Annotated in this window: 163 protein-coding genes; 81 read left to right on the forward strand and 82 right to left on the reverse strand. The window is 62.4% G+C overall.

Features of this window, described 5'->3' with window-relative positions:
- Positions 1–88 precede the first annotated feature (88 nt).
- From J1G35_RS07585 to J1G35_RS07600, 4 genes are read right to left on the reverse strand one after another with little or no spacing between them, the layout of a single operon-like run.
- Positions 89–952 (reverse strand): SMP-30/gluconolactonase/LRE family protein, encoded by an 864-nt coding sequence (locus J1G35_RS07585; RefSeq protein WP_223014339.1) that lies wholly within the window; start codon positions 950–952, stop codon positions 89–91.
- Between the two features lie 19 nt (positions 953–971).
- Positions 972–2,552, reverse strand: coding sequence for an aldehyde dehydrogenase (NADP(+)) (locus tag J1G35_RS07590; RefSeq protein ID WP_223014341.1), 1,581 nt, complete (start codon positions 2,550–2,552; stop codon positions 972–974).
- A gap of 10 nt (positions 2,553–2,562) precedes the next feature.
- Complete coding sequence (gene araD1, locus J1G35_RS07595) at positions 2,563–3,555, reverse strand: AraD1 family protein (protein WP_065926377.1); 993 nt, start codon at positions 3,553–3,555, stop codon at positions 2,563–2,565.
- Between the two features lie 15 nt (positions 3,556–3,570).
- A complete protein-coding gene (locus tag J1G35_RS07600; protein ID WP_053139479.1) occupies positions 3,571–4,893 on the reverse strand; it encodes an MFS transporter in 1,323 nt (440 codons plus the stop codon).
- A 193-nt stretch (positions 4,894–5,086) separates the two neighbouring features.
- Here J1G35_RS07600 and J1G35_RS07605 point away from each other — a divergent pair, with 193 nt between their 5' ends.
- Complete coding sequence (locus tag J1G35_RS07605) at positions 5,087–6,823, forward strand: IlvD/Edd family dehydratase (protein ID WP_223014343.1); 1,737 nt, start codon at positions 5,087–5,089, stop codon at positions 6,821–6,823.
- A gap of 48 nt (positions 6,824–6,871) precedes the next feature.
- The gene (locus J1G35_RS07610) at positions 6,872–7,594 is read left to right on the forward strand and encodes a FadR/GntR family transcriptional regulator (RefSeq protein WP_053139481.1); all 723 of its coding nucleotides are present in this window, start codon (positions 6,872–6,874) and stop codon (positions 7,592–7,594) included.
- A 122-nt stretch (positions 7,595–7,716) separates the two neighbouring features.
- On the opposite strand, the gene J1G35_RS07615 is transcribed toward J1G35_RS07610, so the two are convergent.
- Both J1G35_RS07615 and J1G35_RS07620 read right to left on the reverse strand, forming a co-directional pair.
- Complete coding sequence (locus J1G35_RS07615) at positions 7,717–9,843, reverse strand: TonB-dependent siderophore receptor (protein WP_053139482.1); 2,127 nt, start codon at positions 9,841–9,843, stop codon at positions 7,717–7,719.
- Between the two features lie 236 nt (positions 9,844–10,079).
- Positions 10,080–11,171, reverse strand: a complete 1,092-nt coding sequence (locus J1G35_RS07620) for an NADH:flavin oxidoreductase/NADH oxidase (protein WP_053139484.1) — start codon at positions 11,169–11,171, stop codon at positions 10,080–10,082.
- Positions 11,172–11,249: 78 nt separating this feature from the next.
- On the opposite strand from J1G35_RS07620, the gene J1G35_RS07625 reads away from it, so the two are divergent.
- Positions 11,250–11,561 (forward strand): helix-turn-helix domain-containing protein, encoded by a 312-nt coding sequence (locus tag J1G35_RS07625; protein ID WP_027603612.1) that lies wholly within the window; start codon positions 11,250–11,252, stop codon positions 11,559–11,561.
- 8 nt (positions 11,562–11,569) lie between these two features.
- On the opposite strand, the gene J1G35_RS07630 is transcribed toward J1G35_RS07625, so the two are convergent.
- Genes J1G35_RS07630 through J1G35_RS07640 form a run of 3 tightly spaced genes read right to left on the reverse strand, consistent with a single transcriptional unit; the run spans position 11,570 to position 13,934 of the window.
- Positions 11,570–12,028, reverse strand: coding sequence for a metallophosphoesterase family protein (locus tag J1G35_RS07630; protein WP_223014345.1), 459 nt, complete (start codon positions 12,026–12,028; stop codon positions 11,570–11,572).
- Positions 12,025–13,071 (reverse strand): GGDEF domain-containing protein, encoded by a 1,047-nt coding sequence (locus J1G35_RS07635; protein ID WP_223014347.1) that lies wholly within the window; start codon positions 13,069–13,071, stop codon positions 12,025–12,027. Before J1G35_RS07635 ends, J1G35_RS07630 begins: the two co-directional genes overlap by 4 nt.
- A complete protein-coding gene (locus J1G35_RS07640) occupies positions 13,056–13,934 on the reverse strand; it encodes a hypothetical protein (protein WP_082341056.1) in 879 nt (292 codons plus the stop codon). The genes J1G35_RS07635 and J1G35_RS07640 overlap by 16 nt, the downstream gene beginning before the upstream one ends.
- A gap of 262 nt (positions 13,935–14,196) precedes the next feature.
- On the opposite strand from J1G35_RS07640, the gene J1G35_RS07645 reads away from it, so the two are divergent.
- The 3 genes from J1G35_RS07645 (at position 14,197) to J1G35_RS07655 (ending at position 18,091) form a co-directional block, all read left to right on the forward strand.
- Complete coding sequence (locus J1G35_RS07645; protein WP_223014348.1) at positions 14,197–15,087, forward strand: bestrophin family ion channel; 891 nt, start codon at positions 14,197–14,199, stop codon at positions 15,085–15,087.
- A gap of 144 nt (positions 15,088–15,231) precedes the next feature.
- Positions 15,232–17,175 carry a methyl-accepting chemotaxis protein gene (locus J1G35_RS07650; protein WP_223014350.1) on the forward strand — a complete coding sequence of 648 codons (1,944 nt, stop codon included), beginning with the start codon at positions 15,232–15,234 and terminating at the stop codon, positions 17,173–17,175.
- A 94-nt stretch (positions 17,176–17,269) separates the two neighbouring features.
- A complete protein-coding gene (locus J1G35_RS07655) occupies positions 17,270–18,091 on the forward strand; it encodes a DeoR/GlpR family DNA-binding transcription regulator (RefSeq protein ID WP_223014351.1) in 822 nt (273 codons plus the stop codon).
- A gap of 156 nt (positions 18,092–18,247) precedes the next feature.
- On the opposite strand, the gene otnI is transcribed toward J1G35_RS07655, so the two are convergent.
- The 5 genes from otnI to ltnD all read right to left on the reverse strand — a co-directional run bounded on the left by otnI (position 18,248) and on the right by ltnD (position 23,525).
- The gene (gene otnI / locus J1G35_RS07660; protein ID WP_223014353.1) at positions 18,248–19,033 is read right to left on the reverse strand and encodes a 2-oxo-tetronate isomerase; all 786 of its coding nucleotides are present in this window, start codon (positions 19,031–19,033) and stop codon (positions 18,248–18,250) included.
- 15 nt (positions 19,034–19,048) lie between these two features.
- Entirely contained in the window at positions 19,049–20,509 is a 1,461-nt protein-coding gene (locus J1G35_RS07665; protein WP_223014355.1) for an SLC13 family permease, read from the reverse strand.
- A gap of 97 nt (positions 20,510–20,606) precedes the next feature.
- On the reverse strand, positions 20,607–21,251 hold the full coding sequence (locus J1G35_RS07670; RefSeq protein ID WP_223014357.1) for an aldolase: 645 nt from the start codon (positions 21,249–21,251) through the stop codon (positions 20,607–20,609).
- Complete coding sequence (gene otnK / locus J1G35_RS07675) at positions 21,248–22,540, reverse strand: 3-oxo-tetronate kinase (RefSeq protein ID WP_223014359.1); 1,293 nt, start codon at positions 22,538–22,540, stop codon at positions 21,248–21,250. The genes J1G35_RS07670 and otnK overlap by 4 nt, the downstream gene beginning before the upstream one ends.
- A 10-nt stretch (positions 22,541–22,550) precedes the next feature.
- The gene (ltnD, locus tag J1G35_RS07680) at positions 22,551–23,525 is read right to left on the reverse strand and encodes an L-threonate dehydrogenase (protein ID WP_262417194.1); all 975 of its coding nucleotides are present in this window, start codon (positions 23,523–23,525) and stop codon (positions 22,551–22,553) included.
- A gap of 176 nt (positions 23,526–23,701) precedes the next feature.
- Between ltnD and J1G35_RS07685 the strand changes: the two genes are divergently transcribed.
- The 6 genes from J1G35_RS07685 (at position 23,702) to J1G35_RS07710 (ending at position 28,590) form a co-directional block, all read left to right on the forward strand.
- Positions 23,702–24,292, forward strand: a complete 591-nt coding sequence (locus J1G35_RS07685) for an amino acid synthesis family protein (protein ID WP_053139505.1) — start codon at positions 23,702–23,704, stop codon at positions 24,290–24,292.
- Positions 24,293–24,331: 39 nt separating this feature from the next.
- Positions 24,332–25,165 (forward strand): alpha/beta fold hydrolase, encoded by an 834-nt coding sequence (locus J1G35_RS07690; RefSeq protein ID WP_027603603.1) that lies wholly within the window; start codon positions 24,332–24,334, stop codon positions 25,163–25,165.
- A complete protein-coding gene (locus tag J1G35_RS07695) occupies positions 25,162–26,643 on the forward strand; it encodes an aldehyde dehydrogenase (protein ID WP_223014363.1) in 1,482 nt (493 codons plus the stop codon). The genes J1G35_RS07690 and J1G35_RS07695 overlap by 4 nt, the downstream gene beginning before the upstream one ends.
- A 12-nt stretch (positions 26,644–26,655) precedes the next feature.
- Positions 26,656–27,141: a flavin reductase family protein gene (locus J1G35_RS07700; RefSeq protein ID WP_053139508.1), complete on the forward strand. Its 486-nt coding sequence runs from the start codon at positions 26,656–26,658 to the stop codon at positions 27,139–27,141.
- A 130-nt stretch (positions 27,142–27,271) separates the two neighbouring features.
- Positions 27,272–28,024, forward strand: coding sequence for a GntR family transcriptional regulator (locus J1G35_RS07705; RefSeq protein ID WP_027603600.1), 753 nt, complete (start codon positions 27,272–27,274; stop codon positions 28,022–28,024).
- 2 nt (positions 28,025–28,026) lie between these two features.
- The gene (locus J1G35_RS07710; protein ID WP_223014365.1) at positions 28,027–28,590 is read left to right on the forward strand and encodes an NUDIX hydrolase; all 564 of its coding nucleotides are present in this window, start codon (positions 28,027–28,029) and stop codon (positions 28,588–28,590) included.
- Positions 28,591–28,731: 141 nt separating this feature from the next.
- Here the strand turns inward: J1G35_RS07710 and J1G35_RS07715 are convergent, their stop codons facing one another.
- Entirely contained in the window at positions 28,732–29,025 is a 294-nt protein-coding gene (locus J1G35_RS07715) for a DUF1330 domain-containing protein (RefSeq protein ID WP_053139511.1), read from the reverse strand.
- 69 nt (positions 29,026–29,094) lie between these two features.
- Between J1G35_RS07715 and ribBA the strand changes: the two genes are divergently transcribed.
- The 5 genes from ribBA (at position 29,095) to J1G35_RS07740 (ending at position 34,359) form a co-directional block, all read left to right on the forward strand.
- Complete coding sequence (gene ribBA / locus J1G35_RS07720) at positions 29,095–30,204, forward strand: bifunctional 3,4-dihydroxy-2-butanone-4-phosphate synthase/GTP cyclohydrolase II (RefSeq protein ID WP_223014367.1); 1,110 nt, start codon at positions 29,095–29,097, stop codon at positions 30,202–30,204.
- Positions 30,205–30,431: 227 nt separating this feature from the next.
- On the forward strand, positions 30,432–31,457 hold the full coding sequence (locus tag J1G35_RS07725) for an ABC transporter substrate-binding protein (protein ID WP_027603596.1): 1,026 nt from the start codon (positions 30,432–30,434) through the stop codon (positions 31,455–31,457).
- Positions 31,454–32,371: an ABC transporter permease gene (locus J1G35_RS07730; RefSeq protein ID WP_053139514.1), complete on the forward strand. Its 918-nt coding sequence runs from the start codon at positions 31,454–31,456 to the stop codon at positions 32,369–32,371. Before J1G35_RS07725 ends, J1G35_RS07730 begins: the two co-directional genes overlap by 4 nt.
- Before the next feature lie 6 nt (positions 32,372–32,377).
- Complete coding sequence (locus J1G35_RS07735) at positions 32,378–33,187, forward strand: ABC transporter permease (RefSeq protein WP_223014368.1); 810 nt, start codon at positions 32,378–32,380, stop codon at positions 33,185–33,187.
- A gap of 17 nt (positions 33,188–33,204) precedes the next feature.
- Positions 33,205–34,359 (forward strand): ABC transporter ATP-binding protein, encoded by a 1,155-nt coding sequence (locus tag J1G35_RS07740; RefSeq protein WP_223014370.1) that lies wholly within the window; start codon positions 33,205–33,207, stop codon positions 34,357–34,359.
- Between the two features lie 114 nt (positions 34,360–34,473).
- Here the strand turns inward: J1G35_RS07740 and J1G35_RS07745 are convergent, their stop codons facing one another.
- Genes J1G35_RS07745 through J1G35_RS07755 form a run of 3 tightly spaced genes read right to left on the reverse strand, consistent with a single transcriptional unit; the run spans position 34,474 to position 36,889 of the window.
- Positions 34,474–35,214 (reverse strand): PAS domain-containing protein, encoded by a 741-nt coding sequence (locus J1G35_RS07745; RefSeq protein WP_223014372.1) that lies wholly within the window; start codon positions 35,212–35,214, stop codon positions 34,474–34,476.
- A complete protein-coding gene (locus J1G35_RS07750; protein WP_223014374.1) occupies positions 35,215–35,874 on the reverse strand; it encodes a response regulator in 660 nt (219 codons plus the stop codon).
- Positions 35,843–36,889: an ATP-binding protein gene (locus J1G35_RS07755; RefSeq protein ID WP_223014535.1), complete on the reverse strand. Its 1,047-nt coding sequence runs from the start codon at positions 36,887–36,889 to the stop codon at positions 35,843–35,845. Before J1G35_RS07755 ends, J1G35_RS07750 begins: the two co-directional genes overlap by 32 nt.
- 250 nt (positions 36,890–37,139) lie before the next feature.
- Here J1G35_RS07755 and J1G35_RS07760 point away from each other — a divergent pair, with 250 nt between their 5' ends.
- The 9 genes from J1G35_RS07760 (at position 37,140) to folD (J1G35_RS07800) (ending at position 48,061) form a co-directional block, all read left to right on the forward strand.
- Positions 37,140–37,586: a dimethylamine monooxygenase subunit DmmA family protein gene (locus J1G35_RS07760; RefSeq protein WP_223014376.1), complete on the forward strand. Its 447-nt coding sequence runs from the start codon at positions 37,140–37,142 to the stop codon at positions 37,584–37,586.
- Complete coding sequence (locus tag J1G35_RS07765) at positions 37,583–38,512, forward strand: PDR/VanB family oxidoreductase (RefSeq protein WP_223014378.1); 930 nt, start codon at positions 37,583–37,585, stop codon at positions 38,510–38,512. The genes J1G35_RS07760 and J1G35_RS07765 overlap by 4 nt, the downstream gene beginning before the upstream one ends.
- A gap of 11 nt (positions 38,513–38,523) precedes the next feature.
- Positions 38,524–39,540, forward strand: a complete 1,017-nt coding sequence (locus J1G35_RS07770) for a DUF3445 domain-containing protein (RefSeq protein WP_065926404.1) — start codon at positions 38,524–38,526, stop codon at positions 39,538–39,540.
- A 30-nt stretch (positions 39,541–39,570) separates the two neighbouring features.
- Complete coding sequence (locus J1G35_RS07775; protein WP_092488268.1) at positions 39,571–40,701, forward strand: aminomethyltransferase family protein; 1,131 nt, start codon at positions 39,571–39,573, stop codon at positions 40,699–40,701.
- 30 nt (positions 40,702–40,731) lie between these two features.
- On the forward strand, positions 40,732–41,598 hold the full coding sequence (gene purU, locus J1G35_RS07780) for a formyltetrahydrofolate deformylase (RefSeq protein WP_053139524.1): 867 nt from the start codon (positions 40,732–40,734) through the stop codon (positions 41,596–41,598).
- Between the two features lie 20 nt (positions 41,599–41,618).
- Positions 41,619–42,986, forward strand: coding sequence for an NAD(P)/FAD-dependent oxidoreductase (locus tag J1G35_RS07785; protein ID WP_223014380.1), 1,368 nt, complete (start codon positions 41,619–41,621; stop codon positions 42,984–42,986).
- Between the two features lie 2 nt (positions 42,987–42,988).
- Positions 42,989–45,298, forward strand: coding sequence for an aminomethyltransferase family protein (locus tag J1G35_RS07790; RefSeq protein WP_223014382.1), 2,310 nt, complete (start codon positions 42,989–42,991; stop codon positions 45,296–45,298).
- A 74-nt stretch (positions 45,299–45,372) separates the two neighbouring features.
- Positions 45,373–47,052, forward strand: a complete 1,680-nt coding sequence (locus J1G35_RS07795) for an APC family permease (RefSeq protein ID WP_053139527.1) — start codon at positions 45,373–45,375, stop codon at positions 47,050–47,052.
- Between the two features lie 73 nt (positions 47,053–47,125).
- On the forward strand, positions 47,126–48,061 hold the full coding sequence (gene folD / locus J1G35_RS07800; RefSeq protein WP_262417196.1) for a bifunctional methylenetetrahydrofolate dehydrogenase/methenyltetrahydrofolate cyclohydrolase FolD: 936 nt from the start codon (positions 47,126–47,128) through the stop codon (positions 48,059–48,061).
- A 549-nt stretch (positions 48,062–48,610) separates the two neighbouring features.
- On the opposite strand, the gene J1G35_RS07805 is transcribed toward folD (J1G35_RS07800), so the two are convergent.
- The 5 genes from J1G35_RS07805 to glnT all read right to left on the reverse strand — a co-directional run bounded on the left by J1G35_RS07805 (position 48,611) and on the right by glnT (position 54,359).
- Positions 48,611–49,936, reverse strand: a complete 1,326-nt coding sequence (locus tag J1G35_RS07805; RefSeq protein WP_223014386.1) for an ammonium transporter — start codon at positions 49,934–49,936, stop codon at positions 48,611–48,613.
- Between the two features lie 137 nt (positions 49,937–50,073).
- Positions 50,074–51,396, reverse strand: coding sequence for an FMN-binding glutamate synthase family protein (locus tag J1G35_RS07810; RefSeq protein ID WP_027603581.1), 1,323 nt, complete (start codon positions 51,394–51,396; stop codon positions 50,074–50,076).
- Between the two features lie 14 nt (positions 51,397–51,410).
- Positions 51,411–52,085: a protein glxC gene (locus tag J1G35_RS07815; RefSeq protein WP_027603580.1), complete on the reverse strand. Its 675-nt coding sequence runs from the start codon at positions 52,083–52,085 to the stop codon at positions 51,411–51,413.
- Positions 52,086–52,096: 11 nt separating this feature from the next.
- Positions 52,097–53,002: a glutamine amidotransferase family protein gene (locus J1G35_RS07820; RefSeq protein WP_053139530.1), complete on the reverse strand. Its 906-nt coding sequence runs from the start codon at positions 53,000–53,002 to the stop codon at positions 52,097–52,099.
- A gap of 22 nt (positions 53,003–53,024) precedes the next feature.
- On the reverse strand, positions 53,025–54,359 hold the full coding sequence (glnT, locus tag J1G35_RS07825; RefSeq protein ID WP_053139533.1) for a type III glutamate--ammonia ligase: 1,335 nt from the start codon (positions 54,357–54,359) through the stop codon (positions 53,025–53,027).
- Between the two features lie 282 nt (positions 54,360–54,641).
- On the opposite strand from glnT, the gene J1G35_RS07830 reads away from it, so the two are divergent.
- From J1G35_RS07830 to J1G35_RS07860, 7 genes are all read left to right on the forward strand, one after another.
- Positions 54,642–55,241: a helix-turn-helix domain-containing protein gene (locus tag J1G35_RS07830; protein WP_053139883.1), complete on the forward strand. Its 600-nt coding sequence runs from the start codon at positions 54,642–54,644 to the stop codon at positions 55,239–55,241.
- Between the two features lie 344 nt (positions 55,242–55,585).
- Positions 55,586–56,452, forward strand: coding sequence for a formyltetrahydrofolate deformylase (gene purU, locus J1G35_RS07835; RefSeq protein ID WP_053139535.1), 867 nt, complete (start codon positions 55,586–55,588; stop codon positions 56,450–56,452).
- Entirely contained in the window at positions 56,449–57,354 is a 906-nt protein-coding gene (folD, locus tag J1G35_RS07840) for a bifunctional methylenetetrahydrofolate dehydrogenase/methenyltetrahydrofolate cyclohydrolase FolD (RefSeq protein WP_053139537.1), read from the forward strand. Before purU (J1G35_RS07835) ends, folD (J1G35_RS07840) begins: the two co-directional genes overlap by 4 nt.
- Positions 57,336–58,577: an FAD-dependent oxidoreductase gene (locus J1G35_RS07845; protein ID WP_053139539.1), complete on the forward strand. Its 1,242-nt coding sequence runs from the start codon at positions 57,336–57,338 to the stop codon at positions 58,575–58,577. The genes folD (J1G35_RS07840) and J1G35_RS07845 overlap by 19 nt, the downstream gene beginning before the upstream one ends.
- A 13-nt stretch (positions 58,578–58,590) precedes the next feature.
- The gene (locus J1G35_RS07850) at positions 58,591–58,890 is read left to right on the forward strand and encodes a sarcosine oxidase subunit delta (protein WP_223014388.1); all 300 of its coding nucleotides are present in this window, start codon (positions 58,591–58,593) and stop codon (positions 58,888–58,890) included.
- On the forward strand, positions 58,887–61,784 hold the full coding sequence (locus tag J1G35_RS07855) for a 2Fe-2S iron-sulfur cluster-binding protein (protein ID WP_223014390.1): 2,898 nt from the start codon (positions 58,887–58,889) through the stop codon (positions 61,782–61,784). The genes J1G35_RS07850 and J1G35_RS07855 overlap by 4 nt, the downstream gene beginning before the upstream one ends.
- A gap of 3 nt (positions 61,785–61,787) precedes the next feature.
- A complete protein-coding gene (locus J1G35_RS07860; RefSeq protein WP_223014392.1) occupies positions 61,788–62,354 on the forward strand; it encodes a sarcosine oxidase in 567 nt (188 codons plus the stop codon).
- Here J1G35_RS07860 and J1G35_RS07865 read toward each other — a convergent pair.
- Positions 62,342–63,748, reverse strand: coding sequence for a cytosine permease (locus tag J1G35_RS07865; protein WP_223014394.1), 1,407 nt, complete (start codon positions 63,746–63,748; stop codon positions 62,342–62,344). The two genes, J1G35_RS07860 and J1G35_RS07865, sit on opposite strands and share 13 nt — an antisense overlap.
- A 322-nt stretch (positions 63,749–64,070) precedes the next feature.
- On the opposite strand from J1G35_RS07865, the gene J1G35_RS07870 reads away from it, so the two are divergent.
- Both J1G35_RS07870 and J1G35_RS07875 read left to right on the forward strand, forming a co-directional pair.
- The gene (locus J1G35_RS07870; protein ID WP_053139548.1) at positions 64,071–64,556 is read left to right on the forward strand and encodes a flavin reductase family protein; all 486 of its coding nucleotides are present in this window, start codon (positions 64,071–64,073) and stop codon (positions 64,554–64,556) included.
- A gap of 194 nt (positions 64,557–64,750) precedes the next feature.
- Entirely contained in the window at positions 64,751–65,794 is a 1,044-nt protein-coding gene (locus J1G35_RS07875) for an LLM class flavin-dependent oxidoreductase (RefSeq protein ID WP_223014396.1), read from the forward strand.
- A gap of 50 nt (positions 65,795–65,844) precedes the next feature.
- Here J1G35_RS07875 and J1G35_RS07880 read toward each other — a convergent pair whose 3' ends face one another.
- Positions 65,845–67,146, reverse strand: coding sequence for an Nramp family divalent metal transporter (locus tag J1G35_RS07880; protein ID WP_074846027.1), 1,302 nt, complete (start codon positions 67,144–67,146; stop codon positions 65,845–65,847).
- Positions 67,147–67,388: 242 nt separating this feature from the next.
- Between J1G35_RS07880 and J1G35_RS07885 the strand changes: the two genes are divergently transcribed.
- A complete protein-coding gene (locus J1G35_RS07885) occupies positions 67,389–69,797 on the forward strand; it encodes a glucose/quinate/shikimate family membrane-bound PQQ-dependent dehydrogenase (protein WP_223014398.1) in 2,409 nt (802 codons plus the stop codon).
- A gap of 99 nt (positions 69,798–69,896) precedes the next feature.
- On the opposite strand, the gene J1G35_RS07890 is transcribed toward J1G35_RS07885, so the two are convergent.
- Entirely contained in the window at positions 69,897–70,640 is a 744-nt protein-coding gene (locus tag J1G35_RS07890; RefSeq protein WP_053139560.1) for a hypothetical protein, read from the reverse strand.
- A gap of 117 nt (positions 70,641–70,757) precedes the next feature.
- Positions 70,758–71,984, reverse strand: coding sequence for a XylR family transcriptional regulator (locus J1G35_RS07895; protein WP_223014400.1), 1,227 nt, complete (start codon positions 71,982–71,984; stop codon positions 70,758–70,760).
- A gap of 139 nt (positions 71,985–72,123) precedes the next feature.
- Between J1G35_RS07895 and xylA the strand changes: the two genes are divergently transcribed.
- From xylA to J1G35_RS07915, 4 genes are all read left to right on the forward strand, one after another.
- Positions 72,124–73,440 (forward strand): xylose isomerase, encoded by a 1,317-nt coding sequence (gene xylA / locus J1G35_RS07900; RefSeq protein ID WP_223014402.1) that lies wholly within the window; start codon positions 72,124–72,126, stop codon positions 73,438–73,440.
- 240 nt (positions 73,441–73,680) lie between these two features.
- Entirely contained in the window at positions 73,681–74,679 is a 999-nt protein-coding gene (gene xylF, locus J1G35_RS07905; protein WP_223014404.1) for a D-xylose ABC transporter substrate-binding protein, read from the forward strand.
- A gap of 128 nt (positions 74,680–74,807) precedes the next feature.
- Positions 74,808–76,352, forward strand: coding sequence for a D-xylose ABC transporter ATP-binding protein (gene xylG, locus J1G35_RS07910; protein WP_223014537.1), 1,545 nt, complete (start codon positions 74,808–74,810; stop codon positions 76,350–76,352).
- A complete protein-coding gene (locus tag J1G35_RS07915) occupies positions 76,353–77,489 on the forward strand; it encodes a sugar ABC transporter permease (protein WP_223014406.1) in 1,137 nt (378 codons plus the stop codon). It abuts the gene before it with no gap.
- 95 nt (positions 77,490–77,584) lie between these two features.
- On the opposite strand, the gene J1G35_RS07920 is transcribed toward J1G35_RS07915, so the two are convergent.
- From J1G35_RS07920 to J1G35_RS07940, 5 genes are all read right to left on the reverse strand, one after another.
- Positions 77,585–78,505, reverse strand: a complete 921-nt coding sequence (locus J1G35_RS07920) for a substrate-binding domain-containing protein (protein WP_223014408.1) — start codon at positions 78,503–78,505, stop codon at positions 77,585–77,587.
- A gap of 17 nt (positions 78,506–78,522) precedes the next feature.
- Entirely contained in the window at positions 78,523–80,508 is a 1,986-nt protein-coding gene (locus J1G35_RS07925; protein WP_223014410.1) for a methyl-accepting chemotaxis protein, read from the reverse strand.
- Positions 80,509–80,733: 225 nt separating this feature from the next.
- Entirely contained in the window at positions 80,734–81,984 is a 1,251-nt protein-coding gene (locus J1G35_RS07930; RefSeq protein WP_032885445.1) for a glycoside hydrolase family 68 protein, read from the reverse strand.
- A 251-nt stretch (positions 81,985–82,235) separates the two neighbouring features.
- The gene (locus J1G35_RS07935; RefSeq protein ID WP_053139574.1) at positions 82,236–83,174 is read right to left on the reverse strand and encodes a pectate lyase; all 939 of its coding nucleotides are present in this window, start codon (positions 83,172–83,174) and stop codon (positions 82,236–82,238) included.
- A gap of 243 nt (positions 83,175–83,417) precedes the next feature.
- On the reverse strand, positions 83,418–84,917 hold the full coding sequence (locus tag J1G35_RS07940) for a CoA-acylating methylmalonate-semialdehyde dehydrogenase (RefSeq protein WP_223014412.1): 1,500 nt from the start codon (positions 84,915–84,917) through the stop codon (positions 83,418–83,420).
- Positions 84,918–85,025: 108 nt separating this feature from the next.
- Here J1G35_RS07940 and J1G35_RS07945 point away from each other — a divergent pair, with 108 nt between their 5' ends.
- The 4 genes from J1G35_RS07945 to J1G35_RS07960 all read left to right on the forward strand — a co-directional run bounded on the left by J1G35_RS07945 (position 85,026) and on the right by J1G35_RS07960 (position 88,724).
- Positions 85,026–85,964: a LysR family transcriptional regulator gene (locus J1G35_RS07945; protein WP_223014413.1), complete on the forward strand. Its 939-nt coding sequence runs from the start codon at positions 85,026–85,028 to the stop codon at positions 85,962–85,964.
- A 68-nt stretch (positions 85,965–86,032) separates the two neighbouring features.
- A complete protein-coding gene (locus tag J1G35_RS07950; RefSeq protein WP_223014415.1) occupies positions 86,033–86,968 on the forward strand; it encodes an ornithine cyclodeaminase family protein in 936 nt (311 codons plus the stop codon).
- Positions 86,965–88,098, forward strand: a complete 1,134-nt coding sequence (locus tag J1G35_RS07955) for an FAD-binding oxidoreductase (RefSeq protein WP_223014418.1) — start codon at positions 86,965–86,967, stop codon at positions 88,096–88,098. The genes J1G35_RS07950 and J1G35_RS07955 overlap by 4 nt, the downstream gene beginning before the upstream one ends.
- Entirely contained in the window at positions 88,098–88,724 is a 627-nt protein-coding gene (locus J1G35_RS07960) for a PAS domain-containing protein (protein ID WP_223014419.1), read from the forward strand. The genes J1G35_RS07955 and J1G35_RS07960 overlap by 1 nt, the downstream gene beginning before the upstream one ends.
- Before the next feature lie 55 nt (positions 88,725–88,779).
- Here J1G35_RS07960 and J1G35_RS07965 read toward each other — a convergent pair whose 3' ends face one another.
- Positions 88,780–89,556 (reverse strand): ABC transporter substrate-binding protein, encoded by a 777-nt coding sequence (locus tag J1G35_RS07965; RefSeq protein WP_223014421.1) that lies wholly within the window; start codon positions 89,554–89,556, stop codon positions 88,780–88,782.
- A gap of 263 nt (positions 89,557–89,819) precedes the next feature.
- Between J1G35_RS07965 and J1G35_RS07970 the strand changes: the two genes are divergently transcribed.
- Complete coding sequence (locus J1G35_RS07970; protein WP_223014423.1) at positions 89,820–91,502, forward strand: AMP-binding protein; 1,683 nt, start codon at positions 89,820–89,822, stop codon at positions 91,500–91,502.
- A 47-nt stretch (positions 91,503–91,549) separates the two neighbouring features.
- Here J1G35_RS07970 and J1G35_RS07975 read toward each other — a convergent pair whose 3' ends face one another.
- Both J1G35_RS07975 and J1G35_RS07980 read right to left on the reverse strand, forming a co-directional pair.
- Positions 91,550–92,824 carry a glucarate dehydratase family protein gene (locus J1G35_RS07975; protein ID WP_223014425.1) on the reverse strand — a complete coding sequence of 425 codons (1,275 nt, stop codon included), beginning with the start codon at positions 92,822–92,824 and terminating at the stop codon, positions 91,550–91,552.
- The gene (locus J1G35_RS07980; RefSeq protein ID WP_053139886.1) at positions 92,821–94,188 is read right to left on the reverse strand and encodes an MFS transporter; all 1,368 of its coding nucleotides are present in this window, start codon (positions 94,186–94,188) and stop codon (positions 92,821–92,823) included. The genes J1G35_RS07975 and J1G35_RS07980 overlap by 4 nt, the downstream gene beginning before the upstream one ends.
- Positions 94,189–94,294: 106 nt before the next feature.
- Between J1G35_RS07980 and J1G35_RS07985 the strand changes: the two genes are divergently transcribed.
- On the forward strand, positions 94,295–95,197 hold the full coding sequence (locus tag J1G35_RS07985; protein WP_053139592.1) for a LysR substrate-binding domain-containing protein: 903 nt from the start codon (positions 94,295–94,297) through the stop codon (positions 95,195–95,197).
- 148 nt (positions 95,198–95,345) lie between these two features.
- On the opposite strand, the gene J1G35_RS07990 is transcribed toward J1G35_RS07985, so the two are convergent.
- A complete protein-coding gene (locus J1G35_RS07990) occupies positions 95,346–97,307 on the reverse strand; it encodes a methyl-accepting chemotaxis protein (protein WP_223014427.1) in 1,962 nt (653 codons plus the stop codon).
- Between the two features lie 356 nt (positions 97,308–97,663).
- On the opposite strand from J1G35_RS07990, the gene J1G35_RS07995 reads away from it, so the two are divergent.
- The 4 genes from J1G35_RS07995 (at position 97,664) to J1G35_RS08010 (ending at position 102,716) form a co-directional block, all read left to right on the forward strand.
- A complete protein-coding gene (locus J1G35_RS07995) occupies positions 97,664–98,122 on the forward strand; it encodes a (2Fe-2S)-binding protein (protein ID WP_053139596.1) in 459 nt (152 codons plus the stop codon).
- A complete protein-coding gene (locus J1G35_RS08000; protein ID WP_223014429.1) occupies positions 98,122–100,353 on the forward strand; it encodes a molybdopterin cofactor-binding domain-containing protein in 2,232 nt (743 codons plus the stop codon). The genes J1G35_RS07995 and J1G35_RS08000 overlap by 1 nt, the downstream gene beginning before the upstream one ends.
- A 16-nt stretch (positions 100,354–100,369) precedes the next feature.
- Complete coding sequence (locus J1G35_RS08005) at positions 100,370–101,710, forward strand: cytochrome c (protein ID WP_223014431.1); 1,341 nt, start codon at positions 100,370–100,372, stop codon at positions 101,708–101,710.
- A 754-nt stretch (positions 101,711–102,464) separates the two neighbouring features.
- Entirely contained in the window at positions 102,465–102,716 is a 252-nt protein-coding gene (locus J1G35_RS08010) for a hypothetical protein (protein ID WP_053139889.1), read from the forward strand.
- Positions 102,717–102,790: 74 nt separating this feature from the next.
- On the opposite strand, the gene J1G35_RS08015 is transcribed toward J1G35_RS08010, so the two are convergent.
- The 6 genes from J1G35_RS08015 to pstS all read right to left on the reverse strand — a co-directional run bounded on the left by J1G35_RS08015 (position 102,791) and on the right by pstS (position 107,970).
- The gene (locus J1G35_RS08015) at positions 102,791–103,399 is read right to left on the reverse strand and encodes a hypothetical protein (protein ID WP_053139611.1); all 609 of its coding nucleotides are present in this window, start codon (positions 103,397–103,399) and stop codon (positions 102,791–102,793) included.
- Positions 103,399–104,097: a hypothetical protein gene (locus J1G35_RS08020; RefSeq protein WP_223014433.1), complete on the reverse strand. Its 699-nt coding sequence runs from the start codon at positions 104,095–104,097 to the stop codon at positions 103,399–103,401. The genes J1G35_RS08015 and J1G35_RS08020 overlap by 1 nt, the downstream gene beginning before the upstream one ends.
- Before the next feature lie 55 nt (positions 104,098–104,152).
- The gene (pstB, locus tag J1G35_RS08025) at positions 104,153–104,914 is read right to left on the reverse strand and encodes a phosphate ABC transporter ATP-binding protein PstB (protein WP_010210300.1); all 762 of its coding nucleotides are present in this window, start codon (positions 104,912–104,914) and stop codon (positions 104,153–104,155) included.
- Between the two features lie 76 nt (positions 104,915–104,990).
- On the reverse strand, positions 104,991–105,902 hold the full coding sequence (gene pstA / locus J1G35_RS08030; protein ID WP_223014435.1) for a phosphate ABC transporter permease PstA: 912 nt from the start codon (positions 105,900–105,902) through the stop codon (positions 104,991–104,993).
- Complete coding sequence (gene pstC, locus J1G35_RS08035; RefSeq protein WP_053139617.1) at positions 105,902–106,867, reverse strand: phosphate ABC transporter permease subunit PstC; 966 nt, start codon at positions 106,865–106,867, stop codon at positions 105,902–105,904. Before pstC ends, pstA begins: the two co-directional genes overlap by 1 nt.
- A gap of 74 nt (positions 106,868–106,941) precedes the next feature.
- A complete protein-coding gene (gene pstS / locus J1G35_RS08040; RefSeq protein WP_223014437.1) occupies positions 106,942–107,970 on the reverse strand; it encodes a phosphate ABC transporter substrate-binding protein PstS in 1,029 nt (342 codons plus the stop codon).
- A 187-nt stretch (positions 107,971–108,157) separates the two neighbouring features.
- On the opposite strand from pstS, the gene ppk2 reads away from it, so the two are divergent.
- The gene (gene ppk2, locus J1G35_RS08045; RefSeq protein ID WP_053139621.1) at positions 108,158–109,075 is read left to right on the forward strand and encodes a polyphosphate kinase 2; all 918 of its coding nucleotides are present in this window, start codon (positions 108,158–108,160) and stop codon (positions 109,073–109,075) included.
- Between the two features lie 223 nt (positions 109,076–109,298).
- Here ppk2 and J1G35_RS08050 read toward each other — a convergent pair whose 3' ends face one another.
- From J1G35_RS08050 to J1G35_RS08090, 9 genes are all read right to left on the reverse strand, one after another.
- On the reverse strand, positions 109,299–111,098 hold the full coding sequence (locus tag J1G35_RS08050) for a glycoside hydrolase family 28 protein (protein ID WP_053139623.1): 1,800 nt from the start codon (positions 111,096–111,098) through the stop codon (positions 109,299–109,301).
- Positions 111,099–111,291: 193 nt separating this feature from the next.
- On the reverse strand, positions 111,292–112,203 hold the full coding sequence (gene kdgD, locus J1G35_RS08055) for a 5-dehydro-4-deoxyglucarate dehydratase (RefSeq protein ID WP_223014439.1): 912 nt from the start codon (positions 112,201–112,203) through the stop codon (positions 111,292–111,294).
- A gap of 200 nt (positions 112,204–112,403) precedes the next feature.
- Entirely contained in the window at positions 112,404–113,180 is a 777-nt protein-coding gene (locus tag J1G35_RS08060) for an ABC transporter ATP-binding protein (protein WP_223014441.1), read from the reverse strand.
- Positions 113,181–113,191: 11 nt separating this feature from the next.
- Entirely contained in the window at positions 113,192–114,031 is an 840-nt protein-coding gene (locus J1G35_RS08065; RefSeq protein WP_027603511.1) for an ABC transporter ATP-binding protein, read from the reverse strand.
- Between the two features lie 14 nt (positions 114,032–114,045).
- Entirely contained in the window at positions 114,046–114,963 is a 918-nt protein-coding gene (locus tag J1G35_RS08070; RefSeq protein ID WP_027603510.1) for an ABC transporter permease, read from the reverse strand.
- A 42-nt stretch (positions 114,964–115,005) separates the two neighbouring features.
- A complete protein-coding gene (locus J1G35_RS08075) occupies positions 115,006–116,616 on the reverse strand; it encodes an ABC transporter substrate-binding protein (protein WP_223014443.1) in 1,611 nt (536 codons plus the stop codon).
- A gap of 45 nt (positions 116,617–116,661) precedes the next feature.
- A complete protein-coding gene (locus J1G35_RS08080; RefSeq protein ID WP_027603508.1) occupies positions 116,662–117,699 on the reverse strand; it encodes an ABC transporter permease in 1,038 nt (345 codons plus the stop codon).
- Between the two features lie 20 nt (positions 117,700–117,719).
- Complete coding sequence (locus J1G35_RS08085; RefSeq protein ID WP_223014445.1) at positions 117,720–119,330, reverse strand: ABC transporter substrate-binding protein; 1,611 nt, start codon at positions 119,328–119,330, stop codon at positions 117,720–117,722.
- A 72-nt stretch (positions 119,331–119,402) separates the two neighbouring features.
- Positions 119,403–120,557 carry a mandelate racemase family protein gene (locus J1G35_RS08090; protein WP_053139633.1) on the reverse strand — a complete coding sequence of 385 codons (1,155 nt, stop codon included), beginning with the start codon at positions 120,555–120,557 and terminating at the stop codon, positions 119,403–119,405.
- Positions 120,558–120,916: 359 nt separating this feature from the next.
- Between J1G35_RS08090 and J1G35_RS08095 the strand changes: the two genes are divergently transcribed.
- A complete protein-coding gene (locus J1G35_RS08095) occupies positions 120,917–121,642 on the forward strand; it encodes an oligogalacturonate-specific porin KdgM family protein (RefSeq protein ID WP_053139634.1) in 726 nt (241 codons plus the stop codon).
- An 81-nt stretch (positions 121,643–121,723) separates the two neighbouring features.
- Entirely contained in the window at positions 121,724–122,557 is an 834-nt protein-coding gene (locus tag J1G35_RS08100; RefSeq protein ID WP_223014447.1) for an NAD(P)-dependent oxidoreductase, read from the forward strand.
- Here the strand turns inward: J1G35_RS08100 and J1G35_RS08105 are convergent.
- Complete coding sequence (locus J1G35_RS08105; RefSeq protein WP_223014449.1) at positions 122,497–123,276, reverse strand: FadR/GntR family transcriptional regulator; 780 nt, start codon at positions 123,274–123,276, stop codon at positions 122,497–122,499. The genes J1G35_RS08100 and J1G35_RS08105 overlap by 61 nt on opposite strands.
- A 220-nt stretch (positions 123,277–123,496) precedes the next feature.
- Here J1G35_RS08105 and J1G35_RS08110 point away from each other — a divergent pair, with 220 nt between their 5' ends.
- Complete coding sequence (locus tag J1G35_RS08110) at positions 123,497–124,360, forward strand: sensor domain-containing diguanylate cyclase (protein WP_223014451.1); 864 nt, start codon at positions 123,497–123,499, stop codon at positions 124,358–124,360.
- A 62-nt stretch (positions 124,361–124,422) separates the two neighbouring features.
- Here J1G35_RS08110 and J1G35_RS08115 read toward each other — a convergent pair whose 3' ends face one another.
- The 6 genes from J1G35_RS08115 to hpaA form a co-directional block, all read right to left on the reverse strand.
- Entirely contained in the window at positions 124,423–125,871 is a 1,449-nt protein-coding gene (locus tag J1G35_RS08115) for an amidase family protein (protein ID WP_223014453.1), read from the reverse strand.
- A gap of 16 nt (positions 125,872–125,887) precedes the next feature.
- Positions 125,888–127,120: an MFS transporter gene (locus J1G35_RS08120; RefSeq protein WP_223014455.1), complete on the reverse strand. Its 1,233-nt coding sequence runs from the start codon at positions 127,118–127,120 to the stop codon at positions 125,888–125,890.
- A gap of 10 nt (positions 127,121–127,130) precedes the next feature.
- A complete protein-coding gene (locus J1G35_RS08125; protein WP_223014457.1) occupies positions 127,131–128,063 on the reverse strand; it encodes a transporter in 933 nt (310 codons plus the stop codon).
- 68 nt (positions 128,064–128,131) lie between these two features.
- Positions 128,132–129,124 (reverse strand): helix-turn-helix domain-containing protein, encoded by a 993-nt coding sequence (locus J1G35_RS08130; protein ID WP_223014459.1) that lies wholly within the window; start codon positions 129,122–129,124, stop codon positions 128,132–128,134.
- A 168-nt stretch (positions 129,125–129,292) separates the two neighbouring features.
- Positions 129,293–129,715 (reverse strand): homoprotocatechuate degradation operon regulator HpaR, encoded by a 423-nt coding sequence (gene hpaR / locus J1G35_RS08135; protein WP_053139645.1) that lies wholly within the window; start codon positions 129,713–129,715, stop codon positions 129,293–129,295.
- Between the two features lie 183 nt (positions 129,716–129,898).
- Positions 129,899–130,804: a 4-hydroxyphenylacetate catabolism regulatory protein HpaA gene (hpaA, locus tag J1G35_RS08140; protein WP_053139647.1), complete on the reverse strand. Its 906-nt coding sequence runs from the start codon at positions 130,802–130,804 to the stop codon at positions 129,899–129,901.
- Positions 130,805–130,983: 179 nt separating this feature from the next.
- Here hpaA and J1G35_RS08145 point away from each other — a divergent pair, with 179 nt between their 5' ends.
- The 8 genes from J1G35_RS08145 (at position 130,984) to hpaI (ending at position 138,318) form a co-directional block, all read left to right on the forward strand.
- Positions 130,984–131,652 (forward strand): fumarylacetoacetate hydrolase family protein, encoded by a 669-nt coding sequence (locus J1G35_RS08145; protein ID WP_053139649.1) that lies wholly within the window; start codon positions 130,984–130,986, stop codon positions 131,650–131,652.
- Entirely contained in the window at positions 131,649–132,419 is a 771-nt protein-coding gene (locus tag J1G35_RS08150; RefSeq protein WP_053139651.1) for a fumarylacetoacetate hydrolase family protein, read from the forward strand. Before J1G35_RS08145 ends, J1G35_RS08150 begins: the two co-directional genes overlap by 4 nt.
- 5 nt (positions 132,420–132,424) lie before the next feature.
- Complete coding sequence (hpaE, locus tag J1G35_RS08155; protein WP_223014461.1) at positions 132,425–133,885, forward strand: 5-carboxymethyl-2-hydroxymuconate semialdehyde dehydrogenase; 1,461 nt, start codon at positions 132,425–132,427, stop codon at positions 133,883–133,885.
- 148 nt (positions 133,886–134,033) lie between these two features.
- Positions 134,034–134,891, forward strand: a complete 858-nt coding sequence (gene hpaD / locus J1G35_RS08160; protein WP_053139655.1) for a 3,4-dihydroxyphenylacetate 2,3-dioxygenase — start codon at positions 134,034–134,036, stop codon at positions 134,889–134,891.
- Positions 134,892–134,936: 45 nt separating this feature from the next.
- The gene (locus J1G35_RS08165; RefSeq protein WP_065947992.1) at positions 134,937–135,329 is read left to right on the forward strand and encodes a 5-carboxymethyl-2-hydroxymuconate Delta-isomerase; all 393 of its coding nucleotides are present in this window, start codon (positions 134,937–134,939) and stop codon (positions 135,327–135,329) included.
- A 51-nt stretch (positions 135,330–135,380) separates the two neighbouring features.
- Positions 135,381–136,685, forward strand: coding sequence for an MFS transporter (locus J1G35_RS08170; RefSeq protein ID WP_223014463.1), 1,305 nt, complete (start codon positions 135,381–135,383; stop codon positions 136,683–136,685).
- 12 nt (positions 136,686–136,697) lie between these two features.
- Positions 136,698–137,501, forward strand: a complete 804-nt coding sequence (gene hpaH / locus J1G35_RS08175) for a 2-oxo-hept-4-ene-1,7-dioate hydratase (RefSeq protein WP_053139661.1) — start codon at positions 136,698–136,700, stop codon at positions 137,499–137,501.
- Positions 137,502–137,514: 13 nt separating this feature from the next.
- Positions 137,515–138,318 carry a 4-hydroxy-2-oxoheptanedioate aldolase gene (gene hpaI, locus J1G35_RS08180; protein WP_223014465.1) on the forward strand — a complete coding sequence of 268 codons (804 nt, stop codon included), beginning with the start codon at positions 137,515–137,517 and terminating at the stop codon, positions 138,316–138,318.
- A 79-nt stretch (positions 138,319–138,397) separates the two neighbouring features.
- Here the strand turns inward: hpaI and hpaR (J1G35_RS08185) are convergent, their stop codons facing one another.
- A complete protein-coding gene (gene hpaR, locus J1G35_RS08185; protein ID WP_223014466.1) occupies positions 138,398–138,820 on the reverse strand; it encodes a homoprotocatechuate degradation operon regulator HpaR in 423 nt (140 codons plus the stop codon).
- A gap of 240 nt (positions 138,821–139,060) precedes the next feature.
- Here hpaR (J1G35_RS08185) and J1G35_RS08190 point away from each other — a divergent pair, with 240 nt between their 5' ends.
- The 6 genes from J1G35_RS08190 (at position 139,061) to J1G35_RS08215 (ending at position 143,936) form a co-directional block, all read left to right on the forward strand.
- Complete coding sequence (locus J1G35_RS08190) at positions 139,061–140,359, forward strand: FAD-binding oxidoreductase (RefSeq protein ID WP_223014468.1); 1,299 nt, start codon at positions 139,061–139,063, stop codon at positions 140,357–140,359.
- 31 nt (positions 140,360–140,390) lie between these two features.
- Positions 140,391–140,756 (forward strand): cupin domain-containing protein, encoded by a 366-nt coding sequence (locus J1G35_RS08195; RefSeq protein ID WP_115488033.1) that lies wholly within the window; start codon positions 140,391–140,393, stop codon positions 140,754–140,756.
- A 57-nt stretch (positions 140,757–140,813) separates the two neighbouring features.
- The gene (locus J1G35_RS08200) at positions 140,814–141,473 is read left to right on the forward strand and encodes a LuxR C-terminal-related transcriptional regulator (RefSeq protein WP_053139668.1); all 660 of its coding nucleotides are present in this window, start codon (positions 140,814–140,816) and stop codon (positions 141,471–141,473) included.
- 85 nt (positions 141,474–141,558) lie between these two features.
- Positions 141,559–142,380, forward strand: a complete 822-nt coding sequence (locus J1G35_RS08205; RefSeq protein WP_053139669.1) for a molybdenum cofactor biosynthesis F family protein — start codon at positions 141,559–141,561, stop codon at positions 142,378–142,380.
- Positions 142,373–143,173, forward strand: coding sequence for an SDR family oxidoreductase (locus J1G35_RS08210; protein WP_223014470.1), 801 nt, complete (start codon positions 142,373–142,375; stop codon positions 143,171–143,173). Before J1G35_RS08205 ends, J1G35_RS08210 begins: the two co-directional genes overlap by 8 nt.
- Positions 143,166–143,936 carry an SDR family oxidoreductase gene (locus J1G35_RS08215; RefSeq protein ID WP_223014479.1) on the forward strand — a complete coding sequence of 257 codons (771 nt, stop codon included), beginning with the start codon at positions 143,166–143,168 and terminating at the stop codon, positions 143,934–143,936. Before J1G35_RS08210 ends, J1G35_RS08215 begins: the two co-directional genes overlap by 8 nt.
- Positions 143,937–143,959: 23 nt before the next feature.
- Here J1G35_RS08215 and J1G35_RS08220 read toward each other — a convergent pair whose 3' ends face one another.
- The 4 genes from J1G35_RS08220 to J1G35_RS08235 form a co-directional block, all read right to left on the reverse strand.
- Positions 143,960–144,616 carry a TetR/AcrR family transcriptional regulator gene (locus J1G35_RS08220; RefSeq protein WP_223014481.1) on the reverse strand — a complete coding sequence of 219 codons (657 nt, stop codon included), beginning with the start codon at positions 144,614–144,616 and terminating at the stop codon, positions 143,960–143,962.
- Between the two features lie 15 nt (positions 144,617–144,631).
- Positions 144,632–145,594, reverse strand: a complete 963-nt coding sequence (gene feaR, locus J1G35_RS08225) for a transcriptional regulator FeaR (protein ID WP_223014483.1) — start codon at positions 145,592–145,594, stop codon at positions 144,632–144,634.
- 116 nt (positions 145,595–145,710) lie between these two features.
- Positions 145,711–146,331: a DUF3156 family protein gene (locus J1G35_RS08230; RefSeq protein WP_053139679.1), complete on the reverse strand. Its 621-nt coding sequence runs from the start codon at positions 146,329–146,331 to the stop codon at positions 145,711–145,713.
- Positions 146,276–147,775: an APC family permease gene (locus J1G35_RS08235; RefSeq protein WP_223014485.1), complete on the reverse strand. Its 1,500-nt coding sequence runs from the start codon at positions 147,773–147,775 to the stop codon at positions 146,276–146,278. The genes J1G35_RS08230 and J1G35_RS08235 overlap by 56 nt, the downstream gene beginning before the upstream one ends.
- 291 nt (positions 147,776–148,066) lie before the next feature.
- On the opposite strand from J1G35_RS08235, the gene J1G35_RS08240 reads away from it, so the two are divergent.
- On the forward strand, positions 148,067–149,395 hold the full coding sequence (locus J1G35_RS08240) for an alginate export family protein (protein WP_223014487.1): 1,329 nt from the start codon (positions 148,067–148,069) through the stop codon (positions 149,393–149,395).
- Between the two features lie 31 nt (positions 149,396–149,426).
- Here the strand turns inward: J1G35_RS08240 and J1G35_RS31180 are convergent, their stop codons facing one another.
- Positions 149,427–150,374 carry a methyl-accepting chemotaxis protein gene (locus tag J1G35_RS31180; protein ID WP_223014538.1) on the reverse strand — a complete coding sequence of 316 codons (948 nt, stop codon included), beginning with the start codon at positions 150,372–150,374 and terminating at the stop codon, positions 149,427–149,429.
- A 288-nt stretch (positions 150,375–150,662) separates the two neighbouring features.
- On the opposite strand from J1G35_RS31180, the gene J1G35_RS08250 reads away from it, so the two are divergent.
- From J1G35_RS08250 to J1G35_RS08265, 4 genes are all read left to right on the forward strand, one after another.
- Positions 150,663–151,640 (forward strand): helix-turn-helix transcriptional regulator, encoded by a 978-nt coding sequence (locus tag J1G35_RS08250; protein WP_223014489.1) that lies wholly within the window; start codon positions 150,663–150,665, stop codon positions 151,638–151,640.
- A gap of 132 nt (positions 151,641–151,772) precedes the next feature.
- Complete coding sequence (locus tag J1G35_RS08255; protein WP_115488024.1) at positions 151,773–152,654, forward strand: transporter; 882 nt, start codon at positions 151,773–151,775, stop codon at positions 152,652–152,654.
- A 22-nt stretch (positions 152,655–152,676) separates the two neighbouring features.
- Positions 152,677–153,840, forward strand: a complete 1,164-nt coding sequence (locus J1G35_RS08260; RefSeq protein ID WP_223014491.1) for an MFS transporter — start codon at positions 152,677–152,679, stop codon at positions 153,838–153,840.
- A 34-nt stretch (positions 153,841–153,874) separates the two neighbouring features.
- Entirely contained in the window at positions 153,875–154,981 is a 1,107-nt protein-coding gene (locus tag J1G35_RS08265) for a class II histone deacetylase (RefSeq protein ID WP_053139690.1), read from the forward strand.
- A gap of 50 nt (positions 154,982–155,031) precedes the next feature.
- Here the strand turns inward: J1G35_RS08265 and J1G35_RS08270 are convergent, their stop codons facing one another.
- Together J1G35_RS08270 and J1G35_RS08275 are read right to left on the reverse strand one after the other, a co-directional pair.
- Positions 155,032–155,964: a p-hydroxyphenylacetate 3-hydroxylase reductase component gene (locus J1G35_RS08270; protein WP_053139691.1), complete on the reverse strand. Its 933-nt coding sequence runs from the start codon at positions 155,962–155,964 to the stop codon at positions 155,032–155,034.
- Positions 155,965–156,020: 56 nt separating this feature from the next.
- Complete coding sequence (locus J1G35_RS08275) at positions 156,021–157,190, reverse strand: p-hydroxyphenylacetate 3-hydroxylase oxygenase component (protein WP_223014492.1); 1,170 nt, start codon at positions 157,188–157,190, stop codon at positions 156,021–156,023.
- A 263-nt stretch (positions 157,191–157,453) separates the two neighbouring features.
- Here J1G35_RS08275 and J1G35_RS08280 point away from each other — a divergent pair, with 263 nt between their 5' ends.
- The 3 genes from J1G35_RS08280 to J1G35_RS08290 all read left to right on the forward strand — a co-directional run bounded on the left by J1G35_RS08280 (position 157,454) and on the right by J1G35_RS08290 (position 161,120).
- Positions 157,454–158,941: an aldehyde dehydrogenase family protein gene (locus J1G35_RS08280; RefSeq protein WP_223014493.1), complete on the forward strand. Its 1,488-nt coding sequence runs from the start codon at positions 157,454–157,456 to the stop codon at positions 158,939–158,941.
- Between the two features lie 137 nt (positions 158,942–159,078).
- Positions 159,079–160,140 (forward strand): aromatic ring-hydroxylating dioxygenase subunit alpha, encoded by a 1,062-nt coding sequence (locus tag J1G35_RS08285; protein WP_027603468.1) that lies wholly within the window; start codon positions 159,079–159,081, stop codon positions 160,138–160,140.
- Between the two features lie 29 nt (positions 160,141–160,169).
- The gene (locus tag J1G35_RS08290; RefSeq protein WP_223014495.1) at positions 160,170–161,120 is read left to right on the forward strand and encodes a PDR/VanB family oxidoreductase; all 951 of its coding nucleotides are present in this window, start codon (positions 160,170–160,172) and stop codon (positions 161,118–161,120) included.
- 6 nt (positions 161,121–161,126) lie between these two features.
- On the opposite strand, the gene J1G35_RS08295 is transcribed toward J1G35_RS08290, so the two are convergent.
- From J1G35_RS08295 to J1G35_RS08320, 6 genes are all read right to left on the reverse strand, one after another.
- Positions 161,127–161,840 (reverse strand): GntR family transcriptional regulator, encoded by a 714-nt coding sequence (locus J1G35_RS08295; protein WP_053139700.1) that lies wholly within the window; start codon positions 161,838–161,840, stop codon positions 161,127–161,129.
- Positions 161,841–161,907: 67 nt separating this feature from the next.
- Positions 161,908–163,650 carry an acyl-CoA dehydrogenase gene (locus tag J1G35_RS08300; protein ID WP_223014497.1) on the reverse strand — a complete coding sequence of 581 codons (1,743 nt, stop codon included), beginning with the start codon at positions 163,648–163,650 and terminating at the stop codon, positions 161,908–161,910.
- Between the two features lie 27 nt (positions 163,651–163,677).
- Positions 163,678–164,919 carry a thiolase family protein gene (locus J1G35_RS08305; RefSeq protein ID WP_223014499.1) on the reverse strand — a complete coding sequence of 414 codons (1,242 nt, stop codon included), beginning with the start codon at positions 164,917–164,919 and terminating at the stop codon, positions 163,678–163,680.
- Positions 164,916–166,790, reverse strand: coding sequence for a feruloyl-CoA synthase (locus J1G35_RS08310; RefSeq protein WP_223014501.1), 1,875 nt, complete (start codon positions 166,788–166,790; stop codon positions 164,916–164,918). The genes J1G35_RS08305 and J1G35_RS08310 overlap by 4 nt, the downstream gene beginning before the upstream one ends.
- Before the next feature lie 62 nt (positions 166,791–166,852).
- Positions 166,853–168,301, reverse strand: a complete 1,449-nt coding sequence (locus J1G35_RS08315) for an aldehyde dehydrogenase (protein ID WP_223014503.1) — start codon at positions 168,299–168,301, stop codon at positions 166,853–166,855.
- A gap of 76 nt (positions 168,302–168,377) precedes the next feature.
- Positions 168,378–169,208 carry a p-hydroxycinnamoyl CoA hydratase/lyase gene (locus J1G35_RS08320; RefSeq protein ID WP_010567568.1) on the reverse strand — a complete coding sequence of 277 codons (831 nt, stop codon included), beginning with the start codon at positions 169,206–169,208 and terminating at the stop codon, positions 168,378–168,380.
- Positions 169,209–169,421: 213 nt separating this feature from the next.
- On the opposite strand from J1G35_RS08320, the gene J1G35_RS08325 reads away from it, so the two are divergent.
- Complete coding sequence (locus tag J1G35_RS08325; protein ID WP_223014505.1) at positions 169,422–169,910, forward strand: MarR family transcriptional regulator; 489 nt, start codon at positions 169,422–169,424, stop codon at positions 169,908–169,910.
- Between the two features lie 5 nt (positions 169,911–169,915).
- Here the strand turns inward: J1G35_RS08325 and J1G35_RS08330 are convergent, their stop codons facing one another.
- Entirely contained in the window at positions 169,916–171,241 is a 1,326-nt protein-coding gene (locus J1G35_RS08330) for an OprD family porin (protein ID WP_223014507.1), read from the reverse strand.
- Between the two features lie 311 nt (positions 171,242–171,552).
- Between J1G35_RS08330 and mhpT the strand changes: the two genes are divergently transcribed.
- Positions 171,553–172,761 carry a 3-(3-hydroxy-phenyl)propionate transporter MhpT gene (gene mhpT, locus J1G35_RS08335; RefSeq protein ID WP_115488011.1) on the forward strand — a complete coding sequence of 403 codons (1,209 nt, stop codon included), beginning with the start codon at positions 171,553–171,555 and terminating at the stop codon, positions 172,759–172,761.
- Here the strand turns inward: mhpT and J1G35_RS08340 are convergent.
- The 3 genes from J1G35_RS08340 to J1G35_RS08350 all read right to left on the reverse strand — a co-directional run bounded on the left by J1G35_RS08340 (position 172,739) and on the right by J1G35_RS08350 (position 176,068).
- The gene (locus J1G35_RS08340; RefSeq protein WP_223014509.1) at positions 172,739–173,686 is read right to left on the reverse strand and encodes a transporter; all 948 of its coding nucleotides are present in this window, start codon (positions 173,684–173,686) and stop codon (positions 172,739–172,741) included. The genes mhpT and J1G35_RS08340 overlap by 23 nt on opposite strands.
- Positions 173,687–173,767: 81 nt before the next feature.
- Positions 173,768–174,535: a coniferyl-alcohol dehydrogenase gene (locus J1G35_RS08345; RefSeq protein WP_223014511.1), complete on the reverse strand. Its 768-nt coding sequence runs from the start codon at positions 174,533–174,535 to the stop codon at positions 173,768–173,770.
- Between the two features lie 57 nt (positions 174,536–174,592).
- Positions 174,593–176,068 (reverse strand): benzaldehyde dehydrogenase, encoded by a 1,476-nt coding sequence (locus tag J1G35_RS08350; RefSeq protein ID WP_223014513.1) that lies wholly within the window; start codon positions 176,066–176,068, stop codon positions 174,593–174,595.
- Between the two features lie 270 nt (positions 176,069–176,338).
- On the opposite strand from J1G35_RS08350, the gene J1G35_RS08355 reads away from it, so the two are divergent.
- Complete coding sequence (locus J1G35_RS08355; protein WP_223014515.1) at positions 176,339–178,093, forward strand: sigma-54-dependent Fis family transcriptional regulator; 1,755 nt, start codon at positions 176,339–176,341, stop codon at positions 178,091–178,093.
- A gap of 98 nt (positions 178,094–178,191) precedes the next feature.
- A complete protein-coding gene (locus J1G35_RS08360; RefSeq protein WP_223014517.1) occupies positions 178,192–178,803 on the forward strand; it encodes a TetR/AcrR family transcriptional regulator in 612 nt (203 codons plus the stop codon).
- A 19-nt stretch (positions 178,804–178,822) separates the two neighbouring features.
- Here the strand turns inward: J1G35_RS08360 and J1G35_RS08365 are convergent, their stop codons facing one another.
- The 4 genes from J1G35_RS08365 to J1G35_RS08380 all read right to left on the reverse strand — a co-directional run bounded on the left by J1G35_RS08365 (position 178,823) and on the right by J1G35_RS08380 (position 183,206).
- The gene (locus J1G35_RS08365; RefSeq protein WP_223014519.1) at positions 178,823–179,302 is read right to left on the reverse strand and encodes a DUF3237 domain-containing protein; all 480 of its coding nucleotides are present in this window, start codon (positions 179,300–179,302) and stop codon (positions 178,823–178,825) included.
- Between the two features lie 42 nt (positions 179,303–179,344).
- On the reverse strand, positions 179,345–180,448 hold the full coding sequence (locus J1G35_RS08370) for a polyamine ABC transporter substrate-binding protein (RefSeq protein WP_223014527.1): 1,104 nt from the start codon (positions 180,446–180,448) through the stop codon (positions 179,345–179,347).
- A 40-nt stretch (positions 180,449–180,488) separates the two neighbouring features.
- Complete coding sequence (locus tag J1G35_RS08375) at positions 180,489–181,826, reverse strand: alginate export family protein (protein WP_223014529.1); 1,338 nt, start codon at positions 181,824–181,826, stop codon at positions 180,489–180,491.
- A gap of 117 nt (positions 181,827–181,943) precedes the next feature.
- Positions 181,944–183,206, reverse strand: a complete 1,263-nt coding sequence (locus J1G35_RS08380; protein ID WP_223014531.1) for a serine hydrolase — start codon at positions 183,204–183,206, stop codon at positions 181,944–181,946.
- A 252-nt stretch (positions 183,207–183,458) separates the two neighbouring features.
- Here J1G35_RS08380 and J1G35_RS08385 point away from each other — a divergent pair, with 252 nt between their 5' ends.
- A complete protein-coding gene (locus J1G35_RS08385; protein ID WP_053139730.1) occupies positions 183,459–184,601 on the forward strand; it encodes a pectate lyase in 1,143 nt (380 codons plus the stop codon).
- A 54-nt stretch (positions 184,602–184,655) separates the two neighbouring features.
- Here J1G35_RS08385 and gspF read toward each other — a convergent pair whose 3' ends face one another.
- Entirely contained in the window at positions 184,656–185,867 is a 1,212-nt protein-coding gene (gene gspF / locus J1G35_RS08390) for a type II secretion system inner membrane protein GspF (protein WP_223014533.1), read from the reverse strand.
- A partial coding sequence (locus J1G35_RS30865) for a hypothetical protein (RefSeq protein WP_262417199.1) occupies positions 185,867–185,994 on the reverse strand: 128 nt, incomplete at its 5' end. The genes J1G35_RS30865 and gspF, both read right to left, overlap by 1 nt.

The following is a 185,994-nucleotide window of genomic DNA, read 5'->3' on the forward strand; positions in this document are numbered from 1 at the left end:
GCCTGAGCGCGCCGCGTGCATTCAGGATGTACGCGTCATCGTTAACGTTTTTCGCGAGCAAGCTCGCTCCTACAGTGAAGCGGTGCAGCTAACCGGCAAAGCGATGGCAAGGCATGCCGGGGACATCGACTTCGATGGCCAGCACCGCGCCGTCCAGAGGGTGATCCAATGGACTGGCAGCGCTGGTGATATACAAAGTGGTGAGGTTGGGGCCACCGAATACGCAACTGGTGGGGCGACTCACGGGCAACTCGATAATGCGGTCCACCTCCCCCTCGGGCGTCAGGCGCAGCAGGCAACTGCCGTCCCAACGGGCGTTCCAGATGTAGCCCTCACTGTCCATGGCTGAGCCATCCGGCCCGCCGCGTGCGTGCGGTCCGAACCATAGCGTTGCCGGCTCAAGTTGGCCGTCGGCTTGGATCGTATGCTGGTAGAGCGTGGCGTCCAGGCTGTCACCGAAATGCACCTGCCTGCCGTCCTCGCTCCACAGCAAGGTGTTGGGAATGCCCAGGCCGTGGAGCAACGGCGTGACCTGTGCATCCGCATCGATGCGAAACAGGCCGCCGGAGCGCCGCGTGATCGGCAAGTCTTCGCCGTGTTCGCCGATGTTGTTCTGCATGGTGCCCAGCCACAGGCGGCCCTGGGCGTCGCAGCGCGCTTCATTGCCACGGTTGCCCGGTTGCGGGTCGGCCACGCACAGCAGGGTCAGGGCTTCGGTGACCAGGTCCAGGCGGTAGACACCGCTGCTCAAGGTCACCAGCGCATCACCGCTTTCACACGGGATAAACGCCGAAACGTGCTCGGGCAACTGCCAGATCTGCAACTGCCCGCCCATCAGGCGCAGTGCCTGTTTGCCGGCGATATTGACCCAGTACAGCGCCTGGGTCGGCACGTCCCAGAACGGGCCTTCCCCCAGTTGCGCACGGTGCTCAGTGACAGCGGTACACGACATGACGCCTCCTGATGAGTGTTTACAGCGAATCGCGCGATGGCGTGCCATCCACCAGACGCTGGATGCGCAACGGGTTGGCGTTTTTCAACGCGTCGGGCAGCAGGCTGTCAGGGTAGTTCTGGAAGCACACCGGGCGCAGGAAACGGTCGATGGCCAAGGTGCCGACCGAGGTGCCACGGGCATCCGACGTCGCCGGATACGGACCGCCATGCACCATCGAATCGCAGACTTCGACGCCGGTCGGGTAGCCGTTGAGCAGGATGCGCCCGACTTTCTGTTCCAGCAGCGGCGTGAGTTCGGCGAACTGTTGAAAGTCTGCCGGTTCGCCAATGATCGTCGCCGTGAGCTGGCCGTGCAGGCCATGCAAGGCGGCGCTGAGTTGGGCTTGATCAGCCACTTCGACAAACACCGTGGTAGGGCCGAAGACTTCTTCCTGCAGCACTTCATCGCCATCGATCAGCAAGCGCACATCGGCCTTGAACAGCTGCGGTTGCGCCTGATTGCCCGCCTGGGTGCTACCGGCCACATGCTGAATGCCAGGATGCGCCAGGAGTTTTTCCAGGCCTTTGCCGTAGCTGCTCAGGGTGCCGGCATTGAGCATGGTTTGCGCCGGTTGCTCACCGATCAGTTGGGCGACCTGTTGGGTAAACGCAGTGAACTGCGGCGAGGCGATACCGATCACCAGGCCAGGGTTGGTGCAGAACTGGCCGCAGCCTTGCACCACCGACGCGGTCAGATCCCGAGCGACCGCTTCCGCCCGCGCTTGCAAGGCTTGGGGCAGCACGATCACCGGGTTGATGCTCGACATCTCGGCAAACACCGGGATCGGCTGCGGGCGCGCCGCGGCCATATCGCACAAGGCGCGACCGCCCTTGAGCGAGCCGGTAAAGCCCACCGCCTGGATCGCCGGGTGCTTGACCAGCGCCTCACCGACGCCGCCGCCGAAGATCATGTTGAACACGCCCACCGGCATTTCCGTGAGCTCGGCCGCGCGAATGATCGCATCAGCGACACACTCGGCCGTGGCCATATGCCCGCTGTGGGCCTTGAACACCACCGGGCAACCGGCCGCCAGCGCCGCTGCGGTATCGCCGCCGGCGGTGGAAAACGCCAGGGGGAAGTTGCTCGCGCCAAACACGGCGACCGGGCCCAGGCCGATGCGGTATTGGCGCAGGTCCGGGCGTGGCAGCGGCTGGCGATCGGGTAACGCCTTGTCGATGCGTGCGCCGTAGAAATCACCGCGACGCAGCACCGTGGCGAACAGGCGCATCTGGCCACTGGTACGCCCACGCTCGCCTTTGATACGGGCGGCGGGCAGCGCGGTTTCGCGGCAGACCAACTCGATGAAGTTATCGCTCAGGCCATCCAGTTCGTCGGCTATCGCGTCCAGGAACTGCGCACGGCGCGCGGCACTCAACGCACGGTACGCCGGATACGCCGCGGCGGCGGCCTTGGCGGCGGCATCCACCTCTTCCGGCGTGGCCTGGTAGAAATCCTGCGGCAAGGTTTCGCCCGTGCTGGCATCGACGCTGTGCAGCTTGATGCTGCCGCTGGCGCTGCGCTGGCCGCCGATGTAGTTGTGGCCGAGGAACTGGGTCATGTTGATCTCCTTAAAGGGGGGTGACTTGGCCGGGTTCAAATGCCGCATCGCTGCTGCCGACGCCATTGACCAACGGCGCGCCGAACTCGGCCTGGCTGATCTCGAACACATCGCCCGGTTGGGTACGTATACCATCGGCGAATGACAGCGTGGCGGTGCCGAAGAAGTGAATGTGCACATCGCCCGGCTTGAGGAACTGGCGGTATTTGAAGTGGTGGTACTCGAGGTTTTCCAGGCTGTGGCACATATTGGCCTCGCCACTGAGGAATTCGTTCCGCCAGATTTCCTCGCCGTTACGCAGGATGCGGCTGGTGCCGGCCAGGTGCTGGGGCAACTCGCCCACGCGCAGTTCGGGGCCGTAGCTGCAACTGCGCAGCTTGGAATGGGCCAGGTACAGGTAGTTCTTGCGCTCCATGATGTGGTCGGAGAACTCGTTGCCCACTGCAAAACCCAGGCGATAGGGCTTGCTGTCCGGACCGATCACATACAGGCCGCCGATTTCCGGTTCTTCACCGGCGTCTTCGGCAAACGGTGGCACCGGGAAGGCTTCGCCTGGGCGCACGACGATGCTGCCGTCGCCCTTGTAGAACCATTCCGGTTGCACACCGGCCTGGCCGGCAGCGGGCTTGCCACCCTCCACGCCCCATTTGAAGATGCGCATGGTGTCGGTCAAGGCGCTCTCATCGCCGGCCTGCTGGTGCATTTTGTCCCGCGCCGAGGCGCTGCCCAGGTGGGTCAGGCCGGTGCCGCTGATGAGCATATGGGCCGGGTCCGGGTGATCCAACGGCGGCAAAATCTTCAGGTCGGCCAGCAGTGCGGCGTAGTCATGGCTGTCGCCCAGGCCCAGGCTCTCGACCTGCTGCTGCAACTTGACGCCCGCCTCGATGGCGGCCAGCGCCAGTTCGCGCACGCTGCGCGCGGTACGCACTTCGCGCACTGTGGCGCCTTCTACAACGCCGACCCGGCGTTCACCGTTGCTTGACTCGAACTGAACTAAACGCATGAAACTTCTCCCAGATTAAGTACGTGTGGCGCCACGGGCGCTGGCGGCGAATTGATCGGCGGGCAGTACGTGCTTGCGCTCCAGCAGGCGGTAGACCACGCCGGTCAAGACCAGCCCGAACACCATGACCCCGGACAGGAAGTACAAGCCCGAGGCGAGGTTGCCGGTGTATTCCTTGAGCGCACCGATCACGAACGGACCGATATAGCCGCCGAGGTTGCCCACCGAGTTGATCAAGGCAATGCCCGCCGCCGCACTGGCGCCGGCAAAGAAGCGCCCCGGCAAGGTCCAGAACACTGCGGTGCAGGAAAACATCGCAAACGCCGCCAGGCACAGCGCGGCCATTTGCAGCACCGGCACACTCAGCCAGGCGCTGAAGAACAGGCCGATGGCGCCCAGCACATACAGCACGGCCAGGTGGCCGTAGCGATCATTCAAGCGGTCGGAACTGCGCGGGATGATCAGCAGGCCGATGATGCCGAAGATGTACGGCACGGCGGAGATAAAGCCGGTGACCAGGTCGGTGCCGCCAAACTGTTTGATCAGGGTCGGCAGCCACAGGCCCAGGCCATAGATGCTCAGGGTCACCGGCAGGTAGAACAGCGCCAGCAGCAGCACACGTTTGTCCTTGAGGGCATGCAGCGGGTTGCCGTGGCGGGTCTGGCCGTAAGCTTGCAGGTCCTTGGCCAATTCATCGGTGAGCCAGGTTTTTTCCGCGTCGCTCATCCATTTGACCTGCTTGGGGCCATCCGGCAGGTAGCGCAGCACCGGCCAGGTGAGCAGGATCGCCGGGGTGCCGATCACGATGAACAGCCACTGCCAGCCATGCAGGCCGAGGATGCCGTCCATGCCCAGCAGGCCGCCGGACACAGGGCCGGTGATCATCATCGCAATCGGTTGGGAGAGGATGAACAGCCCGAGGATCTTGCCGCGATGGCGCACAGGGAACCATTGGGTGATGTAGTACAGGACGCCGGGAAAGAATCCGGCTTCGGCCGCGCCGAGCAGGAAGCGCATCACATAGAAGCTGTGCGGCCCTTGCACGAAGGCCATGCCGATGGTGATCGCGCCCCAGGTGATCATGATCCGCGCGAACCAACGCCGTGCGCCAAAGCGGTCGAGCATCAGGTTGCTGGGGATCTCGAAGAGGAAGTAGCCGATAAAGAACAACCCCGCGCCCAGGCCATAGGCCGCATCGCCGATACCGACGTCGGCGCCCATGTGCAACTTGGCAAAGCCCACGGCGGAGCGGTCCACGTAGGCGATCAGGTACAGCAGGATCAGGAAGGGAATCAGTTTCAGCGTAATGCGCCGAATAAGCCGCAGTTCCTGGCTCATGGGGGTCGATCTCCGATTGTTGTTCTTATAGAAGCTCGGGGGACGCCTCTCGCGAAAATCCGCCAGGGTCATACCTCAGTTAAGCCAGACTATATAGTAGGACTATTTGCAAAACAACTCTTCCAAAGCATCGATTTTGCGCTTATGTTTAAGCACGCATAGAACATATAGTCATACAATAAGAGAATCGATCATGTCTGATAAAAAGCCCGGCCTACGCTCCGCCCAGTGGTTTGGTACCGCCGACAAAAACGGCTTTATGTACCGCAGCTGGATGAAGAATCAGGGCATTGCCGACCATCAGTTCCATGGCAAGCCGATCATCGGTATCTGCAATACCTGGTCGGAGCTGACCCCGTGCAACGCGCATTTCCGCCAGATCGCTGAGCACGTCAAACGTGGCGTGATCGAGGCCGGTGGCTTCCCGGTGGAATTCCCGGTGTTCTCCAACGGCGAATCCAACCTGCGCCCCACCGCCATGCTCACCCGCAACCTGGCGAGCATGGACGTGGAGGAAGCGATTCGCGGCAACCCGATTGACGGTGTGGTGCTGCTGACCGGCTGCGACAAAACCACCCCGGCCCTGCTGATGGGCGCCGCCAGTTGCGACGTGCCGGCCATCGTGGTCACCGGTGGGCCGATGCTCAACGGCAAGCACAAGGGCCAGGACATCGGCTCGGGCACCGTGGTGTGGCAGCTCAGTGAACAGGTTAAGGCCGGCACCATTACCCTGGATGACTTCCTCGCGGCCGAAGGCGGCATGTCGCGTTCGGCGGGCACCTGCAACACCATGGGCACCGCATCGACCATGGCGTGCATGGCCGAGGCACTGGGCACTTCCCTGCCCCACAACGCAGCGATCCCGGCGGTGGATGCACGGCGTTATGTATTGGCCCATATGTCCGGCATGCGTGCGGTCGAGATGGTGCGCGAAGACTTGAAGCTGTCGAAGATCCTCACCAAGGAGGCGTTTGAAAACGCCATCCGCGTGAACGCCGCCATCGGTGGCTCGACCAACGCCGTGATCCACTTGAAAGCCATCGCCGGGCGCATCGGCGTCGAGCTTGACCTGGACGACTGGACCCGCATGGGTCGCGGCATGCCGACCATCGTCGACCTGCAACCGTCCGGGCGCTTCCTGATGGAAGAGTTCTACTACGCCGGTGGCCTGCCCGCCGTGCTGCGTCGCCTCGGCGAAGCCAACCTGATCCCGCACCCGAACGCCTTGACCGTCAACGGCAAGACCCTGGGCGAGAACACCAAGGACTCGCCGATCTACGGCCAGGACGAAGTGATCCGCACCCTCGACAACCCGATCCGCGCCGACGGTGGCATCTGCGTGCTGCGCGGCAACCTGGCGCCACTCGGTGCGGTGCTCAAGCCGTCGGCCGCCAGTGCCGAGCTGATGCAGCATCGCGGCCGTGCGGTGGTGTTCGAGAACTTCGACATGTACAAGGCGCGCATCAACGACCCGGAACTGGACGTGGACGCCAACTCGATCCTGGTCATGAAAAACTGCGGGCCCAAGGGTTACCCGGGCATGGCCGAAGTCGGCAACATGGGCTTGCCGGCCAAACTGCTGGCCCAGGGCGTGACCGATATGGTGCGGATCTCCGATGCGCGCATGAGCGGCACCGCCTACGGCACCGTGGTCTTGCACGTGGCGCCGGAAGCTGCTGCCGGTGGACCGTTGGCCACGGTGAAGGAAGGTGACTGGATCGAACTCGACTGCGCCAACGGTCGCCTGCACCTGGACATCCCCGACGCAGAGCTGGCGGCGCGCATGGCCGACCTCAAACCGCCGCAGAACCTGATCGTCGGCGGCTACCGCCAGCTGTACATCGACCATGTGCTGCAGGCCGACCAGGGTTGCGACTTTGACTTCCTGGTGGGTTGCCGTGGGGCTGAAGTCCCCCGGCATTCCCACTAATTGGGATGCTATGATGCCGCGAATTTAAGTCAGAGCATCCCTGTCGTTATGGATCACCAGCCGCCCAAGCCGCGCAAGAGCATGCATGCCCAGATCGTTCAGGACTTGGGCATGCACATCGTTTCAGGTCGCTTCAAGCCCGAAGAACGGTTACCCATGGAGGCCACGCTCTGCGAGGAGTACAAGGTCAGTCGTTCGGTGTTGCGCGAGGCGACCCGGGTGCTCAGCGCCAAGGGCCTGGTGTATTCCAAACCGCGGGTGGGTGCGGTGGTGCGGCCGCGCCTGAAATGGCACCTGCTCGACCCGGACGTGTTGTCCTGGTTGATGCAGTCCACGCCCCACAGTGAATTCTTCAATACCCTGGCCGGTGTGCGGCGCATCCTCGAGCCAGAGATCGCCGCCATGGCCGCGACCACCGCCACCGATGAAGACATCGCCACCATCGAAAAAGCCTACCTGGGCATGGAAACCGCGCAGACCCACGAACAGCTGTTGCAGGCCGACCTGGACTTCCACCGCGCCATTGCCGACGCCACCCGCAACGACCTGCTCGCCTATATGTGCAACATGCTGTCGTTGCCGCTGCGCGAGTCGATCAACATCACCAACCGCCGCCCGGACATCCAGGGCCTGAGCCTGCCCCGGCACAAGGCGATCCTCACCGCGATAAAAAACCGCGACGCCCTTGGCGCGCGGCATGCTTCGCTGGTGCAGCTGGATGACACGCGGGTGGCGTTGGATACGGTGATGAATGTGCTCACGCCGTTGTAATGTAAACGCAATCAAATGTGGGAGGGGGCTTGCCCCGATGACGGTGGATCAGTCACAGCAACATCGACTGGTCTACCGCTATCGGGAGCAAGCCCCCTCCCACATTGAAGCTGTGCAGGCTGTTAGAGGGTGTAGGCGATGCCGACCTGCACTGTGCGCGGTTCGCCTGGGTAGGCGTATACGTTGCCAAACGCACCTTCTTCATAGTCGCGATTGAACAGGTTCTTCACATCCAGGTTCAGCCGCACCTTGTCGTTGACCTTGTAGTAGCTGAGCAGGTCGACCACGGTGTAGGCGTCCATCGAGAAGGCGTTGTTGGAGGTCTGCCCGGCCCGCTCATCCACATACTTGCCACCCGCGCCCAGGCCCAGGCCCTTGAGGGCGCCGTCCTGGAATTCGTAGACGTTGAGCAGGCTGAAGCTGTTGCGCGGGATGTTCAGCAAACGCGTGCCGGTGCGCAGGGTGTTGTCCTTGGTCACTTCGGCGTCCACGTAGGCATAGCCGCCGATCACACGCCACTCGGGGGTGATATTGCCCGCCACGTTCAAGTCGAAACCACGGCTGCGCACCTGGCCGGCAGCGACACTGAAGGTTGAGTCGAGAGGGTCGGTGGTGAGCACGTTTTTCTTCTCGATCTGGTAGATCGCGGCGTCGACGCTGAGTTGACGGTCCAGAGCTTCCCACTTGATGCCCATCTCGTAGGATTTGCCTTTCTCCGGTTCAAAACCACCGCCCTGGCGACTGGCGCCGGTGTTGGGCTTGAACGAACGCGCGGCGTCGGCGTAGACCGCGACGGTGTCGGTAAGGTCATAGATCACGCCGACGCGTGGGGTGACGGCGTTGTCGCTGGCTTCCCAGCTTTTACCGCCCGGCACGTAGGTGTGGTAGTCGTGTTCAAAGCGCTCGAAGCGTGCGCCGGCAAGGACTTTCAAACGCTCGGTGAGGGCCACCTGGTCTTGCACAAAGGCGGCGTAAGTCTTGAGGTTTTCCTTGTCGTGGGTCGGCGTGCGTGTGAGGTTCGGGCGCGCCTGGCCGTAGACCGGGTTGAAGATGTCGATGGTGTAGGCCCCCACCGCGCCACTGGAGCGCTGGATGATCGACTTATAGTCGTAGTCTTCGAACTCGACGCCGGTGAGCAAGGTGTGATCGAAACCGCCGGTGGAGAAATGCCCGGTGAGGTTGAGCTGAGTGTCTTTATCGGTCCACTCCAGCTTGCGGTAGTTGAAGTTCCGGCCCAGTGTGCGCCCATCGGCGGCCAGGCCGTTGGCTTCAATGGCGTTGCCTTGCAGGGTGCCGTCGAGCCATTGGAAACCGCCGCCCAGGGTCCAGTTGTCATTGAGCAGGTGCTCGAAACGCAGCTGCGCCATGCTGTTGTCGTTGTGCAGTTTGCCGACGTCTTTTTCACCCCAGAAGGTGTCGCGCGAGGCGGTGCCTTTTTGATTGGGGTAGCGCGTCAGGCCACGGTCCAGCGGGTGGTTGTTGCGCATGAAATCGCCTTCGAAGATCACCTTGGTGTCATCGCTGGCCTGCCAGGTGATCACCGGCGTCACGCCGTAGCGTTCGGTTTCGACGTGATCACGGAACGTGTCACCGCCCTCGCCCACCACGTTCAGGCGATAGGCCAGGCGACCTTGTTCGTCCAGCGGGCCGGAGGCGTCGAGGGTGGCGCGCTGCATGCCTTGGTCATCCAGTTGGCTGCCGAGGGTCACGGTCGGCTCGGCCAGCGGTTGCTTGGAGACCACGTTGAAAGTGCCGCCGGGATCGCCACGGCCATACAGCATGGTCGCCGGACCGCGCAGTACTTCGAGGCGTTCGATGGTGTTGGCGTCCGGCATGTTCGGGTAGCCGCGGTTGATCGGGAAACCGTTGCGGTAGAACTCGCCGGTGGTGAAGCCACGTACGGTGAAGGTGGTGAGCCCCTGCCCGCCGAAGTTGTTGGCGCGGCCCACGCCGCCGGCGTAGTCCAGTGCGTCCTGCAAGCGGGTGGCGCCGATGTCTTCGACCACATCCTTGGACACGACGCTGATGGACTGCGGGGTTTCATGAATCGAGGTGTCGGTGCGCGTCGCACTCGCGGAACGTGTGGCGTGGTAGCCCTTGACCGGCCCTTGAGCTGTCTCGTAGTCCGCCTCGCCTGTGACATTGGTGGCCTGCAGCTCAAGACTGGCCTTGTCGGCAGGGACAACCTCTGCCCAGGTGAAAGGGGAAAACGCCTGAAGCACACAGAGGGAAATCAAGGTACGACGCATGGATGTTCAACCTAGTGAATGAGCCAGAAGGGGCGGCAAACCTGCCAAAAAACGCGGGAATGGTATACCAAGTCATTCGCGTTTGACATCTGTTCTCATTCACTATTTTTCAGGTAACCGCTTTGTATCGATATGCAGGAAATTGGACGCGAGGCAAATGTGGGAGGGGGTAAGTCGAATCGTCGCACCGCCCCTCCCACATTTGGATTTTTATATAACTTTAGAAATGGATCCGCTCAGCGATAGCGTTCCAACCAATGGGCGTAAGGCGCCGGCAAGGTCCAGGAGGATTTCTCCACGCCCAGTTCCTTGGCCGCAAAGTACGCCCAATGCGGGTCAGCCAGGTGCGCACGACCGACCGAGACCAGGTCCAGGTGCCCAGACTGCAACGCACCTTCTGCCAGTTGCGGCGTGCCAAAGCCCCAGGCCGAGGTCACCGGGATGCCCGCTTCGCGGCGCACGCGCTCGGCGATCGGGCCCATGAAGGCCGGGCCCCACGGGATATTGGTGTCGGGGATGGTAAAACCGACGCTGACGCTCAGCAGGTCAAGGCCGCCAGCTTTGAAGTTGCGGGCCAGTTCGATGGATTCGGTGAGGGTCTGCTCGTCACGGCCGTCGTATTCGATCACGCCAAAACGCGCGGTCAGCGGCAGGTTCTCTGGCCAGACTTCGCGCACGGCGGCCAGGGTTTCCAGGAGGAAACGGCTGCGGTTGTCGAAGCTGCCACCGTAGGCGTCGGTGCGCTGGTTGGAATGCTCGGAGAAGAAGCTCTGGCCCAGGTAGCCATGGGCGAAGTGCAGTTCGATCCACTCGAAACCGGCGTCACGGGCACGGCGGGCGGCGTCGACGAAGTCCTGCTTGACCCGAGCGATGTCATCCAGGGTCATCGCGCGTGGGACTTGCGGCAGGTTGGCACCAAAGGCGATGGCCGACGGCGCGATGGTTTCCCAGCTGCGCGCATCGGAGGCAGGCATATGGTCGTCCCCTTCCCATGGGCGGTTGGCGCTGGCTTTGCGACCGGCGTGGCCGATCTGGATGCCTGGCACCGAGCCGGCGGCCTTGATGGCCTTGACCATGGGCACGAACGCCTGGGCGTGGGCGTCGCTCCAGATACCGGCGCAACCTGGGGTGATACGCCCCTCGGGCGCTACAGCGGTGGCCTCGACCACCAGCAAACCGGCGCCGCCACGGGCCATGCTGGCCAGGTGCACGAGGTGCCAGTCGTTGACGATGCCGTCATCGGCCATGTATTGGCACATTGGCGGGATGGCGATGCGATTGCGCAGGGTGACGTCTTTGAGTTTGAACGGTTCGAACAGAGCGGACATTGAGAACTCCGGGAGCGAGTGGTTGATTCGATAGTTCGATGGTAATCGAACTATGGTATTCGATGATAGCCCCCTGTTATGATTCGTTTCATGCGAGCCTTTAAACATCCCACCCCGGAAGACCTGACCCTCGAGCGCCTGTTGTACGCGCTGAGTGATCCGGTGCGCCTGGAGATTGTCCGCTGCCTGGCCGGCGTGCCCGAGGCCAGTTGCGGCGAACTGGACGGCGGGCGTCCCAAGTCCAGCATGTCCCACCACTTCCGGGTCCTGCGCGATGCCGGCCTGGTACACACCCGAAGTGTGGGCACCACCCATATGAATTCACTGCGCGGCGAGGTGCTTGAGGAACGGTTTCCGGGATTGTTGCAGAGCATCCTGACGCAACGATAAAAACCGGATCAGTCCAGCAGCGCGACCAGCCGCGACTCGATCGTCAGCTCCTGCACCTCCAGCACCGCCAACGTCACCGGCAACTTGAAGCGCCGCCGCCCTGCACTGCCGGGGTTCACATACAGCGTTGCGCCCCGCCATTCGATCAGGGGCTTGTGCGAATGGCCGGTGATCACCAGCCGCGTAGACGTGTCGAGTAAGGCGGGTACGTCGGCGATGTCATGCACCACCAACGTCCGCCATCCGCCCACATCCAGCATCAGATGGTCGGGCACCTGCTCCGCCCACGCCGCGTCCTGGTCATTGTTGCCACGCACCACGTGCAGGGGCGCGATCTGTGCCAATTGCTGAAGAATCTCAGGGCTGCCGATATCGCCGGCATGGATGATCTGCTCGCATCCCTGCAAGGCCGCCACCGCTTCAGGCCGCAGCAGGCCATGGGTATCGGAAATCACGCCAACTTTCATAAGGCCTCCGGGGTGGACATCGAACGGTGAAACACCGGCGCGCCATCCAAATACACGCGGTCCTTGCCGTTGCCCTTGGCGGCGTAGAGGTTGCGGTCGGCACGTTTGAGGACCGCCGACATATCGTCCCCAGCCGTAAAACGCGTCATGCCCGCACTGCAGGTGTAGTGATGGGGCGGTGCGACACTGTAGCGAATCCCATGCAACAGCCGCAGCGCAAAATCGCTGGCGACATCAGGGTCATTGCCCACCAGCAGCACGCCAAATTCCTCACCGCCAATCCTGCCGAAACTGTGGCTGCCGGGGGTGGATTTCAGGCACGCGGCCATCGCGCAGAGAATCCTGTCACCGACGTCATGGCCGAATTGGTCATTCTTCAACTTGAAACTGTCGATATCCAACATCATGAAGTAACCGGTATCACCGGCCTCAATCAGTTTGGCGAAACTCTCCATAAAGGCTCGCCGGTTCAGGATGGAGGTCAAATAATCCGTCTCGGCCAATTCCCGAAACTCACTCTCGACCAGTAACACGGAGCGCAGGTTTTTCAGGTAATAGACATTCAAGATAAAGCCGATCGCCACCGACGCGGCGCAAAAGATAAACACGTAGCTGTCGACGCCTTCATAGAGGCTCAGTTGAATGCTGGGCCACGTCAGCAACCAGACCACAGCGGCGCAGAACAGAAAATCCTGGACCACGATAAACAGGATTGCGCTGCTCATCACCAAGGTCACGGCCAGCGGCAAGGCGAACACCTGCAACGCGGGGCGGGTGTGAACCACATAGGCAAAACCTGCGGTCAGCAGCACCATGTAGGCCACGCCCAGCGCCCGCCACAGCACATACTGAGTCACCACCCGGTGGACCCCATACACCGCGCACAGACCCATCGTGACCAGCGCGACCGGCCACCCGAACATCTCTGCGCGATCAACCAGCAACACCGCCAGCCAGGCGAAAATCCCGATCAGTTCGGCCTGGGCAATGGCGGGCGACAACAGCCTTTGCATCCGTGGCCTGAGTTTCACATTAGCCGGCATCCCGTCACTCCCTGTGCATGAGTGGCCGCTTTGTTATCGACATGACTCAGTTGAAGACTGTGTAGGCAGGTCGCAAACGAATAAGCCATGAACCGCCTTACCAACACGATAAAAGGTGGCAGGACTTCAAGCAGTGTCTTGGAATGAACCTTGAAATAGCCCCGGTCGGCCCCCTCTTGCACCAGACGAATAACGTGGGTCTTGGACACCGAGAGTTGCTCAGCGATGGAAAGGTACGACGAAGACCTGAAACTTGCCCCTTGATTATCCAGCGCACACGCATCGTTATAGATCGCCAGCATCAACATATGCCCGGCATCGCGCTTTACCAGCCAATAACAGTCGGGCATCAACAGGTCAATGGTCACGTTATGGCTCAGAAGGACCGAAAACCCTTTGAAATAACGTGCCAGATAGGCGCGATCATCCAACCCGTTCATTGAGCCGCACACCGCGGTTTCCGGGCACATCACGCCCAGCGGCTCGACCACCGACGTGAGCATCTGCCTGACCTCCTCGCAGGCTTGGGATGACGGGCTGAATACCCGCAAACGGCTGTCATCCGCATGCCTCGACACCGTCATGAACCCCAGCGCTCGGAACAGCAGGAAGATCGACTCCAGGCTGTTTCTGGAACAGAACCCACGCGCCATACAAAACTCTTTCACCTCGGACAGCAATGGCACCGGTTTGGAGAAATACGTGCTCAATAACGTAAAGGACACCATCAAGCGACTGAACTTGAGTGCGGTCTTGTAGAAAAAGGGTCTTTTTGAATAGCACTCCAGCAAGATCGAATAATGGGTACGAATACACGCTTCAAAATCCACATGGCGCTCGAACGCCCGCGCCGACTGTTCCATCGCCAACTTCAACGAACCACTGCACATGAGAAAGAGCCCTGATCAAACAACTTGGATTCACTGATCTCAATTGCAGCACCGATAATGGCGTTTTGCCTTGGGCGCAATCTATCGTGATTAGCGCAGGGGACACCGTCGCTACCAAAATTGTTCCAAAAAGACCCCGATGGCTTAACCGTTTCAGTCGCCGCAGCGAACCTTCCCCGCAAGCCGACGTCCGAGCTAAGGCACTGTTGCCTACCGCTCGCCGCGAGGTTGTCGTTTGAAAGCCGCCATCATCAAAAAGTACCGCCTGATCATCAAGACCATGGGCTATGTGGGCTGGTCGCTGTTCTGGCTGTTGCTGTGGGACGTCGCCGTCACCGTGGACTTCATGCTGTTCCTCACCGCCAAGATCAACTTGCCGCTGATGCCCCTTACCCTGCTGGGCTCGGCACTGATCGTGCTCATCAGCTTTCGCAACAGCAGCGCCTATAACCGCTGGTGGGAGGCGCGTACCCTGTGGGGCGCGATGGTCAATAACTCGCGCAGTTTTGCCCGGCAGGTATTGACCTTGCTGGACGATCCGGACGGCGAAGTGAACCCGGTCAAGTCCACCCTGCTGCGCCGTCACGTGGCGTACGTGAATTGCCTGGCCGCCCATCTCAAGGGTGAGCCGTGCCCGGAAGAGGTGCGTGCGTTTATCCCGGCCGAGGAATTCGCCCGCAACGGCGCCACCAACAACTTTGCCAATGACATCCTCACCGGCTCGGCGGCGTTGCTGGCCAGGGAATATAAAGCCGGCCACCTGGACAGCATTCGCCTGGCACGGCTGGAGTCGACCCTGGTGGATTTGTCCAATGCCCAGGGCGGCATGGAGCGGATCGCCAACACGCCACTGCCCTACCCCTACGTGTATTTCCCGCGCCTGTTTATCTCGCTGTTCTGCCTGATCGTGCCCGTGGGCCTGGTGGAATCCCTGGGTTGGTTCACCCCGCTGGCATCCACCGTGGTGGGCTTTATGCTGCTGGCCATCGAACGCATCGGCACCGACCTGCAGAGCCCGTTCCGCTCCAGCGAACACCAGATCCAGATGGAAACCATCTGCGAAACCATCGAGAAAAACCTGCAATCGATGCAGCGTGATGCGCTGGGTGGCGAACGTATCGGTTAAACACTCCCTTGGGCCTCAAGTGCGTGCTCCCGCAGTCGATATACAGGGAGTACGCATGGGCCACACCCCCTCAAAACAACACATGCGACGCTCGACACCACTGTTTTCTCCTTGCCAAAAATATAAATACCCGCGGGTGAAGTCATGAATATCAAGCAAAAGCTGACCTGGGCGTTTGCCGCCATTGCGTGCGTCCCGGTTATTTTGGTCGCTGTGTTGGTTGTACTGAATCTGCGCGAGGGGGCCCTGGCCAATTTCCTCGACAGCAGCGGCCGCGAGATCCGCCAGATCGACAACGGCATGAAGCAGTTTTTCGATGGCATCAGCCAGAACGTCGACTTCGTGGCCAAGGACCCGCGCGTTGTCGCGGCCAAGGACCTCAAGAGCTACGCCGGCGCTGACGCCGCGCAAATCCCCCTGACCCAGACCAACAAAGACCTGCTGGCGATTTTCGACCAGTTCGCCAAGAGCCACCCAAGCACCGCCTACTTGTCTTTGGGCCTCGCCGACGGCGGTTATGCCAGCTGGCCTGACGACACCAAACTGAACAACTACGACCCACGCGTACGCCCCTGGTACAAAGCCGCCATCGCCGCGCCAGGCGCCACCGTGCGCACCGGCGCCTATTACTGGGCACCGGACGACGTGGTCCTGATCGGCACCGTGCACACCGTCGCCGACGCCACCGGCAACATCCTTGGCGTGGTCGGCCTGGACGTGTCGCTCAAGCAGCTCACCGAGCTGGTGCGCAACATCAAGCTGGGCGACAGCGGCTACCTGATGCTGGTGGAAGCCAACGGCAACGTGTTGGTGGACCCCAGCGACGCCAAGCACAACTTCAAGCCGATGGCCGACCTGGGCCCCAACTACGCCGAACTGGCCAAGCGCGGCGACGGCGTGACCCAGATCGACATCAACGGCGTGGCCTACATGGCCAACGTGGTCAGCTCCAAGGATTTGGGCTGGCGCTTTATCGGCCTGATCAAACGCGATGAAGTCATGGCCGGCGCCACCAGCCTCACCTGGTTGATCGCCGCGATTGCCGCCGCCCTGGCCGTGGTGTTCGCGATTGTCGGCGCCAGCTTTGCCAGCATGATCGTGCGCCCGATTCGCGGGGTGGCCGACGGCCTGCAAGAAATTGCTGAAGGCGAAGGCGACCTGACGCGCCAACTCAAAGTGCAAGGCAAGGACGAAACCGCCAGCCTGGCAGGCTGGTTCAACCAGTTCCTGAGCATGATCGCGCAATTGGTGCAACGCATCGGTAACGCCTCTTCCGACCTGCAGACCGCCGCCGCCGACACCAGCGAAGTCGCCAATAACATGAACCAGGCCGCCGGCCGCCAGCGCGAAGCCGTGGAGCTGGTGAGCACCGCGTTCAACGAAATGGTGGCCACCGCCAACGAAGTCGCGCGCTCCTGCAGCGCCGCCGCCGCAAGTGCCGACGAAGGCTACCGCGACGTGCACAATGGCCAGCAGCATATCGGCGAAGCCACCGGCAGCGTGCTCAAGCTCAGCGAAGACCTGCAAAAGTCGACCCAGACCATGCAGTTACTGGAGCAGGACAGCCAGAACATCAACACCATCCTCGACACCATCCGTTCGATCGCCGAACAGACCAACCTGCTGGCACTCAACGCGGCGATTGAAGCCGCCCGCGCCGGTGATCAGGGCCGAGGTTTTGCCGTGGTCGCCGACGAAGTCCGCGCCCTGGCGCGCCGCACTGCCGACTCCACCGGCGAAATCGACAGCCTGCTGGGCAACCTCGCCCGCCGCACCCAGGAAGTCACCCTGCAGATGCAAGGCAGCCTGCAGGTGTCCCACACCAGCGTGGAACGCATCCAGCAGGCCCGCGACAGCTTCGACAAGATCCAAGGCTCGGTGGACTCGATCCGCGACCAGAACACCCAGATCGCCACCGCCGCCGAAGAACAGCACCAGGTGGCCGAGGAGATCAACCGCCACATCGCGCAGATCCATGCCGATGCGCAACTGGTCGAAGGCTTTGCCCACTCGGCGCAGACCGGATCAGGTCGGTTGACGGATATTTCCGGTCAGCTCAAGGGGTTGGTGGGGCGGTTCAAGTTCTGACGGGCAATGGGCTGGGATCGCCTGCAGGGAGCAGGCGAACGCCGCGTGTATTCGCTACTATGTGCCCCAGCCCCCAGACCGACCCGGAGCCTCAATGCCCACCCCCAAGGACACTGCCGCCGACAGCAGTACCCCGATGATTCCCGAGCAGCGTCGCGAACAAATCCTGCGGCAATTGCGCAAGCATCAGGTGATGAGCGTGCACCAGTTGATGGAGATGTTCGACTGCTCGCACATGACCGTGCGCCGCGATATTGCATTGCTGGAGCAGGAAGGCCGGGCGTACTCCGTCACCGGTGGGGTCAGGATCGCCAGCCAGTTGCACAGCGAGCCCAGTCATCAATCCAAAGCCGTGGTGGAGTTGCCGCAAAAGCAGGCCATGGCGCGACTGGCGGCGCGGTTGCTGCACGCGGACATGACGGTGTACCTGGATGCCGGCACCAGCACCCTGGAGATCGTCCCGTATATCAAGGCGCTGTCGGGGATGACCGTGGTCACCAACGACTTCGGGATCGTGCAGGCCCTGATGGATGCGACGCAGGTCACGGTGATCCACACCGGCGGCCAACTGGACCATGACAACCACTCTTCCGTCGGCGGGCTGGCCGTGGCGACCTTGCGCCAGGTGGTCACGGACATCGCCTTTGTGTCCACCAGCTCCTGGGATCTGCACCGAGGCATCACCACCCCCTCGGCGCTGAAAGTCGAGGTCAAGCAAGTGGCAATGCAATCGGCATCCCAGGTCGTTCTGGTCGCGAGCAGTTCCAAATACGGCACCTTCAGCATGTACCGCATCGCCGGGCTGGAACCGTTCGACGTGATCATCAGCGACGACGCCCTGGCCCCGGCAGCGGCAGATAGCATCCGCAAGCGCGGGATTGAATTGATGCTGCCGGGTGATCCGTTGCCGGCGTGAGCCCTTCCTTTGTGAGAGAGGTCGAGCTTTAGCGAGGCTTCGATGGCGGCGGCATGGCTGGTAGAGGTGTTGGCTGACACACCGCTATCGGGGGCAAGTCGAATCGTCGCACCGCCCCTCCCACATTTGAACCGAACCGACACAGAGGCTCGTCGACTACCGAGCCGCTTTCCAGTCCCGCAACCATTGCAGGCCAGCCGAGGTGTCGCCCTTTGGCCGGTATTCGCAGCCGACCCAGCCGTCGTAGCCCAACTGGTCCATCAGTTCGAACAGGAAGCCGTAGTTCAGCTCGCCCAGGTCAGGCTCGTGACGGTCCGGTACCCCGGCAATCTGGATATGGCCAATGCCATCGATATCGCGGCGCAGCTTGGTGGCCAAGTCACCTTCGACGATCTGGCAGTGGTAGCAGTCAAACTGCACCTTGAGGTTGCGCGCGCCGACCTCCCGGCAGATGGCGTGGGCCTGGTCCTGGCGGTTGAGGAAAAACCCCGGCATGTCGCGGGTGTTGATCGGTTCCAGCAAGACCGTGACGCCGACCTTGGCCGCCGCTGCGCTGGCGTAGGCGAGATTTTCCAGGTACACGGCCTGATGGCGCTGGCGCAGGCTTTCCGAGGGCAGCAAGCCGGCCATGACGTGCACGCGGTCGTTGCCGAGCACGGCGGCGTATTCCAGGGCCCGGTCGAAGCCACTGCGAAACTCCGCCTCACGCCCCGGCAGCGTGGCGATGCCGCGCTCCCCCGCCGCCCAATCGCCCGGTGGTGCATTGAACAGGGCCTGGACCAGGCCGTTGTCACTCAGGCGTTGCTTGAGTGCCTCGGCGCTGTAGTCGTAGGGGAACAGGTATTCCACCGCGTCAAAACCATCGGCCTTCGCAGCCGCGAAGCGCTCGAGAAAATCATGTTGCGGGTACAGCATGCTCAGGTTGGCAGCAAAACGAGGCATAAAAGCTCCCAAGAGTCAGACAAAAGGCCAGATCAGCAGGGTAATCAAGAAACCCAAGGTGCCGAGCAAGGTGGTGATCACCGTCCATGTGCGCAGACCGTCTGCCACGTTGAGCCCGGCGAGCTTGGTGAAGATCCAGTAGCCGGCGTCGTTAATATGCGACATCGCCAGCCCGCCACCGCCCATGGCCAGGCACAGCAGCGCCAGGTGGTTGGGCGTTAGGTTGAGGGTCACGATCAGCGGGCTGATGATCCCCGCCGTGGTCACCAGGGCCACGGTGGTCGAACCCTGCACCGCACGCAGCAACATGGTCAGCAAAAAGCCCAGGGCCAGCACCGGCAGGCCGGTGGTGCGCAGCATGTCGGAGACTACCGCGCCGATGCCGGTGTCCACCAGCACCTTGCCGAACACGCCACCGGCGCCGGCGATCAGGATCACCATCGCCACGCCCGGCAACGCCGAGCCGATCACGTCGGAGACCTGGCTGCGGCTCCAGCCACGGCGCGAGCCGAGCAGCCAGGCACACAGCAAGGTGTCGATCAGCAGCGCCACCAGTGGCGCGCCGAGTACGGTCATCACCCCGCGCAGGGTCGAATCGACCGGCAGCAGAGAAGTGGCCAGGGTACCCAGTAAAATCAGCACAATCGGCAGCAGGATCAGGCTGACAATCAGGCCAAAACCGGGTGCAGGCGCCGCCGGCAGCTTGGCGGCGATGGCGCTGGTGGACTCTTCCAGGCCCATATGGGACTCGGCCACAGCGCTCTGTTGCACCGCCTGGTGATTGCCGTTGGTCCAGGCCCGCAGGTCTTCATTGGTCACGTGAGGGCCATAGACTTCGGCGCGGATGTCATCGGTCATCGGATAGAAGTGTCGGGTCATGCGCCCCGCCACGCGGTAACCGATGTAGCACAGCAACGCGGTGATTGGCAGGCCGAACATCAGCACCCGGCCCAGGTCGGCACCCAGTTGGCTGGCGGCGGCCACGGCACCCGGATGGGGCGGCAGGAAGGCATGCACGGTGAGCAGCGCCGCACACATCGGCAACGCGAACACCAGCAGCGGCTTGCGCGCCCGGCGTGCCACGCCATACGCCAACGGCATCAGGATGATCACCCCGACTTCAAAGAACACCGGCACGCCGATGATGAACCCGGCGATGGTCAGCGCCAGCGGCGTACGGCTGTTGCCAAACCGCTCGATCAGCGACTTGGCCAAGGCTTCGGCACCGCCGGACAGCTCAATGATCCGCCCGATCATCGCACCCAGGGCAATGATGATCGCGATATGGCCAAGAGTCTTGCCCATGCCGCCTTCGATGGTCGCCACCAGATCAGCCGGTTTTACCCCGGCCACCAGCGCCACCACGATACTCACCAGCATCAGCGCAACAAACGGCTGGAATTTGTACTTGAGGACCAGAAACAGCAGCAGCGCGATACCCGCGCCAGCGGTCAACATCAAAATCAATGGGCTCATTCAAGAATGTCCTGTTGTTATTGTTTTTTTAGGCAAGCCGGGTCCGTCGAGCGTCAAACCAGACGCTCGGGCAGCACTTGCCGTGTCGTCTTGCGGGTTACCAGTGCGCGCCGAACGTCTCGCGCAATTCATCCAGTGCAGCCTGATCCAACGGCGCAGGCCGGGGGTTGCTCATCAACCACAGCCGTGCGGTTTCTTCCAACTCTTCCAAGGCGTAGCTGGCCTTGGCCACCGAACTCTCCCAGACCACCGGCCCCAGGCGCTCAAGCATCACCCCACGCACGCGGTTGGCCAGTTGCGCGACCTGCTCGGCGACCTTGGGCGAACCCGGACGCTGATAGCCGATCAAGGGAATGTGACCGACCTTCATCACCTGGTAAGGCGTAAGCGGCGGCAAGATATCCTCAGCGCTCCACACCCCGGCCAGTGTCAGCGCCACCAGGTGGGTGGAGTGGGTGTGCACCACCCCGCCCACCGAGGGGTTGCGGTCATATACCTGACGGTGCAGGGCCAGGGTCTTCGAGGGTTTGTCCCCGGACACCCACTCGCCTTTCAGGTTGACCTTGGCAATAGCGCCTGGCGCGAGGCGCCCGAGGCAGGCATCGGTGGGGGTGATCAGCCAGCCATCGTCGAGGCGCGCGCTGATGTTGCCGGCGCTGCCGACGGTGTAGCCGCGCTGGTACAGGCTGTGGCCGACGTCGCAGATCTCTTCGCGCAGGGCCTGTTCGTCGATGCCAGTCATTGGGCACCTCCGGCCAGGTGCGCAAGGGCCTTGGCAAAGAACTCACGGCCACCGAAGTTGCCGGATTTGAGCGCCAGCGCCAGCGGCTCGCTGGAACTGCTGACGGTGGCCGGCACACCAGGATCAATCTGCGCGCCGATCTGCAGCAGGTTGACGCCGAGCGCCTTGACTACCGCCCCGGAGGTTTCCCCGCCGGCGATCACGAAACGCCGCACGCCTTGCTCGCGCAAGCCCGCGGCGATCTCGCCCAAGGCGTTCTCCACCAGGGCCCCGGCGCGTTCGACGCCGAGCCGCTCTTGCACGGCCTTGACCTCGGCGGGGGTGCTGGTGGCGTAGATCAATACGGTGTGTGCACTGTCGCGGGCAAACGCCAGCGCTTGCGCCACCACCGGTTCACCGGCAGCCAGGGCCAGCGGATCAATGCGCAACGCCGGGCGGCCCGCCTCTAACCAGGCCGCAACCTGGCCGAGGGTCGCCACCGAGGCACTGCCGGCGAGCACCACCTCGCCACCGCTGATAGTCGGCAACGTCGCCGCATCGAAGTCGCGCAGCTTACCGGCACGGCGGAAATTGCCTGGCAAACCCAAGGCCAGGCCCGAGCCACCCGTGAGCAAAGGCAAGTCGGCGCAGGCGCTGCCGAGGGTGTAGAGGTCTTGATCGGACAGCGCATCGGCGATGGCAATACCCACGCCTTGCTCGCGCAGTTCGGCCATTTTTTTACGGGTCGCCTCGACGCCAGCGGCGATGCTGTCGTACCGCAGCAGCCCGACCGGTAATTGCGTCTGGCTCTGCAGCACGCGCACCAGATTCGCATCGCCCATGGGTGTCAGCGGGTGGTGTTGCATGCCCGAATCATTGAGCAACTGGTCCTGCACAAACAGGTGGCCACGGAAAATCGTCCGGCCGTTTTCGGGGAACGCCGGGCAGGCCAGGGTGAAATCACTGCCCAGTGCCTTGAGCAAGGCCTCGCTGACCTGGCCGATATTGCCGGCGGCAGTGGAGTCAAAGGTCGAGCAATACTTGAAGAAAATCTGTTCGCAGCCCTGCTCGCGCAGCCAGTCCAGCGCGGCCAGGGATTCCTCGACAGCCTCTGCGACCGGCGTGGTACGCGACTTGAGGGCGATGACGATGGCGTCCGCATCCAGCCCGTCCGCGACTTCGCGGCTGGGGATGCCAATGCTCTGCACCGTGCGCATACCGCCGCGCACCAGCATATTGGCCAAGTCGGTGGCGCCGGTGAAATCGTCGGCGATGCAGCCCAGCAACGGGCGCGTGGTGTGGTTAGTCATAAAGCGTTCCTTACACCGGCTCGGGCTTGGCAGTCGGCAGGTCGATGCCGGGGAAAATCTTGATCACCGCCGAGTCGTCCTCGCGGCCAAAACCGGCGCTGGAAGCCTGCATGAACATCTGGTGCGCAGTGGCCGACAACGGCAGCGGAAACTTGCTCGCACGCGCGGTATCCAGCACCAGGCCGAGGTCCTTGACGAAAATATCCACCGCCGACAGTGGCGTGTAGTCGGCCTTGAGAATGTGCGGCACGCGGTTTTCGAACATCCAGGAATTGCCGGCGCTGTGGGTGATCACCTCGTACAAGGCATCGGCGTCCACGCCTTCGCGCAGGCCCAGGGCCATGGCTTCGGCGGACGCGGCGATATGCACGCCGGCGAGCAACTGGTTGATGATTTTCACCTTGGAGCCCAGGCCATGGACGTCACCCAGGCGATAGACCTTGCCGGCCATGCCCGCCAGCACCGAATCGGCCTTTGCATAGGCGGCCTGCGGGCCGGAGGTCATCATGGTCATTTCGCCGGCAGCGGCCTTGGCGGCACCGCCGGAAATGGGCGCATCCAGGTACAGCAGGCCCTGGTCGGCCAAGCGTTGGCCGAGGTCCACGGCGTAGGTCGGGGCCACGGTGGCGCAGCCGATCACCAGGCTCGCCGGGCGAAATGCGGCTACCGCACCGCCTTCACCGAACAAGACGGTTTCGGTCTGCTCGGCGTTGACCACCACGGTGATGATCACATCGCAAGCATCCGCCATCAGCGCCGGCGACGCACACGCCACCCCGCCTTCGCTGGCGAACTGCTGGGTAACGGCGTCACGCACATCACAGGCGTGCACATTGAAGCCTGCGCGCAACAGCGAGCGGGCAATGCCCAGCCCCATCGCGCCCAAACCGATCACACCGACATTCTTATTATTCATGGGGTACTCCAGGGGAAAACGGCGGCTCGCGCTACACCGGCGAGCCGCGTTGGAATTGCAGTCGATCATCCACCAATGAACGAATTATGTGAAGTATTTTTTCAATTTAACATTTATTAACACCGCACCCTCGTGCACGCCTTTTCTCCTCACCCAACGCAAACTCATTTCCGATGCTTGTGCTTTGCGTATTATGGTATACCATCATACGCAATCCACTCCCCCCACACCTGATGGAGCCGCTCATGAGTTTCGAAATCCGCAAGATCGTCAGCTACGTAGAAGAAACCTTCATCGAAGGCGGCAAGGCCGCAGACACCCCGGTGAAAATGGTCGGCCTCGCCGTGGTGCTGAAGAACCCATGGCTGGGTCGTGGCTTCGTCGAAGACTTGAAGCCGGAAATCCGGGCCAATTGCTCCGACCTCGGCGCGCTGATGGTCGAGCGCCTGGTGGGCATCATTGGCGGCGCCGAAAACATCGAGGCGTATGGCAAGGCCGCCGTGGTCGGTGCCGATGGCGAGATCGAACACGCGAGCGCGATCATCCACACCCTGCGCTTCGGCAATCACTACCGTGAAGCGGTCAAGGCCAAGAGCTACCTGAGCTTCACCAACAAGCGCGGCGGTCCGGGCACCTCGATCCAGATCCCGATGATGCACAAGGACGACGAAGGCCTGCGTTCGCACTACATCACCCTGGAAATGCACATCGAAGATGCGCCGCGTGCCGACGAAATCGTCGTGGTATTGGGCTGCGCCGATGGCGGCCGCCTGCACCCTCGTATCGGCAACCGCTATATCGACCTGGAAGAGCTGGCCGCTGAAAAAGCCCAGTAAGCAAGACCGGCCAAAACAAAAAGCATGCAGGAGCGCTCCATGATTCGGCTCACCGCTGAACGCACCCCGGCTGGCACCAGTTATCTGGCGACCGGCCAAGGCCAGCCTGTGGTTTTGATCCACGGCGTGGGCCTGAATAAAGAAATGTGGGGCGGGCAAGTCGTTGGCCTGGCCACGAACTACCGCGTGATCACCTATGACATGCTCGGCCATGGCGCCAGCCCGCGCCCGGCCGCCGGCACGCCGCTGCTGGGGTATGCCGACCAGTTGCTGGAGCTGCTCGACCACCTGCAATTGCCCCAGGCCACGGTGATCGGTTTTTCCATGGGCGGCCTGGTCGCCCGGGCGTTCGCCCTGCACTACCCCGAGCGCCTCACATCCTTGGTAGTGCTCAACAGTGTGTTCAACCGCAGCCCCGAACAGCGTGCCGGCGTGATCGCACGCACTGCCCAGGCCGCCGAACATGGCCCGGATGCGAATGCCGAAGCCGCGCTGTCGCGCTGGTTCAGCCGCGAGTACCAGGCGGCCAACCCGGCGCAGATCGCCGCATTGCGGGAAACCCTGGCGGGTAACGACCCCCAGGGCTACCTGACCACCTACGAACTGTTCGCGACCCAGGACATGTACCGCGCCGACGACCTCAAGGGCCTGCGCGTACCGACCCTGGTCGCCACCGGCGAACTCGACCCCGGTTCAACCCCGGAAATGGCCCGGCAACTGGCCGATCGTATTCCCGGTGCCACCGTTGCGGTGCTGGCCGAGCAACGGCATATGATGCCGGTAGAATCGCCACGCCTGGTCAACCAGCTGCTGCTGGGCTTCCTCGACACGGTGTACGCCCAAAACAATCCAATCAAGGGGATCGTTGCATGACACTCGCACGCTTCCAGATGTGCATCGGCGGTGAATGGGTCGATGCCCTGTCCGGCAAGACTTTCGACAGCCTCAACCCGGCCCTGGCCGAACCCTGGGCGCAACTGCCCGACGCCGACGAAGCCGATGTGGAGCGCGCCGTGCAGGCCGCGCAAAGCGCCTTCGACAGCCAGGCCTGGCGCGGCCTCACCGCCACCGCACGGGGCAAATTGCTGCGCCGCCTGGGCGACCTGATCGCCGAGAACAAAGAGCAACTGGCCCAGCTGGAAAGCCGCGACAACGGCAAGTTGATCCGCGAAACCCGTGGCCAGGTCAGCTACCTGCCGGAGTTCTTCCACTACACCGCCGGCCTGGCCGACAAGCTCGAAGGCGGCACCCTGCCGCTGGACAAGCCCGACCTGTTCGCCTACACCGTGCACGAAGCCATGGGCGTGGTCGCCGCGATCATTCCGTGGAACAGCCCGCTGTACCTGACCGCGATCAAACTCGCGCCGGCCCTGGCGGCGGGTAATACCATCGTGATCAAACCGTCGGAGCACGCCTCGGCGACTATCCTCGAACTCGCGCGCCTGGCCCTCGAAGCCGGGATCCCGCCGGGCGTGGTCAACGTGGTCACCGGCTACGGCCCCAGCACCGGCGCCGCCCTCACCCGCCACCCACTGGTGCGCAAGATCGCCTTCACTGGCGGCGCGGCCACGGCCCGCCATGTGGTGCGCAGCAGTGCGGAGAACTTCGCCAAGCTGTCCCTGGAACTGGGCGGCAAGTCCCCCAATATCATCTTTGCCGACGCCGACCTCGACAGCGCCATCAACGGTGCGATTGCCGGGATCTATGCGGCGTCCGGGCAGAGCTGTGTCTCCGGTTCGCGCCTGCTGGTGCAGGATGAGATCTACGACGAATTCGTCGAGCGCCTGGTGGCACGCGCCCAGCGCATCCGCATCGGCAACCCCCAGGACGACGCCAGCGAAATGGGGCCCATGGCCACCGCGCAGCAACTGGCCGTGGTCGAGGGCTTGGTCGCCGATGCCATCGCCGAAGGCGCGCGCCTGCGCACCGGCGGCAAACGCCCGCAGAATCTTGGCGAAGGCTGGTTCTATGAGCCGACCTTGTTCGAGTGCGACAGCAACTCGATGAAGATCATGCAGGAAGAAGTGTTCGGCCCGGTGGCCTCGGTCATCCGTTTCAAGGACGAAGCCGAAGCGCTGGCCATCGCCAACGACTCGCAATTCGGCCTCGCCGCCGGCATCTGGACCCGCGACCTCGGCCGCGCCCACCGCCTGGCCCGGGACGTGCGCTCGGGGATCATCTGGGTCAACACCTACCGCGCCGTGTCGGCCATGGCGCCTATCGGCGGCTTCAAGAACAGCGGCTACGGACGCGAAAGCGGCATCGATTCGGTGCTCGCCTACACCGAGCTGAAGACGGTGTGGATCAACCTCTCCCAGGCGCCCATGCCTGATCCTTTTGTGATGCGTTAAGAGACCCCGACCATGATCGAACCCGGCATTTACAAAGACGTCATGAGCTCATTCCCTTCGGGCGTCACGGTGGTCACCACCCTCGACCCGGACGGCGGCATCGTCGGCATTACCGCCAGTGCGTTCAGCGCGCTGTCGATCGACCCGGCGCTGGTGCTGTTCTGCCCCAACTATGCGTCGGACACCTACCCGATCCTGCGCGACAGCAAGCGCTTCGCGATCCACTTGCTGTCCGCCGACCAGACCGCCGAGGCCTATGCTTTCGCCAGCAAGGGCAAGGAAAAGGCCAAGGGCATCGAGTGGCACCTGAGCGAGCTGGGCAACCCGCTGTTGGCCAAGGCCACGGCGATCATCGAGTGCGAACTGTGGCGCGAATACGACGGCGGCGATCACGCGATCATCGTCGGCGCGGTGAAGAACCTGATCCTGCCCAAGGAACCGGTCACGCCGATGATCTACCACAAGGGCAAGCTGGGCCCGCTGCCGGCCCTGGCCTGAGGCGCGCGGGGGCCGTGAGGGTTTGTCGCTTAAGGAACGCAGCATGATAAACTTGGGCACGTTTTTCGGCCCTCAATCGGCCCCGGCCGGCCGAGGCCTCCAGTTAACCGCCAAATTCAGAGCAGACCCCATGAAACGCGCGCCCCTCGACGACAGCTTCAAGGTCAATCACAACCCGGTCACCCTGCGCGAAATCGTGCTGGAAAAACTGCGCAGCGCCATCATGAACTTCCAACTGCTGCCCGGTGACCGCCTGGTGGAACGCGACCTGTGCGACCGCCTCGGCGTCAGCCGCACCTCGGTACGCGAAGCCTTGCGTCACCTGGAGTCCGAAGGCCTGGTGGAATTCGCCGATGCCAAGGGCCCACAGGTGGCGATCATTACCCTGGCCGACGCCGTCGACATCTATGAACTGCGGTGCGTGCTCGAAGGCTTGATCGTGCAGTTGTTTACCCTGCGCGCCAAGGCCAAGGACATCAAGGCCCTGGAAAAAGCCCTGGAAGAAAACCGCAAGGCCCTCAAGGACGGTGAGCTGCAACAGGTCATCGACTCGGTCCAAGGCTTCTACGACGTGCTGCTCGAAGGTTCGGGCAACCATGTGGCGGCCACCCAGTTGCGCCAGCTGCAGGCTCGCATCAGCTACCTGCGCGCCACCTCGGTGTCCCAGGAAAACCGTCGCGGCACCAGTAACCAGGAAATGGAACGCATGGTCCAGGCGATCAAGAGCGGCGACCCGCTGGCCGCCCACCAGGCCTGCGTCGATCACGTGCGCGCTGCCGCCGCCGTGGCCCTGGACTACCTCAAGCGCAAACAGGAAGAAACCGGCAAGATTCCGGAAATCACCCTGCCCATCGCGCTGAAAGAACCGCGCATAGGTCACTGACCTTGGCCAGCCCCAGCTTTTGCCCGACATGCGGCGGCAGTGACCTCGGTCACCAGCTGCCACCGGGCGATACCCATGAGCGCCTGATGTGCCGGGGCTGCGGCTATATCCATTACATCAACCCCAAAATCATCGCCGGCTGCATCATCGAGCAGGACGGCAAATACCTGCTGTGCCAACGCGCGATCCCGCCCCGCCCGGGCACCTGGACATTGCCCGCCGGTTTTATGGAAGGTGGCGAAACCACTGAGCAGGCGGCGTTGCGTGAGGTCTGGGAAGAAAGCGGCGTACGTGCCGAGATCCTCTCGCCCTACTCGATCTTCAGCGTGCCCAGGATCAGCGAGGTGTACATCATCTTCCGCGCCATCGCGCTGGAGATCACCGGCCAGTTCGGCCCGGAAACCCTCGACTACAAGTTCTTCGCGCCCGAGGACATTCCCTGGGACAGCATCTACTACCCCGCGATCCGGCAGATCCTCGAACGCTATATCGAGGAACGCCAGGCTGGGGTGTATGGCATCTATATCGGTAATGACGACAGCGGCAAGATCCACTTCATCCGCTGATCTCACGGCTAAGCACGGATCAAAATGTGGGAGGGGGCTTGCTCCCGATAGCACTATGTCAGTCAATACATGAAGTGACTGAACTACCGCCATCGGGAGCAAGCCCCCTCCCACATCTGAATCGGTTCATACCTGAAAAAATCAGGGCGCCAACCCTTCCACGATGATGATCTGCGCCACCCCCGCCCCTTCACGGTGCGCCTTCGCCTCCTGATATTCAGCGGACTCATAACACGCCACCGCCTGCTCATAGCTCTCAAACTCAATCACCACATTACGCTGCCGTGCAGGCCCGCCTTCCATCGCCTCGCTGCGCCCGCCCCTGGCCAGGAACCGTCCGCCAAACTTTGCAAACGCCGCCGGCGCGCGCTGGGTGTACTGCGTGTATTGCTCGGCATCGGACACATCCACATGGGCAATCCAGTAGGCCTTCATCGTGACATCCTCTTGTTGAGTTTTTGTGGTATACCATAATACATACAACCAACAAATCGAGCACTCTCCATGTCCTTCAACAGCATCGCAGACATCATCGAAGACTACCGCCAAGGCAAGATGGTGCTCCTGGTGGACGACGAAGACCGGGAAAACGAAGGCGACCTGTTGCTGCCTGCGGCCTGCTGCACCGCCGAGACTATCAGTTTCATGGCCCGCGAAGCCCGTGGCCTGATCTGCCTGACCCTCACCGACGAACACTGCCAGCGCCTGGGCCTGGAACAGATGGTGCCGAGCAATGGCAGCGTGTTCAGCACCGCGTTTACCGTGTCCATCGAAGCCGCCAGCGGCGTGACCACCGGCATCTCCGCCGCCGACCGCGCGCGCACCGTGGCAACGGCCGTCGACAGCAATGCCGGACCGGCCGACATCGTGCAGCCGGGGCATATCTTCCCGTTGCGCGCCAAGGACGGCGGCGTGTTGACCCGCGCCGGCCACACCGAAGCCGGCTGCGACCTGGCGCGCCTGGCCGGGCACACCCCGGCGTCGGTGATCGTCGAAGTGATGAACGACGACGGCACCATGGCCCGCCGCCCGGAACTGGAAATCTTCGCGCGCAAGCACGGCATCAAGATCGGCACCATCGCCGACCTGATCCACTATCGCCTCAGCACCGAACGCACCGTGGTGCGCATCGGTGAACGCGACCTGCCTACGGTGCACGGCACATTCCGCCTGATCACCTTTGAAGACCGCATCGACGGCGGCGTGCACATGGCCATGGTGATGGGCCAGTTGCGCCGCGATACCCCGGCGCTGGTGCGCGTGCATGTGATCGACCCGCTGCGCGACCTGGTCGGTGCCGACTACAGCGGCCCGTCCAACTGGACGCTGTGGGCGGCCTTGCAACGTGTCGCCGCTGAAGGCACTGGCGTAGTGGTGGTGCTGGCCAACCATGAGTCGTCCCAGGCGCTGCTGGAACGTGTGCCGCAACTGACCCAGGCGCCGCGCCAGTTCAACCGTTCGCAGTCGCGCATCTATTCTGAAGTGGGCACCGGGGCGCAGATCTTGCAGGACCTCGGCGTCGGCAAGCTGCGTCACCTCGGCCCGCCCCTCAAATACGCCGGGCTGACCGGCTACGACCTGGAAGTGGTCGAGAGCATTGCCTTCACCGAATGACGGATAACCGGTAAGGCAAAATGCTTGCACAAAGTTTGGAATACCATAATATGACATTCCATAGATCGAACGCTTTTGCCAAGTGCGCCCGCCAGGGAAAGCACCAATAACAGCCCTTGGCACGGTCGCCTTTTGGGGCCTCGATTAGAGGCCCCGATAGACCTACTGCTCCCGATAGGCGGGCATTACCAAGCCCGCTCAATAACAAAACAAATGAGGGCGTGAAAATGGTGTTGAACAAACGTGCAACCGCAGTGCTGTTCGCGGGTTTACTGGCCACGGCCACTCACGCGGCCATGGCGGCCGAAAGCGTCAATTTCGTGAGCTGGGGCGGTAGCACCCAGGATGCGCAGAAGCAGGCCTGGGCCGACCCCTTCAGCAAGGCCAGCGGCATTACCGTGGTCCAGGATGGCCCCACCGACTACGGCAAACTCAAGGCCATGGTCGAAAGCGGCAACGTGCAGTGGGACGTGGTAGATGTCGAGGCCGACTTCGCCTTGCGCGCCGCCGCCGAAGGCCTGCTCGAACCCCTCGACTTCTCGGTGATACAGCGCGACAAGATTGACCCGCGCTTCGTCTCCGACCATGGCGTGGGCTCGTTCTTCTTCTCCTTCGTGCTCGGCTACAACGAAGGCAAGCTCGGCGCCGGCAAGCCCCAGGACTGGACCGCGCTGTTCGACACCAAGACCTACCCCGGCAAACGCGCCCTCTACAAATGGCCAAGCCCCGGCGTGCTCGAACTGGCGCTGCTGGCCGACGGCGTCCCGGCCGACAAGCTCTACCCCCTGGACCTGGACCGCGCCTTCAAGAAACTCGACACCATCAAGAAAGACATCGTCTGGTGGGGCGGCGGTGCGCAATCGCAACAGTTGTTGGCCTCCGGCGAAGTCAGCATGGGCCAGTTCTGGAACGGTCGCATCCACGCCCTGCAGGAAGACGGCGCGCCCGTGGGCGTGAGCTGGAAGCAGAACCTGGTCATGGCCGACATCCTCGTCGTGCCTAAAGGTTCGAAAAACAAAGCGGCTGCGATGAAGTTCCTGGCCAACGCCAGCAGCGCCAAGGGCCAGGCGGATTTCTCCAACCTGACCGCCTATGCACCGGTGAACATCGACAGCGTGCAGCGCCTGGATTCGGTGCTCGCGCCGAACCTGCCGACCGCCTACGTCAAGGACCAGATCACCCTCGATTTCGCCTACTGGGCCAAGAACGGTCCGGCCATTGCGACACGGTGGAATGAATGGCTAGTCAAATGAAAATGACGGCAACCACACCGACCGGGAGCGCCCTCGGCGCTGCCGGCGCGGTTTCGCCCAAGGCCGGCGCGCCCTCCCTGGCGCAGCGTTGGCGGGGCTCGAGCAACCTGATCCCGGCCCTGCTGTTCCTCGGCCTGTTCTTCCTGGCGCCGCTGATCGGCCTGTTGCTGCGCGGCGTACTGGAACCCACACCGGGCCTGGGCAACTACGAACAGCTGTTCGCCAACTCAGCGTATGCGCGGGTACTGCTCAACACCTTTTCGGTGGCGGGCCTGGTGACCCTGTTCAGCCTGCTGTTGGGCTTTCCGCTGGCCTGGGCGATCACCCTGGTGCCGCGCGGTTGGGGCCGCTGGATCCTGAATATTGTGCTGCTGTCGATGTGGACCAGCCTGCTCGCCCGCACTTACTCCTGGCTGGTCTTGCTGCAAGCCTCCGGGGTGATCAACAAGGCGTTGATGGCCATGGGCATCATCGATGTGCCCCTGGAGATGGTGCATAACCTCACCGGCGTGGTGATCGGCATGAGCTACATCATGATCCCGTTCATCGTGCTGCCGTTGCAGGCGACCATGCAGGCCATCGACCCGATGATCCTGCAGGCCGGCTCGATCTGCGGCGCGAGCCCGTGGACCAACTTCTTCCGCGTGTTCCTGCCGCTGTGCCGGCCGGGGTTGTTCTCCGGCGGCCTGATGGTGTTCGTGATGTCCCTCGGTTACTACGTCACCCCGGCGCTGCTCGGCGGTGCACAGAACATGATGCTGCCCGAGTTCATCATCCAGCAGGTGCAATCGTTCCTTAATTGGGGCCTGGCCAGTGCCGGCGCCGCGTTGCTGATCTTCATCACCCTGGTGCTGTTCTACTTCTACCTGAAGCTTCAGCCGGAATCCCCGGTTGGCGCCAGCAACGCGAGGTAAGCCGTCATGCTCCTGACCCCCAATGCCATGAGCCGCAGGATGCGCTTGGGCCTCTACACCACCACCGGGTTGATTGGCCTGTTCCTGCTGCTGCCGATCGTGTTTATCGTGCTGCTGTCGTTCGGCTCGTCGCAATGGCTGGTGTTCCCGCCGCCGGGCTGGACGCTGAAATGGTACGGCCAGTTCCTCTCCAACGCCGACTGGATGAACGCAGCCATGGCCAGTCTCAAGGTGGCCGTGCTGACCACCGTGTTCGCCGTCGCCCTCGGCCTGCCCACCGCCTTTGCCCTGGTGCGTGGGCGCTTCCCCGGCCGCGAATTGCTCTACGGCCTGTTCACCCTGCCGATGATCGTGCCGCTGGTGATCATCGCCGTGGCGGTTTACGCGCTGTTCCTCAAGCTGGGCTACACCGGCACGATGTTCGCCTTTGTGGTCAGCCATGTGATCGTGGCGCTGCCGTTCACCATCATCTCGATCATCAACTCGCTGAAACTGTTCGACCAGTCGATCGAAGACGCGGCGGTGATCTGCGGCGCTTCGCGCTTGCAGGCGGTGTTCAAAGTGACCTTCCCGGCGATTCGCCCAGGGATGGTCGCCGGTGCGCTGTTCGCTTTCCTGGTCTCGTGGGACGAAGTGGTGCTCAGCGTGATGATGGCCAGCCCGAACCTGCAAACCCTTCCCGTAAAAATGTGGACCACCCTGCGCCAGGACCTGACGCCTGTGATCGCCGTCGCGTCGACGCTGCTGATCGGCCTCTCGGTGCTGGTCATGGTGATTGCCGCCGCCGTTCGCCGGCGTACCGAAACCCGCGCTTGAGCGCCGAGGAGAAGAACATGAGTGCAGTGATCAACGATGTCGCGCAGAGCCATGGCCAACCCCTGGTCAGCCTGCGCAACCTGAACAAGCACTACGGCGAATTCGCTGCCGTGGACAACATCTCGCTGGACATCCAGGACGGCGAATTCCTCACCTTCCTCGGCTCCAGCGGCTCGGGCAAAAGCACCACGCTGTCGATGCTTGCCGGCTTCGAAACACCAAGCAGCGGCGAGATCCTGGTCAGCGGCCAATCACTGGTCAACGTACCGCCGCACAAACGCGACATCGGCATGGTGTTCCAGCGTTACTCGCTGTTCCCGCATTTGTCGGTGCGCGACAACATCGCCTTCCCCCTGGCGATTCGCAAACTGGCCAGCGCTGAACGCGAAAAGCGCGTCGACGCCATGCTCAAGCTGGTGCAGCTTGAGCAATTTGCGCATCGCCGCCCTTCGCAATTGTCTGGCGGCCAACAGCAACGGGTCGCCATCGCCCGCGCGCTGGTGTACGAACCACGCATCCTGCTGATGGACGAACCCCTCGGCGCCCTCGACAAGAAGTTGCGCGAAGACCTGCAAGACGAACTGCGCCAACTGCACCGGCGCCTGGGCATCACCATCGTCTACGTGACCCACGACCAGGAAGAAGCCATGCGCCTGTCCCAGCGCATCGCGATTTTCAGCCACGGCAAGATCGTCGGCCTGGGCAGCGGCTTCGACCTCTACCAGAACCCGCCGAACGCGTTCGTGGCGTCGTTCCTCGGCAACTCCAACTTCCTCAAGCTCAAGGCCCAGGGCAACGCGGCGGCAGCGTTCGAAGGCCAGTCCCTGTCGATCCGCCTGACCAACGGGCTGCACACCGAGCAGGATGTACTGCTGATGGTACGCCCGGAAAAAGCCCTGGCGCTGAGTGTCGAACAGGCCGCTGAACAACCGTTGGCGGCGGGCTGGAACGAAGTGTCGGCGATTGTGGGTGAGGTGCTGTTCCTCGGCGAAAGCCAGACCTGCACAGTAAAAACCCTCGGCGGCACATCGATGACGGTCAAGGCGCTGTCCGCTGCGGGCATGCCCCTCAAGGCCGGCGACCCGGTGCGTGTGCGCTGGGCGACGGCGGATGCGTGTGTGTATACGGAGTGGGCGGAGAGTGATCTGAACAAGGCCGCAGGCGCGCATTGAATCCCATGTGGGAGGGGGCTTGCCCCCGATAGCGTTGTGTCAGTTAAAGATGCATTCACTGACACTCCCTCATCGGGGGCAAGCCCCCTCCCACATTTGAAGTGCGTTTATCCGTCAACTCTTGCGCTCGAAAATCGCCCCCTCGATCCCCAACACCTCACGGGTATCCGCATAAATCCCCACGCCCTTCTCCCACACGTGCTTGATCGACCGGTCGGCGCAGCGAATCCGGTAATTGAGCTCGAACGGCTCCTGCCGTGACAACGCATATTGCACCTCGCGCCACACGTAGTCGGCATCCTGCGCCAGGATCAGGCTGTTGTAGGTGAACTCATGGTTGTCCACCAGGCGCTCGGCGGGGTAGCCGGTCAAATCCAGGCAGCCGGCGCTGACGAATTCCATGGTCCAGTCGCGGTTATTGCGGCCGCGATAGATCAGGCCCGGCATGCTGTCGAGCAAGCTCATGCTGCTGCGCTGGCTGGCCTGCCAGGCGATTTCGCGGCGTTTGTGCGTGGTGACATCGCCGGCCACCAGGTAGAAACCCTGGGGGCCGCGCTTGAGGCTGATCTCGAACCAGCGCAACTCGCCGTTGGGGTGCACAAAGCGCAGGCGCTGGTTGAATGAGGTGTCGGGGCGACGGCGCAGTTCATTCAGGGCCTGGCGCCATAGCGGGCGGTCTTCCTGATGCACGTAATCCATCAGGTTGCGCTCCGCGCCGGGCGGGCCCATCAGCTCGGCCCAGGCCAGGTTGAAGTGGGCGATCTGGCCGTTGTCGCGCAGTTGCAATAAGGCAGCGGGAAAGCAATCCATCAGGTCAATCGGCAGGGGCGCAAACGCTTCGGGGCTGTCCCTCATCTAATGGCGCTCCTCGTGTTTCATCAAGGCGCCGCTGTGCACCCAGGCCGCCAGCTCCAGGCGCGAATGCAGGCCGAGCTTTTGCAATAGGCTGCGCACGTAGATTTTCACCGTGCCGTCGCTGATCCCCAGTTCCCTGCCGATCTGTTTGTTGCTCATGCCGGCGGCGATCAGCGCCAGGGTCTGACCTTCGCGCTCGGTGAGGTTTTCGCTGCCCGCAGCCTCACATGCTTGCGTGGGCTCAGCCTGGTCGGCGAGCAAGGCAATCAGGCTCGAATCCAGCACGATCGCGCCCTTGTGACAGTTGCGCATGTACGCCAGCAACGCATCGGGCTCGGTTTCCTTGAGCACATAACCGCTGGCGCCCAGGCGCAAGGCCGTGAGCAACTCGGCGCGGTCCATGGAGGCGGTGAGCACCACCACCTGGCAATCCAGGTGCAACTGGCGCAATTCATCCAGCACCTGTAATCCGCTGAGGCCAGGCATATGCAAATCCAGCAGCACCTGTTGCGGCGTCAGGCTCACGGCCAGGTTGATGCCCTCGCGGCCGCTGGCCGCCTGCCCCACCACTTCGAAGTCGCCGCTGGCATCGAACAACTGCGCCAGGCCCTTGCGAAACAACGGGTGATCATCGATCAGTAATAAGGTCGTGCAGTCCATCGAGACTCCCCTGTGGCAGATCGTGGTGGCGGCGCAGGCCAAGGTGCACACGCACCCCGTGCGAGCGGATCGCTTCTATGCTCAGCCGCGCGCCGATGCTGGCGGCGCGCTCGCGGATAATCGCCAGGCCGAAATGGTTGTGCTCGTCGCAGGCCGGGATCAAGCCGATGCCATCGTCTTCCACCGACACCGAGGCGTCGCCGTCCTGGGTCTGGCGCAGTTCGATGCGCACGTGGCGCGCGTGGGAATGCCGCACCGCATTGGCCAGGGCCTCGCGAATGATCTGCAGGATCTGCAATTCGGTTTCCGGGCTCAGGGCGTCGTCGGCCAGGCGGTTGTCGAGTTCGAAGACAATGATGCAGCGCCGCGAGAACTCCGCGACCGAATCGGCCAGGGCCTGGCGCAGCGAGCGCCCGTCCATGGTCAGGCGCGCACTGGTGATCAGCTCGCGCACCTGGCGTTGCAGTTGGCTCAGGCCGGTGCACAGGTCCTGCAGTGCCGGCTCGCCCAGTTGCGACTGCAAGCCATGGGCCTGGAACGACAGGTAGCCCAACTGCTGCGCCACCGAATCGTGCAGCTCACGGGCCAGGGCGCCGTGCCGGGAGGTCGCCTGTTTGCGCTGCTGCTCACGGGTTTGGCTGCGCAGGCGTACGGTCACGCCTACCGCCTGCGCCGCCTCTTCCAGTAACTGGCGCCAACTGGCACCGGCGCGCCGGGGGGTGTCGAGCAGCAATGCGCCCTTTTCACCCTCGGGCAAGGCGCATACCAGACGGTGCACGCCCCGTTGCCGGCAGGGTCCGCAGGCTTGGGGGGCGTCCGTCACGCTGGCGTCGCGCCAGGGGCAACGCGCGACCGCCTGGCAGCCGTCGACCCACCCTCGCCGCGTCGGGCCCAGGTCTTCGCCGCCGAGGATCAGGTTAAGCCGGGCAGGCGGCAGCAGTGCGTCGAAACGGTCCAGGAAATCCGACAAGGCACCGTCAGCGTGCAGGGGCAACCCGGCCAATAACCTGCGCACGCTGCGCGCCTGTTCGGCGCGTACAGGCCCCAACCAGAGCGGCCAGCCTTTTGGTCGTGTCAGCACTCTTTGATAACTCCCCGTCCGGTTGCTCTGCGTGGTCGAAAGGCCCAGCAACTTCCATGCCCCGAATGGCCGGCGCGCAAGGCTTATCTCCAAAGGCATAGCCCTTTTTCCAGATTGAGAAGATTTTCCCCATAGGAAAGTATCTCTCCCAACAGGAAACAAACACACACCGTGGAGAGCCCGCATGACGCCTACCCGCAGCCGCCCCATCGTGGTGATGCAATCAGCCGCCGCCAGCGCAGCGTTCATCAACGAACTGCACATGCCCGTGCTGTTGAACGGCGAACACCCCGACTTTGCGCGACGCCTGCAACAGGCGCTGGCCAGCGCCACCGTGGGCTGCCGGCTCTACCTGCTGGGCGACGAAGCCTTTATCTGGCGTGTGCACGGCGAGGCCCGCGCCGCTGGCCTGGAAGACGACGAGATCGACATGACCTGCACCACACCGGGCCTGCGCCAGGTGTATTGCGCGCACTGCGGCCTGACCCAGGCGGCCGGGCCGGAGCCGCTGTTGAACTGCATCGGTTGCCACGTCGGGCTGGAGGTCCGCACGCATTTTTCCCGGCGCCTGGGGGCGTATCTCGGCGTGTGCATCAACCCCGACCAGCCCTACGCGGGGTTCCAGCCATGAGCGCGGCCCTCAACGTACAGGTCAGCGCCGCACGCATGCTCACGCCGGTGGTGCGCGAATTCACCCTGACGCCCGCCACAGGCAGCCTGCCCGGCTTCTCGCCCGGCAGCCATGTGCAGGTGCACCTGCCGCTGGCCGAAGGCACGGTGCGCAACGCCTATTCACTCACCAGCGACCCGGCGCACTCCCAGCACTACCGCATCGCCGTGCGCCTGCAAGACGCCTCGCGCGGTGGCTCGCAGTACCTGCACAGGCAGGTGCAGGTCGGCGACACCTTGCAGATTTCACCACCGGCCAATCTGTTCGCACCCCATGGCACCGCGCGCCTGCATATCCTCATCGCCGCCGGGATCGGGATCACGCCGTTCATGGCCTATATCGCCGCGATGGAACAGCAGCAGGCCGACTTCGAACTGCATTACCTGTTCCGCCGAGGCCTCAGCGACGCCTATCTCGACGAGTTACAAGAGCGCCTCGGCCCGCGCCTGCACACCTACGACCGGCGCCCGGACCTAGACCGGATCCTCGGCAATCGACCGCTGGGCAGCCACGTCTACACCTGTGGTCCGCAGCCCTTGCTTGAGGCGGTTGAGCAACACGCTGCACGCCTCGGTTGGCCGAACAGGCGTGTGCATTCGGAAGCCTTCAAGGGCGCACAACCCGGCCAGCCATTCGACTTGCAGCTGCTGCGCAGCGGCCGACGCCTGCGGGTCGAGGCCGAGCAAAGCCTGCTCGAAGCCCTGGAACACGCAGGATTACAGGTGCCCAACCTGTGCCGTGGCGGGGTCTGCGGCCAGTGCATCACGCGCCACCAGGGCGGCGCCATCGAACACCGCGACAGCTTCCTCAGCCCGGCCGAGCAGGCCGACTTTCTGATGCCCTGCGTCTCGCGCGGCAGCGGCCCCTGCGTTTCGCTGGACCTATAGGAGTGAGTGCCATGCCCCTGCAAACGAGCCCCGTGCTGAGCTATCGCGACGATTTCAGCTTTCGCAACAGCCCGGCAGCGATCCGGCGTTTCCCCTTTCCCTTTATCGAGGACAGCTACCTGTACTCGGTAAACATCGAACCGGCCATCTCCCGCGACCCCGGCTCGATCTATGAGCACGCCTTCGACATCGACGAGCACTACCGCTCGGAAATGGCCGAGCGCGCCCTGGTGCTGGACAAGGACCCGCGCCGCTACCTGGTGATGCCGCACATGCAAGTGGCGGCCTGGGATGCGCTGCAGATGATCATGGAACACCTGGCCGCCGACTACCCGCAGTCGTTCAGCCTGACGCAAAACGGCGAGCGCTGGCAGTGGCGCAACCACCTGCTGGACATCGACCAGGCCTTCATCTTCGGCGATGCCAGCAGCCTGCCCTGCGCGCCGCTGGAGTACATCGGCCGTCAGGTGCAGGGGGATTTCGCCCTGCTCGACCAGCGCGACGGCGACCTGTACATGGACGCCGGCCTGGTCACCAGCCCGGCAGACTGGTCGCTGGCGTTCGACGCCGGCATGAGTTTCAAGCAATGGCACGCACCGGTGCCCATGGCCCATCAGATGGGCGTGTTCGAACGGGCGCTGAAGTACCTGCTCAACCTGCAGGTCGGCCAGCCGGTACGGCGCTTGAACTGGACCCTGACCATCAACCCGCGCCTGGATTCGTCGCCGGAAACCTTCCATGAATGGGGCGCCGATCGCGGCCGGATCACCGCGCAGAACGTCGGCCAGCAGGTGCACCTGCGGGTCGAGCTGCAAGTGATGGCGCGCCTGCCGCGCAGCCACGCGGTGATGTTCAGCATCCGCACCTACCTGATCAGCCTGGACGAGCTGGTCACGCAACCCGGCTGGGGCTGTCGCCTGCACCGCGTGCTGCGCGACCTGCCCGACCCCATCGCCGACTACAAGGGCATGACCCGCTACCGCCACACGCTGGTCGAGTGGCTGAGCCAGTTCGACCCACAGGCCTGACGCCCCTTCTTCTACGACAAGGAACCTCACATGACCCACTCATGGCGTATTTCTGCATTGGCCGAACGGCACCGCGCCCTCGGCTCCCACCTCGAAGACTGGAACGGCATGGGCACTGCCTGGACCTACAGCAGTGACCTCGCCGACCACCACCAGGCGATCCGCACCCGCGCCGGCCTGATGGACGTGTCCGGCCTGAAAAAAGTCCATTACGTGGGCCCCCACGCCGAGAGCCTGTTGCAGTGGGCCACCACTCGCGACATCGCCAAGCTCTACCCCGGCAAATCGGTGTATGCCTCGATGCTCGACGAGGACGGCAAGTTCGTCGATGACTGCATCGTCTACCGCACCGGCCCCAACGCGTTCATGGTGGTGCATGGCGCGGGCACCGGGCATGAAATGCTCGTGCGCTCGGCCCAGGGCCGGCAAGTGGCGGTGCTGTTCGATGACGACCTGCACGACCTGTCGCTGCAAGGTCCGCTGGCGGTGGATTTCCTCGCCGAACACGTGCCTGGCATCCGCCAGCTGGCGTACTTCCACCACCTGCAAACCCGCCTGTTCGACCGGCCGGTGATGATCTCGCGCACCGGCTACACCGGGGAACGTGGCTATGAGATTTTCTGCAAGGCCGCCGATGCGCCGTTCCTGTGGGACAGCATCCTCGAACAAGGCGCGAGCCTGGGGATCATCCCCTGCGCCTTCACCGCCCTGGACTGGTTGCGGGTGGAAAGCTCGCTGATGTTTTTCCCCTACGACAACTCGCAGATGTACCCCTTCGCCGACCAGAAGGCCGGCGACACGCTCTGGGAAATGGGCCTGGATTTCACTGTTTCACCTGGCAAGAACGCCTTCCGTGGCGCCGAAGAACACCTGCGCCTGCGCGGCCAGGAGCGCTTCAAGATCACCGGCGTGCTGCTTGAGGGCGTCCGCGCCGCCGAGGCCGGCGACACCGTGTGGCAGGGCAACCAGCAAGTCGGCGTGATCACCTGCGGCATGTATTCGCGCCTGAGCAAACGCTCGATGGCCATCGCGCGCATGAGCGTCGCCTGTTCCGAACCCGGTATTGCCTTGCAGGTTCGCGGCAGCCTTGAGGCCAGCGCCAGCACCCACGCCCTGCCCTTCGACGACCCGCAAAAAACCAAGCGCACGGCCAAGGGCTGAGCCTTCCTTCACGCAATTCAGGAGCCTTCGATGGACGCCTCCAGCGAACATTACATCCTCAAGATCACCTGCCCGGCGGCGTCCGGGATTGTCGCCGCGATCAGCGCGTGCCTGGCCCAACAGCAGTGCTACATCAGCGAGCTGGCACAGTTCGACGATGAGTTCACCGGGCAGTTTTTCATGCGCGCGGTGTTCCGTTTCAACACCGGCGTGAGCGGCGACATCGGCGCCCTGCGCAAAGGCCTCGGCGACCTCGCCGGTGGCTTCGACATGCACTGGCAGTTGTTCAGCTCACGCCAACCGACCCGCGTGCTGCTGATGGTCAGCAAGTTCGACCACTGCCTCACCGACCTGCTCTACCGCCACCGCAAGGGCGAGATGGACATGCACATCACCGCCGTGGTCTCCAACCACCTGGACCTGCGGGCGATGGCCGAACGCGAAGGCATCCGCTTCATCTACCTGCCAATCACCCAGGACACCAAGGCCGGCCAGGAAGCCGAGCTGATGCGCATCGTCGAAGACACCCAGACCGACCTGGTGGTGCTCGCGCGCTACATGCAGATCCTGTCCGACGGCCTGTGCCAGCAACTGTCGGGCCGGGCGATCAATATCCATCACTCGTTCCTCCCAGGGTTCAAGGGCGCCAAGCCGTATCACCAAGCCTATGACCGTGGCGTCAAGCTGATCGGCGCCACCGCCCACTACGTCACCAGCGACCTGGATGAAGGCCCGATCATCGAGCAGGAAATCCAGCGCGTCGACCATACCCACCTGCCCGACTCGCTGGTCGCCATCGGCCGTGACACCGAAACCGTGGCCCTTTCCAAAGCCCTGAAATACCACCTGGAACACCGGGTGTTCATCAACCAGGACAAGACAGTGATCTTTCGCTGAAACCTTCAGGAGGCACGCTCATGACCCTACGTGTTGCAATCATCGGTGCCGGCCCATGCGGCCTGGCGCAACTTCGCGCGTTCCAGTCGGCCCGCGACAAAGGCGCCGCCATCCCTGAGCTGGTGTGCTTTGAAAAACAGCAGGACTGGGGTGGCATGTGGAACTACACCTGGCGCACCGGCCTCGACGAGAACGGCGAGCCGGTGCACGGCAGCATGTACCGCTACCTGTGGTCCAACGGCCCCAAGGAATGCCTGGAGTTCGCCGACTACACCTTCGAAGAGCATTTCGGCCGGCCCATCGGTTCCTACCCGCCGCGTGAAGTGCTGTGGGACTACATCAAGGGCCGCGTGGAAAAGGCCGGCGTGCGCGACTACATCCGCTTCAACAATGTGGTGCGCCAAGTCACCTTCGACGAACAGAGCCAGCGCTTCACCCTCTACGCCCACGACTACACCAGCGACACCTTGACCTGTGAAGCATTCGACTACGTGATCAACGCCTGCGGCCACTTCTCCACGCCCAAGGTGCCGTACTTCGAAGGCTTCGAACAGTTCGCCGGGCGCATCCTGCATGCCCACGATTTTCGCGAGGCGCTGGAGTTCAAGGACAAGGACCTGCTGATCGTCGGCAGCAGCTATTCGGCCGAGGACATCGGCTCGCAATGCTACAAATACGGCGCGCGCAGTATCACCAGTTGCTACCGCAGCGCGCCCATGGGCTATGCCTGGCCGGATAACTGGGAAGAAAAACCGCTGCTCCAGCGCCTGGAAAACAACCGCGCGTACTTTGTCGATGGCACCAGCAAACACATCGACGCGGTGATCCTGTGCACCGGCTACAAGCACCACTTCCCGTTCCTGCCCGATGAACTGAGCCTCAAGACCGACAACCGCCTGTGGCCGATGAACCTCTACAAGGGCGTGTTCTGGGAACCCAATCCCCGCCTGATCTACCTCGGCATGCAGGACCAGTGGTACTCCTTCAACATGTTCGACGCCCAGGCCTGGTATGCCCGCGACGTGATCCTCGGGCGCATTCAGCTGCCCAGCCACGCCGACATGGTCGCCGACAGCCAAGCGTGGCACGCACGGGAACAGGCCCTGGAAACCAACCAGCAGATGTTCGAGTACCAGGGCGCCTATATCCAGCAACTGGTGGACGCCACCGACTACCCGAATTTCGACATCGCCGCCGTCAACGAAACCTTCCTGCACTGGAAGCACGACAAGGCGGAAAACATCATGGGCTATCGCGACAAGTCCTATCGCTCGCTGATGACCGGCACCCAGTCGCCGCCGCACCACACGCCGTGGTTGCAGGCCCTGGATGACTCGATGGCGGCGTACTTGAGTGAGCCCACGACACCCATCAAGTCGGTCGGCTGATGATGAATGCACCGCGTGTTTCCCATCCCCGCGAACCCGGGCTGTTTGCCCGCGCGCCTAACCTGGAACGCTACCGCGTGGCCGCCGGCGGCGTGACCCTGGTCGACTTGCAGCCCGGCGACGGCCTGCAGGTGATCGACGTCGAAGGCCGGCAAACCTGCGCACTGCTGGCCCTCGACGCCGGCGGCCGCAGCGCGTTGGCGAGCTGGGGCCTGAGCGGGTCAACGGTTTGCAGCGTGGCTGGGCGTATCGGCCAGGCGCTCCAGCGGCGCGGCATCGACACACAGGCATTGCCGCTGGCTGCCTCGCTGTGGGACGCCGACAGCCCGCCCGGCCACAGCCGACAATTTGTCGCCGAGGACGCGCTGCTGGTAATCGTCGCCGCACCCGCCGAGGCCACCGCCGTCGACCGGCAATACCGGCCCAGCGAGCTGCGTCTGATAGTGACGCGGGCCAATCCCTCGCCGCTGCTGCTGCCGGCCCTGCCCGAGCCGTTGGGCGATGTACTCGACGAATTCACCCTGCGCGCGGGCACGGCCCACGGCTACACCGTCGCCAAAGGGCAGTACATCCAGGTGCTGGACGTCGCAGGCCGCCAGTGTTCGGACTTCGTCGCCCTTGACCGGCGGGCCCTGGATCGCGGCGTCGAGCTGGACCTGGACCAGACCGTCACGCGCACGCTGAACGGCAGCGCCTACCCGGCACCGGGGCTGTTTTCGAAGTTTTTCGACCGCCATATGCAACCGATGCTGGAGGTGGTGCAAGACACCGTCGGGCGCCACGATTCATTCGCCCTGGCCTGCGCGGCGCGCTACTACGAAACCCATGGCTATTTCGGGCACGACAACTGCAGCGACAACCTCAGCCGCGTCCTTGCCCCCCATGGCGTGCAGGCGCGCAACGGCTGGCCGGCGATCAATTTCTTCTTCAACACCGGTATCGATGCGCACCAGCAGATGACCCTGGATGAACCCTGGTCACGGCCCGGCGATTATGTGCTGCTGCGGGCCATGACCGACCTGCTGTGTGGCAGTACCTCGTGCCCGGATGACATTGACCCGGCCAATGGCTGGAACCCGACCGACATCCATGTCCGCATCTACAGCGAGAAGGAGCGTTTTTCCATCGCCATGAGCACTCGAACCACGGCGGATGCCGACCCGATCCTCACCCGTGAGTCCGCGTTTCACTCACGTACCCGCGCCCTCACCGGCAGCTTCACCGACTACCGCAACTGGTGGCTGCCGCTGCGCTACGACGGTTACGGCGTCACCGAGGAATACCTCGGTTGCCGCGAACGCGTGGCGGTGATGGACCTGACCGCCCTGCGCAAATTCGAAATCATCGGCCCCGACGCCGAAGCCCTGTTGCAGTACTGCCTGACCCGCGACGTACGGCGCCTGGCGGTGGGCCAGGTGGTGTATTCGGCGATGTGCCACGCCCACGGCGGCATGCTCGACGACGGTACCCTGCTGCGCCTGGGCCCGGACAACTTCCGCTGGATCTGCGGCGAAGACTACGCCGGCGTGTGGTTGCGCGAGCAGGCACAGAAACTGGGCATGAAGGTGTGGGTCAAGTCCGCCAGCGAGCAGATTCACAACCTGGCGGTGCAGGGGCCGCTGAGTCGCGAACTGCTCAAGCAGATGGTCTGGACCCCGCCCACGCAACCGAGTGTGGAAACCCTCGGCTGGTTTCGCTTCCTGGTCGGTCGGCTGGACGGTTTCGACGGCTGCCCGTTGATGATTTCGCGCACCGGCTATACCGGCGAACTGGGCTTTGAGGTGTGGTGCCAGCCCGAAGACGCCGAACGGGTCTGGGACCGCATCTGGCAACTCGGCCAACCCTTGGGCCTGGTGCCCCTGGGCCTGGAAGCCCTGGACCTGCTGCGCATCGAAGCCGGGCTGATTTTCGCCGGCTACGAGTTCAGCGACCAGACCGATCCGTTCGAGGCCGGTATCGGTTTCAGCGTGCCGCTCAAGAGCAAGACCGACGACTTTATCGGTCGCGACGCCCTGCTGCGGCGCAGCGCCCATCCCAGCCACAAGCTGGTCGGCCTGCACCTGAGCGGCAACGAGACCGCTCACCATGGCGACCCGGTGTACCAGGGCCGGGCCCAGGTCGGGGTGATCACCAGTGCCTGCCGCTCACCGCTGCTGGCCAGCAATATCGCGCTGTGCCGGGTCGACGTGAGCTGCGCCGAGCCCGGCACTGAACTTGAGATTGGCAAAGTCGATGGCCTGCAGAAGCGCATCAGCGCCACGGTCAGCGCAGCGATTTTCTACGACCCGGACAAAAGCCGGGTGCGCAGTTGATCGTCCCGAAACGTGTGTGCCACCCCATTTTGACTGCCCCAACCTAACCGCTATTCAGACATGGGAATACGAAGATGGAAGCGACGACGTTCGAGGCTGTACCGCAGGCTGCCGGCTCGGTGGGCAGCCTGCACCGCAAGATCGACTGGCGCGGGGCATTCTGGGTCGCCAGTGGTGTGCCCGCGCTGGTGTTGTTCTCCATCGGTGCGATCGCCGCCACGGTGGGCAAACCGGCATGGATCGTGTGGATCGTGTCGATCCTGTTCGGGTTTATCCAGGCCTTCACCTACGCCGAGATCGCCGGGCTGTTCCCGCACAAATCCGGCGGCGCCTCGGTGTACGGCGCGGTGGCCTGGGTGCGCTACAGCAAGCTGATCGCACCGGTGTCGGTGTGGTGCAACTGGCTGGCCTGGTCGCCGGTGCTGTCCATCGGTTCGGGGCTGGCGGCGGGGTATATCCTCACGGCGCTGTTTCCCGCCGATGCGTTGATCAACACCTGGCAACTGACCCTGCTGGACCTGGGCTGGGTCAAGAGTGGTCTGTCGTTGCGCATCAACGCGACGTTCGCCATTGGTTTGTTGATTTTGCTCACGGTGTTTGCCGTGCAGCACGGCGGCATCCTGCGGTCGGCGCGCCTGACCCTGGTGCTCGGCGTTACCTCATTGATTCCGCTGCTGCTGGTGGGCGTGGTGCCGTTGTTCACCGGGGATGCGACCCAGGCCAACTTCCTGCCGCTGTACCCCCTGGCACATGACGCGGCCGGGCAAGTCATCGATGGGCCGTGGGATATGTCCGGCTGGTCACTGATGGCCGGTGGGCTGTTCATGGCGGCGTGGTCCACCTACGGCTTTGAAACGGCGGTGTGCTACACCCGTGAGTTCAAGGACCCCAAGCGCGACACCTTCAAGGCGATCTTCTACGCCGGCCTGCTGTGCATCCTGGTGTTCACCCTGGTGCCGCTGGCATTTCAAGGCAGCCTCGGGCTGGGCCAACTGGTGACGCCGGCGGTGCTCGACGCCAGTGGCGCAATCGTGACGCCTGCGGTGTACAGCGGCCTGCTCTCGCCGGCGATCTACAGCGGCATGGGCGTTGGCCAGGTGATGGCCGACAGCATCGGCGGCGGCAAGGTGGTGGCCAATATCGTGCTGATCATGCTGGTGCTGGCGACGTTGCTGGCGATCATGACCTCGATGTCCGGTTCGTCGCGCACCCTGTATCAGGCCTCGGTGGATGGCTGGCTGCCCAAGTACCTGGGGCGGACCAACGAACATGGCGCGCCAACCGCAGCAATGTGGACCGACCTGTCGTTCAACCTGCTGCTGTTGCTGATGTCGGACTACGTGTTCGTGCTTGCGGCGTCCAACGTCAGCTACATCATCTTCAACTTCCTCAACCTCAATGCCGGCTGGATCCACCGCCTGGACCGCCCCGACTGGGTGCGCCCGTACAAAGCCCCCACCGTGCTGCTGGCAGCCGGCGGCGTACTGAGTTTCGTCAACCTGGCCTGCATGGGCCTGGGCGCGGACATCTGGGGCGCAGGCACGCTGGTCACCGGCTTGCTGTTGGCGCTGCTGATCCTGCCGGTGTTCTGCTACCGCCACTATGTGCAGGACAAGGGCCGCTTCCCCGCCGCCATGCTCACCGACCTGTATATCCAGGCCGATGACGGCCAGCGCCGCGCCGGCTGGCTGCCCTATGCCACGCTGATCGCCGGTGTGCTGGTGGTGTATGCCTGCCATCAACTGGTAGCCTGAGCCTTCTGGCCTGCCTATGGCTGAGGGATTCTTATCCCTCAGCGCCTTATTTCCCCAGACAACGGTGACGCTTTTGACCAGCTCTCTCCCCACGCTTGCCCGCGATATCGACGGCAAGGCCATCTCTGCCCAGGTGCTCGACGAGGTTCGCGAAGAGGTCCTGCTGCTAGCCTCGCAGCAAATCTACCCGGCCCTGGCGGTATTGCTGGTGGGCGATGACCCGGCCAGCCACGTCTACGTGCGTAATAAGCTGCTGCGGGCCAAGGACGTCGGGATTCGCTCCCTGGAATACCGACTGCCGGAGGATGCCAGCCAGGCGCAGGTGCTCGACCTGCTTGCCCAGTTGAACGCCGACACGACGGTCAACGGCATCCTGGTGCAGTTACCGCTGCCGGCGCATATCGACGAAGCGGCAGTGATCCACGCGATCGACCCGATCAAGGATGTGGATGGCTTCCACCGCGAAAACGTCGGTGGCCTGGTGCAAGGCATCGAAGTGCTCACGCCCTGCACACCCAGCGGCTGCATGCGCCTGCTGCACGAAACCTGCGGCGACTTGAGCGGCTTGCACGCGGTGGTGATCGGTCGTTCGAACATTGTCGGCAAACCCATGGCGACCCTGCTGCTGCAGGCCAACTGCTCGGTCAGCGTGGTGCACTCGCGCAGCGTCGATGCCCCGGCGTTGTGCCGTTTAGCCGACATCGTCGTCGCCGCCGTAGGCCGGCCGCAGTTGATCGACGCCAGTTGGCTCAAGCCCGGCGCAGTGGTGATTGATGTGGGGATCAACCGCATCACCACCGAGACCGGCACACGGTTGGTGGGGGATGTGGACTATGCCAGCGCACGCACCGTAGCCAGCGCGATCACGCCGGTGCCCGGCGGTGTGGGGCCAATGACGATTGCCTACCTGCTGAAGAACACCCTGGTAGCGAGCCAGCTGCAACGCAGCAAGGCAAATGCGGGAGGGAACTTGCCCCCGATGGCCGTGGCTCAGCTACAACCAAGCTGACTGAAAGACCGCTGTAGGCGCATAGGTATCCACAACGGTAACCACGATGCGAAGCGAGCCGCTCTTGCTCTTGCTGTAGATCTTGATCTTGCTTTAGATCTTGATCTCAGGCGCCCCGTTAACCACGCTGGCCGGAATTCGATAGTGATTTGGGGGGTAAACCGGCAGGGATGCCGGTTTAGCCGCCCCGCGCCATGGATGGCGCGTGGCGGCGGCCCCCCACATCACTGTCGGATTACGGGCACACCGAGCCTAGGCGAGGTGCCGAGTGGTGGGGCGAGGACTTTTTGCTTACTTTTGGGTCCCTCCAAAAGTGAGTCGCTGTAAGAGCGAAACCATAAGCAGCCGTTACCGCAGCAACGGATATGTACTCATTCCAACTCCAACAAATGGTCGGCCCAAAGGCCGCCATCGGGAGCAAGCCCCCTCCCACATTTCAGTCCCGTGGCACCAGTTAGAGAGTCGTCGGCTCCCGAGCCGCCAAGGGGCAAGTCGAATCGTCGCACCGCCTCTCCCACATTTTGAGCTGCGTTTACTCAGGGGGAATGATCAGTGGTTGTAGGCCCGCTCATTATGCTCGGCCAGGTCCAACCCCATCTCCTCCACCGACTCATGGGCACGCAAGCCAACCAGGGCATTGACCACCTTGAGGATGATCCAACTGATCACAAAACAGTACACCGTAGTCAGCAGCACCCCCTTAAGCTGGGCAACCACCTGCCCGCCCATGGTCACGCCTTCCACCAGGCCACCCATGGACGGTACACAGAACACGCCAGTCAACACCGCGCCAATCATCCCGCCAATGCCGTGCAGGCCGAACACGTCGAGGCTGTCGTCGTAGCCAAAACGGCGCTTCAACACCGTCACGCTCAAATAACAGAACACCCCGCACAGCAAACCAATGGCCAACGCACCGCCGACGCCCACATAGGCACACGCCGGGGTGATCCCCACCAGGCCGGCCAACGCGCCGCTGGCCAGGCCGAGGGCACTGGGCTTGCCGACCTTGAACCACTCGGTGAACATCCAGCCGAGAATCCCGGCGCAGGCGCCCAACTGAGTGTTGAGCATGACGATGCCCGAGGTGCCGCTGAGGCCGCCACCGGAGCCGATATTGAAGCCGAACCAGCCGACCCAGAGCATCGCCGCGCCGGCCATGGTCAGGCTGAGGTTATGCGCAGGCATCGGCGTGTTCTGGTAGCCCTTGCGCTTGCCGAGGATCAGGCACGCAGCGAGCGCAGCCACACCGGCATTGATGTGCACGGCGGTGCCGCCGGCAAAGTCGAGCACGCCCCAGTTATGCATCAAGGCCCCCGAACCGCCCCAGACCATATGCGCCACCGGGGCATAGACCAGGGTGAACCAGAGGGCCATGAACAGCAGCGCCGCCGAAAATTTCATGCGCTCGGCAAAAGCGCCGGCGATCAGGGCCGGGGTGATGATGGCGAAGGTCATCTGGAAGGTCACGAACACCCCTTCCGGAATATCCCCCACCAGGCTCTCCGGGGTCATGCCCGCCAGAAAGGCGCGGCTCAGGCCGCCGACAAAACTGTTGAAGGTCACCTGCCCTTCGACCATGCCGGTGGTATCGACCACCATGCTGTAGCCGTAGATCACCCACAGCACGCCCACCAGGCCGGCGATGCCGAAGCACTGGGTGAACAACGAGAGCATGTTTTTCGCACGGACCAGGCCGCCATAGAACAACGCCAGCCCCGGCAAGCACATGAACAGCACCAGCACGGCGGCGGTGACCATCCAGGCGGTGCTGCCGGTGTTCAAGGTGGGGGCGTCGGCGGCCTGGGCGAGGGGCACAAGTGCACCGCTCGCCAATAAGCCAATAAGGGATTTGCCGAGAAGACGATTGACCATGTTCAAAGCTCCTGCAACAGAAGTGTGTAGGAGCGAGCTTGCTCGCGAAAAACGTCCAGGCAACGCGTTCATCCAGGGTGCCAGCGTTATCGTTGACGCTCTTCGCGAGCACGCTCGCGCCTACAGGGGGGGTAAACTCAGTAACCGGAACCCGGCACCCAACTGGTCCCCGCCAGCGGCACCCGCGCCATGGCGGCCGATTCCACTGTCAGGGCCACCAGGTCCTCGGGGTCGAGGTTGTGCAGGTGCGATTTGCCGCACGCACGGGCCATGGTCTGCGCCTCCAGCACCATCACCCGCAGGTAGTTGGCCAACCGCCGCCCGCCTTCCACCGGGTCGAGGCGCTTGGACAGCTCCGGGTCTTGGGTGGTGATGCCGGCCGGGTCGCGGCCGTTCTGCCAGTCGTCATAGAAGCCGGCGGCCGAGCCGATCTTTTTCAGTTCCGCGTCCAGCCGTGGGTGGTTGTCGCCCAGGGCAATCAGCGCCGCCGTGCCGATGGCGACCGCATCCGCGCCCATCGCCATGGCCTTGGCCACATCGGCACCGTTGCGAATCCCGCCCGACACGATCAACTGGACCTTGCGGTGCATGCCCATCTCTTGCAAAGCCTGTACCGCTTGCGGGATGGCCGACAAAATCGGGATGCCCACATGCTCGATAAACACTTCCTGGGTCGCAGCAGTACCGCCTTGCATGCCGTCGAGCACGATCACATCGGCACCGGCCTTGACCGCCAGCTTCACGTCGTAATACGGCCGGCTCGCGCCGATTTTCACGTAGATCGGCTTTTCCCAATCGGTGATTTCGCGCAGCTCGGCAATCTTGATCGCCAGGTCGTCGGGGCCGGTCCAGTCCGGGTGGCGGCAGGCGCTGCGCTGGTCCACGCCGATCGGCAAGGTGCGCATGCCGGCCACACGCTCGGTGACTTTCATGCCGAGCAACATGCCGCCGCCGCCGGGCTTGGCGCCCTGGCCGAGAACGATCTCGATGGCGTCGGCCTTGCGCAAATCATCCGGGTTCATGCCGTAGCGTGATGGCAGGTACTGATACACCAGGTGCTGGGACTGGCCGCGCTCTTCCGGGGTCATGCCGCCGTCACCGGTGGTGGTGCTGGTGCCGGCGATGGTCGCGCCACGGCCCAGGGCTTCCTTGGCGTTGGCCGACAACGCACCGAAACTCATGCCGGCGATGGTCACCGGGATCTTCAGGTGGATCGGCTTCTTGGCGAAGCGATTGCCGAGGATCACATCGGTGCCGCACTTCTCGCGATAGCCTTCCAGTGGGTAGCGCGACACGCTGGCGCCGAGCAGCAGCAAGTCATCGAAGTGCGGCAGCTTGCGCTTGGTGCCGCCACCGCGAATGTCGTAGATGCCGGTTTCGGCGGCACGCTGGATTTCCTGGATGGTCAGGCGGTCGAAGGTGGCCGACTCGCGCAGGACCGGAGGGGTTTGTTCAGTCATGGTGAAGCTCCTGATCAGTACGCGGAGGCGTTATCGACTTTGAAGTTGTAGAGTTGACGGGCCGAGCCGTAGCGCTTGAAATCCGCCGCCTGGTGGGCGAAGCCGGCGCGGTCGAGCAGTTCCTGCAACTCTTGCAGGTGCTCGCTGCGCATCTCTTTTTCGACGCAGTCCGAGCCAAGGGACTCCACCGTGCCTTTCACGTAGATGTGGGTTTCGTAGAGCGAATCGCCCAGCGCATCGCCGGCGTCGCCGCACACCACCAGGCGCCCGGCCTGGCCCATGAAACAGCTCATATGGCCGATGCTGCCGCCGACGACGATGTCGATGCCCTTCATGGAGATCCCGCAACGCGCGCCCGCATCGCCCTCGATCACCAGCAAACCGCCATGGGCCGTGGCCCCGGCCGCCTGGGACGCGCTGCCTTTGACACGCACCGAGCCGGACATCATGTTCTCGGCGCAGCCCACGCCGACATTGCCGTGCACGGTGATCGAGGCCTGCTGGTTCATGCCCGCGCAGTAGTAGCCGGCGTGGCCCTCGATATCGATGGACACGGCCTGGTTCACCCCCACCGCGAGGTTGTGCTTGCCGTTGGAATGGGTCACGCGCCACTCGTTGTCGATGGCCTGGGCGTGCAGCGCCTGGTTGAGGTCACGCACGGTGGCGGTGGAAAGATCGATGGTTTTCATGTGTGCGCTCCTTAAGCTGACTGGCGTTCCCAGATGTACAACGTGGCCGGTGCCGGCTCCCAGATCCGCGCGTTCTCGATGCCCGGCAGGCTCGACAGCGCCTGGTATTCGGAGGCCATGGCGACGTAGTCGTCGGTCTCGGCCAAGATCGCTGGCTTGCACGCAATCGGGTCACGGATCACCGCAAAGCCGTTGCGCGTGCCGATGGCGAAGGTGAAGAAGCCGTCGAGGTCTTCCAGGGCATGGTCCAGCGCCTCTTTGAGCGAGTCACCCTGTTGCAGGCGCCAGGTCAGGTAGCCGGCGGCGACTTCGGTGTCGTTGTCGGTTTCGAAGTGGATGCCTTCGCGCTTGAGCTCCTGGCGCAGGCGGAAGTGGTTGGACAGCGAGCCGTTGTGCACCAGGCACAGGTCGGCGCCGGTGGAGAACGGGTGGCTGCCTTCCATGGTCACCGCGCTTTCGGTGGCCATGCGCGTGTGGCCGATGATGTGGCTGCCCTGCATGTTTGCCAGGCCGAAGCGTTGGGAAATTTCCTGGGGCAGGCCCATGCCCTTGAGGATCTCGATGCTCTGCCCGGCGCTCATGATGCGCACGCTCGGCGCCAGTTCGGCCAGGGCCAGGCGCACCGGGGCTTCGTCGGCGTGGATCTTCAATACAGCGGCGCTGGCGTTCTGGAACCAGTCCAGGGAACAGCCGAGGCGCCCTTCCAGCTCGCCCATCAAGCCTTTCCAATCGAAGGCTTCGGTGGTGGCTTGCAGGGTCAGCTTGACCCAGCCATCGGCGACTTCATCGCCGTAGATGGCGAAACCGGCGCTGTCCGGGCCACGGTCAGTCATGGCTTGCAGCATGGGTTCAAACAGCTTGCCGAGCTGGGGTTCCAGCTGCGGATTCTTCAGGTACAGGCCTACGATTCCACACATAACAAGTCTCCGTCACACGGTGTCAGAAAAATTCGGTATAGCGCTGGATTTCCCAGTCGCTCACATGGCGGCTGTACTCCACCCACTCCATGCGCTTGAGCTTGATGAACTCGCCCACGATCTGCGGGCCGAGCACTTCGGCGAACAGCGCGTCGGCTTCCAGCGCGTCGCAGGCTTCCTTGAGGGATTGCGGCAGGGTCTTGATGCCGCGCTCGGCGATCTGCTCGAGGCTCAGGCTGTAGAGGTTTTCGTTGCAGACGTGGTCGATTTCCAGCTGGCGATCGATACCGTCCAGGCCTGCGGCGATGATCGCGGCGCTGACCAGGTAGGGGTTGCAGCCGGCATCCGGCAGGCGGAACTCCAGGCGGCCATACGGCACGCGGACCATGGCCGAGCGGTTGTTGGCGCCAAACGCGATAAAGGCCGGGGCCCAGGTGGCGCCGGACAACGAGTTGCCGACCACCAGGCGCTTGTAGGAGTTGACCGTGGGCGCGGCGAACGCACACAGCGCCGGGCCATGGGCGAGCAAGCCGGCGGCGAAGTGATAGGCGAGTTTCGACAGGCCCATGCCGCTCGGGTCGCTGGCGTCATGGAACAGGTTTTTGTTCTCGGCGCTGCTGATCGACAGGTGAAAGTGCATGCCGTTGCCGGCGCGTTTCGGGTCGGGCTTGGGCATGAAGGAGCAGATCATGCCCAGGTCATTGGCGATCTCGCCGGCGGCCATGCGGAAGAAGGTGAAACGGTCGGCGGAGGTCAAGGCGTCGCTGTAGGTGTAATTGATCTCGAACTGGCCGTTGGCGTCCTCGTGGTCAATTTGATAGACCTCGAAATCCACCGCCTGCAAGGCTTCGGTCAGGCGCTCGAGGAACACCCGCGAACGCGACAGGCCCTTGTAGTCGTAGCAAGGCTTGTCGAGGTTGTCGCTGGGGTCTACCAGTTGCAGCTTGCCGTGCTCGTCGCGGCGCATCAGGTTGAACTCGGGCTCCAGGCCAGTGTTCAACGTCCAACCCTTGTCCTGCAGGCGCTGCACTTGTTGCTGCAACACGTAGCGGCTGTCGTAGGGATGAGGCTTGCCGTCGACATGCCCGACGCACACCACGCGCCCATAACCTGGCTGCCAGGGGACCGGGGTCAAGGTCGACAGATCGCCGCGCGCCATGAAGTCCGGACCGTGGGGCTCCATGCCCATGCCGCTGATGGCAAACCCGGCAAACCCTGCGCCCTCTTCGGCCACGGTCTTGAGCCCGCAGATGGGCACCGACTTGGTCTTGGCCGCACCGTGTATATCCACAAACTGCGCAAGCACGTATTTGATCCCGTGCTTGTCGATGATGCGCTGGGTTTCTGCTGGCAACATTGCGTGTCACTCCTCGCGAAAGGCAAAACCGTGTGGGTGGGCCTAGGCTGTCTTTTTATTCCTAAAAAGAAAGTTAGTTTCCCTACAGGAATGCAATACCCTTGCCAGATTTGTGATCGACACATCGAAGTGGGTGGAGCTGCGCTTTTGTGCTGTATATATGGGAAAATTCTTTTCCCCGCAGGAATACGCACAGCGGGGTGGCCTTCAAGCGCCAGACCTTGCACTTTCCCAGTGCGAAAATAATATTACTGAACGGAAACCGTGCAGGAGCCGATGATCATGTCCACCGAAACCGCCCCGCGCCTCAAGCTCGAGCAATACCTGGGGCTGCAGATCAAACGCCAGCGCCAGGCCCAGGACCTGAAGCTGTCCGACGTGGCGAAGATTGCCGATATCAGCCAGGGCATGTTGAGCAAGATCGAGAACGCCCAGGTCTCCACCAGCCTCGATACCTTGAGCCGCCTGTGCGATGTACTCGGGCTGCCGCTATCGAAGTTATTCAGCGAATACGACCAGCAGGATGGCAGCGCCTTGCTGGTCAAGGCCGACCAGGGCATGGAAGTGGTGCGCCGTGGGACCGAGAAAGGGCATACCTATCACCTGCTCAACCACACGCGCGGGCCGAAGAAGAGCTTCGAGGCGTACATGGTCAGCATGGATGACGCCAGTGAGGAGTTTCCGACCTTTGCCCATCCAGGGACGGAGTTTCTGCATTTGCTGGAGGGGGAGTTGATTTACCGGCATGGCAACCAGCTGTATCGGATGGAGGCCGGGGACAGCTTGACGTTTGAAGGCGAGATTCCACACGGGCCGGAGCAGTTGGTGCAGGTGCCGATTCGGTTGTTGTCGATCATGAACTACGGCAACGACAAGGAATAATCCGAACTCGCGATACACCTGAAGCACAGAGATTCAACTGTGGGAGGGGGCTTGCTCCCGATAAGGGAATGTCAGTGAATGCATTTGTCATTGACCCACCCTTATCGGGAGCAAGCCCCCTCCCACATTTTTGACTGCATTCGATGCCGTCCTGCCCGCTAAAAATTTCCCCTCAGTTAAAAAACTTTCCCAAAACCCCTAGACGCCCTGTCCCCATTCCCCTATAAAGCCACTTCAGGAATATTTTATTCCCCACAAGAAAACGCGCTCAAGGAATGAGCCTGCTGTCCTCAGACATTTTTTCGCTATGCGATGAGCTGCCGCCATCATCCCGAGGACGTGTCATGCAACACGAAAAAAACCATTTCATCATCAAGGTGACGTGCCCCGCCGTGTCCGGCATCGTCGCTGCCGTCACCACTTACCTGGCGGACAAGGCGTGCTACATCGGGGAAATGGCGCAGTTCGACGATGACTTCAGCGGCCGCTTTTTCATGCGTGCCGTGTTCCGTTTCAACGATGGCCACACAGGCGACCTCCAAGAGATCAGAGACGGTTTCGCCGATGTCGCCCAGGCCTTCGACATGCAGTGGGAGCTGCACGACACCCGCGAGCCGATGCGCGTGATGCTGATGGTGAGCAAGTTCGACCACTGCCTCACCGACCTGCTCTACCGCTACCACAAGGGCGAGATGGACATGACCATCACCGCCATCGTCTCCAACCACCTCGACCTGCGGCCGATGGCCGAGCGCGAGGGCATTCGCTTTATCTACCTGCCGGTGTCCAAGGACAACAAGGCCGCGCAGGAAGCCGAGTTGATGAAGATCGTCGACGACACCCGCACCGAGCTGGTGGTGTTGGCGCGCTACATGCAGATCCTCTCCGACGACCTGTGCCGGCAACTGTCGGGGCGGGCGATCAATATCCACCATTCGTTCCTGCCCGGTTTCAAGGGAGCCAAGCCCTATCACCAGGCTTATCAACGCGGCGTGAAGTTGATCGGTGCCACTGCGCACTATGTGACCAGCGACCTGGATGAGGGCCCGATCATCGAGCAGGAAGTGCAGCGCGTCGACCACGTGTACAAGCCCGACGACCTCGTCGCCATCGGCCGCGACACCGAAACCGTCGCCCTGTCCAAGGCGGTCAAGTACCACCTGGAGCACCGGGTCTTCCTCAATCAGGACAGAACGGTGGTGTTCCGGTGAGCGCGCATAAACTGATCGACGGCAAAGCCGCTGCGGCGCGCGTGCTGCTGCAAGTGCGCGAGGACGTGGCGCGTCTGCATGGGCAGGATATTCAACCGGCGCTGGCGGTGATCCTGGTGGGCAGCGACCCGGCCAGCCAGGTCTATGTGCGCAACAAGATCCTGCGCGCCGAAGAGGTGGGCATCCGCTCCGTGGAGCATCGCCTGCCCGGCGATACCAGCACCGAACAATTGTTGATCCTGATCGGCCAATTGAATGCCGACCCGGCGATCCACGGCATCCTCCTGCAATTGCCGTTGCCGGCGCAGATGGACGAACTGCGCGCCCTTGAGGCCATCGCGCCGGACAAGGACGTCGACGGTTTTCACAGCCAGAACGTCGGCGGCCTCAGCCAGGGCCGCGCAGTGCTCACGCCATGCACCCCGAGCGGTTGCCTGTATCTGTTGGAGCAAACCTGCGGCGACCTGCGTGGCAAACACGCGGTGGTGATCGGCCGTTCGAACATCGTCGGCAAGCCCATGGCCGCGCTGCTGCTCAAGGCGGATTGCTCGGTGACCGTGCTGCATTCGCGCAGCCACGACGCCCAGGCCCTGTGTCGCCAGGCCGATATCGTGATCGCCGCCGTGGGCCGCGCCCGCTTGATTGACGCGAGCTGGTTGAAGCCCGGCGCGGTGGTGATTGATGTCGGCATCAACCGCATCGACGACGACGGCCGCAGCCGCCTGGTGGGTGATGTCGACTTCGACAGCGCCCTGCCCCATGTCGCCGCCATCACCCCGGTGCCCGGCGGTGTCGGGCCGATGACCATTGCCTTCCTGATGAAAAACACCGTGGCCGCCGCCCTGGCGCAACACCACGCCCTACGCAGCCAATCGGAGGCCGTATGCCATTCAATCTATTGAAATACGGGCTGAGTTCGGAGTACCCGGTGGAGGTGGATCTGCCACCGCCCAAGGAACTCAAGTCGAGTTACGACGTGGTGATCATCGGTGCCGGCGGCCATGGCCTGGCGACGGCCTACTACCTGGCCAAGTACCACGGCATCACCAATATCGCAGTGCTGGAAAAGGCCTACCTGGGCGGCGGTAATACCGCGCGCAATACGGCGGTGATCCGCTCCAACTACCTCACCAGCGAAGGCGTTCGTTTCTATGCCGAGTCGGTGAAGATGTTCCAGTCGCTGTCCAACGAATTCGATTTCAACATCATGTACTCCGAGCGCGGCCAACTGACCCTGGCCCACACCGACGCCACCGTGCGTTCGTTCCGCCAGCGTGCCGAGGTCAACAAACACTTCGGCGGGCGTACCGAGATGATCGACCGCCAGCAGATCCGCGAGCTGGTGCCCAGCCTCAACCTCGACCCCGGCCACTTGCCGGTAATCGCCGGGCTCTGGCATATCGACGGCGCCACCGCGCGTCACGATGCCGTGGCCTGGGGCTACGCCAAGCAGGCGGCCAAGCGCGGCGTGGAAATCCATCAGCTCACTGAAGTGCAGGACCTGGTGATCGAGAACGGCGCCATCACCGCAGTGAAAACCAATCGCGGCACCATCCAGTGCGGCTGCGCGGTGCAGGCGATTGCCGGGCACAGCTCGCTGCTGATGGCCAAGGCCGGTATCCGTTCGCCGATCCAGACCTTCCCGTTGCAGGCCATGGTCACCCAGCCGTTCAAGCCGTTCCTCGACCCGTTGGTGAGTTCCTCGGCCCTGCACTGCTACGTGCAGCAAACCAGCCGTGGCGAAGTGGTGTTCGGTGGCGGTTCCGACCCGTACCCGCTGTTCAACACGCGCTCGACCCTGGACCTCAAGGAAAGCCTGTTGGCCCATGCCATCGAGATGTTTCCGTTCCTGGCCAACGCCAAGTTGATGCGCCAGTGGGCCGGGATCACCGACATGACCCCCGACTACAGCCCGATCATGGGCCTGTCGCCGGTGAAGAATTACTACCTTGACGCCGGCTGGGGCACCTGGGGCTTCAAGGCCACGCCGATCTGCGGCAAGACCATGGCCGAGCTGGTCGCCAGCGGCGGCAAGGTGCCGGACTTGATCAAGCCCTTCGGCCTCGAACGTTTCTCGACCTTCCAGCAAGTCAACGAAATGGGCGCCACAGCGGCCAGCCACTGACGGAGAGCAGACGATGAAAATCATGATTTGCCCGCTCAACGGGCCGCGCAATATCAGCGAGTTCACCTACGGCGGTGAATTCAAACCGATGCGCGATCCGGTGACCTGCAGCGATGCCGAATGGGCCGACTACGTGTTCAACACCGACAACCTCGCCGGTGTGGTGCGCGAATGGTGGATGCACACGCCGTCCAGTTACTGGTTCCTCGCCGAGCGCCACACGGTCACCGACGAGATCCTGCGCACCTTCGATCCGCGCGAAGTGTTCACCACCCGCGTCGACTTCACCACCGCCAAGGAGATCGCCGGATGAACCGCCTCCCCGCCCCCATGGGCTTGCTGATCCAGCGTGACCAGCCACTCGATTTCAGTTTCGACGGCCTGCCCTACCAAGGTTTACAGGGCGACAGCATCGCCAGCGCGCTGCTCGCCAACGGGCGCTTCCTGATGTCGCGCTCGTTCAAATACCACCGCCCACGCGGCCCATTGACCATGGCCGGCCATGACGCCAACAGCCTGGTGCAACTGCCCCGCGAACCCAACGTATTGGCCGATGCCCACGCGCTGTCCGCCGGCCTGGCGGTGACGGCGCAGAACGTCAACGGCTCGCTGGACAACGACAAGGACGCCTACCTGGGCAAGTTCTCCAAGTTCATGCCAGTGGGTTTCTACTACCGTTCGTTCTACAAGCCCAAGGGCATGTGGAAAGTCTGGGAGCCGATCATCCGCAAAAAGGCCGGCCTGGGCGTGCTCGACCTGACGTTCCAACCCGAGTACTACGACAAGGCCTACCTGTTCACCGACCTCGCCGTGATCGGCGCCGGCCCCGCTGGCTTGCAGGCCGCGCTGACCGCCGCGAATGCCGGCGCCAAGGTGCTGCTGATCGAGCAGCAGCCTATTCTTGGCGGGTCGCTGACCTACGCGCGCTTCGATATTGCCGGCACCCGTGCCGACACCCTGCGCCGCGAGTTGCTCGGCGCGGTGCAGCAACACGCGAATATCCAGGTGCTCACCGACGCCACCTGCAATGCCTGGTTCACCGACAACTACCTGCCGGTGATCCAGGGCAAGCGCCTGTACAAAGTGCGCGCGCAACAGTGCCTGGTGTGCAGCGGTTCGTTCGACCAACCGGTGGTCTTCCGCAACAACGACCTGCCGGGGGTGATGCTCACCAGCGCCGCGCAACGCCTGATGAAGCTCTATGCGGTCAAGCCCGGCAAGCGCGCAGTGGTACTCACCGGCAACGATGACGGCTACCTCGCCGCCCTCGACCTGCATGACCAGGGCGTGGACGTGGCCGCCGTGATCGACCTGCGTCACGCCCCGGCGGACAAAGCCCTGCCGGGTGCCCTGGCCCAGCGCAAGATCCCGTGCCTGAGCAACAGCACGGTGTTCGAGGCCCTGCATGAAAAAGGCCTGCGCCATGTGAAGGGCGTCGATGTGCGCCAGATCACCGGCCAGGGCCAGATCAGCGCCAGCGCGCAAGTGATCGACTGCGACCTGCTGTGCATGTCGGCCGGTTATATGCCGGTCTATCAGCTGCTGTGCCAGGCCGGTGGCAAGCTGGCCTATGACGACTCACGGGCAGAGTTCAGCCTCAGTGGCCTGCCGCGCAACCTGGGCGTGGCCGGTTCCGTACACGGTCGGCATCAGCTGGACAATGTGCTGGCGGATGCGACCAACGCCGCCGCCGACAGCCTGCGCACCCTCGGTTTGACCAGCGCCAGCCCGCCTGCAGCGCTGCGCAGTGAAGCCCAGGTCAACTTCCACTGGCCGATCTTCCCGCACCCCAAGGGCAAGGATTTCGTCGACTTCGACGAAGACCTGCAAGTGGCGGACATCGTCAACGCCACCCGCATCGGCTACCGCGATGTGCAGTTGGTCAAGCGTTACTCCACGGTCGGCATGGGCCCGTCCCAGGGGCGTCACTCGGCGCTGCCGACCGCACGGCTGGTGGCCTGGGCGACCCAGCGCACTATCAGCGAAACCGGGGTCACCACCGCACGCCCGCCGTTCGTGGCGGAGAAACTCGCGCATGTCGCCGGACGCGCCTTCGACCCCTACCGCCAAACGCCGATGCACGCGCGCCATGTGCAAGCCGGGGCGAAGATGATGCCCGCTGGTATCTGGCAGCGCCCGGCCTATTACGGCAAGGCCCAGGACCGCGAAGCGTGCATGCAGGCCGAAGCGCTGCACGTGCGCAACAAGGTCGGGCTCATCGATGTGTCCACACTCGGTGGCCTGGACGTGCGCGGCCCGGACGCCGCCGAATTGCTCAACCGCATGTACACCTTCGCGTTCCTCAAGCAGCCGGTGGGCCGTTCGCGTTATGCGCTGATGACCAACGAACACGGCGTGGTGATCGACGACGGCGTGTGCGCGCGGCTGGCCGACAAGCATTTCTACGTCACCGCCACCACCAGCGGCGTCGACCGCATCTACCAGCAGATGCTCAAGTGGAACGCGCAGTGGCGCCTGGACGTGGACGTGACCAACGTCACGGCGGCGATCTGTGCGGTGAACGTGGCCGGGCCGGATTCGCGCAAGGTGCTGGAGCAGGTGTGCAACGACCTCGACCTGAGTGCCGAAGGCTTCCCCTACCTGGGCGTGCGCCAGGGCACGGTGGCCGGAATCAAGGCACGCTTGCTGCGGGTGGGGTTTGTCGGCGAGCTGGGCTATGAAATCCACGTACCGGCACGCCACGGTCTGGCGTTGTGGGACGCGTTGATGACGGCCGGCAAGGCCTTTGACATTCGCCCCTTCGGCGTCGAAACCCAACGCCTGCTGCGCCTGGAAAAAGGCCACGTGATCATCAGCCAGGACACCGACGGCATGACTCACCCGGCAGAAATCGACATGGGCTGGGCGGTCAGCCGCAACAAGCCGTTCTTCGTCGGTCGCCGCTCGGTGGACATCCTCGAAGCCCAGCCGCTGAAACGCAAACTGGTGGGCTTCAGCCTGCCCAAGGGCAGTGTGCAACCGTTGGAAGGCCACCTGGTGCTCAACGGCGCGGACATCAGCGGCAACGTCACTTCCTGCGAATACTCCACCAGCCTGGGCCGCATCATCGGCCTGGCCTACGCCGGGATCGACCAGAGCACACCGGGGCAGCGCATTCCGATTCGCGTCGAGGGCGGCATCGTCGTCCAGGCCGAGGTGGTGCAACTGCCGTTCTTCGACCCCACCAACCAACGCCAGGAGGGTTAAGCCATGACCAGTCTGAAAGCCCACGAATTGTTCACGCCGCCCTGCCAACTGCACGACCAGACCGACCTGCCCCGGGTCGGCTTTCGCGGCGCACAAAGCGCCGAGTACCTTACCGCGCGCGGCTTCACGTTGCCGGGCGCGCCCAACCTAGCCAGCGCGCAAGCGGACGGCAGCTGGGTGGCGCGCCTGTCGCAGAACGAATACCTGGTGCTGGGCAGCCCGCAGGATCAGGGGCAGCGCATTGCCGATGAAGAAGCGCGTTGGGAACTGGACCACCGCGCCAATTACCTGCTACCGCGTCAGGACAGCCATGCCTGCGTGCGGCTCAGCGGGGGGGTGATTGCGCGGGTGATGGCGAAGCTGTGCGGGGTGGATCTCAGTTTCCCGGCCTTCACGCCGGGGGCGGTGGCGCAGACGTCGGTGGCGCGGGTCAATGCGATTGTCATCCACACAGGGAGTGTGGAGCTGCCAGCGTTTCATATCCTCTGGGATCGCGCCTCGAAGGAATACTTCGAGGACGCGTTGCGGGATGCGTTGGAGGAGTTCGGCGGAGTGGCTCAGTCGGTATAGCCCAACCGCGCCGCCCGGATCTTCTGGGTGTGTTGACGTGTCGCCAGGCAGTAATACAACGGGCACGTCACCACCAATCCCACCAGCCACGACAGGTCCGCGCCTTCCACCAGGTTGGCCCATGGCCCCACATACAGCGACGTATTGGCAAACGGCAGTTGCACGATGATGCCGATGAAGTACGCCACGATCGCATGCAGGTTGAAACGCCCATACACCCCGCCATCCGCCTGGAAAATCGAGGCAATGTCGTAGACCCCGCGCTTGATGATGTAGAAGTCGATCAGGTTGATCGACGCCCACGGCACCAGCACCAGCAACAGCGCGAGGATCAGGCCGATAAATTGCGAGATGAAGTCCGCCGAGGCACCCAACGCCACCACGCAGCAACCGGCCAGGACCACGCCCGACAGCAACACACGCACCTTGATGCTCGGGGTCCAGTGGCTGGCGAAGGTCTGGACCGAGGTGATGATCGACAGCACCGCGCCGTACAGATTCAGGGCGTTGTGGCTGATGATATTGAGCAGGAACAGCACCATCAGGATCGGCCCCAGCCAGCCGGTGGCTTGCTTGACCGCGACCATGGCTTCGGTGCCTTCGGGCGTGGCCAGTGCGGCTACCAAGCCAAAGGCGAAGGACAGGATGGTGCCAAGGGTGGCGCCCAGGTAGGTCGCAATGAACGGCCGGGTGATGCCGATGTCCGCCGGCAGGTAGCGCGAGTAGTCGCTGGTGTAGGGCGAAAAGCTGATCTGCCAGATCACCCCCAGCGACACGGTGGCCAACCAGCCCGCCGCGTTGAAGCCGCCTCGGGTCAGGAAGTCTGCCGGCAGGTCATGGGCGAAGATGTAGATAAAACCGGCCAGCAACGCGCTGCCCATCACCCAGGTGCCGATGCGGTTGAGGGTATGGATAAAGCGGTAGCCGATCACGCCGATGGCGGTGGCGCTGAGGGCGCCGATCAGGATGCTCGCCGGCACCGGCACCGACGGCACAATGCCAACGATGGACTTGCCGGCCAGGACGATATTGGAGATGAAAAAGCCGATGTAGATCAGTGCGGCGAAGAACACGATCAGCAGCGCACCGTAACGGCCGAACTGGCCACGGCTCTGCACCATCTGCGGGATGCCCATGCGCGGGCCCTGGGCCGATGCGAGGGCAATCACGATGCCGCCGAGCAGATGCCCGAGGGCAATCGCCAGCAGCCCCCACGCCAGATTGAGATGGAACACCTGGGCCACCATGGCACCCGTGACGATCGGCAGCGGTGCGATGTTGGTGCTGAACCATAAGGTGAACAGGTCGCGGGCCTTTCCATGGCGCTCTGCGAGGGGGACGTAATCGACCGTGTGATGCTCGATCAGGGGGTCTTGCCGGGACATCTGGGGCATGGAAATGAACTCGCGTTTGTCTGATCTTATAGTTGTTTGACGCCAAACCGGGGGAGCTCTCTGGCCGCCCCTCAGATGAACACCATATTATGGTATTCCAACATTTTCACAAGACTGATCCGTAGTTTCAGCGCCCATCTGATCCGCAAGTGTGCCACAGGGCACCCTGTTATTTCCTGCCATGGCGCCCGTATTTATTGGCTATAAGACCCAGCCTTGACGTTCATCGGGCGATTGAAAAAGCGGTTGCATCGATTGTATTACGGTATACCATCAGACCTACAAACTCATAAGAACCGCTCTACCCGCAGAGGACCGTCCCATGATCGATGCCGCTATCTACAAACAAGTGATGGGTTCGTTTCCGTCCGGGGTCACCGTGATCACCACGCTGGATGACGACGGACAAATCGTCGGGCTGACCGCCAGTGCCTTCAGCTCGTTGTCCATGGACCCGGCGCTGGTGCTGTTCTGCCCCAACTACAGCTCCGACTCGTACCCGGTGTTGATCAAGAACAAACGCTTTGCCATTCATGTGCTTTCCGGTGGGCAGCAAACCGAAGCCTATGCCTTTGCGCGCAAGGGCAAGGACAAGGCCCAGGGCATCGAATGGACGCTCAGTGAGTTGGGCAACCCGATCCTGGCCAATGCCACGGCGGTGATCGAGTGCGAGTTGTGGCGCGAATATGAAGGCGGCGATCACGCGATCATGGTCGGCGCGGTGAAGAACCTGATCGTGCCCCAGCACAACGCCGGGCCACTGGTGTATTGCCACGGCAAGATGGGCGCCCTGCCGCTGCCGGCCTGAGCCCCTCCCAAAGTTTGATTGCGGATGTCAGCCCGGTAACCGGTTGAGAGAAAAATTTTGCGGACATTCCGTATTATGGTATACCAACAATCAATCCGCCAAACAGCCGTCGTCACTGGCAGGCTTCACATTGGCGAGAGCACTTAAGGGCCCGCAGTCGACAGGCCGATCACAATAGATCCGAGGTAAGCGTCATGAAGTTTTCCCTGTTCGTACACATGGAACGTTGGGACGAAAGTGTCAGCCACCGTCAGTTGTTCGAAGACCTGACTGAACTGACCCTGATGGCCGAGGCTGGTGGCTTCAGTACTGTATGGATTGGCGAACACCACGCCATGGAATACACCATCTCGCCAAGCCCGATGCCGCTGCTGGCTTACCTCGCGGCCAAGACCACCACCATTCACCTGGGCGCCGGGACCATCATCGCGCCGTTCTGGCACCCGTTGCGGGTGGCGGGCGAATGCGCGTTGCTCGACGTGATCAGCAACGGGCGCATGGAAGTCGGCCTGGCCCGTGGCGCTTACCAGGTGGAGTTCGACCGCATGGCCGGCGGCATGCCCGCTTCCAGCGGCGGCCAGGCGCTGCGCGAGATGGTGCCGGTGGTGCGTGCGTTGTGGAAAGGCGACTACGCCCACGACGGCGACATCTGGAAGTTCCCCACCTCCACCAGCGTGCCCAAACCGATCCAGCAGCCCAACCCGCCGATGTGGATCGCCGCCCGCGACCCGGACTCGCACAACTTCGCAGTCGCCAACGGCTGCAACGTGATGGTCACGCCGCTGATGAAGGGCGACGAAGAAGTCCTCGACCTGAAAAACAAATTCCAGGCCGCCCTCGACAACAACCCCGGCTTACCGCGCCCGCAACTGATGGTGCTGCGTCACACCCACGTGCATGCCGCCGATGATCCGGACGGCTGGAAAGTCGGGGCCAAGGCGATCTCGAAGTTCTATCGCACCTTCGATGCCTGGTTCGGTAATAAAGAGGTGCCGGTGAATGGCTTCCTGGCACCGAGCCCGGAAGAAAAATTCGCAGCCCGCCCGGAGTTCGAACTGGAAAGCCTGCACAAGACCGCGATGATCGGCACCGCCGAAGAAATCATCCCGCGCATCCGCTACTACCAGGAACTGGGCGTGGATGAGTTCAGCTTCTGGTGCGACAACAGCCTGCCCCATGCCGAGAAGAAGAAGTCGTTGGCACTGTTTATCGAGCAGGTGGTGCCGGCGTTTCGTTGATCGCTTGCAGGCGTCGCGCCAAACAGGTGCGACGCCTGCCCGCCCGGTCATCAACTGAACAGTTCGACACCCAATTGGAACGCGACCCACAGCGCCAGCCCCGTGGCGAAAAGCAGCGCGATATTTTCGAACAGGTTATTGCGGTACTCCTTGCTCAGCAGCGACTTCTGGTTGGACATAATCAGCAAGCCGAGGGAAATTACCGGCAGGCCAATGATGTTCAACGCGCTGACGCCGATGGTCAGCGTGACAAAGTCCGGCATGCCCGGCAGCGACCAGATCAGCGGGGTCACCAGGATGAACAACATGAACCACTTGTGCATCGGGTCATGGTGGAACTCTTTGCCGTAACGCTCACGACGTCCAGGCCGTACGTGCTGGAAGGCATCGGTGATCAGCATCGGGAAGGCCGTGGTTTTGCCGGAGATGCTGGCAAACAGCGTAGCGAATACACCGATAAAGAAAATGTACCAGCCGATCGGCCCGAAGAAGATTTCGAGCGCCTTGCCCAGGTCGCCCAAGGTCTTCACTTCAATACCGTTGGGCCGCAGGATCTCGGCGCCCACAATCCAGATCGCCAGGTTGATCACAATGCCGACGAACACGGCGAATAGCAGGTCGTTACGCTGGATGCGCTTGTGCTGTGGGCCGACCCAGCCTTTCTGGCGCATGACATAAGGGTGCACGAAGTTGGCAATCGAGCCCGCCACCGCGCCGATCACCGAGACAGCCACCAGCAACGCCCCGTGTACGCCCTCATCTGGCGGAATGCTGAAACCGATAGTCCCTTTGACAATGCCTGCCATATCCGGCCCGGACATCACCGCCAAGGCAATGAACGCCAGGGTCATGATTGCCAGCAGGCCTTTCATCACGCCTTCGATCATCGAATAGATATTGCGCCCCACCAGCAGCCACACCGCCAACACCACCGCCACCGAACACAGCAGCGCATAGTCGGTCTTGAACAGCATGGCCAGGGCTTCCCCCGCACCCTTGATCATGTAGGCATTCATCAGATGCCCCATCAGCAGCGCATACACCAGCAGGAACCAGGCGAAGAACGGGTTCAACTGGGCATAACCCTGAAGGATCGTCATGCCTTGGTTATTGCACAGCTGAAAGCGCGCAATGATGTTGACGATCAGGTACCTGAGCAGCAGAGAAACTGCCAGCACCCACATCATGGCGTAGCCGTAATTGGCACCGGCAACGGAGGAAGTAATCAAATCGCCTGCCCCCAGCCAAGACAGGACGGCGATCACGCCTGGGCCTAATAACTTGAGTAGTCGTACAACATGGCCGCTTACGGGTGCGGCAGACTTGCCTTCTATCGAAGGGAAATCGGTCATAGGGGGAGTCTCCGTTGTTTTTTTTGTGAGAGCGGAGATAGTCGAACACAATTGATATGACGTCGTATAACCAATCAGGGCGGGTATGTATTAATAAATGTTTCGTGGCGAGCGCCCCCTTGAGTGCTGATTGACCGGACAGAAAGAGGATTGGATCGCTGTGCACACGGCGAAATGTACTACCTGGTTACTTATCTTGCTAAAATCGCGTCTTTGCCCTCTCTCACTCGAGTCCTTTCGACATGAAACGAGCATCGCGCGCCACTGGCGTCTCTAGATTCTTACTCCTGGGCCTGGGCGTGATCATCGCCCTGCTCGGCCTCGCGCTGGCCGTTGGCGGCGCCAAACTGGTGAGCCTCGGTGGTTCCTGGTACTTCCTGATCGGCGGCGTGGCCATGGCGATTTCCGGCCTGTTGATTGCCCGGCGCAACACCGCCGGTGCATGGCTGTTCGCGGCGTTCCTGATCGGCACGGCCATCTGGGCGGTGGCGGATGTGGGCCTGGTGTTCTGGCCGCTGTTCTCGCGGCTGTTCATGTTTGCGGCCATCGGCCTGGTGGTGGCGCTGGTGTATCCGCTGCTGGCCGGCCGGCCCGCGCGCGGTGCCTATGGCATTGCTGCCGTGTTGGCAGTGGGCGTGGCGGTGGCGGCGGGCAATATGTTTGTCGCCCACCCCAGCGTCGCCCCGACCGGTGCTGGCCCTGGTATCACCCCGGTAGCCCCCGCCGATGCTCAGAAAGACTGGGCCCACTACGGCAACACCGAAGGTGGCAGCCGCTTCGCTGCGCTGGACCAGATCAATCGCGACAACATCAACCAGCTCAAAGTGGCGTGGACCTACCACACCGGTGACGTGGCCATCAGCGACGGCAATGGCGCCGAAGACCAACTCACGCCCCTGCAGATCGGCAACAAGGTGTTCATCTGCACCCCGCACAACAACCTGATCGCCCTCGACGCCGACACCGGCAAAGAGCTGTGGAAGAACGAAGTCAACGCCAAGTCGGCGGTGTGGCAGCGTTGCCGGGGCATGGCGTATTTCGACGCCACCGCGCCGATTGCCCAACCGACCCAGCCCAACAGCTCGCAGATCATTGCCGCCAGCGTTCCTGCCGGTGCGCAATGCCAGCGCCGCTTGCTGACCAACACCATCGATGCACGCCTGATTGCGGTCGATGCCGACACCGGTAAATTCTGCGAAGACTTCGGCACCCACGGCCAGGTGGACTTGAAAGCCGGCCTCGGCAATGTGCCGGACAGCTACTACCAGCTGTCTTCCGCACCGTTGATCGCCGGCACCACCGTCGTGGTTGGCGGCCGTGTCGCGGATAACGTCCAGACCGACATGCCAGGCGGCGTGATCCGTGGCTTTGACGTGATCAGCGGGCAAATGCGCTGGGCCTTCGACCCGGGCAACCCGGAAGACAAACAGGCCCCTACCGGCGACAAGACCTACGTGCGCAGCACCCCAAACAGCTGGGCGCCGATGTCCTACGACCCACTGATGAACACGGTCTTCCTGCCGATGGGCAGCTCGTCCACCGACATCTACGGCGTGGAACGCACCCAGCTCAACCACAAATACGGCGCTTCGGTCTTGGCGCTCGATGCCTCCACCGGGGCTGAAAAGTGGGTGTACCAGACCGTCCACAATGACCTGTGGGACTTCGACCTGCCGATGCAACCGAGCCTGATCGACTTCACCCCACCGGGCAGCGACAAGGCGGTACCGGCGGTAGTGATTGGCACCAAGGCCGGGCAGATCTATGTACTCGACCGCGCCACCGGCCAGCCGCTGACCGAGGTCAAGGATGTACCGGTCAAGGCCGCAAATATCCCCAACGAACCCTACTCGCCGACCCAGCCGAAATCCGTGGGCATGCCGCAGATTGGCGCACAAACCCTGAGCGAGTCGGACATGTGGGGCGCTACCCCGTACGACCAGTTGCTGTGCCGCATCGACTTCAAGGGCATGCGCTACGACGGCCTGTACACCGCGCCGGGCACCGATAAATCCCTGAGCTTCCCGGGTTCCCTGGGCGGCATGAACTGGGGCAGCATTTCCACCGACCCGGTGCACGGTTTTATCTTCGTCAACGACATGCGCCTGGGCCTGTGGATCCAGATGCTGCCGTCGCAGAACAAGGCCCAGTCTTCGTCCGGTGGCGAAGCGCTGAACACCGGCATGGGCGCAGTACCGCTCAAGGGCACGCCGTATGCGGTGAACAAAAACCGCTTCCTGTCGGTGGCCGGCATTCCGTGCCAGGCGCCGCCGTTCGGCACCCTCACCGCCATCGACATGAAGACCCAGAAAGTCGCGTGGCAAGTGCCGGTTGGCACCGTTGAAGACACCGGCCCGCTGGGCATCCGCATGCACCTGCCGATCAAGATCGGCCTGCCGACCCTCGGCGGCACGCTGTCGACCCAGGGCGGCCTGATCTTTATCGCCGGCACCCAGGACTTCTACCTGCGCGCCTTCAACAGCGGCAACGGTGATGAAATCTGGAAAGCCCGCCTGCCCGTCGGCAGCCAAGGCGGCCCGATGACCTACGTGTCGCCGAAAACCGGCAAGCAGTACATCGTGATCACCGCTGGCGGCGCGCGCCAGTCCACCGACCGTGGCGACTACGTGATCGCCTACGCCCTGCCATAACCCCCTCCTGGCGCGGTGCCCCGGTACCGCGCTGTCTGAAACGCCCACCTGACTGGATCGCTCTTCGAGCAAGCAATGCTCGCGTTCAAGTGCAGGCGGTCACCTCTGGATCGTATTCGCATCATTGTTTCTATCGGTCGTTATCAAAAGATAAACAGCTACCAGGAAACAGTACGCAAGCATCACCAGAGCACCCAACACCAAAATGCCATATCGGGCCATGCTCGCTTCAAACCCTATGAAATCCTCATACACCCGAACTTGCGCAACGCCGTCACTGTAACCGATGTACACGTCCTGCTCTTTTAGCGTTTTTAAATCACCCTGAAAATGAATCCAGAGCGTGTACACACCGTTTTGCACAATCGAAGGAATGACAACACTGCTGACCGGATCAGGCATCACCGTATCAGAGCGCGAATCATCCCTGATCTGGACCAGTCCCTTTGCAGGCAGCTTGATGTGTACATCCTTGATGACCTTGCTGCCGCTGTTCCTCAGCGTAATCAACAGGCTTATGGGGTAATTGTCCGGCCCTTTTTCGAACGGCGCATCGAGTAGCGCGAGATAAGGCGCCTGGCTCAGGTTAACCATTTTATCGATCTGTTCATGGCTGAGCGCACCGTCGCCAATGCGCTTGATGCTGTCATACAAATTGGCGTATTTGAGCTTTTCAGCAGTACTGCCTAAACGCTCAGAAAATTGACGAGGTGCACTTTCATACCGGTAGGACAGATCAGCCTCGAGCTTAGTGTCATCCTTGAAAGCCACGTATATCCCGGTAATTGATCCCAGCCCCGTCACTAGGGCCAACAGAAATGTTCCAACGTTTCCCCAACTCAATGTAATGCTTCCTTATTGATCATCCTGGCGTACTCACTCACCGTTTGAGCGTGCCAAGTTCCGCTACGCAGAGCAAGCGAACAGGTTGCACTTGCACACGGACAGCAGCCTAGCGAGCTAAATGACTGTGTGGTTGAACGTTGTGGATGAGTGCGACGCAGGCATCGTCCCCCCCGCGCCCTGCTGATACTCGCGGGGCGTGCAGCCAAACTCTCGCCGAAACACCGTATGCAGGTACTGCGCCGACTTGAAGCCGCACTTGGCGGCAATATCGGCAATCGCCAGTTCGTGGCTTTCCAGGCCCTTGGCGGCGGCGGCGAGTTTGAAGCGCAGGATCTCGTCATGCACGCTGCAGCCGCGCACCTTGCGAAAGTGCGCTTCCAGGGATGAGCGCGACACGCCGACATAGGCCGCCACCTGCGCGGTCTTGATGCCCTGGCAGGCGTACTGGCGGATAAACAGCAGCGCCTGCATCACGTACGGATTACCCAAGGGTTGATGCAAGCTGGAGGCCTGCACATTGATCGCCTCCGGCGGCACCAGAACCTGTGTGCCCACGCACGGTTTGCCGTGCAGCATCTGGTGCAGCAAGGCGGCGGCCGTGCGCCCCATGGTTTCCGTGCCCTGGATCACCGAACTCAGCGGCACCCGCGTGAGGGTGCGGGTCAGGGGGTCATTGTCGATGCCGATCAACGCCACTTGCTCCGGCACGGCGATGCCGGCAGTCAGGCAGGCTTGCAGCAGTTGTCGGGCGCGGGCGTCGGTGACGGCGATGATGCCGATGGGCTTGGGCAGGCTGTGCAGCCAGGCAATCTGCTGTTCCACCGCGCTGTCCCACAACGGCGCGCTGGTGCCCAGGCCGCGATACACCTCGACGTGCAAACCATCGCGTTGCAGCAGGCGGCGAAAGGCTTTTTCACGCTCCTGGGCCCAGCGATTGGCCTGGGCTTCGGGCAGGCTGAAACAGGCAAACCGCGTCAGGCCCGCTTCGATCAAGTGCTCGTAGGCCAACTTCATCAGCGCGTGGTTATCGGTCGCCACATAGGGAATACCTTTGGGATAGGCGCGCGTGTCTTCATACGAGCCACCCACCGCCACCACCGGCAAGTGGCTGTCGGCCAACGCTTCGCCGATCAGCGGGTCGTCGAAGTCGGCAATGATGCCGTCGCCCTGCCAGCGCTCGATGCCTTTGAGGCGACAGAGAAAATCCTCTTCCAGGAACAGGTCCCAGGACGCGCGCGTGCTGCTCAGGTAATTGCCGATGCCGGTGATGATGCCGCGATCATAGATTTTGCTGCCGTTGAACAACAAGGCAATGCGGTGGACGGGCGGTAGGGTTTTCATTGTTTTTGTCCTGGGGCCAGTGGCAACAGACTAGCCCTCGCCACTCAAAATCGCACCACCCCTTGGTGATTTTCATAATCAGCAAGCCAGGAGCCGTTGCTAGTATCCAGACACCGCCAAGAACAATAAGGAAAACGCCATGCCGTACTTCCCCGGTGTCGAGAAGGTTCGCTTCGAAGGCCCCAGCAGCGATGCCCCCCTCGCCTTTCGCCATTACGACGCCAACAAGCTGATCCTCGGCAAACCGATGCGCGAGCACCTGCGCATGGCCGCGTGTTATTGGCACACCTTCGTGTGGCCCGGCGCCGATATGTTTGGCATGGGCACCTTCAAGCGCCCATGGCAGCGCAGCGGTGACCCCATGGAGGTGGCCATCGGCAAGGCTGAGGCGGCATTCGAGTTTTTCTCCAAGCTGGGCATCGACTACTACAGCTTTCACGACACCGATGTGGCGCCCGAAGGCAGTTCGCTCAAGGAGTACCGCAACCACTTTGCGCAGATGGTCGACCACCTGGAGCGCCATCAGGAACAGACCGGCATCAAGTTGCTGTGGGGCACCGCCAACTGCTTCAGCAACCCACGTTTTGCCGCCGGTGCCGCCAGTAACCCGGACCCGGAAGTGTTTGCCTACGCCGCTGCCCAGGTGTTCAGCGCGATGAACGCCACGCTGCGACTCAAGGGCGCCAACTATGTGCTGTGGGGCGGCCGTGAAGGTTATGAAACCCTGCTCAACACCGACCTCAAGCGCGAGCGCGAACAGCTCGGGCGCTTTATGCGCATGGTGGTGGAGCACAAGCACAAGATCGGCTTCAAGGGCGACCTGCTGATCGAGCCCAAGCCCCAGGAGCCGACCAAGCACCAGTACGATTACGACAGCGCCACGGTGTTCGGCTTTTTGCATGAGTACGGCCTGGAGCATGAGATCAAGGTGAATATCGAGGCCAACCACGCCACCCTGGCCGGGCACAGCTTCCATCATGAGATCGCCACGGCCGTGTCCCTGGGCATCTTCGGCAGCATCGACGCCAACCGGGGCGACCCGCAGAACGGCTGGGACACCGACCAATTCCCCAACAGCGTCGAGGAGATGACCCTCGCCACCTATGAAATCCTCAAGGCCGGCGGCTTCAAGAATGGCGGCTACAACTTCGACTCCAAGGTCCGCCGCCAGAGCCTGGACGAGATCGACCTGTTCCACGGGCATGTTGCCGCCATGGATGTACTCGCCCTGGCGCTGGAACGTGCGGCGGCCATGGTGCAGAACGACCAGTTGCAGCAGTTCAAGGACCAGCGCTATGCCGGCTGGCAGCAACCGCTGGGTCAAGCCGTGCTGGCCGGTGAGTTCAGCCTGGAGTCGCTGGCCGAACATGCGTTTGCCCACGAACTGAACCCGCAGGCCGTGAGTGGTCGGCAGGAGATGCTGGAGGGGGTGGTCAACCGGTTTATTTATCGGTGACAGTGTGGCGAGCGGGCTTGCCCCGCGTTGGGGCGCGAAGCGGCCCCATTACAGGCGATGTGTTTTTAACTGACACACCGAGGTGCCTGGTTTTGGGGCTGCTTCGCAGCCCAACGCGAGGCAAGCCCGCTCGCCACAACAGGCCCGGCTTGCCACAACACGCCGGTTAGCCACAACTACAGTGTTCGCCTAGAGTCTTCACCCAGTGTCTTTCCAACAACAATAAAAGGACGCACCACCATGAAGTCATTCAAACGTACCCTGCTCGCCACCGCCCTGGCCCTGCTCGCACTGCCGGTGATGGCCGATTCCGCCCACCCGAAAATCGGTTTTTCCATCGACGACCTGCGCCTGGAACGCTGGTCCCGTGACCGTGATTACTTCGTCGCCGCTGCGGAAAAACTCGATGCCAAGGTCTTTGTGCAGTCCGCCGATGCCAACGAGCAGAAGCAGATTTCGCAGATCGAAAACCTGATCTCCCGGGGTGTCGATGTGATCGTTATCGTGCCGTTCAATGCCACCGTGCTGACCAATGCCGTCGCCGAAGCCAAGAAAGCCGGGATCAAAGTGGTGTCCTATGACCGCCTGATTCTCAACGCGGACATTGATGCGTATATCTCCTTCGATAATGAAAAAGTCGGGGAAATGCAGGCCAGCGGCGTGCTGCAAGCGGCGCCCAAGGGCAATTACTTCCTGCTCGGCGGCGCCTCCACCGACAACAACGCCAAGGTGCTGCGCGAAGGCCAGATGAAGGTGCTGCAACCGGCCATCGACAAGGGCGACATCAAGATTGTCGGCCAGCAGTGGGTCAAGGAATGGAACCCCACCGAAGCCCTGAGCATCGTCGAAAACGCCCTGACCCGCAACAGCAACAAAATCGACGCCATCGTCGCCTCCAACGACGCCACCGCCGGCGGCGCGATCCAGGCCCTGGCCGCGCAGAAGCTGGCGGGCAAGGTGCCGATCTCCGGCCAGGACGCCGACCTCGCCGCCGTCAAGCGCGTGATCGACAGTACCCAGACCATGACCGTGTACAAGCCGCTCAAGCTGATCGCCACTGAAGCCGCCAAGCTCTCGGTGCAACTGGCACGTAACGAGAAGCCCACCTACAGCTCGCAGTACGACAATGGCAGCAAGAAAGTCGACACCATCCTGCTCACCCCGACCCCGCTGACCAAGGCCAATATCGACCTGTTGGAGAAGGACGGGTTCTATACCAAAGAGCAGATCGGCCTGTAGGAGCTGGCTTGCCAGCGAAGATCGCGAACGAAAACGCGGAAAGCCTGAATAAACGCGGTGACTTGGTGTTTTTCGCGAGCAAGCTCGCTCCTACAGTCATGTCGTCAGTCCTGTGTGTGAGCCATGGTATGTCCGACTACCTGCTGCAAATGAACGGCATCGTCAAAACCTTTGGCGGTGTCCACGCGCTGAACGGCATCGACATCAAGGTGCGGCCGGGGGAATGCGTCGGCCTGTGCGGCGAGAACGGTGCCGGTAAATCCACCCTGATGAAGGTGCTGTCGGCGGTCTACCCCCATGGCACTTGGGAGGGCGAAATCCTCTGGGATGGGCAGCCGCTCAGGGCCCAGTCCATCAGCGAAACCGAGGCCGCCGGCATCGTCATCATCCACCAGGAACTGACCCTGGTGCCCGATCTGTCGGTGGCCGAGAACATCTTCATGGGCCACGAGCTGACCCTGCCCGGCGGGCGTATGAACTACCCGGCGATGCTCCATCGCGCCGAAGCGTTGATGCGCGAGCTCAAGGTGCCGGACATGAACGTCGCGCTGCCGGTGTCACAGTACGGCGGCGGCTACCAGCAACTGGTGGAAATCGCCAAGGCCCTGAACAAGCAGGCGCGCCTGCTGATCCTCGACGAACCCTCCTCGGCCCTGACCCGCTCGGAAATCGAGGTGCTGCTCGACATCATCCGCGGCCTCAAGGCCAAGGGCGTGGCCTGCGTGTACATCTCCCACAAGCTCGATGAAGTCGCGGCCGTGTGCGACACCATCGCGGTGATCCGCGATGGCAAGCACATCGCGACCACGGCCATGGCCGACATGGACATCCCGCAGATCATCACGCAGATGGTCGGGCGGGAAATGAGCAACCTCTACCCCTCCGAGCCCCATGCCATCGGCGAGGTGATTTTCGAAGCGCGCAACGTCACCTGCTATGACGTCGACAACCCCAAGCGCAAGCGCGTCGACGATATTTCCTTCGTGCTCAAGCGCGGCGAAATCCTCGGCATTGCCGGGCTGGTGGGCGCCGGGCGCACGGAGCTGGTGTCAGCGTTGTTCGGCGCCTACCCCGGCCGCTACAGCGCCGAGGTCTGGCTCGACGGCCAGGTGATCGACACGCGCACGCCGCTCAAATCGATCCGCGCCGGGCTGTGCATGGTGCCCGAGGACCGCAAGCGCCAGGGCATCATTCCCGACTTGGGCGTGGGCCAGAACATCACGTTGGCGGTGCTCGACACCTATGCCCACCTGACCCGCATCGATGCCGAGGCCGAACTGGGCAGCATCGACCAGCAGATCGCACGCATGCACCTCAAGACCGCCAGCCCGTTCCTGCCGATCACCAGCCTGTCCGGTGGCAATCAGCAAAAAGCCGTGCTGGCGAAAATGCTGATGGCCAAGCCCAAGGTGCTGATCCTCGACGAGCCCACACGCGGGGTGGATGTGGGCGCCAAGTATGAGATCTACAAACTGATGGGCGCGCTGGCGGCAGAAGGCGTGTCGATCATCATGGTTTCGTCGGAGCTGGCCGAAGTGCTCGGCGTGTCCAACCGCGTGCTGGTGATCGGCGACGGCCAGTTGCGTGGCGACTTCATCAACGAGGGGCTCACCCAGGAACAGGTGCTCGCCGCCGCGCTCAGCCAAAATAATAACAATCGGAAAACCGCGTAGATGAATCAGGTCAAACAGCTGTTCACTCGCTACAAAATGCTCGCCCTGGTGATCGCCGTGGCGTTTATCTGGCTGTTTTTCAGCTGGCAGACCGAGGGCGGCTTCCTCACCCCGCGCAACCTGTCCAACCTGCTGCGGCAGATGTCGATCACCGGCATCCTGGCGTGCGGCATGGTGCTGGTGATCATCAGCGGCGAGATCGATTTGTCGGTGGGTTCGTTGCTGGGATTATTGGGCGGGCTCGCAGCGATCCTGGATGTGGTCTATCACATCCCGCTGCTGGCCAACCTCAGCCTGGTGGCGTTGTGCGGCTTGATGATCGGTTTGGCCAACGGCTACATGACGGCTTACCTGCGCATTCCGTCGTTTATCGTTGGCCTCGGCGGCATGCTCGCGTTTCGCGGAATTCTGCTGGGGATCACCGGCGGCACCACCATCGCGCCGGTGTCGCCGTCGCTGGTGTATGTAGGCCAGGGGTATTTGCCGCATTCGGTGGGGATTGGCCTTGGGGTCTTGCTGTTTGTCCTGACCCTGTTTTTGACCTGGAAACAACGGCGCAACCGCGCGCTGCATGGCTTGGCGCCGCACGCCCTGATGCGCGATGTGCTGCGCGTGGGGGTGATTGGTGCGGTGCTCGCCGGGTTTGTCACCACCCTCAACAGCTACGACGGCATCCCCGTACCGGTGCTGCTGTTGCTGGTGCTGCTCGGCGTGTTCAGCTACGTCACCAGCCAGACCGTGTTCGGCCGCCGCGTGTACGCGGTGGGCAGCAATATGGAAGCCACGCGCCTGTCTGGCATCAACGTGCAGGCGGTGAAACTGTGGATCTTCGGCATCATGGGCGTGATGTGCGCCCTCGCCGGCCTGGTCAACACCGCGCGCTTGGCTGCCGGCTCACCGTCAGCGGGCAACATGGGCGAGTTGGATGCCATCGCTGCGTGCTTTATTGGTGGTACGTCGATGCGCGGCGGCTCGGGCACGGTGTATGGCGCATTGCTGGGGGCGCTGGTGATTACCAGCCTGGATAACGGCATGTCGATGCTGGATGTGGACAGTTACTGGCAGATGATTGTGAAGGGCAGCATCCTGGTATTGGCGGTGTGGGTGGATGTGAGTACGCGCACGGGGCGGCGCTGACGCCCGTTCTCACTAACACCCCATAACCCTGTGGGAGGGGGCTTGCCCCCTCCCACATTTGACTGCATTCCAAGGTTGGAGCGAGGTGGTCAGTCCTATTCAAACGCCTGGCGATTCTCAGGCGTGATCAACTTGAACGGCACCCAGACCACCGTCGACTCCAGCACCTCGCCGCGTACCAGACGTAGCGCGGTGTCCACTGCGCCGCCGGCCTGGCCGGCGGCATCCTGGAACACGCTGACCGCCATCTTGCCCTCAGCCATCAATTTCAAGCCGTCCGGGGTGCCGTCGATGCCGCCAACCCAGTAGTCCTTGGCCTGCTTGCCGGCCTTTTCCAGCCCCATGATCGCGCCGATCGCCATTTCATCGTTATTGGCCGCGATGATCGAAAAATCGACGCCCTGTTTGACCCAGTCAATGACAATCGTGGCGGCCTGGCTACGCTCCCAATTACCGACTTTTTTCTGTACGACTTTCATATCGGGGTATTTGGCGACGACTTTCTCCACGTCCTCGGTGCGCATCAAGGAGGACGCGTTGGCGGGGTCGCCCACCAGAATCACCACGTTGCCCTTGTAACCGGCGCGGCGCGCCAGCTCTTCCATCTGCAAAGTACCCGACTCCAGCTCGTTGGAGCCGACAAACGCGGTCTGCGCCGGCCACTTTGGCGGGTTCGGATTGCGGTTGACGAAGACCAGCGGGATTTTGGCGTCCGAGGCCAGTTGCATCATCTGCGCCGCACTTTTGCCGTCGACCATTGCGACGATGATCGCATCCACCTTGGAATTGACCAGGTTGCGGAATTGGCGCATCTGCAAATCGACGCTGTCCTGCCCGTTCTCCATAAAGATGTCGGCGTTCATGACGGTGGCCTGTTGCTGCACCCCATTGCGCAGCAGGGTCTGGAAGTTATCGTCGTACTTTGCCATGCCCACACCCAGCAAGGGCGTGGCGGCCTGGGCTGGGCCCAGAATGAACAGCGTCGCCCCCAAGGCGAGGATTAACCATGCTTTCATGTTCTGACTCCCGCGGCTCAAACGCTGAAATGATGGAGCAGCTCGCGCTGCACCTTGGCCATGTCCGACAGCTCGTGGCTGCTGATGGCGGACTGCTCGGCGCCATGTGCCGTCTGCTGGGCCGAATCGTTGATCTGGATAACCATCCGACTGGTTTCCTGCACCGTGGCGCTCTGCTCCTCGGTGGCGGCGGCGATCTGGATATTCATGTCGCGGATACTGTCGACCGAGTCGCTCATCGACAGCAGCAAGTCACCCGCGCCCGAGGCCAGGGACACGCACTGGGTGGACTGCGCCTGGCTTTCGTTCATCACGTGCACCACCGAGTGAATCTTTTCCTGCATGAGCCCGATCATGTCCTGGATTTCGCTGGTCGAGGTCTGGGTACGGCTGGCCAGGGAGCGCACTTCATCGGCCACCACCGCAAAACCGCGCCCCTGCTCGCCGGCACGAGCCGCTTCGATCGCCGCATTCAGGGCAAGCAGGTTGGTCTGTTCGGCAATGGTGCGAATGGCGACAACAATGCCCTCGATATTCTGCCCGTACTTCTGCAACTCATCGGTCACCTGCGTGGCCTTGTTCACCTGGTCGGCCTGCTGGCGGATGTTGACGATGGTCTCGGCCACGCGCGCCTGCACCTTGTGCGTGAGTTCGCTGGTGTCGTCCACGGCCTGGCGGGTGTCCTGCGCACGCCGAGCCACCTCTTCGACCGTGCTTTCCATCTGCGTCATGGCCGAGGCTGCCGATTGCAACCGGTCCTTCTGCTCATCCACCACACGGGTAGTCTGCTCGCTGTTCAAGGCGTTGCTGCCCGCCGTCACGGCCAGCGCATCGGCAGAGCTGATCAATTCACGGAAGGTTTTCTGCAGGGCCTTGGTCAGTTCGTTCAGGTAGCCGCCCAACTCACCGAACTCATCTTTACGGCTGACATCGAAACTGACCCGCATGTCCCCCGCCGTGAGCGTCTTGAGGACTTCGCGAAACGCCGCCAGCGGACGTCGCAGGCTGAAGGCGACCCACGTACCAATCAATACCGCCGCCAGCACCGCCAGCACACACGCGATCAACAGCAAGCTGCGGCTGGTGCCGATGGTGGCATTGGCCGACTGACTGGCCTGGTTGGCGACCTCCAGGGACTGGCTGCCGAACTCGCCAATCTTGTCCAAGGTGGCATTCAGCGCCGCGTCAACCGCACTGCGTTGCTGCTGCACCTGCGCGGCCAGTTTTGCCTCCACCTGATAAGCCTGGAACAGGCCGTCAGGGGCGGTCAGGTCAGTCAGCAGGCGATTGACCATGACGCCGGCAATCCGCCCGACCCGGGGGTCAATCGCCGCCAGGGCCTGGGCCCGGGTGCTGATCACTTCGTCCTGCAGATTGAGCACACGCTGTAATTTATCGATGGCGGGCGTGACGGTATGAGCCGCGAAGCCATCGTAGGATTTGTTGACTTCCAACAGCAGCTTTTCCGCTGCGGCCACCTGTTGCGGCTCGCCGACACTGCGCGCATGCGCGATGTAATCGCGCAAATAGCTGGTCAGCTGCATCGCCTGCGCACTGCTGTAGCCTTGCAGTTTGCGCGTCAGCGCCAACTGCTGCACATGTTGCGAGTGGGACGCCATCAACGCCTGCGCCTGTTCCGCGTAGGCCGCTACCTGTTGGCGCTGCTGCGCCAGGTTCGCCCGCAGCGCCTCATGCTCGCCCGTATAGGCAACGGTGCTGTCGAGCAATTGATTGAACTGGGCGATGCTCTCGGTGAACGGTCGCTTGCCGTCCTCGATCTGCTTGGGGTCGGTGCTGATCTGAATGGCCAGCAACGCTTGGTTGGCGCGCAGGATGTGCACGTAGAGCTCACTGGCGGCCCGGCTCAAGGGTGCCGACTCGCCGGTGATAATGTTCAAGCGACTGCTGATGGACTGCGTGTTCTGATAACTGATCCCCGCCATGACTAGCAGTAACAGCACCAACACCGCAAACCCGCCGATCACACGCTGCAATATGGTCATGGCCACCCCATTTGATTTTTATTCGTTGACCTGAGCGACGACCAGGCGTGCACCTACGCGTTCGGGATCACTCGTGGTGCTAGTGCCTGTATCGGCCAGGTGGGCGGGGACTTGAGCGTTGAAGACAGGCTGAAATGCGGTCAAAAAAAAGTGGGAGGGGGCGTGCCTCCTCCCACATTTGGATCGGTTTACACCTGATGAATCAGGCTGGGTTTTGCACTGGGTTTACTGGCTCAACACCACATCCCGCATCGCCGGAATGTAGCCGTAGTCATAAGCCTCCTGCACAAACGAACGAGCGCCCTTCAACACGATCCTGACCGTCGGCGCCTCGGTGCCGCCGATGCGGTAGTCATCGCCGGTGGTGGGCACGCTGTCGATAAACGACGTCACCAGGCCGTTGGGCATCACGCAGTGAGAGTACGTCTGGAACGGCTGCGAAGGCGGGTTGCCCAGTACCAGCCCCGACGCATTCATCAGCGTATAGGGGCCGAACAGGTGATCGCTGACAAACCCATAGACGCCATCCGGCCCCGTCACGCCATCGGCATAGGTGAACTTGTGGCTGATGGTGAACAGGTAGTACTTGTTGTCCTGGAACACATAGTGCGGCCGTTCGGTCTGGTCATTCACCCCGACGGCAGTCACCAGCGGCGGCAAAATCTCCCACTCGTCACCGTTGAGGTCTTTGGCCACCGCGATGCCGATACAGCCCACCTGATAACGCGCACCGCCGACATCTTCATGACCTGGCGGCACCAGGCCTATTTCATTCGGGCCCACTTCGTGAGTCCCGCGCTCGCCGGCCACATTGCCTTCGAACACCATGTACAACTTGCCATCGACGGGATCGATAAAGGGGCTGGGATCGCGAAAGTTCCAGGTCGCATTCTGGGCTTCGGTTTGATAATAGGTGCCGTCGGCGTCGAACAACGACTTGACCTGATCAAAGCCCTGGAGGGTGACACCGGTGTCTGACGTGACAACCTGGCCCCTGACTTTGGCAATCGTGGCACCCGGCGTGACGCAGGTGTAGTACAGGTCGATGTCACCGTTGTTATTCAACAGGATCGGCGTGCCCGCCCATTCACGGGTGGTCGGCGAAACCCCTTCGGCCATGACACGGCCGCCGAAGATCCAGTCCTTGCCGGTACGCGAATACCAGTAGCAGATCCGCGCATGACCATGGCGGTCTTCCCAATCGCGCTTGATGTCGTAACGGCCATCGGCATTGATGAATTGTGGATCATGGGGGCGACGGTCGGCGGTCAGGGTGAAGATCACTGACCAGCCATTCACCGATACCACCGTGCCATCCAGTTCACGCAATGGCATGGTGTCCCAAATAAAGACCGTGTCACTCATGACAGGAAAGTCAGGACTCACTAACGGCTGTGTCGTCGTCGGGTCATTCTCATTAACTTTCAGCGCATCGGCCCGTGTCCAGCGAGTGGGTGTGTGATTCGCATGTTTCATGATGATGTCCTTTTGCTAACGCTTAAGTGACAAGCGAAGATTAAATAGCACCTGGCAGCCAGCAACTTAATACTGACTGAAAGAGCAAGAGATAGTTGGCTCTGCAAGTGCGCACCAAGGTTTAACATGGGCACTTGCTTATCGCAACATGAAGAATTATTTATATTACAAAGGCCATCACTGTATTTATATCCTTGATATAAATACAGTGGCACTTGCAATAAATGACAGCTCAGTAGAAAGCTAGCTACTCAACTACCGAATACCAGCGCCGCAGCCTGGGCACCGGCATTCTTCTGTGTGAAGTCCTTGGCTTGCGCCGCCGTCTTCAAGGTATAGGCGTAGTTGGAACTGGCCGTCCATTGTGCTTTGGGCGACTTTTGGTTGGTGATCGGCGGCACACTGTTTGTATCAGTGAACGTCCCGGTGCCTTTATCATCCAACATGCCTTTGTTTTGGCTGCCTTCGCCAAAATAGTTGCTTTCAGAGAGGATATTGGCGTTCTGCGCGAGGGTAAAACCGAGGTGGAAGTTATTGATGTAGTTGTTGTACACATGGAAATAACCGTAACGCATCAAGCCGGGCGCACGTACTTCCATGTTGTCGAAGCGGTTATGGCACAACGTCAGGCGCGGATAACCGTTGAACTCTGCCTTATTATCATCCGCCGGGTGACCGAAGATCAGCCCGTACTTGTGGCTGCCAAAGAAGCAGTTGCTGATGGTGGCATAATCGGCTTTTTCACCGATATACAGCAGTTTATCTTCACTGCCGTCAGTGGTGGACCAGCTGTGCCCGACAAACGAGCAATGGTCAATCCAATACTTGCTGCCGTAGTTCAGGTACACCTGAATATCGTCATTGGCCTTAATGCTCGCTGAATGTTTGAAGATAATATTCTGCAGAATAATGTTCTGCGACTGCGCGGTTGCACGCAGGTGAATATTCTCCAACGTGCGGTTCTGGAACGAACCGATCAGGGTCTTGTTGGCACCCAAGTTGACTTTGGTCAGGCTCGACGCCGAGATATTACTGTTGATCACCAAGACCCGTGGGGTGGTGTCGCCAATATTGGCCTTGAGTTGATCCAGGGTGGTGATACTGACCACAGGGCCGGACCAGCCGCCAGTGACTTTTGCCGCGAGGGCGAAACCGGTCAAGCCGGTGAGTTTGCTTTCTGGATAGGACATGAGTTCCCTCTCTATCAATAAAAACGGCTCGGTATAACGAGCCTGTGCATTAAGTTAATCCGTTAACTTGCACACAGTGTTTGGCGTGGCTGATGTTGCCATCCTGGTTGATCAGCGCTTAAACACTGTGTTTATGTACAGTATTCGTCATTCGCCTGGCCGTCAACCCTCAAGTGAAAAACAACCAAAAGTGGGAGGGGGTTTACCCCCTCCCACTTTTGCCCTGCGGTGTTCTTCCAAGCGTTATTTGGACACCGGCATCGCAAACTCGGCGCCCTGCTCGATGCTCTCCGACCAGCGCTGCATGATCGATTTCTGCTTGGTGTAGAAGCGCACACCCTCAGTGCCGTAGGCATGCATGTCGCCGAACAGGCTCTTCTTCCAGCCACCAAACCCGTGCCAGGCCATCGGCACCGGGATCGGTACGTTGATGCCGACCATGCCCACTTCGATACGCCGGGCAAACTCGCGGGCAATGTTGCCGTCGCGGGTAAAGCAGCTGACGCCGTTGCCGAATTCGTGGTCGTTGACCAGCTTCACCGCCTCGGCGAAGTCATTCACGCGCACGCAGGCCAGTACCGGGCCGAAGATTTCTTCGCGGTAGATGCTCATCTCTTTGGTCACGTGGTCGAACAGCGTCGCGCCGAGCCAGAAGCCGTTTTCCAGGCCGGCTTCGGTGGGTACATAGTCACGTCCGTCGAGCAGCAGTTGCGCGCCGGCCTGCACGCCTTGTTCGATGTAGCCGCTGATGCGCTCCAGTGCGGCGCGGGACACAATCGGGCCCATCTCGGCCTTGAGGTCGCGGCCGTCGGTGATGCGCAGGTGCTTGGCGCGTTCGGTCAGGGCGGCGATGACTTTGTCACCGACATCGCCAACCAGCACCGCTACGGAAATGGCCATGCAGCGTTCGCCGGCACTGCCGTAGGCGGCGCCCATCAAGGCGTCGACGGTTTTTTCGATATCCGCGTCCGGCATCACCACCATGTGGTTCTTCGCACCGCCCAGGCCTTGCACACGCTTGCCGTTGCGCGCACCGGTTTCGTAGATGTACTGCGCAATCGGCGTGGAGCCGACGAAGCTCACGGCCTTGACGTCCGGGTGCGCGATCAGCGCGTCCACCGATTCCTTGTCGCCCTGCACCACGTTGAACACGCCTTTGGGCAGGCCGGCTTCACGCAGCAGTTCGGCCATGAACAGCGAAGCACTTGGGTCGGTCGGGCTTGGCTTGAGGATGAAGGTGTTGCCCGCCGCAATGGCGATCGGGTACATCCACATCGGCACCATCACCGGGAAGTTGAACGGCGTGACACCGGCTACGACGCCCAGGGGTTGGCGCATCGTCCAGTTGTCCATGCCACGGGAGACCTGGTCGGAATGCTCGCCTTTGAGCAGGTTGGGGATGCCGCAGGCGAATTCGAGAATGTCGATGCCACGGTCGACTTCGCCCTGGGCGTCGGTGAAGACCTTGCCGTGTTCGGCGACGATGATGCGCGCCAGGTCGTCCTTGCGCTCACGCAGCAGGTGCAGGTATTCGAACAGCACGCGGGCGCGACGGATGGGTGGGGTGTCGGCCCAACCGGCAAAAGCGGCCTGGGCAGCGGCGACGGCTTCGGACACGGTCTGGCTGCTGGCCAGGGCAACGCGGCCGGTGATTTCGCCGGTGGCCGGGTTGTAGACGTCCTGATAGCGATCATCGCGGCTGACGCGCTGGTCGTTGATGTAGTGCTCGATTGTTGTAGTCATGGCAGTCGATCCAGGTGGGTTGCGTTGGGACACACGATAGGCTTTCGGTTTGTTCCAAACCAGAGCAGAATCAAGAACTGATTGTCCTTACAAGCGAACAATAAGCCCATGGAAAAATCCGAGATCGAAGGGCTGTGGACCCACATTCACTGGCTCTCAGTGCTGGAGGAACACGGCACCTACACCGCCGCCGCCGCGCGCCTGGGGGTGAGTAAATCCGCGGTCAGCCAGCGCATTTCCGACCTGGAGAAAGCCACCGGCACGCGGCTGGTGACCCGCACCACGCGCAGTGTGCGGTTGACCGATGCCGGGTTGTCGCTGACCCGTGAAGTGCGCGGTGCCTATGAGCAAATCGCGCGCAGTTTCTCGTCGGTGCGCGATTCCGCCGGGGAGATTCGTGGCCTGGTGCGCTTGACCGCCCCCGTGGCATTCGCCCGACAACAGCTGGTGCCGCACTTATCGGAATTCCTGCAGCAGTACCCGCAGGTGCGTATCCAGCTGGATGTGTCGGATGCCCTGAGTTCACTGGCGGCCGAGGGCTACGACCTGGCCGTGCGCCATGGCTTCCAGGTGCCGGAAACCCATGTGGCGTGGAAACTGTGCGACACCGGCTCGGTGCTGGTCGCCACCCGCGATTACCTGCAACGCCATGGCGAACCGCGCGAACCCGGCGACCTGTCCACGCACAACTGCCTGTTCTACCCGCGCGGCACCGACCAGCCCGCGTGGACGTTCGAGCGCGGCAACAAAACCGTCGAACGCCTCACCGTACCCATCGCCGGCAGCTTCGCCACCAACAACAGCGAAGCCCTGCGTGATTCGGCGCTCAACCACTTGGGCATCGCCCTGCTCCCAGACTTCAGCGCCCACGCTGCGCTGGCCAGCGGCAAGCTGGTGCAGGTGCTCAAGGCCTGGACACTCAAGGGCGCGTTTGCCGATGAGATCTACCTGATTCGGCCGTATTCGCCCCATGTGCCGAAGTCGGTGAGTGCGTTGGTGGGGTATTTGAAGGGCAAGTTATCGGATGGGTTTCGGTTCAACGGCTGAGGTTTAGCGCTTGAACAACAGAACTAAAAGTCCATAATAGACAAAATAGTTCTTACCCAGAGGCGCATATGTCCATCACCCCCCAAGTGATCAACCAGGCCCAGGCCCGTGAATTGCTCGCTCAAGTCGATGTGCCGCAGATCCTGCACACGCTGTTCCGCGCCCTGGCCGCCGGGCACGCGGTGCAACCGGCGCAGCAATTAGTGGCGTTCCCCCACGGCGCCGGCGATTTCATCAACTACCTGGGCGTGCTGGCTGAAGAGGGGGTGTACGGGGTCAAGACCTCGCCGTATATCGTGCGCGAGCAAGGGCCGCTGGTGACGGCCTGGACGCTGTTGATGTCGATGCAGACCGGGGAGCCCCTGTTACTGTGCGATGCCGCCGAGTTGACCACCGCGCGCACCGCCGCGACCACTGCGCTGGCGGTGGAGGCATTGGCCCCGCAAACGGCGCGGCGCCTGGCGATCATCGGCAGCGGCAAGGTGGCCCAGGCGCATCTGCACTACGTGAAAAACCTGCGGGACTGGCAGAGCATCAGTGTGTTTTCGCCCAGCCTGGCCACTGCCAATACCGACGCCATCAAACGCCTGGATCCACGCTTGAGCGTCGCCGACAGCTGCGATGCGGCGGTGGCCGACGCCGATGTGATCCTGCTGTGCACCTCATCGGCCGGCCCGGTGATCGACCCGTCGCGCTTGAGCAAGCCGGCGCTCATCACCTCGATCAGCACCAACGCCCCGCGTGCCCATGAAGTGCCGCCCCAGAGCCTCAACGCCATGCAGGTGTTCTGCGACTATCGCCAGACCACCCCCGGCTCGGCCGGCGAGATGCTGATCGCCGCTGAACAGCACGGCTGGGACAAAAACGCCATCGTCGGCGACCTGCCCGAACTGCTCAGTGAGCAGGTGCAGCGCCCGGCCTATGACCGCCACGTATTCTTCCGGTCCATCGGCCTGGGCCTGGAAGACATCGCACTGGCCAGTGCCCTCTGGAGACACTTATGAGCCACGCAGACTTCATCATCATCGGCGGCGGCATTGCCGGCGCGTCCACGGGTTTCTGGTTGTCGCCGCATGGCAAGGTGCTGGTGCTGGAGCGTGAATCCCACCCGGCCTATCACTCCACCGGACGCTCGGCGGCGCTCTACACGGCGGCGTATGGCACCCCGCAGGTGCGTGCGTTGACCCAGGCCAGCCGCGCGTTTTTCGATAACCCGCCGCCAGGTTTCTGCGAGCATCCCCTGCTGACGCCGCGCGGCGAAATGACCGTGGACTTCAACGGCGACGCCGCCGAATTGCAGGCCCAGTACCTGAGCGCCAAGGCCACGGTGCCGCAGGTCGAACGGCTTACGGCGGATGAAGCCTGCGCGCGCCTGCCGATCCTGCGCCGGGAAAAAGTCCATGGCGCGCTGTATGACCCGACCGCCAGCGACATCGACACCGACGCCCTGCACCAGGGCTATTTGCGCGGTATCCGGCGCAATCAGGGCGAAGTGCGCACCGACAGCCATGTACTGGGCTTGAGCCGTGACAGCGCGGGACTCTGGCACGTAAACACCCAGGACGGGACCTACACCGCGCCCATCATCATCAACGCCGCCGGGGCCTGGGCCGATCATATCGGCGGGCTGGCGGGCGCCGCGTCCATCGGCCTGCAACCCAAGCGGCGCTCGGCGTTTATCTTCGCCGGCCCCGAAGGCGTGGACAGCCATGCCTGGCCGATGCTGGTGGCCCTCGACGAAGCCTTCTACATGAAGCCCGACGCCGGCATGTTCCTCGGCTCGCCGGCGAATGCCAACCCGGTGGAGCCCCAGGATATCCAGCCCGAAGAACTGGACATCGCCATGGGCATCTACCAGATCGAAGAAGCCACGACCCTGAGCATCCGCCGCCCGACGCGCACCTGGGCCGGCCTGCGCAGTTTTGTGCACGATGGTGATTTGCTCAGCGGCTTCGACCCACAGGTGCCCGGCCTGTTCTGGGTGGCGGCGCAAGGCGGTTATGGGATCCAGACATCGCCCGCCATGGGCCAGGCCAGTGCGGCGCTGGTGCGCGGTGAAGCGTTGCCGGAGCCACTGACGCGGTTCGGCCTGGACGCTGGTATGCTCTCCCTCGCCCGCCTGGAGCCGCATTGATGAACACCGCCGAACACGAAAAAGTCATGCAGAATTTCCGCGCGATTGCCGATGCAATCGCCACGCTGTTCTTCCCCCACGCCGAAGTGGTGCTGCATGACCTGCGCACGCAAAAAGTCGATTACATCGCCAATAACCTGTCCAAACGTGGCATTGGCGACGACTCGGCGCTGGAAGACATGCTCAGCGCCGACGTCAGCGACGTGAATATCGGCCCCTACGAAAAGCTCAATTGGGATGGCCAGAAAATCCGCAGCCTGAGCACCGTGCTGCATGACCACACAGGTCGCCGCCTGGCGGTGCTGTGCATCAACCTGAATATCTCACTGTTCGAAAACGCCAAGGCGGCGCTGGACCTGTTCCTGTCGCCGAGCAAGCTGATCCCGCAACCGGACTCGCTGTTTCGCGATGACTGGCAGGAGCGCATCAACACGTTCCTGCATGCCTGGATGCGCGAGCGCCAGCTGAGCCTGAACCTGCTCACCCGTGACCACAAGCGTGAGCTGGTACTGGCGCTGCATGCCGAAGGCGCGTTCAAGGGCAAAAGCGCCTCGAACTACGTGGCCAACGTGCTGGGCATGGGCCGGGCCACGGTCTACAAGCATTTGAAGGAGCTCAAGGGCTGATCAAGTGTGGGAGGGGGCTTGCCCTCTCCCACCACATTTTGCCCGCGTATGACGCTCAATCGCCGTAGATGTCAGCCTTGAAGTACTGCTGTGAAATCTTCTGGTATTCCCCACTGGCGCGAATGCCATCGATGGCGCTGTTCAGTTCGCTGACCAGCGCAGTATTGCCTTTGCGCACCGCGATCCCGGCGCCCTCGCCCACGTATTTCGGGTCCTTGAGTTCCGGGCCGACAAACCCATAGCCCTTGCCGCGTGGCATCTGCAAAAAGTCATTCAAGGGAATGGTGTCGGCGAAGATCGCGTCCAGCCGGCCTGCCGCCAGGTCCATGTAGATCTCTTCGTTATTGCTGTAGCGCTTGACGTTGATGCCCTTGGGTTCAAACACCTCGGTGGCATAACGGTCGGTCGTGGTGGCGCGCTGCACACCCACGGTCTTGCCCTTGAGGCTGGCGTACTGGTCGTCCACCACGGCACCGTCCTTCATCACCAGGCGCGATGAGGTGAAGTAGTACTTGTGGGAGAAATCCACCGACTTCTTGCGATCCTCATTAATGGTCATGGACGACAAGGCCATGTCGATTTTCTTCACCTTGAGGGAAGGAATCAGGCCGTCGAATTCACCTTCGACCCACACACACTTGACCTTCATCTGCGCACACAGCGCATTGCCGATGTCGTAGTCGAACCCAACGATCTTGCCCTCCTCGGTCTTGGACGCAAAGGGCGGGTAAGCCGCTTCGATACCGATGCGCAGGGTTTTCTCGGCGGCCAGCAGCTGGCTGGAGGCGATCAGGCCCAAGGCCAGGGCGGTGATGAGGGAGAGTTTCTTCATGTCGTTTCTCGCGAGTTGTTATTGGTTTTGGCAAGCGTGAAGAAAAAGCTGGAGCGGGATCTTTTGTACTTATAATTCCATACTGGACTTTTACGTATCACCCGTCAATCACCACTCGCCAGCCCTTATCGCCCATGACTTTTTTGCACAACGCTCCGGTGTTTTTGAGCGTTTTGCTCTTATTTATGCGTGCCTATACTCGGTCCAGCCTCTCGATGCACCCGAGGGGTCAGTCCCCACAACAATAATTAAGGACACCGACCATGACCCAGTCCTTCCTGGCTGCCCGGGATTTTCTGCTCGCGCACCGTACCGACTACGCCACCGCCGCCCGTGACTTTCGTTGGCCGCAACTGGACGCCTTCAACTGGGCCCTGGATTACTTCGATGCCATGGCTGAGGGCAATGCCGCCGACGCGCTGTGGATCGTCGAAGAGGACGGCAGCGAGCAGCGCTACAGCTTCCAGCAACTGGCCGCGCGCTCCAACCAGGTCGCCAACCACCTGCGCGCCCTCGGTGTGCGGCGTGGCGAGCGCGTGCTGCTGATGCTCGGCAACGATGTGGCGCTGTGGGAAACCATGCTGGCGGCCTTCAAGCTCGGCGCCGTGGTGATCCCCGCCACCGCCCTGCTCAACCCCGTTGACCTGCACGACCGCATCGAGCGGGGCCAGGTCCGCCACCTGGTGGTCGGCGCGGCGCATGTCGGCAAGTTCGAGGGCCTGGGCGAGGGTTGCAGCCGCATCTGTGTGGGGGCGGCGCCTACTGGCTGGGTCGCGCACAGCGCCGCTTTCGAATACCCCGAGCGGTTCGAGGTCGAGGGTCGTACCTTGGCCACGGACCCGATGCTGCTGTATTTCACCTCCGGCACCACTTCAAAACCGAAGATGGTGCTGCACAGCCACCAGAGCTACCCGGTCGGCCATCTGTCGACCATGTACTGGATCGGCCTGCAACCCGGCGACCTGCACCTGAACATCTCCTCGCCGGGCTGGGCCAAGCATGCCTGGAGCTGCCTGTTCGCGCCGTGGAATGCCGGCGCCTGCATCTTTATCCATAACGTCGCGCGGTTCAGTGCCCAGGCGTTGCTCGGCGCACTGGAGAAGTACCGGGTGACCAGCCTGTGCGCCCCGCCCACGGTGTGGCGCATGCTGATCCAGGAAGACCTGGCCAGCTACAAATCGCGTCTGAACCTGCGCGAACTGGTGGGCGCCGGTGAACCGCTGAACCCGGAGATCATCGAGCAGATCCAACAGGCCTGGGGCCTGCCACTGCGCGACGGCTTCGGCCAGTCGGAAACCACCGCCCTGGTCGGCAATACGCCAGGCCAGTTGCTCAAGCCAGGGTCCATGGGCCGCCCGTTGCCGGGCTACCAGGTGGCCCTGCTGGACGCCGCCGGCGTGCCGGGCACCGAGGGTGAAGTCGCCCTGCCGCTGGATATACGCCCACTGGGCCTGATGCTCTGCTACGAAGACAGCCCGGAGAAAACCGCCGAGGTGATGCGCGACGGTTACTACCGCACCGGCGACACCGCGCAGATCGACGCCGACGGCTACATCACCTTTGTCGGGCGCGCCGACGACGTGTTCAAGGCCTCCGACTACCGCATCAGCCCCTTCGAGCTGGAAAGCGCGCTGATCGAACACCCGGCAGTGATGGAAGTGGCCGTGGTGCCCAGCCCCGATCCGGTGCGCCTGGCGGTGCCCAAGGCGTTCCTGATCCTGGCCCATGACGCCCCGGGCAGCGCCGAACTGGCCGCGCACATCCTCGCCTTCGCCCGTGAACATCTGGCGCCCTACAAGCGGGTGCGGCGGATCGAGTTTGTCAGCGAATTGCCCAAGACTATTTCCGGCAAAATCCGCCGGGTGGAGTTACGGCAGATGGAGGTGGCGCGGCGCCAGAGCGACACACGGGGTGAGCAGGAGCACTTCGAAGAAGATTTCAGCTAAAAAAAACCCGGTGACGCAGGTCACCGGGCCAAACGAAGCGACCAGCTTCAGAAACGCGGTTTGACGGTCTTCCAATCCGGTTGATAGCGCTGCATCTGCTTCACGTCGTCGCGCTGGCGAATGCCGCAGCTGAGGTATTGGTCATGCAGCTTGCCCAGTTGATCATGGTCCAGTTCCAGGCCCAGCCCCGGTGCACGGGTGATCTTCACGCAGCCGTCGACAATCGGCAGTTTGCCGCCCTTGATCACTTCTTCGTCCGGTTCTTGCCAGGGGTAGTGGGTGTCGCAGGCGTAGTCGAGGTTGGGCACCGACGCGGCCACGTGGGCCATGGCCATCAGGCTGATGCCCAGGTGTGAGTTGGAGTGCATCGACACGCCCAGGCCAAAGGTCTGGCACATCTTCGCCAATACCTGGGTGTCGCGCAGGCCGCCCCAGTAGTGATGGTCGGCGAGTACGATCTGCACGCTGTTCAGGGCCACGCTGCGGCGGAACTCGTCAAAATCGGTGACCACCATGTTAGTCGCCAGGGGCAAGCCGGTACGTGTGTGCAACTCGGCCATGCCTTCCAGGCCGGGGGTCGGGTCTTCGTAATACTGCAGATCATCGCCGAGCAATTCGGCCATGCGGATCGAGGTTTCCAGGGACCAGTTGCCATTCGGGTCAATGCGCAGCGGCACGCCGGGGAAGGCCTTTTTCAAGGCCTTGATGCACGCCACTTCATGTTCTGGATCCAGCGCACCGGCCTTGAGCTTGATGCTTTTGAAGCCATAGGTGTCGATCATCCGCCGCGCCTGGGCGACGATCTGTACTTCGTTGAGGGCTTCGCCCCAACTGTCGGGTTTATAGGGCGAGTCGATGTGCTCGGCGTACTTGAAGAACAGGTAGGCGCTGAACGGAATCTGATCGCGGATCGCGCCGCCCAGCAGGTCCACCAGCGGCACATTCAGCGAGTGCGCCTGCAGGTCGAGAAACGCCACCTCAAACGCCGAATAGGCATTGCTCACTGCCTTGCTCGCATGGGAGCCGGGGGCCAGTTCGGCGCCGGCAATGCTCACAGGTTTGTGCGCCGCCACGGTGGCCTGCACGATGGCGCGCAGTTGGTTGAGGTTGAACGGATCGAGGCCGATCAGTTGGTCCTTGACCTGTTGCTGGATCGCCAGCGCCGGGGCATCGCCGTAGCTTTCGCCAAGGCCGATGTAGCCGGTGTCGCTCTCGATTTCGATGATCGAGCGCAGCGCAAAGGCTTCGTGGATACCGCTGGCGTTGAGCAGCGGCGGATCGCGAAACGCGATGGGGGTGACGGTGACTCGGACGATTTTCAAGAGGCGGCTCCCTGTGGGCCTGGACGCAAGGCGTGATGATGAGTAGTCGGTTTGGAGGTGGGGGGCACACCGGGCCGTGGTGCAGTGCGCGCAAAAAACACCACCACCGCGGCCACCAGCGATGTCGCGGCCAGGCCGTACAGCCCGCCTTCAATCGAACCGGTGGTCTGCTCCAGCAGGCCGAAGGTGGTCGGCGCGACGAAACCGCCGAGGTTGCCGACCGAATTGATCAAGGCGATCACCGCCGCCGCGATGCGCGCATCCAGGTAACCCTGGGGGATCGGCCAGAACAGCGCGGAAGCGGCCTTGAAGCCAATCGCGGCAAAACAGATGGCGACAAACGCAAACACCGGCCCGCCCATGGTGGACATGAACATGCCGACGGCGGCAATCACCAGCATCAGTGCAACCCACGCCTGCTGGTGTTTCCACTTGCTGGCCAGGGCGGCGAAACCGTACATGGCGACGATGGAAATCAACCACGGGATCGAGTTGAACAACCCCACCTGGAAGTCGCCGAGGTTGCCCATTTTCTTGATCATGCTCGGCAGCCAGAAGGTGGCGCCGTAGATGGTCAGGGCAATGGAAAAGTAGATAAAGCAGAACAGCGCGATCTGCTTGTCGGCCAGCAGCTTGAACATCGACGGCCGCACGCTCTGGGTGGCTTCGCGGGCCGTTTGCTCAAGCGCGATGGCTGTCACCAGCGCGTGTTTTTCTTCGTCGCTGAGCCACTTGGCCTGATGGGGGTGAGACTGCAACCAGAACCACACAAACCCGCACAACACGATGGAGGCAAAGCCCTCGATCAGGAACATCCACTGCCAGCCATGCAGGCTCAAGCCACTGACGTTGAGCAACGCCCCCGACACCGGCCCGGAAATCACCGAGGCGATGGCCGAACCACTGAGGAAAATCGCCATTGCCTTGCCGCGCTCGGCGGCCGGCAGCCATTGGGTGAAGTAGTAGATGATGCCGGGGAAAAAACCGGCTTCGGCAGCGCCGAGTACGAAGCGCAGGATATAGAAACTGGTCTCGCCTTTGACAAAGGCCATGGCCATCGCGGCCGCGCCCCAGGTGAACATGATGCGCGTCAACCAGGCCCGCGCGCCGTAGCGCTGCAACAGCAGGTTGGACGGCACCTCGAAGATGGCGTAACCGATGAAGAACAGCCCGGCACCCAAGCCATAGGCGGCGGCGCCAATGCCCAGGTCGGTCTCCATATGGCTGCGCACAAAGCCGATATTGACCCGGTCGATGTAATTGACGATGAACATCACCACGAACAACGGCAGTACATGGCGCTTGACCTTGGCGGCTGCTCGGGCAAGCACGCTCGGGTCGGGCGGATTCTGGACGGTATCCAAGGGCAACTCCCAATCATTGTTTTTTTAGGGACGTGCCGATCATGGACGCCGGGGATTGTTCCCGTCTAATCTAACTTGGCATTCGATTGATACCTGGATTAGATCAATGTTCGAACTCACGCAACTGCGCTGCTTCACCACCGTGGCCACCGAGCTGAATTTTCGCCGCGCCGCCGAACGCCTGAACATGACCCAGCCGCCCCTCAGCCGGCAGATCCAATTACTGGAACATCACCTCGGCGTGGAGCTGTTTACCCGCACCACCCGCAGCGTCGCCCTCACCGCCGCCGGGCGGGCGTTTTTTATCGAGGCCCAGAACCTGCTGGAACGGGCCCAGCAGGCGGCCGTGACCGCGCGACGTTTTGCCGAGGGCGACATTGGCACGGTGAATATCAGCTTCGTCGGCAGCGCGGTGTATGAGTTTTTGCCCAGGGTCATTGCCGAGGCACGGCTCAAGCAGCCTCAGGTCAAAATCGACCTCTCGGAGATGAACACCTACCAGCAATACGAAGCCCTGCGTGCGCGCCGCATCGACCTGGGCATCGTCCGCGCGCCCCTGCTGGAGCCCGGTTATGCCACCGAATGCCTGGTGCGCGAGCCCTTCGTGCTGGCGGTACCGAGCAGCCATCGACTGGCCAGCGCCGACAGCGTCAGCGTCCACGACCTCGACGCCCAGCCCTTCCTGATGTACGCCCATTCGGCCTACCCGCCGTTCAACGAACTGCTCACCGGCCTGCTGCGCTCGGCCCGTGTCGCCCCCGAATATGTGCAGTGGCTGGGCTCGTCCCTGACCATCCTGGCCCTGGTCAACGCCGGCATGGGATTGGCGCTGGTACCGCGTTGCGCCAGCAGTGTGGTGTTCAAGAACGTGGTGTTTCGCGATATCGACCTGGGCGAAGGCGCACAGAGCGAACTGCACCTGATCTGGCGCGAGAACAATGACAACCCGGCATTCGCGATGTTGCTGGAGGGGATTCGCAGTGCGGTGCGTGACGGGTGGGCGGACTAATGGAACAGGCTTCGTCGAAATCAAAGCCTCGCCACAATCCATCCAACACCGCTAAACAACTGTGGGAAGGGGCTTGCTCCCGATAGCGGAGTGTCAGTCTCTGTAGAGGTCGACTGACCCACCGCCGTCGGAGCAGGCCGCCCTCGCCTCACGCCACTTTGAAACGATTGACCAGACGCTGCTGGTGCTCGGCCAGCCGCGCCAGTTCCTGGCTGGTGATTGCGGTTTGCTCGGCGCCGGCACTGACCTGGATGACCAGGTCGTTGATCTCGTTGACGTTACGGTTGATGTCTTCTGAAACCGCACTCTGCTCTTCAGCCGCCGAAGCAATCTGCAGGTTACGATCACTGATACTGGCCACGCCTTCGGCGATCTCCAACAACAACTCACCCGCACGTTCGACCTTGCGTGCACCGTCCTGGGCCTTGCCCAAGGTCTCCTGCATGGACGAGCTCGCGCGATCGGAACCACTTTGCAGGTTGCTGATCATCTGCTGAATGTTCCCCGTGGACTCCTGGGTCTTCTGGGCAAGCACCCGTACCTCGGAGGCCACCACGGCAAATCCGCGTCCATGATCCCCTGCCCGCGCCGCTTCGATGGCCGCGTTCAAGGCCAGCAGGTTGGTTTGCTCAGCAATGCCGCGAATGACGTCAAGCACGGAGGAAATCCCATCGCTTTCCTGTTTGAGCTCGTCAATGATCAGCGCGGTGTCCTCGGCCTGCCCCGAGAGCTGGCGGATCAGCGTGATGGTGCCTTCGATCTCGGTGCGCCCTTGGGTGGTGCTGGCATTGACCCGTTGCGACAGTTGCGCCGCATCGTTGGTGCTGTGCGCCACCTCGCGCACGGTGGCACTCATTTCGTTGATCGCCGTGGCCACCAGTTCAGTGCTCTGGCGCTGGCGCTCGACGCTTTGGCTGGTCTGCATCGTCACGGTTGAGGACTCCTCCGCCGCCGTTGCAACGTGTGCGGTGGCGTTGCCGATTTCCTGCACCACGCCACTGATCTCTTGCGCCATGCGGTTGAGGTTGCGCGAGATCTGACCGAACTCGTCTTTGCTCTCATAAGTCGCCCGCGCGGTGAGGTCGCGCTGTGCCAGGTCGTTGAGCACGCGGTTCAGGTCGCGCACCGCCGAATCGATCATGCGGATGATCAGCCAGGACAACACCGCCACTGCCAACAGGGACACGATCACCGCGCCGATGGTCAGCCACAGGGCGCGGCTGGCGTCATCACGCTCGTGCATTGCCAGGCTGCTGACACTTTGGCCCAGGGCTTCCTCCACTTGGCTCATCAGGTCAATGCGCTGGGTGGAGGTTTCAAACCAGGCTTCGGGTTTGATCCCCAGCGCCTGCCCCATCGGCACCTCAAACGCCAGGCGCTGCAACTTGGCGACTTCGACGGCGGCAGGTTGTTGCATTTGCGTATCGAACTGCGCAAGCGAGGCCGCGGGCGCCTTGCGCCGGAACGCCTCGTAGTAGGCGCCGAACTCGCCCAGGTTGCGGCTGAAGCGCGACAACAGCGCCTCATCGAAATGCCCCTGGTTGAACACCAGGCCCAGCACCACGCGCTCACGGCCGGCGCGCTCTTTCATCTCGATAAATTGATTCAGTGCACCCAGCGCGTAGACGATGGTCGCGTTGTTGACGCTCGCTTCCAGGGAATGGGTGTAGCCGGTCAGCACTTGAATGATCTGGGTATAACGCGCGCCGGATTCGGTGCTGTTGATGCTCAGTTTATCGACCTGTTCGCGCATCGCCGGCAGCTGGTCCAGGGCCCGCAGGACGTCGTCCAGGTTCGCATTGCCGGAGGTGGACACACCGCGCACCACCTCGACGGCCGCACTGGAGTCCCTGCGCATCTGGACCATGCGATCGCCCATGGACTTGCCGCCACTGCCGAGGAACACGCCACTGGCACCGCGCTCGCGCTGCAACGTGGTAATCAGTTGGCTTAACTTCTGGGCGGTGGCGCTGGCCATCACCGTGGTGTTCATGTCGCGCAGCGTTTTGTAGTTGTCCACCACAAACACGCCGGCCAGGGTCAGGAACCCGAGCATCGGCAGCAGCAGAATCAACAACAGTTTCAGACGCAGCGGAGCGTTCTTAAGCATTTCCCTAAAGCCTCATGTCCATGGGTCAGACTGGCGCCTTTCACGCCAAAATAGTGGCGCCATGATATCACCCATAAAAACGGCTCTACCGCTCTCGGACGGCCATCTTGAGCCAATCGGGGCTTGTATTGACCCAGATCAATGAAGGCTCACAAATCAATCGGGGCCGGTCCCTATGTTGATCGACCACCTTGCCTGACTGACTCAATCCTCCTGAATACTTGCCTGATCCTCCGAGTCTTCGGCTTTTTCATAGATAGCCCTTGTGCCCTGGTCTAGAGTTCGACAATGGGCGCCCATCGCCTTTCTTATAAGAAACACGCCATCCCAACCGATGATCAGCAGGTGAGTCAGCCATGGAATTACGCATCAACCAAAAGGCCTATCAGGTCGACGCCGACGCGGACACGCCGTTGCTATGGGTGATCCGCGATGACCTCGGGCTGACCGGCACCAAGTATGGCTGCGGCCTGGCCCAATGCGGCGCCTGCTCGGTGCTGGTGGACGGCAATGTCGTGCGTTCGTGCGTCACGCCGGTGGCCGGGGTGGTCGGGCGTGAAATCACCACCATCGAGGCCATCGAAGCCGATGCAGTGGGCAAGCGGGTGGTCAGTGCCTGGGTCGAGCATCAGGTGGCGCAATGCGGTTACTGCCAGTCCGGGCAGGTGATGGCCGCCACCGCGTTGCTCAAGCACACCCCTGCCCCCACCAATGCGCAGATCGACGCGGCCATGGTCAACCTGTGCCGCTGCGGCACCTACAACGCCATCCATGCCGCCATGCATGACCTGGCCGCCGGGAAGGAGAGCGCCTGATGAACACGCCATCCGTCATCCCTGGCATCACCCTGGGCGAGCCGATCAACCTGTCGCGTCGCCGCTTCCTGGCCAGCACGGCCGTGGGTGCGCTGGTTATCGGTTTCGGCCTGCCGCTGGGCTCGGCCCGAGTGCAGGCCGCCAGTGCCGCAGAACGCGGCACTCAGGTGCCGGCGTTCCTGGAGATTCGCCCGGACGGCACGGTGCGCCTGCTCAGCCCCTTTATGGAAGGCGGCCAAGGCACCCATACCGCCATGGCGCAGATCGTCGGCGAAGAGCTGGATGCCGACCCCGCCACCTTTATCGTCGAAGCCGCACCTCCCGGTGAAGCCTACGTGGTGATGGAAAACGGCATGCGCATCACCGGCGGCAGCATGTCGGTACGCATGAGCTACCCGGTCATGCGTCGCCTGGGCGCCCTCGCCCGCGCCATGCTGTTGCAGGCCGGTGCCGAGCAGCTCGGTGTGCCGGTGGCGCAACTGACCACCCAACCCGGCCGCGTGGTGCACGCCGCGTCCGGCCGCTCCCTGGGCTACGGCGAGTTGGCCGGCCGCGCGCTGGACATGCCGGTGCCCGACCCGGCCAGCATCACCCTGCGCGACCCGAGCCAGTTCCGCTGGATCGGCAAGCCGGTCAAGCGCCTGGATGCCTATGACAAATCCACCGGCAAGGCACAGTACAGCATCGACATGAAGGTCGACGGCATGCTCCACGCCGCCGTGCAGCACGCGCCGCGCCTGGGCATGACCGTGGGCAGCCTGCGTAACCAATCCCAGGTCGAAGCCATGAAAGGCGTGCACTCCGTGCATGTGCTGCCCGGTGCGGTAGCCGTGGTGGCCGAACGCTGGTGGCACGCCAAGCGTGCGGTGGAGGCAATTCAGGTCGACTGGCAGGAACCCACGGCCGACTCAAAAGTGCGCGGCATGCCCGCGGATTTCTCCAGCGACGGCTTTCGCGATTTTCTCGCGGCCCAGCAAGGTCCGGCCCGTGACGACGAGAACGAAGGCGATGTGGCCGGCGCGTTGAAGAACGCCAAGACCCAGGTCGAGGCCACCTACCACAACCAATACCTCAACCATGCCCAGCTGGAACCACCGTCAGCCCTGGCACGCTTCAACCCCGACGGTTCGCTGGAGATCTGGCTGCCCAACCAGGCGCCCGATATGTTCCGCGCCGACATCGCCAAGCGTGCCGGGCTCGACCCCGCGCAAGTGACCCTGCACTCGCCGCTGCTGGGCGGGTTTTTCGGCCGACACTTCCTGTATGACTCGGCCAGCCCTTACCCGCAGGCGATTGCATTGGCCAAGGCGGTGGGCCGTCCGATCAAGCTGATCTGGAGCCGTGAGGAAGAGTTCCTGCGCGACGTGTTGCGCCCAGTCGCCGTGGTCAAGTTCCGCGCAGCGCTGGACGCCGACGGCCTGCCGGTGGCGATCGAAGCGGTGAGCGCCACCGAAGGCCCTACCGAGGCCATCGCCGGCAAGCAGGGCGAAAAACTCGACCCCACCGCCCTTGAAGGCCTGTCGGGCAAGAGCTACGCCATCCCCAACAAACGCATCGCGCAGATCTACGTCAAGGGCCCGGCCATGCTCGGCTACTGGCGTTCGGTGGGCAATTCGCTGAATGACTTCTTCTACGAAGCGTTCCTCGATGAACTGGCGGACAAAGGCGGCCGCGATCCCTATGAGCTGCGCCTGCATCTGCTGCGCGACAACCCACGGCTGACCACCCTGCTCAAGGCCGTGGGCGAGTTGTCCGGTGGCTGGAAGCGTGGCCCCTACACCGCCGAAGACGGCACCCGGCGCGCCCGTGGCGTGGCCATGGCCTCGCCGTTCGGCTCCCACGCGGCAGTGATCGCCGAAGTCTCGCTTGAGAACGGCCAGGTCAAGGTGCACCACATCTGGGAAGCCATCGACCCCGGCAGCATCGTCAACCCGGCGATTGTGCAAGCCCAGGTCAATGGCGCGGTGGCCCTGGGTTTATCGCAAACCCTGCTGGAGGAAGCGGTGTACGTGGACGGTAAGCCACGGGCGCGCAATTACGACCTTTACCCGATCCTGCCGCCCTCACGGATGGCGCAGGTGCACGTAAAGATCGTCGAGAGTGGCGAGAAGATGGGCGGCATCGGTGAGCCTCCGCTCCCCGCTGTGGCGCCAGCCGTGGTCAATGCGGTAGCGCAGTTGACCGGCCAGCGTGTGCGCAGCCTGCCATTAAGCCGACACACCTTCAGCTAACCGAGCGAGACCGCCCATGAACAACCGTCGATTCGCAAGAACCGCAGGCTGGCTGGTGCTGCCCTGCCTGGTCGCCGCCGGCCTGCTGGGCTGGTATGTCACCCGCCAGCCCGCCACCCCGTTCGCGCAGGAACAGGCCGCCAGCGTCGACCCCGCACAGGTCAGTCGCGGCGAATATGTCGCCCGCCTCAGTGACTGCGTCGCCTGCCACAGCCTGCCGGGCAAGGCGCCCTTCGCCGGGGGCCTGGAAATGGCCACGCCGCTGGGCGCCATTCACGCCACCAACATCACCCCGGACCGCACCCACGGCATCGGCACCTACAGCCTCGCCGACTTCGACCGTGCGGTGCGCCACGGCGTCGCACCGGGCGGCCGCCGGCTCTACCCGGCGATGCCCTACCCGTCTTACGCCAAGCTCAGCGACGAGGATATACGCGCGATGTATGCGTTCTTCATGCAAGGCGTACAACCGGCCAACGAGCCCAACATCCCCAGCGATATTCCCTGGCCGCTCAATCTGCGCTGGCCCATCGCCCTGTGGAACGGCCTCTTCGCGCCGACCGCCACTTACGCCGCCAAACCCAACCAGGACGCACTGTGGAATCGCGGCGCCTATATCGTCCAAGGCCCTGGCCACTGCGGCAGCTGCCACACGCCGCGCGGCCTGGCCTTCAATGAAAAAGCCCTGGACGAATCCGGCAAGCCGTTCCTCGCCGGCGCCCTGCTCGACGGCTGGTACGCACCGAGCCTGCGCCAGGACCCGAACACCGGGCTGGGGCGCTGGAGCGAGCCGCAGATCGTGCAATTCCTCAAGACCGGGCGCAACGCCCATGCGGTGGTCTACGGCTCGATGACCGAAGCCTTCAACAACTCCACGCAGTTCATGGAAGACGCCGACCTGGCCGCCATCGCCCGTTACCTCAAGTCACTGCCCGGCGACCCACAGCGCGACGGCACGCCCTGGCAGTACGTAGCCGCCGACACACGCCAGGACGTCCCCGGCGCCCACCCCTACGCGACCCGCTGCGCCTCCTGCCATGGCCTTGACGGCAAGGGCCAACCCGAATGGATGCCGCCCCTGGCCGGCGCCACCTCGGCATTGGCCAAGGAAAGCGCCTCGGCAATCAACATCACCCTCAACGGCTCACAACGGGTAGTGGCCGCCGGCGTACCGGACGCCTACCGCATGCCGGCGTTTCGTGAGCAACTGTCCGATGCGGAAATCGCCCAGGTACTGACCTACGTACGCAGCACCTGGGGCAACCACGGGGAGGCGGTCGACGCCAAGGCAGTCGGCAAGCTGCGCGGGCATACCGACCCGGCGAGCAGCAGTCCGATTATTTTGCATATGCGTTGAAGGTAGCGTCCCGACCTTTTCCCCGGTGTGGTCAGTGAAATGAGCATGCTGGGGAATAACTATCCGCCTGCTCAAGTTCGCCTCATAGCGGCATAGGTATCTACAAAACTCTGGCTCAACGCTGAACGCCCGGTAGATAGGGCACCTGTGGCGAGCGGGCTTGTCCCGCGTTGGGCTGCGTAGCAGCCCCAAAATCAGCCTCTACAGAGTTTCTGATACACCGCATTCTTCCTTACTGGGGCTGCTGCGCAGCCCAACGCGGGACAAGCCCGCTCGCCACAGGGAGATTTGTCAGGGTCTGAAAATTTGTGTAGATCCAAAGGATCTCAGCGCACGTTAACGCCCTTACTTGCTTTCCTGCATCTGCACCGACGACTTGGCGCCACTGGTGTTGCCCTTGTCGAAACAACCGTGCAGCAGGAACACGCTGCAAAGACTCAGGCACATGGCGATTTTTTTCATGATGGTTCTCCTGCAAGGTAGGCTCGGCGCAGGCCGGACTGTTCTCTCTCTGGCCGAGACACGCGCGGGCTCGTTCAACTCCTCACCTCGCGGCGTGACGAATGGTCAAGGCACACCGCACATCCCGCAGCCTGAACTAATTTGAACGAACCCGCTGCTTTACCCATCAACACTGAAGGACCTATCAGACACGAGAACGGCTCGTGTCGCTCCTACGCGAGCTACGAACCCGGCGGCCTCGACCAGGCCCCTGCTCTCTTCGCTCGCACATGACGACCTTGGGGTGAAGGCCATGGCAGCGAATAGGCGTGAAGCGTCGAAACAAACCGGCTGGGAAGCAGAGCTGGCCAGGAACACCGAGCTGTTCTACGAGGCAGACCGCCTGGAAACACAGGCCTACGCCATCATAGGCAGCAGCCTGGCCGATGCCGGTGACTGGCTGCGCTTTACCGAAGCGAAACAGATAGCCGATGCAAAGCGCACCGAGGCGTATCAGGACCTGATGCGGATTCGGCGCGGCATGGAGGCGGCACGCTCCGACTGAGGCCGCTCGGGGCGCTGCGGCAAGACAAAAAAAAACCACTCGTTCGAGTGGCTTTTCTGGATTTTCACAGCGCCTCAGGAAGAAAAAACCTCCGCGCGCTGCCGTGTTGTCTTTTTGTACCGGAGCGGCTGCTGCCAGGCCAACTGCGCCTGGACCTGCGCTACGGCCTCCAACACACGCTGTGCCCAGTTTTCGTCTTGAGGATCCACCACTACCACGCGGAAACCGTGGTCATGACCTTCACTGCGCACACCTTCGGAGTCATCCACATGCAGGTCGATGTCGAAGGCCGGCGGGAATTTCGAGGGGGCGTTGGACAGGCCGTGCGCCGTCAGCGCGTGGTTGTGCAGCACGCTGTTGACCACACCGTCGACGCGGATGCCGTACAGCATCAGCCAGCGGCGGATATAAGACGGCGTGCGACCGGAAGAGGTGTAGACCCAGATGCTGCAGCCCTGGCGGCGTAGTTCGCGGGTCAGGGAGCGTGTGCCGATCCGCAAGGGCTCACCCAGCCAACGGTGCACGCAGGCTGGCAGCCGGCTCGGCTCGACGTCGCAATGATGGAGTTGGCAGGCCAGGGTATCGTCGATATCGAAGGAAATGCGGATGCGCGGACGCTGCTGCATCAGGAAAACACGCTTGAGAGCCCGCCCTGCCTTGGCGAACACGGGATAACCGCTCATCAATGGCCCCCTTGATAGACAGGCAAGGGTTGGTCTTTAAGAAAAAACTTGATCGGATCCGGCGCCTGTTCTTCCAGGAAGGCGGCGTATTTTTTCTTGATCTTGGGCAATTCGTACAACGCCTTGACTCCATGTTTGGCTGAGTTGCGGATGACCGACGAGGGGTTGAAGTAGCCCTCGGCGTTCTCCAGCGTCAGCACGAACGGCGGCAAGCCTGCACGCATCAGCAAATAGCTGACGATCAGCGAACCGCTGCGGTTGTTGCCTTCAATGAACAGTTGCGGCTTGCTGAGGATGCGTACATACACCCCGGCTGCGCGCTTCCAGACTGATTCACTGCGATACGCGCAGTACCAGTTGTACAAGTCCTTGATGCCGCCCTCGACGTTGTTGAAGAAGTGTTCCTCGGTCGCCGCCAGGTGCTGGGCGTATTCCAGGCGGCGCGCCGGGTCGCTGCCGCAGAGCACGGTGGCGTTGATCTCCAGCATCAGGTTCAGTTGCTGAAGGTCGAACAGGTCGACGCCCCGCGCGACATAGTCGTCAATCAGCGCGTAGCCTTCAAGCACGTTGTGCAGCACTTCGTCGGTCAACGGGTCGCGCGGCTCGGTAAAGTCCCGGCTGAGCTCGGCGAAGCGCTGTTGCACCTCACGCAGTGCGCGTTCAATCGCGGGTAAATCAAGGCGTCGTGTTGCAGGCATTGGCATTCCCATAAGCAGTTGAAAATACGGGAGCATCCCAGCTCCCGCAGGGGCATCAGCTGAACTTGCCGCTGATGTAGTCCCCAGTCATTTGTTCACGCGGATTCTCGAAGATCTGCGCCGTCGGGCCCATCTCCACCAAGTAGCCGGTGCGCGTGCCCTGGGAAATATCCACCGAGAAAAACGCCGTGGTGTCGGCCACACGGATGGCCTGCTGCATGTTGTGAGTCACCAGGGCGATGGTGTAGTCCTTCTTCAGCTCGACCATCAGCTCCTCGACCCGGCGCGTGGCGATCGGGTCAAGCGCCGAGCAGGGTTCATCGAGCAACAGCACTTCCGGCTCGGTGGCGATGGCGCGGGCGATGCACAGACGTTGCTGCTGGCCACCGGACAGCGACAGGCCGCTGACCTTGAGCTTGTCCTTGACCTCATCCCACAGCGCAGCGCCTTGCAGGGCGTGCTTGACGCGGTCGCCCAGGTCGCCTTTGTAGCGATTCAGACGCAGGCCGAAGGCGACGTTGTCGAAGATGCTCATCGAGAACGGGTTCGGCTGCTGGAACACCATGCCGATGTAGCGGCGCACGACCACCGGATCCACGCCCTTGCCATAGACGTCCTGCCCGAGGAAGTGCACATGGCCCTCGAAACGGAAGCCTTTGACCAGGTCGTTCATGCGGTTGAGGCTACGCAGCACGGTACTTTTACCGCAGCCAGACGGGCCGATGAAGCCGGTGATCTTGTTCTTTTCGATCGGCACATGGCTGTCACGCACGGCCATGAAGTTGCCGTAGAAGATCTTGTCCAGCTTGCAGTCCATGACCACAGGTGCCTGGGTGACAAACGGAGCGGCTATTTGCGCAGTTGATACGTTCAAGATTCAGATGCTCCCGTTTTCAATACTTTGGCTTGCCGAAAATACGGCTCACGATATTCACGACCAGCACGATCATTACCAGTACCAGCGACGCCGCCCATGCGAGTTCAAGCTGGTTGTCGAAGGGCATGCCGGAGAAGTTGTAGATCAGCACGGCCAGCGAGGCCGTCGGATTCATCACCGCCAGGCTGCCGTCGTGGTAGATCCAGTAGTTGCTGAACAGCGCGGTAAACAACAGCGGCGCGGTTTCGCCTGCGGCGCGGGCCACGGCGAGCATCACGCCGGTGAGGATTGCCGGCAGGCCGGTGGGCAAGACGATTTTCCAGATCACCTGGGAGCGGGTGCAGCCCATGCCGTAGGCGGCGTCCTTCATGATCTTGGGCACCATGCGCATCGACTCTTCAGCCGTCAGCACCACGATCGGCAGCATCAGTACCGCCAGCGCCACACCACCGGCCGGGGCCGAGTAGGTGCCGGTGGTCATCACCACCAGGGCGTAGGCGAATACACCGGCCAGGATGGAAGGCAGGCCGGTGAGCATCTTCGCGGCAAAACGTGCGGCGTTCGCCAGCTTGCTGTCCGGGCCCAGTTCGGCGAGGAAGATCGCCGCCATGATGCCCACCGGCACGGCGATGGCAGCGGCAATGCCGACCATCACGAACGTACCGGCCATCGCGTTGCCGAAACCGCCGCCGGTCTCGAAACCGGTGGGGGGCAGTTCGGTGAACACTTCAAGGCTCAGGCGTGCGCCGCCGCGCATGATCAGCATGTAGAGCACGGAAATCAGCGGCACGCTGGCCAGCAGCGCGCCCGTCCAGACCAGAGTGGTCAACACCAGGCTGCGCAGGGCACGGCCTTCGAACCGGCGCTGCAGGCTGGGCAGTGCGCCGGTGGGGGACGTCAGGTCGGTTGCAGCAGTGAGGTCAGTCATCACTTATTACCCCGTTGGGCGTACATCATGATCATGGAGCCGAAGATGTTCACGATCAGCGTGATCAACATCAGCACCAGTGCGGCGTACATCAGCACCTCGATCTCGTTCGGCCCGGCTTCTGGGAAGTTCAGCGCCAGCAAGGCCGCCAGGGTGTTGGCCGGTGCGAACAACGACAGAGAGATGTTGTTGGCGTTGCCCACCAGCATGGCCAGGGCCATGGTTTCACCGAGTGCGCGGCCCAGGCCCAGTACCAGGGAACCGAAGATGCCGGTGGCGGCGGACGGCACCATCACCTTGAGAATCGCTTCCCAGTGGGTGGTACCCATGCCGTAGGCGGCTTGCTTGGTTTTCATCGGCACGGCGGTGAGCGCATCCTGCGACACGGCGGCGATGGTCGGCAAAATCATGATTGCAAGCACCAGGGCTGCCGGGAGTAACCCCGGCCCGCTCAGGGACGTCCCGAAAAAGGGGATCCAGCCAAGTTCAGTGTTCAACCATGCGGTCAACGGCCGAATTGCCGGGATGACCACGTAAATGCCCCAGAGGCCGTAAACGACGCTGGGGATGGCCGCGAGCAGTTCGACGATGGTACGAAACACCGCCGCCAGCTTCGCCGGCAAAAAATCCTGGGTGAGGAAAATCGCCATGCTGACGCCGAAAACACCTGCGATCAGCAACGCGATAAAGGCACTGTAAAGCGTGCCCCAGATGGCCGGCAGAATGCCGTACTTGCCTTGGTTGACATCCCAGACGCTGCCCAGCAGCACGTCAAAACCGTGCTTTTCCATGCCTGGAAGGGCCTTGCGGCCGACTTCGAACACCAGGGCAAACACCAACGCCAGCACCAGGACCACGCCTATTCGTGCAAGCGCACGGAAGGTGCGGTCAACCAGGAAGTCCTTCGTAGAAGGTGGCTGGCAGGCAGAATCCGGGTTACCCGGTACGACAAACGGTGTGTTCATTGGCTAATTCCGGAACAGGGGGGTAACTCTCCCGGCCGGGCTGACAGCACCCGCCGAGAGAGGCCTCACGAGCGTTACTGGATGTTGGCAGACGCTTTGCGAACCTGATCGACCACCGATTTCGGCAGCGGGATATAGCCCATCGAGTCGGCGATTTTCTGACCTTCGGTCAGGCTGTACTCGACCATTTCACGCATGGCTTTGGCTTTGGCCGGGTTGCCGTTGTCCTTGCGGAAGATCATCCAGGTGTAGGACGTGATCGGGTAGGACTTGGCACCGTCCGGGTCCGGCAGCCAGGCCACCAGGCTTTCCGGCATCTTCACTGCTGCCAGTGCTTCGGCACCGCTTTCGGCGTTAGGTACGACGTACTTGCCGGCCTTGTTTTGCAGCTGGGCAAAGTCAACCTTGGCCAGCTTGGCGAAGCCGTATTCGATGTAGCCAATCGCGCCTGGAGTCTGGCGTACGGTGGCGGTCACACCATCGTTCTTCGGCGATTTGATGAATTTGTCGCTGGCTGGCCAGTTGACGGTGTTGCCTTCACCCAAGTCCTTCTGGAACTGCGGGTTGATGGCCGCCAAGTGCTTGGTGAAAACGGCAGTGGTACCGCTGGAGTCCGCACGCACGACCACGGTGATCGGCATGTCCGGCAGTTTCAGGCCAGGGTTGGCGGCGACGATCTGCGGATCGTTCCACTTGGTGATCTTGCCCAGGAAGATGTTGGAGTACACATCACGTGGCAGCTTAAGTTCTTTAGGATTGCCTGGCAGGTTGAACGCCAGCACGATTTCGCCTGCGGTCATCGGCAGCAACTGCACGCCTTCGGCGACCTTGGCGATGTCTTCATCTTTCATCGCCGAGTCACTGGCGGCGAAGTCCACGGTTTTGTTCAGGAAGTCCTGTACACCCGCGCCGCTGCCTTTGGATTGGTAGTCAACGGTGACGCCATCGGTCTTCTTGCTGAAATCCTTGAACCAGGTGAGGTAGATCGGCGCTGGGAAACTGGCGCCAGAACCTGTCAGACGGACGTTCTCGGCAGCAAATACCGAGGTGGCACTTAGAGAAACCGCAACGGCGAGTGCAGCTGACTTCATCAGACGTTTCATTCAGGGAAATCCTTGTGATTACGGGCTCCCGGAACTTTGCAGCAGGTTTGTTACGCTTTTATGAAAATTGAATGGCAAACCGCTATTTCGTCCCTCCTTTCCGCCGCATCCGCGCATTTTGTTGTAATTGGTTGGTAACAAAATGCGACTAAGACTTTGCCATCCTCCACGACGCGAGCTCCTTCCCATGTACACAACCGAAGACGCCTTGATCCAGCGCATCCACCGTGAGCTGCTGGATCACAGTGACGAAGAGCTGGAACTGGAATTATCCGAAGACGGGCACGACCTCAACGCGCTGTTCGATGAGCACGTCGAGGAGAGCCCCGAGAAGGCCGCGCGCAGGATTTACTTCAGCGAACTGTTCCGCCTGCAGGGCGAACTGGTGAAGCTGCAAAGCTGGGTGGTCAAGACCGGCGCCAAAGTGGTGATCCTGTTCGAGGGTCGCGATGCCGCTGGCAAAGGCGGCGTGATCAAGCGCATTACCCAACGACTCAATCCACGGGTCTGCCGCGTCGCCGCCCTGCCCGCCCCGAATGATCGCGAGCAGACGCAATGGTACTTCCAGCGCTATGTCTCGCACCTGCCGGCTGCGGGTGAAATCGTGCTGTTCGACCGCAGTTGGTACAACCGCGCCGGCGTCGAACAAGTCATGGGCTTTTGCAACGAAGACCAGTACGAAGAGTTCTTCCGCACCGTGCCGGAATTCGAACGCATGCTCGCCCGCTCCGGCATCCAGTTGATCAAATACTGGTTTTCCATTTCCGACCAGGAACAGCACCTGCGCTTTCTCAGCCGCATTCACGACCCGCTCAAACAGTGGAAACTCAGCCCCATGGACCTGGAGTCGCGTCGGCGCTGGGAGGCTTACACCAAGGCCAAGGAAGTCATGCTCGAACGCACCCACATCGCCGAAGCGCCATGGTGGGTGGTGCAGGCCGATGACAAGAAGAAAGCCCGACTCAACTGCATCCACCACCTGCTTGGGCAAATGCCTTATGAAGAAGTGGAACTGCCGGTGATCGAGCTGCCGCAACGGGTCCGCCAGGAGGACTACTCGCGCAGCCCGACGCCAGCGGAAATCATTGTGCCGCAGGTCTATTAACGCAGGACGTAATAGATTCCCCAGTGGTGAGCGGGCATGGGCATCTACCCAACTTTACGGGCAGTCCGACCTGTGGCGAGGGAACTAAAGCTTTTTGTAGGAGCGAGCTCGCGAAGAACTCAGGGCCACCGCGCTTATCGAGAATGAACGCGTTGCCTGGGCGTTTTTCGCGAGCAAGCTCGCTCCTAACAGTGCAACGGTCCATTCACCATAACGTTTGCGCTTACGGCGCCGGCTCCACGTCCTTAAACACCAACCCTTGGCTATCGCTGACCTGCCACGGGTTGGCACCGCCGGTCTGGCTGAAGACCACGTGGTCGAAGCGTGAGTCTTTCAGTCCATCGATACGCGCCTTGGCCGCGCCGCTGAAACGCACGCGCTCGAACACCAGGCCCTGATGGTAGGCGTTGTGCGCTGCATCACCCTTGACCTCGATCGCCGCCCCTTGGGCATTCTCGACGCTCACGTCGCTCACCCGAATGTCCTTGAACTGCCCCGCGATGGTTGAGCGCTGATAGTCGAGCTTGGCGTTCGGGTCGTTGTAATCGAGGGTAAAAATGAACGCCTGCTTGACGGTGTTGCGGATCGCCGAGTCGCGGAATGTCACGTTGCGCGCGCCGCCGCCCATGAAGTTGGTGCTTTTCATGCGCAACCCGGCATCGGTGCCGTCCGACACGTTGTCTTCGGCCAGGATGTTCTGGATCCAGGCGCCGGTGTGGCTGCCGGCGACCACCATGCCATGGCCCTTGCGGAAGTAGTTGTTGAAGATCCACGCGTCTTCCTGCGGCGGCTGGTGCACGGCATCGGCACCGGTGCCGGCCGCGAAATTCACGCAGTCATCGCCGGTGTCGAAGAAGTTGTTGAACACCATCGCACCCTTGCTGTTGGCGAACTCGATGCCGTCGCCGTTGTTGGCGTCGTAGGTCTTGTGGGTGGTGTTGGCCAGCACTACGTTTTCGGTCTCTAGGTTCATGATGCCGTGGAACGCCGGGTTCACCACGGTGAAGCCGCCGTAGAACACGTTCTTCACATTGCGCAGGGTGATCAGCGAGGAGCGCATCTGCCCATAGGCATCCTTGACGTTCATGCCGCGCGCCACGGCCTGTTCCACCTGCGCCTTGGCGAGGATGCCGTCCTGGGCATAGCGGGTATTGTCGCTGGGCAGGTAGAACGGCAGCGCCTGGCCACGCTCGTCGACGACATCGGCGTTGCGCTTCCAGCCATTGCCGTCGAGGGTGCCCTTGCCGACGATGCGGATGTTTTCGAATGACTGATGCTGGCGTGGATCACGGGGCAACGCGTTGATCAGCGAGGCCGGGCGCACGGTGGTGGAATATGGGTACTGGATGTAGCCGGCCAGGGGGTAATCTTCGGCGCGCTCGGAGCCGAGCAAGGTCGCGCCTTCGGCGATCTCCAGGGTCATGTTGCTCTTGAGGTAGAGCGCGCCGCTTTTGTAGGTGCCTTCAGGCAACAAGACTTTGCAACCGACGGTGCAGGCATCGATGGCGTTCTGGATCGCCAGGGTGTCGAGATGGCTGCCGTCGCCTTTGGCGCCGTATTTTTTCACGTCGAATATCGCCGCAACCGGGGTGGTGCGTTGCAGCACCGGGGCGCTGTCGGCGGACTCTTTGCCGTTGCCGTCCACCGAACGCACAGTGAAGCGGTACGCCGTGTCAGGCTTCAGGCCCTGGGCGGTGAAGCTGTGAATGCCGATGCGATGATGAAAGTTGGCGGTGTCTTGCCGATAAAACTGGTCGATGTAGGGTTTGGCCGGTGATACCTGGTCATTATTGGCATTGGCGCTGCCCAGCAGCGTGCCGTTGGCGTAGACCCGGTAATCCTTGATGCCGGCATGCTCGGCAGGCTTTTCCCACACCAGGATGATTTGCCGGTCATCAAAGGCCAGGGTCGGTACTTGCAGTTTTGACGGGGCTTGCAGCGCCCATGACAGCGGGCTGCAACCGAGGACCACCAGGGCCAGCGCGCAACGCACCGGTCTTTTTTTCGAGGGTTGATACGGCATGTTGTTCTCCTTGTTTTTGCCGGTATTCACACCGAGGGGCGCTACATCTGCCGCCCGGTTTTTTTCGAGGTAGTTGATAAGGCGGTTGCAGGAGCGGGCTTGCCCGCGAAACGCGTCAACCAACACACAGCGTTACCGGGTGGCCCGAGTCGTCTGTGGTTTTTTCGCGAGCAAGCTCGCTCCTACAAGGGGCTTACTGGGCGCCCAATGCCTTGATCAGCACGTCCAACTGCTCCACTTCTTGAGGCAGCAAGTCGGTCAACGGCGCGCGCACCGGGCCGGCGTCGTGGCCGACCAGGCGTGCACCGGCCTTTACGATACTCACGCCATAACCTTCGCAGCGGTTGCGGATCGCCAGGTACGGCAGGAAGAAATCATCGATCAAGCGGCCCACGGTGGCGTGGTCGTCGGCGGCCACCGCGCGGTAGAAATCCATCGCGGTTTTCGGGATGAAGTTGAACACCGCCGAGGAATACACCGGCACGCCCAGGGCCTTGTAGGCCGCGGCATAGACTTCCGCGGTCGGCAGCCCGCCAAGGTAGGTCAGGCGGTCGCCGAGGCGGCGACGGATCGACACCATCGATTCGACTTCACCGATGCCGTCCTTGAAACCGATCAGGTTCGGGCAGCGCTCGGCCAACTGTTCCAGGCTGTCGGCGTTGAGACGGCACAGGTTGCGGTTGTACACCACCACGCCGAAATCCACCGAGTTGCACACCTGCTCAACGTGGGCCACCAGGCCTTTCTGGCTGGCTTCAGTGAGGTAGTGAGGCATCAGCAGAATACCGGCGGCACCGAGGCGCTCGGCCTCCTGGGCGTAGGCAATGGCCTGGCGTGTAGGGCCACCGGCACCGGCGAGGATGGGCACCTGGCCTTTGCAGGTGTCCACGGCAGTCTTGATGATCTGGGTGTATTCCTTGGACTCCAGGGAGAAGAATTCCCCGGTGCCCCCCGCCGCGAACAACGCGCTGGCGCCGTAAGGTGCCAGCCACTCCAGGCGGCGGGCATAGGTGTCGGCACGGAAGTCACCGGCCGCGTCAAAGTCGGTAACCGGGAACGAGAGCAAGCCGGAAGACAGGACTGTTTTTAGTTCTTGTGGCGTCATGTTCGCAAACCTCAAATCGAAAAATAAAGGGGGATACCTAAAGAGGTAAGTCATCGTACAACTGTAAGAGAGTGTTAGCTAGCCTCTAAGCGCTTTAGTTTGCGCCATTATCATTTGATCAATAAAAACAGAGACTTACGTGCAATAAACATGAATGCACGCATCTTGACCCACCCATAGTCATACGATGACTACAGAAATCAGCCGACCTTACGCCCGACAGACTCCTGACTGAAATCACGACTGGCCTGCACCAGCATGCGCGTGTAGTCGTGCGCAGCCTGGTCCTGACTCAAGGCCTGGCAGTCGAGCAATTCGACGATCCTGCCGTGCTGCATCACCGCCACCCGGTCGCACAAGTGAGTGACCACCCCCAGGTCATGGGTGACCAGCAGATAGGTGAGTTTCTCGCGCTGGCGCAGGTCCGCCAGCAAGTTGAGGATCTCGGCCTGCACCGACACATCCAGGGCCGAGGTCGGTTCATCCAGCAACAGCACGCGGGGCTCAAGGATCAATGCGCGCGCAATGGCCACGCGCTGGCGCTGCCCACCGGACAACTGATGCGGATAGCGAAAGCGGAAGCTGTCGTTCAGGCCGACCTTGAGCAGGATCTCGTTGATCCGGTCGTCCTTGTCCCCTACCCCGTGGATAATCAGCGGCTCGCGCAGGGCGGTGTCGATGGTGTGCCTGGGGTGCAGGGAGCCGTAGGGGTCCTGGAAGACCATCTGTACTTTGCGAAAATGTTCCTTGGGAATCTTGTGCTGCAACGGCGCGCCGGCGATGCTCAGCTCCCCGTTCCAATGCCGGTACTGCCCGGCCAGGCAGCGCAGCACGGTGGTCTTGCCCGAACCGGACTCCCCCACCAGGCCGAACGATTCGCCGTCGGCGACACTCAGGCTCACATCGTGCAGCACCTGGTTGATGGCAGCGCCGGTGCCGAAACTCAGGTTCAAGGCGTGCGCTTGGATCATGGGCATGGTCAGGTTCCTTATTGAGTCAGCCAGAGTGGATCGCGCTTGAGCACCGGCAGGTGCACGCGGCGGTTATCCATGCTCGGCAGCGCGGCCAGCAGGCCACGGGTGTAGGGATGCTCGGCGTATTGCAGGTCACAGGCGGCCAGGGATTCGACGACGCGCCCGGCGTACATCACCAGCACGCGGTCACAGTAGTTGCGCACCAGGTTGAGGTCGTGACTGACAAAAATCAGCCCCATCTGCTGCTGGTCCACCAACTCTTCCAGCACGCTGAGCACTTGCTGGCGCACCGAGACATCCAGCGCCGACGTGGGCTCATCGGCAATGATCACTTCCGGACGCGTGATCACCATCATCGCGATCATGATGCGCTGGCCCATACCGCCGGACACCTCGTGGGGGTACAGGTTGTAGACCCGCTTCGGATCGCGGATATGCACCTGCTCGAGCATCTGCATGACCCGTTCGCGCGCATCACTGCGACTGGCCTTGTGGTGGGCCAGGTAGGCTTCGGCAATCTGGTCGCCCACCTTGACCACCGGGTTCAGCGAGTACTTGGGGTCTTGCATGATCATCGAGATGCGCTGGCCGCGAATCTTCTGCATCGCCTTTTCACTGGCCGAGAGCAGGTCGACCTCGCCAAACGCCATGGCCTTGGCGGTGATTCTGGCGCTGGGCGGATGCAGCTTGAGCAGGCTGCGCCCGACGGTGGACTTGCCTGAGCCGGACTCACCGACAATCGCCAGTTTCTCCCGCCCCAAGGTAAAGGACACATCGCGCACGGCATGGGTTTCTTTCTGGCCACTGACGAAGCGCACATTAAGCCCTTCGACATTCAGTTTGATGGCGGACATAAGGTGTTCTCCGATTATTCGCTGCGCGGATCAAGGATGTCCCGCAGGCCATCGCCCAACAGGTTGAAGGCCAGGCTGACCAACATGATCGCCGCCCCGGGAACCGCCACCAGCCACCAGCACTCGAGCATGTAGCGGCGCCCGGTGGAAATCATCGCACCCCACTCCGGCAGCGGCGCCTGGGCACCCAGGCCGAGGAAGCCCAAAGCGGCGGCGGTGAGGATGATCCCGGCCATGTTCATGGTCAGGCGGATGATCACCGAGGACAGGCACATCGGCACGATATGGCGCAGGATAATCCGCGCCGGCGACGCGCCTTGCAGCTCCACGGCGACGACAAAGTCGGCGTTGCGCAGGGACAGGGTTTCAGCCCGCGCGAGCCGCGCAATCGGTGGCCATGAGGTCAAGGCAATCGCCACCACCGCATGCTCCAGGCCAGGGCCCAGGGCGGCGATAAAGGCCAGCGCCAGGACCAGGCTGGGGAAGGAAATAAAGATGTCGGTCAGGCGCATGAACACGGTATCGACCGCCCCGCCGAAGTAGCCCGAGACGGTGCCGATAAACAGCCCGATGGGACCGACGATCACGGTTACCAGCGCAATGATGTACAGCGTGATCCGCGAGCCATAGACCAGCCGACTGAAAATATCGCGGCCGTATTCGTCGGTGCCGAACCAGTGCGCCGAGCCCGGCGCCTGCAAGGCAGTGGCGAGGTTCTGCGCGACCGGGTCATGGGTGGCGATCCACGGCGCAAAGGCCGCGACCACCACCAAGAGCAGCGCAACCAGCAGGCCCGCCAGGGTCATGGGGTTACGCAACAGGTGACGCAGCACCCGCAGGCCGCTCTTGCAGAAGGCATCGAAGCTGGAGCCCGGCGAGCGATCCACCGGCCGCTTCGCCGCCGTGTCGATGGAAGACAGATTGGCATTCATAAGCATCTTCTCTGTGTGAATTCTGAAGGGCCGCAGCCCCACTCAACGCTGCTTGTAGACACCCAGGTAACGGGTGGCCTCGGCATCGTCACCACTGAAACCCTTGACGTCGGCAGCGCTGACCACGGTGTCGGTCATCTGCGAGATCATCAGGATCGGCCCCACCTGCTGGTCATAGAGCGTCTGCGCCTGGTGATACAGGCTGACCCGCTGTGCCGAATCGCGCGTCACGCCCGCCTGGTCGATCAGGCTGTTGAGCTGCGGATTGAAGAATGAAGCGCGCCAGCCCTGGAAGTTCGGCAAGCCGGCGTCATCGCTGTTGTTGGGGTTGTAGGCGAAGGTGCGCAGGCTGAAATACGGATGCGGATAGCGCTCGGCGCCACGGGCCACGATGATCTCGAAATTGCGCGCGCGCATGGCGCCGTAGACCTGGTTGCCGGTGCCGGTGACGATGCTGGCCTTGATCCCGCCCTCAGCCAGGGTCGCTTGCAGGCGCGCGGCGATGTCGATGAACGGCGGCTCCGACAGCGTGCGAATGGTGGTGCTGAAACCGTTGGGGTAACCCGCCTCGGCGAGCAGCTTTTTCGCCTTGGCCACATCCATGTGATAGCCCGGATCCGGCAAGCGCGCTTCCAGCCCCAACTGCATCGGCTGCTGATTGAGCTTGCCGTAATACGGCATCACCTGTTCATCCAGGCCCTTGTAGTCGATCAGGTTGCGCACGGCTTCACGCACCTGAGTCTTGGCAAACTCGGGTTGCTTCATGCTCATCGCCACGTAGTACATGGTGCCGCGCGGCAATGACTGCACCTGGATCTTGTCCGAACCGTCGATGGCGCGAATGTCCGGCGCCGCCATGCCGTAGGCCAGGTCGAGGTCGCCGCGTTCGAGCATCAGGCGCAAGGATTGGGATTCGGTCATGTGCCGTACCACCACGCGCTTGAGCTTCGCCGCGCCGCCCCAGTAGCCGTCGAAACGGGTCAGCAGCAGCGAATCGTTGGCGCTCCATTTGGTCAGCACGAAGGGGCCACTGCCCGCCTCGTTCGTCACCAGCCAGCCGGCGCCGAGGTCGCCGTTTTTCTCATGCGCCAGGGCCGTCTTGCGGTCCACCACCACGGCGCTCGGCGAGATCGCCAGGGAGTCCACCAGCAGCAGCGGGTCCATGGTCTGCGGCAGGTCGATGACCAGGGTGTGGGCGTCCGTGGCGCGGATCAGCGATTGGATATTCTCGACGCTGTAGCCGTAGGCCTTCCAGGTGGTGGCCAGGCCGAAATTGAGCTTCATCACCCGGTACAGCGACCACGCCACGTCCTCGGCGGTCAGCGGGTTGCCCGAATGGAATTTCACATCCTGGCGCAGATGAAAGGTCACCTGCTTGCCGTCTTCGCTGATGTCCCAGCGTTCGGCCAATTGCGGCAGGTGTTTTTCCGGGTTGCCCTGGTCGCGCTTGATCAGCGTGTCGTAGAGGTTGGCGTTGACGCCGGAGGCATCCAGGCCGGGCGCATTGGCCGGATCGATGGAAAACAGGTTGACCATGCTCATGCCGACGATCAATTGATCGGCGGGGGTCTTGGCGCTGGCCGTTGTCATCGGCCCAAGGGCGAGCATCGCCGTCAACAGGCCAAGGTGCAGTGTTGAAAATACCGTCTTCATGCAAAATTCCTTCTTTTTATAGTTTTATCGGTACGGCGCAGTGCGTTAACGGGTACGGGGGTCGAACACCTTGTACAAGGCGTCGCTGATCAGGTTGAGCGCGACGAAAATCAAGCCGATCACCAACACACAGCCCATCACCGCGTTCATGTCGCCGAGCATCAGGCTGCTGGTCAGGTACTGGCCGAACCCCGGCCAGGCAAACACGGTTTCGATCAGCACCGCGCCCTCCAGCAACGAGCCGTAGGCCAGCGCGACCACCGTCAGCAACTGCACGAGGATGTTGCGAAACGCATGCCCCCACACCACCTGGCGACGGGACAGGCCCTTGACCCGCGCGGTGATGATGTACTCCTGGGACAGCTGCTCGAGCATGAAGCTGCGGGTCATGCGGCTGATATACGCCACCGAGTTCAGGCCGAGGATCAGCGCCGGCAACACGATGTGGCGCAGGGCGCTGGCGAAGGCATCCCAGTCACGTGCCAGGGTCGAGTCGATCAGCAGCAGGCCGGTGACCTCGGGCACCATGCCGTCGTAGGCCAGGTCGATGCGCCCCGCTCCACCGGCCCAGCCGAGCCAGGCGTAGAACACCAGCAGCCCCATCATGCCCAGCCAGAAAATCGGCGTGGAGTAGCCGAACAAAGTGATCACCCGCGCCACGTGATCGCCGAGGCGCCCTTGGTTGCTGGCGGCACAGACGCCCAGCGGCAAACCGATCAGCACGCCGAACAGGATCGCCAGGGTGGCCAGTTCGATGGTCGCGGGGAATACCCGCAGGATATCGTCGAGTACCGGGTGGCCGGTCAACAGCGCATTGCCGAAGTCACCGTGGAGCAGGTCGTTGAGGTAAAGACCGAATTGGGTCCAGATCGGCTTGTCCAGGCCCATCGACCGGTACACCTGATCGTAGGTGGAACTGTCGGCATCCGGCCCGACTACCGCCAGCACGGGGTCGAGCGGCATGACCCGGCCGATGATGAACGTCAGGGCCAGCAGGCCGAGCAAGGTCACCAGCACCGTACCGGCACGCCGGGCTGTGTTGGACGCGCGAGCGCCCATGACAGAGGCAGTCATAACAAACATAGTGAGCTCCTGATAATCGGTCAGCGCTTCTTGTAGACGTCTTTGTAGCGCGTGGTCGCGGCGGTATGGCCCTGGAAATCGGCCACGTCGTCGTACACCACCACGGTGTCGGTCATTTGCGAGACCGGCAAAATGGCCCCGACCTGCCGGTCGACCTGCTCCTGGATGTCACGGTATTGGGCCAGTTGCTTGCCTGTGTCAGGCTCGACTTCGGCGCGCTCGATCAGCTGGTTCAGCTCAGGGCTGTAGAAGGACGTGCGCCAGCCCTGGAAGTTGGTCAGCTTGGCTTCATCGCGGTTATCCGGGTTGTACACCAGCGTACGCAGGCTGGAGTGCGGATGGCGTTCCGCGCCGCCACCGCCGCGGCCGACGATGATGTCGAAGTTGCGCTCACGCATCGCACCGTAGATCTGGTTGCCCGTGCCGGTGATGATGCTGGCGTCGATACCGGCCTGGGCCAGGGTCGACTGCAGGTTGGAGGCAATGTTGATAAACGGCGGTTCGGCGAGCACGCGAATAGTGGTCTTGAAACCGTTCGGGTAACCGGCCTCGGCCAGCCAGGCCTTGGCCTGCTCGACGTTGAGCGTGTAACCCGGATCCGGCAGGCGTGCGGCCAGGCCCAGCGGCAGCGGTCGTTGGTTGATCACGCCGTAATGAGGCATGACGGTCTGGTTGATGCCCTGGTAATCGATCAGCGCACGCACGGCCTTGCGCACACGCGCATCGGCAAACATCGGTTGCTTCACACTCAGGGCGACGTAGTACAGGGTGCCGCGCTGCAAGGTCTGGGTGCGGACCTTCTCGCTTTTCTGCAGGGCTTCGATGTCCGGCGCAGACATGCCTTTGGCGATGTCCAGGTCGCCGCGCTCGATCATCAGGCGCAACGACTGCGACTCGGTCATGTTGCGCATGACGATGCGCTTGAGCTTGGCCGGGCCGCCCCAGTACCCGTCGAAACGGGTCATCAGGATCACGTCGTTGGCGCGCCAGTCATTGAGCACAAACGCACCGCTGCCGGCGGCGTGAGTCACCAGCCAGGCGGCGCCCATGTCGTTGTTTTTCTGGTGTTCGAGGACTTTTTTGCGATCAAGGACAAACGCACTCGGCGAGGTCGCCAGGGTGTTGAGCACCAGCAGCGGGTCGGTCGGACGCGGCAGCTCGATCACGAAGGTCGTGGCATCCGTGGCACGCATGTAGCGCTCGACGTTTTCAGCCGTAAAGCCGTAGGCCTTCCAGGTGGAAGCCAGCGCCAGGTTGAGCTTGAGCACGCGCTGCAACGACCAGGCAACGTCTTCGGCACTCAGGTCATTGCCGGACTGGAATTTCACGCCGGTGCGCAGGTTGAAGGTCAGGGTCTTGCGGTCATCACTGACCTGCCAGCGCTCGGCCAGCGCCGGTACCAGGCGATCCGGCTGGGCAACGTCCTGCACCAGCAACATGTCATAGAGATTGGCGTTGATCTCCGACACGTCCAGGCCGGTGGCCGCCGCCGGGTCAAGGGACAGCAGGTTGATCATGCTCATGCCGACAATCAACTGGTCAGCCGGCGTTTTGGCAAAGCTTGCAGGTACAGCGGTAACGGCCAGGGCGGCGACGAATACCCGCGCCCACAGCGAAGGGAAAATGCTCATAACAAGAGTGCCTTTTTTATATTTATAGGGCTCTTGATCAGCCCGACTTATGCCGGACTGACCGTGTACACGTCAGAAGCTTTTAAGCGTGTTGGTTTCGATGAAGTTGAAATCGATGTCTTCACCCAGGCCCGGCAAGTCGGACAGGTGCACAAAACCATCGCTGTCCATCGGGTCTACCAGACGCTTGAGGTAGGCCGGTACTTCGTCGTAATCCAGGTACGGGTGCAACAGGCCACGTTCATACCAGGTGCAGTTCTTGATCGCGCCGACGACAGCCAGGTTAGCCGCGCCGTTGCCATGAATCTCGCAATCCATGCCGAAGGATTCAGCCAGGTGCGCAACCTTCAGGCACGGCGCAATGCCGCCGACGCCCGCCACGCCGGCGCGCAAGATATCGCATACATCGTGCTTGACCCAACTGGCACGGGCGAGGTGTTTGCCGGACAGGGTTTCCGGGCCCAGCACCGGAATGTCCAACTGCCCCGCCAGCCAGGCATAGGACTCGGCGGACTCTTCCATCATCGGTTCTTCGAACCAGGCGAAGTCGAGCTTCTCCAGCTCACGCCCGATGTACAGCGCTTCGGTGCGGCTGTACCAGTGATAACCATCGAGCATCAGGGCGATGTCGGGGCCGACCGCTTCACGTACCGCTGCACAAGCCTGCACGTCGATACGCGGGCTCGGGGCAAAGGACACCGGCGGCATCCAGGTGTGCAGCTTGATGGCCTTGTAGCCGCGCTGCACCAGGGTCTCGGCAAAACGACCGTAGTCTTCAGGAGTCGCCAGGCCACCGGGCAGTTCGTCGCCACACATGGTGGAGCCGTAGGCCGGCACCTTGTCGCGGAAACCACCAATCAACTTGTGCACCGGCACACCCAGTTTGCGCCCGGCCCAATCCCACAGGGCCTGTTCGACCAGCGCCAAGGCGCGGTCGGTCAACTGGCTGGCACTGCCACGCTGCCAATGCGCGAGGTCGTGCCAGATTTTTTCGCGATCGAAGGCGTTCTGCCCCACCAGCACTTTGCGCACGAAACCATCGAGCACATACGGGCGGATCAGTTCGGGGGCGCCGAAGGCATAACCCTCGTGGCCGTCTTCGGTCTGGATGCGCAGCAAAGCCATCTGCGCCTGGGTGACATCACCCGGGTGCGCATGGCCGGCGCTGTCCACTGCGCGGCGGGTCGGGTAGGAAAACACCTGAACGTTGACTGCTGTGATTCTCATGGACGTCGTAAGCCTTCTTATTGGATTTGTGACGGGAGTGTCGTCTGTTGCGACCGATCATAGGTCATCGTACAACACTTGAAAAGACCCAATAACCCGCCCCTCATCTGCATACATTTTCAGTAAATCCCGACAAAACCCTTATTTTTAAAGACAACCAAGGAATAACCTGGATTGCTTTAAATCCCTATTCACTGGGCGTATATATTTCAAGATGTTTCAAAACTACCGATAACCCATAGACGAGTCGTCTTGTCGTACGATAACGTATATCGGCACATTAGATGAGAGCCATACGCAACAACTCACTGCCGTAGCAACCGTCAAACGACCCTAACAAAAACAAAAAAGAAGACCGTATGAACACCACCCTACGCACGCTCGTTACTGCCCTGACCCTCGGCCTGCCGCTGTATGTCAGCGCTGACTCTGCCAGCATCAACTACCGCCACCAGTTCACCGAGGAGGACAGCGCCCACGCTGACCGAATCAAGCTCAACTACCGCCTGGACAGTGGCCTGGGATTTGAAGCGGAAATGAAATACCGCACCGCCGGAGACCGTGAAGACGTCGCCTACGACAACATGGTCAACAACGGGCACGAGTTCACCGTGAGCTACAACTACAAACTCAGCGCGCAATCGACGTTGACCCCGGCGTTCCAGATGGACAGCTCGAAAGACTCGACCACCTACAAGTTCGGCCTCAAGTACAACTACAAGATCAACGACGCCTTCTACGCCGCCACGCGCTATCGCCTGGATGCGAAGAAGCTGGACCGCGATCAGGTCAACGAGGACTTGCCCGACCACATCAAGGATGACCAGACCACCCATCGTTTCGAGGGCTGGCTCGGCTACACGCCGGCCAGTAAGTGGGCGTATGAATATCAGTTCATCTACTTCAAGACTGACTACATCCGCTACGACAACAAGAAGAGCGATTACGAACAGAACCTGATCGTCAAATACAAGCTCAACAAGGAATGGGCCCCGTTCATGGAGATTGGTGATGTGAAGGTCAACTCCACGTCCGAAGACCGCCAGGCGCGGTGGCGCCTGGGCATCCAGTACAACTTCATGTAAAGCCCCCACGACTTGCCTGGCGAGTGCGCATCGCTCGACAGGCAAGCCACCTGCATTCAGCGTTCAATGGAAGACCTGACCATGACCACACAACCCAAACCCTTCACGCGCATCTTGCTCACCGGCGCCGCCGGCGGCCTGGGGCAAATCCTGCGGAACACCTTGCACGCCCATGCCGACATCGTCCGCGCCTCGGACATCAGCCCCATGACGCCCAGCCGGGGTGAACACGACGAAGTGATCACCTGCAACCTGGCCGACAAGGCTGCCGTGGCGGCGCTGGTCAACGGCGTCGACGCTATCGTTCATCTGGGCGGGATTTCGGTGGAGCGGCCGTTCGAGGAGATTCTCGATGCCAATATTCGCGGCACGTTCCACATTTATGAGGCGGCGCGACAACAGGGGGTCAAGCGGATTGTGTTTGCCAGTTCCAACCACGTCACCGGTTTCTATCCTCAGGACGTTGAACTGGACGTGCACTCACCGCGCCGTCCGGATGGCTACTACGCCCTTTCCAAGGCCTACGGCGAAGACCTGGCGGCGTTCTACTTTCACCGCTATGGGATTGAAACCGTGAGCCTGCGCATTGGCTCGTCGTTCCCCGAGCCGCGCAACCGGCGGATGCTTTCGACCTGGCTGAGCTACACCGACCTGGACCATCTGGTGGCGCGCGCCCTGCTGACCAAGGAGGTTGGGCACAGTGTGGTGTATGGCGTCTCGGCCAATCGCGATCGCTGGTGGAGTACTCGGCACACGGAACACCTGGGCTTTGCACCCAAGGACAGCTCGGAAGCGTTTCGCGCCAAGGTCGAGCAGCAACCGCCGGCGGCGGCTGATGAACCGGGCAGCGGGCTTCAGGGCGGCGCGTTCACTGCGGCCGGACCGTTCGACAACTCGGCGGCGGCGGCTTCATAGGCCCGGCGCATACGCTCGCGACTGTTGGACAGATGCAGGCGCATCGCCGCCCGAGCCGCGTCGGCGTCACGGCGCAGGATGGCTTTGTAGATGTCCTCATGCTCACGACTCAGGCGCTCCAGGAAGGGCTCCTTGTTGTCGTTGGCCAAGCGTTTTGAGTGCAGGCGTGTACGCGGCAGGATGTTGACCCCCAGGTGCAACATGATGTCGGTGAAGTAGCGATTGCCGGTGGCCAACGCGATCTGCTGATGAAACTGAAAGTCTGCCGACACCGCGTAGTCGGCACTCACCGCCCGCGAGTTCAGCGCATCCAGCGAGTCGCGCATCACCTGCAATTGCTGGTCGGTCCGCCCCACGCACGCCAAGCCGGCAGCCTCCACCTCCAGGCTGATGCGCAACTCCAGCACAGCCAGCACATCCTGCAGGGTCACGATGCTGTCCGGATCGATCCGAAACCCGCTGGGGCTGGGAATATCCTTCACGAACGTACCGACGCCGTGGCGGGTTTCCACCAGGCCCGAGGCTTGCAAGCGCGAAATAGCCTCACGCACCACCGTGCGGCTCACACCATGCTCGGCCATGACTTCGGATTCGGTGGGCAACTTGGTGGCACGCGGCAGCTCACCGGTACAGATGCGCCGGGAAAGCTCGGTGACCAGTTCTTCGGCCAGGCTGCGATGCCGGCGGCGAACGGTAGGCTGGACGTTCGGGTTGTCCATCAAGAACGGGTATCTCGGTTAGCGAAGGAACCCGCATCATAGCGCATTCGGTTGTACGACAACCTTTCCTGTCCGTTCGCAGCGCCTTTGCCTACACGAAAGCCTCTGCCAGGCCGCTCTCGACGGTTACTGAGCGGACTAAAAATGTGCAGGATTGCTCAACGCCTCGGTTCATGATCGGGCTATGATCGGCCGATATGAACCGGACGCCCGATGCCCCATGCCCGTTGACCTGCAAGCGCTGTACCCAAAACTGATCCACCTGATGCTGGATACGGTGTTTGTCGTCGACGGTGACAGCCAGATTGTCTTCGTGAGCGATGCCTGCGAGGCGCTGCTCGGCTACCGAGCCGACGAACTGATCGGCACCCTGATCACTCACTACATGCACCCCGAAGACCTGGCGCGCACCCGGGCCTCGATTGTGCGGGTCATGAATGGCCAATCCCATGTCGACTTCCGCAACCGCTATCTACGCAAGGATGGCAGTGTCGTGCACATCCTGTGGGCAGCCTTCTGGTCCCAAGAGGTGGGCGCACGGATCGGGGTCGCCCGGGATGTGACGGCGCTCACACAGGCCGAGGAAGAACTGCGCTTCCTCGCCCATCATGATCCGCTGACCGCCCTGACCAATCGCTCGCTGTTCAATGATCGACTGGACCGCGCCCTGCACCTGGCGCAGTCCCACAGCCGCAGCCTGGCGTTGCTGTTTCTGGACATCAATGACTTCAAGGGCATCAACGATGTGCATGGCCATGCCATGGGCGATCGCGTGCTGTGTGTGATTGCACGACGCTTGGAACGCTGCGTCCTCGACAGCGACCTGGTGGCGCGCATGGGTGGTGATGAGTTCACGGTGCTGCTGACGGATATCCCGTCGCGGGAGGCTATTTCTGCCAAGGTGGTGCAGATACTCGCGGTCATGGCCGAGCCGCTGGGCCCCGAGTTTGGCGGGGTAGTGATGCCGTCCTGCAGTATCGGCGTGGCGGTTTATCCCCAGGACGGAGAGGACGCCGACAGCCTGCTCAGCCATGCGGACGGAGACATGTACCGGGTAAAAAGGCGCCGATCTGCGGCAGAGTGACAAGGCGGGGTTTCGCATCGGGCAGGTCGGTCACCCGCCCAATGCAGAACCCCCTCAGACGCTTACAACCGACAGGCATTGACCAGCGGTACCCGACCGCGCCAGGGCTGGGCCCGCTCCAACTGCCCCGCGAGGGCAAACAAGGTACTTTCTTCGCCAAAGCGCGCGGCGAAATGAGCGCCCATCGGCAAGCCGGCAGCGCTCCAGTACAACGGCACCGACATCGCCGGTTGCCCGCTGGCATTGAACAGTGCCGTGAACGGCGAGTAGCTGTGGAACTGTTCAATCAGATCTTCCAGGCTCAGACGGTCGTCCTGCAGATCCAGCTCACCGATTGGCAACGGCTCGCGTGCCAGGGTCGGCGTGAGGATCAGGTCGTAATCCTGCATGAACACCGCCAACTGCCGACCCAAGGCATGAATCCACTCCACGGCCCCCGCGTACTGCGCACCACTGACATCGCCCTTGCTGCGCAAAATGATGCGGGTGCGAGCTTCCAGCTCTTCAGGCTGCACGGCGAAACCGCGCACCTGGCCCAACACATCAACATAGTGGCGAGTACTTGCACCAATGATGGTGAAGACCTGATCGAGAAACGTCGGCAACACCACCGGCAAGCTGACCGGTTCAACGCGGTGGCCCAGGGATTCGCACAACCTGGCGGCCTGGCGCACGGCTTCCACACTTTCGCTGGAAGTCGGCCAAGGCCCGAGGTGCTCAACCAGGGCGATGCGCAGCGGCCGAGGGTCATGCTGCAGCGCGCTGACATAGGGCTGTGCCTGCAGCGGCGCAGCATAAGGTGCACCCAGGTCGATCCCGGCCGTGGCATCCAACAGCGCGGCGCTGTCACGTACTGACAAGGTAATCGCATGGGGGGTGCCCATCCCGGCCCAGCCCTCGCCGATCATCGGCCCGGACGGCAACAGCCCACGGCTGGGTTTGAAGCCGAACACCCCACAGCAGGACGCCGGCACACGCAAGGAACCGCCGCCATCGTTGCCATGGGCAAACGGTACGACGCGCGCCGCCACCAAGGCTGCCGCGCCGCCGCTGGAACCGCCGGCACTGTGGCCGATATTCCAGGGGTTGCGTGTGGCGCCAAAGCGGTTGGACTCGGTGGAGTACGACGTGCCGAACTCGGGTGAGGTGCTGGTGCCGAGAATCACACACCCGGCACGGCGGATACGGCTTACGTGTTCGGCTTCAAAGTCCGCGCGAGCGCCTCCCAACGCCTGCGAGCCATTGGTCATCGCCGCGCCGTTAACCGGTGAAAACAGGTCCTTGATCAAGGTCGGTACCCCGGTAAACACACCGTGGCCGGGGCGCAACGTGCGTGCCGACTGCCGCGCCGACTCGTAAAGCCGCTCGGCCACCGCATTCAGCTGCGGTTCGACCCGTTCGATACGCTCAATCACCGCTTCCAGCAGCTCGCCGGGCTGCACCTCACCGCGCCTGACCCATTCGGCCAAACCGGTGGCGTCCTCGCTGTCCAGCAGGTTGTGGATGTCCATGTTCGTCTCCTATTGATTATGAATGACTTGATCCGAATGCCTGGGTCAGCGCTTTGCGCCGTGCTTGCAGGCCTGCCAGTGCCCAGGCCAGGGCCGAGGCAAAACTGGCACAGGCCAGCCACAGGATTGAACGACGTACGTCACCCGAGTAAACGCTGAGCAAGGCCACCACCAGCGGGCTGACAAATTGACCGAAATACAGAAACGCCGTGAACCCACCCAAGCCGCGCCCACGGGTTTTCGCGCTCAGGGCATTCATCACCGGCGCCATCGCGTTGGGCACCAGCAGCCCGGCGCCCAGGCCATGGATCAGCACTGCCACAAACACCATGCTGTAGCTCGGTGCGCGCATCAGCAGCCACAATCCCAGGCCCAACAGGCTCAGCAACAGCGCATTGCAGCCCGGGATACCGATACGCCGGCGCAGCAGCGGCCAGGCTAACGAACCGCCCAGGGTCGCCAGCAGACTGCCCCCCGCCGACAGCCCGATCATCGTGCTTGAAGTAATGCCGAGGCTGACGAGTAAAACCGGCGCCTGGATCGGCACGATAAAACTCAGCACCATCCCACTGAGGATCAGCAGATAACCGAGCACCAGGGGCAGCACGGCCACCCTGCCCTGTTCAGCCACCTCGGCGGGCTGGCGAGCGGCGGCGGGCTCCCACAGCACCTTGATCATCATCGGCACCAACAACAGTGGCAGCAGGTACAGCAGAAATGGCAGGCGCCAGGAGTGTTCGCCCAACGCGCCGCCCACGACATAGAACAGCGAGCCGACCAAACCGATGGTGACCACCTGCCGGTTGATGTAGCGCAACCGCTCCTCGCCCTGCCAATAGTCGGCAATCAGCGTGGCGCAACAGGTCATCACCGCAGCTTCCGCCGCACCGAACAGCAGGCGCACGCCGACGATGGCGGGCAAGTTATCCAGCAGCGCCGGGATGGCCCCGAGCACGGCATATAACAGGGTAGCGATCACCAGCAACGCCTTGCGCCCGACCCGGTCGGCCAACCAGCCGGCCAGCGGCGCGCACAGCGCAATCGCCAGTGCCGGCCCGGTGACCGCCAACGGCACCAACAAGTCGGCACGCGGTTCCAGCGCACCGAACTCGGCGCCCAGCTTGGGCAGGATCGGCGCCACCATGGCCGCGCCCATGATGGTCAGGCTGCTGCCCAGCATCAGCACCAGCCCTTCACGGCGCCCGGTGGCTTGCCGTGGTGATGGGGAATCGGAATGTGATGAGTTCATGGCCAGCCCCTTAGAAACTTTGAGAAATGCGCAGCGCCACGGTGTAGCCCTCGGCACGGTTGCGGGCATCGGTTTCCTTATAGGCATGCAGCCAGATGGGTGGCAGACCGGGCTTGAAGTAACTCACTGCCGGACCGACAGCCAACACCCGCGCGCGGTTGCCCGATTGCAGCCCCGGCGCATCGTCATCGCTGAACTGCCGGTAGTAGTAGCCGCCCAGGCCCAGGGTCCACGGCCCCACGTGCTGGCCCACGGCAAACTCGTGGCGGTACTCGACACCGTTCTTGTAATCGGTCGCGGGGTTACGGGTATTGAGGTCGACTTCAAAGCTGGAAGAAACCTCGAAGCCACTGTCGGTGATGTAAGTAGCGTTGACGATCGGCGAGAACGTCCAGTGATTGAGCCCTGGGGAGACCAGCCGGTTCTTGTCGTAATCCCCCGTGGGCGTCTGGATCTGCAACTGCGTGTTGATAAACAGATTCGGCGACAGGTTCCACTGCAGGATCAGCGGCAACAGTTGCACGTCGGCCATTCGAAACGGATCGGCCTCCAGGCTCAGCGGCCCCCCCGGCGTCTGCACCTTGATGGAAGCGTCCATCTTGAAAAACGGCACCACCGCGCCGAAACCATAGGTGGCGCCCAATACGGTGTAATCGGTCATGCGCATATAGGCGACGCCGATGGACAGCACATCCAGTGAGAAGTGGTTGTCGACAGCGCGCCCTTGGCGATCCTTCTGCACGTTGGCCGAATAGAATGCCGTGCGCAGCCCCACAGTTCCGAAAGGCGTGGCCGGCGGCATCATCCCTGCGCCGAAGTCATACACGCCGACGGCGGTGGTCGGCGTACCGTTCTCGGTGGCCTGGACACTGGCACAGCAACCCAGTAGCCCCAGGGTGAACAGCGTCATGCGTGCGACGCTTGCGTTATTGTTATGAATCATCGAATGCCCCTCCCATCAAGTGGTGTGGGCCATCCTAGTAACGCGCGACGTGAGCCGGTTATCCGTTTTCAGCAGAGTTGCGTGCGGCGCAGGGTCTGTGAGGGGCTTTCGCCAAACAGGGTGCGGTAATCGCTGGAAAACCGGCTCAAATGCCAGAAACCCCAGCGCGCCGCCACTTCCTGTACACCATGGGCCTGGGTGCTCGTTCGCAGTTCGCGGCGCACTGCATTGAGGCGCAGCGCACGCAGATAGGCCACCGGGTTGATGCCCAGGGTTTCCTGAAAACAGTATTGGAGTTTGCGCCGGCTGGCGCCGATGTGATTGCACAGATCAAGGATCGACAGCGGTTCGTCGAGGTGACTCAACGCGTACTCGCGGGCGCGGTCGACCATCCTTTTGCGCGCCGTGGGGTTGAGGGGTGGCGCCTGGTCCGGCGCGATCAACTCCAGCACATGCAGCATCACCGCATCGCGTATGCCGCGCCGGATCGAATCGTGCCCCAGCACGGCATCACGGCCCTGATCGCAGTTCGCCAGTTCATCGAACAACGCCGCGAGGTCACGTTGCACGGATGAATGGCCCAAGCGGTAACACTTGGGAAGATCGGTAATTCGAAACTGACTGCCTTGACGCTCCAGCACATGTTCGAGTGCGTGCTCTTCAATGGCCACCCCGAGCAGATCCAGGTGCTGTGGGGTGCGCAGGTCGGGAAGATTTTCACCGTGGGCCACCAATAGGCTGGGCTCGTGGATCGGATGGCCCGAGCAATACACCGGACCGTTGGCACTCAAGGGAATGCTGAAGGTGATTGCGCCCTTCCAGGCCGCGCCACGTTTGATCATGGCCTGGTTAGAGCGGTCGCGCACCAGTTGCATCCAGTCCGAACGGAACGCCACCAACTCACCGGTGAAGGGGCCGGGGGATAACTGATCGTAGCGAACCTGCCAGCCGTCCATATTGCGCGCGTGTTCGTCGATGTCGCTGGTCAGAAAACGCTGGAGGGGTAGCGTCGGTGCAAGCACCACCGAGGCCATAGGCGTCAGCACATTATTATTGTTCATTGACCCAACCTTTTTCAGTTGCAAGGCTTACAGGTCATATCGCACGCAAGTTCCATTCCGAACCCGGGGCAGCTCGTGCAGGTGTGCCGAAAACGGATAGTGAGGATTGGCGTCCGCGATGCCTTCTACGGGCAAAGACGTTCACCTATTAATGAAATATTGGCGCGTTCAAGGCTTGATGTTTTTCAGCTCATTGAGCAAGCCCAGCAACTGCTCCATCTTCTCGGCGCCAAACTGCTCTTCGATCTTCTGATAGTTGCTTTCCATGCCTTCGCTCATGGAGACGAAGCATTGCTGGCCGCGCTCGGTGAGGCCCACGAACACCCGGCGTTGGTCCTGGCTGGACTTGTGCCGACGCACCAGACCGTCGCGCTCCAGACGCGTCAACACACCGGTCATGCTCGGCTTGAGGATGCAGGCCTGCTGGGCGAGCTGATGGCTTTCGAGTTCGCCCTGCTGGCGCAGGATGCGAATGACCCGCCACTGTTGCTCAGTCAATTCATGCTTGTTCAGGGCCGGGCGGAAGAAAGCCATTGCGGCTTCACGGGCTTGCAGCAGGGTCAGTGTCAGCGAAGGTCTGGGGTTGGCCATGACGGCACCACTTGAATGGGCGAGTCGGCAGCTTAGTGTCGCCGGCCAGCGGCTGCAAGCGGCGTTGGCGCTGTGAAAAGTACAATCGGTTCCGCGTAAAAGCCATTCTGTCGCACCGCGGCGATGCGCATGATGATCCGTAGAAGATCAACAAGACCACGGTGCGAAGCCCCTATGCCTGGCTCAACGCAACCCCGATTGGCGCTGGCGGTACTCCCCCGGCGTGAGCTGTGCGTAACGCTGGAAAAAACGACTGAAATAGGCCGGGTCCTTGAACCCCAGCTGATAGCAGATCTCGTTGGCCGAGCTGCCGGTAAACAGCAGCAGGCGCTTGGCTTCCTGCATCAGGCGCTCCAGGATCAGGCGCTTGGACGGCAAGTCGGCAATGCGTCGGCACACATCATTGAGCCGTGCTTCTGTCACCCCGATGCCCTCGGCATACCGCGACAACGGCCAGTGTTGCTGGTAGTGCACTTCGATCAGCTCATTGAAGCGGTGGAAGATTTTCAAGTCTTCGTGCCTGGCGGGGGTGGCTTTCAACGAGTGGGAGCAAAGCCGCAACAGGCTGATCATGATCAACCGCGTCAGGCTGTCCAGGGCCGCACTGCGCCCGGAACGCTGGGCTTTCACTTCTTCGCTCAGTTCCTCGAACAGATAATCCAAGCGGCGGATATCCCCCGCGTATTGCGGCTCCAACTGCGCCAGGGCGACACACGCGGCCGGCAATTGCGCACCGGCCGGTGCCAGGCTGGCGTCGGCTTCGATCAGTTGCCACACCAGTTGCTGACGCACCGTCAGCACGTGCCCGTCACTGTCGGCCTCGGTCACAAACGAGTGCGGGACCGTGGGTGGCGTGAGGAAGAACATCGGCCCGGATTCGACGTATTGCTGGTCGTCCAGGTACACGCGCACGGTGCCGCTTTTTACGTAGTGAACCTGGAAAAACCGGTCATGCCGGTGAACGGGCATGTTGCGCCCGAAGAAATCCGCCAGGTTCGCCAGTTTGTCGTAGTGGACTTCAGCATCGCTGTAGCGCTGGTCGTACACCTGGCCAATGTTGATGTTCGGGATGGGTTGACGGTCGCTCATCGCACGCTACTCGTTTTTATTGTGATTGCTGCAGTGCAGCAGCGCTCATCCTGCACCGATTTGGGCGGCACAACCACCGCACAAACAGTCTGCCACCCTTGACGATAGTTAACATCTTAATTATAACTGTTAACACATTAACTAAATACAGGGCCCCCACGGCTCTGCCAGGAGAAAGCATGAGCCGCGCCTTGCATGACGTCGCGACTGGCACCCTTTTCGGTGTCGCGCTGAACTACCAGGGGCTGCTCAAGCAGCGCCTCGCCGAGTTCGAACAGCCGCCGTATCAGAAACCGCCGGTCAAGCCGGTGCTGTTCATCAAGACGCCCAACACACGCAACCAGCACGGCGCCGAGGTGGTGCATCCAGGCCAGGGCGAACGCTTGCAGCCTGGGCCGGCATTGGGGGTGGTGATGGGCAAGAGCGCCAGCCGCGTCAGCCCGGCCGAAGCCCTCGATTACGTGGCCGGCTACACCCTCGTCAATGAGTTCAGCCTGCCGGAAGACAGCTACTACCGCCCCGCCGTCAAAGCCAAATGCCGCGATGGTTTCTGCGCCATCGGGCCCGAGCTGATACCCACGGCGCAGGTCTCGAACCCGCACAATCTGGCGATCACCCTGTACGTCAACGGCGAGATTCGCCAGCAAAACACCACGGCCAACTTCGTGCGCAACATTCCATTGCTGATCGCCGAGATCAGCGAATTCATGACCCTGCACGCAGGCGATGTGCTGATCACCGGCACTCCCGAAGGCCGGGTGGATGTGCAGCCGGGCGACACCGTGGAGGTCGAGATCAGCGGCCTGGGCCGCCTGGTCAATCACATCAAGGCGGAGGAACTCTCATGAAACACGCCCGTATTCGCTTTGAAGGTGAAGTCCATTCGGTACAGGTCGAAGCTGAAAACGCCGTACGCCTGGCTGACGGCCGCCTGCTGGCCGAAGACCAGGTGCAATGGCTGCCACCGGCGACCGGCAGCATGTTCGCCCTGGGCCTGAACTATGCCGACCACGCCGCTGAACTGGCTTTCAAGCCGCCGACCGAACCGCTGGCGTTCATCAAGTCCGTGGGCACGTACACCGGCCACAACCAGGTGACCTGGCGCCCGGATAACGTCGCCTACATGCACTACGAGTGCGAGCTGGTGGCCGTCATCGGCAAGCCGGCGCGCAACGTCAAGCGCGAAGACGCCCTGGATTACCTGGCGGGCTACACGGTGTGCAACGACTACGCCATTCGCGACTACCTGGAAAATTACTACCGGCCCAACCTGCGCGTGAAAAACCGCGACGCCACCACGCCTGTCGGCCCATGGATCGTCGATGTAGCCGATGTGCCGGACCCAGCCAACCTGAAACTGCGCACCTGGATCAACGGCGAGCTGCGCCAGGAAGGCAGCACCCAGGACATGATTTTCGACATTCCCTACCTGATCGAATACCTGTCCAGCTTCATGACCTTGCAACCCGGCGACATGATCGCCACCGGCACGCCCGAAGGCCTGGCCGACGTCGTGCCTGGCGATGAAGTGATTGTGGAAGTCGAAGGCGTAGGCCGCCTGGTTAACCGAATTGTCAGCGAAGCGGCGTTCTTCAGCGCCCGTAAAGAGGCTTGAGCAGCATGATCAAACATTGGATCAACGGCCGTGAGGTCGAAAGCAAAGACGTGTTCGTCAACTACAACCCGGCCACCGGCGAAGCCATCGGCGAAGTGGCCAGCGGTGGCGCCGAGGAAGTCGCGCAAGCCGTGGCCGCGGCCAAGGAAGCCTTCCCGAAATGGGCAGGCACCCCGGCCAAGGAACGAGCGCGCTTGATGCGCAAGCTGGGTGAACTGATCGAACAGAACGTGCCGCACCTGGCCGAACTGGAAACCCTCGACACCGGCCTGCCGATCCACCAGACCAAAAACGTGTTGATTCCACGAGCCTCGCACAACTTCGATTTTTTCGCCGAAGTCTGCACGCGCATGGACGGCCACAGCTACCCGGTCGATGACCAGATGCTCAACTACACCCTGTACCAGCCGGTGGGTGTCTGCGCGCTGGTCTCGCCGTGGAACGTGCCGTTCATGACGGCCACCTGGAAGACCGCGCCATGCCTGGCCCTGGGCAATACCGCCGTGCTGAAAATGTCCGAGCTGTCACCGCTGACCGCCAATGAACTGGGGCGCCTGGCGGTGGAGGCCGGGATTCCAAACGGCGTGCTCAACGTCATCCAGGGTTACGGCGCGACTGCCGGTGACGCCCTGGTGCGCCACCCCGATGTACGCGCGATTTCATTCACCGGCGGCACCGCCACCGGCAAGAAAATCATGCAAACCGCCGGGCTGAAAAAGTACTCCATGGAACTGGGCGGCAAGTCGCCGGTGCTGATCTTCGAAGACGCCGACCTGGAACGTGCCCTCGACGCCGCGCTGTTCACCATCTTCTCGCTCAACGGCGAACGCTGCACCGCCGGCAGCCGGATCTTTATCCAGGAAAGCGTGTACCCGCAGTTCGTCGCCGAGTTCGCCGCGCGCGCCAAACGCCTGATCGTCGGCGACCCGCAAGACCCGAAAACCCAAGTCGGCTCGATGATCACCCAGGCCCACTACGACAAGGTCACCGGCTACATCAAGATCGGTCTCGAAGAAGGCGCCACCCTGCTCGCCGGTGGCCTGGAGCGCCCGGCCAACCTGGCGGCGCACCTGAGCAAAGGTCAGTTCATCCAGCCCACGGTGTTCGCTGACGTGAACAACACTATGCGTATCGCCCAGGAAGAAATCTTCGGCCCGGTGGTGTGCCTGATTCCGTTCAAGGACGAAGCCGAAGCGCTGCAGCTGGCCAACGCCACCGAGTACGGCCTGGCGTCTTACATCTGGACCCAGGACATCGGCAAGGCGCATCGTCTGGCCTATGGCATCGAAGCGGGCATGGTGTTCATCAACAGCCAGAACGTGCGCGACCTGCGCCAGCCGTTCGGCGGCGTGAAGGGTTCCGGCACCGGCCGTGAAGGCGGCCAGTACAGCTTCGAAGTGTTCGCCGAGATCAAGAACGTGTGCATTTCCATGGGAAGTCATCACATCCCGCGCTGGGGCGTGTAACCCGGACACAACAACGCGTCCTGTAGGAGCGAGCTTGCTCGCGAAGAATCCGCAGGCGCCGCCGGCTAACAGAAGTGCTGCGTTATCGTTGATGTTTTTCGCGAGCAAGCTCGCTCCTACAAAAGAATAAATACTCAGGAGAATGATCATGGGCGAAGTAGTTCTGGCAGCAAAGATCTGCCACGTACCCTCAATGTATTTGTCGGAGCTGCCTGGCAAGCACCACGGCTGCCGCGAAGCGGCGATTGCCGGGCACAAGGAAATCGGTCGGCGCGCCCGCGAGCTGGGCGCCGATACCGCCGTGGTGTTCGACGTGCACTGGCTGGTCAACAGCGCCTATCACGTCAACAGCGGCGAGCACTTCAAAGGCATCTACACCAGTAACGAACTGCCGCACTTCATCAAGAACATGGCGTACGAATACCCCGGCTGCCCGGAGCTGGGCGAGCTGATCGCCGCCGAGGCCAACGCCGCCGATGTGCGCACCCTGGCCCACAACATCCCGAGCCTGGAGCTGGAATACGGCACCCTGGTACCGATGCGCTACATGCATATGGGCGTACCGGACGAGCAGACATTCAACGTCGTTTCGATTGCCGCCTGGTGTGCCTGGCATCGCCTGCAAGACAGCTTCACCTTCGGCGCCGCCGTGCGCCGGGCCATCGAGAAGAGCGACCGCAAAGTCGTGGTGCTGGCCTCCGGGTCGCTGTCACACCGCTTCTCCGACGACCGCAATGCCGAAGCCAATATCCATAACTGGACGCGCGAATTCGACAAACAGGTCGACCTGCATGTGGTGGAACTGTGGCGCCAGGGCCGCTGGAAAGAGTTCTGCGCCATGCTCCCGGACTACGCCGAGCATTGCTTTGGCGAAGGCAAGATGCACGACACCGCCATGCTCCTGGGTTTGCTCGGCGGGCCGGACTACGACAAGCCGGCCGAGATCATCACCGCGCCCTTCGGCAGCTCGGGCACCGGGCAGATCAACGCCATTTTCCCTGTTTGACCGCATGGCCGCGCGGCATCCCCGCGCGGCCTGAAGGAGCCGTTCATGCCTCACTTCATCGCTGAATACACCGACAACATTGAACAGCAGGCGGACCTGCCGGGCCTGTTCGAAAAAGTCCACGCCAGCCTGGGCGCCAGCGGCGTGTTTCCCCTGGGCGGCATCCGCAGCCGTGGCGTGCGCCTGGACACCTGGCGCATGGCCGACGGCAAGCATGACTACGCCTTCGTGCACATGACGTTGAAGGTCGGCCATGGCCGCGACCTGGCCACCCGGCAGCACGTCGCCGAGCGCCTGTTCGAGGTCATCACCCAGCACTTCGCCGATCTTCAGGCCCAGCGCCTGCTGGCCTTGTCGTTTGAAATGATCGAACTGCACGAGCAGCTCAACTTCAAGCAGAACAACGTGCATGCGTTCCTCAAGGCGCAGGTCGGTTAAGGCGCCCTGCCCGTTCACACCCTCGGCCTCTCAGATAAAAAGTATAAAACCATGAGCACAGCCCATACCGCCGACAACCTCGGCCAGGTCGCACGCGACCGCACTCACAGCACCATCACCTGGCGGCTGATGCCGTTGTTGCTGATCTGCTACCTCTTCGCCCATCTCGACCGCATCAACATCGGCTTCGCCAAGATGCAGATGAGTACGGACTTGAACTTCAGCGACACCGTCTATGGCTTCGGCGCCGGCCTGTTCTTCGTGGCCTACGCGCTGTTCGGCGTGCCCAGCAACATGGCCCTGGACCGAGTGGGCCCCAGGCGTTGGATTGCCACGCTGATGGTGGTGTGGGGCGTGCTGTCGACCTGCATGTTCCTGATCGACAGCGCCATGGGTTTCTATGTGCTGCGTTTTTTGCTGGGCGTGGCCGAAGCCGGTTTCTTCCCGGGCATCCTGGTGTTTCTAAACCGCTGGTACCCGGCCGGCCGTCGTGCTCAGGTTACCGCCTTGTTTGCCATCGCGGTGCCGATGGCCGGGGTGATCGGCGGTCCGCTTTCCGGCGGCATCCTTGAACACTTTCACGACCTGGGCGGCCTGCGCGGCTGGCAATGGATGTTCGTCATCGAAGGCGCCCCCGTGATTCTGCTCGGGCTGGTGGTGCTCAAGTGCTTGCCGGACAGCTTCGAGACGGTCAAGTGGCTGGCGCCGGAACAGAAGCAACAACTGCGCGAGCAACTGCACCGGGAAGAACACCGCAAATCGATCACCTCGTTTTCGGCGATTCTCAGCAACCCGCAGGTGTGGCTGCTGGTGGCGGTGTACTTCGCGGTGATGCTGGCGGTCAACACCCTGGCGTTCTGGATGCCGACGTTGATCCACGGCGCCGGCATCGGCAGCGACGGCAAGGTCGGCCTGCTCAGTGCGGTGCCGTACCTGGCCGGGTGTTTCTTCATGATCGGCTGTGGGCGCTCGTCCGACCGCCAGCGTGAACGCCGCTGGCACCTGTGTGTGCCCTTGCTGATGTCGGCCGCCGGCATTGCCATCGCCGGGCTCGCCCCCGCCAACCCGGCCGTGGTGCTGGGCGGCCTGATCGTCGCCGGCATGGGCGCCAGCGCGGCGTTGCCGATGTTCTGGCAACTGCCCCCGGCGTTCCTGTCCAACAGCACCCAAGCCGCCGGGATCGCCCTGATCAGTTCGTTCGGCAGCATCGCGTCATTCTTCGCGCCCTACCTGATCGGCTGGATGCGCGACACCACCCAGAGCGCCAGCCTGGCCCTGTACGTCCTGGCGCTGCTCATTGCTCTCGGGGGCTTGCTGGTGCTGCGCACCCGAGCGGCCATCGTCAACCCTCAATAAGAGACTCTTGCCATGCTTGATCAATCACTCATTTTGCAAGCCGCCGCGCGCCTCGACCAGGCCGAACGTTCACGCGAGCAGGTGCGCCAGTTTTCCCTCGATCACCCGGCGATCACCCTCGACGACGCCTATGCCATCCAGCGCGCCTGGGTCGCGCAAAAAATCAAGGACGGGCGCAAGCTGGTCGGCCACAAGATCGGCCTGACCTCCCGGGCCATGCAGGTCTCGTCCAACATCACCGAGCCGGATTACGGCGCGTTGCTGGACGATATGTTCTTCGATGAAGGCACCGACATCCCCTTCGAGCGCTTTATCGTGCCGCGCGTCGAGGTGGAGCTGGCATTTATCCTGGGCAAACCGCTCAAGGGGCCGAACGTGACGGTGTTCGATGTGCTCGACGCCACCGAATGGGTAATCCCGGCGCTGGAGATCATCGATGCACGCATCCAGCAGGTCGACCCGCACACCAAGGCGACCCGCAAGGTGTTCGACACCATCTCCGACAACGCCGCCAACGCCGGCGTGGTCATGGGCGGGCGGGCCGTGCGCCCCACCGAGATCGACTTGCGCAAGGTGCCGGCGGTGCTCTACCGCAATGGCGTGATCGAAGAGTCCGGCGTCTCCGCCGCCGTGCTCAATCACCCGGCAAAGGGCGTGGCCTGGCTCGCGAATAAACTGGCCGCCTATGACGTCACCCTGCAACCCGGGCAAATCATCCTGGGTGGCTCCTTCACCCGTCCGGTGGCTGCCAACCCTGGCGATACCTTCCATGTCGACTACGACATGCTGGGGTCGATTGCCTGCCGATTCGTTTAACGGGAGAGTGCTCATGGACATGCCTATCAACACCTTCAAACGTCGCCTGCGCAGCGGTGAAGCCCAGATCGGCCTATGGCTGGGTCTGGCCGATGCCTATTGCGCGGAACTGGCCGCCAATGCCGGTTTCGATTGGCTGCTGATCGACGGCGAACATGCGCCCAACGACCTGCGCGGCATGCTCGGCCAGCTCCAGGCCGTGGCGCCCTACCCTAGCCATCCGGTGATTCGCCCGGTGATCGGCGACACCGCGTTGATCAAGCAAGTGCTCGACATTGGCGTACAAACCTTGCTGGTGCCCATGGTGGAGAGCGCAGAACAGGCGCGGACGCTGGTGAAAGCCATCCACTATCCGCCCAGGGGCGTGCGCGGCGTCGGCAGTGCGCTGGCCAGGGCTTCACGCTGGAACAGCATTGCCGGTTACCTCGACCACGCCGATGAGCAGATGTGCCTGCTGGTGCAGATCGAAAACCGCGAAGGCCTGGCCAACCTGGATGCGATTGCGGCGGTGGAAGGCGTCGACGGTGTGTTTATCGGGCCGGCAGACCTGAGCGCCTCGATGGGCCATCGCGGCAACCCCGGCCACCCTGAGGTGCAGGCGGCAATCGAAGACGCCATCGCGCGCATCCGCAGCGCCGGCAAAGCCGCCGGCATTCTCAGCGCCGACCAGGCACTGGCCCGACGCTACATCGAACTGGGTGCGGCGTTCGTGGCGGTGGGCGTGGACACCACCGTGCTGATGCGCGGGCTGCAAAGCCTGGCGGCGGCCTTCAAGGATTCACCGGCGCCTGCCAGCGCGGCCGGCGCTATCTACTAGGGAGTGCGAACGAAAAGTGACCTGTGGCGAGGGAGGCCGGCTCGCCACAGGCTTATCTGACCGGCATGCCGGCCTCGGCTCAGCGCTTGAGGGTTTTCAACTCGTTGAGCAAGGTCAGCAACGTCTGCAACTTCTCCTCGCCAAACCCCGCCTGCAAGCGCTGGTAATTGGCTTCCATGCTCTGGCTCATCGAGTCGAAACAGGCTTGGCCCTTCTCGGCCAGCCGCACCAGCACGCGGCGTTGATCCTGTTGCGCCTTGCGCCGTTCAACCATGCCCGCCGCTTCCATGCGCACCAGCACGCCGGTCATGCTCGGCTTGAGGATGCACGCCAACTCGGCCAGGCGGTTGATCTCAAGCTCATCGTGCTGGTTCAAGATCCGAATGACCCGCCATTGCTGCTCGGTCAACCCGTGTTGATTGAGCGAAGGACGGAAAAACCCCATGGCGGCTTCACGCGCATGGAGCAAAGTGAGGGTCAGGGATTGGCGCGGTTTGGGCATGGGGGGGCGGCGTCGCAATTAGTTAACAGATTAACAACATTCTAGCATTGGCAATTGTTCCCCGTGTGCGGCTTTACCGCGCGGCCGGATTCAGGATTGATTATTGGCAGCCACGGTCAAGAGCCGAGGCACACAGAATCAAGACACCTACCGCTCGGAAGGCACTTAATACACCCCAACAGGCACAGAGCTTCGTGTCGGCTCTGCAGTGAGTTTCCCTTCACTTTTCCAGGCTGCGCCATGATCAATATCGAAACGCCGACCTACTACTCGGCAACCAAGAAATACAACCTCAGCTTCCCCACCCTCGAACAGGACGTGGAAGCCGATGTGGTGGTGATTGGCGGCGGTTTCTCCGGCATCAACACCGCACTGGAACTCGCCGAAAAAGGCATCACCAATATTGTGGTGCTCGAAGCGCGCTACCTGGGCTTCGGCGGTACGGGCCGCAATGGCGGGCAGATCATGGCGGGGATCGGCCATGACCTGGAGAAGATCAAGAACCAGGTCGGCGACGAAGGCCTGCGCCAGATCTTTGAAATCAGCGAGCTGGGTGCCGGCATCATCAAGGATCGCATCGCCAAGTACGCGATCGACGCCGACTTCTGCCACGGCTACGGCTACATGGGCTTCAACGCCCGCCAGGAAAAAACCCTGCGCGCCTGGGAGAAGGACTTCAAGTCGATCAACACCAAGGACGAAATCCGCTTTATGGCGGGGCCCGAGGTCAAGCAGATCATCGGTTCCGACGCCTATACCAGCGCGCTGCTGCACATGGGCGGCGGGCACGTGCACTCGCTGAACCTGCTGCTGGGCGAAGCCAAGGCCCTGGCCGGCCACGGTGTGCGCATCTTTGAGCACAGCCCGGCCCTGGAAGTCAGTTATGGCGAACGCATCACCGTGCGCACCGGCCGAGGCTCGGTCAAAGCCTCCAAGTTGCTGTGGGCCTGCGACAGTTTTCTCAACAAGCTGGAACCGGAACTGCACAAGACCACGGTCAATACCTACGCCTTCCAGTTGATGACCGAGCCGTTGTCGGACGAGATGATCAACCGCATCAGCCCGATACGCGGCGCCTACAGCGATATTCGCCCGGTGATCGACTACTACCGGGTCACCAACGAAAACCGCTTGCTGTTCGGGGCCGCCACGCCTTTCGTCGAGCACATCCCGCTGGACCTCAAGGCCTGGAACCGCAACCTGATGCTGAAGATTTTTCCCTACCTCAAGGACGTGAAGATCGACCTGGCGTGGGGCGGGCCAATGGCGACCGGGGCCAACCTGTTCCCGCAGATCGGCACGCTCAGCGGGCGCCCGAATGCCTTTTATGTGCAGGGCTACGCCGGCTTCGGGGTCACGCCCAGCCACATCATCTGCAAGGTCCTGGCCGAGGGCATGAGCGAAGGCTCGTCGCGCTATGACCTGATCAGCGCGGTCAAGCATGCGCAGATCCTGGGCAAGGACCATATCCGCCCGCTGCTGCTCACGGCCGGCAAAAGCCTTCATCAACTTTCGGGCTACTTCAACGGTCGCCGTTGAGCCCCGCTGTTTCATTCACAGGAGAACTGCCATGCCCGTTACCACCCTGAAGAAAGACATCCAATTATCGGACCTCGATGCCTGGGGCACCGTTGCCGATCTCGGTTCCGAGATCCTCGAAGGTGAAGTCAAAGCCTTTGGCAAAATGACCTTCGGCGCACCAACCGACGCCGTCAGCAGCGCCTATTTCGGCACCACCCAAGGCAAGTTCCGGATGGTCTACCCGTTCGCCGAACAAGCCACGGTGGTCACCGGCGAAGTGGTGCTGACCGACGAAAGCAGCGGCCAGAGCACCCGTTACAAGGCGGGCGACAGCTGGTTCGTGACCAAGGGCACGCCGGTGCTGTGGGAGGTGGTAAGCGAGAGTTTTGTGAAGCACTATTTCGCGGTAGTCTGATCGCTCCCCTCTGCCGGCTTCGGCCGGCAGCGTTTTTTACGGCGCAGGTGACTGACCATGCACGCCATCCCCGCTCAGGAAGTCGCCGGCCATTGCCTGCAGGCTTTCACTCAACTGGTGCCCGCCAGCCAGGCAGCGTTCTATTGTGTCGACCGCCAACTGCAAGCCCGCGATTTCAGGCTGCAAGGCATGAGCGGTGAGATGCACCGCGACTACCTGGACAACTACCGCCAATTCGACCCGTTGCAACCGCGCAATTGCCTGTCCAGCGGGCTGGCGGTGGTGCCGCTGGGTTTTGCCATGGCCCGCCAGCCGCTGCGTGACAGTCGCCGCTATCAAGACTTCCTGCAGCGCTACGGTGTGGTCGATGTGGTGGAGATCGTCGCCCATCGCGCCGACCAGCCCCAGGCGGCCATCTCCTTGCTGCGCACGGCGGAGCAAGGGGTGTTCACCATCGACCAGTTGGCTCAGCTCAATGCCTTGCAGGCGTTGCTGCAAATGGCGGTGGCCAATATGCAGCCCTGCGACGATGCGCTGGCCGGTCTCACGCCCAAAGAGCGGCAGATTGCCTGGTTATTACGTCAGGGCGCGAGCAACAAGCAACTGGCCCTGGAGCTGGACGTCGGCCTGCCGACCATCAAGACGCACTTGATCCACCTGTTTCGCAAAACCGGTGTGAGCAGCCGTACCGAACTGGTCGCCGCGCTGTTTCTTTAAGCCGCCTCAACCCTTTGGTTGATAGGCGAGCCAGGTTGCCAACCGCATGATCCGGGGTGTCCATTCCCTCAACCGGAGCCATGCAATGACCACTTCATCCGACTGGATCACCGTAGGCGCCCTCGCCGACGGTTTTGCCCCCGACGCGTTTATCCTGCCCAACCTTGCCGACCTCAACGGCAAGGCCTTCACCCTGCACTTCGCCAACGGCTGGCAGATCGAGCATCGCTTCGACACCGAGCAGCTGCACTGGCACGCCGCCGACGGTCACTCCAGCGGCTCGGCCGCCTACCGCGCCACCTCGGTACGCCCGGGCCTGTACCTGGTCGATTTCATCAAGCATGAAGCCGGCCAGGCCTGGTCGATCAGCCTGGTGCTGGACACCACCACGTCGTCGTTCACCGCCGTGATCGGGCGCATGCCGGACCGCGAACAAACCGAGCAAGGCCTCTATAGCCGTGCCCTGGCCGGCAAGGCCTTGACCTCGGTGGACGTGGACTTCCTGCACGGCAGCCTGGATCAACCCTGGCAGCCGGGCCAATGCCCGCACGCGCCCACCCAGGAACTCACCGGCCTGCGCAATATGTATCGCTACAGCCCCAGCGAAGTCTACGAGCACATTTACCTGAACGATCAGTTCTATGCCTGGCAATGCCTCAAGGGCGTGGAGCAAGGGCTGTGCGATACCGATCGCTGCCACTACTACAAGATCGCCGATCAGCTGTACCTGTTCGTCTGGCGCGAAAAGATCATCCCGACCCTCGGCCTGGTCCTGATCGACCTGCAACAGCACCGCAGCGACGGCAAGATCTTCGGCTATGCCGGCGCGTCGTTCGATGAGCTGTCGAACTTTCCGGTCAGCTCCTACTGCCAAGTGCTCAACCGCACGGAGTATCCCGATGCCTGATCCACGCACCGTTGTCATCACCGGTGCCGGCACGGGCATCGGTGCCGCCTGCGCGCGCTTGTACGCCGCCGAAGGGGCCAACCTGGTGCTCATCGGCCGTCGCCGCGAGCCGCTGGAGCAGGTTGCGCAGGGCACCGGCGGCCTGGTGCTGGTCGGCGATGCGGCCTGCCCGGCCACCTGGGAGGGATTCGTTGCGCAGATTGGTCAACGCTACGGCCGCCTCGATGTGCTGCTGGCCTGCGCCGGCGGGCATGGCGTGGGCAGCGCCACCCAGACCAGCCCACACACTTGGGAGGCGGCCTTGCGCAGCAACCTGGACAGCGCGTTCTACAGCGCTCGCGCCTGCCTGCCGCTACTGATAGAAAGCGCTGGCAATATCGTGCTGCTCGGCTCCATCGCCTCGCTGGCCGCCGGACCCGAAGTATGCGGCTACACCACCGCCAAGCATGCGCTGCTCGGGCTCAATCGCTCCCTGGCCCGGGATTACGGGCCACGTGGTGTGCGGGTGAACGCGGTGTGCCCGGGCTGGGTTACCACGCCGATGGCCGACGAGGAAATGCAGCCGCTGATGAGCTTCCATGGCGACACCCTGCAGCAAGCCTATGCCCGCGTATGCGCCGACGTGCCATTGCGGCGTCCCGCCAGTGCCGAGGAAATCGCCAAGGTGTGCCGCTTCCTGGCGAGCCCCGACGCCGCGATCATCACCGGGGCCAGCGTGGTCGCCGATGGCGGGTCGAGCATCGTCGATGTGCCCACACTGGCTTACGTCCATATGGAGCGTGTACATGCCTGAAGACTTGGATTTCAGCGGCAAGACCGTGCTGGTCACCGGCGGCGCCCAGGGTATCGGCCAGGCCATCGTCGAGGCGTTCGCCTGGCGTGGCGCCCGCGTAATGATCGCGGACCTGCGCCTGGCACAAGCCCAGGCATTGGCCGAAGGCTTGCGTGCGCGAGGCTGCCAGGTCGAGGCCATCGCGCTCGACCTGGCCGACGCGACTGCGGTGTTCGAAGGCATCAAGGCCATCGAACAGGACGAGGGCCGCCTGGATATTCTGGTGCACAACGCCGGCTACTTTCCGTTGACCCCGTTCGCGCAGATCACCCCGGCCATTCTTGAGCGCACGCTGGCGGTGAATCTCTCGGCCCTGTTCTGGCTGACCCAGGCCGCCTTGCCGATGTTTCAACGCCAGGGCGGTGGCTGCGTGCTGGTCACCTCATCGGTCACCGGGCCACGGGTCGCCTATGCCGGACTCAGTCACTACGCGGCGTCCAAGGCAGGGGTCAACGGCTTTATCCGCAATGCAGCACTGGAGCTGGCGACTTACCAGGTGCGCGTCAACGGCGTCGAGCCGGGGATGATTGCCACACCGGCCATGGATAACCTGGGCGACAGCCAGGTCAATGCCGACATCGCCAGCCGCGTGCCACTGGGACGGCTCGGTGCCGCTCAGGATATTGCCGGGGCGATGCTGTTCCTGGCCTCCGACCTGGCGGCCTACATCACCGGGCAGACCATCGTGGTGGACGGCGGCTCGACGTTGCCTGAGGTGAAATGACCTCTGTCGGGGTGTAAACCGGATCAACTGTGGGAGGGGGCAAGTCCCCTCGCACATGTTGATCGTGGTGTATCCGTTGAATAGCGCTCGGCTCCCTCAAGCAGCGACAGTGAATCACTGAACACCCGCGACAAAGCCGCAAGCCGCTTGACGTAACCCTGGGGCGTCGAATAGATCAGCTCCACATGCAAGCTGTCGACAACGCCCAGGTAGGCGTCGCCAAACACCTCAAGCGCTTCGGGTCGTACCGTCCTGTATCGACCTTGCGCTGCATGCTGAAAGTCTTGGCGAATACACGCCAGGTAGCCCTCAAATCCTGCCGTGATCACGCTGCGAATTTCCGCCGGCGGAAAGTACGCCGTGCGCAACAGAAAGCGCAGGTGCGCCGACCTTTCATAGCGCCCGCTCAACCGTTCAAGGTGCAATTGCCCTGGCACGCCGGTGTGGGCGGTCTCTTCCTTGAAGCACTGCGCGATGTACTGATGTTCATGGGCCAGGGCAATCTCGAAGACCGTCTGAAACAGCGCGTCCTTGCTGACAAAATGCGCATACAGCGAGGCCTTGCGCATACCCGCCCCGACCGCGATTTCGTTCAGCGATGAGGCGTCGTAGCCATGGGCGGCAAAGTGTTCAACCGCGACTGCGCAAATGTTATGGGCCGACAGGGTGAGCGGTTTCATGGATCGATGGATACCCTACGCCGCCCCGGCCGCTTGCTGCAGATGAGTGGAACGAAAATCCTTGGGCGACAGCTCGAATTGCTTCTTGAACGAGCGGCTGAAGTGCGCGGAATCGGTGAAACCCCACTTGTAGGCAATCGAGGTGATCGACTCGCTCTTGAGGAACGGGTTGGTCAGATCGTCCGCGCTACGCTTGAGCCGCGCACGCTGGATGTAGCGGCAGACGCTGTCGTCCTGCTCTTCAAACAAACGGTACAAATGCCGCACCGAGATGTTCAGGCGGCTGGCCAGGCCTACCGGACTGAGGCCGGGTTGGGTCAGGGACTCGTCGATGACTTTCTGCACATAACTGCGCAGGTTGCTGCCCTGCAAGGACACGCCGCTGTCGCCTGGGGCGTCATGCAGTTCAAAGGCTGAACCGAGCAGGGAGACAAACGCCGCTTGCAGGGCCTCGGCCTCTTCAATCGAATCCTGCCCCTCCAGGCCCTCGCGGCACAGCTGGTCCATCAACACGTGGAGCATGCGCCCACAGGCCTTGCTCGAAGAGATCTTGCCGAAGGTTTTCGAGGCGTTGCCCAACTGCTTGCACACTTCGTTGCGCGAGAGTGACAGTGAGGCATGTTCGATAAGGCCAAACGGGCTGATCTCGATCGAACCCGTGGAGTCCATCAGCAACATATCGCCGGGGGCCAGTTGAATGACCTGGCCGTTCTGGGTGATCTGGCAATAGCCGCTGCGCTGGCTGACGAGGAAACAATGCTGGTCCATATCGTGATCGGCATTGGGCCGCTCGCGTTTGATCAGGCCGGCATTGGTCCGCAGGTTGGCCAGTGACAGGCCGCCCCGGGAGTGCTTGGAAACCTCTCCGATGAACAGTGAACGGTTGAAGGCCAGTTCCGTGTCGAAATGGCCGCAGGCCGCTCGCAGATCCCGAGTCCAGGTTTCCAACCCATAGTGCGCAGACTGATAGGTGCTCATGGCATCTCCACAATGGTTTCTTGTTTTTGTTGGCTAATAGTTAACATGTTATCTATATAGGCGCAACAAGTCCGTGATACCGACTGTAGAAGCACTAATGATGCCAATTCCTCAACTCAGATCGCGCCCAATACCCGCTGCAAACCCGCCAGCACCGTCAACAGCCCATCACGCTGCGCGCCGCTCAAGGGGATGTAGCGCCGAAACGCCGGCATACGGTTGACCACCTCGCTGCCGCCCATGTGTTCCAGCCGAACCTGCCATTGCTGCCCGCTCAAATCGAGGTGCAGGCGCTTGAAGTCCAGCCCCATCAACGCTTGATGCAGGCCGGGGTCGTCGTTCAAGGCTGCCTGGAGCCTGGCCAGCAAAACCGGCGCGCCTGCCCGTTGCCGACAGGCCAGCCCCGTGCGTCGAATCGACCCGCTGTGGTGCACTTCAAAGCGCGCACTGCCCTGCTCTGAGGCGGCCACCGTGAACATGAATTCGGTCATGACCAGGTGCATCAGCAATTGCGCTTCGGTGCGCTCGGCCACGTCGACCTGAAGGCCGATGTCGTCCAGGCAAAACCTTGCCTGGGCTGGCCCCGTCGAGGTGAAACTCGCCAGCCCGAGGTTGCGCCGCACGTACTCAAGCGTGACCCCAGGCCGGTAACCGGACGGGGCCCGTTGGGCGCTGAACAGCTCAGACAGCTTTTGCAGCCTGCTCGAGATAACGGTTGTGAGGGTTGCCAGGCTCATGGTAAAACTCCTTGGCCAGCACTTCTTCTACCGAAGCCGGCTTGAATGGATTGACCTTCTGTACCACCAGTGTCCAGAACAACGCGTATGAAGCCGTGATCCCGAGCATCACCCCGAACGGCACATAAATGTCCGCAGGGTTCATGCCCGGCGGGGTAATGAACCACATGCCCAGCAAGATGCCGACGCTGGAAAGAATCTGTGGCAACGGAAAGAACGGCGAGCGATAGGCCCGTGGCAGATCCGGACGACGAATGCGCAGGATTACCACCGACAGCGTCACCAGCAGATAAGAGAAACTCCACGCACACACCGCCGCCAGCACCAAGTGCATGATGTTATCGGTGTTGCCGCCCAGCCACAGGGCATACAGGCACGGAATCAGCATCGCCACCAGGATGCACAGCAGCGGCGTCTTGAAGCGCGGGTGCAAATAAGTGAAGACCTTGGGCAACGCGCCATCCACCGCCATGCCGTAGAGAATCCTCGGCACGCCCGCCATCAGCGTATTGATGGTGGCGGCACCGGCGAACAGGAAACCGATCCCCAGCCACAGCGGGCCGATATCCCCCATGACCTGCTGGGCAAAGCGTGGGATTGCCATGGGCGTGTCGAGCAGGTGCACCCCGGTGGCGGCATCCAGCACCACGTTTTCCACCTGGCGCTTCATCGCCGCACCGTAGATGAACATGCAGGTGGCCACGCTCAACAAGCCGAAAATCATGGCCTTGGGCATGACCTTGGCCGAGTTGCGCAGGTCCGGGGCCAACGGCGTGACGAACTCGCAACCGACGAACATGAACATGGCCATGCCCACCAGCGACAGAATGGTGATCAGGTCGGTACCCACCAGCGACACGCCGAACCAGCCCTCCAGTTGCACTGCCGGTGCCGCGATCAGGCCGAGCACGCCGAACACCATCAGCGTGGTCCACATGCCGAAGGTCAGGATGATCTCGGCCCTGCCGAAGGCGCTGACGCCGAAGGCATTGAGAATGCCGAACACCACGACAAACCCCACCCCCAGCAACCAGGAACCGCCGGCAGACTCCGCCAGGGTATTGAGGTGTTCGAAGTTCACCAAGGCCATGACCCCGGACAAAATCGTCTCGGCGGTGCCAGCGAACACATGCACGATCAGGTACGCCGACAACGTGCCGGTGATCGCAAAGAAACGGCCCATGCCGCAATTGATGTAGTCGTAGACCGAGCCGGTGGTCGGCAGGATCGAGGCGGCCTCGGCGAAGGTGGTCGCCTGGGCCAGCATCATCACCACCGCAATCAGCATGGCCACCGCGAAGGCGCTGCCGCCAATACCGAAGCCCATGGTTGCGGTGAGAATCACCGGGCTGGCCATGATCAGGCCAATGGTGCTGGCCAGCGCGGTCGGAAACCCGACGCTGCCTCGTTTCAAATGCTGTGTGAGCCGGTCATTGATCGACATGGTACGGATCCTCGAAAGCGGATTTCTGAGTGGATGCATCGAGCCGTACAAGGAGCCGGCGATAAAGCCCTCCCCAGCCAGTCCCTGATCGAAACGGCATCGTGCGCAAAATCACTGTGCGCCTCCCCGGCGCTGATCGTCTTGCCCATGTCTGCCGGGGCTTTTGTTGCTGCCTGCCAAGGCATACGGCTTGGCGGGCAGGATCAATTGCGTGGCACGCAGGTGAAAGACTTTCCCTGCCTGCGGTCATCTTAATGCGCCCTCGACCTAACCATGCTGGGGAATATAACAATGGAGCACACACTCAAACCACGCACGCTGTCCTTGGCCGTCGGCCTGGGTATCGCACTGTTGATCGGCCATTCATCGGCCCAGGCCTATGAGCTGTACGCCGATGAGGACACCCACCTGAATGCGGACTTCCTGGCGGTCTACGGGATGTTCAACAGCCGTCACAACTACGACGGCACACCGGGCGGCTCGACCTGGCGCGAGGGTTTCATCAAGTACGGGGTGAGCGGCGACCAGGGCCTTGCAGGGCACGGCACTGCGTATGGCGCGCTCAACTGGGTCAGCTCCGGCACCTGGGGCGACGGCGATGCGGCGGGCAACACCGATGGCAGCGAACGCACCACCAAAATCGAAGACGCCTACCTGGGATGGCGCTCGGCCGACCTGTTCCCGGCGCTGGGCAAGGACGGTGTGGATTTTTCCGTCGGGCGCCAGGTGGTCAAGATCGGCCGGGGTTTCCTGATCAACGACGACGGCCCCAACCTGGGCAAAGGCCCGGCTGACGGTGCACTGAATCGTGGCGGCGCCTATTACCTGGCGGCACGCCACGCGTTCGACCGCACGGCGGTGCTGCGCCTGGGCGGGCAAGAGGGCCTGCACGGTTCGGTGCTGTGGCTCAAGTCGGACAACCGCGCCCAGGCCGAAACCGAACTGGCGGCGGGCACCCTCGACTACACGGCCGCCGCCGGCACGCTGGGCTTGACCTGGGTCCACGGCATGAACGTCACCGACCAGTGGGCCAGCGACTTCCAGAAACAGCGCGAGGGCCTGGACACTTACAGCCTGCGCGGCGAAGGCAGCGCGGGCATCGACAACGCCAGCTTCGCCTTCGAATACGCCTGGCAAGACAAGGACGCGGGGCCGGAAAAAGCCTGGTACGGCGAGGCCGGCTACACCTTCGCCGATGTCGGTTGGTCGCCAAAAGTGACCTACCGCTACACGCGCTACTCGCAAAAATGGGATCCGCTGTTCACCGGGCTCAGCAGCGGCTACGGCACCTGGTTCCAGGGTGAAGTCGCCTCCAACTATGCCGGCCCGTTCAACAGCAATACCGGCATCCATCACGTCGGTCTCAAGGCGACGCCCCTGGAGAACCTGACGGTCGGCGCGCTGTACTTCGACTTCAATACCCTGCGCAAACACGACGCGCTGAACCTCGACGCACGGGAGCTGGACCTGTACGCCGAATGGGCGGTCAACAGCCACCTGATCATCAGCCCGCTGGTGGGCATCTACCAACCCAAGAAGGCTGCCGACACCGGGGGTAACCAGGTGGGTGGCAACGGCACCAACCTCTACAGCCAACTGACCGTGGCCGTGCCTTTCTGACCGGCCTCAGGAGCTGCGCCGCAGCTCCCTCCTAGCGTTCGTGCTGATGCAGCATCGTCTGGATCTGATGGGTCGCCTGACGGGTGTTTTCCGCCAGCTTGCGCACCTCATCGGCCACCACCGAGAACCCGCGCCCGACCTCGCCGGCCCTGGCCGCTTCAATGGCGGCGTTCAAGGCCAGCAGGTTGGTCTGGTCGGCAATGCCCTTGATCACACTCACCACCGTGGCGATCTGGCCGTAGGTGGCCTGATTGTGTGCGAGCAGCTGTTGATGGGTGGTCTTCGCCGACTGCTCATCGCTGATATCGCGTACCGCGCCGATCACCCGCGTCAAACGCCCCTGGGCATCGCGCACCGCTCGCCCGCGCTCCCTGCACCAGATGTAGTCACGGGTCTTGTGGCGCATCCGGTATTCAAACACGTACTCACCGCTGCCCCGGGGCGCAAGGATTTCCCGATCGAAGATCACCATGATCTTCGGCAGGTCATCGGGGTGGGTAATGCTGACCTGCGCGTCCCAGCCATCGGGCAGCTCATGGGGCGCGTAGCCCAGGAGCAGACGGAACTGATTGAAAATCCGCATGCGGCTGGCGGGATCCTGCACGTCACCGTTGACCACGGTGATGTCCCAGCAGCCTTCGGTCATGGTGCAGAGCAGCAGCTCCCAGATCTGCGTCTCGTGTTGATGCGCAAGGGCGCGCTGCGCATGCTCACGCAACTCGGCTTCCAGCGCCTGTTCACGCTGCCCGGCCTGCTCCAGTTGCCGGCGAAGCACGGCAAGTGCCTGTTCGCTGCGCGCCCCTTCGGCAGCCTGATCGCGGGCTGACTCCTCGGGCAACAGCAACTGCCGCGTAGCCTGCGCATGTTGTGTGGCGAGTTGCTCCAGGTCGGCCTGCACCGACGGATAAGCGTGCAGTGCCTGGGTTCCCAACACCTCCCCCGCCAGCAGTTGCTTGAGGACGGCGGCAACGTCCTGCATCGGCTGTTTTTTCTTGAAGAACATCGGCCTGGCCCTTTCTGATCGAGTCGAAACCCCGGATCTGATCGCAAACCGAGCGTGATTGCTTGTACGAGCCTGCAAGACTTTTGCGCGTGGCTGCCATCCAAAAAACCCCTGCGTCGGGCGCTATCATGCATCTGTAGGATGGTGATCGGCTTTCAACCCGTCGATACTTGTCCCCAGGCCCTGCCCACGTCCAAACGACGTTCCGGCCCTTAATGACTTCGTGACGAAAACAATAAGAATGTCGCACAGAGGTACATACGAATGAGCCGTCATGATCATGGTCACGCCAGCCTGCTGGAGGCATTCAGCGCGATGACACTGGAGCTCCAACGCCTGGCGCAGGACAAAGACATCGAGCACTTCCACGAAGCGGCGCTGAGCTGCATCCGCCAACTACTGCCCTTCGACAGCGCCTGGTGGGGCCGGGCTGCGCTGATTGACGGCCTGCCGGAAGAACACAGCTCCTACCTCTACAACCTGCCCCGCAGCTACCTGGCCGATTGGCAATCGATTCGCCACATCGATGTGACCATCGCCAGGGTCAACAACGTGCCGGGGCAAGCGGTCATCGTCGACATGCGCAACCCCGCCAACGGCCCGGGGCTCAACTGGCTCGGCTCGTGCTACGCGATCGGTGAGTTACTGTGCGTCGTGTACATCGACCCGCAAACTCACCTCAGCGATCACCTCACGCTCTACCGTGCGCCCGACGCCCCACGCTTTACCGAGCAGGACTGCCTGCTGCTGAACAACCTCATGCGGCACCTGGTGGCGGCGGTCTCGGCCAATCAGATTCGTACCCTGGTCGCCATGCGCGAAGCCCTCACCCACCCGCGCAATCTCGCACTTGCCGTGTGCGACCAGCGCGGCACCCTGCACTGCACGGAACGTGGCTTCGTCGACTTGCTGCTGAGCGAATGGCCGGACTGGACCGGCCCTTGCCTGCCGGTCGCGATGGACGCCGGGGGCTATGACGGCAAGCACCTGCAGGTCGAGGCCTCGACGGTCGGCGACCTGCTCCTGCTGGCTGCCCGCAGCCGTACGGTGTTGATGCAACTGAGCCCTCGGGAGAATGCGGTGGCCCAGGGTTTCGGCGAAGGCAAGACCTACAAGGAAGTCGCCCGCGACCTGGGCATGTCGCCCAATACCGTGCGCCATCACATCCGCGCCATCTACAGCAAACTCGGGGTCAAGGACAAAGCCCGAATCGCCCACCTGCTGCACGCCCCGCCTGATTGATCGGCACCACTGACCCGCGCTGACTTTTTCGCTGTCGTTTTGACGGCCACGGGACACCTTTGCGCTTTTTTTGTCCCCCCTGCCACCCACGGGCGAGCCATTCGCCACACAACACCTCAAAGAAGAGATGCCATGCCCATGATCCACACCTTCACCCGCACCACCACACTGGCCCTGCTCGGCGGCCTGTCGAGCCTGCACGCCAGTGCGGCCGACCTCAACGCCCGGGACTTTTTCGGCGCCCCCTCGGGTACCAGCCTGGGCGTGCTGTACCTGCCGGCAAGCCGCGCCAGTGACTTCCACGGCCCGGCCGACAGCACCGGCAAGGCCGACCTGAAGGTCAACGCCGTGGCGTACCGCCAAGTGTTCTTCACCGACCTCTGCGGCACCCTCTGTACCCCACAGTTCATCGTGCCTTTCGCCGACATCAACGCCCGCCTGCCGGGTGCCGGCCAGCACAGCGCAGAAAGCGGTTTCGGTGATCCCCAGGTCGGCGGCACGGTGTTTTTCATCAACGATCCAGCCTCGCGCACCTACAGCGGCCTACTGACCCTGATTACCCTGCCTGTGGGCGAATACCACGGTAACAATCCCGATGTGTCGCCCGGTGCCAATCGCTGGGGTACCACCTTCGTTTACAACTACACCCAGGGCATCGGTGAAAAATGGGTGCTGGAAGCCAACCTCGAAGCCCAACTCTATGGCAAGAACGACGACTACTTCGGCAGCGACCTGAAACAGGACCCGCTGTACCGCCTGCAAGCCTTCGCCTCCTACGACTTCACACCCAGCACCTACGGCGCACTGCGACTGATCCACGCCGATGGCGGCGAATTGCGGATCAATGACCAGCGCATCGACAACACCCACAAGCGCTACACCCAAGTGGGCTTCGAGGTTGGTCACTGGCTGGATAAACAGAACCAGTTGATGTTCGGCCTCTCGCAGAACGTCGCCACCGACAACGGCTATCACGGTACCGACGCGCTGCTGCGCCTGGTCCATGTGTTCTGAATCCCCTCATCGGAGCTTGCCCATGAACACCCAGATCCAACCGCTGACCGATGAACGCGCCCACGCCTCATCCCCATTGGCATTGCTGGCAGCCATTGTGCTGTTCGCTGCCATCACCCCGACCATTCTCATGACCGCACCGGCCGTGGCTGCGCAACTGGCGACGCAATGGCAGTTGAGCCCGTCACAGATCGGGGACCTGTTCTCCACCGAACTCGGAGCCATGAGCCTGGCCACCCTGCCCGCACTGTGGTGGCTCAAGCGTGTCGACTGGCGCCGCGCCGCCTTGCTGGCCGGGTTGCTGTTCATCGCCGCCAACCTGCTTTCGATGCTGGCCCACGACTACCCGATACTCCTGGCACTGCGCTTTTGCAGCGCCCTGGCCGGTGGCTCGTTGATGATCATCTGCCTGTCCAGTGCGGCCTCCACGGCCAATCCCGGACGTGTCTACGGGTTATGGGTGATGGGGCAACTGGTGGTCGGGGCGATCGGTCTGAGCATTCTGCCCCGGCTGTTCGAGCACTACGGGTTGTCAGCCTGCTACTTGATCCTCGCCGCCTTGATGACGCTCTTTCTGCCCCTGGCACGGCACTTTCCCCAGGGCAGACCGGCGCCTGAAAAAGCCGCCGAGCGCATCGCACTCGCCTCCCGGTGGAAAGCCGCACTGGGCATTCTGGGCCTGCTGAGTTTCTACGTCAGCCTGAGCGGTGTCTGGACCTTTATCGGTTCCATCAGCAGCCACGCCGGCCTATCTGCCGAGGCCAGTGGCGAGATTCTGGCGCTCGCCACGGTGATGGGCATCGTCGGGGCCGGTTGTACCTCACTGATCGGCGACCGTCTGCCACGCCTGTTGCTGTTACTGCTGGGGTACGCGTTGATGGCAGGCGCCGTGCTGTTGCTGCTGGGCCAGCCCGACATGCTGCGTTTTGCCTTGGCGGCGCTGCTTTTCAAGTTCACCTGGACCTTCATCCTGCCGCTGGTCCTGGCCTGCCTGGCCGACCTCGACCGCTCCGGAAAATTGATGAACGCCTCCAACCTGGTGATCGGTGGCGGCCTGGCCATCGGCCCGACCGTGGCTGGCCGAATGATCGAAGCCAGCGGCGGCTTCCAATCACTGCTGATCGCAGGGGCGTGCATCACTGTGCTGTCCCTGGTGTTGATGCTGAGCAGCCGCCCAAATGCCTGACAGGCCCTTTTACCCCAACGAAAATGGAAAGACGATGAGCCGAAAAAGTGCATTTTTCTTCGACGAACTCAGCCTCTGGCACAGCGCCGGGTTGCACGCCTTGACCTTACCGGTGGGCGGGTGGGTGCAGCCGCCTGCCGCCGCCGGCCACGCCGAGTCACCGGAAACCAAACGTCGCTTGAAGAGCCTGCTGGACGTTTCCGGCCTGACCCGCCACTTACAGGTGCGCAGTGCCAACGCGGCCACCGATGAAGACCTGCTGCGGGTGCACACGCCCAACTACCTGCAACGCTTCAAGGCGATGAGCGATGCCGGGGGCGGCGAGTTGGGGCCCCACGCGCCCATCGGTCCTGGCAGTTATGAAATAGCCAGGCTCTCCGCCGGGCTGGCCATGGCGGCAGTGGATGCGGTGCTGTCCGGCGAAGTCGACAATGCCTATTCTCTGTCGCGCCCACCCGGCCACCACTGCCTCGCCGACAACGCCATGGGCTTCTGCTTCCTGGCCAACATCGCCATCGCCATCGAAGCCGCAAAAGCACGGCGTGGCCTGGGCAACGTCGTGGTGATCGACTGGGACGTGCACCACGGCAACGGCACCCAATCGATCTTCGAAGAGCGCGGCGACGTGCTGACGATTTCCCTGCATCAGGACGGCTGTTTCCCGGCAGGTTACAGCGGTGAAGCCGATCGCGGGCGCGGCGCGGGGCTGGGTGCGAACATCAATATCCCGTTGCCCCCCGGCAGCGGTCATGAGGCGTATATGCACGCGATGGAGCGCATCGTGATTCCAGCGCTGGAGCGCTTCGGGCCGGAATTGATCATCGTCGCCTGCGGCTACGACGCCAACGCCGTCGATCCACTGGCGCGAATGCTGTTACACAGTGACTCGTTCCGGCACATGACCCGTCTTGTACGCCAAGCAGCCGAACGCCTGTGCCAGGGCCGCCTGGTGCTGGTGCACGAAGGCGGCTATTCCGAAGCCTATGTACCGTTTTGCGGGCTGGCGACCATTGAGGAATTGGTGGGCGTGAGGACACAGGTCGGCGACCCCATGCTGGAGTTTGTGCAGTTGCAGCAACCGAACGCGGCGCTGGCGGCGTTTCAGTTGCGCTTAGTCGATGAGTTGGCCGAAGCTCGCTGAGCGTGATGCAAAAAAATCCGATGTCGTTGCCGGCATCGGATTTTGGCCAGTCAGCAGTGGCTGATCAGTCGCTGCAACACCGTCTTGAAGGTGTCGATCTGGTCCTGGCTGAACTCGGCGAACACCTTGTCCTGCTGTTCCCGTGCAATGGCCCAGAGGTCTTCGGTCTGTTCGATACCCGCAGCGGTCAGGCGTACGCCGTGTTCATCGTCGTCGACCAGCCCCTTGCGCTTGAGGTTGGCCACGGCGTCGTCGATTTCCCGCACCGGCATCGCCACTTCCCGCAGCAGGTCGCTGGCGCTCAGGCGGGCGTCGTTCTCCAGCACCATCAGCATCCGCGCCTCGTTGGTACGCAGGCCGGTGGACAGTTGCCGGGGCTGATAGCTGGACTGGTAGGCGCGTACCGCCTGGGTCATCAGGTAATACAGGTTATGACTCAGGCGCCCCTGGAAGTGGCTGCTCGGCGGCTGGCTTTCGTCGCGCCTGGTCATGCGCGTGTGGGGCAGGACCATGGAGTAGGCGCCCTGGTGGTAGAGCAGCGGCGAGCGCCCGAAATCGTCGAAGGCCACCACCTTGCCGATCATGATCCAGTGATCGCCGCCGTCCACCTGCTGGTATTTTTCACAGTGAAAACGTGCCGCACAATCGGCGAACACCGGCGCCCCGCCCTCCCCCGGTTCATAGGCGATCTCGGCGAAGCGGTCGTCCTTGGGCCGGGCAAAATTGTTCGAGAGGTCGATCTGGTCCGCCGCCAGCACGTTGACCGCGAAGTGGCTGGCCTCCTCGAATACCCCGTGGCTGCTGGAGCGTTTGTCGATGCTCCACAGCACCAGCGGTGGATCCAGGGACACCGAGTTGAAGCTGTTGGCGGTAACGCCCACCTTGCGGCCGGAGGCGTCGGCGGCGGTGACCACGGTCACGCCCGTGGCAAAGTTGCCCAGGGCCCGGCGAAAGGCGCGTGGGTCGAAGGTCGATTCAGACATGCAAGACTCCCGGGCTGCGTCAGGCGCAGCCCTGATTGTTGTTTTCAAAAGCGCGTTCAGATCATGCTCGGATCGGGCTCCAGGCCCATCAACTCGCGGCCGAGGATCTGTGCACAGACGTCGTAGTCGGTGTAGGCATGCGCGCCGGTCATGTGCGAGTCGCGGAACAGGCGCTGCATCTCGTTGTGCTCGAACCAGGCATTGCCGCCGGCGGCTTCGAACAGACGGTCCACCGCCTGGATGCACATCTTGGTCGCGTAGGCCTGGTTGGTGCGCCAGAACGCCAGGGTCTCGCGGCTTGGGTAGCGCTGCTGCTCACTGTGTTCGGCGTGTTCGTCCCAGGTTTTTTCGAGGAAGGCGCGCGCAGCGGCCACCTGGTGAGTCGACTCGGCCAGGCGCATCAACGCCGGGGTCGCGGCACCGACTGCCGCGCCAGTGTAGGCGCGCACGCGGGTCTTGGTCTTTTCGCGGAACACCTCCAGCATCCGCTCGGCGACGCCCAGGCTGACGGTGGAAAAGCCGCTGGCAAAGTAAGGCCGGTACGGTGAGTAGAAAATCTTGCTGTCGGGGTACAGACCGAAGCCGGCGGACTGGCCTTCCATCATGTCCTTGGCTTTCTGGATGCGGTGTTCCGGCACCCAGGCCTTGTCGATGATCAAGGTCTTGGTGCCGCTGCCTTTCATGCCGGCGGCAAACCAGTCATCGCGGATCTGGTAGTCACCGCGCGGCAGCACCGCGAAGCAGTAATCCTGGGTGCCCTGGGGGTTGTTGCGGCGGAAACCCACGATAGCCCACTCGGCGTGATCACAGCCGCTGCTCCAGCCCATTTCCCCGCTGAACAACACGCCGCCCTCGACTTCCTCGGTGCGCCCGAACGGCGCGATGCTGCTGCTCGCAGTGGCATCCGGGTCGGCGCCCCAGACCTCCTGCTGCAATTGGGCCGAGAACAGTGCCAATTGATGGCTGTGGGTACACAACAGGCTCATGGCCCAGGCCGTGCTGGCGCAGGCTCCGGCGAGCAACGCGATGCAGTCGGCAAACTGCGGCAGCGACAACTCCATGCCGCCGAACACTTTCGGCTGAAACACACGGTGCATGCCGATGCTCTTGAGCAGCGCAATATTCTCGGCGGGCACCTTGCGGTCCTGCTCGGCCACCAAGGCATTGGCGGCGATGGTCGGCAGGATGGACTTGAGGTCTTCGAGGAGCGGGTTTGGCTTTTTCATGGATGGCCCTGCTTATTATTGGATGTCCGGGCACCGCCAGAAATCGAGGCGTGACGCCGGATGCAGGGCCAGTATGGAGCGCGCCTTCCTGGCAGGACATGCACCTTCCAGAGTCAAGATTGTACTTTTCAAAGGCTCAGGCTGATCCGTCGCGCACAGGCGTTGGCAGCCACAGACATGCCACTGGGCAGCCACAGTCAAGCCCGTTCCGGCCACTGCGATTAACCTCGGGCTTTTCAATGTCTGCCACCAGGAAAAACCCCATGAGCGATATTCCACTGCTGCCCCAGGTTGAAGCCTTCCTCCGTCGAAACCATACGTTGTTCATCGACGGTGGCTACGTCGAGAGCCATTCCAGCCAGCGGTTGGAGGTGATCAACCCGGCGACCGGCCAGGTCATCGCCGACGTCGCCGACGCCGACCCGGCCGACATCGACGCAGCCGTGGCGTCGGCGAGCCGAGGCTTCAAGCAGTGGTCGCAGGTCGCACCGGCGGTGCGCGGCAATGTACTGCTCAAGCTGGCCGACCTGCTGGAGCAACACCGCGAAGAACTGGCACAGCTCGAAACCTGCCAGTCAGGCAAGATCATCCAGATTTCCCGTGCTTTCGAAGTCGACCAGGCCGCGCATTTCCTGCGTTACTACGCGGGCTGGGCCACCAAGATCAGCGGCCAGACCATCACTCCGTCGCTGCCCTCCTTCGCCGGCGAGCGCTACACCGCGTTCACCCTGCGCGAGCCGGTCGGGGTGGTGGTCGGCATCGTGCCGTGGAATTTCTCGACCATGATCGCCATCTGGAAACTCGCCTCGGCGCTGGTGACCGGTTGCAGCATCATCATCAAGCCCAGCGAGTTCACCCCGCTGACCATCCTGCGCATCGCCGAGCTGGCGATTGACGCCGGCCTTCCCGCCGGTGCGCTGAATGTATTGACCGGCGGCGGCAGCGTCGGCAAAGGCCTGATCGAACACCCCGGCACCGACAAGGTGTCGTTCACCGGCTCCGTGCCGACTGGGATTGCGGTGGGCCAGAGTGCCATGGGCGCCGGGCTGACCCGGGCTACCCTTGAACTGGGCGGAAAAAACTCGGCAGGGTTCCTGCGCGATGTGGACCTGGACAAGGCCGTCAACGGCATCATCGAAGCGGGCTTTTTGCACTCCGGGCAAATCTGCGCCGCCGCCGAACGCTTCTTTGTGCACCGTTCGCAGATCGAAGCGGTCATGGGCAAACTGGCCCAGCGCCTGAGCGCGCTGAACATCGGCTCGCCCCTGGATGAGCGCACCGAATTCGGCCCGGTCACCAACCGCCAGCACCAACTCAAACTCGGCGAGTTCTTCACCAAGGCCCGCGCCGAAAACAACCGCATCATTCACGGTGGCAACCTGATCGACCGTCCTGGCTGTTACGTCGAACCGACGATCATCCTCGCCAACAGCGTCGACGACACCCTGCTCAACGAGGAGACCTTCGGCCCCATTGCCACGTTCTTGCCGTACGACAGCGAAGAAGAACTGCTGGCCTTGATGAACAACACACCCTACGGCTTGAGCGCCAGCCTGTGGACCAACGACCTCAGCAAAGCCTTGCGCATGGTGCCCGCCATCGAGGCGGGCACGGTGTGGGTGAACATGCACACGATGCTGGACCCGGCGGTGCCGTTTGGCGGCAACAAATCCTCGGGGATAGGCCGGGAGTTCGGCAGTGCGTTCATCGAGGACTACACCGAGTTGAAGTCGGTGATGATTCGCTACTGAATCCAACCAGTGGATCCATTGAAACGTAATCGTCCGATAATCGCCCAATAAAGAAACCACAATAGATTGACTCTCCATCAGGCCAGCCATTTAATGGATCCATTAAATAAAAACAATCCGCCGCCTGGAGAGTCATCATGTACCCGAAGAACACGTGGTATGTCGCCTGCACCCCCGATGAAATCGCGCACAAGCCCCTGGGTCGACAGATCTGCGGCGAAAAGATGGTGTTTTATCGTGGCCAGGAAGGCGCCGTGGTGGCGGTCGAGGACTTCTGCCCCCATCGCGGGGCGCCGCTTTCACTGGGGTATGTCGAGAACGGCAACCTGGTCTGCGGCTACCACGGACTGGTCATGGGCGGCGACGGCAAGACCGTGGAAATGCCCGGCCAGCGGGTACGCGGCTTTCCGTGCAACAAGACCTTTGCCGCCGTTGAACGCTACGGCTTCATCTGGGTATGGCCCGGCGATCAGGCCCAGGCCGACCCGGCGCTGATCCACCACTTGGAATGGGCCGTGAGTGATCAATGGGCCTATGGCGGCGGGCTGTTTGATATCCAGTGCGACTACCGCCTGATGATCGACAACTTGATGGACCTGACCCACGAAACCTACGTGCACGCCTCCAGCATCGGCCAGAAGGAAATCGACGAAGCGCCGCCCGTGACCACGGTGGACGGCGATGAGGTCGTCACCGCCCGGCACATGGAAAACATCATGGCCCCGCCGTTCTGGCGCATGGCCCTGCGCGGTAATAACCTCGCCGATGACGTGCCGGTGGACCGCTGGCAGATCTGCCGCTTCACCCCGCCCAGCCATGTGCTGATCGAAGTCGGCGTGGCCCACGCCGGCAAAGGTGGCTATAACGCCGCCCCCGAACACAAGGCTGCGAGCATCGTGGTCGACTTCATCACCCCGCAAACCGAGACCTCGATCTGGTACTTCTGGGGCATGGCGCGCAACTTCAACCCCCACGATGAGGCACTGACCGCAAGCATTCGCGAGGGCCAGGGCAAGATTTTCAGCGAAGACCTGGAAATGCTCGAACGCCAGCAACAGAACCTGCTGGCCCATCCGCAGCGCAACCTGCTCAAGTTGAATATCGACGCGGGTGGCGTGCAGTCACGCAAGATCCTGGAGCGACTGATTGCCAAGGAACGCGCCCTCGAACCGCAACTGATCGCCACCACCACCGCCTGAACAGCGCGACAATTTTGCGAGGACTGAACATGATCGATGTGGTGGTGGTATCCCGTAACAACGAAGCCCAGGACATTTGCAGCTATGAACTGGCCAGTGTCGATGGCCAGCCGCTGCCGGCCTTCAGTGCCGGCGCGCATATTGACGTGCACCTGCCCGATGGGGTGATCCGGCAATATTCCCTGTGCAATTACCCCGAGGAACGTCATCGCTACCTGATCGGCGTGCTCAAGGACCCGGCCTCCCGGGGCGGCTCGCGCAGCCTGCACGAGCAGGTCCACGAGGGCACCCGCCTGACCATCAGCGAGCCACGCAACCTGTTCCCCCTGGCCCACGACGCGCGCCGCAGCCTGCTGTTTGCCGGTGGCATCGGCATCACTCCGATCCTGTGCATGGCCGAACGTCTGGCCCATGCGGGGGCCGACTTCGAACTGCATTACTGCGCCCGCGCCAGTGAGCGTGCGGCGTTTGTGCAGCGGCTCAAGGCGTCGCCGTTTGCCGAGCGGGTGTTCCTGCATTTCGATGAGCAGCCGCACACGGCCTTGAATGCTGCCCAGGTGCTGGCGGCGCCCGCAGACGACGTGCACCTGTATGTCTGCGGCCCTGGCGGGTTCATGCAGCATGTGCTCGACAGCGCACGCGCACAGGGCTGGCAGGAAGACTGCCTGCACCGCGAATACTTTAGCGCGGCACCGGTGGACAGCAGCCTCGACGGCGGCTTTTCGGTGAAGCTCGGCAGCAGCGGCCAGGTCTTTGAAATCCCCGCCGACAAGACCGTGGTCCAGGTTCTGGAAAGCCACGGTATCGAGATTGCCGTGTCCTGCGAACAGGGGATTTGCGGCACCTGCCTGACCCGTGTGCTGGAGGGCATACCGGAGCACCGCGACCTGTTCCTCACCGAGCAGGAACAGGCGCTGAATGACCAGTTCACGCCCTGCTGTTCACGCTCGAAGACCCCGCTGCTGGTGCTCGATATCTGACAGGTGTCACGACGCGGGCAAAATCACCTTCATGCGCGCGGCGGCGGTGGCTGAGCTGAAGATCTCGGCATAGCGCAACGTCGCATTGGCGTGCTCACGCATGATGGCTTCGGCCCGCGCGCCCTGGCGATTGACCAGGGCGTCAAACACCGAATGGTGCTGCATGTGGGCATAGTTGAAGCGTCGGTACTCGCGGGCCATGTCCTCGCGATCCACCGCCAGCGCGGTCACCGAGGCGAACGGCAGGTGATCATTGCGGGCCAGCGCGTCGGCGATCGCCGGGTTGTGGCTGCCTTCGACGATGACCTGGTGAAAGCGCATGTTCAGGTCGTGATAGACCTCAAGGTCATCCTCGGTCACGTAGCCCTTTTCGAACAGTTGATCGCCTTCCACCAGGCAGTGCTCCAGCGCCGCACGTGCCGCATCGGATAAACCCAGCTCGGCGGTCTGACGCGCTGCCAAGCCCTCAAGCACGCCACGCACTTCGACGGCGCCGGCAATGTCGCTGGGGCTGACCGAACGCACCTGATAGCCGCGCCCGCCAAACGGCACCAGCAGTCCTTCCTGTTCGAGGGTACGAAAGGCCATGCGCACGGGCATGCGTGACACGCCGAACAACTGCGCCGTGGGAATCTCCATCAGCCGCTCGCCCGCCGCCAGCTCCCCGCTGGCAATCATCTTGCGCAGTGCAACCAGCACCAATTGACCGGGTTTACTCATCCAGGCAACTTCCAGAAAACGTGAGCCGCCATGGTACCGCAAGTAGTACCGCAAGCACCTGGCCGCGTCAGATGAACGCCAGCGCTGCCCGTGCCCCGTCTATGGCGCCCAGGTGCTGGGCCAGCCGCGACGGCAGGTAATCGAAAAAGAACCCGGCGCTTTGCAGCTTGGCGGCACGCAGCGGATCGTCTTCGCGCAGTGCCCTGGAGACCCGCGCGGCCCGCGCCCAGGCAAAGGCCAGCAACGCGACGCCACAGAGCTGGAGGAAATCCGGCGCCGCCCGATAGGGGTATTCACTGTCCTCGTGCGCCCGTTCACGGATGGCGCTCACCACACGGGCCAACGTGTCGCACAGGCTACCCAACGCACCGCAGTAGCCTGCGCATTCGACATACTGTCCGCCCTGCCCGGCCTCGGCGCGCAACTCGGCCAGCAGCAGGCCAAAGGCCCGGCCCTCATCCCCCAGCACCTTGCGCAGCAACAGGTCATTGGCCTGGATCTCGTTACTGCCCTCGTAGATCATCGCGATACGGCTGTCGCGCAGGGTTTGCTCGATGGCGAACTCGGTGACGTAGCCGTAACCGCCGAACACCTGCAGCGCATGGCTGGCCTGGCGAAAACCCTGTTCGGTGAAAAACGCCTTGATGATGGGCGTCAGCAACGGCGCCAACTGCGCGGCCGACGAGTGCTGGTCATGCTCGGCCTGATCAAGCAGGTGCGCCGCCCAATAGCCGATGGCGCGCATGCCCTCGCTGGTGGTGCGCAGCTCCAGCAACACGCGGCGCATGGCCGGGTGATAACGGATCGGGTCAGCCGCTTGGGCGACCACCTCTTCCGGTCTTGACGGCGCACGCATCTGCAAGCGTTCGGCGGCGTACTGGCGAGCGTTCTGCCAAGCCGCCTCGACATGCCCCAGGCCTTGCAGGCCCACATGCAGGCGCGCCGAATTCATCATCACGAACATCGCCGCCAGGCCGCGATTGGGCTCTCCGATCAGCCAGCCCTGGGCGGCGTCGAACACCAGGGAACAGGTGGCGCTGCCCTTGATGCCCATCTTGTGTTCGATGCCATCGCAGTGCACGCCATTGGCCTGGCCATCGTCCAGGTGCTTGGGCACCAGGAACAGTGAAATGCCACGACTGCCCGGTGGCGCATCGGGCAGGCGCGCCAGCACCAGGTGCAGGATATTGGCCGTGAGGTCGTGCTCGCCGCCGGAGATAAACAGCTTGCTGCCGCTGAGGCGATAACTGCCATCCGCCTGGGGCTGCGCGCGACAGCGCAGCAAGCCGACATCGCTGCCGGCCTGGGACTCGGTCAGGCACATGGTGGGCAAGGCCTGGCCACTGACAATGTCGGGCAGGTAGCGCGCCTGCAACCACGGAGCGGCATGGGTCTTGAGGCACAGGTAGGCGCCGTGGGCGATCCCGGTGTACATGGCCCAGGCGTGGTTGCTGGCGTAGAGCATCTCTTGCAGCGCCGCATCGAGCAGTTGCGGCAAGCCCTGCCCGCCCTGCTCCTCGGCACACGCCAGCGCCGGCCAGCCACCGTCGACATAGGCGCGATAGGCCTCGACGAAGCCGTCCGGGGTGCTGACCCGGCCCGCCTGCCAGCGGCAGCCCTGGCGATCACCGCTGCTATTCAACGGCGCCAGTACGCCCTGACTGAAGCGTGCCGCCTCCTCCAGCACCTGTAGCGCCAGCGGAAGGTCCAGGGCCGCGAACGCCGGGTGGCGCTGCCAGGTATCGGGCGCCTGCAACCAGTGCTCAAGGACAAATTGCATATCGCGCAGGGGCGCCTCATAGCTCCACATCGGGACACCTCATCGGATAAAAAACCATCAAGCGCGGTAGACAGGGTTCTCGATCAGCAACGCCATGCCCTGCCCGCCGCCCACGCACGCTGCGGCAATCCCGTAGCGCAAGTTGTGCTGGCGCAGCTGTCGGGCCAGGGTCATCACCAGGCGCAGGCCGGTGGCGGCCAGGGGATGCCCCAGGGCAAGCGAGCCGCCCTGGACGTTGAGGCGGGTGCTGTCCAGCTCCAGTTCATGGGCCACCGCCAGTACCTGGGCGGCCTGGGCTTCGTTGATCTCGAAGCGGCCGATGTCACCCAGGTTCAACCCGCTGCGTTGCAGCAGCAGGCGGATCGCCGGTGCCGGGCCGATGCCCATGAACTCGGGGGCCACACCGACCACCGCGCTGGCCAACAGCCGCGCCAGGGCCGGACGCGTGCAGGCCGAGGCACGCCCCACCAAAGCCGCCGCCGCACCATCGACCACCGCGCAACTGTTGCCGGCGGTTTGCACGCCGCCAGCATGCACGGCGCGCAAGCGTGCCAGGGCGTCAAGGTCGGTGGGACGTGGGTGGCTGTCGGCGCTGACGGCACTGGCCCGACGCGCCAGGCTGATGCCCCTCGGCTGGTACCCCTCAAGCTCGAACACCTGGTTATCGACCGTGACGATTTCTTCCGCCCACGCGCCGTCACGTTGCGCCTGCAAGGCACGCTGATGGCTGTCGCAGGCGTGGCGGTCCACGGCCTTGCGGCTCAGGCCATAACGGCGCGCCAGGTTGTCGGCGGTGGCGATCATGTCCAGGCCGGGGGCCGGGTCGTACAGGGCCTCCCAGAGAAAATCCTTGAATTGCACCTCGCCGCCGAGTCGAAACCCATCCCGATGGGTGTAGGCCGCAATCGGGTTGCGCGACATGGATTCACTGGCCACGCACAGGGCCAGTTGCACCTCGTCGCACACCTGTTCAGCGGCCTGGCGCAGCAGCTCGAAACCGGTGGCGCAGATGCGCTGCACCCCCAGTGCCGGGACCGCTTGCGCCACCCCGCTGTACAAGCCGATATGCCGTGGCAGCAAGTAGGCATCGAAACTGGCCTGGGCCATGGAGCCGGCCAATACGCTGTCCACCGCCTGGGGGTCGATGCCGGCCCGCGCCAACACTTCACGGCCGACCTTGATGCCCAGGTCGATGGGCGACACCTGGGACAGTGCGCCGCCAAGGTCGACCCACGGCGTGCGCACCGCCTCGAAAATCGCCGCATCGGCAAACGCCGAGTACTGCCCGGCGCTGCTCAAGGCTTGGGCCCGGCGCGCAGGATCGTGGCCTCTTCGCCGCGATACAGCGCCTCGACCTTGGCCGCACGCCATTGCAGCACGGCGCGCTGGTTGATCGAACCCTTGTCGGTGATTTCCCCACGATCGATAGACGCTGGCTCGTCGAGCAGGGCAATCCATTCCAGGCGACTGGCATTGCCGGTGGCCTCGCGGTTGAGGCGCTGCAACCAGTCGCCGAACCACTGGCGTACCGGCGCGCTGGCCAGCACCTCAGCGTCGCTGGCGTCGGCACTCAAGCCGGCCAGCCGACGGCACTCGTAGAGCCGGGGGAATACCAGGGCGCCCAGGCATTCGCGGTCCGGCGCGGCAATCACCAGGTCCTGCACATAGGGCGCGCCGTCGAGCACGGCGCGATTGCGCAACGGGCCGACACTGACAAACACCCCGGAAGACAACTTGAAATCCTCGGCAATCCGCCCGTCGAACATCAGCCCCAATTGCGGTTGGTGCGGGTCGGCGAGCTTGATCGCGTCACCTGAACAGTAGAAACCCTGTTCGTCGAACACCGCGGCGGTTTGCTCCGGCGCCCGCCAATACCCCGGCATGATGTGCGGCCCGCGAAAGCGCCCTTCGAACTTGCCGTCCAACGGCACCAGGCGCACCTCGCAGCCCGGCGCAGGCAATCCGATATAGCCGGCCATGGACAACGGCCCGGTGGTGAAGGTGCAGGACGGCGCGGCTTCGGTCATGCCCAGCCCGGCCATCATGCGGATACGTTCACCGCAGTGCTGTTCGGCCACGCGGTCGAGGCGATCCCAGATACTTTGCGACAGGCCGGCGGCGGCGAAGAAGAACAGTTTCATCCGCGCAAAAAACCGTTCGCGCAACTCGGCGTCCTGTTCCAGGGCGTTGACCAATTCTTCCCAGCCCTTGGGCACCGTCAAATAGGCCGTGGGCGAAACCTCCTTGAGGTTGCGCAGGGTCTCGGCAAAGCCCTGGGCCGTGGGCTTGCCGTCGTCGAGGTAAAAGGTGCCGCCGTTGTAGAGCACGATGCCGACGTTATGGCTACCGCCAAACGTATGGTTCCACGGCAGCCAGTCCACCAGTACCGGCGGTTCCTCACCGAACACCGGGAATGTCTGCAACAGCATTTGCTGGTTGGCGCAGAGCATGCGCTGGGTGGTGACCACGGCCTTGGGCAATTTGGTCGAGCCCGAGGTGAAGAGAAACTTGGCGATGCTGTCGGGGCCGGTGGCCTGGAACGCCGCATCGGCCTCGGCGCCGCCCGGCGTTTGCAGCAGGCTGGCGAAGCTGACCTGAGTGCGCCCAGGCACGTGGCCGCGCACGCTGATCAGCGGGGTCTCGGCCGGCAAGACAGCGTCGATGGCGCGCTGGTAAGCCGCCGCATCGCTGACGAACACCAGCCCCGGTTGCAGCAGGTCGCACACATGCCGCAGCTTGGCAAAATCCTGGGACAACAACGAGTAGGCCGGCGATACCGGGCAGTAAGGAATACCGGCGTACATCGCGCCGAGGGCGACCTGCAAATGCTCGATGTCGTTGCCCGACAGCAATGCCAGCGGCTTGTGCGCCGAGAGCCCGTAACTCAACAGGCCCTGGGCAATCGCACGCACGCTGTCGAGCATCTCGCGGTAGCTGACCCGGCGCCAATCACCACCGGCCTGGCGGGCCGCGATAAACGTCTGCTCGGGGCGCACCTGGGCCCAATGCACCAGGCGATCGAGCAAGCGCGCCGGCAACTCGGCCAGGGGCTCGAGGGAGCGCATATGCAGCACGCCGTGTTCTTCAGTGACCGCCACCGGTGCGTGGCCGATGGAGACCTCGCGGTATCGCGGTGCGGGCTGGGGTTGCGGTCTGAATTCGGAACTCACAAGGGTGTCCTCCAGCAAGGCGGATCAACGCCGCCTTGTTATTGTTATGTCGCGACGCCTGCTCAGATCGGGTAATGCCGTGGCCCGTTCTGCAAGGTCACCCAGCGCAATTGCGTGAAGTGCTCGATCGAGGCCTTGCCACCAAAGCTGCCGTAGCCGCTGGACTTGACCCCGCCAAACGGCATCTGCGCCTCGTCATGCACGGTCGGGCCGTTGATATGGCAAATGCCCGACTCGACACGCTGGGCCAGGGCCAGTGCACGCCCGGTGTCACGGCTGAAGATCGCCGCCGAGAGGCCGAACTCGGAGTCGTTGGCCAGGCGCAGCAAGGCTTCATCCCCGTCACCGCGCAGCAGCACCGCCACCGGGCCGAAGGACTCTTCGCGGTACAGGCGCATGTGTTCGGTGACGCCATCGATCAGGGTCGGCTGCAGGATGCTGCCGTCCAGTTGGCCACCCACCACCAGCCGCGCGCCCTTGGCGAGGGCATCGTCGATCAGGGCCTTGATGCGTGTGCCGGCGCCGGCGTCCACCAGGGAACCCAGGACCGAATCCGCTGCAACGGGATCGCCCGCGCGCAGGGTCGCGACCTTGGCCGCCAGCTTGGCGGTGAACGCATCGGCGACCTTGGCATCGACAATCAGGCGCTCGGTGGACATGCAAATCTGGCCCTGGTTGAAATAGGCGCCAAAGGCCGCTGCCGCGACCGCAGCGTCGAGGTCGGCGTCGTCGAGCACCAGCAACGGCGCCTTGCCACCCAACTCCAGCAAGGCCGGCTTGAGGTGACGCGCCGAGAGTTCGCCGACAATCCGCCCCACATGGGTGGAGCCGGTGAAGTTGACCCGGCGCACGGCCGGGTTGGCGATCAGCCGCTCGACAATCGCAGCGGCATCCGCCGGGGCATTGCTGATGACGTTGACCACGCCATCGCCGAGGCCGGCGTCCTGCAACACCTGGCCAATCAGGCGGTGCACCGCAGGACTTAATTCCGAGGCCTTGAGCACCACGGTATTGCCGCAGGCCAACGGCATGGCGATGGCACGTGTGGCGAGGATCACCGGGGCATTCCACGGCGCGATGCCCAGTACCACGCCGCAAGGCTGACGCAAGGCCATGGCGAAACTGCCGGGAACGTCGGAGGGGATCACTTCACCGGTGATCTGGGTGGTCATCGACGCCGCTTCGCGCAGCATATTGGCCGCCAGGCGCACGTTGAAGCCATACCAGTTGGCCATGGCGCCGGTCTCGCCGGCGGCGGCAATGAATTCGGCGCTGCGCGCCTGCAATTGCTCGGCAGCCTTGAGCAAGCGGGTGCGGCGTTCGTTGGGCGCCAGCGCGGCCCACGCGGGGAACGCGGCGTGGGCGGCCGCTACGGCGGCGTCGGCATCGTCCAGGGTCGCGGCGGCCACCCGCGAGACCACTTCACCGGTCACCGGGTTGCGACGCTCGAAGGTTCGACCGTCACGGGCGGGGCACGACTGGCCGCCGATCAACAGGGGCACGTCCAGCATGGTGATTCCTCTTTATTGTCTTTATCGGGAATACGTTCAAGCAGGGTACAACGGCGCGGCCAGGCGGCCGCGCCCTTCAGCGTTTATACGCCTGCAGGCCAGGCTTGATGCTCTTGTCGTCGAGGAACTGTTTCATGCCCTGCTCGCGACCGCCTTCGGTGTCGAGCAGGCGCGACTGATCGAGCTTGGCGTAGAGGTAATCCTCGTTCTGCTCCCAGGTCAATTCGCGGCAGCGCTTGAAGCCATGCTTGGCGGCACGCAGCACCACCGGGTTTTTCTCCAGCAGGTTGCGCGCCAGTTCGATGGTCACTTCGCGCAGTTGAGCCAGCGGCACGCTTTCGTTGACCAGGCCCATTTCGGCGGCTTTCTGCCCGCCAAAGGTCTTGCCGGTCATGATGTAGTACAGCGATTGGCGATGGCCCACGGTGTCGGCCATGGCCTTGCTCACCAGGTTGCCCGGCGGGATGCCCCAGTTGATTTCCGAGAGGCCGAAGGTCGCTTCGTCCGCACAGATCGCCAGGTCACAGGCCACCAGCGGGCTGAAACCACCGCCGAAGCACCAGCCATTGACCATGGCGATGGTCGGCTTGGCGTACATGCGCAGCAGTTTCCATTGCCATTGCGAGGCTTCGCGGCGGATTTTTTCCTGGAGGATTTCCGGGCCGGCGTCCACTTCGCGGAAGTATTCCTTGAGGTCCATGCCAGCGGTCCAGGCTTCGCCCGCGCCGGTCAGGACCAACACGCCAGCGGCAGGGTCCTGCTCCAGGGTTTCGAGGACGTCGATCATTTCCCGGTTCAGGGTCGGGCTCATGGCGTTGCGTTTTTCCGGGCGATTGAGAATGACCCAGGCGATGCCTTCTTCGATCTCAACCTTGACGGTGGTCCAACGGCCTTCGTAATTGCTCATGGCGGTACGCTCTTGTTCTGGGTTTGAAGATGATTCGAAATTAAACCGCAAATATAGTTATGTCAATTAACTATTAATCTGGATAACCAATATTTTTTTGCGGTAAAACCTGCGTTTTTCAGGCGTTGTGAAAAGCCGGCATAGCCATGGCTCGCCAACCTCGGCAAACTAGATAGCCTTCTTAACCTCCACCTTTTGAGGATTGCACTGTTAATGGCCAAGCCTTCCAACCTCGCCGACGCCAGCCAGGCCCTGCCCGATAACGCCGACGTACGCGCGCCGCTGGATTCGGCCCTGGACGATCTGATCGGCTACGCCATGCGCCGCGCCCAGCTCAAGCTGTTCCAGAACCTGATCGGCCGGCTGTCGGACCACGACCTGCGCCCTGCGCAGTTCTCGGCCCTGGCGATCATCGAGCAGAACCCCGGGCTGATGCAGGCCGATCTGGCCCGCGCACTGGCCATCGAGCCGCCCCAGGTGGTGCCGTTGCTGAACAAGCTGGAAAGCCGCGCCCTTGCCGTGCGCGTACGCTGCAAGCCGGACAAGCGCTCCTACGGGATCTTCCTCAGCAAGAGCGGCGAAACCCTGCTCAAGGAACTCAAGGCGATCGCCGCCCAGAGTGACCTCGACGCCACGGCCGCCCTCGACGGCCAGGAACGTGAAGAGCTGCTGCGCTTGCTGAAGAAGGTCTACCAGGACTGATCGGCCTACCAGAGCGCCACGGTGTAGAGCACCAGGAAACGGGTCTGGTTTTCATCGCGAAACGCCGCGCCGCTGGGGAAGTCATTGCGGTAGATCGACTTGCGCGCCATGAACCCGACGTTCTTCAGCGGACCATCCTGGATCACGTAGCCCAACTCCATCTGGAACTCGCGCTCCTTGCGATCCTCGGCGTTGAAAGCCGCCAGTTCGATGTTGTCGCCGCGCACATAGCGCAGCCGACTCTTGAGCCCCGGCACACCCGCTGCGGCGAAGTCATAGTCATAGATGGCCTGCCAGGTGCGCTCCTTGGCGTTGAGAAAGTCCGAGCTCATGGTCAGTTCGCTCATGCCCATCAACTCAGTGCCAGAGATATAGGGGGTGGCCGTCTCCCCGCTCGAGTGCATGTAGCCAAGGCTGACGCGATGGCCGCCAAGGCGGTAGCCGAACAGGGCTGAAAGGTTGCGGTTATCCACCTTGCCCGCCTTGGCACTGCCATCCTCGCGACTGAAAAAGCTGCGCAGGTCGCTGGTGAGCACGCCATCTCCCAACGGCAGGTTGTGCAGCAACGCCAGGGTGTCCTGCTGGTAGAGGTCCGCGACCTGGGAGTGATAGACGCGCAGGCTGAGGTCTTTGTTGACCTGATAGTCACCGCCCACATACGCCAGGTGCGACGTGGTGGCGGTGGCGTTGAAACGCCGGTTGGGCGAGGCGATGGTCATGGCCTGGTAGTCGGTGGAGTCGCGTTTGTTGATGCGGTCGATGTAGCCGGTGTTGAGGGTCAGGCCATCGATGTCCTTGGAACTCAAGGTGGTGCCGCGAAAGGTTTGCGGCAGCAGGCGCGACGGGCTGGCAAAGGCGAACGGCAGGAAGATCGACACATCGCCGGCCTTGACCGTGGTTTGCGCAAACCGCAGCTTGGCGGTCGGGGCCAGGCGCGAGTACTCATCGGCGGCGCGCTTGTCGCTGGCCGACACCGGCAACAACTCGGTGCCACTGCGGTCCGGCGACGAGTCGAGTTTGACCCCCATCAACCCGCGCACATCCAGGCCAAAGCCCACCGGGCCCGGGGTGTAGCCCGACTCCAGGTTGAGGATGAACGCCTGGGCCCATTCCCGTGCGGCGGTCTTCGCCCCGTCGTCCTTGTAGTCGCGGTCCAGGTAGTAATTGCGCAGGGTCAAGGTGCCGTGACTGTCGTCGATAAAGCCTGCCGCCCACAACGGAGTGGGCAACACGCTCAAGGCCAGGCATGCCATGAGCAGGCGTGGAGTGGTGTTCGACACACAGGCGACGGGCGCCGCTGCAACGGCGTGCTCCATAGGGAGTTCTGGCATGTTCGATGTCCATTTTTTGTTGTTGTTTTTGGGGTGACACACGCTTGGCCGGGTCGGCTTCGCGAGCCAAGAATGGAAACAGCCGGCGCCGCCCGTCAACCGCAACTGAGCGATAATCGAACATTAATAAAACTATCTATTTTTTAGTTGCGCATGGATCAATATATTAAGCCTTTGAATTAAAAGTATTTATTCATGATTTTTGGTCAATTTAATCTACGATTCATTTTTTAGTTATCTTTGTTATCTTAATCCCCAGCAGCCACTCAAGCTCGCCACCACAACAAAAACAACAACAATGAGGTTTGCCCATGGACAGTCCATCGCGTCGTTCGACGCTGACTATTGCGTTGTGCTTTATCGTTGCGCTGATCGAGGGGTTCGATCTGCAAGCTGCCGGCACTGCCGCCGCCGGGTTACGTCAAACGTTCGCCCTGGATCCGAAGATGCTCGGCTGGGTGTTCAGCGTCGGCATCATCGGCCTGCTGCCGGGGGCGTTCTTCGGCGGCTGGGTCGCCGACCGCATCGGGCGCAAGAAAATCCTGGTGGGTGCCGTGCTGCTATTCGGGCTGTTTTCCCTGAGCACCGCGTTTGTCGACAGCTACGCCAGCCTGTTGCTGGTGCGCTTTCTCACCGGCCTGGGCCTGGGCGCCGCGTTGCCCAACCTGATCGCGCTGTGCGCCGAAGCGGTGAGCGAACGCAACCGGGGCACGGCCATCAGCGTGATGTACTGCGGGGTGCCGCTGGGTGGCGCATTGGCCGCGGTGGTGGCGATGTTTTCCAGTGAGCACTGGCAGACCACCTTTATCATCGGTGGCCTGGCGCCGTTGCTCGCCGTACCGTTGATGATCCTGCTGCTGCCGGAGTCCAGCGCCTTTCGCCAACAGCGCGACACCACCCCTGGCGCCCGCCCCTCCACCGGCCAGGCGCTGTTCGGCGAAGGTCGCGCCCGCACCACGTTGGCGTTGTGGCTCAGCTATTTCTTCACCCTGACCGTGATGTACATGCTGCTTAACTGGCTGCCGTCGCTGTTGCTGGAGCAAGGTTTCAGCAAACCCCAGGCGGGCATGGTACAGATGCTCTTCAATATCGGCGGCGCCCTCGGCTCGCTGCTCGGCGGCGTGCTGCTGGACCGCTGCAATGCCGTCAAAGTGGTGCTGGGTGTGTATGCCGGGTTGCTGGCGGCATTGGCCGGAGTCGGGTTGTCGGTGGGCATCGTGCCCATGGCCATCGCCGGTTTTGCCGCCGGCCTGTTCGTCATGGCCGCGCAGTTGGTGCTGTACGCATCGGCACCGCCCTCCTACCCGACCTCGGTACGCGCCACCGGTGTCGGTGCCGCGGTGGCCGTCGGCCGCCTGGGTTCGGTGGCCGGGCCGCTGGCGGCCGGGCAACTGCTCGCCGCCGGCGCCGGCACCGCCGGGGTACTGCTGGCGACCTCCCCCGGGGTGGTGATTGCCGCACTGACCATCATCAGCGTGATGGTGCGTACGGCGCCCACTAGAACTTATGCAGCCAATTGAGCACCATTTTGTTGCCCTCGGTACGGTTCTCCGCCTGCTGTTCAAAGTAGGCGTTTACCGATAGCACGTCTTCCTTGCTGAACGCATAGACCAGGCCTGGGCCCATGGCCCAGACCTTCTCCCGGCGCCCGCTCACGGCGTGCCCATCGACCTGGGTGTCGGTGATCTGCTTCAACCAATAGCCGTTGACCCCCACGCTCAGTTGCTGGCTCACGGCATATTGCAGGGTCAGGTTGGCATGCAACGCCTGCCCGGCCTGGGTATCGGAAACATCTCCAAAACCTGCCTGCGGATCATCATTCTTGCCATTCCACAGGTACATGAAACGCCCGCTCGCCGACCACTTCGGGCTGAACCAGTACGTCGCCGCGTAATACGGGTTGAATGACCAGAAGTTGCTGCCTGGGTTGATCGAGCGCTTGCGGTCATAGGCACCCACCGGCACCGAGATATCGGCTTCGATACGTTGGGTCAGCAGTGGGCTGCCATCGGCGCGGCTCAGGGTCGGCAGTTGCAGGAAGGGCCCCACAATCACATCACCAAAGCCGGCGCGGGAACTCAGCGCCGCATTGTTCAAGCCATCGTCGACGTCCACATGGGCCAGGGAGGTGTTGATCAGGGTGATTCCCGGCATCGCGCCATTGGCCAGGGGTTGGCCGACGTAGATGATCTGCGTGGTAGGCGCCACCACTTCCACGTCCTGCTTGGGCAACGCCAGCTTGTTGCCGTTGGCATCATTGAAGCGGCTGGCCCGGGAGTACGTCAGGTATTCCTCCAGGTACCAGCCCGGGCCGGCCGGGGCCGGTGAGCCGTCGTAGAAACTGGTGCTGCCGAGGTTGAGTCCGGGCAAATCATAAGCGTAAGCAGTCGATGTCAGTGCGACAAACGTCGTGGCCGCAACCGTCCGCAAGATAGGCTTGAGCATCTTGTATGTCCTGTATTTTTGTTGTTGTTCAAGACCCCCGGCACGGTGGATCCGCGCCGGGGTTTACCGCTGGTGCAACCCCTACACGTAGGTCGCCGCCAACCCACCGTCCACCGGTAGATTGACCCCGTTGACCCAGCGCGCGGCGTCCGAGCAGAGGAAGGCAATCACCGCCGCCACCTCATCGGCCAGGGCCGGACGGGTCATGCGCTGGCTGTCCGCAGCCACCCGCTCCGGCCCGAGCATGCTGACGAAATCGCCGAGAATCGGGGTAAACACCGGCCCCGGCGCAACGCAGTTGAGGCGCACCGAATGATCGCGAAACCAGCCTTGGGATTGCTGGAAGCTCCACACGATCAGCGCCTCCTTGAAGTACTGATAACAGCTGGCCTGCGCCACCGGATTGGCCGCCAGCCACTGCTGCCCAGCGTCGAAGCTGTGCGTCGCGGCCAGGGCCTTGTGCAGCTCCAGGCGTTGCGGCCATTGCGCGCCGAGCACCGAGGCGACATTGACGATGCTGCCGCCCGCCGACATGCGCGGCAGCAGCGATTGGGTCAGGTGCCGCAACCCCAGGTAATTGACCGTGGCCACCGCTTGCACGGGCGCGGTACCGGGCACGCCGGCAATGTTGCACAGCCCATCGACCCGTGCGGGCAGGCGTGCCACCAGGGCATCGATGCTGGCCGGATCGCCCAGGTCAGCCTGGAAGAAGCCATCCAGGCTCAGTTGCGGTTCATGGCGATCAACGCCGATCACCGTCGCGCCCTGGAAACGCGCGAGCCTTGCCAGCTCGGCACCAATGCCCGAAGCGACACCGGTGACGATCAAGGTTTTGTTGTGCAGGTTCATGTTCAAGCCCTCTTATTTTTGTATAGGCATGGGTAAATCAAATCGATGCGCCGGGATTCAGAACGGATAGGCAGGCGGGGTGTTTTTCACCGTGACCCACTGCCACTGGCTGTACTCGTCCCAGTCGGCCGGCCCGCCCACGCTGCCGCCATTACCGGAAGCGCCGCGCCCGCCAAAGGGGTTGATGCATTCGTCGGCGACGGTCTGGTCGTTGATGTGCAGCAGGCCGCAGTCAAGCCGCTCGCCGATGGCCATGGCGCGCCCGACCGACGGTGAAATGATGGCGGCCGAAAGGCCGTACTCGGTGCGGTTGGCCAACTCGATGGCCTCCTCGTCGGTGGCAAAACTGACCACCGTGGCCACGGGACCGAAGATTTCATCCTCAAACGCGCGCATCCCTGGGCGCACGCCGCTGAGCACGGTGGGCTGGTAGAACAACCGGTCGTATTCGCCACCTGCCTCCAACCGCGCGCCCGCTTGCAGGCTGTCGCTGACGATCTCGTGCACGCGCTGCAATTGCCGTTGGTTGATCAATGGGCCGAGCGCGGCTTCACCGCGGGCGGCATTGCCCACGGTGAGCGCCCGGGCCTTGTCCACCAACTTGCGCGTGAGGCGTTCGGCGATGGATTCATGCACGAGAATCAAGCCGGTCGCCATGCAGATTTGCCCCTGGTGCAGCCAGGCGCCCCAGGCGGCATTGCTCGCGGCCAGGTCGAGGTCGGCGTCTTCGAGAATGATCAACGGGTTTTTGCCGCCCAGTTCCAGCGCGACTTTTTTCAGGTGTCGGCCGGCCACTTCGGCAACTTTACGCCCCGCCGCCGTGGAGCCGGTGAACGCGATCATCCGCACATTCGGATCGCGGCACAGCGCCTCCCCCGCCGGCGCGGCACCGGGCAATACCTGCAGCAGGCCCTTGGGCAAGCCCGCCTCCTCGAACAGACGGGCGATGAGAAAACCGCCGCTGACCGGGGTCTGCGGATCGGGCTTGAGCACCACCGCATTGCCCGCCGCCAGCGCCGGGGCCACCGAGCGCAGCGACAGGATCAGCGGGAAATTGAACGGCGAAATCACCCCAACCACGCCATGGGGCTGACGCCGGGCATAGGACAGCCGCCCTGCTTCACTGGGCAGCACCAACCCGTGAGGTTGGGACAACAGCCCCGCCGCCTGATGCAGCAGCACAATTGCTTCGCGTACTTCGTGCTCGCCCTTGAACAACGCGCCGCCGGTTTCCCGCGCGACGTACAGCGCCAGCTCGGCAAAGGACTGCTGGGCCAAGTCCGCCGCCTTGCGAAACACCTCGGCACGCTCCCGTGGGCCGAGCGCAGCCCAGGCCGGCTGGGCCAGGGCCGCGCTGCGGCAGGCGACGGCGATGTCAGCCGGATTGGCCATGGCGCAACGCATCAGGGGTTCGCCGGTGGCAGGTTCGATCACCGGGATCACGGATCCCGAAGCGGGTATCCAATCGCCGTTGAACAGGCATTCGGACGCAATGGCCCGCTGTAGAAAGTGGGTGGTTTCAGACACTGACATGGCAACTCCCGGTTCTTGTAATTGTCATCGCCTGCACAGTGTGCAAACGCCGCATCTAGCCTTGAGCAAAGGCTGTGCCGCTTGCACGCAACGACGCCGACCTACCGCGTCGAAGGCTCTGGAACGGGGCCTGCCACGCGCCGTTCAGACCTCACCCACCGATCACCTGTAAAAACCGGGGCCTTGCCACTTGTTCAATTGATAAGGTTATGTTTAATAACTATCTGAGCAGTTTCTCATATCGATCACTCGCTTTGCAGGGGCATAACAATGACTAATCCCCCCAGCGCGCTGCCCGACGACCGGGTGGCCAACGCGCCCTACCATCCGCGCGGTGACAGCCGCCAACTCAGTGACAGCAGCTCGCCCACCCCGGCGGAACTGACCGACTGCCTGTTCTTTTCGCCCGAAGACGGGCGTATCTGGCTCAACGATCAACGCATGCTGTTGCTGCACAGTTCGTCGTTCGGCGCCCTGCGCCGGGAAGTCATCGAGCGCCTGGGGCTGGAGCAGGCACGCGGCCTGTTCACCCGCACCGGTTATGCCTCCGGCGCGCGGGATGCGCGGTTGATCCGCGAACGCTGGCCACAGGCGGATGCCGCCGCGGTGTTTCGTGCCGGGACCCACCTGCACACCCTGGAAGGCATGACCAAGGTTGAACCGCTGCACTTCAAGTTCGATGCCGATTCGGGCTTCTATGAAGGCGAGTTCCTCTGGCACCACTCCTGCGAGGCCGATGAACATGTGAGTGCCTACGGCATCGGCCAGGACCCGGTGTGCTGGACTGAAACCGGCTATGCCATCGGGTTTGTCAGTGGCCTGTTCGGGCAAATGGTGATTTTCCGCGAAGTCGAATGCCGGGGCATGGGCCACCGCAGCTGTCGGGTGATCGGCAAGACCGCCGAGCAATGGGGTGACGTCGAGCAGGACCTGCGCTACCTGAATGTGTCCCAAGCCGTCACCCACCCTGCCGCCCCCACGCTCGCCAATCCGCTGCGCAGCGGCGGCGGCATCAGCCAGCCACAGCCGTTGGTAGGCGCCAGCGCGGCGTTCAACGCGGCGATGCAAGCCCTGCAACGGGTCGCGCTGACCCCGGCAACGGTGTTGATCAGCGGCGAGTCCGGGGTCGGCAAGGAGATGTTTGCACGCCAGTTGCACCAGCTCAGTCGCCGCCATGACAGCCCGTTTGTGGCGCTCAATTGCGCCGCCATCCCGGACAACCTGATCGAGGCCGAGCTGTTTGGTGTTGAACGCGGCGCGTACACCGGCGCGACGCACTCGCGCCCTGGACGGTTCGAGCGGGCCCAGGGCGGCACGCTGTTTCTGGATGAAATCACCAGCCTCAGCCTGGGCGGGCAAAGCAAGCTGCTGCGGGCCTTGCAGGAACGGGAAATCGAACGGGTCGGCGGGGTGCGCGGGATCAAGGTGGATGTGCGCGTGGTGGCCGCCACCAATATCGACCTGCGTAAAGCCGTGGCCGACGGCAGCTTTCGTGAAGACCTGTTCTACCGCCTGAATGTCTACCCCATCGCCCTGCCCCCGCTGCGCGAACGCCGGGACGACATCCCGCTGCTGATCAACGCGTTCCTCACGCGCTTCTGCCAGGAATACGCCAGAACGCCGGTGGGCCTGACCATGCGCGCGCTGAAGGTGTTGCTGCGCTATGACTTCGCGGGCAATGTGCGCGAGCTGCAAAACCTGATCGAACGCGGCCTGATCGCCAGTGACGAAGGCCAGGCCATTGACCTGGTGCACCTGTTTCGCAACGAACCGATGCCCGCCGCGCCCTATGGCCTGGACGATCACGGCAGCCTGTCAAACACTGCGCCAGTGCCCCGCCCTGCGCTGCTGGACACCCTTGGCCAGTTGGACCAAGGGTTTTCCATCGACGGCCTGGAGTCACGCCTGATCAATGAAGCACTGCAACAAAACGCCGGCAACCTGGCCGCCGCCGCCCGGCTCGTGGGGCTCAGCCGTGCTCAATTCGCCTACCGGTTGAAGAAGCATCAGCGGCAAATCCCTTGAATGGCAATTAGTGCTTTAAAAGCTTTACCCAATTAAGTATTTTGCAGGGATACCGGGGCGACAAGCGCCCCTCTTTTTACTCGTGACAAGGATCTCCTGTGAGCGGACTGCGTGAACGTCAGAAAGCCGAACGCCGGCAAGCTATCAGCAAGGCCGCGATCGAGCTGTTTGAGCGCCAGGGTTTCCAGAACACCACCATCGAACAGATCGCCAGCCAGGCCGGGGTGTCGCCGCCGACGGTGTTCAAGTACTTCGGCAACAAGCAGGAAATCATCCTGGAAATCCTGCACCACGCCGATCAACGCGCGATCATCGACACCCGCAGCCGGATCCACGAAATCGACGACCCGGTCGAAGCGCTCTGCCACCTGGAACGTCTTCTTACCGGCTATGCACTGGAAGTCATGCACCCCAGCCTGTGGCGTGAACTGCTGCCGCTGATCCTGTTCGGCGGCAGCAATGGACTGCCCGAAGGCTATCGGGCCATGAACGATGCGCTCAGGGCCGAGATCAGCGAATTGCTGCGGGAATTGCAACAGGCCGGCAAGCTGCGCCCGCAACTCGATGTGGAATTGGCCGCGTTCCTGTTGAACGATTATTCGCACCTGCAACTGTTCCGGCTGGTGAACCAGGAACACCCGGATATCGACGCACACTCGATGCAGGTCAGGCGTATCACCGAGTTGCTGTTCTACGGCATGCAGGCCTGAGAGCTTGCAGGGTCGGGCCTCAGTAAAAGCGATAGCAACGAATCACCACCTGGTCGGCGCACGGGTAATGCACCAAGCCGATAAAACTTGAACGGGTGAGCCAGTCCAGCCGCCCCTTGGGCACCTGGAACACCGGCGTACAGGTGCAGCGGTACTCCGTCTCAGGAATCGGCCATTGGCCGTCGCGCTCCAGTTGGCGTCCGTACTCAGTCATGCTCAGCACACCCCGGTTACGGATGTTGATCACCTCGCCTTCGTCGGTCCTCACGCTGTAGCGGGCATCCAGTTGACCGATGCCATCGGGGCGCAAAAGAAAGCAATCTTCTCCGCCCGCCAGGACCTGGCCGCTGATGCCGACCCCATCGAAATCCCCGCCCACAATCGGGTAATTGCAACGCAGGCCTTCAACGCTGTCGCCCAGCATCACGCCCGGCCCTATCGCGACGCGAAGGATCAGCACCCGCTGCAAGTTGGGGGCAATGTCCATCCGTTCAGTCATGGCAAGCTCCAAGCCCGGCGCGCACGCACCGGGCCACACTGATCAGCGGTTGCTCTTGATGGCGGTCCAGGTGCGGGTACGGATGCGCTCCGCGGCAGCCGGGATCGGCTCCAGGGCGAACAGGGTCTTGCGCGCTTCGTCCGGCACATACATGTTCGGGTCGTTGCGGATGCTGGCGTCCACCAGCGCAGTGGCGTCCTTGTTCGGGTTGGGGTAGCCGATCTTGTTGCTGATGCGCGCAATCACGTCCGGGCGCAGGATGTAATTGATGAACGCATGGGCCTCCGCCAGATCGGGGGCCTTGGCCGGGATCGTCATCACGTCCGACCACATCGGCGCGCCTTCCTTGGGCAGTGCCATCTCGACCTTGACGCCCTTGCCGGCGGCATCTGCCAGTCGTGTGGCCAGTGCGACACCGCCGGACCAGCCCACGCCCACACAGATATCACCGTTGGCCAGATCCATGCCGTAGCGCGACGAGTTGAAGTAACTGACGTAAGGGCGAATCTTCATCATCAGGGCCTGGGCTTGTACATAGTCCTCGCGCTTCTGGCTATTGGGGTCGAGGCCCTTGTAGTGCAAGGCAATCGGCAGGATCTCGTTGGCGGCGTCGAGAAAACCCACGCCACAACTGGCGAGCTTGGCGAGGTTTTCTTCCTTGAAGATGATGTCCCAGCTGTTCATCTGCACGTCAGGGCCGAGGGCTTTGCGCACCTTGTCGACGTTGTAGCCGATCAGCGTGGTGCCCCACAGGTAAGGCACGGCGTAACGATTGCCGGGGTCACCTGCGGTTTCCAGGGTTTGCATGAATTGCGGGTCCAGGTGCTGCCAGTTTGGCAACTGCTTGCGATCCAGCGGCTGCACGGCCCCGGCCGTGATCAAGCGTCCCAGGTTGGCGGAGCCGGGAAACACCACGTCATACCCGGAGTTGCCCGTCAGCAGCTTGGACTCCATGGTTTCGACGGTGTCGAACACATCGTAAACCGGGCGAATGCCGGTTTCCTCCTGGAAGCTATTGAGCACCTCGGGTGGCAGGTATTCGATCCAGTTGTAGATCCGTACGGTGCGTTCTTCAGCCAGGCAAAAACCACTGATGAGCAACGAGGCGACAGTGCCCAGCACGGTGTTACGCAAAAATCTGTTCATGATCAAAACACTCCAGCGCGGCCGCGATGGCTCGCAGCACTTAATAGCGGTAGGTGAAATACAGTTCCAGCGCACTGAACATCTGGTCGTTGCCGAACACCTGTTTGGCGGCGGCCAGTGGCTTGACCCAGTTGTAGGACAGCGACGTATAGAACGACGGCGTGGGTGTCCAGTCGAGGAAAACCACACTTTCGTCAGCAAAGCGCCGATCGCTGACCGGTGCGCCCATGTAGTTCTTCTCGTCCAGCCAGAACTGGTAGTGAATCGCGCCGAGGGTCAGGGTGTCGTTGAGGTGGGTCTTGAGGGAGAACTGCTGGACGTTTTCGTTGCTGTTGAACAGCAGGTAGTTGCCGACCACGTCCCCGACCAGCCAGGTGCTCCAGTCGACGAAGCCTTTGCTCAGTGGGTCCCAGGCTTTTTGCCGGTTGTCGGTGAGGTTGTCGTCTCCGGAAAAGCTCGCGTAGCGGTAGCCGAGGATCGGCGTCAGCGGCACGGTGCTGAAGGCGTAGTCGGCCTGGGCGTACCAGGCGCTGGCATCGTAGTCGACGCCCTCGCCGCTGCCGCGCTCCAGCGCGTACTCGGCATTCAGCGTCAGCGCCTGTACGCCGGGCACCTTGGCGTTGAGCGCCCGCAGGTTGTACACCTGCATGCCGTCCCGACGGCGCGGGAGCGTGCTGCCTCGGGGGCCAAGGGCATTGACCTTCATGGCCATGGCGCCGAGCGTCACCTGGTCATCGAGGTTGTAATCGAGGTTGACACCGGTCATGCGGAAGTCGCCCAAGTCATCATCGGTGCGCAAGGTGAAGGCCTGGGACTTCAGCGCGCCATGGTCCCAGGCGAGAATCGCCGAATCCTTGAACGCGGTTCGCGGGCCGAGCCAGTAGGCGCCATCCTTGTACTGGTCGAGGTTACCGTCCATGACGATGAACCCCGTACCGATCATGTAGTTCTGGCGGCCGGCGGTGAGCTTCCACTCGCCGGCGCGAAAACCGCCGTAGAGTTCTTCGGCTGCGACCTTGCCGTCGGAGCTGCGGCTGAAGCCACCCGCATCGCCATCGCCGAAGGTGCTCGCCGCCACCAGGGAACCGCCGGCCAGCAGGCTGAAATCCGGTTGCAACGCATACTCGAGCTTGACCCCCGGCTTTACGTAGACCTCTTGCCAGTTGATCCGGGCGCCGCCGTTTTTTCCGTTGCGCGCATCGACCTGGCCGCTGCCGAAGTTGACGCCACGGGTAAACAGCGTCGCCCCACCCGCCGTGAGATTGACTTCACCCTTGAGATCGCCGTCCTCAAAGGTGTAGCCCGCCAACGCGACGTGGGTGGTCAAGGGTAAGCCGAGCGCTAACAGCGCTCGAGAGAAACGCTTGGTGAAAACCATAAGAAGCTCCTGTGGAATTATTGTTGTTACAGGGCAGTCAATGGCGACGCAGAGCGCCGCCAACACCTGGGCAAGCCAGGTGAATAGAACGCAAGACTCTTATTTTTTGGGCGTGGGTCAGCGACTCAGGTGGGCAGCGATCGCGCGCAGCATGCGCACGCTGTCGTTATCGAACGGGCTGACCGCATCGGTGAGCGACGATTGCTTGACGATCACCACGCCGGACGGCTTATCGATAAACAGGTATTGGCCGTGGATCCCTCCGGCCATCAGGGCCTGGCTGTGGTCGTTGAACACGTACCACTGGCTGCGATAGGACGCACCCGGCGTCCAGCTGGAGAACTCGGCATTTTGCGCGTAGATCGCCGGATCAGCGCCGGCGGCGATACGGGCCACGGTCTCGGGCGACAGCAACTCAACGCCGTCCTGGCGACCGTCGTTGGCGAGCAGGCGACCGAAGCGCGCCATGTCTCTCAAAGTGGCACTGAAGCCCGCCCCGGCAACGTTACGGCCCCAGGGATCGGCCATGAAATAACCGTCGCGCTCGCAGCCCAAGCGCCCCCAGATCGCTTCCAGCATCTGACTGCAGGCCTTGCCCGAGGCACGTTCCATGACCCATGCCAGCACTTCGGTGGTTGCCGTCACGTAATGGAAAAAACCCCCGTGGCTGCCGCGCTTCTTGAGCGACGGCAAGTACTGGTACAGCGACTCGAACTGGGCGTATTGCGCCGGTGCCGGTTGAAAGCCGCAGGCATAACCATACTGCGAGCTCTCAGAGCGGGGATCGTCATACACCTCGCTGTAGTCGATGCCCACCGCCATGTCGAACAACTGACGCACCGTGGCATCACCAAACGCACTGCCCACCAGCTCAGGCACGTAGTACGCGGCGGGCAGCTCGGGTTTGAGCGTGCCGTTGGAAACCAGTTGTTCGCCGAGGGTGCCGATCAGTGACTTGGTCACCGAGAACATGATGTGCCGGTCATCCGCGCGCTGGCCGTTGAAGTAGCGCTCGAACAACACCGTGTCGCCCTGCATCACCAAAAAGGCATCGGTCTGGCTGGCCACAAGGTGTTCGATAACGCTGATGCTCAGCCCGCATTCGCTGTCGAAACACAGTTCGTCCAGCGCTTTGGGCGCTTCCTTGAGCTGAGCGGCAGGCCTTGAACCCGCCGCCACATCAATGGTGGGACGCAGCCGCGCCAAATGACGGAACCCCCACTGGCTGAAGGGCGCGCGCATCCAGTTGTGCCACGTTACTCGGTGTTTCGGCTCGGCCGGGAAGCCCTGCATCAGGACAGGAGCCACGCGCGCTGCCGGTGACGATTCATTGGCCTCGACGTAAAGAGTCGCCAGTACAGACGGGGTTTTAAGACTCATCGGGATAACCCTGAAGATGACTCTGCATGAGAGCAGATGCACAGGAATAATTATCCGATATTTTATTTTAGTCAATAAAACTTTTTACTCGTTAACCTTGAAATGAGTTGTACGACAACGCAATTCCATATGATAGGATTTCTCATGCAGCGGACGTTCGATTCGCTGCACCAGTGGCAAGGACGTCCGCTCGAGAAACGCGCATGCCTGTGCGCGTTTAAACACTCAAGTTAATCAAGGATCTGATTACTCATGACAAAACCCTCAACCTTCACTGCCTCCAAACTGGCCAGTGCCATTATCGGTGCCCTGCTGTTTTCCAGCGTTCCGGCGCATGCTGCGGACATCTGGCTGGATTCGGCCACCACCGGCTGGGCCACTCAGAACGGCGGCACCAAGGGCGGCTCGCGAGCAGCGGCGAATAATATCTACACGGCAAAAAACGCGGCTGAGCTGAAAACCGCACTGAGCGCTTCGGTGGGCACCAACGGCCGTATCATCAAAATCACCGGCATCATCGATGTCAGCGAAGGCAAGGCTTATACGACGACTGCTGATATGAAGGTACGCGGTCGCCTGGATATTCCTGGCAAAACCACCATCGTCGGTACCACCAGCAATGCCGAGATCCGTGAGGGTTTCTTCTATGCCAAGGAAAACGACGTCATCATCCGCAACATCACCATCGAAAACCCTTGGGATCCCGAGCCGAAGTGGGACCCTACAGACGGCAGCGCCGGCAACTGGAACTCGGAATACGACGGCCTGACCATTGAAGGCGCCAACAACGTGTGGGTCGATCACGTGACCTTCACCGATGGCCGCCGTACCGATGACCAGAACGGCAGTGCCAACGGCCGTCCGAAGCAGCATCACGACGGCGCGCTGGATGTTAAAAACGGCGCCAACTACGTGACCATCTCGTACTCGGCGTTCAAGTCACACGAGAAGAACAACCTGATCGGTTCCAGCGACAGCCGCACCACCGATGACGGCAAGCTCAAGGTCACCATCCACAACACCCTGTTTGAAAACATCTCTGCCCGCGCGCCGCGCGTGCGTTTCGGCCAGGTGCACCTGTACAACAACTACCACGTGGGCAGCACCAGCCATAAGGTGTACCCGTTCTCATACGCCCATGGCGTGGGCAAGAACTCGAAGATCTTCTCCGAGCGCAATGCCTTCGAGATCAGCGGTATCAGCGGTTGCGACAAGATCGCCGGCGATTACGGTGGCAGCGTCTACCGCGACACCGGCTCGACCCTCAACGGCAGCGCATTGAGCTGCTCGTGGAGTTCGAGCATCGGCTGGACCCCGCCGTACAGCTACACCCCGCTGGCCGCCGATAAGGTCGCCGCCGACGTCAAGGCCAAGGCCGGCGCCGGTAAGCTCTAAGCTGCGGTGTCAGCTTCGTGAAATGAAAAGCCCTCGGTGACGAGGGCTTTTTTGCTACTGCACCAGTTGGTTGATCTCGATGATCGGCAACAGCACCGCCAGCACAATCACCAGCACCACCGCGCCCATCACCACGATCATCAGCGGCTCCAGCAGTGCGGTCATGCCCATCGCCCGGCGCTCGATATCGCGGGACAGTGTCTGCGCGGCGCGATCAAGCATCGGCGGCAGCGAGCCGGTCTTTTCGCCGCTGGCAATCAGGTGGATCAACAGTGGTGGAAATACTTTCTCGACTGCCAGCGCCGTGGCCAGGCTGACGCCTTCGCGCACCTTGGCGGTGGCGTCGCTCACGCTTTGGCTCAGGCAGTCGTTGGACAAGGTCTGGCGGGCCGCTTCCAGTGCACGTAACAGCGGCACCCCGGCGGCGCCGAGAATCGCCAGGGTCGACGCAAAGCGGGCGGTATTGAGCCCGAGTACAAAACGCCCGATCAGCGGCAGGCGCAACACGCGCCGATGCCAACGCAAGCGCGCCGGCGGGTTGCGCAGGAACATACGCCAGCCCCAGAAACCTGCCACCAGGGCGCTGAAGCAGAGCCAGCCCCAACCGCGAATGAAATCACTGGCATTGAGCATCGCCAATGTCAGCCCGGGCAGATCCTGGCGTGCCTGGGAAAACGCGCTGACCACCTGGGGCACCACGTAGCTGAGCAGGAAAATCACGATGGCGATCGAGACCAGCCCTACCACCCCCGGATAGATAAACGCGGTGAGGATTTTGCTGCGAAGGTTATTACGTTCTTCGATGTAGTCGGCCAGCCGCTCCATCACCTGGGCCAGGTCACCGGACTCCTCCCCCGCCGCGATCAGCGCACGGTAGATCTCCGGAAAGTCCCGTGGCCGCGCGGCCAAGGCATCCGCCAGGCGCATGCCGCCGCGAACATCGGCACGCACCGCACTCAGGGCCTGGACGATGTGCTTGCGCTCGGCCTGCTCCACCGTGGCACTCAACGCGGCCTCCAGCGGCAGGCTGGCGCTGAGCAGGCTGGCCAGTTGTCGAGTGGCCCAGGCCAGGTCGTTGTCCGACAGTTTGGCGCTGAACAGGCCTGCGCCCGCCCCCGACGGCGTAGGCTGCTCAAGGTGCACCGACAAGGCGGTCAAGCCACGCCGGCGCAAAATCCCGAAGGCCTCGCGCTGACTGTCGGCTTCCAGGTGCCCGCTCTCGATCTTGCCCATGGCATCGGCGGCTTCATAGCGATAGCGATTCATCAGGCGTCCCGTGTCACGCGCAGGATTTCTTCCGGCGCGGTGGCGCCGCTGCGTACCCAGCGCTCGCCGTCTTCACGCATGCTGAACATCCCCGCACGGCGCGCCGCCACGCGCAGATCCTGCTCGC

Source organism: Pseudomonas sp. SH10-3B (assembly GCF_019891415.1).
Lineage (GTDB): Bacteria > Pseudomonadota > Gammaproteobacteria > Pseudomonadales > Pseudomonadaceae > Aquipseudomonas.

What these genes read in the sequence shown, in the direction of transcription:
- J1G35_RS07585 (WP_223014339.1), bottom strand. Translation starts at nt 952, where the DNA reads ATGTCGTGTACCGCTGTCACTGAGCACCGTGCGCAACTGGGGGAAGGC.
- J1G35_RS07590 (WP_223014341.1), bottom strand. Translation starts at nt 2,552, where the DNA reads ATGACCCAGTTCCTCGGCCACAACTACATCGGCGGCCAGCGCAGCGCC.
- araD1 (WP_065926377.1), bottom strand. Translation starts at nt 3,555, where the DNA reads ATGCGTTTAGTTCAGTTCGAGTCAAGCAACGGTGAACGCCGGGTCGGC.
- J1G35_RS07600 (WP_053139479.1), bottom strand. Translation starts at nt 4,893, where the DNA reads ATGAGCCAGGAACTGCGGCTTATTCGGCGCATTACGCTGAAACTGATT.
- J1G35_RS07605 (WP_223014343.1), top strand. Translation starts at nt 5,087, where the DNA reads ATGTCTGATAAAAAGCCCGGCCTACGCTCCGCCCAGTGGTTTGGTACC.
- J1G35_RS07610 (WP_053139481.1), top strand. Translation starts at nt 6,872, where the DNA reads ATGGATCACCAGCCGCCCAAGCCGCGCAAGAGCATGCATGCCCAGATC.
- J1G35_RS07615 (WP_053139482.1), bottom strand. Translation starts at nt 9,843, where the DNA reads ATGCGTCGTACCTTGATTTCCCTCTGTGTGCTTCAGGCGTTTTCCCCT.
- J1G35_RS07620 (WP_053139484.1), bottom strand. Translation starts at nt 11,171, where the DNA reads ATGTCCGCTCTGTTCGAACCGTTCAAACTCAAAGACGTCACCCTGCGC.
- J1G35_RS07625 (WP_027603612.1), top strand. Translation starts at nt 11,250, where the DNA reads ATGATTCGTTTCATGCGAGCCTTTAAACATCCCACCCCGGAAGACCTG.
- J1G35_RS07630 (WP_223014345.1), bottom strand. Translation starts at nt 12,028, where the DNA reads ATGAAAGTTGGCGTGATTTCCGATACCCATGGCCTGCTGCGGCCTGAA.
- J1G35_RS07635 (WP_223014347.1), bottom strand. Translation starts at nt 13,071, where the DNA reads ATGCCGGCTAATGTGAAACTCAGGCCACGGATGCAAAGGCTGTTGTCG.
- J1G35_RS07640 (WP_082341056.1), bottom strand. Translation starts at nt 13,934, where the DNA reads ATGGAACAGTCGGCGCGGGCGTTCGAGCGCCATGTGGATTTTGAAGCG.
- J1G35_RS07650 (WP_223014350.1), top strand. Translation starts at nt 15,232, where the DNA reads ATGAATATCAAGCAAAAGCTGACCTGGGCGTTTGCCGCCATTGCGTGC.
- J1G35_RS07655 (WP_223014351.1), top strand. Translation starts at nt 17,270, where the DNA reads ATGCCCACCCCCAAGGACACTGCCGCCGACAGCAGTACCCCGATGATT.
- otnI (WP_223014353.1), bottom strand. Translation starts at nt 19,033, where the DNA reads ATGCCTCGTTTTGCTGCCAACCTGAGCATGCTGTACCCGCAACATGAT.
- J1G35_RS07665 (WP_223014355.1), bottom strand. Translation starts at nt 20,509, where the DNA reads ATGAGCCCATTGATTTTGATGTTGACCGCTGGCGCGGGTATCGCGCTG.
- J1G35_RS07670 (WP_223014357.1), bottom strand. Translation starts at nt 21,251, where the DNA reads ATGACTGGCATCGACGAACAGGCCCTGCGCGAAGAGATCTGCGACGTC.
- otnK (WP_223014359.1), bottom strand. Translation starts at nt 22,540, where the DNA reads ATGACTAACCACACCACGCGCCCGTTGCTGGGCTGCATCGCCGACGAT.
- ltnD (WP_262417194.1), bottom strand. Translation starts at nt 23,525, where the DNA reads ATGATCGACTGCAATTCCAACGCGGCTCGCCGGTGTAGCGCGAGCCGC.
- J1G35_RS07685 (WP_053139505.1), top strand. Translation starts at nt 23,702, where the DNA reads ATGAGTTTCGAAATCCGCAAGATCGTCAGCTACGTAGAAGAAACCTTC.
- J1G35_RS07690 (WP_027603603.1), top strand. Translation starts at nt 24,332, where the DNA reads ATGATTCGGCTCACCGCTGAACGCACCCCGGCTGGCACCAGTTATCTG.
- J1G35_RS07695 (WP_223014363.1), top strand. Translation starts at nt 25,162, where the DNA reads ATGACACTCGCACGCTTCCAGATGTGCATCGGCGGTGAATGGGTCGAT.
- J1G35_RS07700 (WP_053139508.1), top strand. Translation starts at nt 26,656, where the DNA reads ATGATCGAACCCGGCATTTACAAAGACGTCATGAGCTCATTCCCTTCG.
- J1G35_RS07705 (WP_027603600.1), top strand. Translation starts at nt 27,272, where the DNA reads ATGAAACGCGCGCCCCTCGACGACAGCTTCAAGGTCAATCACAACCCG.
- J1G35_RS07715 (WP_053139511.1), bottom strand. Translation starts at nt 29,025, where the DNA reads ATGAAGGCCTACTGGATTGCCCATGTGGATGTGTCCGATGCCGAGCAA.
- ribBA (WP_223014367.1), top strand. Translation starts at nt 29,095, where the DNA reads ATGTCCTTCAACAGCATCGCAGACATCATCGAAGACTACCGCCAAGGC.
- J1G35_RS07725 (WP_027603596.1), top strand. Translation starts at nt 30,432, where the DNA reads ATGGTGTTGAACAAACGTGCAACCGCAGTGCTGTTCGCGGGTTTACTG.
- J1G35_RS07730 (WP_053139514.1), top strand. Translation starts at nt 31,454, where the DNA reads ATGAAAATGACGGCAACCACACCGACCGGGAGCGCCCTCGGCGCTGCC.
- J1G35_RS07735 (WP_223014368.1), top strand. Translation starts at nt 32,378, where the DNA reads ATGCTCCTGACCCCCAATGCCATGAGCCGCAGGATGCGCTTGGGCCTC.
- J1G35_RS07740 (WP_223014370.1), top strand. Translation starts at nt 33,205, where the DNA reads ATGAGTGCAGTGATCAACGATGTCGCGCAGAGCCATGGCCAACCCCTG.
- J1G35_RS07745 (WP_223014372.1), bottom strand. Translation starts at nt 35,214, where the DNA reads ATGAGGGACAGCCCCGAAGCGTTTGCGCCCCTGCCGATTGACCTGATG.
- J1G35_RS07750 (WP_223014374.1), bottom strand. Translation starts at nt 35,874, where the DNA reads ATGGACTGCACGACCTTATTACTGATCGATGATCACCCGTTGTTTCGC.
- J1G35_RS07760 (WP_223014376.1), top strand. Translation starts at nt 37,140, where the DNA reads ATGACGCCTACCCGCAGCCGCCCCATCGTGGTGATGCAATCAGCCGCC.
- J1G35_RS07765 (WP_223014378.1), top strand. Translation starts at nt 37,583, where the DNA reads ATGAGCGCGGCCCTCAACGTACAGGTCAGCGCCGCACGCATGCTCACG.
- J1G35_RS07770 (WP_065926404.1), top strand. Translation starts at nt 38,524, where the DNA reads ATGCCCCTGCAAACGAGCCCCGTGCTGAGCTATCGCGACGATTTCAGC.
- J1G35_RS07775 (WP_092488268.1), top strand. Translation starts at nt 39,571, where the DNA reads ATGACCCACTCATGGCGTATTTCTGCATTGGCCGAACGGCACCGCGCC.
- purU (WP_053139524.1), top strand. Translation starts at nt 40,732, where the DNA reads ATGGACGCCTCCAGCGAACATTACATCCTCAAGATCACCTGCCCGGCG.
- J1G35_RS07785 (WP_223014380.1), top strand. Translation starts at nt 41,619, where the DNA reads ATGACCCTACGTGTTGCAATCATCGGTGCCGGCCCATGCGGCCTGGCG.
- J1G35_RS07790 (WP_223014382.1), top strand. Translation starts at nt 42,989, where the DNA reads ATGAATGCACCGCGTGTTTCCCATCCCCGCGAACCCGGGCTGTTTGCC.
- J1G35_RS07795 (WP_053139527.1), top strand. Translation starts at nt 45,373, where the DNA reads ATGGAAGCGACGACGTTCGAGGCTGTACCGCAGGCTGCCGGCTCGGTG.
- J1G35_RS07805 (WP_223014386.1), bottom strand. Translation starts at nt 49,936, where the DNA reads ATGGTCAATCGTCTTCTCGGCAAATCCCTTATTGGCTTATTGGCGAGC.
- J1G35_RS07810 (WP_027603581.1), bottom strand. Translation starts at nt 51,396, where the DNA reads ATGACTGAACAAACCCCTCCGGTCCTGCGCGAGTCGGCCACCTTCGAC.
- J1G35_RS07815 (WP_027603580.1), bottom strand. Translation starts at nt 52,085, where the DNA reads ATGAAAACCATCGATCTTTCCACCGCCACCGTGCGTGACCTCAACCAG.
- J1G35_RS07820 (WP_053139530.1), bottom strand. Translation starts at nt 53,002, where the DNA reads ATGTGTGGAATCGTAGGCCTGTACCTGAAGAATCCGCAGCTGGAACCC.
- glnT (WP_053139533.1), bottom strand. Translation starts at nt 54,359, where the DNA reads ATGTTGCCAGCAGAAACCCAGCGCATCATCGACAAGCACGGGATCAAA.
- J1G35_RS07830 (WP_053139883.1), top strand. Translation starts at nt 54,642, where the DNA reads ATGTCCACCGAAACCGCCCCGCGCCTCAAGCTCGAGCAATACCTGGGG.
- purU (WP_053139535.1), top strand. Translation starts at nt 55,586, where the DNA reads ATGCAACACGAAAAAAACCATTTCATCATCAAGGTGACGTGCCCCGCC.
- J1G35_RS07845 (WP_053139539.1), top strand. Translation starts at nt 57,336, where the DNA reads ATGCCATTCAATCTATTGAAATACGGGCTGAGTTCGGAGTACCCGGTG.
- J1G35_RS07850 (WP_223014388.1), top strand. Translation starts at nt 58,591, where the DNA reads ATGAAAATCATGATTTGCCCGCTCAACGGGCCGCGCAATATCAGCGAG.
- J1G35_RS07855 (WP_223014390.1), top strand. Translation starts at nt 58,887, where the DNA reads ATGAACCGCCTCCCCGCCCCCATGGGCTTGCTGATCCAGCGTGACCAG.
- J1G35_RS07860 (WP_223014392.1), top strand. Translation starts at nt 61,788, where the DNA reads ATGACCAGTCTGAAAGCCCACGAATTGTTCACGCCGCCCTGCCAACTG.
- J1G35_RS07865 (WP_223014394.1), bottom strand. Translation starts at nt 63,748, where the DNA reads ATGCCCCAGATGTCCCGGCAAGACCCCCTGATCGAGCATCACACGGTC.
- J1G35_RS07870 (WP_053139548.1), top strand. Translation starts at nt 64,071, where the DNA reads ATGATCGATGCCGCTATCTACAAACAAGTGATGGGTTCGTTTCCGTCC.
- J1G35_RS07875 (WP_223014396.1), top strand. Translation starts at nt 64,751, where the DNA reads ATGAAGTTTTCCCTGTTCGTACACATGGAACGTTGGGACGAAAGTGTC.
- J1G35_RS07880 (WP_074846027.1), bottom strand. Translation starts at nt 67,146, where the DNA reads ATGACCGATTTCCCTTCGATAGAAGGCAAGTCTGCCGCACCCGTAAGC.
- J1G35_RS07885 (WP_223014398.1), top strand. Translation starts at nt 67,389, where the DNA reads ATGAAACGAGCATCGCGCGCCACTGGCGTCTCTAGATTCTTACTCCTG.
- J1G35_RS07895 (WP_223014400.1), bottom strand. Translation starts at nt 71,984, where the DNA reads ATGAAAACCCTACCGCCCGTCCACCGCATTGCCTTGTTGTTCAACGGC.
- xylA (WP_223014402.1), top strand. Translation starts at nt 72,124, where the DNA reads ATGCCGTACTTCCCCGGTGTCGAGAAGGTTCGCTTCGAAGGCCCCAGC.
- xylF (WP_223014404.1), top strand. Translation starts at nt 73,681, where the DNA reads ATGAAGTCATTCAAACGTACCCTGCTCGCCACCGCCCTGGCCCTGCTC.
- xylG (WP_223014537.1), top strand. Translation starts at nt 74,808, where the DNA reads ATGTCCGACTACCTGCTGCAAATGAACGGCATCGTCAAAACCTTTGGC.
- J1G35_RS07915 (WP_223014406.1), top strand. Translation starts at nt 76,353, where the DNA reads ATGAATCAGGTCAAACAGCTGTTCACTCGCTACAAAATGCTCGCCCTG.
- J1G35_RS07920 (WP_223014408.1), bottom strand. Translation starts at nt 78,505, where the DNA reads ATGAAAGCATGGTTAATCCTCGCCTTGGGGGCGACGCTGTTCATTCTG.
- J1G35_RS07925 (WP_223014410.1), bottom strand. Translation starts at nt 80,508, where the DNA reads ATGACCATATTGCAGCGTGTGATCGGCGGGTTTGCGGTGTTGGTGCTG.
- J1G35_RS07930 (WP_032885445.1), bottom strand. Translation starts at nt 81,984, where the DNA reads ATGAAACATGCGAATCACACACCCACTCGCTGGACACGGGCCGATGCG.
- J1G35_RS07935 (WP_053139574.1), bottom strand. Translation starts at nt 83,174, where the DNA reads ATGTCCTATCCAGAAAGCAAACTCACCGGCTTGACCGGTTTCGCCCTC.
- J1G35_RS07940 (WP_223014412.1), bottom strand. Translation starts at nt 84,917, where the DNA reads ATGACTACAACAATCGAGCACTACATCAACGACCAGCGCGTCAGCCGC.
- J1G35_RS07945 (WP_223014413.1), top strand. Translation starts at nt 85,026, where the DNA reads ATGGAAAAATCCGAGATCGAAGGGCTGTGGACCCACATTCACTGGCTC.
- J1G35_RS07950 (WP_223014415.1), top strand. Translation starts at nt 86,033, where the DNA reads ATGTCCATCACCCCCCAAGTGATCAACCAGGCCCAGGCCCGTGAATTG.
- J1G35_RS07955 (WP_223014418.1), top strand. Translation starts at nt 86,965, where the DNA reads ATGAGCCACGCAGACTTCATCATCATCGGCGGCGGCATTGCCGGCGCG.
- J1G35_RS07960 (WP_223014419.1), top strand. Translation starts at nt 88,098, where the DNA reads ATGAACACCGCCGAACACGAAAAAGTCATGCAGAATTTCCGCGCGATT.
- J1G35_RS07965 (WP_223014421.1), bottom strand. Translation starts at nt 89,556, where the DNA reads ATGAAGAAACTCTCCCTCATCACCGCCCTGGCCTTGGGCCTGATCGCC.
- J1G35_RS07970 (WP_223014423.1), top strand. Translation starts at nt 89,820, where the DNA reads ATGACCCAGTCCTTCCTGGCTGCCCGGGATTTTCTGCTCGCGCACCGT.
- J1G35_RS07985 (WP_053139592.1), top strand. Translation starts at nt 94,295, where the DNA reads ATGTTCGAACTCACGCAACTGCGCTGCTTCACCACCGTGGCCACCGAG.
- J1G35_RS07990 (WP_223014427.1), bottom strand. Translation starts at nt 97,307, where the DNA reads ATGCTTAAGAACGCTCCGCTGCGTCTGAAACTGTTGTTGATTCTGCTG.
- J1G35_RS07995 (WP_053139596.1), top strand. Translation starts at nt 97,664, where the DNA reads ATGGAATTACGCATCAACCAAAAGGCCTATCAGGTCGACGCCGACGCG.
- J1G35_RS08000 (WP_223014429.1), top strand. Translation starts at nt 98,122, where the DNA reads ATGAACACGCCATCCGTCATCCCTGGCATCACCCTGGGCGAGCCGATC.
- J1G35_RS08005 (WP_223014431.1), top strand. Translation starts at nt 100,370, where the DNA reads ATGAACAACCGTCGATTCGCAAGAACCGCAGGCTGGCTGGTGCTGCCC.
- J1G35_RS08010 (WP_053139889.1), top strand. Translation starts at nt 102,465, where the DNA reads ATGGCAGCGAATAGGCGTGAAGCGTCGAAACAAACCGGCTGGGAAGCA.
- J1G35_RS08015 (WP_053139611.1), bottom strand. Translation starts at nt 103,399, where the DNA reads ATGAGCGGTTATCCCGTGTTCGCCAAGGCAGGGCGGGCTCTCAAGCGT.
- J1G35_RS08020 (WP_223014433.1), bottom strand. Translation starts at nt 104,097, where the DNA reads ATGCCTGCAACACGACGCCTTGATTTACCCGCGATTGAACGCGCACTG.
- pstB (WP_010210300.1), bottom strand. Translation starts at nt 104,914, where the DNA reads ATGGACTGCAAGCTGGACAAGATCTTCTACGGCAACTTCATGGCCGTG.
- pstA (WP_223014435.1), bottom strand. Translation starts at nt 105,902, where the DNA reads ATGACTGACCTCACTGCTGCAACCGACCTGACGTCCCCCACCGGCGCA.
- pstC (WP_053139617.1), bottom strand. Translation starts at nt 106,867, where the DNA reads ATGAACACACCGTTTGTCGTACCGGGTAACCCGGATTCTGCCTGCCAG.
- pstS (WP_223014437.1), bottom strand. Translation starts at nt 107,970, where the DNA reads ATGAAACGTCTGATGAAGTCAGCTGCACTCGCCGTTGCGGTTTCTCTA.
- ppk2 (WP_053139621.1), top strand. Translation starts at nt 108,158, where the DNA reads ATGTACACAACCGAAGACGCCTTGATCCAGCGCATCCACCGTGAGCTG.
- J1G35_RS08050 (WP_053139623.1), bottom strand. Translation starts at nt 111,098, where the DNA reads ATGCCGTATCAACCCTCGAAAAAAAGACCGGTGCGTTGCGCGCTGGCC.
- kdgD (WP_223014439.1), bottom strand. Translation starts at nt 112,203, where the DNA reads ATGACGCCACAAGAACTAAAAACAGTCCTGTCTTCCGGCTTGCTCTCG.
- J1G35_RS08060 (WP_223014441.1), bottom strand. Translation starts at nt 113,180, where the DNA reads ATGCCCATGATCCAAGCGCACGCCTTGAACCTGAGTTTCGGCACCGGC.
- J1G35_RS08065 (WP_027603511.1), bottom strand. Translation starts at nt 114,031, where the DNA reads ATGTCCGCCATCAAACTGAATGTCGAAGGGCTTAATGTGCGCTTCGTC.
- J1G35_RS08070 (WP_027603510.1), bottom strand. Translation starts at nt 114,963, where the DNA reads ATGAATGCCAATCTGTCTTCCATCGACACGGCGGCGAAGCGGCCGGTG.
- J1G35_RS08075 (WP_223014443.1), bottom strand. Translation starts at nt 116,616, where the DNA reads ATGAAGACGGTATTTTCAACACTGCACCTTGGCCTGTTGACGGCGATG.
- J1G35_RS08080 (WP_027603508.1), bottom strand. Translation starts at nt 117,699, where the DNA reads ATGTTTGTTATGACTGCCTCTGTCATGGGCGCTCGCGCGTCCAACACA.
- J1G35_RS08085 (WP_223014445.1), bottom strand. Translation starts at nt 119,330, where the DNA reads ATGAGCATTTTCCCTTCGCTGTGGGCGCGGGTATTCGTCGCCGCCCTG.
- J1G35_RS08090 (WP_053139633.1), bottom strand. Translation starts at nt 120,557, where the DNA reads ATGAGAATCACAGCAGTCAACGTTCAGGTGTTTTCCTACCCGACCCGC.
- J1G35_RS08095 (WP_053139634.1), top strand. Translation starts at nt 120,917, where the DNA reads ATGAACACCACCCTACGCACGCTCGTTACTGCCCTGACCCTCGGCCTG.
- J1G35_RS08100 (WP_223014447.1), top strand. Translation starts at nt 121,724, where the DNA reads ATGACCACACAACCCAAACCCTTCACGCGCATCTTGCTCACCGGCGCC.
- J1G35_RS08105 (WP_223014449.1), bottom strand. Translation starts at nt 123,276, where the DNA reads ATGGACAACCCGAACGTCCAGCCTACCGTTCGCCGCCGGCATCGCAGC.
- J1G35_RS08110 (WP_223014451.1), top strand. Translation starts at nt 123,497, where the DNA reads ATGCCCGTTGACCTGCAAGCGCTGTACCCAAAACTGATCCACCTGATG.
- J1G35_RS08115 (WP_223014453.1), bottom strand. Translation starts at nt 125,871, where the DNA reads ATGGACATCCACAACCTGCTGGACAGCGAGGACGCCACCGGTTTGGCC.
- J1G35_RS08120 (WP_223014455.1), bottom strand. Translation starts at nt 127,120, where the DNA reads ATGAACTCATCACATTCCGATTCCCCATCACCACGGCAAGCCACCGGG.
- J1G35_RS08125 (WP_223014457.1), bottom strand. Translation starts at nt 128,063, where the DNA reads ATGATTCATAACAATAACGCAAGCGTCGCACGCATGACGCTGTTCACC.
- J1G35_RS08130 (WP_223014459.1), bottom strand. Translation starts at nt 129,124, where the DNA reads ATGAACAATAATAATGTGCTGACGCCTATGGCCTCGGTGGTGCTTGCA.
- hpaR (WP_053139645.1), bottom strand. Translation starts at nt 129,715, where the DNA reads ATGGCCAACCCCAGACCTTCGCTGACACTGACCCTGCTGCAAGCCCGT.
- hpaA (WP_053139647.1), bottom strand. Translation starts at nt 130,804, where the DNA reads ATGAGCGACCGTCAACCCATCCCGAACATCAACATTGGCCAGGTGTAC.
- J1G35_RS08145 (WP_053139649.1), top strand. Translation starts at nt 130,984, where the DNA reads ATGAGCCGCGCCTTGCATGACGTCGCGACTGGCACCCTTTTCGGTGTC.
- J1G35_RS08150 (WP_053139651.1), top strand. Translation starts at nt 131,649, where the DNA reads ATGAAACACGCCCGTATTCGCTTTGAAGGTGAAGTCCATTCGGTACAG.
- hpaE (WP_223014461.1), top strand. Translation starts at nt 132,425, where the DNA reads ATGATCAAACATTGGATCAACGGCCGTGAGGTCGAAAGCAAAGACGTG.
- hpaD (WP_053139655.1), top strand. Translation starts at nt 134,034, where the DNA reads ATGGGCGAAGTAGTTCTGGCAGCAAAGATCTGCCACGTACCCTCAATG.
- J1G35_RS08165 (WP_065947992.1), top strand. Translation starts at nt 134,937, where the DNA reads ATGCCTCACTTCATCGCTGAATACACCGACAACATTGAACAGCAGGCG.
- J1G35_RS08170 (WP_223014463.1), top strand. Translation starts at nt 135,381, where the DNA reads ATGAGCACAGCCCATACCGCCGACAACCTCGGCCAGGTCGCACGCGAC.
- hpaH (WP_053139661.1), top strand. Translation starts at nt 136,698, where the DNA reads ATGCTTGATCAATCACTCATTTTGCAAGCCGCCGCGCGCCTCGACCAG.
- hpaI (WP_223014465.1), top strand. Translation starts at nt 137,515, where the DNA reads ATGGACATGCCTATCAACACCTTCAAACGTCGCCTGCGCAGCGGTGAA.
- hpaR (WP_223014466.1), bottom strand. Translation starts at nt 138,820, where the DNA reads ATGCCCAAACCGCGCCAATCCCTGACCCTCACTTTGCTCCATGCGCGT.
- J1G35_RS08190 (WP_223014468.1), top strand. Translation starts at nt 139,061, where the DNA reads ATGATCAATATCGAAACGCCGACCTACTACTCGGCAACCAAGAAATAC.
- J1G35_RS08195 (WP_115488033.1), top strand. Translation starts at nt 140,391, where the DNA reads ATGCCCGTTACCACCCTGAAGAAAGACATCCAATTATCGGACCTCGAT.
- J1G35_RS08200 (WP_053139668.1), top strand. Translation starts at nt 140,814, where the DNA reads ATGCACGCCATCCCCGCTCAGGAAGTCGCCGGCCATTGCCTGCAGGCT.
- J1G35_RS08205 (WP_053139669.1), top strand. Translation starts at nt 141,559, where the DNA reads ATGACCACTTCATCCGACTGGATCACCGTAGGCGCCCTCGCCGACGGT.
- J1G35_RS08210 (WP_223014470.1), top strand. Translation starts at nt 142,373, where the DNA reads ATGCCTGATCCACGCACCGTTGTCATCACCGGTGCCGGCACGGGCATC.
- J1G35_RS08215 (WP_223014479.1), top strand. Translation starts at nt 143,166, where the DNA reads ATGCCTGAAGACTTGGATTTCAGCGGCAAGACCGTGCTGGTCACCGGC.
- J1G35_RS08220 (WP_223014481.1), bottom strand. Translation starts at nt 144,616, where the DNA reads ATGAAACCGCTCACCCTGTCGGCCCATAACATTTGCGCAGTCGCGGTT.
- feaR (WP_223014483.1), bottom strand. Translation starts at nt 145,594, where the DNA reads ATGAGCACCTATCAGTCTGCGCACTATGGGTTGGAAACCTGGACTCGG.
- J1G35_RS08230 (WP_053139679.1), bottom strand. Translation starts at nt 146,331, where the DNA reads ATGAGCCTGGCAACCCTCACAACCGTTATCTCGAGCAGGCTGCAAAAG.
- J1G35_RS08235 (WP_223014485.1), bottom strand. Translation starts at nt 147,775, where the DNA reads ATGTCGATCAATGACCGGCTCACACAGCATTTGAAACGAGGCAGCGTC.
- J1G35_RS08240 (WP_223014487.1), top strand. Translation starts at nt 148,067, where the DNA reads ATGGAGCACACACTCAAACCACGCACGCTGTCCTTGGCCGTCGGCCTG.
- J1G35_RS31180 (WP_223014538.1), bottom strand. Translation starts at nt 150,374, where the DNA reads ATGCAGGACGTTGCCGCCGTCCTCAAGCAACTGCTGGCGGGGGAGGTG.
- J1G35_RS08250 (WP_223014489.1), top strand. Translation starts at nt 150,663, where the DNA reads ATGAGCCGTCATGATCATGGTCACGCCAGCCTGCTGGAGGCATTCAGC.
- J1G35_RS08255 (WP_115488024.1), top strand. Translation starts at nt 151,773, where the DNA reads ATGCCCATGATCCACACCTTCACCCGCACCACCACACTGGCCCTGCTC.
- J1G35_RS08260 (WP_223014491.1), top strand. Translation starts at nt 152,677, where the DNA reads ATGAACACCCAGATCCAACCGCTGACCGATGAACGCGCCCACGCCTCA.
- J1G35_RS08265 (WP_053139690.1), top strand. Translation starts at nt 153,875, where the DNA reads ATGAGCCGAAAAAGTGCATTTTTCTTCGACGAACTCAGCCTCTGGCAC.
- J1G35_RS08270 (WP_053139691.1), bottom strand. Translation starts at nt 155,964, where the DNA reads ATGTCTGAATCGACCTTCGACCCACGCGCCTTTCGCCGGGCCCTGGGC.
- J1G35_RS08275 (WP_223014492.1), bottom strand. Translation starts at nt 157,190, where the DNA reads ATGAAAAAGCCAAACCCGCTCCTCGAAGACCTCAAGTCCATCCTGCCG.
- J1G35_RS08280 (WP_223014493.1), top strand. Translation starts at nt 157,454, where the DNA reads ATGAGCGATATTCCACTGCTGCCCCAGGTTGAAGCCTTCCTCCGTCGA.
- J1G35_RS08285 (WP_027603468.1), top strand. Translation starts at nt 159,079, where the DNA reads ATGTACCCGAAGAACACGTGGTATGTCGCCTGCACCCCCGATGAAATC.
- J1G35_RS08290 (WP_223014495.1), top strand. Translation starts at nt 160,170, where the DNA reads ATGATCGATGTGGTGGTGGTATCCCGTAACAACGAAGCCCAGGACATT.
- J1G35_RS08295 (WP_053139700.1), bottom strand. Translation starts at nt 161,840, where the DNA reads ATGAGTAAACCCGGTCAATTGGTGCTGGTTGCACTGCGCAAGATGATT.
- J1G35_RS08300 (WP_223014497.1), bottom strand. Translation starts at nt 163,650, where the DNA reads ATGTGGAGCTATGAGGCGCCCCTGCGCGATATGCAATTTGTCCTTGAG.
- J1G35_RS08315 (WP_223014503.1), bottom strand. Translation starts at nt 168,301, where the DNA reads ATGCTGGACGTGCCCCTGTTGATCGGCGGCCAGTCGTGCCCCGCCCGT.
- J1G35_RS08320 (WP_010567568.1), bottom strand. Translation starts at nt 169,208, where the DNA reads ATGAGCAATTACGAAGGCCGTTGGACCACCGTCAAGGTTGAGATCGAA.
- J1G35_RS08325 (WP_223014505.1), top strand. Translation starts at nt 169,422, where the DNA reads ATGGCCAAGCCTTCCAACCTCGCCGACGCCAGCCAGGCCCTGCCCGAT.
- J1G35_RS08330 (WP_223014507.1), bottom strand. Translation starts at nt 171,241, where the DNA reads ATGCCAGAACTCCCTATGGAGCACGCCGTTGCAGCGGCGCCCGTCGCC.
- mhpT (WP_115488011.1), top strand. Translation starts at nt 171,553, where the DNA reads ATGGACAGTCCATCGCGTCGTTCGACGCTGACTATTGCGTTGTGCTTT.
- J1G35_RS08340 (WP_223014509.1), bottom strand. Translation starts at nt 173,686, where the DNA reads ATGCTCAAGCCTATCTTGCGGACGGTTGCGGCCACGACGTTTGTCGCA.
- J1G35_RS08345 (WP_223014511.1), bottom strand. Translation starts at nt 174,535, where the DNA reads ATGAACCTGCACAACAAAACCTTGATCGTCACCGGTGTCGCTTCGGGC.
- J1G35_RS08350 (WP_223014513.1), bottom strand. Translation starts at nt 176,068, where the DNA reads ATGTCAGTGTCTGAAACCACCCACTTTCTACAGCGGGCCATTGCGTCC.
- J1G35_RS08355 (WP_223014515.1), top strand. Translation starts at nt 176,339, where the DNA reads ATGACTAATCCCCCCAGCGCGCTGCCCGACGACCGGGTGGCCAACGCG.
- J1G35_RS08365 (WP_223014519.1), bottom strand. Translation starts at nt 179,302, where the DNA reads ATGACTGAACGGATGGACATTGCCCCCAACTTGCAGCGGGTGCTGATC.
- J1G35_RS08370 (WP_223014527.1), bottom strand. Translation starts at nt 180,448, where the DNA reads ATGAACAGATTTTTGCGTAACACCGTGCTGGGCACTGTCGCCTCGTTG.
- J1G35_RS08375 (WP_223014529.1), bottom strand. Translation starts at nt 181,826, where the DNA reads ATGGTTTTCACCAAGCGTTTCTCTCGAGCGCTGTTAGCGCTCGGCTTA.
- J1G35_RS08380 (WP_223014531.1), bottom strand. Translation starts at nt 183,206, where the DNA reads ATGAGTCTTAAAACCCCGTCTGTACTGGCGACTCTTTACGTCGAGGCC.
- J1G35_RS08385 (WP_053139730.1), top strand. Translation starts at nt 183,459, where the DNA reads ATGACAAAACCCTCAACCTTCACTGCCTCCAAACTGGCCAGTGCCATT.
- gspF (WP_223014533.1), bottom strand. Translation starts at nt 185,867, where the DNA reads ATGAATCGCTATCGCTATGAAGCCGCCGATGCCATGGGCAAGATCGAG.